Source organism: Thermococcus sp. MAR1 (genome assembly GCF_012027305.1).
Taxonomy (GTDB): Archaea; Methanobacteriota_B; Thermococci; order Thermococcales; family Thermococcaceae; genus Thermococcus.
The window spans coordinates 1,039,564-1,259,134 of sequence record NZ_SNUF01000001.1; the positions used below are offsets into that span (position 1 = coordinate 1,039,564).

Annotated in this window: 239 protein-coding genes, 1 tRNA gene, 1 pseudogene and 1 CRISPR repeat array (1 of these 242 cut by a window edge); of the genes and pseudogenes, 132 read left to right on the forward strand and 109 right to left on the reverse strand. The window is 53.4% G+C overall.

Features of this window, described 5'->3' with window-relative positions:
- Window positions 1-801 carry the 5' portion of an MFS transporter gene (locus E3E25_RS05935; protein ID WP_167892222.1) on the reverse strand. It extends 399 nt beyond the left edge of the window, so 801 of the gene's 1,200 nt are visible here — the first part of the coding sequence; the start codon lies at window positions 799-801; its stop codon lies beyond the left edge, outside the window.
- A gap of 205 nt (window positions 802-1,006) precedes the next feature.
- Here E3E25_RS05935 and E3E25_RS05940 point away from each other — a divergent pair, with 205 nt between their 5' ends.
- A complete protein-coding gene (locus E3E25_RS05940; protein ID WP_167892223.1) occupies window positions 1,007-2,287 on the forward strand; it encodes an MFS transporter in 1,281 nt (426 codons plus the stop codon).
- A 10-nt stretch (window positions 2,288-2,297) separates the two neighbouring features.
- Here E3E25_RS05940 and E3E25_RS05945 read toward each other — a convergent pair whose 3' ends face one another.
- From E3E25_RS05945 to cobB, 6 genes are read right to left on the reverse strand one after another with little or no spacing between them, the layout of a single operon-like run.
- Window positions 2,298-2,759, reverse strand: a complete 462-nt coding sequence (locus tag E3E25_RS05945) for a COG2426 family protein (RefSeq protein ID WP_167892224.1) — start codon at window positions 2,757-2,759, stop codon at window positions 2,298-2,300.
- Window positions 2,756-3,328 carry a phosphatase PAP2 family protein gene (locus tag E3E25_RS05950; RefSeq protein ID WP_167892225.1) on the reverse strand — a complete coding sequence of 191 codons (573 nt, stop codon included), beginning with the start codon at window positions 3,326-3,328 and terminating at the stop codon, window positions 2,756-2,758. The genes E3E25_RS05945 and E3E25_RS05950 overlap by 4 nt, the downstream gene beginning before the upstream one ends.
- Window positions 3,329-3,376: 48 nt before the next feature.
- Entirely contained in the window at window positions 3,377-3,925 is a 549-nt protein-coding gene (locus E3E25_RS05955; RefSeq protein ID WP_167892721.1) for an ASCH domain-containing protein, read from the reverse strand.
- A complete protein-coding gene (locus E3E25_RS05960) occupies window positions 3,915-4,646 on the reverse strand; it encodes a TIGR02253 family HAD-type hydrolase (protein WP_167892226.1) in 732 nt (243 codons plus the stop codon). The genes E3E25_RS05955 and E3E25_RS05960 overlap by 11 nt, the downstream gene beginning before the upstream one ends.
- 35 nt (window positions 4,647-4,681) lie before the next feature.
- Window positions 4,682-5,092 (reverse strand): DUF3783 domain-containing protein, encoded by a 411-nt coding sequence (locus E3E25_RS05965; protein WP_167892722.1) that lies wholly within the window; start codon window positions 5,090-5,092, stop codon window positions 4,682-4,684.
- Window positions 5,092-5,844, reverse strand: a complete 753-nt coding sequence (cobB, locus tag E3E25_RS05970) for an NAD-dependent protein deacetylase (RefSeq protein WP_167892227.1) — start codon at window positions 5,842-5,844, stop codon at window positions 5,092-5,094. The genes E3E25_RS05965 and cobB overlap by 1 nt, the downstream gene beginning before the upstream one ends.
- A 152-nt stretch (window positions 5,845-5,996) precedes the next feature.
- On the opposite strand from cobB, the gene E3E25_RS05975 reads away from it, so the two are divergent.
- From E3E25_RS05975 to E3E25_RS06035, 13 genes are all read left to right on the forward strand, one after another.
- Window positions 5,997-7,193, forward strand: a complete 1,197-nt coding sequence (locus E3E25_RS05975; RefSeq protein WP_167892228.1) for an aromatic amino acid transport family protein — start codon at window positions 5,997-5,999, stop codon at window positions 7,191-7,193.
- 70 nt (window positions 7,194-7,263) lie between these two features.
- Window positions 7,264-8,553: a serine hydroxymethyltransferase gene (gene glyA / locus E3E25_RS05980; RefSeq protein ID WP_167892229.1), complete on the forward strand. Its 1,290-nt coding sequence runs from the start codon at window positions 7,264-7,266 to the stop codon at window positions 8,551-8,553.
- Between the two features lie 341 nt (window positions 8,554-8,894).
- A complete protein-coding gene (locus E3E25_RS05985; protein ID WP_167892230.1) occupies window positions 8,895-9,359 on the forward strand; it encodes an immunoglobulin-like domain-containing protein in 465 nt (154 codons plus the stop codon).
- Between the two features lie 2 nt (window positions 9,360-9,361).
- Window positions 9,362-9,625 carry a hypothetical protein gene (locus E3E25_RS05990; RefSeq protein WP_167892231.1) on the forward strand — a complete coding sequence of 88 codons (264 nt, stop codon included), beginning with the start codon at window positions 9,362-9,364 and terminating at the stop codon, window positions 9,623-9,625.
- Between the two features lie 50 nt (window positions 9,626-9,675).
- A complete protein-coding gene (locus tag E3E25_RS05995) occupies window positions 9,676-10,986 on the forward strand; it encodes an RNA-guided endonuclease TnpB family protein (RefSeq protein ID WP_167892232.1) in 1,311 nt (436 codons plus the stop codon).
- A 50-nt stretch (window positions 10,987-11,036) separates the two neighbouring features.
- The gene (locus tag E3E25_RS06000; protein WP_167892233.1) at window positions 11,037-11,315 is read left to right on the forward strand and encodes an immunoglobulin-like domain-containing protein; all 279 of its coding nucleotides are present in this window, start codon (window positions 11,037-11,039) and stop codon (window positions 11,313-11,315) included.
- A gap of 332 nt (window positions 11,316-11,647) precedes the next feature.
- Complete coding sequence (locus E3E25_RS06005) at window positions 11,648-13,042, forward strand: ATP-binding protein (protein WP_167892234.1); 1,395 nt, start codon at window positions 11,648-11,650, stop codon at window positions 13,040-13,042.
- A 608-nt stretch (window positions 13,043-13,650) separates the two neighbouring features.
- Window positions 13,651-13,983, forward strand: a complete 333-nt coding sequence (locus E3E25_RS06010; RefSeq protein ID WP_088864748.1) for a transcription factor S — start codon at window positions 13,651-13,653, stop codon at window positions 13,981-13,983.
- The gene (locus E3E25_RS06015; protein WP_167892235.1) at window positions 13,980-14,144 is read left to right on the forward strand and encodes a hypothetical protein; all 165 of its coding nucleotides are present in this window, start codon (window positions 13,980-13,982) and stop codon (window positions 14,142-14,144) included. The genes E3E25_RS06010 and E3E25_RS06015 overlap by 4 nt, the downstream gene beginning before the upstream one ends.
- Before the next feature lie 2 nt (window positions 14,145-14,146).
- Window positions 14,147-14,896 (forward strand): DNA polymerase sliding clamp, encoded by a 750-nt coding sequence (locus E3E25_RS06020; protein WP_167892236.1) that lies wholly within the window; start codon window positions 14,147-14,149, stop codon window positions 14,894-14,896.
- Window positions 14,897-14,928: 32 nt separating this feature from the next.
- Window positions 14,929-15,498, forward strand: coding sequence for a hypothetical protein (locus E3E25_RS06025; RefSeq protein WP_167892237.1), 570 nt, complete (start codon window positions 14,929-14,931; stop codon window positions 15,496-15,498).
- Window positions 15,499-15,503: 5 nt separating this feature from the next.
- Window positions 15,504-17,414: a molybdopterin-dependent oxidoreductase gene (locus E3E25_RS06030; protein ID WP_167892723.1), complete on the forward strand. Its 1,911-nt coding sequence runs from the start codon at window positions 15,504-15,506 to the stop codon at window positions 17,412-17,414.
- 222 nt (window positions 17,415-17,636) lie between these two features.
- On the forward strand, window positions 17,637-18,287 hold the full coding sequence (locus tag E3E25_RS06035; RefSeq protein WP_167892238.1) for a peroxiredoxin: 651 nt from the start codon (window positions 17,637-17,639) through the stop codon (window positions 18,285-18,287).
- Window positions 18,288-18,336: 49 nt separating this feature from the next.
- Here E3E25_RS06035 and E3E25_RS11575 read toward each other — a convergent pair.
- The 3 genes and pseudogenes from E3E25_RS11575 to E3E25_RS06050 all read right to left on the reverse strand — a co-directional run.
- Window positions 18,337-18,576 (reverse strand): annotated as a pseudogene (locus E3E25_RS11575) (ABC transporter permease); the annotation flags it as partial.
- A 36-nt stretch (window positions 18,577-18,612) separates the two neighbouring features.
- Window positions 18,613-18,936 (reverse strand): thioredoxin family protein, encoded by a 324-nt coding sequence (locus E3E25_RS06045; RefSeq protein WP_167892239.1) that lies wholly within the window; start codon window positions 18,934-18,936, stop codon window positions 18,613-18,615.
- Window positions 18,937-18,946: 10 nt separating this feature from the next.
- Entirely contained in the window at window positions 18,947-21,346 is a 2,400-nt protein-coding gene (locus E3E25_RS06050; RefSeq protein ID WP_167892240.1) for a heavy metal translocating P-type ATPase, read from the reverse strand.
- Window positions 21,347-21,464: 118 nt separating this feature from the next.
- On the opposite strand from E3E25_RS06050, the gene E3E25_RS06055 reads away from it, so the two are divergent.
- The gene (locus E3E25_RS06055) at window positions 21,465-22,058 is read left to right on the forward strand and encodes a TRASH domain-containing protein (RefSeq protein WP_167892241.1); all 594 of its coding nucleotides are present in this window, start codon (window positions 21,465-21,467) and stop codon (window positions 22,056-22,058) included.
- Between the two features lie 4 nt (window positions 22,059-22,062).
- On the opposite strand, the gene E3E25_RS06060 is transcribed toward E3E25_RS06055, so the two are convergent.
- Complete coding sequence (locus E3E25_RS06060; RefSeq protein ID WP_167892242.1) at window positions 22,063-22,392, reverse strand: hypothetical protein; 330 nt, start codon at window positions 22,390-22,392, stop codon at window positions 22,063-22,065.
- A 146-nt stretch (window positions 22,393-22,538) separates the two neighbouring features.
- Window positions 22,539-22,760: an SHOCT domain-containing protein gene (locus E3E25_RS06065; RefSeq protein WP_240910745.1), complete on the reverse strand. Its 222-nt coding sequence runs from the start codon at window positions 22,758-22,760 to the stop codon at window positions 22,539-22,541.
- Between the two features lie 320 nt (window positions 22,761-23,080).
- Between E3E25_RS06065 and E3E25_RS06070 the strand changes: the two genes are divergently transcribed.
- Window positions 23,081-24,439, forward strand: a complete 1,359-nt coding sequence (locus E3E25_RS06070) for an ATP-binding protein (protein ID WP_167892244.1) — start codon at window positions 23,081-23,083, stop codon at window positions 24,437-24,439.
- A gap of 57 nt (window positions 24,440-24,496) precedes the next feature.
- Here E3E25_RS06070 and E3E25_RS06075 read toward each other — a convergent pair whose 3' ends face one another.
- The 10 genes from E3E25_RS06075 to E3E25_RS06120 all read right to left on the reverse strand — a co-directional run bounded on the left by E3E25_RS06075 (window position 24,497) and on the right by E3E25_RS06120 (window position 34,841).
- Window positions 24,497-26,551: a heavy metal translocating P-type ATPase gene (locus E3E25_RS06075; protein WP_206204610.1), complete on the reverse strand. Its 2,055-nt coding sequence runs from the start codon at window positions 26,549-26,551 to the stop codon at window positions 24,497-24,499.
- 70 nt (window positions 26,552-26,621) lie between these two features.
- Window positions 26,622-27,182 carry a DUF302 domain-containing protein gene (locus E3E25_RS06080; protein ID WP_206204611.1) on the reverse strand — a complete coding sequence of 187 codons (561 nt, stop codon included), beginning with the start codon at window positions 27,180-27,182 and terminating at the stop codon, window positions 26,622-26,624.
- 192 nt (window positions 27,183-27,374) lie between these two features.
- Window positions 27,375-28,037 (reverse strand): hypothetical protein, encoded by a 663-nt coding sequence (locus E3E25_RS06085; protein WP_167892245.1) that lies wholly within the window; start codon window positions 28,035-28,037, stop codon window positions 27,375-27,377.
- Between the two features lie 557 nt (window positions 28,038-28,594).
- Window positions 28,595-29,335 carry a hypothetical protein gene (locus E3E25_RS06090; RefSeq protein ID WP_167892246.1) on the reverse strand — a complete coding sequence of 247 codons (741 nt, stop codon included), beginning with the start codon at window positions 29,333-29,335 and terminating at the stop codon, window positions 28,595-28,597.
- Window positions 29,336-29,532: 197 nt separating this feature from the next.
- A complete protein-coding gene (locus E3E25_RS06095; RefSeq protein ID WP_167892247.1) occupies window positions 29,533-31,608 on the reverse strand; it encodes a heavy metal translocating P-type ATPase in 2,076 nt (691 codons plus the stop codon).
- On the reverse strand, window positions 31,608-31,964 hold the full coding sequence (locus E3E25_RS06100) for a helix-turn-helix transcriptional regulator (protein ID WP_167892248.1): 357 nt from the start codon (window positions 31,962-31,964) through the stop codon (window positions 31,608-31,610). The genes E3E25_RS06095 and E3E25_RS06100 overlap by 1 nt, the downstream gene beginning before the upstream one ends.
- A 74-nt stretch (window positions 31,965-32,038) precedes the next feature.
- The gene (locus E3E25_RS06105; protein WP_167892249.1) at window positions 32,039-33,073 is read right to left on the reverse strand and encodes an SLC13 family permease; all 1,035 of its coding nucleotides are present in this window, start codon (window positions 33,071-33,073) and stop codon (window positions 32,039-32,041) included.
- Between the two features lie 43 nt (window positions 33,074-33,116).
- The gene (locus tag E3E25_RS06110; RefSeq protein WP_167892250.1) at window positions 33,117-33,578 is read right to left on the reverse strand and encodes a hypothetical protein; all 462 of its coding nucleotides are present in this window, start codon (window positions 33,576-33,578) and stop codon (window positions 33,117-33,119) included.
- The gene (locus E3E25_RS06115) at window positions 33,575-34,111 is read right to left on the reverse strand and encodes a DUF998 domain-containing protein (RefSeq protein WP_167892251.1); all 537 of its coding nucleotides are present in this window, start codon (window positions 34,109-34,111) and stop codon (window positions 33,575-33,577) included. Before E3E25_RS06115 ends, E3E25_RS06110 begins: the two co-directional genes overlap by 4 nt.
- A 40-nt stretch (window positions 34,112-34,151) precedes the next feature.
- The gene (locus tag E3E25_RS06120) at window positions 34,152-34,841 is read right to left on the reverse strand and encodes an SDR family oxidoreductase (RefSeq protein WP_167892252.1); all 690 of its coding nucleotides are present in this window, start codon (window positions 34,839-34,841) and stop codon (window positions 34,152-34,154) included.
- Between the two features lie 269 nt (window positions 34,842-35,110).
- On the opposite strand from E3E25_RS06120, the gene E3E25_RS06125 reads away from it, so the two are divergent.
- From E3E25_RS06125 to E3E25_RS06135, 3 genes are read left to right on the forward strand one after another with little or no spacing between them, the layout of a single operon-like run.
- A complete protein-coding gene (locus tag E3E25_RS06125; protein WP_167892253.1) occupies window positions 35,111-36,823 on the forward strand; it encodes a 2-oxoacid:acceptor oxidoreductase subunit alpha in 1,713 nt (570 codons plus the stop codon).
- Window positions 36,820-37,698, forward strand: coding sequence for a thiamine pyrophosphate-dependent enzyme (locus tag E3E25_RS06130; protein WP_167892254.1), 879 nt, complete (start codon window positions 36,820-36,822; stop codon window positions 37,696-37,698). The genes E3E25_RS06125 and E3E25_RS06130 overlap by 4 nt, the downstream gene beginning before the upstream one ends.
- Before the next feature lie 46 nt (window positions 37,699-37,744).
- Entirely contained in the window at window positions 37,745-38,194 is a 450-nt protein-coding gene (locus tag E3E25_RS06135) for a peroxiredoxin (protein WP_167892255.1), read from the forward strand.
- A gap of 48 nt (window positions 38,195-38,242) precedes the next feature.
- Here E3E25_RS06135 and E3E25_RS06140 read toward each other — a convergent pair whose 3' ends face one another.
- Window positions 38,243-38,767, reverse strand: coding sequence for a ferritin (locus E3E25_RS06140; protein WP_167892726.1), 525 nt, complete (start codon window positions 38,765-38,767; stop codon window positions 38,243-38,245).
- A 190-nt stretch (window positions 38,768-38,957) separates the two neighbouring features.
- On the opposite strand from E3E25_RS06140, the gene E3E25_RS06145 reads away from it, so the two are divergent.
- From E3E25_RS06145 to E3E25_RS06195, 11 genes are all read left to right on the forward strand, one after another.
- Window positions 38,958-39,569, forward strand: a complete 612-nt coding sequence (locus E3E25_RS06145) for a hypothetical protein (protein ID WP_167892727.1) — start codon at window positions 38,958-38,960, stop codon at window positions 39,567-39,569.
- Between the two features lie 94 nt (window positions 39,570-39,663).
- Window positions 39,664-40,893 (forward strand): FprA family A-type flavoprotein, encoded by a 1,230-nt coding sequence (locus E3E25_RS06150; protein ID WP_167892728.1) that lies wholly within the window; start codon window positions 39,664-39,666, stop codon window positions 40,891-40,893.
- 64 nt (window positions 40,894-40,957) lie between these two features.
- Entirely contained in the window at window positions 40,958-41,497 is a 540-nt protein-coding gene (locus tag E3E25_RS06155) for a ferritin family protein (protein ID WP_167892256.1), read from the forward strand.
- A 9-nt stretch (window positions 41,498-41,506) separates the two neighbouring features.
- Entirely contained in the window at window positions 41,507-42,592 is a 1,086-nt protein-coding gene (locus E3E25_RS06160; protein WP_167892257.1) for an FAD-dependent oxidoreductase, read from the forward strand.
- 92 nt (window positions 42,593-42,684) lie between these two features.
- Window positions 42,685-43,200 (forward strand): rubrerythrin family protein, encoded by a 516-nt coding sequence (locus E3E25_RS06165; RefSeq protein WP_167892258.1) that lies wholly within the window; start codon window positions 42,685-42,687, stop codon window positions 43,198-43,200.
- A 78-nt stretch (window positions 43,201-43,278) separates the two neighbouring features.
- Entirely contained in the window at window positions 43,279-43,440 is a 162-nt protein-coding gene (rd, locus tag E3E25_RS06170) for a rubredoxin (RefSeq protein ID WP_167892729.1), read from the forward strand.
- Between the two features lie 10 nt (window positions 43,441-43,450).
- Window positions 43,451-43,798 carry a class II SORL domain-containing protein gene (locus E3E25_RS06175; RefSeq protein WP_167892259.1) on the forward strand — a complete coding sequence of 116 codons (348 nt, stop codon included), beginning with the start codon at window positions 43,451-43,453 and terminating at the stop codon, window positions 43,796-43,798.
- Between the two features lie 115 nt (window positions 43,799-43,913).
- Window positions 43,914-44,519: a hypothetical protein gene (locus E3E25_RS06180; protein WP_167892260.1), complete on the forward strand. Its 606-nt coding sequence runs from the start codon at window positions 43,914-43,916 to the stop codon at window positions 44,517-44,519.
- Between the two features lie 33 nt (window positions 44,520-44,552).
- The gene (locus E3E25_RS06185) at window positions 44,553-44,912 is read left to right on the forward strand and encodes an iron-sulfur cluster assembly protein (RefSeq protein ID WP_167892730.1); all 360 of its coding nucleotides are present in this window, start codon (window positions 44,553-44,555) and stop codon (window positions 44,910-44,912) included.
- 3 nt (window positions 44,913-44,915) lie between these two features.
- Window positions 44,916-45,266, forward strand: coding sequence for an iron-sulfur cluster assembly protein (locus E3E25_RS06190; RefSeq protein ID WP_167892261.1), 351 nt, complete (start codon window positions 44,916-44,918; stop codon window positions 45,264-45,266).
- Between the two features lie 3 nt (window positions 45,267-45,269).
- Window positions 45,270-45,794 (forward strand): ferritin family protein, encoded by a 525-nt coding sequence (locus E3E25_RS06195; RefSeq protein ID WP_167892262.1) that lies wholly within the window; start codon window positions 45,270-45,272, stop codon window positions 45,792-45,794.
- Between the two features lie 41 nt (window positions 45,795-45,835).
- On the opposite strand, the gene E3E25_RS06200 is transcribed toward E3E25_RS06195, so the two are convergent.
- The 3 genes from E3E25_RS06200 to dps form a co-directional block, all read right to left on the reverse strand.
- Window positions 45,836-46,285, reverse strand: a complete 450-nt coding sequence (locus E3E25_RS06200) for a ferritin family protein (protein WP_240910789.1) — start codon at window positions 46,283-46,285, stop codon at window positions 45,836-45,838.
- Window positions 46,286-46,405: 120 nt separating this feature from the next.
- On the reverse strand, window positions 46,406-46,708 hold the full coding sequence (locus E3E25_RS06205) for a ferritin family protein (RefSeq protein WP_013466634.1): 303 nt from the start codon (window positions 46,706-46,708) through the stop codon (window positions 46,406-46,408).
- Between the two features lie 42 nt (window positions 46,709-46,750).
- A complete protein-coding gene (gene dps / locus E3E25_RS06210) occupies window positions 46,751-47,302 on the reverse strand; it encodes a DNA protection during starvation protein (protein ID WP_167892732.1) in 552 nt (183 codons plus the stop codon).
- 103 nt (window positions 47,303-47,405) lie between these two features.
- Here dps and E3E25_RS06215 point away from each other — a divergent pair, with 103 nt between their 5' ends.
- Together E3E25_RS06215 and E3E25_RS06220 are read left to right on the forward strand one after the other, a co-directional pair.
- Window positions 47,406-47,783, forward strand: a complete 378-nt coding sequence (locus E3E25_RS06215) for a Fur family transcriptional regulator (protein WP_167892263.1) — start codon at window positions 47,406-47,408, stop codon at window positions 47,781-47,783.
- 120 nt (window positions 47,784-47,903) lie between these two features.
- Complete coding sequence (locus E3E25_RS06220) at window positions 47,904-48,605, forward strand: hypothetical protein (protein WP_167892264.1); 702 nt, start codon at window positions 47,904-47,906, stop codon at window positions 48,603-48,605.
- Here the strand turns inward: E3E25_RS06220 and E3E25_RS06225 are convergent.
- The gene (locus E3E25_RS06225) at window positions 48,586-49,062 is read right to left on the reverse strand and encodes a ferritin family protein (RefSeq protein ID WP_167892265.1); all 477 of its coding nucleotides are present in this window, start codon (window positions 49,060-49,062) and stop codon (window positions 48,586-48,588) included. The genes E3E25_RS06220 and E3E25_RS06225 overlap by 20 nt on opposite strands.
- A 54-nt stretch (window positions 49,063-49,116) precedes the next feature.
- Here E3E25_RS06225 and E3E25_RS06230 point away from each other — a divergent pair, with 54 nt between their 5' ends.
- The 3 genes from E3E25_RS06230 to E3E25_RS06240 all read left to right on the forward strand — a co-directional run bounded on the left by E3E25_RS06230 (window position 49,117) and on the right by E3E25_RS06240 (window position 50,626).
- Window positions 49,117-49,644, forward strand: coding sequence for a GNAT family N-acetyltransferase (locus E3E25_RS06230; RefSeq protein WP_167892266.1), 528 nt, complete (start codon window positions 49,117-49,119; stop codon window positions 49,642-49,644).
- A 63-nt stretch (window positions 49,645-49,707) separates the two neighbouring features.
- A complete protein-coding gene (locus E3E25_RS06235) occupies window positions 49,708-50,277 on the forward strand; it encodes a molybdopterin-dependent oxidoreductase (RefSeq protein ID WP_167892267.1) in 570 nt (189 codons plus the stop codon).
- A gap of 4 nt (window positions 50,278-50,281) precedes the next feature.
- Window positions 50,282-50,626, forward strand: a complete 345-nt coding sequence (locus E3E25_RS06240) for a hypothetical protein (RefSeq protein WP_167892268.1) — start codon at window positions 50,282-50,284, stop codon at window positions 50,624-50,626.
- A gap of 2 nt (window positions 50,627-50,628) precedes the next feature.
- On the opposite strand, the gene E3E25_RS06245 is transcribed toward E3E25_RS06240, so the two are convergent.
- The 7 genes from E3E25_RS06245 to E3E25_RS06275 all read right to left on the reverse strand — a co-directional run bounded on the left by E3E25_RS06245 (window position 50,629) and on the right by E3E25_RS06275 (window position 54,958).
- A complete protein-coding gene (locus tag E3E25_RS06245; protein WP_167892269.1) occupies window positions 50,629-51,336 on the reverse strand; it encodes an ABC transporter ATP-binding protein in 708 nt (235 codons plus the stop codon).
- Window positions 51,333-51,770: a hypothetical protein gene (locus tag E3E25_RS06250; protein WP_167892270.1), complete on the reverse strand. Its 438-nt coding sequence runs from the start codon at window positions 51,768-51,770 to the stop codon at window positions 51,333-51,335. Before E3E25_RS06250 ends, E3E25_RS06245 begins: the two co-directional genes overlap by 4 nt.
- On the reverse strand, window positions 51,767-52,510 hold the full coding sequence (locus tag E3E25_RS06255) for an ABC transporter permease (protein ID WP_167892271.1): 744 nt from the start codon (window positions 52,508-52,510) through the stop codon (window positions 51,767-51,769). Before E3E25_RS06255 ends, E3E25_RS06250 begins: the two co-directional genes overlap by 4 nt.
- Window positions 52,507-53,547 carry a hypothetical protein gene (locus E3E25_RS06260; protein WP_167892272.1) on the reverse strand — a complete coding sequence of 347 codons (1,041 nt, stop codon included), beginning with the start codon at window positions 53,545-53,547 and terminating at the stop codon, window positions 52,507-52,509. Before E3E25_RS06260 ends, E3E25_RS06255 begins: the two co-directional genes overlap by 4 nt.
- Window positions 53,548-53,783: 236 nt before the next feature.
- The gene (locus E3E25_RS06265; protein WP_240910746.1) at window positions 53,784-54,038 is read right to left on the reverse strand and encodes a putative toxin-antitoxin system toxin component, PIN family; all 255 of its coding nucleotides are present in this window, start codon (window positions 54,036-54,038) and stop codon (window positions 53,784-53,786) included.
- Window positions 54,035-54,358: an antitoxin gene (locus tag E3E25_RS06270; protein WP_167892273.1), complete on the reverse strand. Its 324-nt coding sequence runs from the start codon at window positions 54,356-54,358 to the stop codon at window positions 54,035-54,037. Before E3E25_RS06270 ends, E3E25_RS06265 begins: the two co-directional genes overlap by 4 nt.
- Before the next feature lie 75 nt (window positions 54,359-54,433).
- The gene (locus tag E3E25_RS06275; RefSeq protein ID WP_167892274.1) at window positions 54,434-54,958 is read right to left on the reverse strand and encodes a ferritin family protein; all 525 of its coding nucleotides are present in this window, start codon (window positions 54,956-54,958) and stop codon (window positions 54,434-54,436) included.
- A 369-nt stretch (window positions 54,959-55,327) separates the two neighbouring features.
- Between E3E25_RS06275 and E3E25_RS06280 the strand changes: the two genes are divergently transcribed.
- Genes E3E25_RS06280 through E3E25_RS06330 form a run of 11 tightly spaced genes read left to right on the forward strand, consistent with a single transcriptional unit; the run spans window position 55,328 to window position 63,940 of the window.
- Window positions 55,328-56,218, forward strand: a complete 891-nt coding sequence (locus tag E3E25_RS06280; RefSeq protein ID WP_167892275.1) for an ATP phosphoribosyltransferase regulatory subunit — start codon at window positions 55,328-55,330, stop codon at window positions 56,216-56,218.
- 24 nt (window positions 56,219-56,242) lie between these two features.
- On the forward strand, window positions 56,243-56,860 hold the full coding sequence (gene hisG, locus E3E25_RS06285) for an ATP phosphoribosyltransferase (RefSeq protein ID WP_167892733.1): 618 nt from the start codon (window positions 56,243-56,245) through the stop codon (window positions 56,858-56,860).
- Window positions 56,850-57,983 carry a histidinol dehydrogenase gene (gene hisD, locus E3E25_RS06290; RefSeq protein ID WP_167892276.1) on the forward strand — a complete coding sequence of 378 codons (1,134 nt, stop codon included), beginning with the start codon at window positions 56,850-56,852 and terminating at the stop codon, window positions 57,981-57,983. The genes hisG and hisD overlap by 11 nt, the downstream gene beginning before the upstream one ends.
- Window positions 57,980-58,516, forward strand: a complete 537-nt coding sequence (hisB, locus tag E3E25_RS06295; RefSeq protein WP_167892277.1) for an imidazoleglycerol-phosphate dehydratase HisB — start codon at window positions 57,980-57,982, stop codon at window positions 58,514-58,516. Before hisD ends, hisB begins: the two co-directional genes overlap by 4 nt.
- 2 nt (window positions 58,517-58,518) lie before the next feature.
- A complete protein-coding gene (hisH, locus tag E3E25_RS06300; RefSeq protein WP_370456652.1) occupies window positions 58,519-59,106 on the forward strand; it encodes an imidazole glycerol phosphate synthase subunit HisH in 588 nt (195 codons plus the stop codon).
- A gap of 1 nt (window position 59,107) precedes the next feature.
- A complete protein-coding gene (gene hisA, locus E3E25_RS06305) occupies window positions 59,108-59,806 on the forward strand; it encodes a 1-(5-phosphoribosyl)-5-((5-phosphoribosylamino)methylideneamino)imidazole-4-carboxamide isomerase (protein WP_167892279.1) in 699 nt (232 codons plus the stop codon).
- Window positions 59,788-60,546, forward strand: coding sequence for an imidazole glycerol phosphate synthase subunit HisF (gene hisF / locus E3E25_RS06310; protein ID WP_167892280.1), 759 nt, complete (start codon window positions 59,788-59,790; stop codon window positions 60,544-60,546). Before hisA ends, hisF begins: the two co-directional genes overlap by 19 nt.
- Before the next feature lie 9 nt (window positions 60,547-60,555).
- On the forward strand, window positions 60,556-61,185 hold the full coding sequence (hisIE, locus tag E3E25_RS06315) for a bifunctional phosphoribosyl-AMP cyclohydrolase/phosphoribosyl-ATP diphosphatase HisIE (protein ID WP_167892281.1): 630 nt from the start codon (window positions 60,556-60,558) through the stop codon (window positions 61,183-61,185).
- Window positions 61,182-62,201 carry a histidinol-phosphate transaminase gene (gene hisC, locus E3E25_RS06320; protein ID WP_167892282.1) on the forward strand — a complete coding sequence of 340 codons (1,020 nt, stop codon included), beginning with the start codon at window positions 61,182-61,184 and terminating at the stop codon, window positions 62,199-62,201. Before hisIE ends, hisC begins: the two co-directional genes overlap by 4 nt.
- Window positions 62,192-62,923, forward strand: coding sequence for an HAD family hydrolase (locus E3E25_RS06325; protein WP_167892283.1), 732 nt, complete (start codon window positions 62,192-62,194; stop codon window positions 62,921-62,923). The genes hisC and E3E25_RS06325 overlap by 10 nt, the downstream gene beginning before the upstream one ends.
- Before the next feature lie 24 nt (window positions 62,924-62,947).
- Window positions 62,948-63,940, forward strand: a complete 993-nt coding sequence (locus E3E25_RS06330; protein ID WP_167892284.1) for a TIGR01177 family methyltransferase — start codon at window positions 62,948-62,950, stop codon at window positions 63,938-63,940.
- Window positions 63,941-64,308: 368 nt separating this feature from the next.
- On the opposite strand, the gene E3E25_RS06335 is transcribed toward E3E25_RS06330, so the two are convergent.
- Together E3E25_RS06335 and E3E25_RS06340 are read right to left on the reverse strand one after the other, a co-directional pair.
- A complete protein-coding gene (locus tag E3E25_RS06335; protein ID WP_167892285.1) occupies window positions 64,309-64,788 on the reverse strand; it encodes a putative toxin-antitoxin system toxin component, PIN family in 480 nt (159 codons plus the stop codon).
- A gap of 1 nt (window position 64,789) precedes the next feature.
- Window positions 64,790-65,122 carry a hypothetical protein gene (locus tag E3E25_RS06340; RefSeq protein ID WP_167892286.1) on the reverse strand — a complete coding sequence of 111 codons (333 nt, stop codon included), beginning with the start codon at window positions 65,120-65,122 and terminating at the stop codon, window positions 64,790-64,792.
- Between the two features lie 217 nt (window positions 65,123-65,339).
- On the opposite strand from E3E25_RS06340, the gene E3E25_RS06345 reads away from it, so the two are divergent.
- From E3E25_RS06345 to E3E25_RS06395, 11 genes are all read left to right on the forward strand, one after another.
- The gene (locus tag E3E25_RS06345) at window positions 65,340-65,504 is read left to right on the forward strand and encodes a hypothetical protein (RefSeq protein WP_167892287.1); all 165 of its coding nucleotides are present in this window, start codon (window positions 65,340-65,342) and stop codon (window positions 65,502-65,504) included.
- Window positions 65,494-66,675, forward strand: a complete 1,182-nt coding sequence (locus E3E25_RS06350) for an RNA-guided endonuclease TnpB family protein (protein WP_167892288.1) — start codon at window positions 65,494-65,496, stop codon at window positions 66,673-66,675. The genes E3E25_RS06345 and E3E25_RS06350 overlap by 11 nt, the downstream gene beginning before the upstream one ends.
- A 516-nt stretch (window positions 66,676-67,191) precedes the next feature.
- Window positions 67,192-67,902 (forward strand): CRISPR-associated endoribonuclease Cas6, encoded by a 711-nt coding sequence (gene cas6 / locus E3E25_RS06355; RefSeq protein ID WP_167892289.1) that lies wholly within the window; start codon window positions 67,192-67,194, stop codon window positions 67,900-67,902.
- Window positions 67,903-68,028: 126 nt separating this feature from the next.
- Complete coding sequence (locus tag E3E25_RS06360; RefSeq protein ID WP_167892290.1) at window positions 68,029-69,384, forward strand: hypothetical protein; 1,356 nt, start codon at window positions 68,029-68,031, stop codon at window positions 69,382-69,384.
- Complete coding sequence (gene cas7i / locus E3E25_RS06365) at window positions 69,381-70,367, forward strand: type I-B CRISPR-associated protein Cas7/Cst2/DevR (RefSeq protein ID WP_167892291.1); 987 nt, start codon at window positions 69,381-69,383, stop codon at window positions 70,365-70,367. The genes E3E25_RS06360 and cas7i overlap by 4 nt, the downstream gene beginning before the upstream one ends.
- Window positions 70,360-71,088, forward strand: coding sequence for a CRISPR-associated protein Cas5 (gene cas5, locus E3E25_RS06370; protein WP_370456653.1), 729 nt, complete (start codon window positions 70,360-70,362; stop codon window positions 71,086-71,088). Before cas7i ends, cas5 begins: the two co-directional genes overlap by 8 nt.
- A 461-nt stretch (window positions 71,089-71,549) precedes the next feature.
- Window positions 71,550-72,981: direct repeats of the CRISPR family, unit length 29 nt; unit sequence GTTTCCGTAGAACGGTATCGTGTGGAAAG.
- Between the two features lie 34 nt (window positions 72,982-73,015).
- Window positions 73,016-73,969, forward strand: coding sequence for a type I-B CRISPR-associated endonuclease Cas1b (gene cas1b, locus E3E25_RS06375; RefSeq protein ID WP_167892293.1), 954 nt, complete (start codon window positions 73,016-73,018; stop codon window positions 73,967-73,969).
- Window positions 73,969-74,226: a CRISPR-associated endonuclease Cas2 gene (gene cas2 / locus E3E25_RS06380; protein ID WP_167892734.1), complete on the forward strand. Its 258-nt coding sequence runs from the start codon at window positions 73,969-73,971 to the stop codon at window positions 74,224-74,226. Before cas1b ends, cas2 begins: the two co-directional genes overlap by 1 nt.
- On the forward strand, window positions 74,223-74,711 hold the full coding sequence (gene cas4 / locus E3E25_RS06385) for a CRISPR-associated protein Cas4 (protein ID WP_167892294.1): 489 nt from the start codon (window positions 74,223-74,225) through the stop codon (window positions 74,709-74,711). The genes cas2 and cas4 overlap by 4 nt, the downstream gene beginning before the upstream one ends.
- Before the next feature lie 3 nt (window positions 74,712-74,714).
- The gene (gene cas3 / locus E3E25_RS06390; RefSeq protein ID WP_167892295.1) at window positions 74,715-76,814 is read left to right on the forward strand and encodes a CRISPR-associated helicase Cas3'; all 2,100 of its coding nucleotides are present in this window, start codon (window positions 74,715-74,717) and stop codon (window positions 76,812-76,814) included.
- A 141-nt stretch (window positions 76,815-76,955) separates the two neighbouring features.
- Entirely contained in the window at window positions 76,956-78,128 is a 1,173-nt protein-coding gene (locus E3E25_RS06395) for a hypothetical protein (RefSeq protein ID WP_167892296.1), read from the forward strand.
- Here the strand turns inward: E3E25_RS06395 and E3E25_RS06400 are convergent.
- The 4 genes from E3E25_RS06400 to E3E25_RS06415 form a co-directional block, all read right to left on the reverse strand.
- Window positions 78,125-78,763 (reverse strand): alanyl-tRNA editing protein, encoded by a 639-nt coding sequence (locus tag E3E25_RS06400; RefSeq protein ID WP_167892297.1) that lies wholly within the window; start codon window positions 78,761-78,763, stop codon window positions 78,125-78,127. The two genes, E3E25_RS06395 and E3E25_RS06400, sit on opposite strands and share 4 nt — an antisense overlap.
- Window positions 78,764-78,824: 61 nt before the next feature.
- A complete protein-coding gene (locus tag E3E25_RS06405) occupies window positions 78,825-80,294 on the reverse strand; it encodes an exodeoxyribonuclease VII small subunit (protein WP_167892298.1) in 1,470 nt (489 codons plus the stop codon).
- 123 nt (window positions 80,295-80,417) lie between these two features.
- Entirely contained in the window at window positions 80,418-81,704 is a 1,287-nt protein-coding gene (locus E3E25_RS06410) for a dicarboxylate/amino acid:cation symporter (RefSeq protein ID WP_167892299.1), read from the reverse strand.
- Window positions 81,705-81,804: 100 nt separating this feature from the next.
- Window positions 81,805-82,533 carry a biotin--[acetyl-CoA-carboxylase] ligase gene (locus tag E3E25_RS06415; RefSeq protein ID WP_370456654.1) on the reverse strand — a complete coding sequence of 243 codons (729 nt, stop codon included), beginning with the start codon at window positions 82,531-82,533 and terminating at the stop codon, window positions 81,805-81,807.
- An 88-nt stretch (window positions 82,534-82,621) separates the two neighbouring features.
- Between E3E25_RS06415 and fba the strand changes: the two genes are divergently transcribed.
- The 11 genes from fba to E3E25_RS06470 all read left to right on the forward strand — a co-directional run bounded on the left by fba (window position 82,622) and on the right by E3E25_RS06470 (window position 91,648).
- A complete protein-coding gene (gene fba, locus E3E25_RS06420; RefSeq protein WP_167892736.1) occupies window positions 82,622-83,467 on the forward strand; it encodes a class I fructose-bisphosphate aldolase in 846 nt (281 codons plus the stop codon).
- Window positions 83,468-83,538: 71 nt separating this feature from the next.
- Window positions 83,539-85,320 (forward strand): pyruvate/oxaloacetate carboxyltransferase, encoded by a 1,782-nt coding sequence (locus tag E3E25_RS06425; protein ID WP_167892300.1) that lies wholly within the window; start codon window positions 83,539-83,541, stop codon window positions 85,318-85,320.
- A 174-nt stretch (window positions 85,321-85,494) separates the two neighbouring features.
- Window positions 85,495-87,255, forward strand: a complete 1,761-nt coding sequence (locus E3E25_RS06430) for a carbon starvation protein A (protein ID WP_167892301.1) — start codon at window positions 85,495-85,497, stop codon at window positions 87,253-87,255.
- Between the two features lie 36 nt (window positions 87,256-87,291).
- Window positions 87,292-87,582 (forward strand): hypothetical protein, encoded by a 291-nt coding sequence (locus E3E25_RS06435; RefSeq protein ID WP_167892737.1) that lies wholly within the window; start codon window positions 87,292-87,294, stop codon window positions 87,580-87,582.
- Between the two features lie 9 nt (window positions 87,583-87,591).
- Window positions 87,592-88,584: an ArsA family ATPase gene (locus E3E25_RS06440; RefSeq protein ID WP_167892302.1), complete on the forward strand. Its 993-nt coding sequence runs from the start codon at window positions 87,592-87,594 to the stop codon at window positions 88,582-88,584.
- The gene (locus tag E3E25_RS06445) at window positions 88,574-88,861 is read left to right on the forward strand and encodes an iron-sulfur cluster assembly protein (RefSeq protein WP_167892303.1); all 288 of its coding nucleotides are present in this window, start codon (window positions 88,574-88,576) and stop codon (window positions 88,859-88,861) included. Before E3E25_RS06440 ends, E3E25_RS06445 begins: the two co-directional genes overlap by 11 nt.
- 1 nt (window position 88,862) lies before the next feature.
- Entirely contained in the window at window positions 88,863-89,516 is a 654-nt protein-coding gene (locus E3E25_RS06450; protein ID WP_167892304.1) for a hypothetical protein, read from the forward strand.
- 49 nt (window positions 89,517-89,565) lie between these two features.
- The gene (locus E3E25_RS06455; RefSeq protein WP_370456655.1) at window positions 89,566-89,850 is read left to right on the forward strand and encodes an AbrB/MazE/SpoVT family DNA-binding domain-containing protein; all 285 of its coding nucleotides are present in this window, start codon (window positions 89,566-89,568) and stop codon (window positions 89,848-89,850) included.
- Window positions 89,847-90,251 carry a type II toxin-antitoxin system VapC family toxin gene (locus tag E3E25_RS06460; protein ID WP_167892305.1) on the forward strand — a complete coding sequence of 135 codons (405 nt, stop codon included), beginning with the start codon at window positions 89,847-89,849 and terminating at the stop codon, window positions 90,249-90,251. The genes E3E25_RS06455 and E3E25_RS06460 overlap by 4 nt, the downstream gene beginning before the upstream one ends.
- Before the next feature lies 1 nt (window position 90,252).
- Entirely contained in the window at window positions 90,253-91,077 is an 825-nt protein-coding gene (locus E3E25_RS06465; RefSeq protein ID WP_167892306.1) for an alpha/beta hydrolase, read from the forward strand.
- Window positions 91,064-91,648 carry a hypothetical protein gene (locus E3E25_RS06470; RefSeq protein WP_167892307.1) on the forward strand — a complete coding sequence of 195 codons (585 nt, stop codon included), beginning with the start codon at window positions 91,064-91,066 and terminating at the stop codon, window positions 91,646-91,648. The genes E3E25_RS06465 and E3E25_RS06470 overlap by 14 nt, the downstream gene beginning before the upstream one ends.
- Window positions 91,649-91,982: 334 nt before the next feature.
- On the opposite strand, the gene E3E25_RS06475 is transcribed toward E3E25_RS06470, so the two are convergent.
- The gene (locus tag E3E25_RS06475) at window positions 91,983-93,002 is read right to left on the reverse strand and encodes an adenylosuccinate synthetase (RefSeq protein WP_167892308.1); all 1,020 of its coding nucleotides are present in this window, start codon (window positions 93,000-93,002) and stop codon (window positions 91,983-91,985) included.
- Between the two features lie 132 nt (window positions 93,003-93,134).
- Here E3E25_RS06475 and E3E25_RS06480 point away from each other — a divergent pair, with 132 nt between their 5' ends.
- A complete protein-coding gene (locus E3E25_RS06480; protein ID WP_167892309.1) occupies window positions 93,135-94,067 on the forward strand; it encodes an SDR family oxidoreductase in 933 nt (310 codons plus the stop codon).
- On the opposite strand, the gene E3E25_RS06485 is transcribed toward E3E25_RS06480, so the two are convergent.
- Window positions 94,042-95,688: a DUF2341 domain-containing protein gene (locus tag E3E25_RS06485; RefSeq protein WP_167892310.1), complete on the reverse strand. Its 1,647-nt coding sequence runs from the start codon at window positions 95,686-95,688 to the stop codon at window positions 94,042-94,044. The genes E3E25_RS06480 and E3E25_RS06485 overlap by 26 nt on opposite strands.
- A 77-nt stretch (window positions 95,689-95,765) precedes the next feature.
- Entirely contained in the window at window positions 95,766-96,206 is a 441-nt protein-coding gene (pfdA, locus tag E3E25_RS06490) for a prefoldin subunit alpha (protein ID WP_167892311.1), read from the reverse strand.
- Between the two features lie 101 nt (window positions 96,207-96,307).
- Between pfdA and E3E25_RS06495 the strand changes: the two genes are divergently transcribed.
- On the forward strand, window positions 96,308-97,147 hold the full coding sequence (locus E3E25_RS06495; protein WP_167892312.1) for a hypothetical protein: 840 nt from the start codon (window positions 96,308-96,310) through the stop codon (window positions 97,145-97,147).
- Here E3E25_RS06495 and E3E25_RS06500 read toward each other — a convergent pair whose 3' ends face one another.
- Both E3E25_RS06500 and E3E25_RS06505 read right to left on the reverse strand, forming a co-directional pair.
- Window positions 97,148-98,035 carry a P-loop NTPase gene (locus E3E25_RS06500; RefSeq protein WP_167892313.1) on the reverse strand — a complete coding sequence of 296 codons (888 nt, stop codon included), beginning with the start codon at window positions 98,033-98,035 and terminating at the stop codon, window positions 97,148-97,150.
- A complete protein-coding gene (locus tag E3E25_RS06505; protein ID WP_167892314.1) occupies window positions 98,035-98,904 on the reverse strand; it encodes a P-loop NTPase in 870 nt (289 codons plus the stop codon). Before E3E25_RS06505 ends, E3E25_RS06500 begins: the two co-directional genes overlap by 1 nt.
- Window positions 98,905-98,977: 73 nt before the next feature.
- Here E3E25_RS06505 and E3E25_RS06510 point away from each other — a divergent pair, with 73 nt between their 5' ends.
- The 7 genes from E3E25_RS06510 to E3E25_RS06540 all read left to right on the forward strand — a co-directional run bounded on the left by E3E25_RS06510 (window position 98,978) and on the right by E3E25_RS06540 (window position 103,521).
- Window positions 98,978-99,385, forward strand: a complete 408-nt coding sequence (locus E3E25_RS06510; protein WP_167892739.1) for a NifB/NifX family molybdenum-iron cluster-binding protein — start codon at window positions 98,978-98,980, stop codon at window positions 99,383-99,385.
- 3 nt (window positions 99,386-99,388) lie between these two features.
- Window positions 99,389-99,820, forward strand: a complete 432-nt coding sequence (locus tag E3E25_RS06515) for an isoprenylcysteine carboxylmethyltransferase family protein (protein ID WP_167892315.1) — start codon at window positions 99,389-99,391, stop codon at window positions 99,818-99,820.
- Window positions 99,768-100,085, forward strand: coding sequence for a DUF2250 domain-containing protein (locus tag E3E25_RS11580; RefSeq protein WP_240910748.1), 318 nt, complete (start codon window positions 99,768-99,770; stop codon window positions 100,083-100,085). Before E3E25_RS06515 ends, E3E25_RS11580 begins: the two co-directional genes overlap by 53 nt.
- 543 nt (window positions 100,086-100,628) lie before the next feature.
- A complete protein-coding gene (locus tag E3E25_RS06525) occupies window positions 100,629-100,841 on the forward strand; it encodes a ferrous iron transport protein A (RefSeq protein ID WP_167892316.1) in 213 nt (70 codons plus the stop codon).
- The gene (locus E3E25_RS06530) at window positions 100,842-101,066 is read left to right on the forward strand and encodes a FeoA family protein (protein WP_167892317.1); all 225 of its coding nucleotides are present in this window, start codon (window positions 100,842-100,844) and stop codon (window positions 101,064-101,066) included.
- Window positions 101,066-103,084 carry a ferrous iron transport protein B gene (gene feoB / locus E3E25_RS06535; protein ID WP_167892318.1) on the forward strand — a complete coding sequence of 673 codons (2,019 nt, stop codon included), beginning with the start codon at window positions 101,066-101,068 and terminating at the stop codon, window positions 103,082-103,084. Before E3E25_RS06530 ends, feoB begins: the two co-directional genes overlap by 1 nt.
- The gene (locus E3E25_RS06540) at window positions 103,081-103,521 is read left to right on the forward strand and encodes a hypothetical protein (RefSeq protein WP_167892319.1); all 441 of its coding nucleotides are present in this window, start codon (window positions 103,081-103,083) and stop codon (window positions 103,519-103,521) included. Before feoB ends, E3E25_RS06540 begins: the two co-directional genes overlap by 4 nt.
- Window positions 103,522-103,579: 58 nt before the next feature.
- On the opposite strand, the gene E3E25_RS06545 is transcribed toward E3E25_RS06540, so the two are convergent.
- From E3E25_RS06545 to modA, 7 genes are all read right to left on the reverse strand, one after another.
- Window positions 103,580-104,242 (reverse strand): MBL fold metallo-hydrolase, encoded by a 663-nt coding sequence (locus E3E25_RS06545; RefSeq protein WP_167892740.1) that lies wholly within the window; start codon window positions 104,240-104,242, stop codon window positions 103,580-103,582.
- Between the two features lie 62 nt (window positions 104,243-104,304).
- A complete protein-coding gene (locus E3E25_RS06550) occupies window positions 104,305-104,889 on the reverse strand; it encodes a regulator of amino acid metabolism, contains ACT domain protein (RefSeq protein WP_167892320.1) in 585 nt (194 codons plus the stop codon).
- Window positions 104,886-105,581 carry a hypothetical protein gene (locus tag E3E25_RS06555; RefSeq protein WP_167892321.1) on the reverse strand — a complete coding sequence of 232 codons (696 nt, stop codon included), beginning with the start codon at window positions 105,579-105,581 and terminating at the stop codon, window positions 104,886-104,888. The genes E3E25_RS06550 and E3E25_RS06555 overlap by 4 nt, the downstream gene beginning before the upstream one ends.
- A gap of 9 nt (window positions 105,582-105,590) precedes the next feature.
- The gene (locus E3E25_RS06560; RefSeq protein WP_167892322.1) at window positions 105,591-106,349 is read right to left on the reverse strand and encodes an ATPase domain-containing protein; all 759 of its coding nucleotides are present in this window, start codon (window positions 106,347-106,349) and stop codon (window positions 105,591-105,593) included.
- Window positions 106,350-106,511: 162 nt separating this feature from the next.
- Window positions 106,512-107,570, reverse strand: coding sequence for an ATP-binding cassette domain-containing protein (locus E3E25_RS06565; protein WP_240910749.1), 1,059 nt, complete (start codon window positions 107,568-107,570; stop codon window positions 106,512-106,514).
- Window positions 107,545-108,342, reverse strand: coding sequence for an ABC transporter permease (locus tag E3E25_RS06570; protein ID WP_167892323.1), 798 nt, complete (start codon window positions 108,340-108,342; stop codon window positions 107,545-107,547). Before E3E25_RS06570 ends, E3E25_RS06565 begins: the two co-directional genes overlap by 26 nt.
- Window positions 108,330-109,142 carry a molybdate ABC transporter substrate-binding protein gene (gene modA / locus E3E25_RS06575; RefSeq protein ID WP_167892324.1) on the reverse strand — a complete coding sequence of 271 codons (813 nt, stop codon included), beginning with the start codon at window positions 109,140-109,142 and terminating at the stop codon, window positions 108,330-108,332. Before modA ends, E3E25_RS06570 begins: the two co-directional genes overlap by 13 nt.
- A gap of 179 nt (window positions 109,143-109,321) precedes the next feature.
- Here modA and tsaA point away from each other — a divergent pair, with 179 nt between their 5' ends.
- From tsaA to E3E25_RS06610, 7 genes are all read left to right on the forward strand, one after another.
- A complete protein-coding gene (gene tsaA, locus E3E25_RS06580) occupies window positions 109,322-109,801 on the forward strand; it encodes a tRNA (N6-threonylcarbamoyladenosine(37)-N6)-methyltransferase TrmO (RefSeq protein ID WP_167892742.1) in 480 nt (159 codons plus the stop codon).
- A 98-nt stretch (window positions 109,802-109,899) separates the two neighbouring features.
- Window positions 109,900-110,346: a CGGC domain-containing protein gene (locus E3E25_RS06585; protein ID WP_167892325.1), complete on the forward strand. Its 447-nt coding sequence runs from the start codon at window positions 109,900-109,902 to the stop codon at window positions 110,344-110,346.
- A 174-nt stretch (window positions 110,347-110,520) separates the two neighbouring features.
- Window positions 110,521-111,117, forward strand: coding sequence for a NifB/NifX family molybdenum-iron cluster-binding protein (locus tag E3E25_RS06590; RefSeq protein WP_167892326.1), 597 nt, complete (start codon window positions 110,521-110,523; stop codon window positions 111,115-111,117).
- 56 nt (window positions 111,118-111,173) lie between these two features.
- Complete coding sequence (locus E3E25_RS06595; protein ID WP_167892327.1) at window positions 111,174-111,389, forward strand: hypothetical protein; 216 nt, start codon at window positions 111,174-111,176, stop codon at window positions 111,387-111,389.
- 55 nt (window positions 111,390-111,444) lie between these two features.
- The gene (locus E3E25_RS06600) at window positions 111,445-111,903 is read left to right on the forward strand and encodes a NifB/NifX family molybdenum-iron cluster-binding protein (protein ID WP_167892328.1); all 459 of its coding nucleotides are present in this window, start codon (window positions 111,445-111,447) and stop codon (window positions 111,901-111,903) included.
- Window positions 111,904-112,027: 124 nt separating this feature from the next.
- Window positions 112,028-112,609, forward strand: a complete 582-nt coding sequence (locus E3E25_RS06605; protein WP_167892329.1) for a DUF998 domain-containing protein — start codon at window positions 112,028-112,030, stop codon at window positions 112,607-112,609.
- An 18-nt stretch (window positions 112,610-112,627) separates the two neighbouring features.
- A complete protein-coding gene (locus E3E25_RS06610; RefSeq protein WP_167892330.1) occupies window positions 112,628-113,419 on the forward strand; it encodes an SDR family oxidoreductase in 792 nt (263 codons plus the stop codon).
- Window positions 113,420-113,793: 374 nt separating this feature from the next.
- Here the strand turns inward: E3E25_RS06610 and E3E25_RS06615 are convergent, their stop codons facing one another.
- Window positions 113,794-114,213 carry a PPC domain-containing DNA-binding protein gene (locus E3E25_RS06615; protein ID WP_167892331.1) on the reverse strand — a complete coding sequence of 140 codons (420 nt, stop codon included), beginning with the start codon at window positions 114,211-114,213 and terminating at the stop codon, window positions 113,794-113,796.
- Window positions 114,214-114,269: 56 nt separating this feature from the next.
- Between E3E25_RS06615 and E3E25_RS06620 the strand changes: the two genes are divergently transcribed.
- Window positions 114,270-114,842 carry a hypothetical protein gene (locus E3E25_RS06620; RefSeq protein ID WP_167892332.1) on the forward strand — a complete coding sequence of 191 codons (573 nt, stop codon included), beginning with the start codon at window positions 114,270-114,272 and terminating at the stop codon, window positions 114,840-114,842.
- Here E3E25_RS06620 and E3E25_RS06625 read toward each other — a convergent pair.
- Together E3E25_RS06625 and E3E25_RS06630 are read right to left on the reverse strand one after the other, a co-directional pair.
- Complete coding sequence (locus E3E25_RS06625) at window positions 114,839-115,270, reverse strand: chromate resistance protein ChrB domain-containing protein (protein WP_167892333.1); 432 nt, start codon at window positions 115,268-115,270, stop codon at window positions 114,839-114,841. The two genes, E3E25_RS06620 and E3E25_RS06625, sit on opposite strands and share 4 nt — an antisense overlap.
- Before the next feature lie 78 nt (window positions 115,271-115,348).
- Entirely contained in the window at window positions 115,349-115,807 is a 459-nt protein-coding gene (locus E3E25_RS06630; RefSeq protein WP_167892743.1) for a 6-carboxytetrahydropterin synthase, read from the reverse strand.
- 93 nt (window positions 115,808-115,900) lie between these two features.
- Between E3E25_RS06630 and E3E25_RS06635 the strand changes: the two genes are divergently transcribed.
- Window positions 115,901-116,257: a DUF134 domain-containing protein gene (locus E3E25_RS06635; protein WP_167892334.1), complete on the forward strand. Its 357-nt coding sequence runs from the start codon at window positions 115,901-115,903 to the stop codon at window positions 116,255-116,257.
- Window positions 116,258-117,673: 1,416 nt separating this feature from the next.
- On the opposite strand, the gene purB is transcribed toward E3E25_RS06635, so the two are convergent.
- A complete protein-coding gene (gene purB, locus E3E25_RS06640; protein WP_167892335.1) occupies window positions 117,674-119,029 on the reverse strand; it encodes an adenylosuccinate lyase in 1,356 nt (451 codons plus the stop codon).
- Between the two features lie 192 nt (window positions 119,030-119,221).
- Here purB and albA point away from each other — a divergent pair, with 192 nt between their 5' ends.
- The 3 genes from albA to E3E25_RS06655 all read left to right on the forward strand — a co-directional run bounded on the left by albA (window position 119,222) and on the right by E3E25_RS06655 (window position 120,848).
- The gene (gene albA / locus E3E25_RS06645) at window positions 119,222-119,497 is read left to right on the forward strand and encodes a DNA-binding protein Alba (RefSeq protein WP_012571890.1); all 276 of its coding nucleotides are present in this window, start codon (window positions 119,222-119,224) and stop codon (window positions 119,495-119,497) included.
- A 111-nt stretch (window positions 119,498-119,608) separates the two neighbouring features.
- Window positions 119,609-120,265: a transcriptional regulator gene (locus tag E3E25_RS06650; RefSeq protein ID WP_167892336.1), complete on the forward strand. Its 657-nt coding sequence runs from the start codon at window positions 119,609-119,611 to the stop codon at window positions 120,263-120,265.
- A gap of 49 nt (window positions 120,266-120,314) precedes the next feature.
- Window positions 120,315-120,848 carry a cyclic nucleotide-binding/CBS domain-containing protein gene (locus tag E3E25_RS06655; protein WP_167892337.1) on the forward strand — a complete coding sequence of 178 codons (534 nt, stop codon included), beginning with the start codon at window positions 120,315-120,317 and terminating at the stop codon, window positions 120,846-120,848.
- Here the strand turns inward: E3E25_RS06655 and E3E25_RS06660 are convergent.
- Window positions 120,838-121,380 (reverse strand): NTPase, encoded by a 543-nt coding sequence (locus E3E25_RS06660; protein ID WP_167892744.1) that lies wholly within the window; start codon window positions 121,378-121,380, stop codon window positions 120,838-120,840. The genes E3E25_RS06655 and E3E25_RS06660 overlap by 11 nt on opposite strands.
- Before the next feature lie 55 nt (window positions 121,381-121,435).
- On the opposite strand from E3E25_RS06660, the gene mtnA reads away from it, so the two are divergent.
- The gene (gene mtnA / locus E3E25_RS06665) at window positions 121,436-122,509 is read left to right on the forward strand and encodes an S-methyl-5-thioribose-1-phosphate isomerase (RefSeq protein WP_167892745.1); all 1,074 of its coding nucleotides are present in this window, start codon (window positions 121,436-121,438) and stop codon (window positions 122,507-122,509) included.
- Here the strand turns inward: mtnA and E3E25_RS06670 are convergent.
- Genes E3E25_RS06670 through E3E25_RS06680 form a run of 3 tightly spaced genes read right to left on the reverse strand, consistent with a single transcriptional unit; the run spans window position 122,493 to window position 123,377 of the window.
- Complete coding sequence (locus E3E25_RS06670; protein ID WP_167892338.1) at window positions 122,493-122,909, reverse strand: type II toxin-antitoxin system VapC family toxin; 417 nt, start codon at window positions 122,907-122,909, stop codon at window positions 122,493-122,495. The genes mtnA and E3E25_RS06670 overlap by 17 nt on opposite strands.
- On the reverse strand, window positions 122,900-123,064 hold the full coding sequence (locus E3E25_RS06675) for a hypothetical protein (RefSeq protein WP_167892339.1): 165 nt from the start codon (window positions 123,062-123,064) through the stop codon (window positions 122,900-122,902). The genes E3E25_RS06670 and E3E25_RS06675 overlap by 10 nt, the downstream gene beginning before the upstream one ends.
- A 25-nt stretch (window positions 123,065-123,089) precedes the next feature.
- On the reverse strand, window positions 123,090-123,377 hold the full coding sequence (locus E3E25_RS06680) for a hypothetical protein (RefSeq protein WP_167892340.1): 288 nt from the start codon (window positions 123,375-123,377) through the stop codon (window positions 123,090-123,092).
- A 116-nt stretch (window positions 123,378-123,493) separates the two neighbouring features.
- Here E3E25_RS06680 and E3E25_RS06685 point away from each other — a divergent pair, with 116 nt between their 5' ends.
- Entirely contained in the window at window positions 123,494-124,630 is a 1,137-nt protein-coding gene (locus E3E25_RS06685; RefSeq protein WP_167892746.1) for an iron-containing alcohol dehydrogenase, read from the forward strand.
- A gap of 18 nt (window positions 124,631-124,648) precedes the next feature.
- Here E3E25_RS06685 and E3E25_RS06690 read toward each other — a convergent pair whose 3' ends face one another.
- The 3 genes from E3E25_RS06690 to E3E25_RS06700 all read right to left on the reverse strand — a co-directional run bounded on the left by E3E25_RS06690 (window position 124,649) and on the right by E3E25_RS06700 (window position 127,234).
- Window positions 124,649-126,139 (reverse strand): MFS transporter, encoded by a 1,491-nt coding sequence (locus tag E3E25_RS06690; protein WP_167892747.1) that lies wholly within the window; start codon window positions 126,137-126,139, stop codon window positions 124,649-124,651.
- Window positions 126,140-126,479: 340 nt separating this feature from the next.
- Window positions 126,480-126,977: a putative toxin-antitoxin system toxin component, PIN family gene (locus tag E3E25_RS06695; protein ID WP_167892341.1), complete on the reverse strand. Its 498-nt coding sequence runs from the start codon at window positions 126,975-126,977 to the stop codon at window positions 126,480-126,482.
- Entirely contained in the window at window positions 126,932-127,234 is a 303-nt protein-coding gene (locus E3E25_RS06700; protein ID WP_167892342.1) for a hypothetical protein, read from the reverse strand. The genes E3E25_RS06695 and E3E25_RS06700 overlap by 46 nt, the downstream gene beginning before the upstream one ends.
- A gap of 216 nt (window positions 127,235-127,450) precedes the next feature.
- Between E3E25_RS06700 and E3E25_RS06705 the strand changes: the two genes are divergently transcribed.
- The gene (locus E3E25_RS06705) at window positions 127,451-130,219 is read left to right on the forward strand and encodes a DEAD/DEAH box helicase (RefSeq protein WP_167892343.1); all 2,769 of its coding nucleotides are present in this window, start codon (window positions 127,451-127,453) and stop codon (window positions 130,217-130,219) included.
- 66 nt (window positions 130,220-130,285) lie between these two features.
- Here E3E25_RS06705 and E3E25_RS06710 read toward each other — a convergent pair whose 3' ends face one another.
- Window positions 130,286-131,341 carry a M20/M25/M40 family metallo-hydrolase gene (locus E3E25_RS06710; RefSeq protein WP_167892344.1) on the reverse strand — a complete coding sequence of 352 codons (1,056 nt, stop codon included), beginning with the start codon at window positions 131,339-131,341 and terminating at the stop codon, window positions 130,286-130,288.
- A 117-nt stretch (window positions 131,342-131,458) separates the two neighbouring features.
- On the opposite strand from E3E25_RS06710, the gene E3E25_RS06715 reads away from it, so the two are divergent.
- The 7 genes from E3E25_RS06715 to E3E25_RS06745 all read left to right on the forward strand — a co-directional run bounded on the left by E3E25_RS06715 (window position 131,459) and on the right by E3E25_RS06745 (window position 142,548).
- Window positions 131,459-133,069: a cysteine protease gene (locus E3E25_RS06715; RefSeq protein ID WP_167892345.1), complete on the forward strand. Its 1,611-nt coding sequence runs from the start codon at window positions 131,459-131,461 to the stop codon at window positions 133,067-133,069.
- On the forward strand, window positions 133,069-133,686 hold the full coding sequence (locus E3E25_RS06720; RefSeq protein WP_240910750.1) for a hypothetical protein: 618 nt from the start codon (window positions 133,069-133,071) through the stop codon (window positions 133,684-133,686). Before E3E25_RS06715 ends, E3E25_RS06720 begins: the two co-directional genes overlap by 1 nt.
- Window positions 133,687-133,688: 2 nt before the next feature.
- Entirely contained in the window at window positions 133,689-133,841 is a 153-nt protein-coding gene (locus E3E25_RS06725; protein ID WP_162840162.1) for a hypothetical protein, read from the forward strand.
- A 51-nt stretch (window positions 133,842-133,892) separates the two neighbouring features.
- Complete coding sequence (locus E3E25_RS06730) at window positions 133,893-139,067, forward strand: NosD domain-containing protein (RefSeq protein WP_167892346.1); 5,175 nt, start codon at window positions 133,893-133,895, stop codon at window positions 139,065-139,067.
- 113 nt (window positions 139,068-139,180) lie between these two features.
- A complete protein-coding gene (locus E3E25_RS06735) occupies window positions 139,181-141,463 on the forward strand; it encodes a tetratricopeptide repeat protein (protein ID WP_370456656.1) in 2,283 nt (760 codons plus the stop codon).
- Between the two features lie 123 nt (window positions 141,464-141,586).
- Window positions 141,587-142,303, forward strand: a complete 717-nt coding sequence (locus E3E25_RS06740; protein ID WP_167892347.1) for an MBL fold metallo-hydrolase — start codon at window positions 141,587-141,589, stop codon at window positions 142,301-142,303.
- Entirely contained in the window at window positions 142,303-142,548 is a 246-nt protein-coding gene (locus E3E25_RS06745) for a DUF504 domain-containing protein (RefSeq protein WP_167892348.1), read from the forward strand. Before E3E25_RS06740 ends, E3E25_RS06745 begins: the two co-directional genes overlap by 1 nt.
- Here the strand turns inward: E3E25_RS06745 and E3E25_RS06750 are convergent, their stop codons facing one another.
- Window positions 142,549-143,523, reverse strand: coding sequence for a DUF835 domain-containing protein (locus E3E25_RS06750; protein WP_167892349.1), 975 nt, complete (start codon window positions 143,521-143,523; stop codon window positions 142,549-142,551).
- 73 nt (window positions 143,524-143,596) lie between these two features.
- On the opposite strand from E3E25_RS06750, the gene E3E25_RS06755 reads away from it, so the two are divergent.
- Complete coding sequence (locus E3E25_RS06755; protein WP_167892350.1) at window positions 143,597-144,355, forward strand: YchF/TatD family DNA exonuclease; 759 nt, start codon at window positions 143,597-143,599, stop codon at window positions 144,353-144,355.
- 11 nt (window positions 144,356-144,366) lie between these two features.
- Complete coding sequence (locus E3E25_RS06760; protein WP_167892351.1) at window positions 144,367-144,666, forward strand: DUF3216 domain-containing protein; 300 nt, start codon at window positions 144,367-144,369, stop codon at window positions 144,664-144,666.
- Window positions 144,667-144,668: 2 nt separating this feature from the next.
- Here the strand turns inward: E3E25_RS06760 and dapA are convergent, their stop codons facing one another.
- Window positions 144,669-145,550: a 4-hydroxy-tetrahydrodipicolinate synthase gene (gene dapA / locus E3E25_RS06765; protein ID WP_240910751.1), complete on the reverse strand. Its 882-nt coding sequence runs from the start codon at window positions 145,548-145,550 to the stop codon at window positions 144,669-144,671.
- 302 nt (window positions 145,551-145,852) lie between these two features.
- On the opposite strand from dapA, the gene E3E25_RS06770 reads away from it, so the two are divergent.
- A complete protein-coding gene (locus tag E3E25_RS06770) occupies window positions 145,853-146,680 on the forward strand; it encodes a hypothetical protein (RefSeq protein ID WP_167892352.1) in 828 nt (275 codons plus the stop codon).
- Between the two features lie 15 nt (window positions 146,681-146,695).
- Here E3E25_RS06770 and E3E25_RS06775 read toward each other — a convergent pair whose 3' ends face one another.
- A complete protein-coding gene (locus tag E3E25_RS06775; protein WP_167892353.1) occupies window positions 146,696-148,228 on the reverse strand; it encodes a dihydropteroate synthase-like protein in 1,533 nt (510 codons plus the stop codon).
- Window positions 148,229-148,288: 60 nt separating this feature from the next.
- Between E3E25_RS06775 and E3E25_RS06780 the strand changes: the two genes are divergently transcribed.
- From E3E25_RS06780 to E3E25_RS06790, 3 genes are all read left to right on the forward strand, one after another.
- Entirely contained in the window at window positions 148,289-149,011 is a 723-nt protein-coding gene (locus E3E25_RS06780) for a DUF72 domain-containing protein (protein WP_167892751.1), read from the forward strand.
- 195 nt (window positions 149,012-149,206) lie between these two features.
- Entirely contained in the window at window positions 149,207-149,434 is a 228-nt protein-coding gene (locus E3E25_RS06785; RefSeq protein WP_167892752.1) for a hypothetical protein, read from the forward strand.
- Window positions 149,421-149,831 carry a type II toxin-antitoxin system VapC family toxin gene (locus E3E25_RS06790; RefSeq protein ID WP_167892354.1) on the forward strand — a complete coding sequence of 137 codons (411 nt, stop codon included), beginning with the start codon at window positions 149,421-149,423 and terminating at the stop codon, window positions 149,829-149,831. Before E3E25_RS06785 ends, E3E25_RS06790 begins: the two co-directional genes overlap by 14 nt.
- Here the strand turns inward: E3E25_RS06790 and gyaR are convergent.
- Both gyaR and E3E25_RS06800 read right to left on the reverse strand, forming a co-directional pair.
- Window positions 149,828-150,835: a glyoxylate reductase gene (gyaR, locus tag E3E25_RS06795; protein ID WP_167892355.1), complete on the reverse strand. Its 1,008-nt coding sequence runs from the start codon at window positions 150,833-150,835 to the stop codon at window positions 149,828-149,830. The two genes, E3E25_RS06790 and gyaR, sit on opposite strands and share 4 nt — an antisense overlap.
- 49 nt (window positions 150,836-150,884) lie before the next feature.
- Entirely contained in the window at window positions 150,885-152,192 is a 1,308-nt protein-coding gene (locus tag E3E25_RS06800; RefSeq protein ID WP_167892356.1) for an RNA-guided endonuclease TnpB family protein, read from the reverse strand.
- A gap of 149 nt (window positions 152,193-152,341) precedes the next feature.
- Between E3E25_RS06800 and rlmD the strand changes: the two genes are divergently transcribed.
- Both rlmD and E3E25_RS06810 read left to right on the forward strand, forming a co-directional pair.
- Window positions 152,342-153,607 (forward strand): 23S rRNA (uracil(1939)-C(5))-methyltransferase RlmD, encoded by a 1,266-nt coding sequence (rlmD, locus tag E3E25_RS06805; RefSeq protein WP_167892357.1) that lies wholly within the window; start codon window positions 152,342-152,344, stop codon window positions 153,605-153,607.
- Between the two features lie 59 nt (window positions 153,608-153,666).
- Window positions 153,667-155,076 (forward strand): ATP-binding protein, encoded by a 1,410-nt coding sequence (locus E3E25_RS06810; protein ID WP_167892358.1) that lies wholly within the window; start codon window positions 153,667-153,669, stop codon window positions 155,074-155,076.
- 14 nt (window positions 155,077-155,090) lie between these two features.
- On the opposite strand, the gene infB is transcribed toward E3E25_RS06810, so the two are convergent.
- Entirely contained in the window at window positions 155,091-158,516 is a 3,426-nt protein-coding gene (gene infB, locus E3E25_RS06815; protein WP_167892359.1) for an intein-containing translation initiation factor aIF-2, read from the reverse strand.
- Window positions 158,517-158,604: 88 nt separating this feature from the next.
- Here infB and E3E25_RS06820 point away from each other — a divergent pair, with 88 nt between their 5' ends.
- Entirely contained in the window at window positions 158,605-159,576 is a 972-nt protein-coding gene (locus E3E25_RS06820) for a hypothetical protein (protein ID WP_167892360.1), read from the forward strand.
- Here the strand turns inward: E3E25_RS06820 and ndk are convergent.
- The 4 genes from ndk to rpl7ae form a co-directional block, all read right to left on the reverse strand.
- Window positions 159,573-160,097: a nucleoside-diphosphate kinase gene (ndk, locus tag E3E25_RS06825; RefSeq protein WP_167892753.1), complete on the reverse strand. Its 525-nt coding sequence runs from the start codon at window positions 160,095-160,097 to the stop codon at window positions 159,573-159,575. The genes E3E25_RS06820 and ndk overlap by 4 nt on opposite strands.
- Before the next feature lie 101 nt (window positions 160,098-160,198).
- Window positions 160,199-160,405: a 50S ribosomal protein L24e gene (locus tag E3E25_RS06830; protein ID WP_088866012.1), complete on the reverse strand. Its 207-nt coding sequence runs from the start codon at window positions 160,403-160,405 to the stop codon at window positions 160,199-160,201.
- A gap of 5 nt (window positions 160,406-160,410) precedes the next feature.
- Window positions 160,411-160,623, reverse strand: a complete 213-nt coding sequence (locus E3E25_RS06835) for a 30S ribosomal protein S28e (protein WP_088180639.1) — start codon at window positions 160,621-160,623, stop codon at window positions 160,411-160,413.
- A gap of 79 nt (window positions 160,624-160,702) precedes the next feature.
- Window positions 160,703-161,074 (reverse strand): 50S ribosomal protein L7Ae, encoded by a 372-nt coding sequence (gene rpl7ae, locus E3E25_RS06840; RefSeq protein WP_167892361.1) that lies wholly within the window; start codon window positions 161,072-161,074, stop codon window positions 160,703-160,705.
- 114 nt (window positions 161,075-161,188) lie between these two features.
- Between rpl7ae and E3E25_RS06845 the strand changes: the two genes are divergently transcribed.
- Window positions 161,189-161,386 carry a hypothetical protein gene (locus E3E25_RS06845; RefSeq protein ID WP_206204617.1) on the forward strand — a complete coding sequence of 66 codons (198 nt, stop codon included), beginning with the start codon at window positions 161,189-161,191 and terminating at the stop codon, window positions 161,384-161,386.
- The gene (locus E3E25_RS06850) at window positions 161,383-161,853 is read left to right on the forward strand and encodes a PIN domain-containing protein (RefSeq protein ID WP_167892362.1); all 471 of its coding nucleotides are present in this window, start codon (window positions 161,383-161,385) and stop codon (window positions 161,851-161,853) included. Before E3E25_RS06845 ends, E3E25_RS06850 begins: the two co-directional genes overlap by 4 nt.
- A 76-nt stretch (window positions 161,854-161,929) precedes the next feature.
- On the opposite strand, the gene E3E25_RS06855 is transcribed toward E3E25_RS06850, so the two are convergent.
- The 3 genes from E3E25_RS06855 to E3E25_RS06865 form a co-directional block, all read right to left on the reverse strand.
- Window positions 161,930-162,544 carry an HVO_0476 family zinc finger protein gene (locus E3E25_RS06855; RefSeq protein WP_167892755.1) on the reverse strand — a complete coding sequence of 205 codons (615 nt, stop codon included), beginning with the start codon at window positions 162,542-162,544 and terminating at the stop codon, window positions 161,930-161,932.
- A 139-nt stretch (window positions 162,545-162,683) separates the two neighbouring features.
- A complete protein-coding gene (locus tag E3E25_RS06860; RefSeq protein ID WP_370456657.1) occupies window positions 162,684-163,544 on the reverse strand; it encodes a helix-turn-helix transcriptional regulator in 861 nt (286 codons plus the stop codon).
- A gap of 41 nt (window positions 163,545-163,585) precedes the next feature.
- Window positions 163,586-165,475 carry a phosphoadenosine phosphosulfate reductase family protein gene (locus tag E3E25_RS06865; protein ID WP_167892364.1) on the reverse strand — a complete coding sequence of 630 codons (1,890 nt, stop codon included), beginning with the start codon at window positions 165,473-165,475 and terminating at the stop codon, window positions 163,586-163,588.
- Window positions 165,476-165,776: 301 nt separating this feature from the next.
- Here E3E25_RS06865 and E3E25_RS06870 point away from each other — a divergent pair, with 301 nt between their 5' ends.
- Window positions 165,777-166,745, forward strand: a complete 969-nt coding sequence (locus tag E3E25_RS06870; RefSeq protein WP_167892756.1) for an SPFH domain-containing protein — start codon at window positions 165,777-165,779, stop codon at window positions 166,743-166,745.
- A gap of 18 nt (window positions 166,746-166,763) precedes the next feature.
- Window positions 166,764-167,183 carry an NfeD family protein gene (locus E3E25_RS06875; RefSeq protein WP_167892757.1) on the forward strand — a complete coding sequence of 140 codons (420 nt, stop codon included), beginning with the start codon at window positions 166,764-166,766 and terminating at the stop codon, window positions 167,181-167,183.
- Here the strand turns inward: E3E25_RS06875 and E3E25_RS06880 are convergent.
- From E3E25_RS06880 to E3E25_RS06940, 13 genes are all read right to left on the reverse strand, one after another.
- A complete protein-coding gene (locus E3E25_RS06880) occupies window positions 167,170-168,426 on the reverse strand; it encodes an amidohydrolase family protein (protein ID WP_167892365.1) in 1,257 nt (418 codons plus the stop codon). The genes E3E25_RS06875 and E3E25_RS06880 overlap by 14 nt on opposite strands.
- Window positions 168,427-168,472: 46 nt before the next feature.
- On the reverse strand, window positions 168,473-170,419 hold the full coding sequence (locus E3E25_RS06885; protein ID WP_167892366.1) for a hypothetical protein: 1,947 nt from the start codon (window positions 170,417-170,419) through the stop codon (window positions 168,473-168,475).
- Window positions 170,416-172,134, reverse strand: coding sequence for an archaellar assembly protein FlaJ (gene flaJ, locus E3E25_RS06890; protein WP_167892367.1), 1,719 nt, complete (start codon window positions 172,132-172,134; stop codon window positions 170,416-170,418). Before flaJ ends, E3E25_RS06885 begins: the two co-directional genes overlap by 4 nt.
- A gap of 9 nt (window positions 172,135-172,143) precedes the next feature.
- Complete coding sequence (locus E3E25_RS06895) at window positions 172,144-173,772, reverse strand: type II/IV secretion system ATPase subunit (protein ID WP_167892368.1); 1,629 nt, start codon at window positions 173,770-173,772, stop codon at window positions 172,144-172,146.
- Between the two features lies 1 nt (window position 173,773).
- Window positions 173,774-174,469, reverse strand: a complete 696-nt coding sequence (locus E3E25_RS06900; protein ID WP_167892758.1) for an ATPase domain-containing protein — start codon at window positions 174,467-174,469, stop codon at window positions 173,774-173,776.
- A gap of 5 nt (window positions 174,470-174,474) precedes the next feature.
- Window positions 174,475-174,921: a flagellar protein G gene (locus E3E25_RS06905; RefSeq protein WP_167892369.1), complete on the reverse strand. Its 447-nt coding sequence runs from the start codon at window positions 174,919-174,921 to the stop codon at window positions 174,475-174,477.
- Between the two features lie 2 nt (window positions 174,922-174,923).
- Window positions 174,924-175,433, reverse strand: coding sequence for a hypothetical protein (locus E3E25_RS06910; protein ID WP_167892370.1), 510 nt, complete (start codon window positions 175,431-175,433; stop codon window positions 174,924-174,926).
- 9 nt (window positions 175,434-175,442) lie between these two features.
- Entirely contained in the window at window positions 175,443-176,345 is a 903-nt protein-coding gene (locus E3E25_RS06915; protein ID WP_167892371.1) for a FlaD/FlaE family flagellar protein, read from the reverse strand.
- Complete coding sequence (locus tag E3E25_RS06920) at window positions 176,342-176,851, reverse strand: flagella accessory protein C (RefSeq protein WP_167892372.1); 510 nt, start codon at window positions 176,849-176,851, stop codon at window positions 176,342-176,344. The genes E3E25_RS06915 and E3E25_RS06920 overlap by 4 nt, the downstream gene beginning before the upstream one ends.
- A 53-nt stretch (window positions 176,852-176,904) precedes the next feature.
- Window positions 176,905-177,591, reverse strand: coding sequence for a flagellin (locus tag E3E25_RS06925; RefSeq protein WP_167892373.1), 687 nt, complete (start codon window positions 177,589-177,591; stop codon window positions 176,905-176,907).
- 10 nt (window positions 177,592-177,601) lie between these two features.
- Window positions 177,602-178,237 carry a flagellin gene (locus E3E25_RS06930; RefSeq protein ID WP_167892374.1) on the reverse strand — a complete coding sequence of 212 codons (636 nt, stop codon included), beginning with the start codon at window positions 178,235-178,237 and terminating at the stop codon, window positions 177,602-177,604.
- Between the two features lie 183 nt (window positions 178,238-178,420).
- Window positions 178,421-179,383, reverse strand: coding sequence for a class I SAM-dependent methyltransferase (locus E3E25_RS06935; protein ID WP_167892375.1), 963 nt, complete (start codon window positions 179,381-179,383; stop codon window positions 178,421-178,423).
- A gap of 10 nt (window positions 179,384-179,393) precedes the next feature.
- Window positions 179,394-179,714, reverse strand: a complete 321-nt coding sequence (locus tag E3E25_RS06940) for a helix-turn-helix domain-containing protein (RefSeq protein ID WP_088180656.1) — start codon at window positions 179,712-179,714, stop codon at window positions 179,394-179,396.
- A 456-nt stretch (window positions 179,715-180,170) separates the two neighbouring features.
- Between E3E25_RS06940 and asnS the strand changes: the two genes are divergently transcribed.
- The 3 genes from asnS (at window position 180,171) to E3E25_RS06955 (ending at window position 182,125) form a co-directional block, all read left to right on the forward strand.
- A complete protein-coding gene (gene asnS, locus E3E25_RS06945) occupies window positions 180,171-181,463 on the forward strand; it encodes an asparagine--tRNA ligase (protein WP_167892759.1) in 1,293 nt (430 codons plus the stop codon).
- 127 nt (window positions 181,464-181,590) lie between these two features.
- Window positions 181,591-181,833 (forward strand): hypothetical protein, encoded by a 243-nt coding sequence (locus E3E25_RS06950; protein WP_240910752.1) that lies wholly within the window; start codon window positions 181,591-181,593, stop codon window positions 181,831-181,833.
- Between the two features lie 10 nt (window positions 181,834-181,843).
- Window positions 181,844-182,125 (forward strand): type II toxin-antitoxin system RelE/ParE family toxin, encoded by a 282-nt coding sequence (locus tag E3E25_RS06955; protein ID WP_167892376.1) that lies wholly within the window; start codon window positions 181,844-181,846, stop codon window positions 182,123-182,125.
- Between the two features lie 516 nt (window positions 182,126-182,641).
- Here E3E25_RS06955 and E3E25_RS06960 read toward each other — a convergent pair.
- The 6 genes from E3E25_RS06960 to E3E25_RS06985 all read right to left on the reverse strand — a co-directional run bounded on the left by E3E25_RS06960 (window position 182,642) and on the right by E3E25_RS06985 (window position 188,556).
- A tRNA-Arg gene (locus E3E25_RS06960) sits at window positions 182,642-182,718 on the reverse strand.
- Window positions 182,719-182,779: 61 nt separating this feature from the next.
- Window positions 182,780-183,922, reverse strand: coding sequence for a thiamine ABC transporter substrate-binding protein (locus E3E25_RS06965; RefSeq protein WP_167892377.1), 1,143 nt, complete (start codon window positions 183,920-183,922; stop codon window positions 182,780-182,782).
- Between the two features lie 112 nt (window positions 183,923-184,034).
- Window positions 184,035-184,976, reverse strand: coding sequence for a calcium/sodium antiporter (locus E3E25_RS06970; protein ID WP_167892378.1), 942 nt, complete (start codon window positions 184,974-184,976; stop codon window positions 184,035-184,037).
- A 41-nt stretch (window positions 184,977-185,017) separates the two neighbouring features.
- On the reverse strand, window positions 185,018-185,539 hold the full coding sequence (locus tag E3E25_RS06975) for a TIGR00288 family NYN domain-containing protein (protein ID WP_167892379.1): 522 nt from the start codon (window positions 185,537-185,539) through the stop codon (window positions 185,018-185,020).
- A complete protein-coding gene (locus tag E3E25_RS06980; protein ID WP_167892380.1) occupies window positions 185,536-186,045 on the reverse strand; it encodes a TIGR00288 family NYN domain-containing protein in 510 nt (169 codons plus the stop codon). Before E3E25_RS06980 ends, E3E25_RS06975 begins: the two co-directional genes overlap by 4 nt.
- A 78-nt stretch (window positions 186,046-186,123) precedes the next feature.
- Complete coding sequence (locus E3E25_RS06985) at window positions 186,124-188,556, reverse strand: tRNA(Met) cytidine acetyltransferase TmcA (RefSeq protein WP_167892761.1); 2,433 nt, start codon at window positions 188,554-188,556, stop codon at window positions 186,124-186,126.
- A 352-nt stretch (window positions 188,557-188,908) separates the two neighbouring features.
- On the opposite strand from E3E25_RS06985, the gene E3E25_RS06990 reads away from it, so the two are divergent.
- From E3E25_RS06990 to E3E25_RS07005, 4 genes are all read left to right on the forward strand, one after another.
- Window positions 188,909-189,274 carry a hypothetical protein gene (locus tag E3E25_RS06990; protein ID WP_167892381.1) on the forward strand — a complete coding sequence of 122 codons (366 nt, stop codon included), beginning with the start codon at window positions 188,909-188,911 and terminating at the stop codon, window positions 189,272-189,274.
- Window positions 189,275-189,353: 79 nt separating this feature from the next.
- Window positions 189,354-191,249 (forward strand): S9 family peptidase, encoded by a 1,896-nt coding sequence (locus E3E25_RS06995; RefSeq protein WP_167892762.1) that lies wholly within the window; start codon window positions 189,354-189,356, stop codon window positions 191,247-191,249.
- A gap of 71 nt (window positions 191,250-191,320) precedes the next feature.
- A complete protein-coding gene (locus tag E3E25_RS07000) occupies window positions 191,321-191,593 on the forward strand; it encodes a hypothetical protein (RefSeq protein WP_167892382.1) in 273 nt (90 codons plus the stop codon).
- On the forward strand, window positions 191,560-191,847 hold the full coding sequence (locus tag E3E25_RS07005) for a PIN domain-containing protein (protein WP_167892383.1): 288 nt from the start codon (window positions 191,560-191,562) through the stop codon (window positions 191,845-191,847). Before E3E25_RS07000 ends, E3E25_RS07005 begins: the two co-directional genes overlap by 34 nt.
- A 45-nt stretch (window positions 191,848-191,892) precedes the next feature.
- On the opposite strand, the gene ppcA is transcribed toward E3E25_RS07005, so the two are convergent.
- Window positions 191,893-193,317, reverse strand: a complete 1,425-nt coding sequence (gene ppcA, locus E3E25_RS07010; protein ID WP_167892384.1) for a phosphoenolpyruvate carboxylase — start codon at window positions 193,315-193,317, stop codon at window positions 191,893-191,895.
- Window positions 193,318-193,431: 114 nt separating this feature from the next.
- On the opposite strand from ppcA, the gene E3E25_RS07015 reads away from it, so the two are divergent.
- Together E3E25_RS07015 and E3E25_RS07020 are read left to right on the forward strand one after the other, a co-directional pair.
- Entirely contained in the window at window positions 193,432-194,019 is a 588-nt protein-coding gene (locus tag E3E25_RS07015) for a molybdenum cofactor guanylyltransferase (RefSeq protein ID WP_167892385.1), read from the forward strand.
- Between the two features lie 163 nt (window positions 194,020-194,182).
- On the forward strand, window positions 194,183-195,178 hold the full coding sequence (locus E3E25_RS07020; protein WP_240910753.1) for a pyrolysin: 996 nt from the start codon (window positions 194,183-194,185) through the stop codon (window positions 195,176-195,178).
- Between the two features lie 6 nt (window positions 195,179-195,184).
- Here the strand turns inward: E3E25_RS07020 and E3E25_RS07025 are convergent, their stop codons facing one another.
- Window positions 195,185-195,703: a biotin transporter BioY gene (locus tag E3E25_RS07025; RefSeq protein ID WP_167892387.1), complete on the reverse strand. Its 519-nt coding sequence runs from the start codon at window positions 195,701-195,703 to the stop codon at window positions 195,185-195,187.
- Window positions 195,704-195,750: 47 nt separating this feature from the next.
- On the opposite strand from E3E25_RS07025, the gene E3E25_RS07030 reads away from it, so the two are divergent.
- Together E3E25_RS07030 and E3E25_RS07035 are read left to right on the forward strand one after the other, a co-directional pair.
- Complete coding sequence (locus E3E25_RS07030; RefSeq protein ID WP_167892388.1) at window positions 195,751-196,542, forward strand: energy-coupling factor ABC transporter ATP-binding protein; 792 nt, start codon at window positions 195,751-195,753, stop codon at window positions 196,540-196,542.
- Entirely contained in the window at window positions 196,539-197,300 is a 762-nt protein-coding gene (locus E3E25_RS07035) for an energy-coupling factor transporter transmembrane protein EcfT (RefSeq protein ID WP_167892389.1), read from the forward strand. The genes E3E25_RS07030 and E3E25_RS07035 overlap by 4 nt, the downstream gene beginning before the upstream one ends.
- On the opposite strand, the gene E3E25_RS07040 is transcribed toward E3E25_RS07035, so the two are convergent.
- Together E3E25_RS07040 and E3E25_RS07045 are read right to left on the reverse strand one after the other, a co-directional pair.
- Window positions 197,297-197,932: a hypothetical protein gene (locus tag E3E25_RS07040; protein WP_240910754.1), complete on the reverse strand. Its 636-nt coding sequence runs from the start codon at window positions 197,930-197,932 to the stop codon at window positions 197,297-197,299. The two genes, E3E25_RS07035 and E3E25_RS07040, sit on opposite strands and share 4 nt — an antisense overlap.
- A gap of 52 nt (window positions 197,933-197,984) precedes the next feature.
- A complete protein-coding gene (locus E3E25_RS07045; RefSeq protein ID WP_167892390.1) occupies window positions 197,985-198,371 on the reverse strand; it encodes a hypothetical protein in 387 nt (128 codons plus the stop codon).
- Between the two features lie 102 nt (window positions 198,372-198,473).
- Between E3E25_RS07045 and E3E25_RS07050 the strand changes: the two genes are divergently transcribed.
- On the forward strand, window positions 198,474-199,280 hold the full coding sequence (locus E3E25_RS07050; protein WP_167892391.1) for a DUF63 family protein: 807 nt from the start codon (window positions 198,474-198,476) through the stop codon (window positions 199,278-199,280).
- A gap of 70 nt (window positions 199,281-199,350) precedes the next feature.
- Here the strand turns inward: E3E25_RS07050 and E3E25_RS07055 are convergent, their stop codons facing one another.
- Genes E3E25_RS07055 through E3E25_RS07065 form a run of 3 tightly spaced genes read right to left on the reverse strand, consistent with a single transcriptional unit; the run spans window position 199,351 to window position 203,535 of the window.
- Window positions 199,351-201,882, reverse strand: a complete 2,532-nt coding sequence (locus tag E3E25_RS07055; protein WP_167892392.1) for a DEAD/DEAH box helicase — start codon at window positions 201,880-201,882, stop codon at window positions 199,351-199,353.
- Between the two features lie 21 nt (window positions 201,883-201,903).
- Window positions 201,904-202,377 (reverse strand): Lrp/AsnC family transcriptional regulator, encoded by a 474-nt coding sequence (locus E3E25_RS07060; RefSeq protein ID WP_167892393.1) that lies wholly within the window; start codon window positions 202,375-202,377, stop codon window positions 201,904-201,906.
- A 30-nt stretch (window positions 202,378-202,407) separates the two neighbouring features.
- Window positions 202,408-203,535, reverse strand: a complete 1,128-nt coding sequence (locus E3E25_RS07065) for a tyrosine--tRNA ligase (protein WP_167892394.1) — start codon at window positions 203,533-203,535, stop codon at window positions 202,408-202,410.
- 122 nt (window positions 203,536-203,657) lie between these two features.
- On the opposite strand from E3E25_RS07065, the gene E3E25_RS07070 reads away from it, so the two are divergent.
- From E3E25_RS07070 to E3E25_RS07100, 7 genes are all read left to right on the forward strand, one after another.
- The gene (locus tag E3E25_RS07070; protein WP_167892395.1) at window positions 203,658-204,704 is read left to right on the forward strand and encodes a DUF4350 domain-containing protein; all 1,047 of its coding nucleotides are present in this window, start codon (window positions 203,658-203,660) and stop codon (window positions 204,702-204,704) included.
- 92 nt (window positions 204,705-204,796) lie between these two features.
- Window positions 204,797-206,236, forward strand: coding sequence for an ABC transporter substrate-binding protein (locus E3E25_RS07075; RefSeq protein ID WP_167892396.1), 1,440 nt, complete (start codon window positions 204,797-204,799; stop codon window positions 206,234-206,236).
- A 146-nt stretch (window positions 206,237-206,382) separates the two neighbouring features.
- Complete coding sequence (locus E3E25_RS07080; RefSeq protein ID WP_167892397.1) at window positions 206,383-208,224, forward strand: iron ABC transporter permease; 1,842 nt, start codon at window positions 206,383-206,385, stop codon at window positions 208,222-208,224.
- A 10-nt stretch (window positions 208,225-208,234) separates the two neighbouring features.
- Window positions 208,235-209,299, forward strand: a complete 1,065-nt coding sequence (locus E3E25_RS07085; RefSeq protein WP_167892398.1) for an ABC transporter ATP-binding protein — start codon at window positions 208,235-208,237, stop codon at window positions 209,297-209,299.
- A 32-nt stretch (window positions 209,300-209,331) separates the two neighbouring features.
- The gene (locus E3E25_RS07090) at window positions 209,332-209,931 is read left to right on the forward strand and encodes a DUF447 domain-containing protein (RefSeq protein ID WP_167892399.1); all 600 of its coding nucleotides are present in this window, start codon (window positions 209,332-209,334) and stop codon (window positions 209,929-209,931) included.
- Between the two features lie 64 nt (window positions 209,932-209,995).
- Window positions 209,996-211,978, forward strand: coding sequence for a metallophosphoesterase (locus tag E3E25_RS07095; RefSeq protein WP_167892400.1), 1,983 nt, complete (start codon window positions 209,996-209,998; stop codon window positions 211,976-211,978).
- A 78-nt stretch (window positions 211,979-212,056) separates the two neighbouring features.
- On the forward strand, window positions 212,057-212,680 hold the full coding sequence (locus E3E25_RS07100) for a hypothetical protein (protein WP_167892401.1): 624 nt from the start codon (window positions 212,057-212,059) through the stop codon (window positions 212,678-212,680).
- On the opposite strand, the gene E3E25_RS07105 is transcribed toward E3E25_RS07100, so the two are convergent.
- Window positions 212,681-214,819 (reverse strand): restriction endonuclease, encoded by a 2,139-nt coding sequence (locus E3E25_RS07105; RefSeq protein WP_206204618.1) that lies wholly within the window; start codon window positions 214,817-214,819, stop codon window positions 212,681-212,683.
- A gap of 146 nt (window positions 214,820-214,965) precedes the next feature.
- Between E3E25_RS07105 and E3E25_RS07110 the strand changes: the two genes are divergently transcribed.
- On the forward strand, window positions 214,966-216,201 hold the full coding sequence (locus E3E25_RS07110) for a phosphoglycerate kinase (protein ID WP_167892402.1): 1,236 nt from the start codon (window positions 214,966-214,968) through the stop codon (window positions 216,199-216,201).
- On the opposite strand, the gene E3E25_RS07115 is transcribed toward E3E25_RS07110, so the two are convergent.
- The 5 genes from E3E25_RS07115 to E3E25_RS07135 all read right to left on the reverse strand — a co-directional run bounded on the left by E3E25_RS07115 (window position 216,179) and on the right by E3E25_RS07135 (window position 219,563).
- A complete protein-coding gene (locus tag E3E25_RS07115; RefSeq protein WP_167892765.1) occupies window positions 216,179-216,700 on the reverse strand; it encodes a hypothetical protein in 522 nt (173 codons plus the stop codon). The genes E3E25_RS07110 and E3E25_RS07115 overlap by 23 nt on opposite strands.
- Window positions 216,701-216,748: 48 nt before the next feature.
- Window positions 216,749-217,291 (reverse strand): hypothetical protein, encoded by a 543-nt coding sequence (locus E3E25_RS07120; RefSeq protein ID WP_167892403.1) that lies wholly within the window; start codon window positions 217,289-217,291, stop codon window positions 216,749-216,751.
- Window positions 217,292-217,365: 74 nt separating this feature from the next.
- Window positions 217,366-218,130 (reverse strand): ABC transporter permease, encoded by a 765-nt coding sequence (locus E3E25_RS07125; protein ID WP_167892404.1) that lies wholly within the window; start codon window positions 218,128-218,130, stop codon window positions 217,366-217,368.
- 4 nt (window positions 218,131-218,134) lie between these two features.
- Window positions 218,135-219,112 carry an ATP-binding cassette domain-containing protein gene (locus E3E25_RS07130; RefSeq protein WP_167892405.1) on the reverse strand — a complete coding sequence of 326 codons (978 nt, stop codon included), beginning with the start codon at window positions 219,110-219,112 and terminating at the stop codon, window positions 218,135-218,137.
- The gene (locus E3E25_RS07135) at window positions 219,099-219,563 is read right to left on the reverse strand and encodes a PadR family transcriptional regulator (RefSeq protein WP_167892766.1); all 465 of its coding nucleotides are present in this window, start codon (window positions 219,561-219,563) and stop codon (window positions 219,099-219,101) included. Before E3E25_RS07135 ends, E3E25_RS07130 begins: the two co-directional genes overlap by 14 nt.
- Window positions 219,564-219,571: the final 8 nt, after the last annotated feature.

Consider the following 219,571-nt stretch of genomic DNA (forward strand, 5'->3'; position numbering starts at 1 on the left):
CCTAATCCCGATGAGCCGTGGAAGGGTCTTAATCAAAACCTCAGCGATGCCGAGCAGTCCGAGGGTGCCCATGAGAGTCGTTCCAAGGCTCCTCGCGAGCATCTCGCCGAGGTAGGGCTCAAAAAACTTGCGGAACTGGTTGATGGACATTGATACGGCAATTGATACGAGAATCAGCGGGAGAAGGTCGTCCCTGAGGAGCTCTCTGGCGGAATGAAGCACGTGGAGATGGTAAGAAATCTCTGGCTTCTTGAACTCGTACTCGGGAATTGAAATGGCCACGAGAAGGGTACCCAGCTCCATGATGAGCGTCAGGAGGAGGGGAAGGGTAAAACCGTAGAGCTGGGCGAGAAATGCCCCAATGGGTATCGAGAAGGCCGACGATACCAGCGTCAGGGTTTTAACGTCCCTCATCACCTCCCGGTATCTGCCTTCCAGGCCAAGATGCTTGAGGTTGTCGAAGAGCCACGCCTGAAGGCTGCCGCTCACAAACGTGGCTCCAAGGGAAGAAACGACGGCATAAGCTATAAGCATGGGGAAGTTCCGGAGAAGGATCAGGACAACCGTCCCGAGGGAGAAGAGCGCCATTCCAATAATCACGCTGGTCTTCCTGCTCATCTTGTCGGCCACCACACCGGTCGGAACCTCGAAGAGGAAGAATCCCAGAGCCGAGACTGCGCTCACGAGGCCGATCTGGCCGTAGGTGATGCCCTTCGAGAGATAGTAGATGACCGTGAGGTTCCCGATGAAACCTGTGTTCATGAGGACGAAGAGGAGCCTGTATTTCCTCAGTAGGTTCATCTCACCACCCGGGATGGAAAGTTGAATCCCCGAAGGATTTAAGGTTTTTGAGTGACGCGGGGGAGAGAATCGGGAGGTTAAGGAACCCAGAGTCACATTACTCCCTTGAAACTTCTTGGAAACTTACCAAACCTGTGTAACAGGACGGAACGACTGAGAAAACGCTTAAAAACTTCTTCATGCAAATGAAACCGGGTGGTGGAAGATGGAGGCCATCGAAAACTCCCGGTTGAATAAGTTCCACTACACGCTTTTAGCTATCCTCGGAACGGTGTGGGCGTTCATAGCAGTGAACACAATCTCGGCAGGATTCGTCATAGCCCTGCTCAAGAACGACCCGGCTTTTCAGGGGAGTCCGGCAAAGCTCGGCTCCCTCGGTTCGGCGGCACTCTTCGGCATGCTCTTTGGGGCGTGGCTCTTCGGCTACCTCGCGGACAGGATTGGAAGGAAGAAGACGCTCACCCTTGCAGTCGCTACCTTCTCCCTTGCCTCGATAGTCAGCTCCTTCGCGGGAAACCTCAACGCCCTTATAGCCCTGCGCTTCATCGTCGGCCTCGGCCTCGGCGGCTCCCTGCCGGTTGCAAGCTCCTACTTCGCCGAGTTCATGCCGAAATCTGTGAGAGGTGCGATGATTTCAGTCCTTGAGAGCTTCTGGGCGATAGGCACGATAATCATAGGTGTAGTTGCGATTCTCGTCAAGGCCGACTGGAGGAGCATACTGCTCTTCGGCGGCGCGATAATACTCATCCTGCCGCTCCTCCTCACGCTCCCGGAGTCGCCCCGCTACCTGCTCATCAGGGGGCGCGTTAAGGAAGCCGAGGATACCATCAGGAAAGCCCTCGGGGTGAGCGTTAAGCTTGAAGCCCCGAAAGGGGAAAGGAAAGCCTCGATCGGCGACCTCTGGAGGCACTATGGTAGAACGACCCTCATGCTCACGATAGCCTGGTTCAGCATAGCCTTCGCCTACTACGGCTTCTTCATATGGCTTCCTAGGTTTCTCTCGGCAACGCTGGGAATCACCGTCTTCAGGAGCTTTCAGTACTTCATAATCACCGCCATAGCCCAGCTGCCGGGCTACTGGAGCGCCGCTTGCCTACTTGAGAAGATTGGGAGGAAGAAGACCCTCTCCTACTATCTTCTGCTCTCGGGAATGGCTGGAGTGGGCTTCTACCTCGCGGCCAGCTCAGGAAACGAAACTGCAATAGTCGCGAGCGCGGTAGCCTTCAGCTTCTTCAACCTCGGTGCCTGGGGGGCGATATACGCCTACACCCCGGAGCTCTACCCAACGGCTGTCAGGGGCACCGGCACCGGCTGGGCGGGAGCGATGGCGAGGATAGGAGGCGGAATAGCGCCGATCCTGGCGGGCAGGATAATGGAGCTGAGCGGGAGCGCTCTGGCGGTGCTCGTGATTGCGGTGGTGGCGATAATCGGTGCGCTGGACGTTCTGGCGCTGGGAGAGGAGACGATGGGGAAGAGCCTTACCTGAGTTTTCCTTTTTATCCAAAAATCCCCAGTGCAGGGAACAGTGTTATCGCCATGCTCAAGAGTCCACCGAGGATTAAAGCAGGAACCGTCTGCCTCTTTTCTATGGCAAGCAGGTAGGCCGCTAAAGCTCCAGTCCATACGCCCGTCCCGGGGAGAGGGATTGCAACAAAAATCGTCAGCCCGATGAAGCCCCACCTCTCGACGTAGGGGTGGGCCTTTTTTCTCACTCTTTCAACGTAGTAGAGGTAGGGGTGGGCCACCTTTCTCAGGAAGGTTCCCTCAAGCCAGAGCATCAGCCTGTCTATGTAGGGGAGCAGAGCTGGCAGGAGAAGCGAGAGGAGCAGAACTCCGAGGAAGGCACTCAGAAGGGTCTCCCAGAGGGGGTAACCCCTCCCAATGCCGTAGACTATCGCGTACCTGCCTTCGAAGGTTGGAACCAGCGAGAGGAGGAACACCTCAAGGAAGCCGTTCATTGGAACTTCCCTCCGAGGAGTGATTTAAGCAGGAGGTAGAGCCAGGGAGCGAAGAGAAGGCTGAAGAGAACATCGCCCAACCAATGGACGTGCAGGAAAAGCCTTGTGAGGGCTATTCCGACTGCATATATCCAGGCGAGCGGGGCGAGCTTCTTCCACCTGTCCGTGGCATAGCTCGCTATTATGGCAGCCCTGAAGGTGTGGCCCGAGGGAAAGGCGTAGGCACCTATCCCCGAACCATAGGGAATAGGCCTCGGTTCGGCGAAGAGGAACTTGAGCGCGCCGACGGCAGCGAGCCCCATGATGGCGGACAGTACGAATGCGAGCGTTTTAGGTGAGACCTTCCCGCTCCTCCAGTCAAAGTAGAAGGAAAGACCGATGACCGGGATCAAAAAGAGGTCGCCGCCAAAGGCCGTCAGGAAGTTCATCAGAGGCGTATCCACGAGGGGAAGCTTCAAATTGACCCATTCGTTTATCCCATGGAGTAAACCGGTAGCCTGGAGAACCAGAACGATTAAAACTCCGGCCGTAAGCGCGGTAAACTTGGTGTCGAACTTAACTCTCTCCATGGCGTTTAAAGAAAGATGGGGCAATAAAAAAGCTTTTCTCTTGAGGGCTCAGATTACCCCCTCCGCGTAGAGCGCATGATATGCCTTGAGCAGCGCCCCCTGGACTTTTTTCGGCCCGAAGGTTCTAACGGCCCTTCCAAGGCCCTCGTTGTATATCCTGCGCAGTATGAAATCAGTTTCGCGGTTGAGGTTGAGTTTTTCCTGATTTTCAAGGTAGAGTCTCGCTATCTCACCCGGCTCGCGGTAGTTCAGGCCCTTGAGCCATTTGAGGGGTATTCCGTCCTCGAAGCGCTTTATAACCTCAAACCCTATCACCGTAACCTCATCATCGCCGTAGAGCTCGCCGTATATCTTGCCCAGCTCACGGAGGAGCTCTTTAACATCGGAGAAGCCGTCGAGCCTTGCATCCTCGTTGGTAAGCTCTCTAACTTTCTTTTTCTCGACGCGGGTTATCCTGACCTTTGCTATGGCGGTATCACTCGGCGTTATCACCAGGTAAATCTCGCTTCCCGGTTTCGCTTTGTAGTCACCGTAGCGTATCGTGGTGACCTTGTCCCCGCGCAGGATTCTCGATTTGTACGAACCATCAATCAGCATGAACTTCCTTATCTGAACGCTCTTCCCTCTCCTCAAGGTTCAGCCCCCTGACTATACCCAGAACGTCCTCAAGCTTCTCCACTGTAAAGTCCGCGTATTCAAGGTATTCCAACTCCCTGTCAGCGTACTTGCCGTATTTGAACCAGGCGGTCTTCATGCCAACCTGCTTGGCACCGTAAATGTCAGAGTACAGCCTGTCGCCCACCATCATGGCTTCGCCGGGTTCAACGCCCATCTTCCTCAGGGCTTTCTGGAATATCTTTCTGTGAGGCTTCTTAACGCCGAGGTAGTCCGAGATGAAAACGCCGTCGAAGTAGTCGTCCATCTCTAGGCGGATTATCTTCTCCCACTGCTTTATCGGGTCGCCATCGGTTATTATGCCAAGCTTATAGCCGGACTTCTTCAGCTCAAGGAGAAGCCGTCTAGCACCGCGGACGCTCTTCAGGTAGGCGAACTTCGTGTTGTGGTACGCTATAACTCCAGCGGCTATCCATTTGGGGTTGTTTGGGAGGTCGAGACGCCTGAGGAGGTAGTCGAAGTGCCTGCCGAAGTTGCTTCCGTACTCGTTTATCAGCTCAAGGAGCTCGTGGTAGGCGGTATCAAAGTCAACGGGGAGACCGTGCCGTATCATGTTCTCTATCGCGTTCTTTCTCGCCATCTCGGCCAGCCTGCTCGTGTCCACGAGCGTGTCGTCCAGGTCAAAGAACACGACCTTTATCATCCCTTCACCCACCGCACTCTACTCGTTCAAGATATTTAACCCTTCCCGATGTCAAGGAAGGGCCCCCTTCTCTTCCCGGCCTCCTCACGGGCCCAGCGCATGGCCCTGAAGTACTCGTCCTCTGCCATCAGCTCGTTGAGCAGATCCTCGAGCTTCCAGGTGAGCGAGGTTTCCGTCGTGGTCGCAAATATAACCCTCCCGAGGTTGAGTGATTTAACGGCTCTTATGGTGCCCTTCAGCGTCTCGTTGTCGAGGCCGTGCATTATTACAAACTTTCTGAGGTGCCAGTAGCTTGAGCCGCTCAGATTCTCCGCCTTCTCAACGATTTCACTGACCACCCAGTCCCTGCAGTACTCGGGAACCTCAAAAACCGGAACCGAAAGTGCCCCCCGCAGTCTCTCGACTTCATCGGGCAGGAAACCCACCAGCAGAACCTTTCCACCCATCATATCAGCCCCTTAATCCTTATCATCAGCTTCTCCATGGCCTCCCCTGCGGGACAGCGAAGGAAAACATCAGCAATCGGCGTTATCCCGCTCTCCTCTGGGTTGATTTCGATAACCTTTCCGCCCGTTTCCTTGACTATCTGCGGAACGTACGCGGCAGGGTAAACCACACCGCTCGTCCCTATGACTAGAACGAGGTCGGCCCTCTCCGCGAGCCGGAAGGCCTCGTCGAGGGCTTTTCTTGGCAGGGGTTCGCCGAACCAGACGACATCGGGACGGAGAAGCGAGCCGCATTCCGGGCACTTGGGAAGATCCCTGCCCCCAAGAAATTCCCCAAGTCGGCCACTCTCCTTGAGGTTTTCCCTATAGCCGCAGGAGGTGCACCTAACGCGGAATATGTTGCCGTGGAGCTCGATGAGGTTTTTCGTCCCCGCTTCGCGGTGGAGGTCGTCAACGTTCTGGGTTATAACTGCCTTCAGAATACCCATGCGCTCAAGCTCCGCCAGGGCGTAGTGTGCCCTGTTTGGCTTGGCCTTCCGTATTAGGTCCATCCTCCATCGATAAAACTCCCAGACGAGGTATGGGTCCTTCCGAAAAGCCTCTGGAGTCGCGAGCTCCTCTGGCCTGTGCTTCTTCCACAGCCCGTTGAATCCTCTGAATGTAGGAACACCGCTCTCGGCGCTTATTCCAGCACCGGTGAACGCTATGGCGAACCTCGAACGGGCCAGGAGTTTGGCAGCCTCCTCTATCATAGTCACACATACTCGGCCATCCTTAAAAATCCTGCCCGAGGTTGAGAGGTCCCGGGCTTCCCACCGAAGAATCTTTGAAATGAACTTCATATTTCCGTGGGAGGGTTTAAATTGTATCCATGAACACATCTGAGGAAACAGGGGGTGGGAAAATGCCAGTGACCGATGGAATACCTAGAAGAAAGGTCACCACTTCGCACGGGCGTTATTACGCCGAGAGAATGGCACTCGCGAGGAGAAAGAAGCTCAGAAGAAAGGTCGCACTGATACAGCTCATGAGGAAGAGGAAGGGGGTCGCGGCGATAAGGACGAGCACCATAAGGGTGGAGAAGACCCACATCTCGAAGAACGAGGCGCTGGCAATACTGGTTGGAACCCAGATAGGGGCGGGTGTTCTCGGCCTGCCCTACGCGGCGAGCAAGGTCGGCCTCATCCCCGCACTGGGGGTTCTCACGGGCGTTATGCTCCTCATGCTCGCGACGGCGTTCATAGTTCTCAAGTTCTCCGCAGAGATGGGCGGGGCACAGATGAGTACCATGGCCAACAGAGTACTCGGAAGGGCCGGCGGGTGGCTGATGTATCTAAGCATATTCATAATGAGCTTTGGGGCGCTCTTGGCGTACATAGCCGGGATGGGGAGCGTTTTCGCTAGTCTCTTCGGGGTCAGCGATACACTGGGAGCAGCGATATTCTGGGTACTGGCTTCCTTCGTCGTCTACCGCGGGCTTGAGGCAAGCGGAAAGACCGAACTGATAATGAGCTACGTCATGCTGGCCCTCTTCATCGGCGTCACCATGATGCTCCTTCCTCACGCAGAACTCAGCAACGGCCTCTACACCAACCTCGGTGGAGTGCTCAGCATAACCGGTGTGGCGATCTTTGCCCTCGGCTGTCACACCATAATCCCCGACGTCTACAAGGGGCTCGGAAGTTACAAGGAGACCAAGAAGATCATCGTGCTCGCTTTCCTCATTCCGACGGCCATCTACGCGGTCTTCATGGCGGCGTTCCTGATAGCCTTTGGAAAGGAGACACCTGAGATAGCCACGCAGGGGCTCGAACTACTCTACGGCCATCCCGGCAGAATCATCGGCAACCTCATCCCTCTCCTTGCGATAACCACGAGCTACATAGGCATCGCGCTTGCACAGCAGAGCAACAGCGAAGAGTTCGTGAGGCTTGGCAGGAAGGCTGCCTGGGCACTCACTGTGGTTCCACCGGCGGTTCTATACTTCGCGGGCGTCAGGAACTTCGCCGATGTGCTGGCCTTCGCAGGCGACACCGGTGATATGCTAGCATTCATAGTGCTCCCAATCCTGATGTGGCTCGCGGCGAAGCTCCGCCGCTAACCCTCCGATTTTCCCCTCCTTCGGTAAGGTTTATATTCCCCGCGTTCAAATCCCCATCGAGGTGTTTCCCATGGCCGATGGATACAGGGATTATCGTGACAGGGTTCTGAATTTTGTTGAGGAGCATGAAAAGTGGAGGAGCCACACCATAAACCTCATCGCAAGTGAGAACATAACTTCCCCAAGTGTCACCCGCGCCGTTGCGAGCGGGTTCATGCATAAGTACGCCGAGGGCTGGCCGAGACAGCGCTACTACCAGGGCTGCAAGTACGTTGATGAGGTTGAGCTCATCGGTGTCGAGCTGTTCACCAAGCTCTTCAGGAGTGATTTTGCCGATCTCAGACCGATTTCCGGAACCAACGCCAACCAGGCCGCTTTCTTTGGACTCACCAATGCCGGAGACAAGGCCATCGTTCTCCACACCAGCCACGGCGGACACATAAGCCACATGCCATTTGGAGCGGCCGGAATGAGGGGCCTTGACGTCCACACCTGGCCCTTCGACAACGAAGCCTTTAACATCGACGTTGACAAGGCCGAAAAGCTCATCCGCGAGCTTGAGCCCAAGATAGTCGTCTTCGGAGGTTCTCTCTTCCCGTTCCCACACCCGGTCAAGGAGCTCGCGCCGGTTGCGAAGGAAGTTGGCGCCTACGTGATGTACGATGCCGCCCACGTCCTCGGTCTCATCGCCGGAAAGCAGTTCCAGGACCCGCTTAGAGAAGGAGCGGACATAATCACCGCTTCGACCCACAAGACCTTCCCTGGACCGCAGGGCGGTGTTATAATCTACAAGCGCTTTGGCGAGACGGAAGAGATAGCGAGGCTTCAGTGGGCCATCTTCCCGGGCGTGCTGAGCAACCACCACCTCCACCACATGGCAGGAAAGGTCGTCACCGCTGCCGAGATGCTTGAGTACGGTGAGAAGTACGCGGCTCAGATCGTCAAGAACGCCAAAGCTTTGGCCGAAGCTATGGCCGAGGAGGGCTTCAAGGTCATCGGAGAGGACAGGGGCTACACCGAGAGCCACCAGGTCATCGTCGATGTCTCGGATCTCCACCCAGCTGCAGGTGGTTGGGCTGCGCCGCTCCTCGAGGAGGCCGGCATAATCCTCAACAAGAACCTCCTACCATGGGACCCGCTTGAGAAGGTCAATGAGCCAAGCGGTCTCAGAATAGGCGTCCAGGAGATGACCCGCGTCGGCATGCTTGAGGACGACATGAAGGAGATAGCGAGGTTCATCAGGCGCGTCCTCATCGACAAGGAGGACCCGAAGAAGGTCGAGCGCGACGTCTTCTACTTCAGGCAGAACTTCCAGAAGGTTTACTACTCCTTCGACTACGGACTTCCAATGAAGCAGTAATCTCCGTCCTTTTTTCAATTTTGGCACGTAGTAATTGCGATTTTTCCAGCGTTTATTGGGAATATCTCCGCAAACTGAGCCCCAATTCAAGATATTTCCACATTTTGAGACTGTATCTCGGATTTTATTTTAAAAAGTTATAAAATGGCCCATCCATGCCCCTAGATGGTGTTTGGCCACCCCAGTTATGCATCATTGTGCTCTCCACGGCCGGACACCGCCGCGAAGACATCCCCTAAAATAAGGGAGGATTAAATAAGGGGCTAAAATCACTCCAACTCCTTTTGAAGCTTTGACAACCGTTAAAAGCTCCTCCGCGTACCTTTTCTAGGTGATGCCGTGTGAGGAAGGTTCTCCCGGTCCTGCTGATATTCCTTCTGATTTCGGTTGGATACCACCTTGCCTCATCGGGAAACGGGACCTCGGATCTTTCCCCAAAGGACGAACCTGCAGTTACAACGCTCCCTGAAAACCCCATGAAGCTCGACAAAACCGTCTACTCCCCCAACGACACGATGGTCATGACGATAACCAACAACGGAAACGCCAACTTCACGACGGGCTACGCCTTCAAGCTCTATAAACTGGAGAACGGAACGTGGAAGGAGGTTCCGGTGAACCTAATGTTCATAGAGATTGCTATCATAATAGAACCCGGGAAGAGCTGGGAGCAGAGGGTGAAGCTCTCCAGCCTGAACCTCAAGCCGGGCCATTACAAGATAGAGAAAACCGTAGTGGTTACCGAGCCGGTGAACAAGATGAGCATGGGGATTAAAGCGTGGGCTGAGTTCGACGTGAGGGGCTGATGATGAAGTCTGTGAATCGGACCCTGGTCGTTTTCGCCGTCTTCATTCTCCTTCTTGGAATCCTCTATGCCGGAACACGTGAGAGGGGCAAAAATACACCCCCCAACGCCGGAACCGCCCTCATAAGGCTCGATAAAGGCGTATATCGCGTAGGTGAGGAGCTCAGTCTCACGATAATCAACACCGGGAGCGAGACCTTACATTTTTCTTTTGAAAATCCTTGCCCTTCAGGGTGGGGATGCAGGGTTTTTAAAACCGACCTTTGAGCGAGAAAGCAACACTTTTTTAAATCCTAAAAATCATACCATACTTTAAGATGAAGCGTTCAGTAACGGTTAAACTCCAGCCGAGCAAGGAGCAAGCAAAAATCCTTTCCGAATTAGCCGACTTAGGAGCCAAAGTCTGGAACAGGGTAAATTATTTGAGAAGACAACAATTCTTCGAGGACAAAATCGTGGACTTCAATTCAACCGAGAAAACCGCTTATGAAGAATTCAAGCGAGAAATTGGTTCTGCCACAGTTCAACAGATCTGTCGGAAGAACGCTGAAGCCTGGCGTTCATTCTTCTCCCTCCTTCAGAAGAAACGGAACGGAGAACTTCCCTCATGGCTAAAACCAAAACCACCCAACTACCTCAAGGAAGAGGGGAAGAGAAAACCCTTAATCGTTTTGAGAAACGACCAGTACAGGATTGAGGGAAACAGGTTAATCCTCAAAGGCCTCGGCAAGTTCAAAAAACTCGAAATTCAATTCAAGGGAAGAATACACTTGAATGGCAAGCAAGGGCGCTTAGAAATCACTTACGACCCAGTTAAGAGGAAGTGGTACGCGCACATTAGCCTTACCGTTGATGAAAAATTTGAGGGCGGTGAATGGGTTAAGCTTCCAAAAACTCCAAAAGGAAACCTTTCAGCTGGAATTGACCTTGGAGTGAACAACTTAATGGCTGTCTATGTTGAAAATGGTGAAAGCTTCCTCGTGAATGGCAGGCCGTTGAAGAGTATCGATTTCTACTGGCGGAGGAGAATAGCGGAATACCAGTCCAAACTCAACAAGAGTGGGGCGAAAACGAGCAGGAAGCTCAAGAGAATGCACGAGAAGGCCAAACTTCGGGCAAAACACTACATCAACACTGCTGTGAAGCAAACGGTTAAAAAACTTTATGAACTCGGCGTTTCGAGGATTGTTGTCGGCTATCCTAAAGGCATAGCGAGGAACTCTGATAAGGATAAAAAGCAGAATTTCCTCCTCTCTTGCGTGTGGCGGTTCAATACGGTTATCAAACGTTTAAGAGAGGTTGCTGAAGAGTATGGTATTAGCGTTATGGTTGTCAATGAGGCGTTCACTTCGAAAACTTGTCCCGTTTGCGGGAAGCCTCACGAGGGGGCTCGTTTTGTTCGTGGTTTGTTTAAGTGTCCCGCAACGGGGCTTGTGTTTAACGCGGACTTGGTTGGAGCGTTTAACATTTTGGGGAAAGTAGTGAAAACGATAACCCCGAGCCTTGAAGGTTTGAAAGCCTTCAAGGTGAGGGGTAACTGGCCTAAGACCAGGCCAGAGGGGTTCGAAGAACCCGCTCTAAAGGGTTCTCTGATGAGAACCCCTCAAACCTCCTTGCCCTTGAGTTAGGGGGTTCCTCGTTGGAACCCTCGCCCTTCAGGGCAGGGAGGAGGTCAGTCGTGGGTGCCTCGTACAGGCTCTACCGCCTGGAAAACGGGAGATGGGAAGAACTCAACCTCGGGTTCTCGTTCACTGGTATAGGCTACACGATACCTCCCGGCAGTAACTGGAGCCAAACCGTGCCCCTCGTTACACACGTTTCTGACGGTGCCGGGAAGCTTGAGCCGTTGCCGCCCGGTAGGTACAGGATTACAAAGACCGTCATCATCGACAGGGGACGCTGCGGGAGGGGGAGCAGTGAGATAACCCTCTCCGCTGAGTTCGAGGTGGTCGGATGAGGTGGAAGACCGGCGCCGGAATCGTCGTCCTGATGCTCCTCCTCTGGGAACTCACGGTTCCACTTCATGATGAGCCTCGATAAGTCCAGGTATTCAGCCGGGGAAGAGCCGGAACTGAGGGTAAGGAACGTCGGTCTGACGCCCGTCAGTCCCGGGGATACAGGCTCGTGAAGGAAATCTGCGGTGGCCCCTGGGATGCAGAAACGCGAGCGTGGAGTTTGAGGTTAGGGGTTGAGGAAAACACAGGGACTACACTAGTTGCTGACACAAATTTTCCCGCAAACGCAACTTTTAAATAATTTACTCACAAGTAATTTACTGGTGGGTAGATTATGTTCATCAACAGAAAGACAGAGCTTTCCATGCTCAGGGAAAGGCTCGGAAGAGGAAAGGCCGAGTTCATCGTTGTTTACGGCAGAAGGAGAGTTGGAAAAACGGCACTGCTTCTCGAATTCCTCAGACAAAACGGCGGGGTTTACCTCCTCGCAAGGGAGACAAGCGAGGCAGAAAACCTTAGGAGGTTCTCTCAGAGGATAGCCGAACACTTCAACGACGGTTTTCTCGCCAAAAACCCCTTTCAGAGCTGGGACGCCTTTTTTGAGTACCTCTCTCAAAAAAGCAAAGAAAGGCTGATAGTCATCATAGATGAATTTCCCTACCTTGTGAAGGCAAATCCTGCCCTACCCTCCATCATTCAGGAGTACTGGGACTTAAAGCTGAGCAAAAGCCTGATTTATCTCATCATCTGTGGCTCAAGTGTCTCGATGATGGAGAGGCTCCTCGGATACAAGAGCCCCCTCTATGGAAGGAGGACAGCACAGCTGAAGGTGAATCCGCTGGGCTTCTTCGAGGCGAGGGCTTTTCTGCCAGGGTACCCGATTGAGGACTTTGTAAGAGCTTATGGAATCCTCGGGGGAACACCGGCCTACCTGCTTGAGTTCGACGACTCAAAAAGCATCGAGGAGAATCTGAAAAGCTACTTCCGTCCAGACTCGTTCCTCTACGGCGACGCTCGCTTCGTCCTGATGGAGGAGCTCGACGAGCCAAGGAACTACTTTGCTATAATGGAATCTCTCGCGAGGGGAAAAACAACACTCGGCGAGATTATGAATGGGACTGGACTAGAGAGAGGAACCGTTGGAAAATACCTCAGTGTTCTGATGGACCTCGGCTTTGTGAGAAGGGAGGTTCCCGTCACAGCGAGTAGAAAGAGCAGGAAGGGGCGCTATTACATAGCCGATCCCTACTTCGCCTTCTGGTTCCGCTACGTTCATACCAACGAAGATTTGGTGGAAACGGGGCAGGGGGACCTTCTCGCTGAGCTTGTGATGGATGACCTGAACGAATACCTAGGATGGGTTTTTGAGGAGGTTGCGAGGCAGTTTTTAATCGAGCTGAACAAAACCGGAAAGCTTCCCTTTCGCTTCACGAAAATCGGACGATGGTGGAGGAAAGGGGAGGAGATTGATTTGGTGGCGCTGAATGAAAGGGAAAAACAGGCTCTCTTCGTAGAGACCAAATGGAAAGATTTGAGCAAGCGGGAGGCGATGGGAGTTTTGAAGGATTTGAAGAGGAAGGCCGGGCTCGTTGAGCTGGAAGGATGGGAGCACTATTATGGTCTCGTTGCCAGGGGCGTTGAGGGTAAGGAGGGGCTGAGAGAAGATGGCTTTGTAATCTGGGATCTGAAGGATTTTGAAAGGTTTGTCCCCTCTAAAGGCGAATTTTGAAGGGTTGTGGGAAAGCTGCGGGAGAGGACTACCACCAGAGTGCACCAGGAGGCTGTGAAGCGACTGATAAGCCTCGCGCTTGAAGACCCATCGGGAAAGAATGGGTGGGCCTGACCTCCTCCCCGCCGTGAAGGGGCGGTTCGGTTTGCGGGCCCATCACCTACTCCCCTCGCGAGTTTCGGCTCAGCCCGCAGGCCCGGTCTCGGGCTCGTTACCCCTACCGGCAAAGCCGGCTCGGGGTTATTGCTCAAAGGCCACCCTTCAGAGTTTTTGACTGCCCAACGAGCAGTCATTGAAAGGACGCTTAACAACGTCAACCCTCCAATGCTGGAAGGTAACGGGAAACCCCTTCTAGTGGGGTTGTTTTACGACGACCTCTTCGAGGCCTTATTACGCTGGTAAGACTTAAAAAGGTTTCGGGTGTTTAATTGCCCGTTGGGCTGATCATTGCATCCCCGCCGTGAACGGCAAGGCTTTCAAAAGAAAAATGTAATCCCCATGCACGAGGCACTCCGGATAAAACTGAAAGGCCTCTTCTGAATCAACCCCTGGCAAAACTTTTTATTCTCCTCCCACATACCGAACCCTCGGCTAAAGGGGGGAGAAAGATGAAGTTCTGTCCAAAGTGCGGTAACCTCATGCTTCCAGACAGGAAACGGAAGGTTTGGGTCTGCCGCTCATGTGGCTATGAGGAGCCCTTTGACGAGCAGAAGGACAGGGAGAAGACCGTCATAAAGCAGAAGGTCGAACACAAGCCGGACGAGGGGATCATCGTCGTTGAGCAGGATTTAAAAACGCTACCGACCACTAAGGTCACCTGCCCGAAGTGCGGCAACGATACAGCTTACTGGTGGGAGCTCCAGACGAGGGCCGGCGACGAGCCGAGCACGATATTCTACAAGTGCACCAAGTGCGGCCATGTCTGGAGGTCTTACGAGTGAACGAGCTGGAACGCGAAACCCTCAGAAAGCTCGCGGAGAAGGCTCTGAAGGAGCTTGAAGAAGCCTACAGGAGGATACCCGACACCGACAACGGAAAAGCTTATTTATTCCGCGGCAAAGAAAGGGTTAGGCTGATGCTCGATATATTAAAGGAGGGGTAAAGATGCCGTTCGAGATAGTTTTTGATGGTGCCAAGGATTTCGCCGATCTTATAGCCACCGCAAGCAACCTCATCGACGAGGCCGCCTTCAAGATAACCGAGGAAGGGATATCGATGAGGGCCATGGACCCGAGCAGGGTCGTTCTCATCGACCTCAACCTGCCCGAGAGCATCTTCTCCAAGTACGAGGTGGAGGAAGAAGAAACGATAGGAATCAACATGGACCACTTCAAGAAGATACTCAAGCGCGGCAAGAACAAGGACACGCTCATTCTCAGGAAGGGCGACGAGAACTTCCTCGAGGTCACCTTTGAAGGCACCGCCAAGAGAACCTTCAAGCTCCCGCTCATCGAGGTTGAGGAGCTCGAACTTGACCTTCCGGAGCTTCCGTTCACGGCCAAGGTCGTCATCCTCGGCGAGGTCCTCAAGGAGGCAGTTAAAGATGCTTCCCTCGTCAGCGACGCCATGAAGTTCATGGCAACGGAAAACGAGTTTATAATGCGCGCCGAGGGCGAAACGAACGAGGTCGAGATAAAGCTCACCCTTGAGGATGAAGGCCTGCTTGACCTTGAGGTCGAGGAAGAAACGAAGAGTGCCTACGGAATCAGCTACCTCGCGGACATGATAAAGGGCATCGGCAAGGCCGACGAAGTTATAATCCGCTTCGGCAACGAGATGCCCCTCCAGATGGAGTACCCGATAAGGGACGAGGGCAAGCTGATATTCCTCCTCGCTCCTCGCGTCGAGGACTGATTTTTCTTTTCATTTCCTAGGCTGGTGGGAGCGTGGACATCGTTAAGCTCAGGGAACTGCTTGAGGCGGAGCTTTCCTCCCAGGAACTGACGGAACTAGATGAAGAATTCTACGAGGAGTTCGACAGCCTCATCAAGGCCCTAAAACTCAGTGCAGAGAGCTCCCGTGAGAGGGGTGAGGACGTTGAGGAGCGCCTTTACCTCGCCCAGCTGGGCATAGCAGAGAAGCTCATGCGCGAGATAATCAAAATCAGGCTTCATAAAATCGTTGACCTCGCCGTCGAGGGCGTCCCCTACGGTCTGACTTCGGAGGAAAGGCGAATTTTCACGATGCTCAGGGCGTTCATAGAACGCGAGGAGATTCCGGTCGAGATTCCCGAGGAGACCGTTGAGGTGAGTGGGGAGGTTCCAGAGAGGGAGGCCTCAAAAAAGAGGGTTCCAAGGGAAGCCTACATAATCAAGGTTGACCTGCCGAAGATACTCGACCCTGAGCTGAGGGAATACGGGCCGTTCAGGGCGGGCGACCTCGTTGTCATCCCCCGGGGCCTCGGGAAGGTTCTCGTCGAGAGGGACGCGGCCGAGAGAATAAAGATTACCCCGTGATGCCCATGCCTTTCTCAGTCTGCACCCGCGACTGCTACGACACATGCTCGATGGTGGCCGAAGTCAAAAACGGAAGGCTCACGGTTAGGGGAAACCCCAAACACCCAATAACAGCAGGCTTTCTCTGCCCGAAGGGCGCGCTCCTCCCAAAATGGTTCCACGCTGAGGACAGGCTCAAAGCTCCGCTCATTCGAACCGGCGAACGCGGAAGCGGTGAGTTCAGGGAAGCCACCTGGAACGAGGCAGTAAATCTTGTGGCCGGGAGGTTGAGGGAGACGATTGAAGAGCACGGAAGCGAGAGCGTTTTAGTTTACCAGTACGCCGGGGATAGGGGAGTTGTGAACTACGCCTTCCCGCTGAGGCTCTTCCACTACCTGAACACATCGATGCTCGACTACGGAATCTGCGACAGGGCAGGTCAGGAGGCTTTGAGAGACGTCTACGGGACGGCAGTTGGAATGGATCCGGAGGAGCTCAAAAACCAGCGGTTGATAGTTTACTGGGGTGTTAATGCGTTCTGGACGAACCTGCACGGGTTCATGCTGGCAAGGAGATGCGGTCTCGAAATCTGGACGGTCGATGTCGTCAGAACCGAAACCGCCAAGCGCTCCGAGGGGTTCTTCCAGATAAAGCCGGACACTGACGTTCTCTTTGCCCTTGGAGTTGCAAAGGTTATAATCGAAGAAGGACTCCATGATAAAGCCTTCGTCCGCGAGAACGTTTACGGCTTCGAAGAATTCAAGAATTATGTAAAAACATTATCGCTTGATTATGTAAGCATGGAGACCGGGATAAAGGTTGGTGAAATAGAGACCTTCGCGAGGGAGTTCGCCGAGAAGAGGGGAGTAATCCACATAGGCTACGGCTTTCAGCGCTCCTTAGCTGGAGGAGAGGCCGTAAGGGCAATAGCTATCCTTCCAGCCTTAATAGGCCATTCCTTCGGCTTCATCTATGACATGAAGACCATAGACAAAAGCTACGCCGAGGGAGCCTTCCTGCGAACTAGGCCGGCCAGGAGAATTCCCCAGATGAAGCTTGCTGAGTACATAGAACGGGGCAAGATAAAGTTCCTCTACGTCTACAACTCCAATCCCCTCGCGAGCCTGCCAAACCAGAACCGGCTGAGGAAAGCGCTGGTGGAAAACGACGTTTTCGTGGTCACACACGATATCTTTCTCACAGATACCGCCCTCTACTCCGACGTCGTCCTTCCGGCAAACACTTTTTTCGAGAGGCTTGACATCCTCGATTCCTACTACCACCGCTACGTGGCTTTAAACGAGCCGGTAGCGAAACTCTACGGGAAGAGCAACAGCGAGGTGACGAGGCTTCTGGCGAAGGCGCTGGGCATTAAAAATCGCCACCTCTACGAGAGCGACGAGGAGGTCATAAAGAAGGTCATTGAGATGAACGGTTTAAACTGGGAAGAGCTGAGAAGTAAGGGTTTCGTTAAGGTTCAGGAAAAGCAGAGAACGTGGGGAACGCCGAGCGGGAAGATAGAGTTTTTCTCTCAGAGGGCTGTAAAGAGGGGCCTAAGTCCATTTCCCAAGTACAGAAGCTTCAAAGGTAAATACCCGCTTCGGCTGCTCACTCCGACCCACAGAATGACGATAACGAGCCAGTACCATAACACACACGGAATGATCGACCCGAACCTTTACGTCAATCCCTCTGATGCCAAAGAGAGGGGCCTTGAAGACAGAGATACCGTGGAGGTCTTCAACGACAACGGGAGCATCAGGACTGAGGTCAGGCTTACGGAGGACGTTCCGCCTGGAGTGGTTCTGCTTTACAAGGCTTTCTGGGCTAAACTTCTCGGCTGGAACGCGAACTTTCTGACAGAGGATAAAACCGTCGAAAAGTACGGGAACGGCTCTGCATACCATTCAACATGGGTCGATGTCAGGAAGGTTTGAGACAAAAAGGGACTTTTTCTTCAAGCTTTTTGACAATGCCTTTCCATTCAATCTTCCACTATGACAATCAATCGTGGACATTCTTTGCACGGTTATCCTCAGATCCCTAAAAATTCTTGGATATTCGACAAAGTTAATACTGTTAGACGAACCGAAAGGTTTATATATCCGAACCAGTGAGGTTTATAGTGAAGAAAACATAGAAAAATGAGGTGATGGAAGATGGTAGTGATAGGAGAAAAGTTCCCTGAGGTTGAGGTCAACACCACCCACGGCAGGATAAAGCTGCCCGACTACTTCGCCGAGAAGGGCAAGTGGTTCGTTCTCTTCAGCCACCCCGCTGACTTCACCCCGGTCTGTACGACCGAGTTCTACGCGATGCAGAAGCGCGCCGAGGAGTTCAGGAAGCTTGGCGTCGAGCCGATCGGACTGAGCGTTGATCAGGTCTTCAGCCACCTTAAGTGGATGGAGTGGATCAAGGAGAACCTCGGAGAGGAGATAACCTTCCCGGTCATAGCCGACGACAGGGGCGACCTTGCAGAGGCCCTCGGCATGATCCCGAGTGGTGCAACGATAACCGCCAGGGCCGTTTTCATCGTCGATGACAAGGGCATCATTCGCGCGATAGTTTACTACCCGGCCGAAGTCGGCAGGGACTGGGACGAGATACTCCGCCTTGTCAAGGCTCTTAAGATAAGCACCGAGAAGGGCGTTGCCCTGCCGCACAAGTGGCCCAACAACGAGCTCATCGGCGATAGGGCAATAGTTCCGCCGGCAGGAACAGTCGACGCCATCAAGGAGCGCGAAGAGGCCAAGGCCAAGGGCGAGATCGAGTGCTACGACTGGTGGTTCTGCCACAAGAAGCTTGAGTGAGCTTCTTCCCTTTCTTAGCTATTCTTTTCTGTTCTCAAAAGTAAAAGGGCTAAACCACCCTTCTCCTGAAGAGCACCACCAGCGGGACGAGCCAGGCTAAGTGAACAACCACCGCCACCGGAAAGTCTCCGCAATTGTTTAAAGCTATGCCCTCGAAGACCCGGTACGTCCAGTACGTCGGCAGGAAGGCTGTAAGCTTGCTCCAGTCCGTTGAGAGGCCCCTCCAGAGGACAACGAGCTTTATCGCAACCGGGAGGACTAACAGCCAGCCGATGACCTTGGAGACCGTCTTAAAGCAATTATAGTTAGCCCCTCACATGTGCGGTTATTTGAAGGTCTCATCAAGGAGTTTCTTCAGACCTTCAAACCTTATTAGAACCTCCTCCTTCCTCCGTATCAGGTTCTGCCTGGCCACCTCTTCCCCGTCCTTAAGGTAAATCAGTGTCGGAACGTTGAGGATGTCAAAGTGGCTCGCGAGGTCGTTCCATTTCTCGGCGTTGATATGAACAACCTTTATCTCGGGAAACTCCCCGCTCAGCTCTTCCATGAAGCTTTCGACTATCCTGCACGGCGGACAGCCCGGAATGGAAAACCACAGCACAACTCTGCCAGAGTTCAGCTCGGTGTTTCCATTGTATTCGACTATCATCTCGGCCACCTCACACCTTAGCCCTCTTCAGCAGGAGCGAGTTTGTGACGACGCTGACGCTGCTTATGCTCATCGCTCCCGCCGCCCACTCAGGCTGGAACTCCACGCCGAAGAGGACGAATGCCAGACCAGCCGCGAAGGGAATCAGCATCGTGTTGTAGAACATCGCCCAGAAGATGTTCTGCTTTATCTTCGCCAGCGTCTTCTGGCTCAGCTTTATTGCCCTCACCACGTCCATTGGGTCGTTCTTTATGAGAACCATGTCCCCGCTCTCCATGGCTATGTCCGTCGCGTTGCCGACGGCTATGCCTATATCCGCCCGGGCCAGGGCAGGGGCGTCGTTTATGCCGTCGCCGACGAAGATAACTGTCTCGCCTCTCTCCTGGAGCTTTTTGACCTCCACCGCCTTGTCTCCGGGCAGAACCTCTGCGAGGACGTAGTCCACCCCAAGGGCTCTCCCTATCGCCTCGGCCGTTCTCCTGTTATCGCCGGTTATCATGCCGACCTTCTTGCCCATCCTGTGGAGCTCCTCAATGGCCTCCTTTGCCCCGTCCTTTATTGTGTCCGCTATGCCGATTACGCCCGCAACGTTACCGTCCACAGCGACCACTATAGCAGTTTTTGCTTCGTTTTCAAGTCTAGTGAGGAAGTCCTCCATTCCGGTGATATCGATGCCGTTCTCAGCCATGAGCTTCCTGTTGCCTGCCAGTACCTCCTTCCCACCAACAACCGCCCTAACGCCCTTGCCGGTTATGGCCTCGAACTCCTCCGGTTCTTCAAGCTCAAGGCCGAGTTCCTGGGCCTTCCTCACGATGGCCTCTCCAAGCGGGTGTTCAGAGCGCTTCTCCGCCGAGGCAACGAGCCTTATGAGATCCTTCTCGTCCATGCCAAAGGTTATTACGTCGGTCACTTCAGGCTTGCCCTTCGTGAGCGTTCCGGTCTTGTCGAAGAGCACGACGGTGGCTTTCCTCGCTATCTCAAGCACTTCCCCGTTCTTGATGAGTATTCCTATCTCGGCCCCTTTGCCCATTCCAACCGTCAAAGCGGTCGGCGTTGCAAGGCCGAAGGCGCAGGGGCAGGCTATTACCAGAACGCTGAGAAGGGTCGTAAAGGCGAAGAGCACGGGCTCACCGGCCACGAAGTACCAGTAGGCGAAGGAGAGTAGCGCGATTGTGAGGACGGCGGGTATGAAGTAGGCAACTATCGCGTCGGCGAGCTTCTGTATCGGCGGCTTCGTGTTCTGGGCCTCCTCAACGAGCCTTATAATCTGTGCCAGAACGGTATCTCTGCCGACGCGCTTTGCCTCTACCCTGAGCACGGAGTTCCTGTTTACCGTCCCTCCTATAACCTCGTCCCCGGCCTTTTTGAGATTCGGAACCGGCTCTCCGGTTATCATGGACTCGTCCACGTAGCCTTCACCATCGAGCACGATACCATCAACGGGAACCCTCTCACCGGGCTTCACTATCACGACGTCCCCAACTTTGACGTCACTTATCGGAACCTCAATCTCCTCGCCGTTCCTTATCACTGTGGCCTTCTTCGCCTGAAGCCCCATGAGCTTCTTAATGGCCTCGCTCGTTCTCCCCTTGGCCCTCGTTTCGAGGTACCTGCCGAGGAGCAGGAAAGCCATGAGCAGGACGCTGGCCTCGTAGAAGTTGAAGTCCTTCGGAATGACACCAACCGTGGCCAGAACGCTCGCCAGGTAGGCCGAACCTATGCCCAGGGAGTACATGACCTCCATGCTGAGGGCTTTATGCTTGAGCGAGCCCCAGGCTTTGCCAAATATCTCCCTGCCGGCGTAGGCTATCGCAACGGTGGACAGGATGAACTGGATGGGCATGAGGTACGGGATTTCAAAGCCGAAGCGCCCAGCCTGCATGGAGGCGAAGAGGACTATCCCTATTCCCCACGCGACGCCGAGCTTCTTCTTCATGTTGCGGAGATGCCTCTCCCGCAGCTCCCTCTCAAGGTCGTGGGTTTCCTCGCCCTCAACGCCGATGAACTGGTAGCCAACTTCTTCAATGGCTTTTTTTATGTCGTCAGTAGTTACGAGGCCAGGGTCGTAGCTCACCCTGGCACTTTCGGTTCCCAGGTTGACGCTCACGTCCAGAATGCCGGGCACTTCCCCGAGCGCGGCCTCTATGGTCCTGGCACACATCGCGCACGTCATTCCACCTATCTTAATCACCGCTTCCCTCCGCTCTCTAACTACTTCATAGCCCAGCTCCTCGATGGTGGCTATAATTCTGTTCAACCCAACCCTGGATTCATCGAATTCAACGTGGACGTTCTCTGAGTTCAAATTAGCCCTGGCTTCCTTCACTCCAGGAAGTTCTTTCAGGGCCCTCTCTATGGTTTTAACACACATGGCACAGGTCATGCCGTTAACCTTCAACGTAAGCTCCATTTCCTCCACCGTTACTTACTATGCTTGAGGACTTATGGGGATTATTTTTTACAATCTGAAAAGCTCAACCAGAGAATTTTTATAGTTTGAACGAGATACCTCAGCTCGGTGAAGTTGAATGAAGATAGACGACCTGGACTTGAAGCTCATCTATCTGCTGATGGACGACTCCCGGCTGAGCATCTCAGAACTTGCGGAAAGGCTCGGTGTCAGCAGGCCGACCGTCAAGTCCCGGCTTGAAAAGCTTGAAAGGGAAGGGATAATCAAGAAGTACACCGTAAAGCTCAATCCGCAGCTTCTCAGGGCGCACAACGTCGTTGCGCTGATAGTAAAGACGGACGAGCCAGATAAGATGAAGGAGTTCGAGGAGATCATCGAAATAAACCGCTTCACGAGCAGGAAGTACCTCATAAAAATAGCCGTTGAGAACATGGAGGAGCTGAGAAAGGTCATAGAGGGTGCAGGGTTCGAGGTTATCGAGATAATGCCCATTCTCGAAAGTATAGAGCGTCCCAGTCCCCCAAGGGTCAAGGTTCCCTTCAAGTGCGACTACTGCGGCAAGGAGATCGTCGGGGAGCCCATCGTGTATAAGTACCACAACAGGGTTTACTTCTTCTGTTGCCCGACCTGCCTGAGGGAGTTCAAGAAAACGAGGGAGAACATAGAAAAATTCAAGCTAAAAGAGGAGGTAAAAGGAAAAGCGGGAAGCTGAGGACTCACTCGTCCTCCTCGATTCCCATGGCTTCCTCACAGGCTTCGTGCCTCTCCTTCCAGCCGTCGCCCATGTACTTGGCCATGTAGTCTTCCATGGCAGACTCCATCTCATCGTGCATCTCAATGAGGTTGCCATCTCCCATGTGCTCCTCCATTTCCGCGTACATCTCATCATCCATCATGCCGTGCATGCCGTAGCCGCCCATGGGGCCAAAGCCCCAGCGCGTGCCGGTTCTCTCGGTTGTCTCGAATCCCCCCGTGTGGGCCATTCCAAGCGGAAGGGCTATGAGCGCTCCGATGAGGAGCCCGATAAACAGGGACTTCCACTCCATTTTGCATCACCTCAAATTTTGTTTTCCATATACGCCTTCGCCCGGTGGGATATAGGGCTTATTGCTCACATTCTGGAAATTCAAACCCCGAAAATTTTCGGAAAGGAAACCATAATTATCAAGAAAGCTGAAAAAATGAAAGGTACTCATCCCTCAAGGAGCTTTCTCCGTCGCTTCTCGTATTCCTCATCGTCTATTTCGCCCCGTGCGTACTTCTCATCGAGTATCCCCAGGGCGCTCTTCTTGTTTCCCCCAGAGCCCTGCTCAACCAGCCATTTAATGAACCAGACTATTCCAACGATTATCATCACCCAGAACAGGAGCATGAATATCGCCCCAAAGATTCCAAAGTAGCCGAATCCCATCATCTCATGCCACCCCCATTCTCCTTCTCCAACATGGGCCAAGAACTGGCCCCCTAAACTTTCGAACATCATTTTGATCTCCTCAAACACTACTCAATGGTAAAGGCTATAGGGCTTATTGTTGGCAAAAGAGAAAGAAATACGGGAAGATTATCGCAAAAGATAAAGCAAAGAGGCCATCAAACCTTCAAGAACTTCGCGCCGATATAATCATCCAACCTCCGTCAACCAATTTTAATCGCCGGATTATTCCATGGTAGAAGACAAAGTCGGCAACGCCTTCTGCCGAAAGGCTTAAATTTAATAACGTGATATTTAATATCATGATACTAAAATTTATCGACCGTGAGTTCGAGCTGAATGCCCTCGAAGAACTATACGCCCAGGACAGGGCACACCTCGTTCTCATCTACGGGAGAAGAAGGATTGGAAAGACCGAGCTTGTAAAGCAGTTCATAAAAAACAAACCCAGCTTCTACTTCCTGGCAAGAAAAGAACCGATGGAGCTTGAGATTGAGAGATTGGTCACGGGCTTCAACAGGAAGTTCAACGTTTTTATCGAGGCCAGGAATCTGGAAGAGTTCTTCGAGGAAGTTAGAAACTTTGGAAGGCTCGTCTTTGTAATCGACGAGTTCCCCTACTGGGTGGAGGAAGACAAATCCATTCTCTCGCTCTTCCAGTACATCTGGGACGAGATTCTCAGGGACTCCAGGATAATGCTTATTCTCCTCGGCTCGTCGATATCCACCATGGAGAGCCTCATGAGCTACAAAAACCCGCTCTACGGGAGGAGGACGGCCCAGATAAAGCTGTCAAGCCTCGGCTTTTTCCACCTTGGAGAGGCGTTTCCCCGCTACTCATGGGAGGAGCTTGTGAAGGTGTACGGCACCATAGACGGCATCCCCGCTTACCTCCGGTACTTCGACGACTCGCTGAGCGTCGAGGAGAACATCCAGCGGAATTTTTACAGCAAGGTGAGTGTACTCTACGAAGACGCCGAGAGGCTCCTGAAGGATGAGCTGAGGGAACCCGTGACCTATCTGAACATCCTGAGGGCGATAAACGAGGGGAAAACGAAGCTCACTGAGATCGCCAACGAGACGAAGGTGGCCGTGACGAACCTTCCGAAGTACCTGAAGACGCTCGAAACCCTTGATCTGGTTTACAGGGAGTTCCCCGTGACGGTGAGGGAGAGAAAGCGCTTTGGAATCTACCGCGTGAAGGATTTTTACTACCGCTTCTGGCTCCGCTTCGTTTACCCTTACAGGGATGACATTGAAATTGGGGCCATAGGCTTCGATGACCTCAGAAAAGACTTCAATGTATACCTCGGCGAGGTCTTTGAGGAAATAGCGAAGCAGTTCCTGATAAGGCTGAACGCAAAGGGTAATCTTCCCTTCAGGTTCACGAAGATAGGCCGGTGGTGGGACAAGAAGGAGGAGATAGACCTCGTCGCTATCAACAGTCTAACTGATGAGGTTGCGTTTTTTGAGGTCAAGTGGAAGAACATCTCCTACCGTGACGCCCTAAGGGTCCTAAAGAAACTTGAGGAGAAGAGCGAGAAAGTGGGCATCGATGGAAAGGGAAAACGCTACGGGCTGGTTGCAAAGCACCTTGATGAAAAAGAGGAGCTGAGGGGAGAGGGTTACCTGGCCTTTGATATGGGGGACTTTCCGAGATAACGGATAAGTTGTCAAGGAAACAAGAAAAAGAATATAAAAAGGGCAAGATATTCGCCGTCAGACCTTCAAAAACCTCGCGTTGATGGCCACTATCACCGTGCTCATGCTCATCAGCAGGGCGCCAAGGGCAGGGCTGAGGAGGATTCCGTAGCTGTACATCACTCCCGCCGCCAAAGGAATGGCGAAGGTGTTGTATCCTGTTGCCCACGCCAAGTTCTGCACCATCTTCCTGTAGGTCGCCTTGGCAAGGTGTATCCCCGTTATGACGTCCCTCGGGTCGTTCTTGACGAGGATTATGTCGGCGCTCTCTATAGCCACGTCGGTTCCTGCTCCAATGGCTATGCCCACATCGGCCTGGATCAAAGCAGGGGCGTCGTTTATACCGTCACCCACCATCGCTACGGTGTAACCCTGCTCCTGGAGCTCCTTGACCTTCTCAGACTTCTGATGCGGCAGAACCTCGGCGAAGAAGCCATCCAGCCTGAGTTCCTCAGCAACCCACTTCGCAACCTTGGCGTTGTCGCCGGTGAGCATGTAGGCCTTTATGCCCATCTCGTGGAGCTTTTCAACGGCCTCCCTCGATTCGGGTCTTATCTTATCGGCTAGAGCTATAGCACCCACGAGCTTTCCATCAAGAACCAGGAAGACAACAGTCTTACCCTGCTCCAAGACTTTGTTGACGCGCTCGTCTTCTCCCCACAGACCTTTTTCCTTCAAGAAGCCGGGGCTCACAACGAGGACCTCCTTTCCGTTGATGACGCCCTGGACACCTTTGCCCGGAAGAACCTTCGATTCGCTGACCTCGTAGGTCCCAAGGCCGAGTTCTTCAGCTTTTTCGACTATTCCCTGGGCTATCGGGTGACTTGACTGGGACTCAAGTGCCGCCGCATACTTCAGGATCTCCTCCTCGCCGAGCTCGTCCAGCGCTATTATGTCGGTTACTTCGAACTTGCCTTCGGTCAGCGTCCCGGTCTTGTCAAAAACGACCACCTGAACGTCTTTCGCTCTTTCAAATGCCTCCCTGTTCCTTATGAGGATTCCCTTCTTGGCCGAGATTGACGTTGACACCGAAACGACCAGCGGGACGGCTAAGCCAAGCGCGTGCGGGCACGTTATGACCATCACGGTAACCATTCTCTCCAGGGCGAAGACGAAGGGTTTACCGAGGTAGAGCCATGTACCCAGGGTTATCGTTCCTGCCGTTATGGCTATCACTGTAAGGTAGAACGCCGCCCTGTTGGCCAGATCCTGAGTTTTTGACCTCGTTTCCTGCGCCTGCCTGACGAGTTCAACGACCTGCATCAGGTAGGTGTCCTTTCCTGTCTTTTCTATCCTGACCTTTATGGCCCCTTCGAGATTTATGGAACCGCCGATGACCCCATCGCCGGGCTTCTTATAGACCGGTTTCGACTCACCCGTTAGCATGGCCTCGTTTACACTCGTTTCACCCTCGACTATGGTGCCGTCGGAGGGTATCTTCTCGCCGGGTTTGACGAGGACTATATCGCCCTTCTTCAGCTCGCTGACCGGAACGTCCTTTATTCCCTCGGGCGTTACGAGGTGAGCCTCCGTTGGCATGAGCTTTATGAGCTCCTCCAGGGCCCTTGAAGCCCCAAGGACTGAGCGCATCTCGATGTAGTGGCCGATGAGCATGATGTCAATAAGCGTCGCAAGCTCCCAGTAGAAAGTCTTCCCAGGAACGCCAAAGGTCACCGCCGCACTGTAGAAGAAGGCAACCGTGATCGCTAATGCTATTAAGGTCATCATGCCCGGCAGCTTTTTCTTCAGCTCGTCCACCATGCCCTTAAGGAAGGGCCAGCCACCGTAGAAGTAGACCACAGCGGAGAGGCCAAAGAGAACGTAGTGATCGCCTGGAAAAGTCAGCTCAAAGCCCAGAAACCTCTGTATCAGCGGCGACAGGATCAGGATTGGGACCGTCAGTATCACGGAGACTATAAAGCGCTTTTTGAAGTCCTCCATCATCATCCTGTGGTGCTCGGCGTGGGAGTGCTTGTGACCCTCGTGGCCCGTATCTTCAGCTTCATGGTCTCCCCCTTTCTCCATCTTCATCTCACCGTGCCCCTCTATGGGAGGGGCCTCCTTATCCACCATATAAATCACCATTAAGTTTTCGTTTCGAACCCCTATAACCTTATCCTTTAAAGTTTCGAAAAACCGGGGCTCAGATTCTTTTCACAATGTCGCCCAAAATCTCCTCGACCTTCGCCGCGACCTCAAGCAACTCGTCGTTCCCGGTTATGCTCATGGCCTTCGTCGGGAGCAGCAGGCTCACGTAGGTCTTTCCGTCCTTCACGTACACCACCAGGTTGCAGGGCAGGAAGGTACCGCTGTTGATGTCTATGCCTATGAGCTCGCTTGAGAACTTCGGGTTGCAGGCGCCGAGGATGACGTATGGCTCCATGTCAAGGTTGAGCTTCTCCTTGAAAAGCTGGTCAACCCTGACCTCACTGAGGACACCGAAGCCCTCCTTCTTAAGCTCCTCCTTGACCCTCGCCACGGTCTCATCGAAACCTGTTTCAACCTCTCTGACATAGGCGTACTCCTTCTTGGGTTCCTCCATTCCGTGCATTCCGTGGTGGCCCTTTCCCATACCTTCCATTCCCTTGCCGTGGCCCTTACAGCCACCCTTCATCTTTCCCTTACCTTTCATTCTCTTCATGCCACCCATTTTCCCGTGGCCCTTCATTCCGCCGTTTTCCATTTCATTCATTTCGCCTTTCATTTTGGATCACCTTTTTCTTCCCCAACGTCTTTTTAATTTGAAGCGTTAATAGGGTTACTACGAACAAAATGATAATTGGCCATTCCAAAAATTTCCAATATTGCAGGGGTTCATTTCAATGCCTTATAAATGGCCTTCAAAAACAGGGCAATGCCGAGCCCCGAGGTGACCAGCGCCGTCGGAACGTTGACCTCAAACCATACTTCCCTTGTGAGGGCATACACCAAGAGGGCAGAGGCGGGCATCAGGAGGAGCATGGGGTATCTGCTTATCTCCACACCCCCCATAGTCGGAGAAAAAGCTCTTCCGCTTGAGCCTCCGCAGGGCATAGAGGGTAATACCTATGAGGGGCGGAAGGAGGAGAGCCGAGAACGAAACGGTCAGGAACGTAAAGAATGCAAAAAACAGCAGGACGGCCGTGAAGACACCGATTTCAGCCCTCGTAGGTTTAAATTCCTCCGAAGCCAGTTTGTGAAGGACGGCATAAGAGGGCAAAAGGGGAATGGTTGAGAAGAGCGCGTAGAGGGCGAAGTCTCCAAGGCCTACCGCATAGCCGTCCTCAAGCTTCCAGTAGGAGGCCCAGAAACCCCAGAAAGCCCCCAAAAGGACAAAGAAGAGAAGGGAGTTTCTGATCTTCCACTCGCTCAAAGCCTTTCCGGCCAGATATATACCGATAAGAACCGAGATGAGGGCATGCCAGGCCAGCGGCGTCCAGACTATGCCGAAGGGAAAATCCGTGTAAACGGTCTGGACAACGACACCCTCAACGAGCCAGCCAAATACCGCACCAACGAGGAAGACGGAGTAAATATCTCCAGCTTTGAAGCGACTCGCCAGAACGGTGATGTTCTTCAATATGCACGGCTCTTTCAGGTCTACGGCCCTCCCATCGCTCAGATACCATAGGTCTTCGTGGAAAGTATAAAAAGCTCCTCCGCCCCGGTGGTGTTCCCGAGGTAGTAGATCCTTCCGTCTTTGAAGTAGAAGTAGTACTATGTGCAGTGAGGGCAAGAACTGGATTGGGGCTGCAGAGGGATCTGGTGGCCGAGACGAAGTATAGGAACGAAAGCAACAATAGAAAAAGAACAAGCCCTACCTCCCACATGCATTTACACATATGGAACCCTCCCTTTTCAATTCTGCTTAAATTGATCTAGACATGCCTCCTAATCCCCCAGTAAACTAGTATAAACATTAGGATGGCCCCAGTAAGAATAATCAAGGGCTTAGGGAGGGTTAATCTTCGGGAAAAATTACTCCTATCCCAACATCCTGGAGGCTCCTGTACACTACCCATATGCATTTTTAGGTGAATTAGCTTTTTCCCGTCATAAAAGAACAGAAGCGGTAACTCTGAAGCGGAGCCCCCCTCATTAACTTTAACATCTCCTGGGTAATAGATGAGAATTCCCTTACCGACAGGTAGTGCATGAAGGGTTGATTTTGTTCCTAAAGAAGCCTGATACATACCAGTCAAATTCAGTCACTGGAATCCCATAAGTTAAATTTGCAAGTTTAAAGACTATGAAACCGTTCTCAATGACTCCCTTGACACCTGATGGACTTTTCTGTGGGGTGTTGGCGAAGTAGCTCAGAATCTCGGTTCTATTACATTTTGTGCGCTCTGTCCCGTTCTGAAATTCAAGTCTTGTGCAGTTCCATATGAGAGATGCACAACCATCGAAGCGATAAACTCTCATTTCGGTTTTTTTGGCGGTGAGTGTAAAGTTCTTTGCCTCCCCGTTGATCGTCATGGTGACGTTTTTGTAGGGAACTACCCTCTGCTCGCGCTGGAGAATGTAAAAGGTTCCGTTAATCTCGACCACTACTGATGGTTCGCCGAGTAGAGGATTACTTCTTCCTAAAAACAGCAAGTCGCTTCCATTGAAAAGATAGTAAAGGTTGTACTCTCCATCGGGCATGTTACGCCTAAGTGTTCTTTCCCCCGCAATCACCTCACATACCCACTCAGAATGGTGCACGATAATAAATGCATACCCATTGCTGGGTAGGATTGAGGTTATTGAATAGGTTTCATGGGGCTCACAAGTCTCACCGGAAACTAACGGAAGAATAAGCAGCAAAACTAAAAACGAGATTTTAAAGGAGTTATACATACTCATCCCCCAGTCTTCCAGTATTGTCCCTTCCATTTATCATCCTCGATTCATAACCCGAGCCGTTCCATCTAACCCACCATAGTCCAAAGTTCGCCATTAGGATTACCATTATACAATACTTTTAACGGCATAAAAACATTTTTATACAAAAACGCGACAAAAATTTAAATGAAGCTAGTTAGAACATGCGAGTAAAAACAGCTTACTCTGGTTTAAATGGAAAAAGAGACTCACCTCAGAATCCTCATGGCGTTGAAGACCGCTATGAGGGCAACGCCGACGTCCGCAAAGACCGCCTCCCACATGGTAGCTTCTCCAAGGATTCCAAGGCCTATGAAGGACAGTTTGACCGCTAAGGCAAAGATTATGTTCTGCCATACTATCCTCCGCGTTTTCCTCGCTATCCTAATACCCTTTGCCAGCTTGGACGGCTTGTCGTCCATTATGACGACGTCGGCAGTCTCTATGGCCGCGTCACTACCCAAAGCACCCATTGCGACACCAACGTCCGCCCTGGCCAGGACGGGAGCATCGTTTATGCCGTCGCCCACGAAGACGACCTTTCCCTCTGCCTCTTTCTCAAGCTCCTCTATGACCCTCACCTTGTCCTCCGGCAACAGCTCCGCGTAGAAGCCGTCTAAGTTGAGATGCCTCGCTATCTCCCCAGCAACGTCTTTGTTGTCTCCCGTGACCATGACGACCTTCTTGATCCCGAGGTGCTTCAGCTCCTTCACAGCGAGCGGGGCGTCATCCTTTATCTCGTCTGAGATTATTATGTAGCCGGCGTACTTTCCGTTGATGACGACGTGGGCCACCGTCCCCTTAACCCTGCACGTGTCGTGCTCGACCTTGAACCTGTGGAGAAGCCTGTCGTTTCCGACAAGGACCTCCGTCCCGTCAATCCTCGCCCTGACGCCGTGTCCGGCTATCTCCTCGTACTCGACTATCTCCGCCTCGTTGATCTCCTCACCGTAAGCTTCACGTATCGCCTTGGCAATCGGGTGGTTTGAGTGGGCCTCAGCCAAGGCCGCGAACCTTATTATCTCCTCCTCGCTGAAGCCGTTCCTCGTCTCCACTCGGGTAACCTTGAAGACTCCCTTGGTGAGCGTTCCAGTCTTGTCAAAGGCCACTATGCTCGCTTCCTTGAGTGCATCGAGGTAGTTGGAGCCCTTGACGAGGATTCCCTCCCTCGCTGCCCTACCTATGCCGCCGAAGTAGCCGAGCGGAATCGACAGGACAAGCGCACACGGGCACGAGATGACGAGTATCACCAGGGCTCTGTATATCCAGGGAGTGAAGGGGTCTCCCGTGAGGAGCGGGGGGACTATGGCTATAAGTGCAGCTATGCCGACGACGGCTGGGGTGTAGTAGTGGGCGAAGCGCGTTATGAACTTCTCGGTTTTAGCCTTCCTCGCGCTGGCGTTCTCGACGAGCTCAAGGATGCGGGAAATGGTTGATTCCTTCAGCCCCTTGGTCACCTGCACTTTGAGGACGCCCGATAGGTTGACCATGCCGGATAGGATTTCCTCCCCTTCCTTCACCGTCCTGGGAACGCTTTCCCCGGTTAAAGCGGAGGTGTCAACGGTCGACTCACCCTCGATGATAACTCCATCAACGGGAACCCTCTCACCGGGCTTGATGATGATAACGTCCCCAACCTTCAGCTCCTCGGGCTTTACCCGGACTACGTCCCCGTCTCTAAGCAGGTTCGCATACTCTGCCTTGAGCGCGAGCAGTGCCTTTATGGAGCGCCTTGACCTGTCCACTGCCAGGTCCTGGAAGAACTCTCCCACGACGTAGAAGAGCATTACCGCCACTCCTTCCGGATACTCCCTGATGAGGAAAGCTCCTATAGTGGCTATCGCGATAAGGAAGTTTTCGTCAAAGACGTTGCCGTGGATGGAGTTGACGACTGCACTCCTAAGAACCCTCCAGCCGGAGATGAGGTAGCTGGCGAGGAAGATGCCGAAGACAAAAGCGTCGTCTATGCCGTAGTAGTAGCGCATTACTATGCCTATTGCAAACAGGGCCAGAGAAACTCCGATCTGGTACACCGTTTTTCTGAAGTCCCCTCCTCCGTGTTCATGGCCGTGTCCATGGCCGTGCTCGTCAGATTCCATGACCTCAACGTCCGGCTCGACCTTCTTGATGATCTCTTTGGCCTTCTCAACGTCACCCTCTATGATGGCCTCCTTGGTGGTGAAGTTGACCAGCGCAAACTCAAAGCCCTCCTTCTTGAGGGCCTCCTCTATCTCGTATGCACAGCTAGCGCAGTCGAGCCCCTCAAGGACGAGCTTCTGCGGCATCACTTCACCTCCGAGAGGTGCTCAAGCGCGGTTCTCAGTATATCCCTGATGTGCTCGTCGTCGAGACGGTAGAACACGTTCTTGCCGTCCTTGCGGTAAGTTACTATCTTTCTGTCCTTGAGGATGCGGAGCTGGTGAGAAATCGCCGAAACTGAAAGTTTCGTTATCGCAGAGAGGTCGCAGGTGCAGAGCTCTCCCGCTTCCATCAGCGCGAGCAGGATTTTGAGCCTCGTGGGGTTCCCGAGGGCGTCGAAAAAGTCCGCCGCTTCCAATACAGCCTCCTCCTCTGGAATTTTTGCCTGGGCTTCCAAGATTTTATCCAGGTGTTCCTCATACACCTTACACACTTCCGTCATCATAAATCACCTCTACATTTGAGCAATTGTGCAAATGTTTTATAAACTTTGTCATTCCGAAACCCGTCGAAAAATCAGAGCAGAAGTATCAAAATCGAAATCCCCAATGCGATCAGAAAATACGGAATCGAATACCTGTGGAAGTCCCTCATGCCAATCCCTGAGATACGGAGGGCTATGAGGTTTGCGAGGGAACCAATTATCATCCCGGTGCCGCCTAGGTTCACACCGAGTGCAAGGGGAAGCCACTCCGGTTTTGAGCCGAGGAAGAGGACCGTCGCCGGAACGTTGCTGATTAACTGGCTCAGACCGGCCGAGGCGAGAAGAAGCTTAAAACCTTCCCCCGGAAACATCCTCGCCGATCCCGAAATCAGGTGGGATACCTCGTTGAAGTCCGCAAATATGAGGGCGAAGGTCAGAACCAGCGCCCAGTCGAAACTCCAGAGGATCCTCCTGTCAACTATAAGAAAGATCATCAGTGTAATCACCAAAGAAGTTATGTCCCTCCCGGTTTCACCGAGGTAGATGTTCATGCCGAGTACGAGGGTGGAAGCTATGAGGAGATCCCATCTGGTAGAAATTGGGGGGAGGGGTTTTGGGGAGATGTTCTCATCCGGGAGGAATATGACCAACACGAAGAGGATTCCCATCCAAAGAAGCACAAAAGGCAGCATATGAATGATAAAAGTGACAAATCCAATGCCATATTCTCTCCATATTATAACGTTCTGAGGGTTTCCTACCGGGGTTAGCGAGGAGCCGACGTTTGCGGCTATCGCCGACAGTGCAACCGCCCTTCCCCCATCAAGTTCCGAGAACTCGGATACTGCAACGACGAGGGGGATGAAAACGAGCATTGCCGTGTCATTCATTATGACAGCCGAGGAAAAGGCTATCGAGGGCAGTAGAAAAAAGAACAGCCTCCTTCCCGAACCGCCTGATATTCTGACCAGGACGGGTGCGAGCCTGCTGAAAATCCCGGAAATCTCAAGGCCCTTTGAAGTTATAATCAGTGCAGTTATTAGGCTCAGACTCCCCCAATCAATCAGTACGGGAGTTCTCCCCGGGAGCGAACGGTCGATTAGGGCCAGCACTAAGTATAATGCCATCAATATACTAAGGAACCATTCGTGCTTGATGAAGTCGGTGGCCCTACAGCCCGTGTCTCCTCACCTCTTCCGTCAGGTGATAATCCGGAATCAACTCGTTCCCATCTGCAGAGACGCGGACGTGGAGGACTATAAAGCTTTTCCATGCAACCGGGACAACCCAGCAGTTCTCAGGTTCTCTGAACTCCGCAGCCCCAAGAACGCGGAGCTCTTTGAGGACATTCTCTATTCCCTCATTGATGTTGCCTGCCAAATCTTCGCACCGTATTGGGGCCCCTTTCGGAGAGGGATTGCCCGTCCGCGTGGTGTAGTGCATCACGTCTATCACGAAGTCGAGGTACATTACCGGGACATCCACGTGATCCCGGTGCTTTATAGGCTCTCCGGCCCTGAGAAACGGCAAGACCTGCTCGACAAGTTTCACCGCGTTCTCGGCATCTTCTACTCTCAAAACCCGATTTTCCCGGACAGGGGGTTGTCTAACGGGTGGGAATGGTGCGTTCATTCCCCATCACCTCCCCAAAGGGCAACGGCAAGAGTGAAAAGCGTGAGTAAGAGTATCTCGTAGGTCTCAAGGAGGGCCGTGGACGGCCATCTTATAAACGCCCCCACAACTGCGAGGGAAAAGAGAATAACAGCAATGCTTTTGAGGGACTTTTTTGAACCGAGGCCATAGAAAAGGGCGCCAACAAAGAACTGGATGAAGAAGTAGGTTGAAACAAAAACATGGGGGCTCGTTCCCTCATGAAAAACCCCGATGAGCGCGAGGAATATTGCCGAGATACTGATGTAGGAACTCCCAACTGTCTGGAGCTTGTTCACTGCAGATAGGATTAGGTAAACCGAGAAGGCCAGGATTAAGGCGGCAGTCACTACGAGTCCGCAGTTATATATCCAGGGCGAGTTTGCCTCAGGTCCACCGAGGTCGCTGAGGGCGTTTTTCCAGAAAGAAAACCATGGGTTCCTGCTTATGCTCCACGCGACGAAGAGCCAGTACACCAGTCCACCAATTGGACCACTTATAATAAGCCTCCTCATGCTCCCACCAAGTGAAAATAGGGGAAGGGGCGTAAAAACCTTAGTAAACCGGGTCCTGGTATATGGAACGGAGTAGAACCTCTTCGACCCTGACGTGGTGGGGGAGATTCAAGAGCGACACCAGGGCCTCCGCAACGTCTTCTGGCTTCATGAAGCCCTCTTCCCGGCTCCTTCCTGGTTTCCCGTAGAAATGAGTATCCACAGCCCCGGGCCTCAACTCAAGGAATTTAACCGTCGGGTTCTCCAGTTGAAATGTCTTAACGAGGGCCCTTGCACCCCATTTGCTAACCACGTAAGCCCCGCTCCCGGGGAGGAGTCTTGTGGACAGGTCGGAGGTAACAACCACAACCGTTCCTTTTGTCTCTTTGAGGGTCGGTAGGAATGCCTTTATTGTTCTCCAAACGCCGAGAAGGTTCACCTGTAGGCTGTGCATGAACGCTTCCTCGGTTATCTCGTCGAGCCTTCCGGGGACCCCGACTCCAGCGTTCGCCACAAGAATTTCAACGCTCCTGAACCGTTCAAGGGTCTTTTCAGCGAACTTCTCCACGCTGGCCTCACTTGAGACGTCGAGGTACGACCAGAGGACCTCTGTTTTCAGTTCATCCGCGAGGTTTTTCAGTAGGTCCACGCTTCTCGCACCGAGGGAGAGCGAGTAGCCCTCACGGGCCAGGGCCTTTGCTATGGCACGGCCTATGCCCTTGGAGGCACCAGTGACAACGGCAACGCTCATGTGACCACCACGGGTGATACCTCGTTATCCTTAAAGAGGTTTTGGGAACCAGGCTTCATACCACTCACGCCCCCTGGTCAGTTTTATTTTCAAACTCCCCGGGTACGGAAACCTTTATATATCATTACACATTACTACATCATGGTGAGTACAAATGGACATGTTTGTTCCAAAATTTATCCTGCGTGGTTTTCGTATCGTTCGGGATATTACCTGGAGGGGAGACCAAAATCAAACCTCCAAAAAAGCTGCCCCCGGAGTGGTGCCCCATGTCCGAGTTCAGGAATGATGTTTCCATAGTTCTTGGCGGTGCCGCCGGGCAGGGAATTCAGACCGTCGAGGGAATCCTAACCTACGCCCTTAAGAAGTCAGGTTACCACATCTATGCAAACAAGGAGTACATGTCCCGCGTGAGGGGCGGGATAAACACCACCGAGATACGCGTTTCTTCCAGACGCGTTAGAGCTTTCGTGAGGAGAATAGACATCCCCGTCCCCTTCAAGCAGGGCGTCCTGAGCTGGGTCGAGGACAGGCTATCAGATACTACCGTGGTCCTCGGAGAGAGGGAGAACGTCGAGGAGAGCTTTCTCGGAAAGGTGAACCTCGTGGAAGTGCCCCTCACGAAGCTCGCCCTCGAAACGGGAAGCCAGCTCTACATCAACACGACCGCTGCAGGCCTGATAGTCGGCCTCTTCCACGGCGACTTTGGGGCGGTCGAGGAATACATAAGGAAGCGCTTCGGGAGCAAGGGGGAGAACGTTGTCGGGAAAAACATCGAGGCCGCTAAAAAAGGCTACGAGCTGGGCGTTAAGCTCTGCGAGCAAGGGACGATAAAGGTGGAAGTCGGGAGAGACGAGAAGGTCAGGGAAGAAATCCTTCTCAGTGGGACCGAAGCTGTAGGGATAGGTGCCCTCGCCGGAGGCATGAACTTCCTGAGCTTCTACCCTATGAGCCCCTCAACGGGCGTCTCGACCTTCGCTGCACAGAAGGCGGAAGAGTTCGGGATAATAGTCGAGCAGGTCGAGGACGAGATTTCGGCGATAAACATGGCCCTCGGAGCGTGGTTCGCGGGAGCGAGGGCGATGGTGAGCACTTCCGGAGGGGGCTTCGCCCTGATGAGCGAGGCGTTGAGCTTGGCAGGAATGGCGGAGAACCCGATAGTCATACACCTCGCCCAGAGGCCCGGCCCTGCAACGGGCCTGCCGACGAGGACAATGCAGGGTGATTTAAACCTCGTCCTCTACGCAGGCCACGGCGACTTTCCGAGGATAATCCTCGCACCTGGAAGCATGGAGGAGGCGTTCTACCTAACTGCTGAGGCCTTCAATTTAGCTGACAAATACCAGGTTCCCGTAATAATTCTCACCGACCAGTACTTTGTCGATACTTACTACAACCTGCCCAGGCCGGACTTGGACAAGGTAAAGTTTGAGAGGTACATCGTTGAGGCGAAGCCCGGTTATCGGAGGTACGAGCTCACCGAGGACGGAATCTCGCCGAGAGCTGTGCCTGGTTACGGGGAGGAAGTGGTCATAGCCAACGGCAACGAGCACGACGAGTGGGGCGACATAACCGAGGATGCCGAGCTTACAAGGAAAATGCAGGAGAAGAGGGCAGTTAAAAAGCTCGAAACGATAAGGAAGAACGCACCCCTGCCAAAGCTGGTTGGGGAGGAAAACGCTGACTATCTAGTGGTTTCCTGGGGCTCAACGCTCCACGCGGTTGAGGAGGCCCTTGAGGAGCTCGGGAGGGACGACGTTGCTTTGCTCCACTTCAGCTGGGTTTATCCACTCAACCCCGAGACAAAGCGGTTCTTTAATGACAAGACGGTAATCGTTGTAGAAAACAACGTTACAGGACAGTTCGCGGACCTTCTGAAAAAAGAACTCGGCGTCGAAATCCATCACCGCGTTCTGAAGTACGACGGGAGGCCGTTCTCGGTGGAAGAGGTTTTTGATGCCCTGAAGGGGGTGGTAGAATGAACCTTCCAACCGGCAGGGAGGCCTTTGAGCCCAGGAGGCCGGGGAGCAAGGATATAGCCTGGTGTCCCGGCTGTGGAAACTTCGGGATAAGGAACATCCTCATATCCGCTTTAGCTGAACTCGGCCTGAAGCCGAGCGAAGTGGCGATAATCAGCGGAATAGGACAGGCGGCCAAGATGCCCCACTACATCAACGCCAACGGCTACCACACGCTCCACGGCAGGGCGATACCGATAGCGACCGGTGTCAAGGCTTCTAATCCAGAGCTGACGGTCATAGCAGAGGGCGGGGACGGCGACATGTATGCAGAGGGAGGCAACCATCTGCTCCACGCGATAAGGAGGAACCCGGACATAACCGTCCTAATCCATGACAACCAGGTTTATGGCCTTACAAAGGGACAGGCGTCGCCGACGACGATGGTCGGAATGAAGACACCTACCCAGCCCTGGGGAGTCTTTGAGGAGCCTTTCAACCCAATCGCGTTGGCCATAGCCATGAACGCCTCCTTTGTCGCCAGAACCTTCATGGGCTACTTCAGGGAGAGCGTGGAGATAATCAAGAAGGCAATCCAGCATAAGGGTTTGGCCATAGTTGACATCCTCCACCCGTGCGTCAGCTTCAACAAGGTGAACACCTACGCCTGGTACAGGGAGCACACCTACTGGATGGACGATCACGACCCGCACGACAGGGAGGCGGCATTCAAGAGGGCCCTGGAGGAGGATCCGCTCCCCCTGGGAATCTTTTACGTCAACGAGAAGCCGACCTTTGAGGAGAGCGTTCCGGCTTACAGGGTGGACAAGAGACCCCTCTGGAAGCGCGAGCCGAGACTCGACCTCGTTGGGAAGTTCTTCGAGGGCAAGAGGGCCTGAGGAATCTTTCATTTTTCTAATTTGAGAGCACTGGAGGTGCACCATCATGAAGATTGGAGAACATGCCCCGGATTTCGTTCTGAAAGACCAAGACGGTGAGGAATTCAGGCTGGGCGATTTCAGGGGAAAGAAGGTTCTGCTGTCCTTCCACCCGCTGGCGTGGACTGGGATATGTGAGAAGCAGATGAAGGCCCTGGAGGAGAACTACGAACGCTTTGAGAGTCTGAACGTTGTCCCCGTCGGGATAAGCGTTGATCCAGTGCCGAGCAAGAAGGCCTGGGCCGAACACATCGGTCTTAAAAAGCTCAGGATTCTGAGCGACTTCTGGCCACACGGTGAAGTGGCGAAGCTCTACGGCCTGTTCCGCGAAAAGGAGGGCTTCTCAGAGAGGGCAAACGTCCTCATAGACGAAGAAGGAAAGGTTGCGTTCTTCAAGGTCTACCCGATAAGGGAAGTGCCAGACTTAGGGGAGATCCTTGGACTTCTGAAGGCGTGAATTCCCTTATTTATATTTCTACCGCTGAAACAAATGGAAGAAAAGAAATCACTGCCCCGACTGGACTAACAGGCTCCTGAGCCTCGCCTGCCTCTGGCCAAGCTCCCTGTCGAGCATGAAAAGGCCCTGAGGGTTGTCGCCGATAATCTTCAGCTTGTCCACTATCGCCTTGGCCGTTGCCTCTTCCTCTACCTGCTCCTCGATGAACCACTGAAGGAACTGGTAGGTGGCACGGTCCTTTTCCTCCTCTGCTATCTCCACGAGCTTGTATATCGACTCGGTAACGCCGACCTCATGGAGGTAAACCGCTTCGAAGGCCTTCAGCGGGCTGGTGAAGTCCCCCTTGGGCTTTTCTATTCTCTCAAGCTCGACCTTTCCGCCGCGGTCGAAGATGTAGTCGTATATCCTCAGCGCGTGGCCGAGTTCCTCCTCGGCCTGAGCCTCCATCCAGTTCGCAAAGCCATCGAAGCCCTTGTCCTTGAAGTAGGCCGCTATGGCGAGGTAGAAGTAAGCGGAGAAGATTTCCTTCGTCACCTGCTCGTTGAGGGCCTTGAGCATTCTTTCGCTCAGCATCTTCATCACCGATTTTATTTGGAAGCCAAACCTCTTAAGTTTATCCTTTAAACTTCAGCTTATCGCTGGGGTTTTAAGTTTGAATTTTTAGGGACACAAAAGTAAATTAGGGAAACCGAAAGAATTATATTTCCGAACGTTCCTACTCAAAACCGAGAACAAACCCACAGAATTGGGTATGGAGGTGGTGATGGCAAAGACGACCTTCGAGGAGGAAATCTATCTTAGAGCCCTGACCGGGAGGCTGGTCGGAAAGGCTTTAGCAGATCTCGGCCTCAACAAGGTGGCTGTGGTTGCCAGCAAGAACATCATCTGCTCCAGCATTGCAACGGCCACCGAGGCGACCTTCATAACCCTCAGCGGGGGCGTTACCTACCACTTCTTAGCCGAGAAGGGCAAGGAGGCTGATATAGCGGAGCGCGTTAAAGCCTTTGCACCGCAGGTTACGGTTCTCCAGTTCGGCGGTGAGACCCCAATAGAGGAGACCAAGGAGATATTCGTCGAAACTCTGAGGCAGTTCGCCGAGAAGGACGTTCCTGGAGCGTTCGTCGTCCACGTCAGGATTTTCGCAGCTGGAGGCCTCGCCAAAGCTTTAGAGGACGAGAAGATAAAGGAGTACCTGAGCAAGAAGGACCTCTTCGTCTATACAGTGGGCTTCAACGAGGGCAAGGTCTACGTCAACAGGATACTCCTCGACGGAAGCGACATCAAGCTCGAGAAGATAGCCGAGTACCAGGTTACTCTAGAGCACGCCGACCTGCTCAACCGCTCGCTGAAGGACAGGAGCATTACCTTCGCCTGACCCCTTTAAATTTAATCCTACCCAATTCTGTCCTTAACTTTTTGGTCAAGAAAGACTTTTTATGTCCCCGCACCAAATAGGTTCGGTGATAGAAATGCCCGATGTGAAAGTTGAGAGGATTCTTGACGATCCGGAGCTCTACATAATCCGGGTCGATGACGACAGGATAAGGTACTTCGAGGCCACCTGGGACATTCCCGAGGGCATAACCTACAACGCTTACCTGATGAAGCTTGAGGGTGCGACGATTCTCTTCGACCTTAGCAAGGCCGAATACACCGACCTCTTCATGAAGGCCCTCAGAAAGCTGGTCGATCCAAAGGAGATAACCCACGTGGTTGTTCACCACACTGAACCCGACCATACCGGGGCCCTGCCTGCTTTCCTTGAAGCCAACGGCTATAAAGCCAAGCTCATAGGCACGAGCTTTGCAAAGCGCTTCTTAGAAGGCTTCTACGGCGAGAAAGTCGTTGAGAACTTCCACACAATCAAGGACGGGGAGGAGATGGAGATAGGTGGCAGGACGTTCCGCTTCATAACCGTCCCCTGGCTCCACTGGCCGGACACGATGATAACATACGCCGTTGAGGACAGGCTCATATTCAGCTGCGACGCCGGCGGCGGCTATGGAATACCGAACGCCATAGACGACAGCGACGAAAAGGTTGTGGAGGAATACCTGCCCCACGTGACGAAATACATAGTGACCGTCATAGGCCACTACCACAAGTACATCGTCCAGAACATCAAGAAGCTCAAGGGGCTCGGGATAGTAGAGGAGGCGAGAATGATACTCCCCGGCCACGGGCTCATCTGGCGGAAGAACCCTGCCAGGATATTCGAGCACTACGAGGCCGTCGGAGCGGGGAAGGTCACGAAGGGCAAGGTTCTGGTGCTCTACGACTCCATGTACGGCTTTGTGGAGCGGAGGATGGAGATAGTCCTCGACGAGCTGAGGAAGCACGGGCTGAAGCCCGTCGTCTACCGGTTCACGGACAAGGAAGCCCCCGCGGTAAGCGACATTCTCGGCGAAGTCCCCGACAGTGAGGCGATAATCATCGGTGCCTCGACCTATGAGGCAGAGATACACCCACGCATACGCTATGCCCTCTACGAGATAGTGGACAAGGCCAACTACGAGAAGCCCGTGCTCATCGTCGGGGCCTTCGGCTGGGCCGGCGTTGCGGGTAAGAAGATAGAGACCCTGATAACCCGCAGCAAGTTCGACCACGTTGACACCGTCGAGAGCAGGGGGATGCCCAGGCCTGAGGACGAGGAGCGGCTCAGAGAGGGTGTCAGGAAGCTCGTGGCGTGGATCTCATGAGGGTTTTTCTTTTTCCCACACAAGTTTAAATACTTCAATGTGAAACATGGAGATGGTGATGTAGATGGAGGATGTTCTTGATAAACTTGCCCAGCTCTCCCCCAAGGAGATACTGGGCTACGCCATTGCCTCGGAGGAGGATGCAAAACGGTTCTACGAAACTCTTGCATCAACAAGCGGGGCCCTTCTGGGAGACTTCTTCAGGGAGCTGGCCAAGGCCGAAGAGGGCCATAGAGCAATATTGATCAAACTCCACGAGACTCTGTTTGGGGACACTAGCTATGTTGTTCCGGAGGGAATACCCTTTGCCGAGACGTCAGTGAAAGTGGACACCGTTGCAAACCTCATCGAAGCGATGAGGGTGGCGCTCGTGAATGAAAAAACCGCCGAGAGGATATACCGCCACCTGGGTGAGGTACTACCCGAACACAGGGGCATATTCGGCTTCCTGGCCGCGCAGGAGCGGGCGCACTACGCATCTATAAGGAGCCACGTTGAGTACCTGGAAGATCTCACACAGGGACAGCCGGAATACGTGAACGCGCCGGTGGAGTTCTTCGGCGCCCAGCTGGAGCTATACCTCGGCCCACGCACCAGACGGTGAGGTGAGGGTGTGAGACTCGTCATAGTTGGAAACGGACCCGGGGGCGTTGAGCTGGCCAAGAGCCTAGCGGGCGAATTCGATGTAACAGTGGTGGAAAAGGAAAACCTCCCACACTACTCCAAGCCCATGCTGAGCCACTACATAGCGGGCTTTATTCCCGAGGAGAGGCTCTTTCCATATTCTCTTGACTGGTACGGAGGGAAGGGCATAAACCTGCTCCTTGGGACGGAGGCGAAGCTTATCGACAGGTTCCGCAAGGTCCTCGTGACCGATAACGGCGAGGTACCCTACGACGTCCTCGTCATGGCAACCGGAGCGAGGGCCAGGGAACCGGCGATTCCGGGCAGAGAGCATATTTTAACGCTCAGAACCCTCAGAGATGCAAAGCTCATGAGGGAACGCCTCAGGGAGGAGGGCGAGGTGACGATCCTCGGCGGGGGATTCATAGCGCTCGAACTGGCCGGAAACCTCTCCAAAGCAGGCTACACTGTTCGGCTCGTTCACAGGAGAAAGGGCCTCCTCGGCCTCGACGAAGAACTGAGCGGGATCATAAAAGAAAAACTTGAAGCCGTTGGGGTCGAGTTCCACCTTGAAGCGAGGGCCTTAGGGGCGGACGAAGATGGCCTGAAAACGGATAGGGGCTACATCAAAGGCAGACTGAAGGTCTGCGCCTTTGGGATAGTGCCTAACAAAGAGCTGGCCCTGAGGAGCGGTATCCACACCGGAAGGGGAATACTGGTGGACGACCACTTTAGGACCTCGGCCAGGAACGTTTACGCTATAGGGGACTGCGCGGAACTGGGAGGAGTCATTGGAGGAACCGCCAAAGCAGCTGTGGAGCAGGCGAAGGTTCTCGCCAACCTTCTAAGGGGAGTCGAGGATCGCTACGACTTCTCATTCCGCTCGGCATTCTTCAAGTTCGCCGACTTCAGCGTGGCCCTCATCGGACGGACGAAGGGAAAAGGCGAATGGCTCGATGAGAGTGCCAAGGTCTTCCGCGAGGGGGATAAAACCGTCGGTGCAGTTGTCATAGGTAACATAAAGAAAGCGTTCCGGCTCGAAAAGGCCATTAAAGAGGGACTGCCTATTGACTGAAGTGCGAGCTTCCCAAAACCTTTGGTTTGGAAAATCGTTATATACTCTGAATCCGAAGATGTTAGTGCAGCACCGTTTGTTGGTGGTCCCGTATGGTAGTGAAGAGAAAGATGACCCGAAAGTTTCTGGAGGATGCCTTCGCCGGCGAAAGCATGGCCCACATGAAGTACTTGATTTTCGCCGAGCAGGCTGAGAGGGAAGGATACCCGAATATAGCCAAGCTCTTCAGGGCAATAGCCCACGCTGAGTTTGTCCATGCCAAGAACCACTTCATAGCTCTCGGACACCTCGGCAAGACGCCGGAAAACCTTCAGACAGGTATAGACGGCGAGACCTACGAGGTCGAGGAGATGTATCCCGTCTTCAAAAACACCGCGGAATTCCAGGGTGAGAAAGACGCGGTGAGGACGACCCACTACGCCCTGGAAGCCGAGAAGATACACGCGGAGCTTTACGCCAAGGCTAAGGAGCTCGCCGAGAGCGGGAAGGACATTGAAATAAAGAAGGTCTACATCTGCCCTGTCTGCGGCTATACTGCCGTCGATGAGGCTCCCGAGTACTGCCCGGTGTGTGGAGCCCCCAGGGAGAAGTTCGTGGTCTTTGAATGAGTTTTCGTTTTTCCATTTCCCAGGTTTGAACCACAAACCTTATAAGGACGGACTAATAACATTAGGGTGGTGAAAGAAATGGCCAAATGGAAGTGTATAGTATGCGGCTACATCTACGATGAGGACGAGGGCGACCCGGACAGCGGGGTTGAGCCGGGAACCAAGTTTGAGGACCTTCCGGAGGACTGGGTCTGCCCGCTCTGCGGCGCTCCAAAAGACATGTTTGAAAAGATAGAGTGAGGTGGTCGAGATGCTTAGCGGAACCATAAAGAGTGGAGACTGGAAGGGGGAGAAGCACGTCCCCGTTATAGAGTACGAGAAGGACGGCGACCTCGTGAAGGTCGAGGTCAGCGTCGGCAAGGAGATACCTCACCCGAACACCCCGGAGCACCACATAGCCTGGATCGAGCTCTACTTCCACCCAGAGGAAGAGAACTTCCCGATTCTCGTCGGCAGGGTTGCATTCACCAACCACAGTGATCCGCTCACCGAGCCGAGGGCAGTGTTCTTCTTTAAGACTCAGAAGAAAGGCAAGCTCTACGCCCTGAGCTACTGCAACATCCACGGCCTCTGGGAGAACGAGGTCACGCTCGAGTGAACCTTTCCCTTTTTTGCCCCAACCCCCTCTCTTTGGTACCCGAGCAACGTCCGGAAGGTTTATCTACACTGCCGTAGAGGTATTCTAAGACGTATCGCGTGCGAGATGATAGAAGATGCATCCATATCATGCCATCATGGGCACAGGAGGGATCCTGGTCCTCACCGGGATTTTTCTGACGTGGAACCTTTCAAGGAACATAGAAAAGTTCCGGCTTGGGACGGGCAGCATCTCAAAGTTTATGTTTCTCGGGGGCATCTTAACGGCCCTCGGATTCATAGAACTTATAGTGGGAATGGGAACGGAGGTCATGGCACTCCCTGCAATTCTTGGTCCGGCGCTGATAGTTTACGCCCTCTCAGAGAGCGGTCTCGTGAGGGCAAAGCCCGAGATGCTCCTTCAGGTGGCGGTGATAGTGGGATCGCTGGTTCTCAGCGGGGACAGGGTTCTCTACATAATCGAATCGTTCTCGGCGATAGCAGTTGTAATCCTCATGGACGCGGCAGCCTTTTACGTCCATACCCCCCTCCAGTACGGCAGGCTCGCAAGGCTTTCAGCGTGGATGTTCACCCTCTTTGTGCCGTTGAACGCCGCCAACCCAGGGAGCCCAGTTGCCGTGGGCCTGTACCTCCTGTCAACCGCACTCTGGGTCGCAGTACTCCTCGCACTTCACGGTGTTCTCAGGGCGCGCTTCCCCAGAACTGCCCAGGAAGGCTTATAACCGGACACTCCCAACACCCAGTAGGTGAGAAAAATGAAGGTTTACATGCCTGGTAGGGACTGGCCGGAACACTACAGGGCGGTGCTTGAGGAGCTGGCGAACATAACCGACCCGGTCACAGGAGGGGACATCCTGGACTCCGGTGTCGTGGCCGGTCTTGAGGTTAGCGAGGATACCCTCAAAGTCTGGCTCAACTTTGAGAGCCACGCCGAGTACAACATAACCGGCGCGAGTGCGATAGCATACTCAAAGATAATCGGGGACATAATTGAGCGCTTTGCCCTGGTAAGGTTCCAGAACGTCTACGTCTACGACCTTAAGAACAACCCCGTGGGAGTTTTTGAGAACAGGAAGGGCTACACCATTGAGGACATCAGCACTGAGAGGGTCTGAGATTTGAGCCTCTTTAACTTTCTCAAACCTCGAAAAACACCAAAAAGACGCCCCCGGGAGGACCTCCCCCCAGAAGTCTTCGAGGTCGTCAGAATCCTGGAAAGGGTAAAAGACCCCGAGACCGAGTTGAACATCGTGGAGGAAGGCCTTCTCTACGGCCTGACTGTAAAGGAAGGGAACGTTGAGGTCTTTCTCCTGATGGCCAGATCAACGCCGGAGTGCCACGCGTGTCAGATGCTAGCCGTGAACGTCCAAGGCAAGATTTTAAACGATATAGTTTCCGTTCTGAAGCAGGAAGGATTTAATAAGATAAAGGTTTACAATGAAATTGGACTGTTGCTAGCGGAGGGATGAGTTATGGTTCCACCAGAGTTGGACGAGGGGCTTCCCCTCGAAAGGATTAAGGACTTCTCCCTTGAGGAACTCCTTGGGATGGCCATAAAGGCCGAGATTGGGGCGAGGAAATTCTACCAGAGCCTCGCAGAGAGGATAGAGATAGAAACCCTGAAAGAGAAAATAGAGTGGCTCGCAGGAGAAGAGGGCAAGCACGAGGCCCTGCTCAGGAAGATGTACGGGGCAATGTTCCCCGGGAAGGAGGTCGTGTTCCCCAAGGAGCACATAGGCCCAGAACTGAAACCCGTTGCCAGGGAACTCCACGGCGCCCAAGATATAATAGACCTCATCAGATGGGCTATGCGAGCGGAGGAGATAGCGGCTCACTTCTACGAGGAGGTCGAGAAGATAGTCGAGACCGAAGACAGAAAAAGGCTCATGCGCTACCTCAGCGACATGGAGAAGGGTCACTATTACACCCTACGCGCCGAATACGAGCTCCTCCTCGACTGGGAGATGTACAGCCAGATGATGCACGTTGGCCCGTGATTTCATGCACTCTTTAAAATTTTTAAAGAAAAGGCAGGGCTTCACTCCTTGTATTTCGCTATGAGCTCTGCAAGGAGCCTGTGGTGCTCCTTCTCGTTTTCAATAAGTGCCTCGGCGAGACCTTTAAACAGGGGGTGGGTCATCTTCTCGGCCATCCTCTGGTAGGTCTCTATCATGTCCTTTTCAATCTCCAGATGCATCTCGGCAAAGCGCTTGACCAGGGCCTTCTGCTCCGGTACAAGTTCGACCTCCTTGACCTCCTCTATGGGCCCTTCTCCCGCGAGCTTCTCCAGCTCCTTCTGGGCCTCCAGAATGGCCTTCATCAGGTGCTTGTGTATTATCGTGTCTATGGCTATCCTGCCGACGACTTCCTCAACCTTGGTGTACTTCAGACCCTGCCCCCTTATGAGGCCGAGACCGTCCGTGTAGCTCGCGGCGGCCTTCTTTTCGGTCTCGTAGGCCCTCTTAACGAGTGGTTCAACCATGCACATCACCAGAACTATATGAACGTCGAACCTTAATAACGTTTTTCATTGAGCAAAAGGGTGCATCAACCCACTGCTTAGTGCACGAGAATCGAAAGGAAGCGAGGGAAAAGAGGAATGAAGAGGTCACAGTTCGACCTTTATGCCGGTCTCTTCCTCAACTTCCTCGAAGCCTTCCTTCATGTACTTTACGAGCTCCTCATCAACTTCAAGGAGCGCCGCTAGGAACTCCCCAACGTGCTCCTTCTCCTCGTTGGCGACGTCGTAGAAGATGTGCTTTATCCTCTCGTCCTCTATGAGCTCCGCCAGCTGTTCGTAGAAGCTTATAGCGTCGAGCTCGGCCTCGATGGCCCAGCGTAAGGCCTGGGCTATTTCCCTCTTTGAGAGGGGCTTCTCCCTCCCCAGGAGGTAGGGCTTTTCAGCGAGCATGGTATCACCACCACACAATACATTCGGACGTTAATAACCCTTTCACCTCAGGAACTTCGAGACGAAGGGGCTCTCCCCGGGTTTTGTTCTCCTGAAGTGGCCGCTCGGCTTGCCGGTGAGGAGCTCCTCAAACCATGCCTCGTGCTCGATCTCCTCATGGAGTATGGCTAAAGCTAAGTCATACGTCCTCGGGTCTTTCCCAAAGGTGTACTTGCATATCTCGGTATAAACGCCGACTGCACAGCGCTCTGCCTCAAGGAGGACCTTAAGGATGTTCTCAACGGTCGGCTCCTCTGGGAGGTAAGCGTCGCGGCACCAGGCCATCTTGGAGAAGTCAACGATGTCCCTCGGGAGCTCACCGCCAAGCTCGTAAATCCTTGGGACTAAGGCCTCGAAGTGGTTTCTATCTTCAAGGCGTGCATCTTCGATTATCTCCTTTATCGTCTCGCCCTCCATGCCTGCCGCATGGTTTCTCAGAATCGTGTAGTAGTAATAGGTCGTAAACTCCGCGGCTGCGGCCCTTAGCAGCATATCCAGAAGTTTTTCCACGTCTATTCCGGCCTTCTCAACAAGTCTTCGGTTGTGTTCAGACATAGGTTTCACCAGAAACCCTAGGTATTTCTTGTTAATAAACCTTTCTATTTAGAAGTTAGTTTTGATTAGAAAGGCTTATAAGTCAGCTTACAAAGGCTGAACTATGTGGAGAGAAAAGGCCCTACAAAGACTCAGGGAGAGCGGTTACAAACTCACGCCCCAGCGCCTCAAGCTTATCGAAGTCCTTGAGGAGCTTGGGCCGTCCCACCCTTCCCTGACTGAAGTGCTGGCTGAAATAAGGGAGGATTTTCCAACGATGAGCTTTTCGACGCTTTACTCCAACCTGATAACGTTAAAGGAGCTCAAACTCGTGGAACTCTTCTCATTAGATGGGGAGACGAGGGTTGAGCTTAACACCGAACCCCATATAAACCTGATAAGCGGGGGCAAAGTCATTGACCTCAACGACCACGAGATAATTGAAAGGATAAGGGAGAAAACGGGCAGAAGGGTCAAGCTCGTCAATGTTTGGGTGGAATGAAGTGCAAATACAGAAGGGCCGCGTATTAATTCTCTTTTTTCGTCTGGAAGCGTGGAAACAATTCTATGGCAAAGTCTTTTATAGTACATCTTCTCTAAACACTACAAAGGACGTGATATTATGAAAGTTTTAGTTCTCTCTACCTTGCACCAGTTCCACGGCCACGTGGATTACTACACATACGAGCACCTTTCAAACATAATCGAGGCATTTTCACCGGACATCCTCGCCGTTGAGCTGAGGCCTTCAGACGTTGATGGCAGGGTGCCACAGACAATAAAGCAGGAGTACCAGAAAAGCGTTTATCCCCTGATTGATAAACTGAAGTGCGAGGTTATCCCCCTCGAACCGCCCGAGCCGAAGTATTCCGAACTCATAGGGATGGCAAAGAGATCAATGAAGAACCTGAAGGAGAGCAATCCCCAAGCACTGGAACACTTTAAACTCTACGTGGAAGCTCTATACGGCGTGCTTTTCAACTGGTGGGGTTCGGTTCTCGATGTCAACTCTCACGAGACGGACAGGCATTTCGAAATCAAAAGGAACTACCAGAATTCGCTGTTCGGCAAAGATGAGAAAGCGGCATGGGAAAAGTGGAATGGATATTTTTTGGAACAGATCCTCAAGGCAAATGAGGGGAAGACGGACGGTAAGATGCTGGTCCTGGTTGGAGTGGAGCATTCGTACTGGCTGCGCAGGGAGCTCCGTAAAAGGCACGACGTCCAGCTACTGGAAGCCCCTGAAGTTTTGCCAGATATCATTGGAGTCCGAGGTTCACGCCCCGGCAGTGGAGAGCAGGAATTCAGTCCACCTCAAGGCTGAAGTCCTGGTAGTCCATCCAGATGCCGGTCTTCATGACCGAATCGTACTGGGCTTTCAGGAGTTCGTAGTGGGCCTTCTCAACCTTTGCCAGTTCCTCAAAGATTCTCCTCACCGCTTCGTGCTCCGCCTCTCTCGCGGCTTTCTCGTAGAATTCCCAGGTCAGCTTTTCCTGCTCCATACCGATTTTCACGGCATCAACTTCACTGTCAATGTTTTCGGCCTTAACGAGAAGCTTCTCAAGGAGTTCCTCGTTTATTGCCGGCAACTGACACTTCTCCACCACACTTTCAAGGAACTTCTCCTCGAAGACCTCCCAGTGTTCGGCCTCTTCCCCCGCTAAAAACAGGAACATTTTCTTTGCCTTCTCATCCTTGGTTTTCTTTGCCAGGTTTAGATAGAACTTTAGCTCAGCTTTCTCAACTTCAAGGGCTAAGGCCAGCGCTTCAAGCTCGTTCATGCTATCACCAAAACGTTTTAGGTCTCGGACCCTAATAACCTTTGGTGGACAGTTATGAGGATTGAGAGGGTGGATGAGCCGCTTAGCCTTAAGGACGAACTGGTTCGCTTCGTCTTCAGGGTCTATCAGGGGACCGGCGGGGCTTACCCTGCCCTGGAGTGGGTGGAGGACAAGCCATCAACGGACGACTTCGAGGGATTCAGAGAAGTTTACGAACCGTTCCTTGAGTTTAGGCTTAGAGATGAGCTCGACGAGCTCTACGTTCTAAGGGATGACGAAGGAAAAATCGCCGGAACGGTTGCCCTCGTCTACAACCTCGAAGGCAAGGACGTCTGGTGGGTGCCGGACGAAATCAAAGACGAGAGGACGGGGCTCGTCGAGTTCTTCATGGTCGATCCGGCGTACAAGGGCAGGGGATACGGCTCCCGGCTGCTGGAATTTGCCATCCAGCGCCTCAGGGAGCTTGGAAAGGTTCCCTACGTGATAACCTTCCCGGAGCTTGAGGCTTATTCATATTATATAAGAAAGGGCTTCACCAAGGTGATGGATTACAAAGAATTTGTCGTGCTGAAAAAAGAATGAGTGGGCAGGTCTGTCCAGGAATCCTTTTATATGTCCAAAAGAAAACCCTCATAGTGAAGCTTTATGAGAAAAGAAATCTTTGGGTTTCTGGTTCTTCTCCTCCTGATTGCTGGCACGTACTTGCTGGCCAAGGGAGAAGAAAAGCAGGGGAGTGATTATATTCCCAGTACAGCCGGCGTCATCCAGGTCACGGGGCTCGTTGAAAGGCCCTACAACATCACCTACGACGAGCTCTCAAAGCTCCCCTCAAAGGAGGTGGAGGCGGCGCTCTACTGCGTCGGCGAACCGGGAAAAGTCAGGAAAAACGGGACGTGGAAGGGCGTTCCACTAAAGACAGTCCTTGAGCTGGCAAAGCCCACAGGCGGGACATACAAGGTGGCCCTCTACGCCAGCGACGGTTTTACGACGGACTTCTACCTTGATACAGTGATGAGGGACGAGGACATCATCATAGCCTACGAACTCAACGGCGAGTTGATAACCCCGAGAATAGTCGCTCCGGGCAGGTGGGGCTACAAGTGGATAAAGTACCTCACGAAAATCGAGCTCGTAAGCTACGACTTCAAGGGCACGTGGGAGAGCGCCGGCTATCCGGACGACGCTTATATCACGGATCAATCCCCCGGCGGGTGAGGACATGAAGGCAAAAACGGCCATAGCGATTGTAGAGTGGACCTCTCTGCCCCTGCTCCTCTTTGCTGGGCTGCTCGTCATAAGCGGCTACGGGCTGACGAGTGAAGCTGCCAGAAACGCTTCGCTGGGGCTTTTGACCTTCTCCCGCTCCCAGGCGATTCACCTCAGCCGGCTGGTTAAGCTGGGCTTCGTTTCTCTCCTGCTCCTCCACACCTACGCGGGAACGGAGGTACTGGCAAAGAAGATGGAAAAGAACAACCGGAAGCTCGCGGCGCTTATGGAGTACTCCGTACTTGCGTTTCTAATCTACGTGGGCTGGATAGCGGTGAACGGGGAGTTCGGGGGATAACCTCAGCCGGGGTTGCCGTTCTTAATCTCCGACGGTCGGAACATTCCGGCTACGTCATCGGCTATATCCCTGAACTCTCCCTTAAGATAGACCTTTCCACCGCTGATGACCACCCCGTAGTCGGCCAGCCCCTCAAAGGGCTCCCATATGTGGCTTATGAGGACGAAGCTCCTGCCCTTCCCCTTCCATTTGCCTATGACCCGCACGATTTCGGCGACGCTCTCGAAGTCCACGTTGGCCAGGGGCTCGTCGAGGAATATCACGTCGGGTTCTCCCACAAAGGCCTGGGCAAGGCTCAGCCTCTTCAGCATTCCCGAGGAGTAGCCCTCTATGCGCCTGTCGAGGGCGTCTTCGATGCCGAAGAATCGGGCGGCCTTTTCCACATCGCTCCTATCTGCCCCTCGTGCCCTGGCTATGAACTCCAGCCACTCCCCTCCGGTAGTCAGCTTTGGAAACCTCCCTGGGTCGAAGGCCACCCCGATGCCCTTCCTCACATCCGGGTGTTTCCAGGGGTTCTTTCCGAGGAGCTTCACGGTTCCCTTGGTGGGCTTGTAGAGGCCCAGTGCGACCTTCATGAAGGTGCTCTTTCCACCACCATTGGGCCCGAGGATCAGCGTCAGGCCCTCGGGTATATCGACGGTGACTCCCTGCAGGGCTTTTATCGGCCCAAAGTGCTTGTGAAGATCCCTTGCCTCGATTACCGCGCTCATCTCCTTCCACCTCCAAGCAGGGTAAGCGCTAAAAGCCCCCCGAATAAAGCCGAAGCCCACAGGTGTGCCGACTTCTGCTTCCCCGGAAAGCCCACGTCAATCGGGGTTATCGTTATCGTGATGCCCCGGCTGGAGTTCCCGCTGAAGTCGTAGAAGCCCGGGTGGGGAAAGACCAGCGCGAAGGCCCCGTTGCCCGCCACTTCTCCGGTGAATATCGTCTCCCCCGTCTGAAGGTCCTTCACCTTGAACTCCCCGGTTCCAACGGCGTAGAGCTTCACCGACGCCATTGATGATATGTAGACGGCGGTCGCTTCCCTCCCGGACACGAAGACCGTTTTGTAGTGGACATCGCTCGGTTTGAGGTTCGACTGAAGGACCAGGCTCACCAGCGAGACGAGCATCAGGGTGAGGAGGAGAGCCTTGAAGAGCCTCATCTCACGTCCCTCCAGTTGCCGACAAGTATGTAAAGGACAAGGAACGCCAGCGCCGGGAGGAGGGTCATCTTCACGAAGGCCCACGAGAACACCGGGTCAGACCACGCTGAAATCGTCGCGGATTTGTAGTCTATCAGGACATTCCTCCACGGCACCGGCCCGTACCAGTTCGTCCCCAGAAACTCCGGAAGGTAGAGCGCTATGAATCCACCGAAGATGGAGACGTAGGTGTTCGGTGATGCTATCGCTATCAGGGCCGCGACCGAGGTCATGAAAAGCAGGACGGAGAGGTAGAAGAACGCCATCTGGGCCACGTGGACTTTCAGAGCGCTGAGCACGGCATCGGGGGTTGCCGAGAAGTGCAGGGCAAAGACAAGGAGGTAAACCGCAAAGATGAAGATGAAGAGCACGAGAAAAGCCGCCAGGAACTTGGCGAGGAGGATTCTAACCCTCGAAACTGGGAGGGAATACACCGAGAGGGCAACCCCCTCGTCCCTTTCGAGCCTCACCGCCAGGGTTATTATGAAGGGCACGAGTATAGCCAGGAGCAGGTAAACGTCGCCGGTGAAGGCCGTTCGGAAGACCAAACCAAGTATACCCACCCCGTGAGGCCCGCCATGGGAACTGGCGCTCCAGGTCAGGTAGTACCTCTTCATCACGGTTCCAACGAGAACAGCCCCGACCGAGACCAGGGCCAGAGTTAAGGGGGAGCGGAGCTCCCAGCGGAGGACTTCCTTCACCGCCTCCACCTCCAGAGGACGAGCACGCCAAGAACGATAGCTATACCAACGACGGCTACGATGGCGGTTCTGGATGGCCCCTCGTCGGGGAGCTCTGCTGGCTTAGTGAAGTCTATGTTGGTCTCGGCCAGGACGAGGCCGAAGGGCGGCATCTTGTTGCTCTCCTTGATCTCCTCCTCGTGCTCCCTCGCTAACTCAGTGTCCTGGATCATAGCCTCACTTATTCCAAGAACTTTCCACAGGGGACTGAACGGGGTGAAGAAAGCTATTGCCAGACCACTTGAGCCGTCGTAGAGGAGGACGCATTTTCCAAAGCCACTCTCTCCCTTCATCATGTTCGTGTGGGCCATGTAAACTGGAGCGTTGAACTCGCCGTAGTATGTCAAAGCAGTCGAGTTTATCATCTTGACGTTCTCAACCTTTAGCCCCGGCAGTATCTCAAGTCCCGTTATGTTGGCAGGGTTTTCGGCCCAGAGGAAGTTCTTTCCCACAGGACTCCCGTTGACGTAGATATCGCCCGTCTTCAGATCGAGCTCAAAAGCATTTCCCCATGAGGGAGTCTCGGGTATAAGGGATTCGTTAAAGAGATGACCAACCCCTTCCTCAATTGTCAGTCCTATTCTCCCACTGACCCCCACCTCGGAATAGCTGTTTTCGCAGATGGTCACGTTCCTTAACTGACTGCTAATTTTCAGACATTCTCCACCAGTGAAGTTGTACTTCTCCTGATACCTTCGGAGTATCTCCCTTGCCGTTTCCTCATCCAGGGTTTTCTGAACACTTTTCGTGCAGTTAAAACCTCGGAGAAGAACGGACATTTGGACTCGATCCCCAGTAACTTTAAGGACGCGCCACGTAAGTTCAATCCCCTGACAAGCATATGTGATATATCCATCAGAAGTATTGGTCTCGATAGTAAGCATCTGACCCCTGGAAATGTATTTCGCATAAATCCCTTCCTTGAACCAGTAGGGCGTTGCCGAGACGAGCGGTACCATCAAGACGAGGACTATTACCAACACTGCCAGACGCCTCATAGAATCGCCCCCTCGGACGCGAGAAGGGTCCAATCGGATTCTATTCCCCATCGCCCCCCCAAACAGGGTTTTGCACTCAATGTTACATCTTAATCGTTTATTAGCCTTTCGGTGTTAAGAAGTTTTAACAAGACAACTCAAGCAATTATAAAGACAAAACTCATCATGCAAATCAAGCTGAACACTGAAAAAAGTAAGTCCCAGCCAGAGTTCATCAGCATTCGGCCTTGAGAACCTCATGATAGAACTCGATCGGCTTGAGTATCCTGACGACGTGGGTTCCAAGGCTTAGAGTTTTGTTGTCGCCCCCTCAACTCCAAGAGGTCCTTGTCCCACGTTAGGATGTATTCAGCCTTCGCTTTATAGGCTATACCCAGCCATTTATTATCGTCCGGATTTCTGGAGAAGTTAAACGTTTCAAAAGAGGGAATCACAACCGAGCCCTTCAGGTATCTCGCTAGGACGACGTTGGTGTCCATAACGACCCTCATTCCCCAGCACCTGTGAGCCTCCGAAATTCCCCTTCAACCTCTTTCAAAACCTTCTCCACTTCCGGCCATTCGTCATCGAATTCTCCCTTGGCCAGCCTCCTCCGAGCTTCTTCCACTTCGGCTTTAATATCATCTCGTGTGAGCCCTCTGGCCACTTCTCTGGCTTCTTCCAACATTATCTGGCCAAGAGTTACTGTAACAGCAAATTTAATAAAATCGGAGCGGCTCCTGAACTCTTTTTTCATTACCAGCTCGTCTATTTTCTTGACCACATATCCCGGGAGTCTCACGGAAATCGGGTATTCCACCCTCTCCGCCATTCACACCACCAATACAAATTCACTACAATAGTATTTAAAACTGATGGATGCCCCCAAGAAAAATGTAGGGGGCAATCAGAAGTTGAAGTTTATGTCCTTCATCAGCTGGTCGTAGAACTCCTCCTTGTATATGTCCGGGTAGCGCGTTATGTAGTCGTACTGCTTGCGGAGGATGTTGTAGTGGTTCCTCTCCATGTCGGCGAGCATCTCAAGCATTAGCTTCGTCTTCTCTGTGGCGGCGTAGCCGGCGAGCTCTTTATAAAGCTTCTCGCTGACGAGCTCGGCCTGCATGGCTATCTCGTAGACCTCATCGATGTTAACGTCAGGCTTCTTGATCGCCTCGGCCATCTTCTCGGCTATGACCCGGAACTCCGCCATGACGTCGATGTTTATCTTCTTCGGCTCGGTCCTCTCCCCCTCAAACTTCTCGGCCATCTTTTCTATTATCTCGCGGTGCTTATCTTCTTCCTTGGCTAAGAAGAGCAACTCATCCCTTATGATGTCGCTCTTGGTCAGGGAGGCGAGTTTTTCATAGGCCTCCTTGGCCCTTATCTCGGAGTTTATGGCAATCTCAAAAACTTCCTTGTCCGTTATCTCCATCGAAAATCACCTCAGCATAGATTGGTGAAGGAGGATATTAACGTTATGGCGCAAATCTGGTTATCATTTCGTCGGGTGTGATGAGAGAAGTCGACACAGTTTTGACTAAATGCCCATAAAAGGTATTTTTTCTGACGTTTAAACAGTAGAACTCCGAATAAGATTATAAACCTCCAAAGGCAGGTTGGCATGTTGGTGGAGGTGTCAAACATGAGAGAATCTGAGAGAGCTGACCCCAAATACACCCTTGAGAACCAGATAATAGTCCCTTCTTCCGTAAGATACTGCCATCATTGACTCTTCTGGAACACCGTTAGACCCGGACAGTTGCACTGTTAATCTCGTGGATAAAGCCCAGGAGGGGTTAGTGTGAGAAAGGGCCTGCTCTTTGAATCCGGGAGACTATCAGAGGTTGGAAAATATCTGAGGAGAACCTTCGAGCTTTGGGGTTATCGGGAGATCTTCCTTCCCGCAATCGAGGAGTACAGTAAGAATCTGAGAAAGGGAACTAAGTTCGCCTACAACAACGGGTTCTACGTTATAAAACCCGACATAACGTCGCAGATACTGGAGAACATCAAGGAGCCGCCGGAAAGGCTTAAACTCTACTACATCAGCGAGGTTCTCGACGGTGGTGTAAGGGGGCAGTGGCAGGCGGGGGTGGAGTACATAGGCGGAGACGTCACGAAAATGGCCGCCGAGGTGCTCCTCACGGTCATAACCGCCCTCGAAGCGGTGGGGATAGAGGAGTTCTACATAGACATCGGGAGCCTGAAGGTCTGGGAGGAAGCCACTGAGGAAATAGCAGAGTTCAGGGGAGAAGTCTACAGGGCACTCGTGAGGAGGAACTTCGAGATAATAGAGCGTCTCCCGATAAGTGGGGAGAAAAAGGAGGAGCTGTGGAGGCTTTTCAACTTCTGGGGAAAGGAGAGCGGTTATCAGAAGCTTGACAGAATAGTCGAGGCTGTCAACGACGAGAGGCTGTTCATAGACTTTGGCACCGTCAGGCCACTCCCATACTACCGCGACATACTCTTCGAGATTTATTCACCCGAGCTTGGAAAGCCCCTCGGGGGTGGAGGGGAGTACACCTTCAAAGGAAGGCCCGCCTTCGGCTTTGCCTTTGACATGGGAGCACTCTCGAAGCTCTTCAGAAAGAAAGGAGACCGGAACAGGAAGAGGCTGAGCGGAGAGCCCAGGGAAGTCTTCACCGAGGCCAAAAGGCTTGTGAGGATGGGCATTCCGGTGGAGGTGGAGTGAATGAAGCGTTCCAACGGCTCTCCAATAAGGTTCGTCCTCCCCAAGGGCAGGCTCCTCCAGGGTTCGCTGGAAGTCCTGAGGAGAGCAGGAATCGAGCTGAGAGCCCCCGCGGAGAGGAGGCTCATTGAGAGGGTTGGCAGCTACGAGGTTCTCCTTGCGAGGGCATTCGACGTTCCGGTTTACGTTGAGTACGGAATCGATGTTGGCATATCCGGGAGCGATGTCGTGGAGGAGCGCGGGAGCGACGTCCTAATACCCCTCGAACTTCCCTTCGGGAAGTGCAGGCTCAGCATAGCCATGCCGGCTGATAAGGCCGTGGAACCAGAGGAGATGGACGGGTATCGGATAGCCACCAAGTATCCGAGGATAACGAGGCGCTTCTTCGAGGGACTCGACGTCGAGGTGGAAATCCTGAAGCTCCACGGGAGCATCGAGCTGGCGCCGAAGATAGGGATAGCCGACGCGATAGTGGACATCGTCGAGACCGGGAGCACGCTCCGCGCCAACGGCCTCGTCGAGGTGGAAAAGGTAATGGACGTCTCAGCTCTGCTCCTCGTGAATAGAATAGCCCAGAAGACCAAGTTTGAGGAGATAAACGAGCTCGTCTTTGCGGTAAAGGAGGTGATTAGGAATGGATTTTGAGCTTGAGAGCTACGTCGCCGGAATATTGAGGGATATACGCGAGCGTGGCATCGAAGCCGTGAGGGAGTACTCCAAGAAGTTCGACAACTACGATGGTCCCTTCCGCGTAACCGAAGAAGAGTTCAGGGAGGCAGTGGAGAGTATACCTGAGAGAGACAGAGAGACAATCCTCCGCACAGTTGAACGCCTGTGGGAGTACCACGAGAGACAAAAGCCGAAAGAGGAACTTTTCGTTAAAAACGGCTCTCTCTACGGCCTCATCTACCGCCCGATAAGGAGGATAGGAATCTACGTTCCCGGCGGAAAGCCCCTGCCGTCAACCCTCATGATGGTTGCAGTTCCGGCAAAGATAGCGGGGGTGAAGGAGATAGCCGTAACAATCCCGCCGAAGAACGGCAAAATCAACCCCTACGTGCTCTACGTCGCCAAACTGCTCGGCATAGACGAAGTCTACAAGCTGGGCGGTGTTCAGGCCATAGGGGCGATGGCCTACGGGGTCGGCATGAAGAAGGTGGACAAGATATTCGGTCCGGGGAATAAGTTCGTGAACGAGGCCAAGAGGCAGGTCTTCGGTGTCGTCGGCATAGACAGCCTGGCCGGGCCCTCGGAGATAGCGGTGATAGCGGACGAAACCGCTGAGAGGGAGTACGTCCTGGCGGACCTCCTCAGCCAGCTTGAGCACGGGAAGGACAGCAGGGCGTGGCTTCTCACCACTTCAGGAGAGCTGGCCGAATACTGCTCGCGCGAGGGAATAGAGGTCATACTCTGCGAGAGCCTTGAGGAGTGCGCCGAGAAGGCCAACGAGATAGCGCCCGAGCACCTTGAGATAATAACCGCTCGACCTATGGAGCTCGTTGACCTCATCGAGAACGCCGGGGCGATTTACCTCGGCAGCTATACCCCCGTTCCGGCCGCCGACTACTTCCTCGGCGTCAACCACGTCCTCCCGACGGGAGGAGCGGCGAAGTTCAGCGGTGTGCTGACGGTCAGGGACTTCCTCAAGCCGATAAGCCTGGCCCAGGTGAGCAGGGAGGAGTTCCTTTCGGAGAGGGAGCTCGGACTGAGGCTGGCAGAGATAGAGGGGATGGCCTTCCACAGGAGGAGCATGGAGGTGCGGAAATGAACAGGAAGACGGGGGAAACCGACGTGACGGTGGAGCTCGACGTGGCGGGGGAGATAAGGACGGGCGATGGAGTCCTCGACCACCTCCTCACCGCCCTCTTTTTCTACATGGGGCGGGAGGCGAAGGTCACCGCGAGCTACGACCTCAGGCACCACCTGTGGGAGGACGTAGGGATAACACTCGGGGAGGAGCTCCGCTCCAAGCTCCCGGAGAGGTTCGCCCGCTTCGGGAACGCGGTGATGCCCATGGACGACGCTTTACTCCTCGTCGCGGTGGACATATCGGGAAGGCCATACGTGAGCGCTGAACTGGACTTTAAGGAGAGGGAGGAGGGTTTTGAGGCCTCCCTCGTCAGGGAGTTCCTCTGGGGGCTGGCCCGCTCGCTGAGGGCAACGATCCACGTGAAAACGCTGAACGGGGTCAATGCGCACCACGTTATCGAGGCGGCATTTAAAGGCCTCGGCCTGGCCCTCGGGAAGGCAACTCAGGAGAGCGGAAAGCTGGAGAGCACGAAGGGCCTGCTGGAGGTGTGAGGGTGATAGCGATAGTTGATCTGGGGATAGGCAACCTCGCCAACGTGAGAAAAGCCCTGGGAGGAGTCATTACAGATGACCCCTACGAGATTGAAAAAGCTGACAAGCTCGTCCTCCCCGGCGTCGGCAACTTCGGGGCGGTGATGGAGAGGCTCGAATCGCTGAGAGGGGTCATACTCGACGCAATAAACGATGGAAAACCCTTCCTCGGGATATGCCTCGGCCTCCAGCTCCTCTTCGAGGGGAGCGAGGAGAGCCCCGGAAAGTCCGGCCTCGGGGTTTTCAGGGGAGAGGTGGTCAGGTTTCAGGGAGTCAGAACCCCACACATCGGCTGGAACCAGCTGTGGAAGAGGAAGGACTGCCCGCTCTTCGAGGGGATTAGAGATGGAGCGTACTTCTACTTCGTCCACTCCTACTACGCGGTTCCTGGAGAGGACATCGTTGCGGGCGTTACCGACTATGAGTCGAAGGGAAAAAAGGTGGTCTTCACCTCCGCCGTCTGCAGGGGGGACGTCTACGCCGTCCAGTTCCACCCGGAGAAGAGCGGGAGGAACGGTTTGAGGGTCATGAGGAACTTCAGGGGGCTTTAAGATGGAGGTTTATCCTGCCATAGACCTCATGAACGGAAAGGCCGTGAGGCTCTACAGGGGGAGAAGAGAGGACGTTAAAGTCTACGGCGAGCCGCTGGAGATAGCGGAGCGCTTCGCCGAGCTGGTGGACAAAGTCCACATCGTTGACCTCGACGGTGCATTCGAGGGCTTTCCGAGGAACCTCGATGTGGTCGGGAGAATAATCGAGGAGACAGGTCTCAGAGTCCAGCTCGGAGGCGGTTTAAGGAGCTACGAGGCCATAGAGAGAGCCTACGAAATCGGCGTCGAGAACGTGATAATCGGCACTAAGGCGTTTGACCTTGGGTTCCTTGAGAGGGTGACTGACGACTTTGACGGGATAACGGTGAGCCTCGACTCGAAGGGCGGAAGGGTTGCGGTGAAGGGCTGGCTTGAGAGCGGTATGCCGGTTGAGAGGGCCTACAAAGCCCTGAGGGACTACGTGAACAGGTTCGTTTACACCTCGGTCGAGAGAGACGGGACGCTGACAGGGATAGAGAAAATCGAGAGGTTCTGGGAAAGCGAGGAGTTCATCTACGCCGGGGGAGTTTCGAGCATCGAAGACCTGGGGAGGCTTGCCGAAACGGGCTTCTCCGGGGCCATAGTTGGGAAGGCGCTGTACGAAGGCCTTGTTACCCTTGAAGAGCTTCTGGAGGTGGCGGGATGCTCGCCAAAAGGGTAATCGCGGCGCTGGACATAAAGGCCGGCCGGGTCGTCAAGGGGATAAAGTTTCAGAACATACGTGACGCCGGCGACCCCGTCGAGCTGGCGAAGCGCTACGAGGAAGAGGGGATAGATGAGATAGTCTTCCTCGACATCACCGCCTCCTACGAGAAGAGGGGAATCCTTCTCGACCTCGTGGAGAGAATCGCGGGGGAAATATACGTCCCCTTCACGGTGGGAGGGGGCATAAGGACGGTTGAAGAGGCGAGGGAGATAATCAAGCGCGGCGCCGACAAGGTCTTCATAAACACTTCAGCTGTTGAGAGGCCGGAACTGGTGAGGGAGATAGCGGAGATAGTCGGCAGTGCAAACCTCGTGGTGGCGATAGACGCCAAGTGGAACGGCTCCTTCCGGGAGGTCTACACCCACGGCGGAAGGAAAGCTAGGGGGATTGACGCGGTCGAGTGGGCGAGAAAGGTGGAGGAACTTGGCGCCGGCGAGATACTGCTCACGAGCATGGACACCGACGGGACGAAGGAGGGGTTTGACATATCCCTGACAAAGGCCGTTGCAGAGGCGGTAGATATTCCCGTCATAGCCTCTGGGGGGGCTGGAAAGCCCGAACACTTCTACGAGGCCTTCAAAGCCGGAGCCGAGGCGGCACTGGCGGCGTCAATCTTCCACTATGGGGAATATACCGTCGGAGAGCTGAAGGAGTATCTGGCCGGGAGGGGGATTCCGGTCAGACTCGACTACTGAGGTGGTAGAATGAACGTGGGGGAACTCATCGAGAAGGTCAACTGGGAGGAGAACGGCGGGGTTGTTCCGGTCGTCGTTCAGGATACTAAGGGCGAGGTGCTGACGCTCGCCTACATGGACAGGGAAGCACTGAGGAGGACTCTCCAGACCGGCTACGCCCACTACTACTCCCGCTCCCAGAAAAGGGTCAGGATGAAGGGCGAGGTGAGCGGGAACCTTCAGCGCGTTAGGGAGATAAAGGTTGACTGCGACGACGATGCACTCCTCCTAATCGTCGAGCAGAAAGGAGCTGCCTGCCACACGGGGAACTACTCCTGCTTTTACAGGAAGCTCGGCGAGCCGGAGAGGGTTCTTCCGGTGGACTACTCGCTGACCATCCTGCGGGAGCTTGAGGAGCTTATACGGAAAAGGAAAGAAGAGCCCGTGGAAGGCTCCTACACCTCAAGGCTGTTCCGTGAAGGTAGGGAGAGGATATACAAGAAGTTCGGAGAAGAAGCGGTCGAGGTTCTCGTTGCAGAGACGCGGGAAGGCCTGATATACGAAACCGCCGACATGCTCTACCACCTGCTCGTCCTTCTCGCCTACAACGACGTTTCCCTCGGCGAGGTGATGGCCGAGCTGAGGAGGCGGCGGGGATGAGGATCCGGGAACTCGTTAGGTCGTTCGAGCCGTACCGCGTTGTGGAAGAAGACTACCCGATAAGGCTCGATAAGAACGAGAGCCCCTACGATTTACCCGGCTGGGTGAAGGAGGAGATATTCGAGGAGCTGAGGGAGCTTTCCTTCAACCGCTACCCTCACATAACCTCGATGCCGGCCAGGGAGGCCGTAGCCAGCTTCTACGGCCTGTCTCCGGAGAACGTCGCCGTCGGGAACGGCGGTGACGAGCTGATAGGCTACCTCGTCCGGCTCTTCGAGGGGGACTACGTAGTCACGACGCCGCCGACCTTCGGCATGTATTCGTTCTACGCGAAGCTGAACGGGGTTCCCCTCATTGAGGTGCCCCTGAGGGAGGACTTCACGATAGACGGCGACGCCATAGCGGAAAAGGCAGGGAACGCGAGGGTAGTCTTCATAGCCTCCCCCAACAACCCGACTGGAAACCTCCAGCCGGAGGAGGAAATAGTCAGGGTTCTCGACACTGGGAAACCTGTTGTCCTCGACGAGGCCTACGCTGAATTCGCAGGAAAGAGCCTCTGGAGGCTCATCGAGGAGTACCCGAACCTCATAGTCCTGAGGACTTTCTCCAAGGCCTTCAGCCTGGCCGGGGTCAGGGCGGGCTACCTCCTTGCGAATGAGGAAGTTGTCGATGCCCTCTACCGGGTGAAGTCACCGTTCAGCGTTGGAGTCATGACAACGGCGGCCGTGAAGATTGTGCTCAGGCACTACGACCTCGTGGAGAGGCGAGTGGCGAAGATAATTGAGGAAAGGGAAAGGATAAGAAAGAGCTTCCGGGAGTTCACCTATCCCAGCGACGCGAACTTCCTCCTGATGAGGCTGGACGCCTACGAGTTCCTTCTGGGGAAGGGCATAGTCGTGAGAAAGCTATCGGGAAGGCTCGCCGGCCACATACGGGTCACCGTCGGGAGAAAGTGGGAGAACAGGGAGCTGATAGAGGCCCTCAGAGAATTCTTGGAGGTAAATGCATGTGGGTAGTGTTCGACGTTGACGGAGTGCTCATAGACGTGAGCGAGAGCTACGATTTGGCAGTTAAGCTCACGATCGAGTACTTCCTCAGGCTCTTTGGAATCGAGAGGGAGATAAAGTCCGAGTGGGTCAGGGAGCTGAGGAGAAAGGGTTCCTTTGGCGATGATTTCAAAGTCAGCGAGGCGCTGATACTCTTTGCCCTCTCCGGAAGGGCAGGGGAGCTCGTTGATGAATTCCCGGAGGGTGGAACCATAGAGTGGGTTCGCGAGAAGTTCGGCTTTCAGGTCTTCGGCGGGAGTATCGAGAGGGTCTTCAACACGTTCTACCTGGGGATGGAGTACCCGGAGAGGCTCTTTGACTTCCCGGGACTGTGGAGAAAAGAGCGTCCCATCGTCAGGAAGGAACTCCTGGAGAGGGCCTCCGAGCGCTTCAAGCTGGGGGTGGTCACCGGGAGGAGCTCCCTTGAGATGGAGCTGGCGGAGAAGATAATCGGGTTCAGGTTCGAAAACGCCGTTACGAGGGAGGTCTATCTCAAACCAGACCCCAGGGCACTGTGGGAGCTAGTGAGGGGCGAGCCAGGGGTCTACATAGGCGACACGACAAACGACGGGCTCTTCGTGGAGAACTACCGGAGGAGGTACGGGAGAAAGTTCGACTTCGTCATGGTGGGGCGGGACGTGGGGGACGTCAACGAGTTCCTGACGGAACTGCTGACCGAGGAACAAACTTAAAAACCTCCCCGAAAAGCTCCAACCATGCTCTACGTTGAGATACTCGGAAACCTGCCCGAGATGGCGAGGGACGAGGTAAAGGCCATGCTCGAACTGGCCGGAGGAGAGATAGCAGGCCAGGACTACCTTTTCCTCAAGGTGAATGCCGACGAGCGGGTCTTTCCGTTCCTTGATCGCCTTGGCCTGACCCACGAGTACGGCGAGCTTATTATTGAAGCCGAATCGGTGGAGGAGCTCTTAGAGAAGGCGAAAGAAGTCGAGTGGCCGATTGAAGGAGCATTCAAGGTTGACACAGAGACCATGGCCAACTGCAGGCACAACGTCCTTGACCTCCCAAGGAAGCTCGGCGCGGTTATACACGCCCAGGGCTTCCGCGTGAACCTCTCAAGGCCGGACACTCTGGTCAGGGTCTACTGCGGCGAGAGACTCTACGCCGGGATACAGCTTAGGTTCTTCGACCCCAAGGACTTCGAGGGCAGAAAGGCCCACCACAGGCCGTTTTTCAGGCCGATTTCCCTCCACCCGAGGGTTTCAAGGGCTCTTGTGAACCTGACCGGGGCAAGGAAAGAACTCCTCGACCCCATGATGGGCGCCGGTGGCATTCTGATTGAGGCAGGCCTTCTCGGACTGAAGGTTTACGGGGTGGACATAAGGCCGGAGATGGTCGAAGGCGCCGAAATGAACCTCAGACACTACGGAATAAAGAACTACGAGCTGAAGCTCGGCGACGCAACTAAGCTGGAGGAGCTGTTTGATAAAAAGTTCGAGGCCGTAGCCACAGACCCGCCCTACGGGACCTCGGCGACCCTCGCTGGAAGAAAAAGGGAGGAGCTGTACAGGAAGGTATTGGAGAGCATTTACGGGGTTCTTGAACCCGGTGGAAGGCTGGCGATAGCCTTTCCGGCGAGCTTTGACGGGAAAAAGGAGGCTGAAAAGGTCGGCTTCAAACTGGTCGGGAGATACTACCAGAGGGTTCACAAGAGCCTGGAGAGGTACTTCTACGTGTTTGAGAAGTGAGAGTCGGAATGTCCCAGAGTAGCACCACAGAGAAATACTGAAGATTCCAGGACCTTAAATTCTGCAAACGGGCTTGGTCTACCCGGAATCCACGATTACATTGATTTCCATACCCTATATGCAATTTGCTGTCCCGTTTCCGTAGAACGTAGTCATGTGGAAAGTGGATTAGGGTAGCGCTCCCGCATCGCGGACATTTAACTTGTTTCCGTAGGACGTAGTCGTGTGGAAAGAAGCCATAGCGGCTTGGAACCTGTGAGAGCCGTGAAAGTCGGCGGGACTCAAGGCAGGGGCACTGATGATTTCAGACAATACTGACCTTCCCTCTGCCCTTAAAGGAGTCTTGAAAAAGTCATGAAAGCCAAGCGTCATCTCAAAACTTCTCTCACGAATTCCCCGGCCCCCAAAATTTTGACATTTCTACCGTCAAAACGATAAGTTTTAGTTGTTTCATCACGCATTTGGAGGATGTGTTTCGTGTTTTCCGAGATAATGTAGTCCACCTTCTTGGCATAAGCAACGTCGAAGAACTTGGCGTCGTTTGGGTCTTTCAGTTTCTTAATGAAATCAATGTCGTGAGAGAGCTTTTTCCGTGGACGGACCGTGATACTGTTCTTGAGAACTATCGTCAGAATTCGCAACGCACGTCTCGTGAGTCCAGTTTCAAGCCCAATTCCCAGAACCTGGGTCTGCATCTCCTCGATAATCTCATTCGAGACGAAGTTTACAATTTCTCCCTCCTGCAACGCCTTTATGATTTTCCATGCAGGAGACTTGGAAAGGTCCTTGGACTTCAGTGCGCTTATGAGGACTGAAGTATCCAGAACAACCTTAATCCTCTGTGCCATGCTAAACGACCCCAAGTTCCCTTAGCTTCACTTCTATCCGCTTGAACTTCTTAAAGCTCCTCCTACCCATCTCTAAAAGCTCCTCAATGGGACGGTCTATCCCACTCTGTTCTGCCTCCAGTTCCCTCTCCCACTCCTTGAGTTCCTCATCAGTGGCAGTCTCTGCAAGCCTTTCAACCTCGTCAATGAGCTGTCTCATCTCAAAAAACCACACTACATCCTCTGGCTTCTCGTGAATCTTTTTAGCAAGCTGGACAATCCACGCACTAATAGAACGCCTGGCCTTCTCATCGGTTTTCAGCATCATCTCAATGGCTCTCACATCAGACGCCATACCACTCCCCATTTCTGAATTTTACGGCGGATTATAAAACCCTAACGCAATCCAGACTGAGACCTCCAGCGGCAGTTAGCCGCTGGGAAACCCAACCACCTCGTCCACAGTCGGGGTGGGGCTGTTTCATAAATGGTAATAATCGTAACTCTTGTTGGTTTTTGTTAGCACAAGGTTTAAATACTCCAACTTAGTATTCCTTTGATGGTGGTTAGTAATGCCTAAGGCGACTTTCGTCATCAGTAAGGAAACCCTCGAAGAGTTCAAAAAACTCGCTAAAAAACGTTATGGAGACAAGAGGGGAGTCCTAAGCGTTGCAATCGAAGAAGCAATCAAGGATTGGATTAAGAAAACAAAAAAGGAGCTGGAAAATGCCGAGTGAAACAATCAAACTAACTGCAAAATTCAAGCTCAAAACAATTCCAGATGGATTAGATAAGCTTTTCTCCACTTACCGAGGAATCGTGAACTTTCTGATTACTTACGCCTTCGAGAACAACGTTACCAGCTTTTACCGGCTGAAGAAGGAGACTTACAAAGGCTTACGCAAGGAGTATCCAGAACTCCCGAGTCATTACCTTTACACGGCCTGCCAGATGGCGACGGCAATATTCAAGGGTTACAGGAAGAGGAAGCGGAAGGGAAAAGCTAAGGGGAAGCCAGTATTCAAAAAAGAAGTCATAATGCTCGACGACCACTTGTTCAAACTTGACTCGGAGAATAAAACCATAAAACTCTCCACTCCGAACGGGAGAATTTCCTTAGAGTTTTGTCCTGCAAAGTATCACGAGAAGTTCAAGGACTGGAAGGTCGGTCAAGCCTGGCTCGTTAGAACGCCTAAGGGTGTTTTCGTGAATGTAGTCTTCTCTAAGGAGGTTAAGGTTAGAGAACCTTCAGCCTTTGTTGGCGTGGACTTGAACGAGAATAACGTAACCCTCTCCCTCCCAAACGGTGAATTCGTTCAAATCATTACTCATGAAAGGGAAATTAGGACGGGCTACTATGTGAAGAGGCGGAGAATTCAAAGAAAGTTGAGAACCGGCAGGAAAAGGAAAGAGCTTCTTGAAAAATACGGGGAGAGAGAAAGGAACAGGCTTAACGACTTGTATCACAAGTTAGCGAATAAAATCGTTAAGCTGGCGGAGAAGTATGGTGGTATTGCTCTGGAAGACTTGACGGAAATCAGGGACTCAATTAAATATTCCGCCGAGATGAATGGGAGACTTCACAGGTGGAGTTTTCGCAAACTTCAATCAATCATTGAATACAAGGCTAAACTAAGGGGAGTTAGGGTTGTTTTCGTGAATCCGGCTCATACTTCTTCCCTGTGCCCGGTATGTGGGGGGAAATTAAGCCCGAATGGACACAGGATTTTGAAGTGTTTAAACTGTAGGTTTGAGGCCGACCGTGATGTTGTTGGGAGTTGGAATATCCGTTTAAGAGCCCTGAGGATGTGGGGAGTCCCCGTTCCCCCCGAAGGCCAGCCGATGAAGATGGGAGGCTGGAAGGTCAGCCGTAACGACGTTTACGGACTTTACACAAGTTACGGCTGACCAGAACGGTATTAGTCAATCTTCCAGGAGCCGGAACAGAACGGACGGCGGTTTGGATCGTTCCAGTTCCCGGAAGCTTAATGAAGAACGTCTCCTTGGGCCAGGAGACCCGAAATTTGTGCGGAAATTTGATCACAAAATACTCTTATGGACCAGCATGAAATATTGACGCTGATGCTTCGATGTTATTTAAGGTGTTATGCAGTATCTCAACGAAACTCCAAACTTACGGACGAATTTCGGGACGAATTTCGGGATCGGTACCGACTTTTGTGACATTATCCTCCGAAAACTTTCACCTGCTGGAAATCGAATTGAATCAAATGCTTTCAGGAAGTGGAAATAAGCTAAGCCTTCACGGGTGATTTTAACGGAGAAAAGTTTCCATTGTCCGAAAGCTAATGGTCACGTGATATAACCCCAAGTGGCTTTTGTCCCATCAGCATGCGGGGAGTAGCAACATTTATTAAGGAAGAATGCATACTATGTTAAGCAGTATTTACAATGGTGCCCATTATGAGGCTAAAACTGTCGTTCGAGGTTAACGAAGGTACGTTTGAGAGGCCCAACAAGCACTCGGTGCAGGGCTTCATATACAACATGCTGAAAGGTACTGAATACGGTGCCAAACACGACCAGCCACGCTTCAAGTTCTTCACGTTCTCCGACTTCTTCAGGGAAAACAGCCACTGGACGTTTTTTATAGCCTCCCCCGATCCGGGGTTCATAAAGACGCTGTATTCAGGGATCAGGGGCAGGGAGACGGTTTACATCGGCAGGCACGAGCTCCGTGTGGCCGAGTTGAAAAAGTTCAAGCTTCCGCTCAGAAGGGCCTTCCAGACCGGTTCCCCCGTGGTTCTCTACAAAAACGCCGAGTCCAACGAGTACTTTAAACTGCATCAGCACCGCGACCTGAGGTTCTTCCTCCAGAGGCTTAAAGAGAACGCCGAGAGGAAGTACGAGGCCTTCTACGGCGAACCCTTTGAGCTCGATGGACCAATTTTCGACAGGCTGATACCGAAGCTCAGGAGCAACGGCAAGCTCGACGTTTACGTCAAGGTCGTCAAGAACGGGGTTCCTTTCCCTGTAATCGGCTCCAACTGGGAGCTCCTTGAGAGGGAGCACATAGCACCGCACGAGAGGCGTTTCTACCGCTTCATAATGGACGCTGGTCTGGGTGAAAAGAACAGCCTTGGCTTTGGGTTTATCAACCCGCTCAGGAGGTGATTCCTTGGATCTGTCTCAACTCGTCGCCCTCGGGGGTTTAATCCACGACATTGGAAAGCCGGTCCAGGTTGATGGAGCCCTAGTGGATTATCGAGAAGATAACGGCAAGGAGCCTGGGTGGTTGAGGTGCTCGACGCGTACCTGAGAAACGGCGAACTGTTCCTGGAAGAGACCGGAATTGACAGGATAACCGAGGAAACCATAACGGAAAACTACCTCCTGCCCCTCCGGGAAATGGTCGCGAACCTCGTTCCAGTCGGGTCGGAGAGCGACGCCATAGCCGTCCTCCGCGCCTTCGGGTTCAGCCTCCCAAAGAGCGACAGCAAGGTGAAAATCCTTGAGAGCCTAACCGGAACCAAGGCGTCCAAGGGGACCTGCTCCATCTGCGGGGAAGAGACCAGGGTCGTCAGGAACAAATCCTACATCTTTCCCTTCGAGCGAAAGATTGACTCGGTTGTGAACGACAACAACCGGCTCCACTTCTGCGTGGAGCACGCCTTCAAGCTCTACTCGGCAATGGCCAATCTGTACACAGTGCCGATACGAAGGCTCTCCAATGGGGAAGTGCTCACCCTGAGGTTCTTCTTTGACTCAACCCACGACAACCTCGCTGACATGAACACCCTCTTCAGACACGGGTTCTGGAGCGAGAGGATTGAGGTGGAGCGGGAGGAGAACAAAAGGGTCAGGTACTCCCTCCGCGTCAGGCTTGAGATGAGCAAGTACCACCCGAGCGAGGCGTTCTTCGCGATCATCCACAGCTTCGTGAAGTACCTGAAGAACGCTGACCTTCTGGCCGATGCTGAGAACCTTTCGGAAAGTGTTGACGTTCATCTCATATACGGGGCAGGACAGTTCTACGACCACCGCCTGATCCAAGGTTCAACGTTCGAGAGGCTCCTGCGCTTCATAGACAAACTCCAGAACACCGGAAAGGAGATGAACTGGGGGCAGAGACACCTATCAAGCGCAGACTCGGCGGTGATAACGTTCTACGAGTCACTCGAAATTCCAAGGGGAAAGAAGGACAGGTCAAAGAACTTCCTGGAGAGGGAGCGGTTCTTTGGAAAACTGCTGTCCGGCAGTTTCGATTTCGTGCTCCTCAACGGCATCTTTATGGAGCGGCTCAAGCACAAACTGCCGCTTCCGCCCTATTACTACACCTGGGCACGTTCCTACCTTGAGATTTTTGGGGGTGATAAATTGGATCTGAAGGCCTTTGAAAGGATAAACGGCCTTGGCTACTCCCTGGGGAGGGCCATGAAGGGAACCAACCTTGAGCGGTACCAGTGGGAGCTATTCCGCGCAAGGGGCTTTGAGGAGTTCCTGAACAAGCTGGTCGAGCTTCAGGCAAAGCTTGAGCTGAGCCTCGATCTGAGGCCGGTTTACGAGAACGAAAGGGCGTGGAAGGTCGTGAAGGCCGTTCTCCTGAACGGCATGCTGAACGCTCTCCACGGAAAAGAGAAGGAGGTATCGGAATGAAGGCCATAGAAGTCGTTACCCTCACCAAGGTTGAGGGTGCAAACCTGAACTCGAACGGAACTGAAGGAGTTATAGCCGTCCTCAAAAAGGTACGCGACCCTGTTGATGGGAGGGAATACGTTCGTGTCTCCGGCCAGAGCGTCAAGTACCATCTGAGGCAGCTCCTGAAGGAACTCGGCTGGGAGCTCAGCCCGGTCGTTCCTAAGCCCGGGGAGAAGAGCAAGGAGGTCATAGTGTCGGCCGGCGAGCCACACAAATACATAGACGATGACCTCTTCGGCTACATGCTGGCGGGCAAAACAGTCGGGGGTGTCAAAGACCCCAAAAGAACCGCAGTTGTGAGAACCAACGGCATGATATCCCTTTTCCCCTACATGGAGGACAGGGACTTTGGAGTTCGCTATGACCCGAGCGGGGACAACCACAACATCTACGAGACGGAGATAACGACAAACGTCATGCGCGGCAACTTCTTCATCGAGCTGGACAGGCTGGGTGCCTTCAAGGAGGGCCTCGAGGTCCCCAAGCTTGAAGGCCTTGAGGTCGTAAAGGAAAAAGATGCTACGGGAAGGGAAGTTACATTCTACGTCCTGCCAAAGGAGGAGCGCGAGAAGAGGCTGAGGGCAATCCTTGAGGCCATAATGAACTACCACGGCGGTGCAAAGCTCAGCAACTTCTTCACCAAGACCTACCCAGAGGTCATGGTCGTGGCTCTGCTGAAGAGGAAGGTTCCCGTTATAGGGGACGCCCTCGCAGTGAAGCCCGGCTACGTTGACGGAAAACTCGTCCTCGACGTTGATAGGCTGAAAGAGACCGTCGAGACCTTTGAGGACAACATCGGGAGACTCTACATCGGCATCTTCGAGAGTCGCTTTGCCAACGTTGATGAGCTGAAGAAGGCCTTTGAAGGAAAGGATAACGTCGAAATCATGAGTATGAGGGAGCTGAGGAAGAGGATAGACAAACTTGAACTCGGTGAGTGAGTTGCTGGGCCTCGTCCTTGAGGTTAAGCCCCTGCAGGCCCATTTCAGGATACCATACAACTCCCTCCTCCTCGACAGCTACCCCTTTCCGCCGAGGACGACCGCGATAGGGCTAATCGCCGGAGCTATGGGCCTGCCGGAGAGCGGTTACAGGGAACTCCTGGGGAAGCTGAGGTACGGGGTGATAATAGAGGACCCCGGAGCAAGGGTTGAGGAGACTGCGGCGATCAGAAAGCTCACACATATCCAGAGGAAGGACTACGATAAAAACAGAGGAGAGTGGCCAATATACCCAATAAAAAAGATTCTGTTCCACGGGCCGCACTACAGGCTCTTCTTCGCCGGGGACGAAAGGACAATAGAACGGGCATACGAGGCACTCCTTGATCCGGTCTTTACACCATACCTTGGGGACAGTGAAAGTTTGATGTACCCTGCAAAGAGAGAATACGCCAGGATCGTTAGTGTCGAGGCTGGGAAAGAGACAACGCTGAGGAGCCTGATCCCTGCAAAGGAATGGGGCAGGGGTGGGAGGTTCCTCGTGATGAGGCGAAACAACCTGACGCCGAGGGAGTACAGGATGCCGGTCGGGTTCACCTACCAGAGAACGAGCAGAAGGGCGGTTTACAAGAGGATCATAGCATTCGCCGGTGGCTTCGTGGAGATGGCAAATGAGATAGACGTGCTACTCTTCGATGGGGAACCGGTTTTTGTGTTTTGATTTTTTCTTTCTCGTTTCTGTCTCTCCACTTTTAGGAATTCGAGCAGGTATAACTTTTCTTTTCCCCGAGTTTCTATTCTGCGGCGCATTCTCTCCCGGTTTACCTATTCAATGGTAATTTTCCGTCAAATGTGTTCATTTGACAAATAAGGGCTGTGAGGAGGTGCCGAGGTGGAAAACGAAATAAGGGACATGATAGAATGGTCGAGGGACATTCACAGTAGTTCGCCATTGATTTTAGGTTATTTTATCGAGCCGCTGGTAAAAAGCCAGGTTTCGAACCCCTAGATTTTTCCGGGAAGTGAAACCCTGTAATTTTGAAGCAATTGAGGTCTAACAGATTCTTTTTAGAGAATGGGTTGGTGTTTTAACAGGACTGCATTGATACAGATTCCCTGGAAAAGACTTAAATACCAGTTTTGACAGTACAGTAATTGCAAAAAGAAGGAAAAATTAGCAGGGTTTCCGTAGAACGGTATCGTGTGGAAAGACACGGTATGCGTCGTATCGTCAGGCAGGTTGAGCACGTTGTTTCCGTAGAACGGTATCGTGTGGAAAGGTAAAAAGCATAGAAAACACAGGGTATGAAACATTGGTTTCCGTAGAACGGTATCGTGTGGAAAGTACTTCGCTATCTCCTTGCTAACGTCCCAGCGAACCTTAGTTTCCGTAGAACGGTATCGTGTGGAAAGAGCACCTCCGCAATCGCCGCCGCGAGCTCCTTCATCGTGTTTCCGTAGAACGGTATCGTGTGGAAAGAACTTCGCGTCTTCCCCTGTTATCTCCGCTACGTAGGTTTCCGTAGAACGGTATCGTGTGGAAAGAAGTAACCGGAAGTGGTTCAGTTAGGTCAACGCATTTAGGTTTCCGTAGAACGGTATCGTGTGGAAAGTTTTTTCTAAGCATTCTCACCGTTCCATTCACAAAAGTTTCCGTAGAACGGTATCGTGTGGAAAGGAAGAAACCGCCGCCGCTATCGGTATCCTTGGTAATGCAGGTTTCCGTAGAACGGTATCGTGTGGAAAGAGGAATTTTTGAAATCAAATGATAAGGTGGTATACTATGTTTCCGTAGAACGGTATCGTGTGGAAAGAGAGGGACGGGACGGTTCAGGGGTTCACAGATGATGTGTTTCCGTAGAACGGTATCGTGTGGAAAGATCAGCTCCTGAGCATTCATCACCTCAAGGTTCTCCGTTTCCGTAGAACGGTATCGTGTGGAAAGCCAAATTCACTATCGATGTCGTCAGTAGAAATATATCTGTTTCCGTAGAACGGTATCGTGTGGAAAGTGGTGGGGTAGTTTCAAATCAGTAAACCGCTCCGGTTTCCGTAGAACGGTATCGTGTGGAAAGTCGGTTAGTTCTATGGCCTCCGCATGTTCATAGTCTTGTTTCCGTAGAACGGTATCGTGTGGAAAGTACCGCCGATGACTTGTTAAGCCCGACAGGAAAGAAGCTGTTTCCGTAGAACGGTATCGTGTGGAAAGGGGGTTGGGTATCGGGAAAGGCCAAGGTATTGACCAAGGGTTTCCGTAGAACGGTATCGTGTGGAAAGTGGAACGAGGCAAGGTGTGGCGGAGTGCTCGGAGTGCAGTTTCCGTAGAACGGTATCGTGTGGAAAGACAGCAATTGGGCGGACGTAGTAAATTCGTCAGAAGATGTTTCCGTAGAACGGTATCGTGTGGAAAGTTGTTATCTCCCGGTCAGGAGACATGTCACCTATTATTGCGTTTCCGTAGAACGGTATCGTGTGGAAAGAACTTCGACGGCAAAGTTCCGACGGCTCCGCCCAGCTCGTTTCCGTAGAACGGTATCGTGTGGAAAGGGATACTACTGTAAAGCATAAACTGGACATTGATATAAGTTTCCGTAGAACGGTATCGTGTCTCAAATAAGTGGTAAAGCAACACTCAGGGAGGTTTTCCCTTGAAGAAGCCCTATTACATCACCCAGATGGGGATCCTTGAGAGGAGGGGTAACACGCTGTTCTTCGAGAACGAGAACCTGAAGAGGGCCATACCAATCAACTCCACCAGCGAAATCCACTGCTTCAAGCCGGTGACGCTGACAAGCGGGGCCATAAAAATACTCTCAGAAAAGAACGTCCCGGTTCATTTCTACAACAAGCATAGCTACTACCGCGGCTCCTATATGCCTGTAGAAGGGCAGGTGAGTGGAACGGTGGTAATAAAGCAGGCCGAGCACTACCTCGACCCGGAGAAGAGGTTATATGTGGCGAAACAGTTCGTGGAAGGAATAAAGGCCTCGATGGTTGCCCTCCTCAAGGCCCACAAGGCTAACTACAAGGTGATTTCAGAGGTTGAGATTGAAGGCAATAGTCCGGCCGAGCTGATGGGCCTTGAAAGCCAGCTCTGGAAGGAGTTCTATGGGCTATTTGCTTCCCTGCTCAGGCACTTTGAATTCAATGAGCGGAACAGGAATCCGCCCCGGGACGAGGTGAACGCGCTCATAAGTCTTGGAAACTCAGTCCTCTACACCGTCGCCCTCTCGGAAATCCGGAAGACCTATCTTCACCCGGCTATAAGCTTCCTTCACGAGCCACTCGAGAGGCGCTACTCCCTGTCCCTTGACTTGGCCGATATCTTCAAGCCAGTAACCGTCTTCCGCGTAATTCTCCGCCTGGTGAACAGGAGGCAAATTAGAGAGGAGCACTTCAGAAAGGAAATTGGAGTGATGCTCAACGATGATGGCCTGAGGCTGTTTCTGTCCGAGCTTAACTCCGAGTTTTCCCGGAAGGTTCTCCACCCGAGGTTCAGAAGGAACGTCTCAATTCGCTATCTAATCCGGCTGGAGGGCTACTCCCTCGTCAAGCACTTTCTCGGTGACTTCACTTACAGGTCCCTGCGGGTGTGGTGGTGATGTACGTGATAGTTGTTTACGATGTGGACGTAAAGCGAGTCACGAAAGTTCACCGCTTCCTCAGGACTCACCTCCACTGGAGGCAGAACAGCGTTTTTGAGGGAGAAGTTAGCAGGGCCCAGCTCTACGAGATAAAGCGGACGCTGGAGGGACTAATTGACGGCGACGATTCGGTCCTGATCTACGAGCTTCCGCGGGGGAACTTCAACCTCCACATCATCGGGACCGACAAGAACCCGGCGGGGGAGATAATTTGAGGATAACCGGCGTAATGGTGCAGTACTACTTTGCCTGCCCGAGGGAACTGTGGTTCTTTTCCAGGGGTCTTCAGTTCGACTTTGAAAACGAAGACATACTAATCGGTCGGCTCATTCACAGGGAGAGCTTTGAGCGCGGCTGGAAGGAAGTTCTGCTGGAGGGCGCAAAGCTCGACGTTGTTTTCCTCGATGACGGGGTCAGGGTGGTAGAGATTAAAAAGAGCTCCAAGCTTGAGGAACCGGCGAAATGGCAGCTGAAGTACTATCTCTACCTCCTCCGGAAGGCCGGCGTCGAGGCCGAAGGAATCATCTCCTATCCAAGGGAAGGGACGCGGGAGGAGGTCAAACTTACGGAGGAGGACATGGAAACACTTGAGAACGTCCTGAAGGAGATAGAAAGGGTTATATCCCTTGAAAACCCACCTCCAGCTGAGAAAAAGCCCTACTGCCGGCGCTGTGCCTACAGGGACTTTTGCTGGGTGTGAGGTATGGAACCGGGCGAAATTGAAAGGCTGATAAAGGAGAGAAAGGCCAAGCCCGATAAGAGCATCTACGAGCATTCCCTTGGTGCCATGAACATAGCAAGGAAACTGCTCAAAAGAATCCCCCACGATGCGGAGCTAGACGAATGCCTGCTCAGACACGTTTTCCTCCACGACATAGGCAAGCTCGATGACCGGTTCCAGGAAAGGCTCAAGGGCAATAGAAAGAAGGCCCCCCCACACGCCTACCTCGGCCTTGAACTCGCTTCGCGCCTCCTCGACTGCCCGGAGCCTTACAGAACGCTGGCCCTGGCTTCAATACTCACCCACCACTCCGACCTCCACCCCACGCTGTACAGCGAGGAAATAAACAGGGGGGAGAGCCTTATAATCAACGGCATCGCGGTGTCCAATCCAGCCGAGACGGCTAAACACGTCCGTAACCGACTGGCCACAGGCAGGCTCGCGAGGGAACACGGCTTCACAGGGCCGGAAGGAAAGGTAAGGTTCAGAGCGCTCTACACACTCTTCAACGGCCTCCTCAGGGTTTCTGACTGGCTTGAGAGCGCCGGGTTGGGAGCCGACTTTTACCATCTCAACAGTGGGGCTGTGGTCAGGGGGGCGGTTCTCAACTACCTGTCCTCAAAGGGCTTTTCCCCCAGGGACTACCAGCTCGCGGTCACTGGAAAGGGGGGCGGCTACTTCCGCCTTCCAACCGGAGACGGGAAGACGGAGACAAGCCTGCTCGTTACCTCGGATGACGCCTCCAAGGTAATTTACTCCCTCCCAACGATAACCACCACCGAGGCCATGAGGAAGCGCTTCGAATCGATTTTCGGCCCGGACAGGGTCTCCTTCTCCCATGGGATGCTCTTCCTGAGTTTATACCTTAGCGGGAAGCTCGATGAAAAGTTAATCCACAGATACGCGATGAAGCCCATCTTTGTATCAACCGTGGACCAGGTTCTTCTCGCCTTTTTGGGCTATCCTCGCTTTCCGGTTAGGGAGTTTGCGTTGAGAGGGGCGCACTGGATAATAGACGAGATTCACGCCTACACCCCCTTTACGCTCTCCTTAATCCTCGATGGGATTGAGTACGCCCTGAAGTACCTCGGCACTAAGGTTACCGTCATGTCTGCCACACTCCCGGCACCTCTGGCCGAAGAACTTGGAAGGCGCGGTTTGAAGGAACTTCTTCCGGACAAGGGAGTGGCCTCCAGGTACCATTCGCGGAGGAGAGTTAAGATTAGGATTGGGAACGGGAACCTTTTCGATGCCGTTGATGAAATCGCCCGACAGAGGGGAAAGGTTCTGGTAGTTGCCAACACCGTCGGCAGGGCGAGGAGAGTTTACGAGGAGATAAAAGCTAAGAGGGACGATGTTTACCTCTTCCACTCCCGCTTCATAAACAGGGATAAGAGAGAAAAGATGGAACTCGTCGAGAAAATCAAGAGCGGAATCCTCGTGGCGACGCAGGTGGTGGAGGTTTCCCTCGACATAGACTACGACGTCATGTACACAGAGGTTGCACCGGTAGATGCATTGATCCAGCGCTTTGGCAGGGTGAACAGGAGGGGAAAGAAAAGGGGAATTGCCTACATCTTCGAGCCAGAGGGGAACAAAAAACACCTTCCCTACGACAGGGACGCCTTCGAAGAGACCCTTAATCTTCTGGGAGAGCTTGAAGGAGTGGAAAACGAGCTTGAGCTTTTAAGGCTGAACGACCGCTTTTACACCGCAATCTGGAATAAGTACGAGAGGGAGCTGAAGAAGGGGTTCCTCTGGAAGAGCAGGGACGGGCTGGGCAGGATAACGAAGTGGTCCAGGGGCGAGAAACTGCTCTCAACGAGGGACACCTTCATGAGCCTTCCCGCTGTCCCAAGGCCCTTCCTCGAAAAGGCCATAGACTACGCGAGCAGGTGGGAGGAGAGGAGCCATGAGAAGAGGCTCGATGCGACGGTCTACGTTATCGAGCACACCGTCAACGTTCCAATATGGACGCTGAAGGAGAACCTCCACGACAACGATGACCTCAGGGAGCACTTCGGAGTCTTTGGAGTTGAGCTTGAGTACAGTAGGGAAACTGGATTAACAGAAGAACTTTGACGCGCGTACTTCCGGAAAACCTGCTTCTCCGCCTTCTGCGGGACGACTGCGGGAGCGGGGAGTGTTTGCTATGGTGTCCGGAGTTTGGGCAACTGGTTACTAACGCGAAAAGTTTTTATCTGGAACTCTATAGATGTAACCATGAGAGCGGCTGTCCCAATCCTGATAATCCTTCTCCTTCTTCCAGCCGTCTCGGCGTGGAACACCACGATAAAAGTTCATGAGAGATCATATTACCTCATAAACGACCTCAACATCAACGTTAGCTCTCCATGCCAGCAGTGGATTTTTCTAACACTCATTGGGCCGGAGGAGAGCAGAACTGCCTCATTCCTCACAGGTGGGAAAGAGGAAATCTCCCTGGAGAACCTGTCGCCCGAGATACTCGTGCTCGGATGGAAGAACGTCACCGTGATCGTCGAGGCGCGCTGTCCCCTCAACGTCTCAATCCAGCCGATTTACTACCCCGACGTCTGCGGTGAGGAGTACTACCTCCCCAGCTGGAGATACAGGATAGTGAGAATGCCCCTTAAGTGGGAAGGGATCGCCTACGAAATCCAAAGTCCTCTAGAGATCGAGGCCATCTATTTTGGCTCTAACAGGGTGTACGTCAACGGGACTGAGGTTACCGAACTCCCTCTGAGGGCGATTATGACAACAGAGAATGGAAGTATGGCAGTTGAACCGCTCCCCCTCTACGGTGGCCTCTGGTGGTACCCTCTGGCCGGGCTTCTCACGACAAGAAACCTTACAGTAAAGCTCGAGGGAGAGGCGGCAGAATACATCGATGAGGTTTACGCGCTCGCCATCCTCCCCCAGAAGGACATTCCGAGTATACCCAGCTACGGAGAGGGCTACCACCCACCGAGTTGCGGGCCAGTGAGCTACCTGAGGATGAACGGAGAGGCACTCTGGGAAGGCGAGAACTTCACGCTCCTCGAGTACAAGACCGACGAAGGAAAGGAAGGAAAGATCTACGTCAAGGATGGATTCGTTTGCACCAATGTGAACGGCGGAGAGGCCTGCAGCGGGCCGCTGATACCCGGGCCGTCACATTTTGAAGTTATATTCTCGGGGGGCACGTTGTACGTGACACAGTGGGACAAGAACCTTTTAACCCTCGAGCTTGGCGCGAAAGGGTTACATCCCAAACTCTTCCTGGGACTCCCAAGCGAAAAACTCTACGGGATGGAAATCTACGCCCGAGAACCCGTCCCATGGAAAGAAGAGAATAAACCTCCCGGCCTCCTTATAGGGGTTCTCATAATTATCGGCGGGATTGCTGCGATTGTAAAGATGTTAGAGAGGCGCTAATCCTCAAGCCAAATCTCCAGCCTCTGCTTTCCCCTTCCGAGGCTGGAGCGCTTGAACTTCTTCAGGTGGCCTATCTCCTTTATGTCCCTCACGTGCGTCCCGCCGCAGGGAATTATTTCAAAGTCCCTTATCCGGGTGTAGCGCGTTTCGCCTTCCCACCATATCCTCATCTCGCCGCCCTCATCGACGAGCCGGTTGAAGGTCTCGATTATCTCGTTTTTCCACTTATTCACGTTCTCCGGATAGAGTATGTCGTATCTGCCCTTCTCGACGCTCATTCCACTGCCGTAGAGCTCCCACTCACCGGGCAGGACCTCGTTCAGCACGTGCTCAAGCAGGTGCATCGCGCTGTGGATCCTCATGAGCCTGTAGCGGTAGTCCCAGTCGAGCTTGAGCTCGACCTCCTGGCCAAGATTGAACTTCTCGGGTTCAGCCACCACGTGCCAGACGTTTTCGCCATCTTTGTGAACGTCGAGAACTTCAACGCCGTTTATCGTTCCCCTGTCGTGGGGCTGGCCGCCGCCGGTCGGGTAGAATATAGTCTGGTCGAGGAGAAGGGCGTTGTCCCTGACCTCCAAAACCTTTGCCTTTGCCTCCTTCAGGTAGGCATCTTCGTAGTAGAGCTTGCGAGTCACCGTTACCACCTCAGAAGTGTTGGAGATAGGCATTTAAATGAATATCGAAAAAAGGAAAGGCTCAGCGCCTCTTCCAGAAGAACACTGCCAGGCCTACAAGGATGACCGCGGCCGCAACAGCGGCCATACGCTGGGTTTCGGTCGGGCCTCCTTTCGTCCCGCCAGGAATCGTGTACCTTATCGTCGCCGTGGTGTAGTTGGAGAGCATCTTGGTGACGTCTTCGGCCGGGGCACCGTAGCGGAGGAAAACGTGGGAGGTTATCTTCAGGCTGTTTCCTTCCCGCAGCACGGTCATAGTGAACCTGTTGCCGTTGAGGTTCTCGCTTATGTTGTCCGGCACCTCAAGGAACTTCCCTCCATCTGGGAGGTTTATCGTGAGGTATAGTGTATGATTGACCCCGTACTCAAGCCTGTCCGTGAGCCCGTTTGCCAGCCCGAGCGTTGGATCAAACTGGTAAACGTACGAGCCATTCTCAAACGTTGTGAAGTTCCTAAGCAGGTATTCGGCGTCTATCACCAAAGGCGCACCTGTCTCGTTGAGCCCGAGTATCTTGACCCTGCCATCGTCAACGATGGCACCTCTATAACCGAGCGCTATCGAGTACGTTCTCAGTATATACTCAGTAACGTTCTCAACGCCGTAGGAGATTATCTCGGCCTTCCTGGCCTCGACCTCGGACTTGGGTTCGATATACTCGTCCCTCATATGAAGCCTGACGCTACCGTTGTTGTATACGTCCAGCGTGACATACTCGTTCATGACACTGCTCTGGTAGTGTTCCTCACCCTTGTATGGCGCCTTGTAGCGAATGTAATAGTCCTTGTAACTTCCGAAAAGCGCGTTGTATCCATCGGGGGGTAAGAAGGGCTCAAGATAGATGTACGACTTCACCACCACGGTGTTCCCCTCAGCCTTTGAAGTTACAAAGAACTTGCTCGCGTTGTATTGCTGGGCGAAGGCCTTCGGGTACTCTATGAGCGTTGCGTTCTCGGGGAGCTTTATGATGAAGGTGTTGTTTATGTCAACGGCAAAGGGAAGCCCCGTGTCGGGGACGTTTATCGTCGCGTAGCCCCTGGTCGGGTCAAGGTGAACCTCCCAGTAGTCACCGTAGGAGTAGTACTTTGAGAAGTTCATGGCTATTGCGTTGAAAACTATGGTTATGTTGTTGCCCTCCTCGATGCCATAAGATTTTATGCTCTCGTTGGCAAGGCTCATTCCAGACTGGGTGAGGCTCTGAACGTATCTCTGCAGCTGCTCCTCCTCAAACTTCGCTATGGCCTCTTCAATAGTCATGTTGCCGTTCTGGGTCTCATTCAGGATCTCTTCTATCTGCTTCTGTATTTCCTCTTTCGGCCCAAGCCAGACGGTCTTCATTGTTATGTTTGCGTCCCCATTGGGCAGAATGACTATTGTAAAAACGAAGTCCTGCTTGTACGTCTTCGGTTGAAAATCCTCCGCAAGCCCGAGATTTGGGCCAATGAGAGGTGTCAGTAGAATCGCGGCGAAAAGCACCGCAAGCAATCTCTTCATTACACACTACCTCCATTCCATCTGTACTGGTAACTAGCGCCGCACCGGAGTATTTAACTTTATCTCAAAAGTAGGGAAAGAAAAAGCTGGCAAAAGGCAAGAAAGAACAGAAAGGATGAAAGATCACTGCTCCCACTTGGAAAAGTCTATCTCCCCCTCCGTCTTGGCCACTATGGTCGTTCCCGCAAGGTCGCCGGTGACGTTGACCATCGTCCTGCCCATGTCGAGGATGGCATCAATGCCCAGTATCATAGCATAGGCCAAAGCAACGGGACTTCCAGCGGTCAGGTCGAGACCGACGCTCTGGAGGACCATGGCGAGCATTATCGCTCCGGCTCCCGGAACACCGGCGGTTCCAACAGAGGCCAGAACGGCTGTTAGAACGACGATGAGCTGCTGGCTCGGTGTGAGCGGATGCCCGATGGCGTTGGCAACGAAGAGAACCGTGACACCCTGGTAAAGTGCGGTTCCATCCATATTTATCGTGGCACCCAGGGGGAGGGTGAAGGAGAATATTCCCCTGTCGATGCCCATTTCCTCCTCGGCAACGCTCATCGTAACGGGCAGGGTTCCGCTGGAGCTCCTTGTTACGAAGGCGGTAAGCATCGCATCCTTGGCCTTCTTAATGAACTTGATTGGATCGATGCCAAAGATTTTGAGCAGGACGAAGTAGACCAAAAGTATCTGTACTGCAAGGCCGAGGTAGACCGCAACCACGACCTTGGCCAGCGGTCCAACGACCTTAACCCCCTGGGAGGCCATGACGTAGGCTATGAGGGCAAAGACACCTATGGGAGCGTACTGCATAACGCCCGCGACTATTATGTACATTGCCTCGGCAAGGCCATCAAAGGCCCTGAGGAGCGTTGTTCCCGCGTTCCTGAGCCTCTCGTCATCCTTGTTTATCAGATAAGTCAGCGCTATGCCCAGTATTATTGCAAAGAATATCACGGGTAGCACTTCACCGTTGGAGAGGGACGCGAATGGGTTCGTGGGTACTATGTTCAGGAGGGTCTTCACAAGGGAAGGCGGCGTCGTCTCTATGGCCTTTCCCTCACCGGTTCCAAGGCTTATACCCGTTCCGACCCTGAAGAGGTTGCCCATCAGCAGGCCGAAGAACACGGCAAAGGCCGATGTGAGGAGGTAGTAGACCACTATCTTCACACCGACCCTTCCTAGCCTTGCTGGACTTATACTGGCGGCACCGACGACGAGCGATGCGAGGATTATTGGCATCACTAACATCTTCAACAGGCGAACAAAGAGGTCACCAAACGGCTTGATGTATGTCTTGACGAAGTCTGCATAGCCAAAGTAGCCCATAATCAAACCAAAAACTGCACCGAGGATTAATCCCCACAGTATCTTCCACAGAACCGGATAGTTCAGGTACTTTCTCAGGAGCCCCATCCGGAGCACCTCCCTCTGTGTTTGAATGACGGCGATATTAGGCTACTGGCTGTAACTATATTAATCTTCCGGGCAAATATATGTCAAAACGTCAGAAAAATCAGGGGATTCTTAACGAAACATCCCCGTATAAAATTCTCCTTAACTGTCCGTCAATGTCGAGTAAAAGCGACCCATCATCTAAAACGTCCACTACACGTCCTATAAGAACATTATCATCCTCAACGACCCTGACGATTCTCCCGAGTATGAACGTTCTCTCACGAACCTTGGCCATCATAACATCGGGGCGCCCCTTGAAAATCCGGTACCATGCGTTTAGATGGAACAGTAGTCTTTCAAGAACCTTCCCCAAGGGCAGGGGAGCTCCAATCAGTTCTATCATAGAAATCGCATCCCTCTGAAGCTCGGGGGGGATGGGATTGTTAACGTTTAGGCCGATTCCCAGGATGGCATATTCCCCCGCCTTCCCCTCCGTCAGAATGCCGGCTATTTTCTTGCCCGCAACCCAGACGTCGTTCGGCCATTTTATTCCGGCGGAGATTCCAAAATCCGCGAGGGTGTCTGAAACGGCTAAAGCTCCAACGAAGACGAGCCTCGGATCAACACGGGGAGGCTTGAGAATGACGCTCATCCAGATGCCTCCCTCCGGGGAAGCCCATGAGCGCCCTCTTCTGCCCTTTCCTGCAGTCTGCCTTTTCGCGATGACGACCGTGCCCTCTGGAACCTCCAGGGCTATTCCCTTCGCGTACTCGTTCGTGGAATCCGTCTCATCAAGGTTGACGACCCGGATACCTATCACGGTTTCCCCGTTCATCCATTGAGCCACCACCAAAGATTCGACCTCAGGCTTAAACAACTTTCCATCAAGGAAAACCTTAAATCCTCCAAATCATATATCACTCCCGGTGATTAGTATGGATGCATATCAGAACGTTGGCATTAAGAGGCGTCTCGGAAGGTTTTTCCGAAGGGATGGGAGGGCACTCATCTTCGCCATGGACCACGGCTTCGAGCACGGGCCGACAGACTTCGAGGAGCACTGGGAGCACGTTAACCCAAGGGTAATCATAAGGAAAGTTATGAGGGCTGGAATTGACGGCGTTATGATGCTCCCCGGTCTCGCGAGAATAGCCGGGAACGACGTGAAACCCGACAGAGGTTTGATGATAAAGCTCACCAGTAAGACGAACCTCCGCCCGAAGGACGACCAGCTCCTCCAGAGCCAGCTGGCTTTCGTTGAAGACGCGATAAAGCTCGGTGCAGACGCCATAGCGGCGACCGTTTACTGGGGCTCCCCCCAAGAGGATGTCATGATGCGCCAGTTCGCCGAGATAGCGAGCTACGCCCACGACCTCGGCTTCCCCGTTGTTCAGTTCGCTTATCCGCGCGGACCGTACATAAACGAGAAGTACGGCAGGAAAGAGGACTACCGCGTCGTCATGTACGGCGCCAGGGCTGCAGTCGAGAGCGGCGCTGACATGATAAAGACCTACTGGACAGGCTCGCGGGAGACCTTCGCCAAGGTGGTCGATGCCGCCGCCGGCGTTCCGGTTCTCCTGAGCGGCGGGGCGAAGGCCGAAAACCCCCTTGACTTCCTGAAGGTGGTCTACGACGTCGTTGAAGCCGGCGGAGCGGGGGCCGTCGTTGGGAGGAACATCTTCCAGCGCGAGAACCCAGAACCTTTAATAAAGGCCCTCATTAGGGTCATACACCGTAACGAGGAGCCTGAAGAAGCAGCAAAGGCAGAGGGGCTCATCTGATCCTTCTTGCTTCCCTATTTTGTCCAGCAACCTAAATATATCTCCTTCTCCAAATCCCCACGGGTGAGAGAATGGGGAAGGTCGAAATAATAGATACCACCTTTAGAGACGCTCACCAGTCCCTCATAGCCACCAGGCTTACGACCGAAGACATGCTCGCGGTAGCGGAGAAGATGGATAGAATAGGCTTCTACTCCATGGAGGTCTGGGGAGGGGCCACCTTTGACGTCTGCATACGCTATCTTCGCGAGGATCCGTGGGAGAGGCTGAGGCTCCTCAGAGAGCACATCAGAAAAACCAAGCTCCAGATGCTCCTCCGCGGGCAGAACGTCGTCGGCTACAGGCACTACCCCGACGACGTGGTTGAAAAGTTCGTCGAGCTCGCCCACAGAAACGGGATAGACATCTTCAGAATATTCGATGCCCTAAACGACGTCAGGAACATGGAGGTAGCGATAAGGAAGGCGAAGGAAGTTGGAGCCGAGGTTCAGGGTGCGATAGCCTACACGACGGGCAAAGTGTTCACGCTCGAGTACTACATGAAAAAGGTCGAAGAACTCCTGGCGCTCGATGTCGATGTAATAACCATTAAGGACATGGCGGCCCTCCTAACACCCTGGAAGGCCTATGAGCTGGTGAGTGAGATAAAGGAACGCTACGGCGTTCCCGTAAACGTTCACACCCACTCCACTACGGGAATGGCGGTCGCAACGTACATCAAGGCCGTTGAAGCTGGAGCCGACTACATAGACACTGCCATAAGCCCGCTCGCCTTCGGAACCGCCCAGCCGGGCATACAGACCATCTGGCACGCCCTGCCCGAGGCCGTCGGGAGCCACCTCGACAGGGAGCTCATCCACGAGGTCTCACGCTACCTTAAGCAACTTCTCGATGAGAAGTACTCGGGAATGCTGCACAAGGAGGCCCTCATGGTGAACCCATACGTTCTGAAGTACCAGGTTCCGGGGGGAATGTACTCCAACCTCATCTCCCAGCTGAAGGAGATGAAAGCTTTAGATCGACTACAGGAGGTTCTGGAGGAGATTCCTCGCGTCAGGGAAGACCTCGGATGGCCGCCGCTGGTGACGCCGACCAGCCAGATAGTCGGAACGCAGGCGGTTCTCAACATCCTCTTTGGGAGGTACGAGAGGATAACGGAAGAGGTCAAGAACTACATCAGGGGGCTCTACGGAAGGCCGCCGGGGGAGATAAACCCCGAGTTGCGGGCAAAGGTTCTGGGGGAGGAGGAACCCATAACCGTAAGGCCAGGAGAGCTGCTCGAACCCGCGCTGGAGAAATGCAGGAAGGAGCTTGAGGAACTCGGCTACCTGGAGAGGGAGGAGGACGTCCTGACCTACTGCCTCTTCCCGCAGGTGGCGCTTGAGTTCTTCAGGGCGAGGAAGGAAGGCAGGATGAAGCCAGAGGTACCCCCGGCGGTTCAGAGGTTCAAGATTTACGTGGACGGGGTCGAGTTCGAGGTAGGAGTTGAGGGCGTTGACCTGAGCGCGCTCAGGTACCTGCCCCATGTGGCCGGAGTTTCGACTCCACCCAGCGCTCCAAAAACATCACCTGTGCCTGCGCCCGTTGCCGCCTCCGCTCCCGCTCCGGTTACTCCAGCAGCAACGCCCGCACCAGCCAGCGAGGGTGCCGTAACGGCCCCAATGCCCGGCAAGATTTTGAGAATCCTTGTCAAGGAGGAGGATGAAGTCAAAACCGGCCAGGGATTACTCGTCTTGGAAGCAATGAAAATGGAGAACGAGATTCCAGCACCAAAAGACGGAGTGGTTAAAAAAATCCTCGTCAAAGAAGGCGACACCGTGGACACCGGACAGGCACTCATAGAGCTCGAATAAAGCCCGCTCTCAGCCCCTTTCCTTTCCATTGCTTTCTTAAAATACTTCCACCTGGAATCCGGGCACGGTTTCCAACGGTAGGTTCAAAAACGAAACATCTTCAGTTTTTTGCCGAAAAGCATTTATATCCAAAAAGTGTACATCACAGCGCAGAATATACATGGAGGTGCAACCATGAACTCTGCTGTAATAGTTCTTCTGGCCGGTGTTATATACCTGGCCATGTACTTCAGCTATGGCAAAAGCCTTCAGAGCAAGGTCGTCAAGGCCGACCCCAACCGGCCAACTCCAGCCCACAAACTCTACGACGGGGTTGACTACGTTCCGGCCCACCCGCTTGTCCTCTATGGCCACCACTTTGCGTCGATAGCGGGAGCAGGACCTATAGTGGGTCCAGCCCTGGCAATGGCATGGGGATGGCTTCCGGGACTCATATGGGTCTGGTTCGGAAACGTCTTCATCGGTGCGGTGCACGACTATCTGGCACTGATGTCATCGGTTCGCTACGATGGCAAGTCCGTCCAGTGGATCGCAGGGAAGCTCATGAGCAGGAAGACCGGCATATCCTTCGAGGTGTACATATGGTTCGCCCTGCTGCTCGTCGTCGCGGCCTTCGTTGCCGTCACCGCCAAGCTGCTCACAGTAACGCCCCAGGCAGCAACGGCGACGCTCCTATTCCTGCTCGTCGCGGTGATACTGGGATACCTTATGTACAAGGTCAAGATGGAGTTCAAGATGGCAACGATAATCGGCATCATCCTGCTCATCATAGCAGTGTGGATCGGCCTCAAGTACCCACTGATCTTCGTGGACGGCCAGACCGACCCGACCTCGGCCGCCTACACAACCGCATACCACTACTGGAACATAATCCTCATGGTTTACATCATAATTGCGGCCTCGCTTCCGGTGTGGATACTCCTCCAGCCCAGGGACTACCTCAACGCCTACATCCTGTGGTTCGGACTGCTCTTCGGCGGCATAGCCCTAATATTCCTGGCCAAGGACTTCGCTGCCCCGGCGTACACCATGTGGAGCGCCAACGTCATCAAGGGAATCACCGCCGACGGCTCCGTTCCGGTGGCGTCGCCCTTCTGGCCCACGATACCGCTCGTTATAGCATGCGGCTCTTTAAGCGGATTCCACTCGCTCGTGGGTTCAGGAACCACGTCAAAACAGCTCGACAATGAAATCCACGGCCTGATGGTGGGTTACGGTGGAATGTTCACAGAGGGATTCCTCTCCACCATAGTTATAACCTCCATAGCCGTCTACGGAGTCCAGCTTACCGGCCTCAGCGGCGATCCTACCGAGTGGGGACTCAACTACATCAACGTCGGTGGTCTCGGCACCTTCCTCGGAGGCTACGCCAAGGCAGTCAGCGAGTTCTACGGCGTCAGCGAGACCTTTGGAAAAACCTTCGCGACCCTCTGGGTCTCAGCATTCACCCTCACATCGCTCGATACTGCTACGAGGCTCGGCCGCTTCGCCTGGCAGGAACTCTTTGGAATGATCTCCGACACCAGCAAGGGCACCATGAAGCTCGTTACCAACAAGTGGGTCGCGTCGATAATCATCGCCGGCCTTGGAACGTACCTCGCCTGGGGAGCCGGCTACAAGGTCATCTGGCCGGCGTTCAGTGCGATGAACCAGATGCTCGCCAGTATCGCTATGATGACCGCTGCACTTTGGGTCGCAAAGGTCCAGAGGGCTGGAAACTGGAGCTGGGCGGTTCTAATACCTGCCCTCTTCCTCTGGATTACGGTGACGGCGGCGATAATCTGGTACCTCATCTACGTGCCGATGGTCGGCCAGTACCTCATAGCCGTCAAGGGTGCGCTCGTGGTCAGCCTGCTCCTCAACCTGCTCCTCGCCTGGGACTTCTGGGTCGCCTGGAAGAGACCGAGCGAGGAGTACGCCGCGAGCGCGGCCTGAATTTTTTCTTTATTTTTCGATTCTCAGGTGATGGAAATGAAGGACAGAGAAAAAGACCCTCTGAAGAACGTTAGGGCCTTCTTAAAGGGCTTTTTCGGAGCATTCAAACAGAACTCAACCGAGTACATTGAATTCGAGCTGAGGGAGCTTGAGAACGTCTTCGCGCTCACACTCATGGGGGCTTTCGTTGGAATCCCCAGCCCGCCTACGACGCTCGTGATAAGAATACTGCCACACATGACGCGCGAGCTGTACGTGATGCAGCGCAGGGCGGTGGATATGGACGACGTGCTCGGCGAGCTGGCGGGGATGTTTGAAATCACGTGAGGTGGTCCCATGAGGGAGTTCTTCCTGCCCAAAAAGGGCTACCGCGTCGTCTTTTTCATAGGCAAAGGCGGAGTTGGAAAAACGACGGGTTCGGCGGCGGCCGCTGCGGCGCTCGCGGAAAGGGGCTACCGGACGCTGATAGTGTCGCTCGACCCTGCACACAACCTCGGTGACGTGCTGATGGTGAAGCTGAAAGACAAACCGAAGAAGATAGCCGAGAACCTTTACGCCAGTGAGCTCGACATGGAGAAGCTGATAAAGACATACCTCAAGCACCTGGAGGAGAGCATGAAGCACACCTACCGCTATCTCACGGTCATAAACCTGGAGAAGTACTTCGAGGTCCTGAGCTACTCCCCGGGAATCGAGGAGTACGCCACGCTTGAAGCAATAAGGGAAATACTGGTGAAGGGCAATGAGTGGGACGTAATAATCTTCGATACCCCTCCGACCGGATTAACCCTCCGCGTTCTCGCGCTCCCCAGGATCTCCCTAATCTGGACGGATAAACTCATCGAGATAAGGAAGGCCATCCTTGACAGGCGCGCCGCGATAGCCAACATACACGGGGAGCAGGAGTTCACAGTTGAGGGTGAGAAGATAAAGCTACCCACGAGGGAGCAGGACGACGCCGTGATGAAGGAGCTTAAGTCCTACCGCGAGGAGGTGGCCTTCGTTGAGGGAGTTATAACCGACCCCAAGAAAACGAGCGTCGTGGCGGTGATGAACCCGGAGATGCTGCCCCTTTATGAAACCGAAAGGGCCAGGGAGAGCCTTAGGAAGTTCCGCGTGCCCTTCAACATGATCGTCATGAACAAGGTTCTGGAGCTGAAGACAGAGGTTCCGGAGCTGAAGGCCAAGCTGGAGGCCCAGGAGCGGGTTCTCGGAGAGGTGGGAAGGAAGTTCAAGGGAATTGATGTTGTGAGGATACCGGTCTTCGCGGAGGAACCCCGCGGGCTGGAGCGTCTCAGAACCCTCGGGGGAAAGATAGTTGGAGAGTGAAGAAATCTACGAGAGGCTTAAAAGGGTGAAGGAACCCATAACCGGGGCGGATATAGTGAGCCTCGGGCTCGTCGAGGCCGTCACCGTCGATGAAGATGGTGTAAGGGTATACCTCCGGCTCTCCGAAGGTCTTCACCACCCGTTTCAGAACGCCCTCAGCTGGCCCGTTCGCTGGCGGATCGTAAGGGACATCGTCGCTGCCCTCGATGATGTCGCTGGTCTTGAGATACTCGACGCACGAACCCTCGAAAGATACTATCCGCTGGAGGAGGATTGAGATGGACAATCAGGTACTGTTTGCTGCGATATTCCTTATTGCCGGCATTTCCGCCCTTCAGTTCTACAGGGGGCGGAAGCTGAACCTCATGCTGATGGAGCACTACATACAGGCCGTCAAAGAGGTGATCAAACCCGAGGATGAGCTTTACACCTGGCTCGGCGGCTACATCGGCTTTCGCGCCGAGTACAAGGTCCACAGGGACAACCTCAGAAAGTTCGAGTACACCCTGACACTCCTTCCGAGGCACAGCCTTCTCTACTTCCCGATAGCGTTGATAACGAGCCGGCACGACAAGCTGTACCTCGTCATCAAGCCGTTCTCGGATATACGAAGGGAGGCCCACCTGATACAGAAAGGCTACTACCGGATGAGGCCCGGAATAGATAACGAGGAGCTGCTCAGGAAGGAAGTCATCGAGATAGCCGGGAAGCAGTACGAGGCCCTCTACGAGAAGAGGAGGGACGTGGAGAACCTGAAGGCCCTAATCGAGAGCCTGTCAAGGCCAGCCAACATCAAGCACGTCTCGCTAACACCGAAGACCAACGTATTCTACGTCCAGATGAAGCCCGAACCCGAAACGATAGGGGAGGACATCAAGAGAATCGTCCGGTTCGCAAACGAGAGGCTAAAGGAGAGTCCCTTCTCTTCCTAAATTTCTGCCCTCGCAACCTTTTTATCGGTTGAACCCATAGTTATACTTGGTGATACCATTGGTTAGTATCCGTCTGAAGGTCGGCCCAAAAGGACAGATAGTCATTCCAAAGGTCTTCAGAGAAGCTTACGGGATAAATGAAGGTGGAGAAGTCATAGTCGAGCCTACCGATAAGGGACTGATAATTATGCCCAAGAAAAGCAAAGAAGAACTGATTAAAGAGCTCCTCGAATGGAAGCACAAGAAAGCCAGGGGAAAGCCCGCCAAACTCGGAGAGCTCAGGGGGACAAGCCTTGAAGACGAGTTCGACGAGGTCTGGGGGATTGACGAATGAAGCTCTTTATAGATACAAACCTCTTCGTTTACCTCCTAACCAAGACGCCCGAAGACGAGAGAAAGATAATTGAGTTCTACGCCGAACTGATTGAAAATCATGACCTTTACACAAGTCCGCTGGTTCTTGACGAGACCATCCACGTTGCAAAAAAGAAATACGGCGTCCCTTACGAGCTTTCGATTGAGTTCATAGACGAAAAGGTTCTCCCTTACGTTGAAGTTCTCCCCCTGACCGTCTTTGATTACCTGACAGCCAGGGGGATAATCCTCAAGTACAACCTCCGCCCCTCCGATGCCCTTCACATTGCGGTTATAGAGAACAATGGCCTTCAGGCGGTAGTGAGTGAAGATGAAGACTTTGACGTTCTCCCACTAAAAAGGCTCTGGTTGGGTGATTGAGATGGATGTTTACAGGGCCAAATTCGGTGAACCAAAGCTCGGCTGGGTCGTTCTTGTCCACGGCTTAGGGGAACACAGCGGAAGGTATGGAAGGCTCATTTCGATGCTCACAGATGCCGGCTTCGCCGTCTATGCCTTCGACTGGCCGGGGCATGGTAAGAGTCCCGGCAAGAGGGGACACACGAGCATCGAGGAGGCGATGGAGATAATCGACGGAGTTATAGATGAAATCGGGGAGAAGCCCTTCCTCTTCGGCCACAGCCTCGGCGGTTTGACCGTCATCAGATACGCCGAGACGCGGCCAGATAAAATACGGGGCGTAGTCGCTTCCTCGCCGGCCCTTGCCAAAAGTCCGGAAACCCCGGGCTTCATGGTGGCATTGGCTAAGTTCCTTGGAAAAATCGCACCGGGAGTTGTCCTCTCCAACGGACTGAAGCCGGAGCTACTCTCCCGGAATCCAGAGGCCGTGAAGCGCTACGTAGAAGACCCGCTCGTTCACGACAGGATTTCGGCCAAGCTGGGGAGGAGCATTTTCGTGAACATGGAGCTTGCCCACAGGGACGCAGGGAAAATAAAGGTTCCCGTGCTGCTAATCGTCGGCACGAGAGACGTGATAACACCGCCCGAGGGCTCAAGGAAACTCCTAGAGGAGCTTGAAGTTGAGGACAAGACGCTAAAGGAGTTCGAGGGGGCCTACCACGAGATATTCGAGGACCCGGAATGGGCAGATGAACTCCATCAAGTTATAGTGAGATGGTTTGTAGAACACTCCACCAAAGCGAATGAAGATGGTGCCAATGAAGATTATGGTGATGGAGGCATATGAGACCAGATTCCTCACTCGGCTAATCACGGCCTTTCTGATTCTCTTTGTTTCAGTCATCATCCTCATTCTCCTGGCCCTTGTAGGCGGTGGTGCCTCTCAAGAGGCATTCATGGGAATCTCCCTGTACCTAATCTTTGCCCTAATCGTAATGGGTCTCACGCTCTTCTGTCTGAAAAAGATGGGGGAGGGGCCTAGGAAGGTCGCCTCATTTGCAAGGAACTGCACTCCAAAAGGAAATCGCTTAACGTTCCCCACAGAGCTTGAGTTCGAGTACGGGAGGATAACCCTCCTCAGCCATCCAGAAAAAAGGCGCCCAGCGAGGAATTTCCAGGTTCTGAAAAGAGAGAAGTCATCCTCTATAGAATTCCTCCCAGAGGAATTCAAGCTCTCGGCCATCGTTGGCAGGGGATTCGCCAGCTTTCCCGCGGTAAGAGTGCTCGGTGAATCTTACGGAGGAACGGTGATACTCTTCATGACCAGCAGAGGGCGGGTCAGCGGTAAAAAGCTCCTCACGACCGCACTCGCGGACGGTCATATTGATGTGGAGATCGAAGGGGTGGAAGAAAGCTGATTGGCAGGTTTTACATGCCACCCTGGAGACGGGGTAGATTTGAAGTGGTTCTGAGTGCCCCCGAAAGCCCCGAAGTCAACATCAGGATAGCCGATTCTTCGATGCAGGGGTTTGAATACTCCCTGCTTCCAGAGGAGAACACCGTCATATTCTGTCCCTACGGTAACCTCACCATAGACAACTTACTCAGAACCCTCGGTCGCACAGGTGTCGTCATGGGGCACGGGCAGTTTCTGGTAAGGCTACGGTCCCTGAAACCTCGGGCGAGGGAAATACTTGAGTACCCTATCAGAGTCAAGCTGGGGAAGAAGAAAACTGGGAATTCTGAAAACTCTCATATCACATCTCTTCTGTCAATTATGTGCTCCAGCTCCGGCCCCGTCTTGATAAGACCAACGGGGACGCCGACGCGCTCCTCAATTTCTTCAACGAACTCCCTGGCCTTCTTCGGCAGTTCCTCGTAGTCGGTAACTCCGAAGGCATCCTTATCGTACTTGTCGAGCATCGTAAGAGCTATCATCGTCGCGCCGTTGAGCCTCGCTGAGTAGCGGGCAAACTCAAAGTCGAACCAGCCCACGCGGCGCCTCCTACCTGTGACGGTTCCGTACTCAACAAGGCCCAGCTTCTCAGCCTCATCCTGGTCCATCTCAGTCGGGAACGGTCCAGCTCCAACCCTCGTTGGGAAGCTCTTGAAGACGACTATGACGTCGTCAACCCTCGTCGGACCTATCCCGACGTCGCTCGCTATGGCCGAGGCGGTAGTGTCCTTCGAGGTCACGTAGGGATAGGTTCCATAGTAGAGGCTCAGCCCAAAGCCCTGCGTCCCCTCGACGAGTACGAGCTTCCCTTCGTCCAGAGCATCGTTAATTTCCTGAGCCACATCCGTTAGGTATGGCTCAAGCTCTGGGACTTCCTTTGCAAGCCTCGCCCGCCTCATGACCCTGTCAGCATTAGCTGGTCCGCAACCGCTCCCGGTGGTTCCTATCTTGTCGTGGAGGTGGCTGTTGCTTCTGTCGAGCTTCTTGTGCTCCTCCTCGATTATGGAACAGCGGTAGTCTATGCCGACCCTCCCGGCGACGTTGAAGTCCCTGAGGTGCTGGAGCTCGTGGGAGAAAACCTCCGGGTCCACCAGAACGCCCGCTCCGACGAGAAGCCTGGCCCTCGTCTGCATGAAACCCGTCGGAAGCTGTCTAACCGCGTACTTCTTACCATTGATAAAAACGCTGTGGCCAGCGTTCGTCCCAACGCCGCCGCGCGCTATGACCTCAGGCTCGTCTTTCAGGGCAAGGTACGCTATGATGGAACCCTTGCCCTCGTCCCCCCATTGACCGCCAACAACGATGTAGCTCGGCATGGCTCCTTACCCAGGTTTAAGTCAATAGGGGGCTTATAACGGTTTCGAATTAGGCATAAACTTGTTAAACAATGCCAGGACGGCCCGGCAAAAGGTTAAAACCCATGGCAAACACTATCCCTGGGGGTAGCGATGAGAAACAAGCTGATAGTCGTTACGGGTGGGGCTGGCTTCATAGGCTCCCACATCGCATGGGAGCTCAGCAAGGACAACGAAGTCATAGTCATCGACAACCTCTACACCGGGAAGGAGGAGAACGTCCCCCCTGGGGCGAAGTTAGTTCAGGCTGACATAAGGGACTACGAATCAATAGCCGAGCTGATAAGTCACGCAGATTATGTTTTCCACGAGGCGGCCCAGGTGAGCGTCGTTGAGAGCGTCAGAGACCCGATTTTCACCGAGGAAGTCAACGTCATCGGCACGCTCAACATTCTGAAAGCCCTTCTGGAAGGTCACGGGAAGCTGGTCTTTGCCTCCTCCGCGGCTGTCTACGGGGACAATCCAAACCTGCCCCTGAAGGAATCCGAGAGACCAAAACCGCTTTCACCGTATGGAGTGACTAAGGCAGCAGCTGAAGAGTACCTGCGGGTCTTCAACGAGCTCTACGGAGTTCCAACCGTTGCACTGCGCTACTTCAACGTCTTCGGGCCAAGACAGAGCGCCAACCAGTACGCGGGCGTTATAAGCATCTTCATCAACCGCGCCCTGAAGAACGAGCCGCTCGTCATCTTCGGAGACGGCAAACAGACGAGGGACTTTATCTATGTGAAGGACGTCGTTAGGGCAAACATACTCGCCGCCGAGAGCCGTAGGAGCAACGGAAAGGTTTTCAACGTCGCAACCGGAAGGCAGACGACAATCCTAGAGCTGGCGATGAAGATAATCGAGATAACCGGCGCTAACAGTTCAGTACTCTTCGACAAGCCCAGACCCGGAGACATAAGGCACAGCCTCGCGGATATAAGCGAGATCAAGGGGCTCGGCTTTGAACCGAAGTTCTCGCTAGAGGAAGGATTGAAAAAGACGGTGGAGTGGTACGCTATGGCCCATCGGATGGGAGGGTGAGGTTGGAGGCCAGTTCTTTTATTCTTTCTTCTGTGCTGTTGTTCACCTGAATTGGCAGGGTGTCATTCAAGGGCGCTCCTGGAGAAATCGGTAGTCTTGATGAAGCGCTTTTATCCACCAGCAGGGCATTGTTTAAGTCAAAGATTGATAAAGATGCTATTGTCCCGGCAGGTGAAGTGACCACCAAAGAGGAGGCGGTTACAGTGGCAGGAGGCTGCGGGTAAAAGACGAGCTTGTAGTACCAGAGTCCAACCGAAACGGAGGGCTCAGGGTTTACATGCCTGCGGACAATTATCCAGTCGTAAGTGGATGTTCTGCTTCTAGGTCTACCCAGCCAATTATAATAATACCACTGACCGATACCAATCGGCTCATCGGGTTCTTTTGGAACGATATAAGTGGAAAGTTGTGTGGAATCCTCGTAAACTAAAACGGAGACGTGGGTGGAATTGTATGGCCGGACGGTTATGTTTATAAGGTTATCCGAGCCAAGTACAGGAACGTTACTCATCTGATACTTCCTAAGCCATTCCCCAGAGCTAACGTTGAAGACTCCCAATTCTTCCTGCGGGTACAACAAATAACTGCCGTTGAAAACCTCAGCCCATGCAAGGGACCTGCTGTCCACGTACCACATAAAGAACGGTGAAGGCCTTAATCTCACCGCCTGAATTAGAATCTGAAATGAATCTCCCGGTACCGTTTTTTTGCTCCATATCCACTCCCCACTGCTTAGACTTACCACGCTGTTTGACACTACTGGGTCGCCGTGGACATTCCATCTATTCGTATCAAGTGACGAACCATCAAAATCATCAAAAAGCAGGAAAACTTTGCCCGGGTCGTTATAACTGAGGTATGGATTGGGCCACACACCATAGTTGAGACACAGGGTACTGGAGGAGCCCGCGGCGAGCTCTGGGAGCTTGACCCACAGGTAGGCTATCCTGTTCGTGGTGTCCAGGCGCTGGATCCAGAAATACAGGGGATTACCAGCGTCATCGGTGAAGTAAAGGTTGGTTGTGTTGATAATGTTCCAATCAACGCTCCATGCCTCGTTGTTGTTATTGTCACTGTCGTCCAAGACGACCAGAACGCTGTAGTTGTAGAGGGTTTGCCCGCTGTTTTCCTTAACGGTTATCGGGGTACAAAAGACTGTGGTATTGGCCATACCAACTCCCAGTTCCCTGCTCGTGACTAGTATATCGCCCGATGTGAAAGTGGTCTGGTAGTCGGGAGTCATAACGGTAACAATGGCCTTCACAACATCCACCCTGCTAGCTCCGCTTGGATTGACGAGAGAATACTGCAAAATAGTTCCAGCGGCCAAATCCGACGTGAGGGCAATGGAGTAATTGTAGGCAATGGTGTTGTTGCTGGCATCCCGCAGAGAGACGTAAATTCGCGTCCCCTCCGGAAGGTCTTCCGAGAAAACGAGCTCACCGGAAGTTAATTCCGTGTTAAACCATATGGATCCCTGGAGAACGGGGGAAACAAGCCTCTGAGAACCAGCCCCAATGCCCTGAACATTCACGTTAATACTGGGCACAGCTAACCCAAAGCTCCCCACGAGCAGGATTAGAACAAGCACGATTGAAGTGACTCTAACCCGACTTTTCATACCAAATCCTGTTGGAGTAAAAGTTTAAAACGTTATCTCCAAAATTTTGAGGAATTCCCAATAAAATTTGAGGACTCTCATTTCTTCACACTGAAGCCCATCGCCTGCCTCTGCTGAAGCTCCTGGGCCTTTTGGGCGAGCTCTCCTAACTGTCCTTCAAGCTTTCTGAGAGCCTCCTGGGTCTTGGCTATTGCTTCATCGTATTCCTTTATGCGAGCGTCTAAGTAAGTTATTGCATCATCGAGGCTCTTCTCAACGGCGTAGCCGGCGCCAACGCTGACTATCGCGTTTTCCTTGTCTTCTATCCTCGCCTTAAGGAACGAACCCGCGCCAACCGGCACCAGAATCTCAGGCTTCTCCCCCTCGACTTTCTTGAGTTCCTCCAGCGTCTCCTTGACCGCCTGGAACTCGTTCCTCCCCAGGGTGAGCAGTTCGAGGTTCTGGGCCAGGAGCTGCGCCTGGGCCTGAAGGAGCTGGTACTCGTAAGCGAGCTTCTCCATCTCGTTCATCTCGGCCATTTCACACCACCGGGAAGACTACGCGGGGAGGCTTTTAAGGTTTGGGTCGGGAATTACTATTAAAACAAAAACTTTATTTACAGCATATAGGATGAAATTACGTGATCATCATGAACTTCGGGAAGCTGCTGATTGTTGGAATGATTCTCGTTATTGCAGCCGGGCTCATCGTATCCCTCTCAGACTCCCGAAATCCCAGTGAAAACGTCCAACTACCGAATCATATCTCGTACACGATATGCCCCTTCGTGAATCCAGCATACGTTGAAGAGTGGGCCAAGGAAGTGGACGATCCTGAAAACCTCGCGACTGTTCTGATGAAGTCATTCAATGCCTCGCTTGACCCCAACTACCCGCTCGCCGTGCTACACAAACTGGCCGAGGATGGAAAGGTAAGAAGGGTCTATCAGAGGTACGCCTACTCCTTTGCCAACTGCTCTAAGATCGTTAGCAGCTCTTCTGGGTGGCATGTGGAAAAATTCTACCTCTCCGTTCCCCCAATCAGAGAAGTTGCCACAGACTCCAAGGACTTCGACGTCCTCTACGGCATGATTTACATGGAGATGGACGGAAAAGCGGTCGTGTTCCTGTACTATCTGTCAAACCCCGCAGCGGTGGAGAAGGTTGAGGGCATCTCACTCTTCTATCCAGAGAACCTTGACATCATCAACACTACCGGAGAGATAGCTTGGAGGTGCTGGCACCGCACAGAAAACGGAGAAGAGATAGGCTCCTGCGAGGGAGATGGGAAGGGAGAATTTGCCCCCTTAGTAGTGGACACTGCAAACTCCGTGGGAATTGAAACTGACGGCTCTTACGGATATTTCGTGGTTTTTTTCAACGGTACTGTAAACGAGCAAGAGGGTCTTCCAATCTCCACAAAAATCGCAGTGGTGACAAATGGGAAAGAGGTGGGGCTTCCCCTGGGGAGAGTCCCCTGATCACTTAAGTATCTCTTCCCTGACCCTCTCCGCTATCTCCCTCATCGCTTCGGCAGCCTTCGAGTCCGGAAAGGCCTCGACGAAGGGCTTAAGCATGCTCATGCTCCTCGGAATGGCCCTGTCGTAGGGTATCTCGCCGAGTATCGGGATTCCCTCAGCTTCGGCCCACCCCCTTAGGGCAGTAAAGCCGGGGTTGAAGTCGGCCTTGTTGATGATGAGGTAAGCCGGTTGCCTGAAGTGCTGGACGACCTTGTAGGCCCTCTGGACATCGCTGAGGGAAGCTGGTGTTGGCTCAGCCACGAGTATCGTCAAATCCGCCCCGCCTATGCTCGCTATGACCTGGCAACCTATGCCAGCTGCACTGTCCACTATCATGTGCTCAAGACCGAGCTCGCCCATGAGCTTCTTCGCCCACTCCTTCTCCTCTGTGACGAGTTTTCCGCTGTTAGGCCTTCCAACGTCGAGCTGGGCAGAGATAAGAGGAAAGCCGTAGCGCGTCATTGTTTTCCTCACCACGCCGGAGCGGACTTCCTCCAGCGTTATCGTCCCCGGAACGGGGCATACCAAGCCGCAGACGTTGCAGCCCTCACAGGTCAGCTCGCTGACAACGTAGTCCCCGTCAATAACCTTGATGCAGTCGTAGGGGCAGCGCTCCTGGCAGATACCGCACCTTATGCAGCTCTCCACATTTATCCTTGCCACCTTTGCACCTATCAGCTCCCTCTCCTCCTCCCAGCGCTCCACGCCGAGGAGCAGGTCGAGGTTCGGCGCGTCTGCATCGGCATCAACGGCAACGAAACGGTACTCGTCCTTTAGCAGATAGAGAAGCGAAGCGGTGATGGTGCTCTTCCCAACGCCGCCCTTGCCGCTCGCTATCGCTATCTGCATCACTCACCACCTCCGAGGAACTCAACGACCCTGGAAGCAATCTCCCTGAAGAGCCCCGCTTCGGGATAATCCGTCAGGACTATTGGCTTCCCCTCAACGTAGCTCCTTATGATGTTCTCGCTGTACGGAATCTCCGCGATTACCTCTGCATCGTACTTCTCGGCAATCTCGCGCACCTTGCCCACGTCACCGAGGTCCGAGCGGTTCACAACGACCATCGCGGGAACATTCATCAGCTTCGCGAGTTTCAGAATCAGCTCGCCGTCGTGAATGCCTAGGGGTGTCGGCTCGGTGACGGCTATGATGAGCCTCGAATCCTCAAGGGCCTTCGATACCGTGTTGCTCGTCCCCGCGGCGGTATCGACCATCAGAAGTTCCTTACCAAGCCCCTGAGCGCGCTTCTTGGCCCTCGAAACTATCGGCATCGCTCGTTCCTCACCCTCAAGGAGCCTTCCCGTGACGAGTGGGAAGCCGTAGGGAGTCTCTGTAAGATAAGTGTGCCCCATCAGCTTCTTGCCCGGCAGAATCGCCCCTGGAACCGGACAGACTATCTCACAGGCGGCGCAGCCGGAGCAGAGGTTCGGCATCAGGAAGGGCGTCCCGTCGCGCATGGTTATTATCGCGTGCTCCTCGCAGACCTCGGCGCACTTCCTGCACCGGGTGCACTTCCCATAGTCGAAGCGCGGCATGAACAGTTCAACCGGCTCCTCGCTGGCCAGCTCCACGCCTAGGAGAAGGTGGTCGTTGGGAGCTTCAACATCAAGGTCCGCCAGGACAAGGTCGTAGTGCTCTTTAAGCGCTATCGCCAGGTTAATCGCGACCGTTGACTTTCCGGTGCCACCTTTTCCACCACTCACAGCTATCTGCAAGCTCTCACCTCCAGGAATTAGGCTAACCTAAAAGCTTTTAAGCTTTGTGCATACGCTCAAAACGGTGATGCTCATGAGGTGCCTGAAGGTCGCGTTTGGAATGGAAAACGATGAGACGCTCATAGATGCCCACTACGGGGACTCGGAGTTCTTCGCGATATACGAGGTCTGCGAAGATGGTAGCGTTAAGCTGCTCGAAAAGAGGCACAATAAAGCTAAGGACTTCGAGGAGCATGATGAAGGCCATGGCGACCCCAGGAAGTTCAAGGCGGTTGTTAGTCAGCTCCTCGACGTTGACGTTTTAGCGGCCTTCAGAATGGGGCCGAACTTTTTGAGAATACGGGACAAGACCAACAAGGTGGCCTTCTTCACGAGGACGAGGGATTTGAAGGTGGCTCTCCAGCGCGTTTCTGAGAACTTCGACGACCTCTATACCCAAGTTCAGGCCAAAAAGGCCGAAAAGCCGCCGATAGAGGAGTGAGCGATGAGGTTCCTTGGGATAGTTCCCAAGGTTTCCCTTTTCGCGGTTCCCTACGCGCTCCTCGCATTTTACCTGAACTCGAAGCTCTCCAGACCATTTATCAGGTTTTCCAGTATGGGAATTGCCCTTCTCACAGTTGGCATAGCACTCTGGCTCCTCTGCTATTTCCAAGTTTCAATGGCCTATCAGAAAGGCGAGCTGCTCACAACGGGGTGCTACTCCAGGATCAGACATCCTATCTATTCAATCTGGGGCTTTCTTATCCTTCCCGGCTTCTCGCTCGCCATCGGAGGCTTTATGCTGGGCCTACCACTCGTCTACTGGCTCGCGGTGGTGAGGTTTATAGGGGAGGAGGAAAGAGCCTTAGCGGAGAGGTTCGGCGATGGGTGGAAAAGCTACGCGAGAAAAACGCCCAGGTTCATACCGAGGATTTGAGCTTCTCCCCGTTCACCTCTACATCCTGATCCATCTAAAGAGGGCGGGCGTTGATTACGCCAAGATGATGGCCAAGATAAGCGGCCTTCCGGTTGAACTCATAACAGATGCAATCGGCGACCTCCTTGAAATCGGCCTGATAGAACGCGACCCGGGGAGCGCGGTAAAGCGGAGCAAAGCGCGCTTTAAGAAGGCCTTCGAGGTCCACAAGCACCACACCTACTACCATCTCTCGCGAGGGAGAACTCTTCGTCCGCTCGATTGATGAGAAGTGGCTTAGGGCTTACTTCAACGGTCTTTTTCCAGAGGGCTGGAAGGTCGTTAGAGCACTCGCCCAGAGCAGAGACGTAAAGGAAGCAGGGAAAAAGGTGAGCATTGACGGTGAGGCCCTCGAAGAGCTGAGAATTCTCCGCTTCGTAACTGAGAAAGGAAGAAAAACGGAGTTCTTTAAGAGGCTGTGGGAATTCCTTGGAATCCGAGAATAACTAAAAACCATCACCCAAAAGTTTTTAAATTTTAATCCGTGCATATGAACGAAAACTGAGAAAGGAACAGATCTGTGGCTTTGTTTCCCCTTCGGAACTATTATGGGACCTTATTCGAACCAATTCTCTCTGTTTTCAGCCATGAAAAAATGAACATTTCAAGGCATTTTAGTTAGGTTAGCCTAACCCAATTCTTGGGTTTCAAACTTCCAAGGTTAATTTTACAAATAGAAAGCTATTTAAGGGATTGTTCGGTTAGCCTACTCGGATATTATTAGGAAAACCTAAGTGGAATACACATGAATGTACATGGAGGTGGGAGTATGAAGCTGAGCGAAGTTGAGCCTGGGAGAACCGTCAAAGTCAAAGAAATAACCGGCGGACCAAAGGCCCGCTTTATGGCAATGGGGATTAGCAGGGGGACGAAGATCAAGGTTCTGAAGAGGGCCCCACTCGGGGACCCCATAGCGGTTGAGGTTCGCGGCTACAAGCTGTCGTTGAGGAAAGACGAAGCAAGGTTCATCGAGGTGGAGTGAATGGCACCCCTTAGCTTTCTCAACGAGGGTGCAAAGGCAAGGATCGTCCAGATAGTGGGGGGCAAGGGCGTCTTCGCGAGGCTCACGGCACTCGGCCTCGTCCCGGGGAGGGAAGTTAGGGTCGTTAGAAACCAGATGGCCGGCCCGCTGATAGTGGCCGTTGACGACACCCAAATCGCCCTCGGTAGGGGGCTCGCGATGAAAATCCTCGTGGAGGTGGAATGATGGGTGAAACCGTAATAGCTTTAATTGGAAACCCCAACGTCGGTAAAACGACGATTTTCAACGCTCTAACCGGTTTGAAGCAGCACGTTGGCAACTGGCCAGGCGTCACCGTCGAGAAGAAGGAGGGCGAATTAGAGTACAGGGGCAGGAAATTCCACGTGGTTGACCTGCCGGGCGTCTACGCGCTGACGGCTTATTCCATAGACGAGAAGATAGCGAGGGACTTCATAGTCCGCGAAAAACCCGACCTCGTTGTGGACATCGTTGACGCGTCCAACCTTCAGCGCAACCTCTACCTAACCCTGCAACTCCTCGAAATAGGGGCCAATGTAGTAGTGGCCCTGAACAAGGTTGATCTGGCCGAGGAGAAGGGCATCAAGATAGACCCTAAGAGACTTGAGGAGGCCTTGGGTGTTCCCGTTGTCCCGATGGTCGCCTCCAAGGGGGAGGGGATAGAGGAGATCAAGAAGGCCATCGCCGAGAACCTCGGAAGGAAGCCAAAAACGCTGAGGTATCCGAACTTCGAGCCTTACATAGAACGCCTCGTAAAGGTAATAGAACTCGACGGGAAGCTCGCGGGGGACTACAACCCGCGGTGGCTCGCCATAAAGCTCCTCGAAGGGGATGAGGGCATCAGGGGCATCATCGAGGGCAGCGAGAAAAGGGACGAGGTAATGAAGGAGCTGATAAACGTAAAGAAGGAACTTGAGAGAAAGTACGAGGACCTTGAGCTGGCCTTCGCCGACGGGAGGTATGGGCTAATCGATCAGATCACCAAGAGGGCGATAGTGGCGCGCGAGGAGAGGATGACCTTCTCTGAGATGCTCGACGAGGTCTTCACCCACAAGTACCTCGGCATACCCATATTCATAGGCATCATGTGGGCAACCTTCAAGTTCACCTTTGACGTATCCGCTCCGTTCAGCGACATCATAGACTGGTTCTTTGGCTGGCTCGGCGATGCCGTTGGCTCCCACATAGCCAACGATGCCCTGGCTTCCCTCCTGAGGGACGGAATCATAGCGGGCCTCGGAAGCGTCCTTGTGTTCCTGCCGCCGATAGCCTTCCTGTTCCTGGCCTTCTCGTGGCTTGAGGACAGCGGGTACATGGCGAGGGCGGCCTTCGTTATGGACAGGGTCATGCACCGCTTCGGCCTCCACGGAAAGTCCGTGATACCGATGATAATGGGCTTTGGATGCAACGTTCCGGCTATAATGGCCACAAGAACGCTCGAAGACGAAAAGGACAGAATTCTAACGATACTCGTGAACCCTCTGATGTCCTGCCCGGCGAGGCTCCCCATTTACGCCGTCTTCGCAGGGGCCTTCTTTGCAGGGAAGGAGGGAACGGTGATAACGAGCATGTACCTCCTCGGGATAGGCCTCGCGCTGGTGATAGCGTGGCTCTTCAGGAAGTTGATCTTCAAGGGCGAGCCGTCCTACTTCATAATGGAGCTTCCCCCGTACAACAGGCCAAACTGGAGGGGAATCCTTGGCGCTACGTGGGCGAGAACTGAGAAGTTCCTGAAGAAGGCTGGAACTGTGATCTTCGGGGGAGTAGTGGTCGTCTGGCTGCTCTCGGTTACCGGGCCAAGTGGCTACCTCGGCTCGGAGGCACTTGAAAACGGCGAGCTGTTGGTCAAATCGTGGGTAGCAGTGCTCGGCCATGCCCTTCAGCCGCTCTTCAGCCCGATGGGCTGGGACTGGAAGGCAGCGGTAGCGCTGTTCTTCGGCTTCATAGCAAAGGAGATAGTCGTTGGAACACTCGGTGTGCTTTACGGCGTTGGTGGGGAAGAAACAGCAGTATCGCATGCGATAGCGGCGAGTGGAACCTTTACCCCCGTTACAGCCTACGCCTTCATGGCGTTCTCGCTGATATACGTGCCCTGTGTGGCAACAATCGCCGTCATAAAGGGTGAAGCGGGCTGGAAGTGGGCCCTGTTCGCAGTGGCGTACGAGATAATCTTGGCCTATCTCGTGGCCCTCGCGATAGTTGGAATAGGGGGTGTACTGGCATGAAGGGCAAAGTGGATCTCAAAACCATAGAGATCATCGGAGCCATCTTTGGCCTCCTCTACCTGATCTACGGTGTCATCGAAAGTCTGAGCTGGCTGGGGTGGAAAATAAAGCTTGGAGTATCTCCAACGGGCGACCTCTTCGCGGGCCTTGCACTCATTACGATAAGCGCGGTCTATTTAGTGGGCCTCAAGAGGGCCCTCGAAAACGACGGAAGGGCTGTGGCTTACATCTACGTGGGGGCACTGCTTGGGATGGCGCTGGGTGGCCTTGCGTTGCTCACCATGGGGGCCGATGCGATCGAGACCTACATCATTCACAGCGAGGACTTCGCGGGCTGGGACCCACTGGATGACGTGACTTCATACCTCATCCTTGGGGTGCTTTCGATTTTTTCATACCTCCCGGTTAAAGACGTCCCGAGGGTATCTCGAGAGTGAAACAACTTTCCACGCCATGGGACATCACCTCTTTCTTTAAATTTTTGTTAAGGGGTGCTTAGATTTCCAGAACACTCCCCGTTCTCACTCCAATGAACTTTTCAGGATATTTCCTCCGCACGTACGCCTTCGCATCCTCCCCAGAACAGTGGGCAGGAGCTATGAACTCAGTCAACTCCGACAACCTATCGAGAGTCCTGGCCGAGGGGTAATGAAAACCACCAATTACGAGGTGGGCTTTCCCATAGCCAGAAACCTCAAGGACCGCCTTGGTGAGCCCATCAACGCCCGGATGGGAACAGCCAACGATGACAACGAGGCCTGAAGGAGTTTCAACCCCGATAGCTTGCTCAAAACCGTTTAAGGGCCCCGAAGTCCAAACCCCGGCCTCAAGGTCACCGGCCTTTGCCACCTCCCTAACCCGGAGCCCCCATTGTCTCACCATCGTCCCGTTTCCCGGCGGGGCGTAGAGAGGAATTCCCGGATTCAGCTCCCCTACTATGGGGAAACCGCCGTAGTGGTCGTAGTGCCAGTGGCTTAGCACAGCGAAATCAAGGTTTTGAAGAGAGAGACCCAGTACCTTGGAATTATGGAGGAGAATCTCCCTTTTAGTGTCCGCATCAAATATGAAGCGGCTTTTTCCCTCAGCCAGAACGCTCCAGCCCCAGTCGTTGAGGAAGCCCTTTCCTGGGGTATTGTCGTTGAGGACGAGGATCCGCATAACATCACACCCAAATATCAGCTCCATTTTGAAGGCTTCCATCCCGGAGCCCCTCAAAGCCCCTAATCCGCAATTTCCACGCCCCCAGAGAGCCTCCTCGGACAGTACTTGACCTCACAGAAGGTACACACCAGCTTCGTCTTGACTTTTTCCGGGGTTTTTATGAGCATCCTCTCGATTCCGCCTATCCCCTCGATCTTGGAAATCGCCTCCCCGCTTATCGGCCTCTCCACGACGATGGAGAAGTACGGCGCTTCCCCCGGAAGGTTCCCGAACCTGACCGATATCGGCCTGTTCCCGTCCCTCAAAAGGACGTCCAGCACGGCGGGCAATGCCCTTCCATCATCATCCGCCAGTTTGAGCTCCAGCACCTCCCAGTTCATGGCGGGGGCGAGATCCTCGATTCTCAGCTCCGGGCGGAGCCTCTCAAAGAGAAGCCGGAGGGCGTTAGTGTTCTCTATAGTCTCAACCGTGAGGTACACGACCTTTCTCGTCACCCCCGTCGCCCTCGCAACCTCGGTTATGGGGAGCTCGACCCCGTCAAGGAGCATCGAACCGTTGCGGATTTCGATACCGTGCCTGAGCAGGAACTCGGCGACCTTTTTCCGGGCGGGGTAATGCCTGAAGTATTCGTCTATGAGGATCATCTTCCCACCTTCTTTTCACGGATTATCCTCGCCGTTCTTTCGGCGACCTCCTTCTTGGTCCCCTCGAACATTTCGCGCGGGAACTCGAAGGGAATATCCTCCCGAGGCGCGCTTCCGCGGAACTTCAACGGCCTGATGTAAACTTCATCCCTCCTCTTAAGGAACTCAAGGACGTTATCCGCGTTCTCGGCGAGTTTCCTGTTGTGGTCCCCAAACATCGCAGAGTTGACGGCCACGAAGGATACAACCCTCTCCCTTCCAAGCCAATCCAGGAGAACATCCACCAGCCGCTCTTTTTCCCCGCTTCCGATCAGGAGGAGAGTAAACGACGGAATAACGACTATGCTTTTTTGATCAGCCATGTCGAGGGCGCGCTTCAGCTGCTCCGGCTCCGAGAAGTTGCCGATGTAGTAGCCGGCGTCCGCCCTTTCGACTTGGGCGCACGAGGGCTGGTAGTCGAGAAAGGTTATCCCGCGGATTCCCTCGTCGTCCATGCCAAAAATTCGCAGGTTCCTGAGAACGCCGCAGACCGGTGAACTGGTCGCAAAGTAGAGGACGTCATACTCCGGGTGCACATTCAGGAACTCGACGATGAATCTCTGGGCGAAGAGGGGCTTCGCCGCGGCCATCGGGCCGGAAAGAAGGGTAAAGGCGGGAAGCTCGAACTCAAACCCCCAAAAGCCGAACCTCATGCTCCCACCTCACAGCCTCTTTATCGCGGGAATGAGGTTCTTCTTACCCCTCTCCGCCTCTTCCCTGATTTCATCAAGGATTTCACGAGAAAGGGGAACTTCGACCTCCTTCCGCTCAAAGGGCGCCCACTTCACCCGCTCGACTCTCAAGAAGAGCCTCATGGGCTTCTCCATCCTGCTGAACATAAGGTTGTCCGCGGCCCCCTCAAGCTCCTCCACCATATCCCTGAAAACGTCGGTGTTGACCGTGAAGAAGTACGTTTTTGTTTTGTTCGACGCTAGTGTATCCATTATCTTCCTGTGAATGGCCCTTCCGTAGGTCGGGGAGAAGAACAGCAGGTTGAGGGCGGCGCCGACGACCATCGTTCCGAGGGGGGCTATCGTTTTCGGTACGTTGCTGAGGTAAACGCTCGCCAGCGCAAGCGCCTCGTCCCATATCTCAGGCTTTACAAAGTTCGCCCTGATGTGCTCGTCCGAGACGATCTCAATGCCCTCTATGCCTGGATCGAGCTCCACGAAGAAGACCCTGCTCCCGTAGTCGTCCAGGTCGGCGCCGAGGAGACCCATAGTGTTTCTCAGGTACTCAAGCGTCGTACTCGTCAGCAGGAAAACCACGTTCCCGCCGTTCTTAAGCCAGCCGGAAGCGAAGATATATCCGATGAGGGGCTTTCCAGAGCCGCCGGGACCGCTCACAAGCGTCGAAGTGTTGGAAGGAAACCCCCTGGGGATTATCCCTCCGATCCAGGGAATCCCGAGTTTCACGAGCACCGAAACCACCTCCGAGTTAGATTAGCCTAACCTAATTCCACTTTTGATGTGAATTATACACACTTTAAACATTACGGTTCAAAAATGGATAATCAGTTAACGTTCTGACCAGGGTTCGTCCGAACTTTGGAGGAAGGAAAAAAGCACGGGAGGATCACGGATTCACCCAATCACCCTCAGCACACTCGCCTTGAAGAGGGCGTAGAACTTTTCTCCAGGCCTTATTTTGAGGAGCTCCACGGCGTTCGGCGTCACCACCGCGCGGAGCGAAAGGCCGTCCGAGACCAGAGAGAGCCAGACGAGCTGACCCCGTCTTTCCATGGACTCAATCATTACGGGAACCACGTTCTGGGCGGAGCACTCGCCGGGCTCCCTCGCGAGTATTATCTCCTCCGGCCGTAGGGAGAGGATAACCTCCCCCTCCGCTTCGTCCGAGGTGTAGAGGATTACGTCGCCGACTCTAACCGCGGTAAGACCATCGCGTTTCCTCCCGGCGGTTCCGCGGAGCAGGTTCGTCCCGACGAAATCGGCTATGAACTCATCTCCGGGCCTTGAAAAGACTTCCTCAGGTGTTCCGAACTGGACGATTCTGCCGTCCCTCATCACGGCGACGTGCTTTGCCAGGGCGAAGACGTCCTCGAAGTCGTGGGTGACGTGGATCACCGTCGTGCCGTACTCCGCTATGACCCCCTTCACCAGCGAGCGGAGTCTCTCCCTCGTCTTCGAATCCAGGGCGGAAAAGGGCTCGTCCATGAGGAGAACCTTAGGCCTGACGACGAGGGCCCTCGCGAGGGCAACGCGTTGCTGCTCTCCGCCGCTCAGCGTTCCGGGCTTCCGGTGGAGAATATGCTCGATGTGGAGCTCGCGAGCGATGTGACTCACTTCCCTCTCGATTTCCCCCGTGGGGAGCCTCTTTCTAAGGCCGAAGGCGATGTTGTCGAAGACAGTCATGTGGGGGAAGAGCATGTAGTCCTGATAGACTATGCTTATTCCTCTCCGCTCCGGCGGTTCTTTCGTCACGTCCCGGCCGTCGAGGAGTACCCTGCCGGAAAGGAGGGGGTAAAAGCCCGCTATAGCCTCAAGGAGGACTGACTTTCCCGCTCCCGTTGGCCCGATGACTGTCAGGTAATCCCCCTCCTCAACCGAGAGCGAAACGTCCCTGAGGTGGAAGTCCCCGAGGTCTATGCCCAGGTTTTCAACCTCTAACAGGGCCATGCTCATCACCCTCCAGCCTCTCGAAGATGAGTATCGCGAGGAATGAGACCACGACGAGGACGATTCCGCTTGTTATTGCCATGCCGATGTTGCCGTAGGAGATATTGAGGTAGAGCGTCACCGGCAGTATCTCGGTGTTCATGTAGCTCCCGCCGGCGAGTATCAGGACGGCACCGAAGGCGCCCATTGAACGCGCGAACGAGATTATCGTCGAGGCGAAAAGGCCATCCTTGGCCATAGGCAGGGTCACCTTCCTGAAGGTCTCGAACTCGGAGTAGCCGAGGCTCCTCGCGACAAGCTCGTAGCGCGGACTTATCCCCTCAAAGGTCGTGTAGATCACCCTGACGGCATAGGGCAGAGCAGTGAAGAACTGGGCCACAACTATGCCGAGTTTCGTGAAGACCACATTTATCCCAAGGGCGCTCAGGGCATCCCCAAGGGCAGTCCTGCCGAAGAGGAGGAGCAGAGCGAGACCGAGGACAAGCTCTGGAAAGGCCATCGGCAGGTCGAGGATTGACTTGACCGCACTCTTCCCGGGGAAGTCGAAGCGAGAGAGGGCGTAGCCTATGGGGATCCCGATGAGGATGACGAGAAGGGTTGAGATTGATGCCGTTATGAGCGAGAGTTTGAGGGAGCAAACCATCTCCTCCGATTTCAGTGCCTCAAGGATTTCCGCCGGCCTGGGCACGAAGAAGAGCGTCGCTATCGCCACGAAGAGGAAAAACGTGAAAAGAAAGGCCACGAAAATCGTCAAAGCTCTGAAGCTCAGCCTTTCCATGGCCTGAACCCCCACTTCTTCCAGATTTCTGCGTGGTTCGCTACGAACTCGTTGAAGGTCTTCGCGACCTCAATGTGGCCGTCCTTCTCCGCACAGGTCGTTACCGCGGTTGGAATCGTCTTAATCGAGTTCTGCTCCCGTGGTATCTGGACAACCTCAATTTTGCCCCTGGACTGCGCCCACGTAACCATATCCTCCCAGATTATCGCAGCATCGGCCTGTCCGGTGGATATATAGATGAGAAGCTGATTGACGGTCGGCGTGAAAACCACGACGTTGGGCTTCACTTCATCCCAGAGACCGTTCTTTTCGAGGATTTTCTTTGAGACCTTGCCGATTGCAGCAGCCTTCGGGTCGCCGAGGACGACTCTAACGTCCGGCTTCGCGAGGTCTTCGAGAGAATGAATCCCCTTCGGGTTGCCCTGCGGAACCACTATAACCGGGATGTGCTCCGTGATGTCTCTGACGGTACCGTTGAGGATGTAGCCCTTCTTCATCGCCCCCTCCGTGTAGTACCAGGCCCCGGGGATGAAAACGTCGCAGCCGCAGGTCGTCTGCAGGACGCCGAAGATTTCACTGCTCCCGCCGTAGTGCACCTCAACCTTCGCGCCAGTCTCGTTCTCGAAGAGGCTTATCAGCTCGTTCATCGGCTTCATTAGACCCGCTCCGGAGCAGACGGTGAGGGTTTGACCCTCAAAGGACTTCCTATCTTCCGAGGCGTTTGTAGAGCCCATACAGCCTGCCGCAAGAACCGCCCCGACGAGTACCAGGATGAGGAACAGCGCCTTGACACCCCTCATTAGACCACCCGAAAAGAAGTTTGAAGTTCGAATTTAAACGTTTACGTAAACAAAAGAGCTTAAAGTAAAACAAGATAGCTTAACCAACGCCGCGTACTTCCGGGGAGAGAGTGGCTGATCAATAGTGCAAAAGGATTTAAGGTCGCATTCAAATGGGAACTGGGGGATAGAATTGAGAGATCTCATACAGACCCATTGGAGTCATCCACAGCCCGTTCAATGAGCCAAAGGGCGTTCCAATACAGCCCTCGGCGGCGAAAGGGGTCAGAGGAACCGTTGAGGTCTTCCCGGAGTACGCATCCGGACTGAAGGACATCGAGGGGTTCTCGCACATCATATTAATCTACCACTTCCACCTTGTGGAGCCAGGAAAGCTCCTCGTTAGGCCCTACATGGACGACGAGGAACACGGGGTTTTCGCCACCCGTGCCCCCAGCAGACCGAACCCGATAGGCATCTCGATAGTGAGACTCACCGGCGTCGAGGGGAACATGCTCCAGGTTGAAGATATCGACATAGTTGACGGAACGCCCCTGCTCGACATAAAGCCATACGTTCCGGAGTTCGACATAAGGGACGTTGAGAGAAAGGGCTGGCTGGAGCGAAACGTTCACAAGCTTCCAGAGGCCAAGGATGACGGCAGGTTCGTGAAGGGGTAGTCGATTTTATCCCCTGAGTCACGGATGAGCAAACGGCATCCATACAAAAACTTTAAGCCAACTTTTTTGTTAAGATGTATGTCTAAACATTTAGGGAGATGCCGAAAATGGTAAAGATTGGAATTATAATTTGCGACCGCTACCGCACTTGCGCGGGCGGCAAGTGTTTTAGGGCGCTGAGGGAACGCGAAGGAGCCTTCAGCATATACAAGGACCAGGAGGTCGAGGTTGTCGGATACACCACCTGCGGGGGTTGCCCCGGAGGGAACATTGAATACGCCCCAGCGGAAATGAAAAAGAACGGTGCCGAGGTGATCCACCTCGCAACGGGCTTTCTGGTTGGTTATCCCCCTTGTCCCTGGATAGACTACTTCAAGCGGTTCATCGAGGAGAAATACGGCCTCAAGGTCGTCCTTGGAACCCATCCCATTCCGCAGAAATACTACATGACCCACAAAGCTTTGGGCACGTGGGACTCGCCAGACTGGGAGGAAAAACTGAAGTACGTTATCTGCGATGAGGCCACCAGAAGGAAATACGATTAAAGAGCAGCGTGAGGCAGCCCCCACGCACTGCCCCGGCATCATGACTTTTCTTATGGCCACCACAGCATCATGCTCAATGGGGAAGATCGCTGGGGCCCGCGGGATTAGGGCAACCGAAAACTTTAAATGCTGTGCATATGCACAAAATAATAGAACGAAAGTGAGGTGGTTGAGATGAGAATCGCGATACCCACCAATGGAGGGGGACTTGAAGATACCGTCGCCCCTGTTTTTGCCAGGGCACCGGCTTTCCTCATAGCGGATGTTGACGAAAACGGCAACGTCACCAACAGCAAGGTCATCCAGAACGGTGCCGCCATGGCAGGAGGTGGAGCCGGGCCAATGGCCGTCCAGACCTTAATCAACGAGGGCGTCGAAGCGGTGATAGCACCGCAGGTCGGCCCCAACGCCCTCGGAGCCATACAGGCAGCTGGGATAAGGCTCTACCAGGTCGCCCCGGGGACACCCGTTGAAGAAGCAATAAAAGCAGTCGTGAGTGGAAGCGTTGGGCAGTTCACAGCTCCAGTAGCACCGGCTCCGGCAACCCCAACGGTACCAGCTCCGGCCTACGGCCCGTATCCTGCCTACCCGGCCTACCCCGCTTACGGCTACGGCTTTGGCTGGGGCCGCGGTGGCGGCTGGGGAAGAGGCAGAGGCTTTGGAAGGGGATGGGGCAGAGGAGGCAGAGGCTGGGGAGCGAGGCTCGGCTACTGCCCATGGACCGGCCAGCCCAGCAGGAGAACCCTCCGCTGGCTCTACGGCTGGTGGTGAGCCCTTTATTTTTACCTTATGGACATGAGCTTTGAGAACGTATCGGAGGAAGGAGAATGCCAAGAGGAATGGGAAGAGGATACGGCAGGCCGGGGTACGGATTTTACCCGTTCGGGAGCACTTATGGTCTAATCGACCTGCTCTTCCTCATCGGAATCCTGTGCTTCCTGTTCAAGTTGTTCGTCGTGGCGTTTCCATACGCTCTGGGTCTGATAGTACTCTTAGCCCTCAGGTCATTCCTGAGGCCCAGGCCCTGGGGGAGGCCATTTTGAGCGTATGCAAACTTTTTTAAGTTCGGTTTTCCTAATTCTCCAGGAGGTGATGTGAATGAGGATCATAGTCTCAACCGTAAACGGAGGACTCGATGACAGGGTGAACCCGGCATTCGGGAGGACACCAACCTTCACGATAGTTGACGTCGAAAACGGAGAAATAACCGGCGCCCAGGTCGTTCAGAACCCGGGCTACAGCCAACCAAGGGGAGCAGGAGTTACCGCGGCGCAGTTCGTCATAGACAATGGTGCCGATGTGGTTATAGCGGGTCAGTTTGGGCCCAACTCATCGGGAGTACTTCAAGCTGCTGGCATAAGGATGGTCTCGGCCCCGGCCACGATGACCGTCAGAGAAGCCGTCGAAGCCTTCCTGAGGGGTGAGCTCACCGGGGCCGTTTTTGGTCCTGAAGGTGGAGCCGGCGGAGGAATGGGAAGAGGTATGGGACGAGGAATGGGCCGTGGCATAGGAAGGGGCAGAGGCATGGGCAGGGGAACAGGAAGAGTGTACCGGTAAATCTTTTCTTCATGTTTGCTCCTTGTCTCTTCTCCTTTCAACGCATGGAAAGCCATTATAGTGCCTTTTCGGGAATGAGTAACTTCTTATACCTAGAACACGAAGATGCTTGAGGTGGCCGGGAATGAAAAAGGGCCAGCTGTGGGCTGGCATTCTTTCTCCCCCAATAGCCCTTGGCGGGATAGGCGTTGCAATCATGATAAACCGCCCCTGGTGGAGGCTCACGGACAACGCGATAAGCGACCTGGGAAAGGTCGGCCTCCCGTACAGCTGGGTGATGAACGTTCCGTTATTCATCTCCGCGATCCTTGCCATTTATTACGCGGTAGGCCTGTTTGATGAAGTTAAAAACACGGTTTTCAGGCTTGGAATTGCCCTCTTCATTATCGGACTGGCCTTCTTGGCCGGGGTGGCGCTCTTCCCGGAGGGGACTGAGCCTCACTACCACGTCAGCTGGGGTTTCTTTCTGGCCGGAAGCGTCGGGTATCTGATAACAGGAGCCGGCCTATGGCTCGAAGGCATGCGGAAGTTTGGAGCCTTCACGGTTTTGCTTTTCACCGCCGAGGTTCTCCTCGCGAGATGGGCGTTTAATACCTTCAGCGGCGTTGCTATCGCCGAGTTCATTGGAATTTTCGCTATGGTAATCTGGCACTACTCCCTGATGGGAACACTCCTAAAAGCAGGGTTTTTAGGGACTAGGGATTAACAAATAGCGGTGATCGGTATGCTCAGGATAGACCTTTCCGGTAGGTTAGCCTTTACAACGGCCTCAAGCAAAGGCATCGGCTTCGGCGTCGCGAGGGTTCTGGCAAGAGCTGGAGCGGACGTGATACTACTATCGAGAAGCGAGGAAAACCTGAAGAAAGCTATGGAGAAAATTAAAGCCGAGAGCGACGTTGAAGTCCACTACATAGTTGCCGACCTAACCAAGCGGGAAGACCTTGAGAGAACCGTTAAAGAGATTGTGGACATCGGAGAGCCTGATGTATTCTTCTTCTCAACCGGTGGCCCAAAGCCGGGCTACTTCATGGAGATGAATATGGAGGACTGGGAGAAGGCCGTTGAGCTGCTCCTCTATCCAGCGGTTTATCTCACCAGAGCCCTCGTCCCCGCGATGGAGAGAACGGGCTTTGGAAGAATAATCTACTCGACCAGCGTCGCCATAAGGGAGCCGATACCGAACATAGCTCTCAGCAACGTTGTGAGGATTTCAATGGCCGGCTTAGTGAGAACACTCGCGAAGGAGCTCGGGCCGAAGGGCATAACCGTCAACGGCATAATGCCCGGAATAATAAGAACCGACAGGATGATACAGCTTGCAAAGGACAGGGCGGAGAGAGAAGGAAAGACCGTCGAGGAAGCCCTATCCGACTACGCGAAGCCGATACCCCTCGGCAGGCTCGGCGAGCCGGAAGAGATAGGCTACCTCGTCGCCTTCCTTGCAAGCGAGCTTGGAAGTTACATAAACGGCGCCATGATTCCGGTCGATGGGGGAAGACTTAACTCAGTCTTCTGAGGTGGCGTCTCTTTTTTATACTACCCACCGGTCCGGTTCAAAGTGCAGGTGGCGGAGAACAGTCCAAGAAATACTTTTCCCGTGAAGCTCCACGCACCTTCTACTACCTGGCAAGATTCCCTGGAAAATTTTTGCCTTCACGGGAATTTTTGTAGCATTCACTGCATACCTGTTGCCCAAATCGGTGCCTCTGGTGGTAATGGCCTGGATACCCTGAGTGGGATTTGGGATTGTGGTTTTTTGCTCCGCAGTGCTCAGGATAATCAAAAATAAACGTCAGGGGCATAAGCCCTCTTCTCCATAAGTTACTGATGTGTCCCGGCAGGCGTTTACTTTTTTCTCTTGAAAGTCTCACCCTTTAGGGCGGGAGGAGGTCAGACTTCCACGTCCCACAGCGCCAGCCCGTTCTCCTGCGGTTTTCTCTCAAGGAGTTCTCCAAGGAGCTCCTGTATAAAGACCTCAGCCACAAAGACCTCCCCTTCAACGAGATGGCCTCCGTAGAGCATGCCGTCGGAGTCTCCTAAAGCAACGTGAATGTGAGCAAAGGGTTCCCCATCTTTGAGGCTTATGTTTCCCGTCAGGGAGACCAGCTCATAGGTACCCGTCAGCTCGATGACCTTGTATTCCCCGGCTTCCTCATCGAAGTAACCTATTTTCGGGTTTTTCAGACTCCCAATGGCGCTGACGGTTCCAATCAAGACGTTGTTTTTCTTTGCAAACTCGTTTATGAACTTCAGGAGCTCCTCCCCCTCCGGAACCCTGAACAGGAAGTTCCTCCCCCTCGAGAACCTCACGGTACTCACCTCAAAGCTAATAAGCGCACCTCGATTTAACCGTTTGGGTGAAAAGAATGAACATCAAAGGGGCGATAATGAGGGTCTTTCCAGAGATTCCGGAATTCGACGAGGTTGACTTCTCCCAGTACTCAACACCCTACGCGGCGGTGCTAATGGCCTTCTTCGAGAGCGGGAAAAGCGGCTTAAGGGAATTCGAGGAGTTCGTTGAGAGAAACGGCGGAACGAAGGCCGACGTTGGAAGGTTTCTCATCTCAATCTTCCAGTACCTTCTCATCCGGTACCGCCGCTACGGGGATGAAAAGGTCGAAGTGCCGGCGTTTAAGGTCTTTCTGACCCTCAAAGGCTGGCTCAGCGAAAACGGCTTCGAGAACGATTACAGGCGGCTCCTACATTCATTTGTCGGCTACCTCGTGGATATCGCGGAGAAAATTGCGGAAAGGTTCGACTGCGAGCTGGGTTTGGCATACATGAAAACCGCCTACCTGCTAACGATCGAAGCAGAGGAAACCTTCGAGGATGAGTATTTCAGCGAGCTCAAAAAGAAGGCTAGAGAAATGCTTGCAAATGTCTACAAGGCCTGTGGAACCGAGGAGGCACTCCCCGAAAAAAGGGAGAAGGGCTGTTAAGCCTTTTCTTCCTCAATTTGCTTCTTAAAGTAGGCGTACATGGCGTCGTAGAGGTAAAACTCCTTCTCAAGGGTTTCATAGTCATCCTTGCATATCATCCTGTATCCTCTCGCGAGTATATCGAGGGCAACCGCCAGGGGCCAGGGATTCTCAACGTGAGTGTCGGCCTCCCGAACTATCTCGGCAATCTTCAAAACGGCGGGGTCTGTTATGTTGTACTTCTCAACGAAGGCATCGAAGGAGCATTTTCCATCGTGATGACCGAGCTCAACCCCCTTAAAATCAAAGGGTATTCCCTCGGTGATTGTTGCGGGGTCTGTATCGCGGGGCACGAAGATAAACTCCGCCTCGGGGTCAATAAAACGCTTTATAAGCCAGGGACACGCCACGCGGTCAACGTGGACGTGTTCACGGGTCACCCACTTCATAAGATCGCCTCGAAGAAGAGTCGACGTCTTTCTATTTACGGGTTGCGAAAATAGAGAAGACAAAGAACAGCCCAACAGTCACTTCTCAAGGGTTACCTCGGCGTAGCTCCGCGGGTCTTCCCAGATTTTTACACGGATTTTCTCTACGTTATCTCCCGCCTTCTCCGCTATTCTCTCCGCGAACCACTCCGCTATGAACTCTGCCGTAACGTTGGGCTTATCCAGAATAACTGCCTCATCGGCGGGCAGTTCTATATGTTTCCCATTCTTTTCTATGACAATAATGTCCTCTTTCCTCTCCACCACCCAGCTCTCGCTCACGATGATCCTGTGGTCGAGGAGCTTGATAAGCCTGCTGAGGTGGTTGAAGTCAAATATCATGCCGTTCTCATTGAGGTCACCCCATATCTCGACGTCCACGTTGTAAGTGTGCCCGTGTATCCGGAGGCACTTGCTCTCGTAGGGCAGGGCAAGGAAATGCGAGCTGTCAAAGTCCTTGTGCCATCCTATCTTCCTCTCGGTCACGTGAAACCCCATAGCTCTCACCACCGAGGGTTTGATGGAGAGAGTTATAACCCTTACTGGAGGGGAAAGCCTATAAACCCCAGAGCTCAAAGGTCATTGATAGCCATGCCGATGGGAATGGGACCCGGCTGGGGCCGTGGAAGGGGAAGGAGAAGGAAGCTGAGGATGATAGGATTCGTCCCGGAGGTTAGACATTTCTATCCCGCGTTGCCCCCGATGGGCCAGCCCAAGCCACCGATTTTCATGACTTACGAGGAATTCGAAGCCCTTAGGCTGGTGGATCACGAAGGGCTGACACAGGAAGAAGCTGGAAAGAGAATGGGAGTTTCCCGCGGCACCGTGTGGAGGGCGCTGAGCTCCGCAAGGAAAAAAGTGGCCCAGATGCTGGTTGAGGGAAGGGAACTTATAATTTTACCCCAGGGAAACGAGGTCCCAAAAACTCTTGGCGAGGAAGAGTTATAGTTGGTTATTCCCTTAAAAGCAGTTCTTATTGCCGAATATTTGCCAATTCGCCTGTTCTTCTGCCGATTTATAGATTTAGGTTAACCTAATTCACAACTTCCTTTATCTATCAAAGTTTCTAGTGAATTTTTATTATAATAAAAAGTTAATACAAAAATATTAAATATCCTATTAAAATCACTAAGATAAAAAATTATAAAAATCCAATAGTAGATATAAATATAATGAATGTTAAATAAAAGTTTTAAAAACAAATTTATCATGGTAAAAAATCCCAAAAATTTACGATAGTTATTCGGAAAGAGTAGCAAAGTGAACAGCTCTGATGTGACAAGTGCAGTGAACCAGTAAAAAAGAAAAAGAAGGGGGAGTCTATAATAACCATAATGATGAGAAAGTTCCGCTGTAGCTAGTACGAACACCTGCGGGAGTGTTGTTTCTCGCCAGCTTCGAGCGTTATTGCTGTTATTGGACAAGCTTGGAGAGACGTCCGAGAGAGGCCAGCGTTCTCCACTAGACTCCCCCCAGACGTCCCTTGCTGCTACGTCATTACAACTGGATTTTCTATCGGCTGTCCATTCGTTTAAGGCAATTGCTCACTTCATCAGGGGATACACCGGTTTAAGACCTTCAACACCTGCAACGAATTACATAACGGATCTTTTGTTTGAGCGGGCACAGAAATGAGAGATTGGAGCAAACGCGGCGCTATATCTAAGCTCATACTCGCTTGATAATGTATCTTAATGTACGTCGGTTTTGGATATAATGTGCCTTATATCCAAAACTAAGGTACAACAATGTTCATAGAAAGGGCAAAGGATGCGCACGTTTCGCCAGCTCCCAGCGCTTGAATTCTATCCCTCCCACATTCCTAAATCTGCACTGACCAGCGGGTAAGGGTCTCCATCGTGGTAGGGATAACTAAAGACTTAAAACCATAAGGTTCCGCCGTTATTGGGCCCCTACTGTTTTATGAGGGGTCTCGACGAAACCGGGAGTCATGATGCCGGGACTTCGGCGCCACATGTATACCACCTTTAATTGTAATCCCGTTTTGTCCAATAAAAGCCCGATCTTAGAATAAACTTTTGGCACTCTGAGAAGCTCAGTTGATAATGCTCCCCTAGCGCCATCCCACCAGCATGAACACTCCTGCACATCCGTTCCCATTTATATTATGACAAGTGGTCAAAAATCATTAAAATTTAATTTTTTAAATTGTAATTTTTAACTAATATTTAACAATAATAAAAAACAAACATTTAAAATATTAAAAATAAACCTATAAAAACAAGAAATAATTATAATTAAGCTAATAAGTAAAAATTTAGTAAAAAATCTGAGAGTCATTTGATATCACCAGGCCCAGAATCCGAAAAAGAGCATTGTGGCGTTAAATCAAATAAAAAGGGATTAAAGCCCTTCTTTTCGTTCTTTCTCCTCTATATGGGCAATTACGTCATCGACTATCCGCGGTGCCATGCCTATGTAGTTCTCCGGCTTCAGGCTCTCAAAGTCGTCCTCACTGAGGAACTTTCTGACCTCTTTATTCTCCTTCGCGATCTCCATGAGGTCCCTCTTCTCGTAGAACGCCTTCATCGCCAGTTGCCTGACGAGCTCGTGCGCCTCCTGTCTTCCCATCCCCTTCTCCGTCAGCTTCAGCATCAGCGGTTCTGCCATGATGAGGTTGTGAGTCATGTAGAGGTTCCTCTTAATGTTTTCCGGGAAGAACTCCAGGCCTGAGAGGACCTTCTTCATGCTCTTGAGCATCTCGTCAAGCAGGACAAAGCTCTCAGGGAGGATGACCCTTTCAACGGAGGAATTTGTGAGATCCCTCTCGTGCCATAGGGGGTTGTTGAGCAGTGCAGGAATGACGTTGGAGTAGAGAACCCTGGCGAGGCCGCTTACCTTCTCGCTCCGTATGGGGTTCCTCTTGTGGGGCATTGTTGAAGAGCCCACCTGCCTCTTCCCAAAGGGCTCGCTGATTTCAAGTATCTCTGTCCTCTGAAGGTTCCTTATCTCCAGGGCAATTTTGTCAAGAGTCGAGGCGATGAGCGCCAAAACCATCATGAGCTCCGCATAGACGTCGCGCTGGATTATCTGGTTGCTTACCCTGGCAGGTTTTAAGCCGAGGTCTTCCATGACGAGGCGCTGTATCTCAAGCCCCTTACTCCCAAAGCTCGCCATAGTGCCGACGGCGCCGCTCATCTGGCCAACTAAGACTCTTTCCTTCAGCTCCTCTATTCTGTCCAAGTGCCTCTGTATCTCATCCAGCCATATCGCGAACTTCATGCCGTACGTAGTAGGAACAGCATGTTGCCCATGGGTTCTTCCTATGCAGACGGTGTACTTGTGCTCCCCGGCGAGGTTCTTGAGGATTGAGCGGAGCTCTTTAAGATCCTTCTCGATTATCGCAATAGATTCCTTGATGAGAAGAGCGTTGGCGGTGTCTATTATGTCATTGGAGGTGGCGCCGAGGTGGACGTATTTGCCGTGCTCGCCGCAGACCTCGCTAAGGGCCTTGACGACGGCCATTATGTCGTGGTGTATCTCGGCCTCAATCTCCTTGACGCGCTCAAGCTTGACCCAATTTGTGTTCGCCCTCTCGCTTATGACCCGGGCACTTTCTTCGGGGATGTTGCCCACCTTCGCATGGGCCCTCGCCAAAGCGGCCTCAACGTCGAGAAGTTTTTGGAGTTTATTCTCCTCATCCCAGATGCGTCTCATTTCCTCGCTCCCGTAGCGGTAGTCAATCGGATGAACGGCCATATTATCACCAGATCTATGGCAATTTTTAGGCCTTAAAACCTTTCGCTTAACATGAATTTGCAGGAGTGTGGATGAACATTCGATTAATCCATTAAAGCCACAGGATTGTCCAATAAAGCTGGGAAAATACCGAAAAGTATTTAACCGAAACACCACGATAGGCTAACGACAAAATTTCCGGAGGTGCCAGAAATGGCTGAGGAGCACGTCGTCTACATCGGAAAGAAGCCGGTTATGAACTACGTCCTCGCCGTGATAACCCAGTTCAACGAGGGCGCTAAGGAGGTCAGCGTCAAGGCTCGCGGTAGGGCCATCAGCAGGGCCGTTGACGTCGCTGAGATCGTCAGGAACAGGTTCCTCCCAGAAGTCAGGGTCAAGGAGATCAAGATCGGCACCGAGGAGCTCCCGACTGCCGATGGCAGGACCGCAAACACCTCGACCATCGAGATCATCCTTGAGAAGCCGTGAATTTAAGCTTCCTTTCCTTTTACTCTCACGTCTTTCTGTTGACTTCAAGCGAGCTTGAAGCTGTGAAAAGCTTTAATACGTCCGTGCCCTATTCTCCCCAGGTGGCGCCGCTTGGACTATGAGACAATAGACATCCACGATGAGAAGGCAAAGGAGCTTGCTCAGATTCTGATGAACGAAAAAGCGATAGCCATCCTTCATCTCGTGGAAGATCGGGCGCTCTCGATAAGTGAGATATCGCGCGAACTTGACCTTCCAATTTCCACCGTCTCGTATCACATAGACAAGATGCTTAAGGTTGGACTCATCGAGGTGGCCGGGAAAAAGTACGGGAAGAGACTCCAAGAGGTTAAGCTCTACCGAGCCTCCAATAGACCCATTCTCCTCGTCCCAAGGAAGAGCGTAGCCAAGGTTAAGAAGAAGGCCGTTCTTGGCTTTGAGAGGCTTCATGTCATCAGCCTCGGCATAGCCGGGTTGATATCCGCGGGTGTGTACGCAGTATCGCGCAACCTACTGACTCCGATGAACGGTTCAGGATCGAAGATTGCCTACGAAGCCAATAACCTCACCATTATGTCAACGCCAGAAAAGGCTCTGGTACCCATGGCAACTAACACCAGTACCGGGGCGGTGCTTCAGACAACAACATCCATAACCCCAGTTTCTCCTCATGCCCCTGGAAGTTCGAGCCTTCCAGTAATTCTTGCCGTTGCGGCGTTCATCTTAACGTTTCTCCTTGCCTCACACTTCCTGAGGCGCCGTCTTTGAAGAAAGCTTTTTAAGTTTCTCTCCTAACCCCCGTTGGCGAGGTGATAAAATGGCACCTAGGATAGCCGTGGGACAAGTGGTTAAGAGGAAGGCAGTCATCGTCAAGCCGGACGACACCGTCCACAGAGTCGCCAGAATCCTCTCAAAGAACAAGGTAGGGAGTGCCGTTGTGGTTAAGGGCGACGAGATCGTTGGAATAATAACCGACCGCGACATACTCGACAAGGTCGTCGCAAAGGGACGCGATCCGAAGACCGTCAAGGTCGAGGAGGTCATGACCAAGAAGCCAATAACAATCGAGGACGACTACGAGGTTCAGGACGCGATTGACAAGATGATGGACAAGGGCATCAGGAGGCTTCTCGTTACTAGACTGGGAAGGCCGATAGGCTTCGTCACCGCGGCAGACCTTCTAGCTGCGCTCAACACTTACTCCAGCGGAGCCGAGGAGGAGACCAGCGAGGAGACCGAGGTCTACGGCATCTGCGAGCTCTGCGGCCAATATGGCCCGCTCTACAAGGTCTACATCGAGGGCGGCGAGAAGTGGATATGCGAGAGCTGCAAGGACAGCCTCAATCTCTGACTCCCTTCAGTTCTTTCATAACTTCGTCCATTACCTCAGCGAAGACTCTGTTTCTGTTCTCGACGCTCAGCGTGTAGAGCTTTCCAAGGGGGCGGAACTTGTCGGCCATCTTCCTGTGGACAACTGCCAGAAGGGGCTTTTCTGACTTCAGAACTTCCCCCACAACGCGGATGAACTCGTCGCTCTTGTACTCCATCGGGCCGATTTCGTCTATGACAATCAGGTCAGCCTCAACAAGGGCGCGTTTTATCGCCGAAACACCGACGCGGTTTATCTCATCGACGTGAACGACGTACTTCCCGAATGGGACTCCTGGGAGGTGCGAGGTTCCCCTAACGCTGGCCAGGGTTCCCTCCTCTCCGGTGTCGAGGGCAGTGATCTTAAATCCCACGCGCCTTCCTCCCCTCCGCACTTCTCTCGTGATCATCCCGCCGACGAGATAGCCCCAGCGATCGACTTCTTTAGCAACCCGCTCCACGAGCGTTGTCTTCCCGACTCCCGCCGGACCGGTCACGAATATCCTCAGCGTCATTTCAACCACCGAAGGAGATTTAAGTTCCTCCCTTAAACCCTTTGGGGTGATGACTGTGGAGATAAGGTATAGACCTGAGGGACTCACGAGGCTTCCGAGGAGCGTGAGGTATGAGAAGGGAAAGGTTATCATGATCGACCAGACCCTTTTGCCGGGAGAGTTCAAGACGATAGAGCTGGCGACCGTTGACCAAGTCGCGGAAGCGATAGTCACGATGAAGGTCCGCGGTGCCCCGGCGATAGGGGCTTCCGCCGCCTTTGGTTTAGCTCTCTACGCGGACACGACGAAGGCCAAAACCAAGGACGAGTTCATGGACGGATTTTACTCGGCCTACGACAGGCTCAAGAACACGAGGCCGACGGCTGTAAACCTCTTCTGGGCCCTCAACAGGATAAAGAAGCTCGTGGAGGAAAACCTTGAGAGCCCGCTCGACGAGATTAAGAGGCTCATCGTCACGGAGGCGCAGAAGATAGCGGACGAAGACGTTGAGGCCAACCTCAGAATGGGGCACTACGGAGCCGAAGCCCTGCCTGAGGGGAACGTTCTCACCCACTGCAACGCGGGAAGCTTGGCAACCGTCCAGCTCGGAACCGTTGGAGCTGTCCTCAGGGTCATGCACAGGGACGGAAACCTGAAGCTCCTCTGGGTGGACGAGACGAGGCCCGTCCTCCAGGGCGCGAGGCTTTCCGCGTGGGAGTACCACTACGACGGCATTCCGCTAAAGCTGATAACCGACAACATGGCCGGCTTTGTGATGCAGCAGGGGAAGGTTGACGCGATAATAGTTGGCGCTGACAGGATAGTGGCCAACGGGGACTTCGCCAACAAGATTGGCACCTACACTTTGGCAGTTTTGGCGAAGGAGCACGGGATACCGTTCTTCACGGTCGCGCCGCTGTCAACGATTGACATGAGCCTCAAGAGCGGAAAGGAGATACCCATAGAGGAGAGAAAGCCCGAGGAAGTCCTCACCTGCGGTGGCTGTAAGATTGCCCCCGATGTGGACGTCTACAACCCGGCCTTCGACGTCACGCCCCACAAGTATCTCACCGGAATAATCACGGATCAGGGCGTCGTTTATCCACCATTCGAGAGGAATTTGAAGAGGCTGTTCAAGGAAGAACCGTGAAACCTTCCTTTTCCGCGGCGGTTTTCAATTTTTCATCGAATGTAACGAAAACCGAGGCCTCATCTTTAATCCTTAGAGCAGATGCAAGTTGCAGGGAATCCAGGGTTTTAAGTCCATGTTTAAGAACAAGGGAGGTCGCAAGGCTTATGGTCTCGCTTGAGATTGTAACGACCACATAGTTTTCAAGATCAGAATAAAACCTTTCAAGAACCCAATCAAGCTTGCGTTTTGTGAGTTCCCCACTAAGAAATCGCCTGTTTAGTGCCGACGTCATCTCAAGTATGGCCAGCTCAGAAATAGCCACGACATAAGTTTCCATGAGCTCGTTAACGATAGAACTTCCGCGTTCGATATGGTAACGTTTCACAAGCGCGCTGGTATCAAAAAACGCTACCTCCACTCCTCATCCCTCTCTCTGAGAATCTCACCGCTAAGTTCGCCCTTGACGGATTTCAAAATCTCCCTAACTTCATCGATTGAAGGAGCTTTTTTCAAGAACCTTTTCAGGTGGGGGTAGGTTATCATGAGCTGAACGCGCCTCGCTGAGAGGGGCATGGCATCACCGATTAAAGTTTAGCCATCAACCAATAAAATGTTTTCCCCAGAGCATCCCTCTAAGCTGTTCCAAGGGAGACCTCTTTTCCTCAACGACCTCCTCAACAAAAACGCCCTTTATCTCCCCGATTTCTTCCTCTATGGCCGGCAGGAGGAGGCCGAGAAGCTCAAGGGGTTCCAGACAGGAGCAGCCCGTAGAGTATTCAAAGGGCTTGCCTAAGAGTTCGACCCTAAGGGAGATGCCATCTCCGGTCTTTAGAATCTCAAAGGGCGCGGTAACCTTCTCGCCGATAATCTTGCCCCTCACAAGCATCGAATATAAGCTAAAACGGCAAAAATTAAAGAATTTCCTTACCGAAAGGTTTCAAACCTCAGGTTTTCTCCGAGAACGTTAAAAGCCTCCGCGCACAATCTTCACCGGTGATGCCAATGTTCTGGCTGAAAACGAGACTCATCGAGGGTGAGGGCTCCCTTGAAACGCTGAAGATGGAAGCAAGGGGGCACGAGCGCGTTCTTATCCTAGCTTCCCGTTCGATGAAGAGGCACGGCTTCCTGAGCGAGGCCGAGGACTACGTGAAAGAGTCCGGAGCGGAGGTCTTCTCGATAGCCGGCCTTCCGGCGGAGCCAAGCGTCGAGGTCATAGAGGAGTTTCTGCCGAAGGTGAGGGAGTTCGGACCAGACCTTCTGGTTGCCCTCGGTGGAGGAAGCGTCATCGACACGACGAAAGCCCTTAAGGTCTTCTACGATGCCCCCGAGCTGAACTTCGAGGAGATAGCCTTCATAGACAGGTTTTCGAAGCCGAAGCCGGTCCCCAGGCTGAGGACTAGGCTGATAGCGATACCCTCAACGAGCGGAGCCGGAAGCGAGGTTTCCGGGGCGAGTGTGCTGAAAAAAGGCGGCGTCAAATACAACATAGTCACCCCCGAGATAGCACCCGACGTTGCCATACTCGATCCCCGCCTGCCAAGAACGATGCCCCCTGAAATCGCGAGGAATTCCGGCCTTGACGTCCTCGTCCACGGGATAGAGGCCTACACGACGAAAGTTGCCAACCCCTTCAGCGACGCCATGGCGATCAAGGCGATAAAGACCGTCTATCGGTGGCTTCCTCTCTCGGTCAAAGGCGACGAGGAGGCAAGGGCAAGAGTTCACTACGCGGCAACTATGGCAGGCATTGCTTTCCTCAACGCGCGCCTTGGCCTATGCCACGCGATGAGCCACAAGGCAGCGTGGATTGGCCCTCATGGACTCCTCAACGCGATATTCCTTCCCTACGTGATGGAGTTCAACGCAGAGATAAGCGACTACGCGAGGAAACGCTACGCGGAGATAGCGAGGGAGCTTGGCTTCCAGAATGCCAAAGACCTCATTGAAGTGGTTAAAGAACTCAACGAGATGCTCGGCGTTCCAAAGCTGGGCGAGCTGGTTGATGAGGAGACCTTCGCCGAGAGGGTCGAGGAGATGGCAGAAAAAGCCTACCGCGACGGGCTTATAGCTTTCAACCCTGTTGAGCCGAAGCCGGAAGAGATAAGGGAGCTGTACCTTAGGGCATACCGGGGAGAATAAAAGGGACAAAAAAAGAAATCAGCTAACCTTTATTTCCCTCTCCCCTTCATTTTCGACCTCATGTATCTTTCCGCCCTTCATAACCTCCACGATGGCAAGGCTCAGCAGAGCGAGGAAGAGGTAGACGAGGGCTGAAGTCCCGAAGAGCACCTCGTAGGCCTTGGTCGTTGGCACCTTTATCTGCACCCAGCTCGGAGCACCCGGCGGGTGGAAGAGGATGTAGTAGGTGCTCATTATCGTGCCCGCTATTGCAGGGCCCCAGGTGGAGCCGAAGTTCCTGAAGAGGCTGTTCGCTCCCGTCGCTATTCCCATGACCCTCGGCGGGACACTGAAGACGAGCACGTTTATGAGCGAGATGTTCATCAGCGTTATTCCCGCGCCAACGTAGGTTATCAGACCAACGAAGGCCCAGAGGTGGTTCGGCGGAAGGTTCGGGGCGTACTTCGCGAGTATCCCAAGTCCGGAACTTGCTATCAATGCGCCGGTTATGGCGAGGGGTTTTGCCCCAACTCTCGGCATTATCCTGCCGGCGAGGGGAGCTATGATGAGCATGACGCCGGCCATAGGGGTCATGAGCATGCCGCTTTCGAGTATGGTCTTGCCGAAGCCGTACGGCGGCTTCATCTGGAAGATGTAGGTGTTGGCCTGGCTCATCATGGAAATGCCGAAGGCCGCGAACATTATGCCGAGGTTCACTATGGCCGGGTTTCTGGAGGATATTATGTCGAGCGGTATCAGCGGGTTGTCTGCTCTCCTCTCCCAGAGGAGGAGCAGAAAGGCACCGACTAGCGAGACCGCAAAAAGGAGGAGCGTTTCCTCCGCCTTCCAGCCGACGGTAGGTGCCCTCGTCACGGCAACCAGAGCCGGCACGACGGCCCAAATCAGGAAGAGAACGCCGGGCCAGTCGATCTTCCCTGGATTCACGTAACGGCTCTCACGGAGGATTTTCCAGGCGAGGATGAACATCAAAACCGCAAAAGGCGCCGCCGAGTGGTACGTCCAGCGCCATCCCCAGTTCTGGGTAACGTAGGCACCCAAAGGAAGCGCAATAACCATACCCACTGCAAACATGGCGCTTATCATTCCCTGAACCTGGGGCACCATCTCCGGGGGGAACTCCTCACGGACGAGGGAAAAGGCGAGGGGAAATATTGCCATGCCGAAGCCCTGTATCGCCCTCGTGAAGAGGAGCCACTGGAAGCTCGGTGCAAAGCCGTTGAGGATAACGCCGAGCGTGTAAAATCCCAAAGCAACCAAGAACATCTTCTTTTTGCCGTACATATCGCCGAGCTTTCCAAATAAAGCCACGCTCACCGTTCCGACGAGGAGGTAGATTGTGAGAATCCAGCTGACGTCGTTGGGGTTTATGGCAAACTCCCTCTGGATGGTGGGCAGCGCTGGGGTGAGCATCGCCTCGGTGTACATGACGAGGAGCGGGAGGATAACAACGACGAGCATCGCCTTTTTTGCATAGCTCAGGTCGTAGGTTTCGCCCTTTCTCTCAACCATCACTTTCCATCACCGATGTATCGGACGATATATCGCTTATAAAGTTAGCGGTAGGGAGTATAAACTCTTGGGACAAACCAGAAGATGGGTGGATGCATGTCTGAGTAATATCAGGAGGTTGGCCGGAATCCTCGGCAGGGAGAGAGCGAGAGAGGTGGGAGAGTACTTGAAGAAACTCAACGAGAGGTTTTAGGCCATTAATGAACGCTTTGGAGATGCTCTTGTGCTCGTGCTCACCTCAATCGGGACATTCTCCCGAAGGCCTCGTCCTTTAGGGCAGGGGTGGGTGGATATTGGATAATATTGGAACGAAGAGTTAGGGATTTTGGCGCTTTAGGTTTTATTCTTTATTGTGCATCATTAGGAACTCTTTGGGAGTGAGGATGTAGAATTCGTGGCCGTCCAACTTGAATTTTTTGTTCTTGTTCCTAATTTTCAGCAGGTGTTTTCGATCATATGTTATCAGGAACTCAGCCTTTGAGTTGTAGACCACGTCGAGGAATGGAACGTCCCTCGGATCATAAACCGTCTCAAGGAGGGCCTTTGAGTTTTTAAAAGATCTTTTTATGGCTACTCTTGTGGACATTGCCAGAACGGCGTCGATTCTTATCCGTGAGATTGCAGGCGGAATTCGCTTGGCAACTTTTGGATACGCTGTTACCCTGTAGTACTCGCTTTTAGTTGAACCTGAATAGTAGTGCCGGACTTTTCCCTCTGCAAGAAGTCTTACCACGTCGAAAGCATGGCCTTTCGGAGAAAGGAGTGCAGCTATTAGAACTGAAGTGTCAATGACTATTCGAGGCCGAGTTCCTTCAGCTTTTTCTCTATTCTCTGCCATTTCCTTATCTCCTCCCTGGCCTCGTAGTAAAGCCTGACTGCGTCCTCTTCATTCATTGCAGGTTCCTCATTACTCCACTCCTCAATGATTTTTTTGGCCTTTTCCTTCGTCACTTTTGTTCGGGTCTTTTTGAGCTTCTCAAGGTTGGCCTTCCACTCGTAATACTCAAGGAGCTCCTTTGGGGAGACCCCAACGGCCTTGGCAACTTCCTCTATAAGGAGCCTTACACCCTCTGAATTCCTCACGCTGACGGCCATTCATCACACCTTGAAGAAGTTGAAGAAAAGGAATGTTATTAACTTTTCTTCAGCGGTACATTATCATCGGCTCAATGTGGTACACACTACCCACCAATGCTTTGCTCACATTTTGAGTTTTTCGGTTCCCGGAAAACACAATCAACGAAATGAAAACTCGACTTAACATTTTGGGGACACAGTAAAGTTCAAGAGGTGAAGATTCTTCCTTAAACCATGCACCCCCTCCTCAGGAAGGCCATCAGGGAACGCTTCGGGAAGCTCAACCGTCTCCAGCAGGATGCATTCAGGGAGATTAGCTCCGGGAAGAGCGTTCTGATCATAGCCCCAACCGGTTCGGGAAAGACAGAAGCGGCTGTTCTGCCCGTCTTCAATGAAATCCTTGAAGAGGGGCTTAAACCAATCTCGGCACTCTACATAGCACCGCTCAAGGCCCTTAACAGGGATTTGCTTGAGAGACTTCAATGGTGGGGGAAGAGGCTCGGGATAAGCGTCGAGGTGAGGCACGGCGACACCTCGGCCTACAGGAAGGCGAAGCAGGTGAAGAACCCTCCTCAAATGCTTATAATTACCCCTGAAACGCTGGGCGTGATTCTGACGGTTAAGTCGCTCAGGAAACATCTTGAGAACGTCAAGTTCGTGATTGTTGACGAGATAGCCGAACTCGTGGACAACAAACGCGGTGCCCAGCTCCTCCTCGGCCTTGAGCGGTTGGCCGAGATAGCGGACTTCAGGAGGATAGGCATGACGGCAACGGTAGGCAACGAGGAGGAGGTGAGGGAGTGGCTGAAAGCTGATACTATAGTGAAGCCGAGCTGGAGGAAGAACTACCGCTTCCGCGTGCTCTATCCATCTCCTACTAAAGATGACATGAAACTCGCCCGGGAGCTGAGCCTCTCTCCGGAGATAGCGGCGCGTTTGAGGCTCCTCTGGGAGATAGTTGAGGAGCACGGAAGGGCGCTCATATTCACCAACACGCGCCAGTTCGCGGAGATTCTGGCGCACCGCCTCAAGGCCTGGGGAAAACCGGTTGAAGTCCACCACGGCTCGCTTTCGAGGGAAGCCAGAATTAAGGCGGAGAAAGCTTTGAAAGAGGGCAGAATCAAAGCCTTAATCTGCACGTCCTCGATGGAGCTTGGCATAGACATAGGTGACGTGGACGTCGTGATCCAGTACATGAGCCCCCGCCAGGTGAACAGGCTCGTCCAGCGCGTCGGTCGGGCCAAGCACCGCATAGGTGAGGTCAGCGAGGGCTACATCATAACCTCCAACGTCGAGGACTACATCCAGAGCCTCGTCATAGCGAAGCACGCCCTCGAAGGCCGCTTTGAGGCGGTCGAGCCGATGGGCGGCCTTGATGTTCTGGCCCACTTCATCGTCGGCCTGCTCATTGAGTACAAGAAACTCCCGCGCGAGAGGCCCTACGAGATAGCGAGGCGGGCCTACGTTTACAGGGATTTGAGCTGGAGCGATTACCTCGACGTTCTCCGCGTTTTGGAGGATGCCCGGCTGATAGGCTACGACGAGGAGAAAAACCTTCTCTACCTGAGGAGGGGGGCCTTCCAGTACTACTACGAGAACCTCTCGACGATACCGGACGAGGTCTCGTGGAGGGTCTTCGATGCTGGAAGCGGGCACGTCATAGGTCGCTTAGACGAGAGCTTTATCATGGATCTGGAGGAGGGCATGGACTTCGTGATGTCCGGCAAAAGCTGGATAGTGCTCAAAATAGACGACGAGGCAAGGCTTTTGAAGGTTCGCGAGAGCAAGAGCCTGGAGAGCGCGATACCGAGCTGGGAGGGCGAGATGATCCCCGTTCCCTTCAGCGTTGCCCTCGATGTCGGCCGGCTGAAGAGGAAGCTGGCTTTCGACTTCGAGAAGGGGCTCAAGCTTCTGGAGGGGGTCGAGTTCAGCGAGGTGGAGCTGAGGAGGGCCTTTGGGGAAATCAGGGACGAGCCATTCTCAACCGACCGCGACATCGTCGTCGAGAGCACGCCGAAAGCCTTAATCATCCACGCCGATTTCGGGAACAGGGCCAACGAGGCTCTGGGGAGATTAGTTCACTCGCTCCTGATTCTGCGCTACGGCAGGGTCTTTTCGGTCCGCTCGCAGGGCCACGCGATAGTCTTCAAGACCCCGTTCCAGCTGAACCCCGAGGAGGTGAAGGGCTACCTCTACCGGGAGCCCGAAACTCTGGAGTTCATAGTTTCCCGCGCGCTGAGGGACTCGCACGCATATCGCTGGAGAATGCTGAACGTGGCGAAGCGCTTTGGCGCCCTTAGAAGGGACGCGAAGATAAGGAGAATCGAGAGGCTCTTCGAGGGGACGGTTATTGAGCGAGAAACCCTCAACGAGCTTTACCACGACAAGGTGGACGTGAGGAAGGGGAAGCTGGTCCTTGAGATGCTCAAGAGAGGTTCGCTCAGGGTGAAGACCGAGCTTAGGAGGGAGCCTTCGACTCTGGCTAAGCTCAACATGACCGTCGGCGGCGAGTTCCTGCTCTCCGGCGTCCTGGAGAGGGACGAGATACTTGAACTGTTCAGGGAGAGATTGCTCGACCACGAGGTCATTTTAGTTTGCACCAACTGCGGCTGGCACGCGAAGACGAGGGCGATTAGACTGCAGAACGTGGACCTGAGGCAGTGCCCTCGCTGCGGCTCAAAGATGCTCGCCGTTGCCCACCCTATCGACGCGGAAGAGTTTCTTCCCGTTCTGGAGAAAGTTCGCCACGGGAGGCCGCTGGAGCGGAAAGAGGAGAGAACCTACAGGAAGCTGTTGAAAGCCGCTGATCTGGTGGATTCCTATGGCTTTGAGGCTGTTTTAGCGTTAGCCAGCTACGGGACGGGGCCAGACACCGCCGCCAGAATTCTTGCACAGTACAAGGGAGATGCCTTAATCGTAGCCCTCATGGAGCGGGAGAGGCAGTTCATAAGGACGAGGCGCTTCTGGGTGGACAAGAAGGAGGAAAAGGAGAGCGAGGAATAACCCCCACCAGTAACTGGCGGAGGGTCTTGCTTAAAAAACCTTGGCTCAAAAAGGGAAAAGTAAAGCTCACTCGCCCTTCCCGTAAATCTCGTTCAGCGCCTTCAGAAACTCGCTGGCAGTAACGACGTCCCTCACGTCGATGTGCTCGTTCTTCGTGTGCGATATGTCGAGGTTGCCCGGCCCGAAGACTATGGTTCTGGTTCCGTTGTACATGAAGTTTATGGCATCGGTCCAGCTCCTCATTCCGCCGAACTCGTCTATGTCGGTAACTTCCATCGCCTTTTTGGCGAGCTGAACTATCTCTTCGTCCGGCTCAAGCTCGTAGCCGTCCCATATTTCGGTGTACTCGTATTTGAGAGTATACTCGTCGAATATCGGGTCGAGCAGGTCGAGTATGTCCTCGACTTCCTGGTCGGGCAAAAGCCTCGCCTCAAGCCGGCCCTTGCAGAGAGCGGGGATTAGATAAACCGGGTTCTCGCAGATTAGTTCCTGTATGCCTATGTGGGGGTCGAAGTATTTCCCCTTGGCCTTAAACGGCTCAAGTTTTTTCATCTCCTCCAGCATCTTGTAGGTCTCCTCTATAGCATTAAGGCCGCTCTCCGGACAGGCGCCATGAGCTTCTTTGCCGTCCACCTCAAAGTAGGCCTCGATGTTGCCGGCGTGGGCGATGTGCACCTCCAAATCCGTGGGCTCAAGGACAACGGCCATCTTCGGCTTGTACCGCTCCATGAAGAGCGCAGAACCCCTGCCGCCGTGCTCCTCGTCGCTGACGAAGACTATGCCGACGTTGAGCTCCTTCCCTTCTCTGCGGAGGTTCTCAAGCATGAGGAGTATAGCAGCGGCGCCGCCTTTGATGTCGCTCGCACCGGTTCCGTAGACTATGTTGCCCCTCACGAAGGGCTGGGCTCTAATCGGTATGGTATCAACGTGAACCTCGTAGAAGAGCTCGGCATCTGGATTAACCACTAGGTCTATTATCTGCCCGTCGCTCTCGATGTGAACGTCGTAGTCGAGTTTATGCAAAAACTCCATGATGTGGAGCATGATTCTGTCTTCCTGGCCAGACGGAGACGGTATCTTCAAAAGTTGAAGGAGTATCTCCTTGGCTCTCTCGGTCTTCATTTGGGTCACCTAACAATTGGTTTTCCCGATTCCTTATAAACCCGCCCCCGGGTTTGAAGGCTTTTCTCAAACCCAGGGGCTAAGTATTTCGAGGCCTATTCTTAAACGGGTGGTTCCATGAATCCGCGAGTTGCAGGTTCGGTTATACTCGCCCTCCTGCTCGTGGTTTCCATGGTCGGCTATACCGGAGCCTTCGGGAAGGGGGGAGAGGGAAAGCTGGAGTACAAGGTCTACTCGAAGGAGCAGGTAATGTCTGCAGTCTACAAGGCATACGGTAACCCGGAGCTCGGCTTCTGGGTGGCAAAGGTGGTAATAAGGAACACGGGCGACGGAGCGCTGAAAAACATAAAGATCAGGTACTCCATAGACAACTACGCCCCCGAAACTGCGAGAAGCTATCCCGTTCTCGTTCCCGGCGGGACGATAGTTGACCTCTACTACCCCATTCTATCAAGCGAGGTGACCAAGCTCACGATGCCAACGCCTTCAAACCTCAGGATAACCGTAGAGTACGAGGCGAACGGCGAAAGAAAAACCGAGGAGATAACCAGGCCGATTCAGATACTCGGAATCCACGACTTCGTGTTCTCTTCTCTTCCTCCAGAGGAGAGCACGGGCAGTTTCTACGACACCTTCAGCAACGCCCCGCTCATAGCGGCGTGGGTAACTACCACAGACCCCGTTGTGAGGGAATTTGCCGATATGGGAAACAGGCTGGCCGGGGGTGCGGGGGCAAGCTTGAGCGACGATGAGGCGATAAAAAGCCTCAGCGGAATATGGGCTTTGGCCCTTATGAACGGCTTTTCCTACAAAACGGAGCCGAACTCCTACTGGACTGCCAAAGCGGCCCAGCACGTTATGTATCCGAGGGACGTCATAAGGGACAAGAGCGGAACCTGTCTCGACCTGGCGATATGGTTCGCAACGCTTGCGACAACCCAGGGGCTGAAGAGCTACGTCGTCTTCATACCAGGGCATGCGTTTCCCCTCATCGAACTGCCGAGCGGAGCTTTGATTCCTGTTGAGGCCACGGTAATAAACGAGGGAGTTTCCTTCCAGGAGGCAATTCAAGCTGGAATCCAAACCTGGCAGGAAGCTATGCAGGGGCCGTACATCATAGTGGACGTGGCTGAGATGCAATCCAATGGAATAGTCCCGCCCGAGCTCCCGGAGCTTCCAGCGGACGTTCTTACCAGGTGGGGAATAAGCCTACAGACCGGCGGTACCGGTGGTGGAGTCGGAGGAACTAGCGGTGGAAATGAAGGCAACGGTGGAGGGGCTGGAGAAACGGGCGGAGGAACAGGGAACACGGGAGAGTGGAACACTTACCATGGGAACTACTTCTCCTTTGATTACCCGGCCAGCTGGGACGCTCCTGAAGACTATGGGGGCTACGTCTATCTGCTCAGCCCCGACACAGAATTCGAGTTCATCGTTCTATATTCGCAGGGGGCAAGCGTTGAGGACATGGTCAGGGCATTCGAGGACAGCGTGGCAGATGCCGAGATGACCATCAAGGAGAGACAGGAAACGCAGGCAAGCATAGCCGGGATAACAGCGTATACCGTCCTCTACACGATTGACACTGGCTACGGAGATTACTCGGCGGTTGCGAGGTACTTTACAGCGGGTGGAGTCGGCTTCGCCGTCGTTTACGACTTCCCAGCCGGCAAAAACGAGTACAACCAGCTGGGAGAATACATGGTAAGCACCTTTAAGCTGGGGTGATGGGGATGAGGAAGTTGATAGTCTTTTTCCTCCTGATACTGTTGCCGTTAACGGTCGCCCAGGAGATAAAGATAGTGGAGTACAAGATAGACGGTACTATGAGGGTTAGCGTTGACGAAAGCGGGAACGCCAAGGTCGAGGAAACCTGGAAGTTCACCCCAAACCTCTACCTTCAGATGAAGCAGGCCTACCCGACAACGTACATGCTCAAGAGGGAGTTCGAGAACAAGAGGAGCGACGTGGAGTATGAGGACATGAAGATTGAGTGGGACGACACGAACAACCAGATAAGGGCAACGTACACGCTCCTCGGCTTTGCAGTCAACAAAGGTTCTTACTGGGAGGTAAAAATGGGGAACGACCTCACCCTTTCAACGCAGACTGGAAATACCCTTGTTCTAACAGCCGTTCAGCCACTCTTCAACGGCCAGGGGAGGCTGATAGAGACGATAACGGTAACTTTACCCAGAGATGCAAAGAACGTCCGCTTCGAAAACGGCGCCATAAAGTACGAGCTTCCCTACAAAGAAAGCGGCAAAAATCCAATCTTCCTCGGGCTTGCGGGGATAGCTTTGGTGGGACTCGTGCTCCTCAACGTCCCCCTGAAGAGGGGTTGAAAATGCTCAGGGAGATCAAGAAGGAGCTCGTGGAGTACATAAGCAGAAACACGGGTATCGATAAGGAAACGGTAGTTAGAGTCCTCCGCGCGGAGGAGGCTTTCTTTGTTCTCCAGCTTGAGAAGGCCCTTGGAGAGAACGGGAGGAATGAGTAATGTTCCCTTTCGTTATTTCAATCCATTCCCGCTCCTAAAGGGGGGAGGGGTATGAGAAGGTTGGAGGCTTTTGTCATTGGAATGCTCCTTGTATTTAGCATTATGGGAACGTTTTACCCTGTGAAGGGAGAGCAACAGTGCACGCCCGATAACCCGTGCTACATAACCCAGTGCACCATGATAACCCAGAGTGGCTACTACAAACTCGCAAACGACATAGTCGTGAACGATGTCAGCCAGCTTATACCAGTCAACTTTGACAACGAGGGAAACAACGCGGGTTTATCCTGCATAGCCATCTACTCAGAAGGCGTAATAATAGACGGGAACGGGAGGGCGGTAACTCTAAAAATCCCCATGGAAGAAAGACCTCCCCTGGCCCTCTCGGCGGTCTATGTTGAAGGCTTCGAGACCTTCGCAATGGAAGAGGAGATAAGAAACCTCGTGATAGACGGCTGGGACGTAGGGGTGGACACGGGGGTAAGTGGACTCCGCTATACCGTTGAGGACATAATGAACCCAAGCCTGGAGGTGGTCTACTCCAACCACTACGTTACGTTCGGTATACTCCCCGGGAAGAAGACGAACTTCCTCCTGTACAACAACACCATAAGAAACACGATAGTTGGCATCGCAATAGCCGGGCCGGTTGTATCGGACCCAGGGATAGTGGAAGGGGACTTCTTCGGGTATTTAAGGGATGCCCTGCCAACCTTCTCAGGTCTCGTGGAGAACACCTTCGAGGACAACGTTATAAGTGTACATATCTATGGTGTAACAGCGGGAGGCAATGTTACGGTCCCGTTTCTCATAGCCAATAACACTGTGAGAAGGTCATACCTGGGCATCTATATATTAACTTCCGTTCCGGCAGTTAGGGAAGTGGGTTATTTCGATAAGCTCCCAATGGCAGTAGGACCAACGCTCGTAAACAACGAAATAGTGAACAACACGCAGGGAGTGACTATAGTAGCATCAAAGAGGGTCGGGTTCATAAACAACTCGGTGAGGAACAACAGGTTTGGAGTAGTTGTCCTCGGAGAGATGAACATATCTAGGATTATCCTCGAAGCCAGGGAACATGAGGGGATACTCGGGTGTGATATGGACTGTCTCTCTGACTACTGGATCGGCATTACCTCAAACGTAACAATTTCAGGAAACGAGATAACCAACAACACGTGGGGAATAGCAATATCAACGGCGGAGAACCTGACCATCTCGGGCAACTTAATAGCTGACAACAGGGATACCTATGAGGAAGTGCCCTACACCCTGCCAAACGGAAAGGAAGTAGAAGCCTATGCAATTCCCAGCTTCCCCCTCCACGGCATAGGGCTTTACCTCCACAACGTCTCCAACTCATTGATAGAGAACAACGAGCTCTTCGGGAACGGTATCGGACCACTCACTCTGGAGTATTTCCCCTTCTGCGAGTCCTGCGAGTATATAGCTGACATGGCCAGAAACCACGCCCCCCTCGGCTATATCGGGGCTTTAATAGACATCGAAGGTGAGAACAACACGATCAGGGAAAACTACATCCACGATAACGCTGGAATTGGTATCTACCTCCGCTCCAGGGATGAGCTAGAGAAAAACGTTCTCGTTAACGATTACATCTCCACGATTGGCACTGACGGCTACTTTACGGATTTTGAGGTAAAGGAAACGACCGTGAACGGAAGGCCTGTGCTGATGGTGAAGAATGCGAAAGACGTCCTCATAAACAATGCAGGCCAGGTGTTTGTGGTTAACTCAAGCAACGTTAGGATTGAGGGGCTGGAGTTTCAGAATTCCAGGGCAACGCCTGTTATTGTGTCAGGTTCCTCGGACGTTGAGATAATGGGAATAAATGCTAAAGAGCTTGAGAGCATCGCCGGAATCTACGTCCAGGATTCAAGTGGAGTCAGAATAACGGAGAGCAGCTTTAACGGGAACTATTACGCCTCTATTGGGGTTAAGGGTTCGAAGGATGTCCTAATTGAGGGCAACAGGTTCTCGGAGAACTTTGGGATTCCGGTGCTTGCCAGTGGGGTTGAGGGACTTGATATTAGTAACAACGAAATGTCCTCTTCAGGTGGAGGAATTGTTGCTCTCAACATCGAAAACGGCAGAATAACTAAGAACGAGATAAGCGATGCGGTAATGAGAAAAAGGCTCCTCGGATGGAGCGGCGAATACTATTACGACCCGGTCTTCGGTTACTACTTCTATGCAGTGCCAGTCTTTGAGCGTCCTTACCCCTGGCTCCCCGGGATAAACGTAGGATACTCGCCGATTGCTACGATAGCGGTCAACGGTACCGGGATGGAGATAACGAGCAACGAGATTCTCGAAAACGAGCTTGCAGGAATACACGTCTGGAACGGTAAAAATGTAAAAATTACCAGCAACAGGGTTGAAAACAACTCCCGTGGGGGAGTTATCCTTGGACTCCCCGTCAGGACGGGAAAGAACATCAGGGTTGAGAAGGTTATAGTCAGGGGGAACACCTTCGTCAACAACGGTCTCTCCATCACTGGGGATTACGGCTCAACCTTCATCGACAGACTTCTCATACCAGAGGTGCCGCTGGTGAGGAACATAAGGGTCGAGGACAACACCGTTAACGGCAGGCCTTTGGTTTACCTCGAAAACGAAGAGGGAGTGGAGATAAGCAACGCGGGTCAGGTAATAGCCGTTAACAGCACGTTCACCGTTAAAGGCCTTGACGTTGCCTTCACAGACCTGCCACTTTTGGCCATAGATTCAAGGGTCACCATCGAGGACTCAAGCTTTCAAGGACGCTGGGGAGTGGCAATCCTGAGGTCGAACGCATCAATCAAAAACACCCGCGTGGAGCACGGCGCGGAGTGGGTGTATTATTCCTACCAGGATCCCGTCTCAGAAAAAATCGTCAACGAGAGCACACCGCTATTGTCGTTTGGCTTCCATCTGGTGTACTCGAACGCGACTTTACTCGACGTCGATGTTGTCTCAAAGGTGGAGAGCAACTCCTCCATGACGGGTATAGACGTCTACGCAGAACCCACAAGGCTCTATTCGCCCGTCTCGGTGAAGATTTCGGGGGCAAAGGTGGAGAACGAGCTCACGGGAATTGACGTAACTGCTCAGGACGTTGAAGTTCTTTACTCAGAGGTCAAAAACTCTAACACCGCCATAAACGTCAAAGCCTACGGTAAAGCCACAATAAAGGGCAACTGGATAAGCAATGCCACCTGGGGACTGTGCATCTCGCCGAGCAAACACGAGAAGGTCATCATAGCGGAGAACATTATCCACAACGTTGAAGAGGCAGGGATAAACATTGGGGGCAAAGATGACCTCAGCAGCTTCAATGTAACGGGCAACGAGGTTAGAAATTCGAAGTACGGCCTCTTAGTGACGGTTCCCTACCAGGGCATGGGGGACGGGGTTATCTCGAACAACCTCTTTGCGGAGAACTACTACGGGCTGACTCTGGGAGCAAGGAGCATAGAGAATGTCGAACTTCACACCAACTGGCTGGTTAACAACACATACGGCCTGACGATAAACGCTGAGAAATCTGAAGAAGTGACGGTTTATAACAACTACTTTGACAACTACCGGGACGTTTACATGTCCCACACTCTGGGTGGCGTTTCCTTCAATACAACGGTAAGGCCGGGAAGAAACATCGTCGGGGGACCTTTAATAGGGGGCAACTACTGGGAGAGATACCACGGAACCGATGAGAACTTCGACGGAATAGGGGACGAGCCGTACCAAATAGCCTATGGCACCTACGACTATCTGCCCCTGATAAAGTTCAAACCAGAGCCTATAGGTGGAGAGTTCCCGATAATCATTAACGAGCCCGGCTATTACAGGCTTGAAACCGACGGGGAGAACCTCTCGATGGAATACGCGGTACTCATAAACGCGAGCAACGTCCTCCTCGATGGAGGAAACCACACGCTGAGCGGGAAAGAATTGGCGCTCTACGGGGTGAAGGTGGAGAGCGTAGAAAACGTCACGGTGGTGAACCTCAACCTGAAGGGCTGGCTTTTGGCGGGAATTTACGCGGAAAACACAGCCAAGATCAGGATTTCCGGAAACACCGTAACCGGGAACACCGCTGAGGGGGTAGACGTCAGAAACTCACGGGGAGCTGAAGTTTCATACAACACCATTAAAGACCTCACCGGGGACGGCGTTTACCTGAAGGACACCGTAAACTCCTCAATTTCGCACAACACCCTGGAGAACGCCAAGGGCTCAGGGGTGGAGCTCGACACTGGCTCGGCTGGAAACCTCGTGTGGGGGAACTCGATAAGTTCCAGCGGTGTTGGTATCTACCTGAGACCTGGAAGCAGAAGCAATGTAATCTTTTCAAACTTGGTTATCAACAACAGCCTTGGAGTCTACGTTAGCAACTCCAAGTTCAACTTGATCTACAACAACTACTTCGACAACGCAAGGAACGTTAAGGTTCTTGGCAACGTTACCAACCACTGGAACGTCACGAAAAGGGAAGGCAAGAACATCCTCGGTGGCAATTTACTCGGCGGAAACTACTGGAGCGAGCTTAAGGACTGCGAGGACAAGAACTTAGACGGCTTCTGCGACGTTCCCTACGTCATAGATGACAACAACGTTGACTATCTGCCCCTAACGGTGTCGTCTGATACGAAGCCGCCGGAAGTTGAGATAATCTCTCCGGAGAACACGACCTACTACCAGAACGTCACAGAAATCAAAGTTAGGGCAAGTGACGATCACGTGGTTGAAAAGGTCATGGCATTGGTTGACGGCTCAACGTGGATCACCCTAGAATTCGATGGCGAGTACTACACGGCAAAAATAACCCTGGGAGAGGGACATCACGCCATAGAAGTTTATGCGTATGATGCCGCTGGAAACGTCAACTCAACTGGGGTTGAGTTCACCGTGGTGGTCAAAACCGCCAGCAGTTGGCAGGGAACGGCTCAGGTGTCGTTCGTAGCTCTGACCTACATATACTACCAGTGGTACCACAGGACGCTTGAGGAATTCAACGTCCTGTACAACAGCTCTGCCCAGAACCTCGACAACGAGACCCTCGCAAGGATAAAAGACCTCCTTGTCCTCGCGAAGAAAGAGTACCTCTGGGTTGAAGAGCACTGTCCAAATCTAACTGCAGCGGACGTTAGGGCCTTCATACACATGCGAAAGGCGTATATATACATCAAAAAAGCCCTTGAGCTCCTTGGGGCTCCATAAAACCCTGTTTTTTTATTTTGTCTCATTGGCACAGTTTGTCTGGCACTGCTTGGTTATTTGCCAAGGTAGAATACGATGAATATAAAAATGTGCTGTGCTTAACTTGGAGTCAGGTGTTGCTCGTGAACGCCTCCAGTCTAATTAAGTTACTGTCCAACGAGACCAACCTTGAGATACTCTCCGTCCTCAGATCCGGCTCATTTAATCCGCGAGAGCTTGCCCGAATACTGGGAAGGGATGAAACAGACGTCTCAAGGCGTTTAAGGGCGATGGAGAGAGCTGGTCTCGTCGAGGGCAGGTGGGTCCGGATTAGGGGGAAAAACGTCAAGGTATATTCCCTCAAGGTTGATGGAATTGAGATAAGGTTTGAGCCGGGGGAGGTACTCATCAGCACTTCAAAGGGAGACCGATACGAGGTTCCCCTATTGGAGAGCAGGCATCCCCTTGTTGATATATTCGTTGGGCGGGAAAAAGAAATTGACCTAATCACCTCCTCCGAGAAGAGCGTTATAGTAATCTACGGAATAGCTGGGATTGGAAAAACAGCCCTGGCGGCGAAGCTTTTTAGTGATGCATTCTGGTACCAGATGAGTGAAGGAGATAGTCTTGACTACTTTGCCTGGCAGGTTGGGCTGTTCCTTAACTCTCTCGGCTATGATGCCCTTCTCGAGTATTTAAGAGCCGGAGGGAGGGAAGAGAGGGACATCTTTGAGCTGCTCCTTGATGGGGTTGAGAAAAGCTCGGCAAAGATCGTTATTGATGACCTCCACAAATGCAGGGATGAGAGGATACTCCACCTGCTTGCATTCCTCTCCGAGAAGCTCGATAAGGGGAAGCTGGTGGTGACCTCAAGGGAGAAACCAAACCTTGGTTTGAATGCCCTCTACATACGTCTATCCGGCCTAAGCCTGAAGGAGGCGTATTCACTGATAAAAGCCAAAGGCATCAACGTAAGCTCTGAGGAGTTTGCTGAGATATACCAGGTAACGTTTGGTCACCCCCTCGCCCTGACTCTTTTTTCTGAAGCCTACGATGTGGGAAAGGAGTTCAAACGAGAGAGCTTCTTTGATTTTATCCTGAGCGAGGTTTATGAAAAGCTAAGGGAAAACGAGAGACTCTTGCTTCAGATCATGTCTCTTTTTGATGAACCCCTTGAATACGACGAAATAAGGGCACTCTACGATAAAAGAAACGTTTTTTCTGTCCTGCATTCCCTCCTGAACAAGGGGCTCATCGAGAGAAGGGGGAACCTTTATTTCGTCCACGACCTCATCAGGGGCTTTTTGAGTGAAGTTAGGGAGGTTGATGAGGCTAAACTTTACTCAAAGTACATAGGGTTTCTCCTGGAGAAGAACAACGCCAGGGACTTTTTGAAGGCCTTCAAGTACGCGGTAAAGCTCAAGGATGATGAGATCATCAAAAGGCTCGTTGAGCTGAGGTTGAGAAAATTCAAGCGGATCATCCAGGATTTCCCCGATGCCTATCTGAACGTCCTATCCACCATAAAAGACAACCCCTACGTTAAGGAGGAGCTCGCCAACATTTACTTCCAAAAGGGCTTCTTCGAGAAGGCCCTCAGACTGTGGCTTGAAATCAAGGACGAACTGGAAGGGATTCACAAAGCCGATGTGCTGAGCTCTTTGGTGGATGTTTACACAGAGCTCAACAAGCTTGATGAAAGCAAAAAATATCTCAAAGAGCTTGAAAAGATGAAAGAGAGCATGAACGACGCGGAGGTTGACTTCTGGTACTTTGTGGAGCTCACCAAGCTGAACTTCTACCTTGGAAAGCCTGAAGAGGCCCTCAAAAGTGCCTTCAATGAGCTGAAGGTCGTTAGAAAACTCGGAGCTTTTCCCGAGTTTGAAAGCCTCGTTCTCCTCCACATGGGGGACATACACGTTGAGCTGGAACGGTACAGGGAGAGCCTGAAGTACTACTCTCAAGCTTTAGAGCTCGCAAGGGCGTACAGCCTGTCCTTCATGGAGCATCTCACGCTCTTCGAGCTCTCCAAGGCATATTACCTCCTTGGGGACTATAAGAAGGCTGTTGAGCATGCCGCGGGGGCAGGAGACTATTTCTTAAGGGTTAGGAACTATCGGAGGGCCGTTGATGCTCTCGCTTACAGGTGTTTCTCATATATTGCCCTTGGAGAGCTCGAAAGGGCCCAAAACGATGCGAGGGAAATGATAAGAATCGCCCAGAGCACCGGCTATCCACTTGGGTGGGCAGGGTACATAGCTTTAGCTGCAGTTGAAAACCTCAGAGGTGGAAACTTCAAAGAATATCTCAACATCGGAAGGGAAAAACTAAAGGAATACCCAAGACTCTATGGGGCGGTTCTTAAAGAGCTCGAAAGGGTTTTTGAAGTCTCAAAGATACTTCCGCAGGAGGGTTAGTCTTTTTAATATGGAACTTTGAGGATATACACCAGGGGCGATGAAGAGTTTAACCCCTCCCGATGGGGTTTGTTCCCCGTATGAGGAAGCGGTCCCCCCTCGAGCCCCTTTGGAGGTGAAAGTGTGAGGATAAGCTCCATTGAGGAGTTTCCGCGGGAGCTGGTTCCGGTTGAGATTCCGCCACACACGGTCATGCTCCGGGGCATAGGCTGGGACTCCAACGTTTACCTCGTTAAGGACGGTAGCGAAGCGCTCATAGTCGATACAGGCACCGGCGTTAACTGGCACGTTTACACTGAAATCTGGGAGAGGGAAGGTTACCTCAACGGCGTTGAGAAGGTCACGATATTCAACACCCACGAACACTTCGACCACGTTGGTGGAAACTCCGTCCTGAAGGACTGGCTGGAGGGGAAGGGGATAAAAGTTCTCTTCGCGGCTCACGAGGTCACGGCAAAAACTCTGGAGAAGGGAGACGACTACGTGATTCTGGCCTATTCCTACGGGAGGAAGTTCGAGCCTGGAAAGGTTGATATCCATCTAAAAGATGGGGAGATCCTCAGGATAGGCTCACTGGGGCTGGAGCTGATCCACACGCCCGGCCACACCGCGGGAAGCTCGTGCCTTTACCTTAATGACGAGGTTAAGCTCATGTTCACAGGGGATACGGTATTCAAGGGGACCGTTGGCAGGACGGATTTGCCAACCGGAAACGGCTGGAAGCTCCAGGAGAGCCTCGAGAGGCTCAGGGATTACGATGTTGACTTCGGCCTTCCGGGGCACGGTTGGGTCATAAAGGACTGGAGAAAGAACATCGACGAAATCCTGGGGTGGCTCTAATGCGGAAGGGCTCTGTGAAGGAGGTTCTGGCAAAGATAAAGTATGACCCGCGGGAGAATGAGAGCGACTACTACATAGTCATCGAGCACCGCGGAGCTTATGGCGATGTCAAGAAAATCCCCGTCGAAATGATAGAGCTCGGGCACGGCTATTTCTTTGTCGGGGAGGCTCAGATACCGTACCATCGGATTTTGAAGGTCGTTAGAAAGGATGGGAAGGTAATATGGGAGACAAGAAAGCTCTAATCAGGAAACCTGCCTGAGCTCCGAGGTTAGGAGCGCCCACTCGCGAGGACTGAACGCGTCCTTAACTGCCGTGGCCAGGATGTAGCCGTCGTAGAGGAGGGCACAGTCCTTCAGGTAAAGCACTACATCCATCATGCTCCTGAAACCAAGTTCAAGTGCAAAGTAGCCGAGATTCTGAAGGAAAACAGCGGCCCTCTCATCCCGCTCGGAGGTTTCTCTCAGAAACCTGCAGAATTTTTTCTTGAGAATTGGAATCTCATCCGGCCGGATGGAACCATCGACCTCGGTCTTGGTCACCCAGATTACTTTGATATCAGAGCCATCAAATACCTCAAGGAACTTCTCTGGCTTTTCTCTAATCGCGGCTGAAAGACGAACACCGCTATGGATTAGGTCTATGAGGAAGTACTTGGCCTTCAGCTCATCGGTGAAGAGGTATCCACCAGGCTCAAGCTTTTCAGGGATTATCTCTTTCTCCTCAAGGGAGAGTATAAGCTCGTACATTTTTCTAATTGCTGTGTAGTGCTCCTCCTCCATTGCGGCCAGGTTGAGCGCGAATGCCCTTGTGTCTTCGTCCCTGGCGACCTTGGCCAGAAGTTCGTAGGTTTTCTTGGCGAACAACTCGCTTTCCATGCAGTACTTGAGGGCCGATATGTAGTCCTCGACGCTCTCGAACTCCGGATAGAACGGAGCCACCTCCACGGGGGGAGCCTCAACCTTCACCGGCTCCTCGTTGGGGTACATCTTCTTGAAGAGACCGTACAGCCAGTCATGATGGCCCTTGCTGTCCTCGCTCATTTTGATGAACAGCGCCTTAACGCTGGCTCTCTTGGCCTTTTCGGCGAGTTTGGCATAGTACTTCGCCTCTTCTTCCTCGTTGAAGATGGCGTAGCTTAAAAGCTCCTTCGGAGACTTATTCCTAAGCGCCTCCACTATCTCGTGCATACTGATCGTTGGGATATTTTCGTTTTCCATGATATTTTGACCTCCGTTGAATAATCACCCAAACAACGGAAAAGCTTTTCTATCCAGCCATGAAGCGAGAAACATGCTTGATGCCCATGCACATTTCGAGTTTTACAAAAAGGACGCACCGCGTATGATAGAGGAGTGCAGAGAAAAGCTGACTGCCGTTGTGGACTCCATAACCGAGTACCGCAAAGCCCACGTCTGGAAGAGCTGGGAAATGTTGAAACCATACTTCGGATTCATCTTCCCTACCCTTGGCTATCATCCGAACGAGGCTCGGCGCGGCAACTGGGAGAAGGTGAAGAAGGTTGAGGAATTCATCCTGGCCCGCAGGGACGAGATAGTGGCAATAGGCGAGATAGGGCTGGACTACCACTACGCGGAAAACGAAACTCAGAGGGAGAACCAGAGGAAAATTTTCCTGCATTTCCTGGGGCTCGCCGCTGAACTCAACCTCCCCGTGGTGATACACGCCAGAGAGGCCGAAAGGGAGGCCTTCGAACTCGTCCAGAGAGTTGGAGTTGAGGCTTACTTCCACTCCTTCGCGGGGAGCGTCGAGCTGGCCAGGGAGATAGCAGAAAACGGGCACCCCATCGGGATAAACACCGGAATAGTCTTCATTCCCGAAGTAAGGGCGGTTGCAGAGGCCCTGGAAATCGAAAACATGCTGGTGGAAACTGACGCGCCCTACATGAGCCCGGTAAAGGGGCGGAGGAACACTCCATGCAACGTCCAAGTTGCCATTGAGGAGGTGGCAAAGCTTAAAGGAATCGACTTCGAGGAAGTCGAGAGTATAACCGAAAGGAACGCCGTGAGCTTCTTCGGTTTGAAGCTCTAGGAGGTGTTGAGATGGACGTTCCTGAGATTGGAGAACTGAGGGAGCTGTGCGAGAAACTCGGAGAAACGAGCCTTGTCGGGAGGATAGACTCATTCGTGGCACTCAACGAGGGACTTGAGAGCAAGAAGGGGAAGGAGTTCATAGAGGTCTCCCTTCTCGGCTTCGCGGAGGGCATCCTCGTGAGCCTGATGAGAAAGTATCCGGAGAACAAAAAGGTGAGCGAGCTCTTGGAAAGGGTCAGCGAAAGGAGGGCCGAGCTCGACGCCAAATTCAGGAAGCCAAAGCCGCCGATCTTTGAAAACATGGAGTAAAATTAGAGCGCTCCTACTTCCGTGAGGGTTTTCCTTATCTCTTCGACGGCATCTTTTTCTAGGGGTAGCGACGGGAGCCTTGGCTTTCCTGCGTTCCAGCCCCTAAGCTCCATGGCTGCCTTTATGGCACTAATCTGGCTGTATCTCTTCACGACGACCTCGTTGACGAGATTTATCTTGAGCTGGAGCTCCCTCGCCTTCCGGTGGTCTTTCTCTTTAAATGCCCTGTAGAGTTCGGCGCAGAACTCTGGAACGACGTTGGCGACGGCCACGACGGCGCCGTGCGCCCCAATGACCCACGAGGGATACATAACGTCGGCAGTTCCCGCGAGGACAGTAAATTTATCCCCCATGCGTCTCAGGAGCTCTGCTATTCTTCCCATGTTCGCGCTCGAATCCTTTATGCCGATTACGTTTGAATGCTCTTCGGCAAGCCTTTCGATAACGTCCAGCGGGATGTTGATTCCAGTGAATTTTGGGACGTTGTAGAGGAGTATCTCGCCGTCGAGCTTGTCGGCAAGCAGTGAATAGTGCGCATAAAGCTCCTCTGGAGAAGGCTTGAAGTAGTAGGGAGGGCCAATGAGAAGGGCATTTGCACCGAGGTCAAGGAGGGCCTTTCCAAGGCGCAGTGTTTCTCGAGTTGAATTTTCAGTTGCACCCCCTATCACGGGAAGGGAGGCCTCATCCAGGACAACCTCAACAAGCCAAAGCTTCTCCTCGAAGCTCAGGTACGGAAACTCACCGTTGCTCCCCAGCGTCACGAGGCCGCTGAGGCCGGCATCCTCGAAGCGGTGAACCAGCTCCCTCAGGGCTTCTTCGTTTATGTTCCCATCTTCACCGAAGGGGGTGACGTGCGGAACGAAGAGTCCCCTCAGCATAGGCATCGTAGGGTTTGGGGCCCCACTGGAATTAAAGGTTGTGGTATCGAACCCACGTTTCCTGATATGGGCACTTGAATACATTTTTAGGTGCACCATTGGGCAATTTATTGCCCAAAAATGGATAAAACAGGTCTAATTGGAACATCTCTAAGAACTTGGATAACACCCAAAGATTATTATACGATGAACGCGTTACTTATGGCAATAATATCGTAACTGGTGAGAGGAGACGACCGTTTGAAGTTTGTATGGGGGATTTAAATCCGTTGTAGGCCCCCGGTTGGTGTCTCTTCTTGCCGGGGGTGATGAGAATGAGGAAGTCGGTCATATTTCTGGTTTATCTCCTTTTAAGTTCCTACCTAAACGTGGGGTTCGTGGGCTTCTCGAAGGTAAGCGCCCAGGGAAACCTGGTCTTTTACGATGACTTCAACGACAACAGCCTTGATACAGCTAAATGGACGGAGGACATGGCCGGAAGTGGGAACACGTACTCAGAAGAAAACGGCGAAGCACATTTCACGACCTACGGCCATAGGACCGGGAGTTACACAACCGAGCACGCGTTCTTGAGAAGTGAGATAATACAGATCAATGGCTGGGATTCTGTGACGTTCTCGGGAAGATGGAAGTTCACTGATCCCGGAACGGCGGAGATGTGGTTCAGGGTGTACGACTCCGATACAGGAAATTACATAGGAGTCCGCTACATTTCTTGGACATCAACGATAGCCTACGACAGGCCTGAGGGGACGGTAACCGAATCAAGAAATGCACCGAAGGAGTACACCCCCTTTAAGCTCGTCCTCAAGAGGGACGGTTTTGAGTTCTGGGAGGGGGGAGAGCTCGTCAAGAACTTTTCGACAGTCGGGATGAAGAACGCAAGCCACTTCAGAATAGTCATAGGTGGCTGGGATGACAGTCCAAAGAAGTCCCACATCTACTTCGACAGAATGGAGGTTTCCTACGAGCCTAATGTTCTACCAACGACTGTTTCCCCATCCGGGACTACGAGTGAAACACACACTAAAACAAGCCCGGAAGCGAGGGAATCGACATCAGACTCCACGGGTAAAACCTGTGGGCCTGGCGTCGTGGCCCTTCTGGCAGCCCTCATCGCAGCAAAGAGGCGTTGAGGACTTTTCGTTCTTTTAATAGAAGCCAGGGAAGAGCTCAACCTCCTGGACGTAGCTCCTCCTAAGCTTTAGGGCTGTGTAAGCCCTCTCAAGCTCCCGGCCAAGGTAGAAGGCGTGCCTCGGGGAAACAGGGAAATGCTCAAGAACCGTGTCGATTATCGCGTTCGGCTCCTCGCCGACTATCGTGAGGATTAGCTCGGTTCCGCGGTGGGCGTTCACCCACAGCTTCCCTTCCTCGACCCATATCCTGAAGTAGACGGGCTCAAGTTTAACCGGTTTTTCCTTGGCCTCGATAACCTCACCATCTGGTTTAAACCTCCAATCGGTTCTTCTCTTCTCCTTGAGGATGAGAAGGTCAAAGCCCAGATCCTTGGGCATCTCGAAGAGGTTCATGTCTACAGCTCTCCTCAGCTCCCTGACCGAGCCTCTCGCTTTGGCACTGACCTCGGTGGTCAGAAGGAGGTTTATCGAGAGCTCCTTTGCAATTCCAGCTAAAAGGGCGTTCATGCCCACGCTGTCGGCGTCGTAGAGCTCGACCACGTTTCCAACCCCGGCCAAAAGGATATCCTCGGGATTCCTCTCGCGGTAGAGCTGGAAGGCAGTTACCGAGCGCGCCAGATGGGGAACGTGTTCAAGGATTAAATCCGGGATTACTGTATTATAACCCAAATCAAGGGCTTTCTCCTTCAGTCCTTCAAGAAACTCGACCCTCTCGGCCGGTTTAACCGGGAAGAATCCCCCTTCCTGATTGGTCGGGATCAAAACGACCGGCTTTTGAGTTACGAGCCTCTCAAGGTTGCCCTCGTCAACGCTGAGGAATAGGTCTGCGTAGCTTAAGGCTTTCTCGATTTCAGCGGTGTTGAGGGAGTCAAAGCTTATCGGCACTTCAAAGCCTCCCTCCTTAATCCGCTCGCGGATTTCAGGGAGGGCCTCAATGAAATCGAGGTTGGTCTCTCCAGCCACCATGCCGATGTCGATGATATCTGCCCCCTCCCGGAGGTAGTATATGGCCTTCTCGACGGTCTTTTCAGTCCCCAGCTTTGGAGCATCCACCACTTCCCCCAAAATCCTCGCCGGAAAGTCCCTTCCCGCTGGAAGGTTGCCAATCATGATGTTCCAGGGCTTTTTGAGGGCCTTCTCTATGTAGCGCCTGTTTTTGGTTTTATTTCTGATGTCCTCGACGCGCTTTAGGGCATCGAAGGAGAAGAGCTCATCTGCAGGGAGTTCTTTGCTGAGCTTGAAGCCCTCGCTTAGGGCCTTAAGCGTCTGGGGCAAATCCATTGCATTCCTTGGGCCCTTGAATGCAGGGATTCCGAGTTCGTCCTCGATAAGCTCTGCAGAACCTCGAACGAGGCCTGGGATGAGGATAAGGTCGTAGTCCTCGCTCCTTATGCCGGCTTTTTTCAGGTAGCGTACTATAAGCTCAGGGGTGAGGAAAGCAGCGACACTCACGGGCGTAACGAATACGTCGCAGCCTTTCCCGTACTTTCTAACGAGCGGCTCGGCGAGTTTTCCAGTGACGAGGAGGATTTTTCCGGGTGGCTTCATGGGTAGGAATTGTTACCGAAAGTATTTAGGCTTTTGGAGGGAATATGTATGGGTGAGAGGATGATTCACATCGGAACCTGCGGCTTCTGCGAGAGCCACTCCCGTTATTACCGCGACTTCGACGCGATAGAGGTGCAGCAAACCTTTTACCGAGTAGTCCAAGAGAAGACGCTCGAACGCTGGAGGAAGGAGGCTCCGGAAGGTTTTACCTTTGCCATCAAGGCCTTTCAAGGAGTTACCCACCCACCGAACAGCCCAACGTGGCGCAGGAGCAACGTGAAGCCGAGCAAAGGGGTGGGTCTTCTCAGGCCAACGAGCGAGGTGCTCCACTTCTGGCGTTTGACGCTGAGAGAGGCTGAGATTTTAGGGGCGCGCTTTATTCTGATTCAGCTCCCGAGGAGCTTCAGGGAGAGCGAGGAGAGCTTCGCTAACGCTGAGCGCTTCTTCGAGCTGATGGATAGGGAAGACTTCGAGATAGCGGTGGAGCTTCGCGGCTGGAGCGAAAAAAGCGTCAAGCGCTTCGTGAGGGAATTTGAGGTTATAGACGTAACCGACCCGCTCGTGCGGATTCCACTCCACAAAGGAGAGACAAACTATTACAGGCTTCACGGGCGCTACGAGAACGGGAAGATAATCTATCGGCACTCCTACAGTGACGGGGAGCTGCAGAAGACAAGGGAGCGTGTCCTCGGCTGGAATAAAGGAGAGAGCTTCGTCTTCTTCAACAACTCGGACATGTGCAGGGACGCGAAGAGGTTCAGGGCGATGATGAACGAGACGTAGGACTTCGATAAAGCTTTACCAAATTCCTCGGATTCTTATTTTGGTGGAAGCAGAAGGATAAGGGCCCCGGCGGAAATTTACACTAAACGAATGAGAAAAATCCCTGGGGCTGACACAGAGTAGTTTAAACTCCAAATCCAATGGAATACGAAAAGTTTAAGATTTGTAATACCCAAGTCAGATATAGTGAAATACATGAACTCGGCAGTTGTAAGCATAAGGATTCCGCCCGAGCTCAAGCGTGAGATGAAGAAGTACAACATCAACTGGAGCAGAGAGATAAGGGAATTCATACAGAAGAGGATTGAAGAGGAGGAGAAAAAACGGGTCCTTCAGGAGGTTATAGAGCTCGTTGAGTCTCTCCCCGGAGTTCCAAAGGGAACCGCGAAAAAGCTCGTGAGGGAGGACCGTGATAGTCATTGACACATCGGCCCTCTGCAAGTTCCTCCTGAAGGAAGAGGGATGGAGGGAAGTGATCCCCTATCTCCAGCCGGAAAGCAACGCCCACGCGGTCGAGATGCTCCTCACCGAGACCACCAACGTAATCTGGAAGAACGCGAGCAATGGAAACCTCAGCAGGGAGGAGGGGGAGAAGCTCCTCTCGGCTCTGGAACTCCTCGTTGATAAGGGCATAATAACGATCGAGGAGAACCGGGAATACCTTAGACGGGCCTTTGAGCTGAGCGTTGAACATAATATCGCAATCTACGATGCCCTCTTCATAACTCAGGCCCAAAAGCTTAACGCCACTCTCCTCACCTGCGACGAAAAACAGGGAAAAGTGGCGGAGAAACTGGGCATAAGCGTCGTTCTCCTCTAATCAAACCCCGGCTTCCTGACCTTCACAACTTCTTTATTGACCAGCGTCGGCGGAACCTCCCCATTCTTGAAGGCTATCAAATTCCTCGCCACGAGCTCGGCCATGCCCTCCCTTGCTCCGAAGGTTGCACTGCCTATGTGCGGTGCCAAAACAACGTTCTTGAGCTTGAACAGCTCTTCGTTGTAGTAGGGCTCCTCCTCGTAGACGTCTAAGCCAGCGCCGGCAATCCAGCCCTCCTTGAGTGCCTTTACGAGTGCCTCCGTATCGACGACCTTTCCCCTGGCTATGTTCACCAATATCGCCGTTTTCTTCATGAGCTTAAGCTCTCGTTCGCCTATCATGTGGTAAGTTTCTTTCGTCAGCGGAACTGCTAAGACCACGAAATCGCTCTCCCTGAGAAGCTCGTCGAGGGGCCTGAACTCGGCGCCGAGCTCCTTTTCAACTTCTGGCTTCCTCGTGCGCGAGTTGTAGAGTATCCTCATCCCGAAGCCTCTGGCTCTTTTCGCCACCGCCTGGCCGATTCTGCCGAAGCCGACTATTCCTATGGTCTTGCCATAGACGTCGTACCCCAGAAACATGAGCGGGTGCCAGGCTATTCCTTTCCTCTTCCACTCGCCGGAGCGTGTGAACCTGTCCGCCTCGATGAGCCTTCTTGCGGTGGCAAGCAGAAGGGTCCAAGCGAAGTCCGCTGTTGCATCGGTGAGGACGTCGGGGGTGTTCGTGACGTAGATTCCCCTCCTTGTTGCCTCTTCGACGTCTATGTTGTCGTAACCAACGGCATAGTTGGCCACAATCCTGAGCTTTGGAGCGGCATCGAAGATTTCCGCGTCAATCCGCTCACTGAGCATAGAAACCAGAGCGTCCACCTCTCGAACCTTCTCAAGTAGGATCTCCCTCGGAATCTCGTGTTCACTATCCCAGACCTCGACCTGGAAGTGCTCCCTCAGGAGTTTGATGCCGTTTTCGGGAATGGCACGGGTTATGAAGACCTTCGGCATGAGCATCACCGAGAAAAGCTGACCTCCTCCCCGCCCTGAAGGGCGAGGGTTCTGCTTAACCCCTCGCTAGCGGGGAGGTTTGAGGGGTCTCATTTAAACCCAAAATAAAGCGGGTCTTCGACCCCTCGGGGAGGGCCTTCCCCCCATTACCCCTCCCTTGGGCAAACAAACCGCCCAAGTTCGGGGTTATGGTTCTCACAACCTTCTTCAAAATGTTGAAGGCACCAACTAAATCCGCGTTAAAGACAAGCCCCGTCCCGGGACACGAATAAAGACCACGAACAAACCTTGCCCCCTCGTGGGGCTTCCCGCAAACGGGACAAGTCTTAGAAGTGAAAGCCTCATTAACAACCAAAACCCGAATACCATACTCCTCGGCAACTTCTTTGAGCCTTTGAATCACAGTATTAAACCGCCAGACGTGGGAAAGGATAAAATTCTGCCTTTTACCATTATCAGAGTTCCTGGCGATACCCTTGGGATAACCGACGACAATCCTCGAAACACCCAAATCATAAAGCCTTCTGACGGTCTGTCTAACTGCCGTGTTAATGTAGTGCTTTGCCTGAAGTTTCGCCTTTTCGTGCATTCTCTTGAGCTTCCTACTCGTCTTTGCTCCCGACTTGTTGAGTTTTGACCGGTAATCGGCAATCTTCCTCCGCCAGTAAAAATCAATGCTCTTCAATGGCCTCCCGTTCACGAGGAAGCTTTCACCATTTTCAACGTAAACGGCCATTAAGTTGTTCACTCCAAGGTCAATCCCCGCGGAAAGGCTTCCCAGAGGCTGTTTTGGAACTTTAACCCATTCCTCACCTTCAAGTTTTTTCTCAACGGTAATGCTGATGTGGGCATACCACTTCCGCTTTGCCTTGTCATAAGTGATTTCTAAGCGTCCTTGCTTGCCCTTCAAGTGTATCTTTCCCTTGAACTGGACTTCAAGTTTTTTGAACTTGCCAAGGCCTTTAAGGATTAACATGTTCCCTTCAATCCTGTATTGGTCGTTTCTGAGGACGATTAAGGGTTTTCTCTTCCCGTCTTCCTTCAAGTAGTTTGGTGGTTTGGGCTTAAGCCAGTCGGGGAGTTCATCATTCCGCTTCTTCCGAAGGAGTGAGAAAAAGCTTCTCCAAGCTTCGGCGTTTTTCCTCGCTATTTGCTGGACTGTGGCTGAGCCGATTTCCCGTTTAAACTCCTCATAAACGGTTTTCTCTGTTGAATTGAAGTCTACGATTTGCTCTTGGAAGTATTGCCGTCGTCTGAGAAAGTTTACTCTGTTCCAGACTTTTGCTCCAATGTCGGCTAACCGATGGAGAATCTTCTCTTGTTCCCTTGAGGGCTGGAGTTTTACTGTTACTGAACGCTTCATTTCGAAGTAAGGTTTGGTTTTTGGGCTTTAAAAAAGATTGCTTTCCTGCTTAATGGCCGTTGGGTTGTTTACTGCATCCCCGCCGTGAACGGCGAGGCTTTCAGAAGAAAAAAAGTAACTTTCTTAAGTGCCCGCTCCAAGCGGGAGACATGGAGCTGACGGGAAGGATAGAAAGAATCAGCGCCGATGGCCTTGGTGTGCTGGAGAGGAGTAATAGGACCGTTTACGTGCCCTTTGCATATCCTGGCGACGTGGTGAGTGTGAAGAAAACCCGGAGGCGCTTTGGCAGGATTATTGGGAGGGATTTTGAGCTTCTGGAACCTTCACCGCTCAGGCAAGGGGCCAGATGTCAGCACTTTGGAACCTGCGGCGGCTGTCTCTGGCAGGGATTAAAATACAAGGAGCAGCTCCGCCTGAAGGCGGGGCTCTTCGAGAGGATAACGGGGATAGAGGCAGAGATCAAAGGTTCGCCCAAAATCTGGGGGTTTAGAAACGTCAGCAACTTCATCGTTACCACTGAAGGGATAGGACTCAAGGAGTATGGAAGCCCATCGAAGGTTGTAAACCTTTCGGAATGTCCCCTCTTCTCAAGGAGAACGCCTGAATATCTCCGCGCTCTGAAGGATTTCCTCTCAGAGACTGGTTTAAGGCCCTGGAATCTAAAGGGAAAAGCCGGCGACGTCCACTACCTTCAGGTCAGGGAGGGCAAGTTCACTGGCGAGGTCATGGTGAACCTCATAGCCCATACGAAGCCATCGGAAGAAGTTGCTGGGGCATTCAGGGACTATTTCTCCTTTGCTGATTCCCTTTACTGGAGCGTTAAAACTGATGAAAGGGACGATCCGAGGGGAGAGCCGGAGCTTCTAGACGGTGAACCTTTCATACGCGAGAGGATTGGAGACGTTACATACCTCATCCACCCCAACAGCTTCTTTCAGACCAACAGCTACGCCCTGGAACTACTCCTCAGGGCGGTTGAGGACTCCACCGATGGCGAGAAAGTCCTCGATCTCTACTCTGGAGTCGGAACCTTCGGCGTCTGGCTGGCTAAGAGGGGCTTCAACGTCGAGGGGATTGAGATAAATCCCTTCGCGGTGGAGATGGCAAGGAAAAACGCCGAGCTGAATGGTGTTGATGCCGTCTTTAAAGTTGGCCAGGCCGAGGAAACGTCGATCGGCGATTACGACACGGTGGTAGTTGATCCGCCGAGGAGGGGGCTGAAGGAAGCCGGAGAGCTGCTCGTCAGGAACGGAGTTGAGAGGCTCCTTTACGTCTCCTGCAATCCTAAGGCGTTTAACCTCGACTACGAGAACCACCTGAGGAAGGCCTACAGAGTTGAGGGCACTATTCTAATCGACATGTTCCCCCACACGCCGCACGTTGAGGCCGTTGTGGAGCTCGTGAGGAAAGGTTAACTACCCAGCGGACATTGCTCCCGCAACTTTTAAATAGTTGAAACGCGAGTATTATACTCATGAGTAGACAGAAGTTCATAGACAGGAAACGCGAACTGGAGTTCCTTGAGAGGGCATACTCCAGCAATAGAGCCGAGTTCCTCGTAATCTATGGCAGGAGGAGAATCGGCAAGACCGAATTGCTGCTGCACTTCGTCAGGGATAAGCCACACGTCTACTTTCTGGCAACGGAGAGGCCTTACCGTGACAACCTGAGGGAGCTCCAGAGACTCCTATCGGAATTTCTCGGGGACAGGCTCTTCGGGAAGGTGGCCTTTGAGGACATAGACGAGCTCCTCATGGCGTTCGCTGAAAGAATTGGGGACGAGAGGGCAATCTTGATAATCGACGAGTTTCCCTTGTTAATTGAGCACCACCACCCGGTTCTCTCGCCCCTCCAGAAGGCGTGGGATTTGAAGCTGTCCGAGACAAGGATAATGCTCATCCTCTGCGGTTCAAGCGTTTCGGCGATGGAAAGCGAGGTTTTGGCCTACAAAAGCCCCCTTTACGGAAGGAGAACTGGACAATGGCGTTTAACCGAGATTCCGTTCTTCCACATCGGGGAATTTCTGCCCGGCTACACAGTTGAGAACCTTGTGAAAGTGTACGGCATCACTGGAGGAATTCCGGCGTATCTGCTTCAGTTCAGCCCGGAGAAAAGCTTCGACGAGAACGTGGTTGAGAAGGTTCTCTCCAAGGGAGCGTTTCTCTACGAAGAGGCGGAGTTTCTCCTTAGGGAAGAGCTCCGCGAACCGGCTAACTACTTCGCGATACTCCAGGCCATAGCGAGCGGAAGGAGCAGGTTCGGGGAGATAGTGAACTCCACCGGACTCGACAAGAGCCTCGTATCGAAGTACCTAGCCGTTCTCCAGAGACTCGGAATAGTGGAGAGGGAAGTTCCCGTTACCGCAACGCTTAAAGAAGCAAGCAAGAGAGGGCTGTACTCGATAACCGACAACTACTTCGCCTTCTGGTTCCGATACGTGCTGCCAAACAAGGGCTATCTTGAGGCAGGACTGGCGGAGGAAGTCTGGGAGCGCTCGAAGAGCGACTTTAACGCCTACATGGGTTTCATCTTCGAGAAACTCATCAGGAATCCGGAAGTTTTCTTAAGGCTCACAAGCTTCCGCTTCACGAAACTCGGCCGCTGGTGGAGAAAAGGCGAGGAGATTGATATCGTCTCTCTGAACGAGATGGAGAAGAGGGCTTTGCTCATTGAAGTCAAGTGGAAGGAGCTGAGCGAGAGAGAAGCAAGGGGGATTTTGAAGGATTTGGAGAGAAAGGCAGGACTTGTTGGCTTGGAGGGCTGGGAGAAGAGCTATGGACTGGTGGCTAAGAGTTTAGAAGGAAAAGAAGAGTTAAGAGCTGAAGGCTGGCTCCTCTGGGACTTGGAGGACTTTGACGGGCTGAGATTCAAAGGGAAAGGATAGAGAAATCCGAGAACTCAAACCGCCTTCCAGAACGGGTCCTGCTGGGCCTTCACCTTCGCAGTCATCTTAAGTGCCCTTATGTCGGTCTCGTCCAGCTCGTTCTTGAGCTGCTTGGCGAGGATTATGACGTCGTTCTTGCTCAGGTCAACGTAGAGCGTCTCTCCCGGGTGGATGTGCCTGCCGACGATGGCCCCTTCGATGGCTATCGCCACAGCGTCACCTTTCTTTGCCTCCTGGACGAAGTCGTTCTTGTTCTTGATGGACTTGATGACGCCGACCTTCTGACCGTTCTGCTTGATTAGCGTTACTCCGGGCCTTATGCGGCCCTCCACGACCTCTATGCCAACTATGGCCGGATGACTGCGCCTGAATACGTAGCGCTCGTCCGGATAGAGCCTTATGACGCCCGGGAAGGTGACCTTGCTGAGGAGTTCACGCTTCTTCTTCTCCTCCTCGGCCTTTATCCAGGCCTCATAGTCCTCGATGAGCTTGTAGATGATGTTGCCGGTGAATATCGGCACACCCCTGGCTTTGGCGACCTCCTCCGCGTCCTCGTTCACCCTAACGTTGAAGCCAAGGACAACGCCGTACTTCTCTTCCTCCTCGCGGACGCTCAAAGCCTCCATGACATCGGTCTTGCTGATGTTCCCGACGTCAGCCTTCCTTATGGGGATGTTTTTCTCGCCGAGCTCCTTGCTGAGGGCTTCGAGCGAGCCAAGGGTATCTGCTTTGACTATGACACCGACTTTGCCGGTGCTTATGACGACGCTCTGTATCTGGCTCAGAATCTCCTGCCTGGCCTTCTCGACTTCTTCCTCCGAGCGGGCCGCTATAACCGGCGAGCCGGCTAGGGCTTCCTCAAGTCCCGGGGCGGCTATCTTTATACCCGCGGCAGCTGCCACCTCGTCAACCTGGTCGAAGCGGAATCTTGGATCGCGTATCTCATCGAGGGGCTTCGGCTTGAGGAGCGCGCGGATTTTCGTCACTATCGCCTTGTCCTTGCCACCAACCACTATCGTGTCGTCCTTGTGGAGCGTTCCGTCGTAGATTATGACATCTATCGTTGTTCCGAGGCCGAGCTCCTCCCTAACCTCAAGGATTGTGCCGCGCGCCGGCCCTTCAACTTCAATCTTGAGCTTCTCCTCAAGGTACTTCTGACTCAGGCCGGCTATGAGGACGAGCAGCTCGGGAACACCTATGCCGTACTTGGCGGAGATTGGAACTATCGCAAGCTCTCTCGTAAAGTTCTGCACCCTGTCAAAGCGGTTTGCCTGGAAGCCCATCTCGTAGAACTTGCCTATCAGCTCCCAGAGCTTGGTTTCAAGCTCTTGCTGGGCCCTCTGATCCTGCTTCTTGATGTTGACGAGGAACGGCTCGTCCTCTTCGACCTTCCAGCCCTTAATCCTGTCTATCTTGTTGGCGGCAACTATGAACGGCGTTCTGTTCCTCCTGAGTATCTCGATGCTCTCTATGGTCTGAGGCTGGAAGCCCTCGTTGATGTCCACGATGAGGACGGCCAGGTCGGCAAGGCTACCACCCCTCGCGCGCAGGCTCGTGAAGGCCTCGTGACCGGGAGTGTCGATGAAGAGCAGCCCGGGAAGCTTTATCTCGCCCTTCCAGAGCTTGATAAGCGGGCCGGCGAGACCCTTAACGGTCTCGATCGGAACCTCCGTCGCGCCTATGTGCTGGGTTATTCCACCGGCCTCCTTGCCGGCGACGTTCGTACGCCTGATGCGGTCAAGGAGCGTGGTATTGTGCACCAGTATACCGTTGGCTACAAAACTGTGGGTTTCAGTGGTGAGGTCATACACGTAGCCGTCGTAGTCGAACTCCTCTATCTCCTCAACGGGAACGAAAACGAAGTTCTCGACTATGTTGCGGACGTATTCTACGTCCCTTGAGTCGAACTCCCTGTTGCGCCAGACCTCAAGGAGTTCCCTCCCGAGTTCGGTCAGTCTTCCATCCTTTATGAGGCCGTCCTTTTCAAGGGCAATCAGGTAGTTACGGTCTCTGCTTTTGCCCTCAAGGACGGCAAGTTTCCTGGAGAGGCTTGGGGAGCCCTTTTCTATGGCGTCGAGAATCTTCATTAGGGTCTCGTAGCTCGGAGCCTCAATTGATTCATACTTTGAGTAGAACGGAACGAACGAGTTCAGCTCCGTCCTCGTGAAACCAAAGAGAAGTCTCAACCTTTTGAGTTCCTCAAATATGGGGTAAGTTTCGCTCTTCTTGCTCTTTTCGATGGCTCCCTCCAAGTCTTTCGCCTTCTTTTCCACGGTGAATCCTATGAAATGCCTGAAGGCCTTGAGGTTTCTTCTTCCCGAGATTACGAGGGTAGTGTACTTCGAGCGGTAGAGCTTTGAAACTATCCCGAACCTCAACAGAACAAGTGAAAGGTCCTCAAGGAACTCCTGCGAGGCGCTGGTTATCTCTATTCTGGCATCCTTCAGGTTAACGTAGCCGTCGGTGTCAAAGTACCCCCTCAGGAACTCGGCGACGTATTCCCTCGGTGCAATGAACAGCACTTTGGGAACCTTGATGCTCCGCGCTTTCTGTTTCTCGGGATAGTCAAATAGAACCCTAATGAGTCGTATCAACGCGTTCTTGCCCTTTCTAATCTCGATCTCCCACGAGGTTTTTCTCTTGGTCCTTACGAGTTCCACTCCAAGGGATTCTATCCCCTTGAGCCTCTCAAAGACTTCGACGTCATTGTTGGCTATCTTGTCCTGGCTCCCATCGCCAAACATGACACCGGCGAAGTAGAAGAGCGACTTCCACTCTTCATTGCCCCTTGGAAGTTTGATGTAGTGAAGTGGCTTTCCTGAGCGGTGGATCCTTGGGGTGAAAGCTACCCTCTCGACTTCATCCCAGAGGCGGAGTTTTTCAATGTCCTCTACTCTGAAGACGTTCTTTTTAACCTTGTAGTCCCTCTCGCCCCTGAAGTACTTTCCGAGCTCCTCAAGGGCTTCTTCCTTCAACCTTACTATGAGTTCTTCAACTGAAAGCTTTCTCCTCACGAAGCCCTCAAAATCCCCATCAGTATCAGGGATTTTCCTCGGAACTGCAACATAATCTCCAGGGCGTAGCTCTTCAGCCCGGATCCAGCCCCTGGTGGTTAAGAACGGGTGTTCCGGTGTCACGGAAACGCTGTGCCAGTTCCTGAGCTTTACTCTGAGCATCTTGCCCCTGTGCCTGAGACGCCATACGTGTGTTCCTTCCACAAGTCCTATTCTACCGCTGGAAACCGCTCCCGGGACGAACAGTTCCAGTTTTCTGATCTCCTTTTCAGAATCTCTGTAAGCAACCTCCTCCGAGTATGTAAAGAGTCTTTCAAGCTCAACTGGCCCGAGTCCAGGTAAAATAACCTTCTCTTCTGGCAGGAGGCACTTGCCGTGATCAACATGTCCGAGAACCGCGATAATTGGCTGCCTAATCTTCTTCATATCCCTCACCCCTGAGCTTAACTCTGGCGTGGCCTTTTAAAGGTTCGCCGGCGGAAGGATTAAAAGTTTCAGTGGTAATCCTGGGAGGGTGGATGAAATGCTGGCCGGGTTTGCAGTCACGCTGATTTCAGCGGTCATTGGATTTGGGGCGTCCCTGCTGATCTGGAAGAGAGACAGATACAGAGCCTCGGTTTACGGCATGTTCCTATCCCTTACGCTGACTGTTGTCTGGATGTTCTACTTCGCGACCCTCAATCCCCTCCGCGGGGAGAGGGTGGCAGGAGAGACCGCCCCTGGAAAAGAAATCGGTCTGGCCCTGATGCTTGCCGTCTACCTCAATTACTTCATCGCCTACCTGCTCGTTAGGAAGGCCGGTTTAACCTTGCACAGGGTTGCCTCATGGGAAAACAATGTGAGAAAGGTTCTTCTCTTCGTTTCGCTGGTTTCTGTGGGTCTGTATCCAAGGCTCCTTAGTGTCTATGCCATTCTTTATCTGATAATGGGTGTCTGGGTGCTCAAAAACCGCGAGGGGCATATAAAGAACATGACAAACGCCGAAAAGCTTGACTTCGGCTGGATGAGGGGCTTCTTGAAGAAGTATGATGTTGACGTGGATGGGGTATACGGAATAAAGGACTGCTTCACGACTCTGCTGGCTGGAAGACGGCTCTTCATCGGCAAGAAGCTCCTTGAGTTTGAACCCGATGAGATAAAGGTGATGGTGCTTGAGGCGGCCTATGTCGAGAGCAGGGGAATTGCAGTTAGGCAAATGATCCTCGGCCTCCTCGTGTTCCTCGTATCCGGGATGATAGTCGCGGGCATCGATGATTGGAACCTCAAGCTGGCTAGTGCGGCATTCCTGACGCTTCTCTCATGGGGCATTGATTTAGCGTACATAATTCAGGTACGAATGGCTACGGACAAGTTCGTGGCCAAGGAGCTCGGCAAGGAGACGCTGCAGAGAACTCTGAGGAAGGTCACAGACCTCGCGAAGAGACGTAAAGGGAAGGATGAGTTTACAATGCTAGCAAATGTGGAAAAGAGGATGGAGAAGATCTAGCGCTCAAGGCAGTCCGTGCTGTCAAGGTACTCCTTCTTTTCCTTTGCATGGGTGTGGTAGAACCAGTCCGCTGCTTTACAGTACTCAAATATCTCCTCGGGCTTAAAGTAGAGGTTTATCTCCCTCTCCGCACTCTCAGGGCTGTCGGAGGCGTGGATTATGTTGTATATCGAGTCGCCGATGTCGAGGCCGTAGTCGCCCCTTATACTTCCGGGCTCGGCGTCCTTCGGGTCGGTGGCGCCGGCCATCTTCCTGACGACGCTTATGGCGTACCTGCCCTCGACAACCATGACGACGCTCGGGGCCTTGGTGATGTAGTCGATGAGAGGCTCGAAGAAGGGCTTTCCCCTGTGCTCCTCGTAGTGCTTCTCCGCCAGCTCACGGGTGATCCATATCATCTTCATCCCGACGATTTTAAGTCCGCGCTTCTCGAAGCGGCTTATGATTTCGCCCATCAGCCCGCGAACAACGGCATCGGGCTTTAGTATGACGAGTGTTCTTTCTATCTTTCTCTCGGCCATTGGCAACACCGAAGTTAGTTGGCCGGGTGGTTAATAGGTTTTTTGGAGGTACTTGAGGCGTAAGAAACGCCAAGGCAGAAACGGGAAGAGAAAGAAAGAAATCACTTCCTCCTCTTGGCCCTCTGAAGCCTTGCCTCCTGGAAGGCCTTGGTCCACTTGAGCTTTCTTGGATTGCGCCCCATGAAGTAGTACTTCTCGCACTTGTTGGAGCAGAAGAACAGGACTCTGCCGTCGTTCCTGACGTACATCTTGCCCGTTCCCGGCTCGAACTCCTTTCCACAGTAGGAGCAGACGTTCCACCTGGCCATCGCGATTACCTCCTGGTCCTGATTTCCCTGGCTTCACGCTCGGTCTCCCTGAGGATGACTATGTCGCCGACGCGAACCGGCCCCTTGATGTTCCTTCTGATGACGCGGCCCTTGTCGCGTCCTTCCAAAACCCTAACCTTGACCTGAGTAACGCCACCGGTGACGCCGGTTCTGGCAACGATCTCAATAACCTCAGCCGGGTATCCTTCGTCGCTCATTTCTCACACCCCTTAACCTAAAAATCCCTCGCACGGATGAACTTAAACCTTTCCTTGTGGTGAAGGAAGGAAAAGGAGCTCACTTCATGAGCTCCCTGACCTTCATAGCGATGTCTTCAACGAGCTCGCGGCCCTTACCGGGCTCGACGATGGCGACGCTGGCAGAGGGAACCTCAATACCAGCGGCAGCACCGAGCTCCTTCTTGCTCGGAACGTAGATGTACGGTATCTCCTTCTCCTCGCACAGCGGCGGGAGGTGGGCAACTATCTCCTCCGGGTCAACATCCTCAGCGATGATAACGAGCTTGGCCTGACCCCTCTCAACGGCCTTGGTCGTCTCGTTGGTACCCTTCCTTATCCTTCCGGTGTCGCGAGCGAGCTCAACAGCCTCAAGGGCCTTCTCAGCAAGCTCTGCCGGAACCTCAAACTTGACGTAGCTTGGCTTCGCCATCTTTCATCCCTCCGAAACCTCATCGTTCATCGAGTTTTGCGTGCTGAGTTCCGGGGGAGGCTTTAAAAGGATTTCGATAGAAAAGGATTTTAAGAATAAGGGAGAGTAACTATCATGTCGGAGGTTATAAAGGAGCACGGATTCCTAAGAGCCCTTCCTCCAGAGCTCAGGGAGGCCTTCGAGCTTGAGGTTCTAAGAACGGAACTTGAAAAGGAGATAGATGAACTGGCGAAAAATCTAAAACCCGGATTCGGAGGAAGGGCTTCTTTCGAAGAACTCGAAAGATACTCCAATGAGGTGTACGAGTCGTGATATACCTCGATACCAACATAATTTTTAACTACATCTTTCAGACTGAACTGACATCCTACTCCGTTGAAGTTCTCTCCCTGCCAGACCCCAAGGTCACGTCCGACACAGTGATAAACGAAGCTATTTTTGTCACTTTAAGAAAACTGGCAAAGGACAAGGCGGGAATATCCTCAACACTTGCCCTGAAGAAGTCCCTGAAATCCGGCAAGCTTCCTCCTGTGGTCCTCACGAAGGCTTACAGCTACGTGAAAGCTACTTTAAAGGCCTATGATGTAATCACAATACCTGAAAACGTGGACTGGGAAACTGTAATAATACTGGCACAGAAGTACTCACTGCTCCCAAGCGATGCCAGGATTCTCGCCACTGTTCTAAAGAGTGGAATAAGCAAACTGGCGACGTTAGACATGGACTTTTCGTCCGTCTCCGACGTCGTTGAGCTTTGGCCAAAGAGTTTTTGGGGATGATTCTCAGTAGCGGCCAAGCTCTTCATTCCCCGAAGGGGTCAGAAAAGGAAAGAAAGCCTCATCATCTCCAGTGTTCTCACCGAGATTCCCTGCCGTAGCCCCTGTATATCTCCAGGCTCCTCCTTGCGCGGGCGCGGGGAATGCTGTGACCCATGAGGGCGACTATCTTATCGGCCTTCGCCTTTCCGTGGTGGAGCATCTTGGTTTCTGTCTTTATCTTCTCGACCCTGAAGGTGTAGCCACCCACTTCAAGAACCTCACCGACGACGAACTCCTCGTTCCTCGGCACCTTCACCTTGAAGGCCTGGGTTACACCCTTCGGCAGGTATATTGACACCTTGATGACCTTTGGATAGGTTAAGCTTTCGCCCCAGAGGGTCTTAATCTCACCTATCATGCCCTTGTTGACCCTTTTCTCCCCTTCGAGCTCTATTCCGGTTATCCTGACCTCATCTTCCTCGGTCTCAACTATGTCGCCGATCTTTATCTCCTCGCCCTCAGGCAGTTCAACAAAGGTTCTGAAGCTCCTCTCGTGCTTGCTGACTATCAGCGGGACCTTAATGAGCTTTGGAAGGGTTATAATCCACACGTTGCCGCACTCGTTGCAGCGGAGGGTGAGCTCCCTTCCCCTCTCCCGGATGACCTCAACGTCATCGCTACCGCATTCCGGACAGATGAAATACTCCTCCATGTCTCTCACCAGAGGGAGAATGGGAGGGCAGTTTATAAAGGTGCTCTTTTGAGGCAAGTCCGTTGGAGCATCGGAAATTGGCTAGCTAAACTTTATCACATCTAAGGATTTTGGCAAAGTGGACTTTCCCGCTTTTGCCTCACTCCTTCAGAAAAACCCGGTAGGTTCTCCCTTCCTTCACGCGGGTTATCAGCCCCTTCTCCTCCATCTCGCGGAGGATTATGCTGACCTTCGCCTTTGAAACACCGAGCTTATCGGTGAGTTCGCTCTGAAGAACCGGGCCCTCCCTCAGCAGGGCGAGTATCTTCTCCTCGTCGCTCCGCAGGTGCACCTTTTCCTCCTCGCGCTTCCTCTCACGGTAGAGGACGTAGCCGTAAACGCTCCCCCCTCCAATGAGGAGACCGATAATGAAAACACCGACGTAGAGCCACGGCGAGGGCGGCCTTGGAACGGTTATCTCCCCTGAAAAGCCGACTATGAAGTAGAACTCATCTCCTGACCGGACGTTGCTGCGCTTCCATTCGAGAAGGAGCCTGTCTGTTGAGCTCTCAACCCTATCCGGTGACGGGATTATCGGCGAGAGTATGGCGTAGCCCTTCGGGACGAGCAGCTGCATGTGAAAGACCCCGACCGGCTGGCTGAACCTTATGTAGTATGTGAACTGTTCCCTGCCATTGCTCTCGCTCACCATGCCCCTCGTGATGAGGCTCAGGCTTATCCTCGCGCTCTGACCCGGTTTAAGCGTTGGGAATGACATGTAAATCGCGTTCGTCCCGCCGAGGACCTCCCGAACGGTGACGTTAATCCTCTCCACGGCGCTTCCGAGGTCGAGAACTGCACTCGCGTTCTCCACGGGGTAGTCCGTGTAGATAACGTACTGGGTAAGGTTGGTGTACGATGTTAAGTCTATCTCGATAGTCTCCTTGACATCGTCCGGGCTAACCACCTCAAAATACACCGCGTAGGCGTTTATCTCGTAGTCGTACTCCCCCGCACCCACAGTTGGAAGAAAAAGGAGGGACAGAATCAGGAATAACCCGATTAGAGCTGACTTCCTTCCTCGGGGTTTTTGATTTTTAACAGCGGGCATACGTCCATACACTCCCTGCAGTGGGTGCAGAGCTCACCGTTCACAACGATTTTCCTGCTCTTCGGGTCGATGCTGAGGGCATTCTCGGGACACTTGCCAACGCAGACGCCGCAGCCGACACACTCGTAGGCCCTCTTGACGAGGTAATACGCTTGCACTCCCTCGTTGAAGTCGCTTGTGTAGGCGCCATCTGGTCTAAATGTAACTTTCCCCGCCCTTATGTAGTTTTCGCCTTCCTCGACCTCTCCCAGGATTGGAGCGACCTCTCCGATTCTTTTCAGGTTCACGATGGTGTTGAAGCGAACAGCAAAGCCGTCCTCGTTCTTCACAATCGAATACTTCACCGGCTCCCAGGAACGCTCCTCAGGAACTTCAATGCCTAACTCCCTCGCTATCGCCTTCTCGCCCCTGCTAAGCTTCTTCCACCGCCAGAAGCCGTAGGTTATCCACTCGTCGGGCATTCCAAAGCGCTTCCCCCAGACCTTGAGCTCGTTCTCCCACCTGGCCCACAGCTCAGGCTTCTCTTCTTTGAGGGTGTAGATTTCGGCAAGCGAAGCGCTCGGACAGAGGAAGCAGCCTATTCTGTCAAGCCTGTCCGCGTAGAGCGGGTTGTACTTAAGGTTCCTGCTGAAGATGTAGAGCCAGACCTCCAGCGCGCGCCAGTGGAATATCGGCGATGCCCCCCTCTCGTTCGGCACCCAGGGGTTCTTCCAAACGCGGGGTTGCTTAAACCTCTTTATGCTCTCGTACTTCCTCTGGCCGACGAACATGAGAACGCCTTTCGGGTAGTTCTCCTTTATCGCCATCGTTATGGGGCCAAGCTTCGTCACCTTACAGCACCAGCGGTAGTCTCTACCAGGTGGGGAAAAGACGTGAAGGGCGCGCCAGAACGCATCGCCGGCATCGGCAACTATGAACTTTATGCCCTTCGGCTCAAGCTCTCTCCTCAGCTCCTTGACATATTCGAGAGTTTCCGGGAACTCTATGCCGGTGTTGTTGAAGAAGACTGTGAAGTTTTCCCCAAACTCCTCAAGAGCGAGACCAAGGACGGCCAAGCTGTCCTTCCCGCCGGAGAAGGCCACCGCAACCGGAAGGTCGGAGTAGCGGGTGGCAACTTTCCTCATGAAGCGCCTCGCTTCCATCACCTTCTTCTCAAGCTCGATGGAGTTGGCCCTCAGCACATCTTCCATCGTGGCCTTCCTTCCCTCGCGGTAGTTTACGCTCTTCTGCCGCCTCACCTTGACACCGGTTCCGCGCTCCTTGCTGGCCAAGGCTTCGTAGTCCTTCTTCGCTATGCCGGTAGCGATAACCTCACCGCTCTCGGAGACGAGGATTACATCGTCGTTTCTCCTTATGCTTTGCTCGGCCTCGATTATACCAACCGGCAGGAGGTTGGAGCCGCTCAGAATCGGGTCTATGGCCCCTTCATCGACGATTATCCACTTCCTCATGGACTTTCCGAAGCGCTTCCAGAGGGCAATGGCACCCTCGACCTTTAAGCCGGGCTTCCAGCGAAGCTCCAGCGGGTCGAAGCGCACCCAGCCGAAGACGTAGCCGTCGAGGATTATCTCGTAGGAGTCGTCCTCTCCGGGCGTCTTGTTGAGGAGGACGATTTTTCCCTCGAAGAGTTCACCGAGGTCGACGCCGTAGTGCTCCCTGAAGACCGAGCGTATGAACTCGATGTCCTTCTCAAAGGCGAATCTCAAATCGCCGGGAGGCGTGATGTTGAGCTTAAACACGCTCTCCTCCCCGTGAACGGCACAGCTATCACCGATGAGCGGGACGTTGCACTTCTCGCACCAGTTTATGTAAGCCTTACCGAGGAAGACCGGCCTTCCCATTTTCTCTCACCGCGCTTAGAAGGGAGCGGGGGTTTATAAAGGCGATTGGTCGGTCTTGCGGAACGCCGTTCGGCAAGGGTTTATAAAGTCTTGCCGAATACGACTCTTCTTTTGAAAGCCTTGCCGTTCACGGCAGGGGGAGGTTGGACTAGACATCATCGCTCGATTGTACGATCCGAGAGCTTTCTTACCCTGCCGGGTGAACCTGTCACAGATTATCTCTTTGTCCCGTTGACATAATAGAAACCCTTATAAGAACTTCAATCCACTTAAGTTTGAAAAATCACTGGAGGCGATGGTAATGACAGCCTTTGCCGGTGCCGCATTGATAATACTGGGTGTTTTTCTTTTGATAATGCTCCTGCTGAGCGTAAAGGTTATCCGCCCGTACCAGAAAGGACTCGTTGAAAGGCTCGGAAAGTTCAACAGGATTTTAGAGCCGGGGATACACTTCATAATCCCCTTCATGGAGCGCGTCAAGGTCGTGGACATGCGCGAGCACGTCGTCGATGTTCCGCCGCAGGAGGTCATCTGTAAGGACAACGTCGTCGTCACCGTCGATGCCGTCGTTTACTACCAGATCCTCGACCCCGTAAAGGTCATCTACAACGTCAGCAACTTCCTGATGGCCATAATCAAGCTCGCGCAAACTAATTTGCGTGCCATCATAGGTGAGATGGAGCTCGACGAGACGCTGAGCGGGAGAGACATAATCAACGCCAAGCTGAGGGAAGAGCTCGACAAGATAACCGACCGCTGGGGCGTCAAGATTACGCGCGTCGAGATACAGCGCATAGACCCGCCCAAGGACATTCAGGACGCGATGGCCAAGCAGATGACGGCTGAAAGGGAAAAGAGGGCGATGATACTCCTGGCTGAGGGTAAGAAGGAGGCGGCCATTAAGGAGGCAGAGGGCCAGAAGCAAGCCGCCATACTCAAGGCAGAGGGTGAGAAGCAGAGGCAGATACTCGTGGCAGAGGGTCAGGCGGAGGCGATAAGGAAGGTCCTTGAGGCGCTCAAGCTCGCCGACGAGAAGTACCTCACGCTCCAGTACATCGAGAAGATGCCCGAGCTTGCCAAGTACGGCAACCTCATCGTCCCCTACGACACCGAGGCCCTGATAGGCCTGCTGAGGATACTCCAGAAGGTGAAGGACGTTCCGATACCAGAGCCCCCGAAGCCCCCGAAGGGAGACAACCCGGAGAATGAGGGCGTATCGACCAATCCCTCCGAAGACGAGCTGAAAAAGCTTAAGAACCTAATGGAGTGATTTAGACCGGTGGTGGAGATGGATCCACTCCCCATTTCCCTTTTGATTCTTGGACTGCTCGTAATAGTCCTCGACATGATGGTATCCGCGTTCATAACCCCAATCGGAGTGGCAATGGTGGTCCTCGGTCTCCTGCTGGGCTTTGGCGTGAACTTCACCGAGAGCTTTGTCCTGGCCCTCGTAGCTGCAGTTGTGGCTTACATCCTCGTTGGCAGGTACATAAAGAGGGACGTCCGGGATGCCGGAAAGGGTAAGTACACCTTCGACCTGAAGGGCAAGCGCGGAAGGATCGTCGAGATAGGCAGGGAGCACTACATAGTCGAGCTTGAGGGGGACAGGTGGATAGCCCTGGCCGATGGGGATGAGAAGCTGAAAATAGGCGAGACCGTCGAGGTCGCTGACGTTGACGGCGTCAAGCTCATAGTCAGGAAAGCCTGAGCTCTTCCCACAGTTCCTCCAGCGTTTTTCCCAGCCTCAGCAGTATCCCGTTTTTATAGAGGATCTCTCCGTTCACCATCACCAGCTCGACGTCACTGCCCCTCGTCGAATAGACGATGTGGGAATACAGGTTCTCACCCGGCAGGAACTGGGGCTTTCTTGCGTTTATTACCACGAGGTCGGCCAGATAGCCGGGCTTTATGAGACCCGCCTTCAGCTTCAAAGCTCTGGCACCGCCGAGGGTCGCCCAGCGGAAAACATCCTTAGCACTAGCAACGTCCGTTCTTCTCCTCCAGACCTTGTTGAGAACCGCCGCAAAGCGCATCTCCTCAAATGGATCCATGAGTCCAACAGGGTTCGGGGAGTCGTTGCCGAGGGCTATGTTGGCACCCCTTTCAGCCAGCTCGATTATCGGTGCTATCCTCGCCTCAAGCTTCGCCATGCTCAGAGAGCAATGGACGAGCGTTGCACCGCTTTTCGCGTAGAGGGAAACCTCGGAATCGCTCAGGTAGATGCCGTGGACGCCGACAAGGTCGTCCCCAAGCACGCCGGCCCTTTCGAGGTATTCAACGGGAGAGAGACCGTAGCGCCGCTTGACCTCCAGCACTTCGCCCCCGCTCTGGGAGATGTGGACGTGGATGAGCGCATTTCTTTCCCTGGCGAATTCGCCGATTTCCTCCATCAGCTCAAGGGAAACGGTGTTGGTTGCATGTGGAGCAAGGACAGGAGTTACGAGCTCATCCTTTCCTGCCCATTCCTTGAAGAACCTGAAGCCCTCCTCCGGCTCGGCTATAGGGAAGTCAATCGTGTCCATAACGGTCTGGCCGATAAAGGCCCTGATTCCAAGCTCCTTAGCCACCTCCGCTATCTCGCCGGCGAAGAAGTAGTGGTCGTTTATCGCCGTCGACCCATTTGCCAGGGCCTCGGCCATTCCGAGGAGTGCCCAGCGGCGTATCTCTTCCCTCGTCCACTCCAGCTCCGCGGGCCAGATAGCATCGTTAAGCCACCGCTCGATAGGCACGTCCTCGCCGAGTCCCCTAAAGCGGGCCATTGCCACGTGGGTGTGGGCATTGACCAGTCCCGGGAGAATCAGGTATCCCTTACCACCGTAGACCTCATCGACCTCGTACTGGCGAAGACCATCGGCGGGAACGACGTCTCTAATCACGGTTCCTTCAATTATGATGGCGGCATCGGATCTAACTCCGCTCCAATCAATGACGGTTCCGACCAGAGCCTTCATTGACTCACCGGTTGGAGTTAGTTGGGCTTTCAGTTAAACCTTTGGGTCACCTCTCCTCCATTCTGGCGGCTATCCACGCGAGGAGCAGGATGAAAACGATGCCGCCCACGAAGGAGCCTCCTATGTAGATGAGCTTCTCCTTCAGCGACACGCCCCCCTCCAATGTCGTCGCCGTCACGTTGCTTTCGTTGCACGGAACTGGCACCTTGATGACCTCCGTCACTACCTTCGGCTCGCAAGTGGAGTTGGTACCCCCGTTGGAAATTTCGATTGACGAGTTTTCGAGGACGTTGTTGGTCTCACCTGAAACTTTGATCGTCGTGGAGTTGTAGAATACCTTGCCGTGGCTTTCAACACCCACGCTTATCTCGTATTCCCCGGCGGCCAGAGGTATAATTGTGAGAGAATAAGTCCTGCTCCTGTTTGGGGCGAGCGTATCAGTCCTCATCAGCCATTTCCCGTAGGCGGTGAAGTTCTCGGCTATGGAAGCGAAACCCTTCGGAAGGGCAACTGTGAGTGTGAAGGGAAGCGCCGCGTTCCCCGTGTTCACCACGGTCACGTTGAGGGGTATCTCCCTTCCAACGCTGCCGTTCGGGGCCGAGACCTCAACGTGGTAGCCAATCTCCGCTGGGGCAACGTTGATGGCCCTGTTCTCCGAGCTGAAGCTCACCTCCTCAATGCCATAGCAGGAGAGGGCGTAGGGTGCGTGACCAGTGACGACAGCGTTTCCTAGTGATAGATTACCTGCCTTCTCCGGGAGAACCCTCAGCGGAATCTCTACGCTCTTACCCCTTGGAATCTCCTCAAAATAGCCCGTATAGTCACCGAGAACCTCAAACCCATCGGAGAGGTTGATGTTCACCTCCACGTACTTGAGGTCGCTCGGTCCCTCGTTCTTTATGAGCACCCTCGCCTCAAAGGGAACAAACTGGGTGGCGTTTCCGGGAGCAAGGAAGGAGACGTTAAGGAGTGCAACATCACTCACCTTGGGAACCTTCTCCTCGTCTATGAACGCCACCATGTGAACCTCCATGGTCCCGTCGCGCTTCCTAGAGGCCGTCGCTCCAAGAAGAAGGCCGCCGTAGTAGATTCCAGAGGAGAAGTTGCCGATAGTTATGAACCCCGACCTGATGACCCTGCCACAGGGATTCATTATGGATACGTAGGCGCTGTCGTTGAAGATTTTGTCCACCCTGACCAGGTACGGACCGAGCTTCTCGGTCTTGCCCTCACGGAGCCATCCATCAAAGGAAGGATGAACCCTAACGCGGAGGTAGGCACCCTTAAGCCGAATGGTAGCCCTCAGGTAATCCGAGCCCACCAGCTCGCCGACGGAAATTAGCAGACCCCCTGCATCTATCGTCTCGTCGGGTTCCGCCAGATACTGCTTGCCGCTTACGCGAATGTCTACTATCTCAGTCAGCGCTCCGTTCTCCGAGGAGACAGTGTAATTGTAGAACACGATGCTCCACTCTCCCACCGACACGTTTTTGTCCCTCTTCAGATATCCGTCGAAGAGAACAGGCATCGGCGTCAGGGATATCCCCAGGTTTTCGTAGGAAACTTCCTTACCTGCCGCACAGTAGATTTCCTTCGAGGTGTTCCCTCTGGACACAACCAATGTTCCGCCCTTCTCGTCCACAGACTTCAGCAGAACCTCGTAATCCCCAACGAAGAGCTTCTCACCCTCTAAGATGTAGGGGAAGGTGTACGATAGGTTCAGATACGACATCTCTGGGGAGTACAGTGCGGTGTGGATGGAGAACGAATAGCCGTCCCAAAGGACACTCCCCCCAACCGAAACCACCCTCATGCCCACGCCGTTGGGATAAACGAGAACCGAGCCATCGCCAAGGGAGATGTCCTTGATGAGAACCTCGCTTCCCTCAATCCCAACCCTGGTCGGGAACGGGAGCCAGCCGGTTATCGATGAACTGGCCGCTACACCGGGCAGCAGCATGAACGCCAGCACCAAAACGAGTAACCTCTTCACGGTATCACCCCCGAGGAGCCTATAACTATCCCCGTCAGCGAGGAGAACGTCATCATCTTGCCCATCACAACCGTTCCCAGGTACTGACCGAGCGCCGCCAGCCATACGAGAACCACGAAGTAGTAGACCGTGATCCCGATGTGGCCCCCGTCTGCAAACTTTATCGAAAGGGCGGAAAGGAGGCAGTGGATGATCAGAATAACCATGAGGATGTAGTCAGTCATCTCTAGGCCACTCTTCGACGGAACGAAGATTATGTTCTGGAGGAAGTCCCCTTGGATGGTCAGGTTTGAGAAGAGCTTGTTCATGTAAACCGAAACCTGAAACGCGGCCGCAACGGAGAAGGCGAAGGCCCCGGTTATGCCGTAGATAACACCCCTAAAGCTCGCAACGGTCTGGGCGCGCTTCCTCCTGAGCCTCACCAGGCGCTCGAAGTTCCTCGATATGACCATTCCAACGTAGTCCGGCTCCGCACCGAGGTTTATGCTCTTGTTGAATATCTCGGAGAAGATACCTATGAGCCAGCTTCCGGTGTCTATCGTGAAGTAGCGCCAGGATTTGCTGTTGTCTATCCTCATGGAGACCCTGCGGTAGAGGTTCTTTATGTCCTGAGTGAGGACCCCAAAGTCGTGGGCGCTGAGATACTTGAGCACGAGGGGGAGGGCAGCACCGCTGGCCGCCAGCGATGAACTAAGGCTCCTCATGAAGGCAGGAAAGTTCTCGTCCTTGACAAGGATGGCCTTCTCCTCCTTCTCGAGCACCTTGCCCAGGTACATGAGCGGAGTGAGGACTATCGCGACCTGCACGAGGAGCGGAAGGTCGAACCTCGGCCTCACCACGAGAGCCACCAGAACAGCCGCCACGACGATGCCGGCGATTGATATGAGCGCGGCCTTGATGAACCTGGCCTTCCTCTCGGAGGTCATGGCATAGTCTGCCCATATCTTGTCCTCCGGCATCCTGTACTTTATGACGAGCATTATTCCAATCTCGGTGGCGAGTACAAGCACGAACATAAAGGCGCTCAGGCTGACGATGTCCTGGCCGGTCAGTATCGGGCCGATGATTATGAAAGTCACCATGAAGACGACGGAGATTATCAGGGAGGAATACACCTCCTTAAAGACGTCCAGATCGTAGAGAGTTCCCTCGTAGAAGGTCTCGTAGTCGTCCATAACGGTCTTCTGCTCCTGGAGGAGGTAGTCCCTTAATTCAACACCGCTGTCGAGGGAATAGGCAAGCCTGTCAAGAAAGTCCACGAAGACCTTGCTGGGCGTTCTCCTCGCCAGGAACCTCAGGGCCTCGGGCATTCCCCTGTGAAGCTTGGCTATTAGGTAGTAAACCTTCTTCATGTCGCTCGCTATCGGCTCCAGAATCTTCTCGGTGGCCAGGTTCCAGATGAGCTCACTCCTGCTCACGTCGCTCGTCGAGAGGACCGCGAAGTACGTGGCAAAGAATGGAATTTTGGAGTTTATCTGAACCCTCTTGCTGCTTATTCTGGCGTAGGGATAACCGACGGCGTAGATGAGAGGAAGAATCGGGATCGCATAGAGGGCGAAGGTTATCACGCTGGAGAGTGCAACGAACCTCTTGAGAACCGAGATCGCGGCGAAGAGCGCCATGGCACCCAGTAGGCTGGGCAAAAGAACCTTTCTGAAGTACTCGTGCATGGTAATGCCCGACTGTGCCAGCACTCCCGCCTTCTCCCCTGCCATACTACCACCTCACAGCCTGAAGCTCAGTCCCTCGATTCCCCTCTCGTAGAACGCCTTGATCTCACGGTGAACGGCGTAGTAGTCGGTTATGCCGAGCTCTGCCATCCTCTTGATTATCCTCGCCCTAAGGAAGAGCTCATTGTAGATTTCCTTGGGGTCTTCGTATCCAGCGACTTCCGCTATCTTCCTTTCAAGGATGTACGAGTTGTTCATTCCACGGAAGATGTGTCTGTCAGTCACAGAGTCCCACTCGAAGACGTTCCTCGTCGCGACGCCACCGAGCTCCTCGTAGTAGCCCTCAATCTCAACGACGCTCAGAACTCTCCTCAGGAACCTGCCGCGGACGTAAACCGCCTGCTGGAAGAGGGCTATGTTCAGGTTGTCTATGAAAGTGACCGGGATGTTTATTGGGGAACCTGTGAAACGCTGTATCATCTTCCTAACGTCGCCCGCGTGGAACGTCGCCATGACCGGGTGGCCGGTCTGCATGGCCTGGAAGGCTATGGCGCCCTCGGCTCCACGGATCTCACCGACTATAATGTAGTTCGGTCTCGAACGCAGCGCCGCTTTCAGGAGGTCGAAGAGCGTAACCCTGCTCTCCTCCGGGCCGCGCTCCCTTGTGGTGAGCCTCTGCCAGTTCTTGTGCGGAACAACGACCTCTGGGGTATCCTCAGCAGTGTAGATTTTAGCGTCTGGTTTGATGAACGGGATTATCGAGTTGAGCGTTGTGGTCTTTCCGCTCGCAGTCTCACCGCAGACGAAGATGCTCATGCCGTACTCAAGGGCCAGCCAGAGGTAGGCAGCCACCTCCGCCGAGAATGTGTTCCACTTGACGAGCTGGACGACGCTCAGCGGAGTCGCCGAGAACTTACGGATGGTGGCACTCGGACCCTGGATGCTGACGTCGGGGGAGTAGATGATGTTGATACGGGAGCCATCGGGAAGAGTTCCGTCAACTATGGGGTTCTTGTCGCTGACCGGCCTTCCCATCCTCTCGCTGAGGTTCTTAAAGTAGTCCGCCAGGCGGAGGTTGTCGCCGAAGGTTATGTTGGTCTCCATCGCGTCGAATATCTTGTGGATAAGGGAGACGTAGTTGGCGCCGATGATGTGGATATCCTCGATGTAGGGGTCACGCATGAGGGGCTCCAGAGGACCGATGCCAACGATGTCCCTCTTGAGGAGATAGCGAAATTTTGCCACCTCCTCGGCCGTGAACGAGACCCGTTTGCGGTTGAACAGCCCCCCTCCAATCTTGCTTAGCGCCTCATCCATCAAATCGTCCAAAAAGCGCTCGAACTCCTCGCTGTCCTCGGGGATTTTCTTCTCCGGTGCTAGCTCAAGTATCTTGTCCTTCAGGAGTTCGTACTTCTGCTCCTCCTCGGGCCGGGTTATTCTCGGTTCGATGACTATGTACCTCTTCTCCGTGTTCAAGTCGCCGTAGATGTGAATGAATATAGGATCGCCGACGGGGTAGAGTATGTTCGGGTACTTGATGTCCTTCATATCCCTGCTGAGCTGGGCGTAGAACTCCGGAAACTTGCCGGTCTTCTTGACGAACTCTTCAACGTACCTTCTGAGGTGGGGATTGCGAGCCATTGCAACCTCGATGTTGTCGCTGACGTCCCTCCTGACCGGCATATCACACCACCGCGGCTATCTCGACTATGAATCCAACCCTCGGCTCTACCCTGAACGGGATTATCTTCTGAAAGATGCCCATCGCGTTGTTGTACTTGACTATGGTGGCCGAGTTCTTCAGATCACCGCCGAACGCCTTCACGCTCAGCCGTATGAGCAGGCTGGATGCCTCCTCCAGTATCTTGAGGAACTCTGGGTCTATGTCGGATGGGTTAACCGTCATTATCGTGACCTTCCCAAGGGAACTCAGCCTCTTAAGGTGCAGTGAGAATGCCCTGATTTCCTCCCTGTCAAGTTCAGAGGGAAGAAGTGCTGAGAGTGAGTCAATTATCATAACATCGCTCTTCCACAGCCTCGGCTCACCAACAAACCTCGATAGGAACTTCCTCCTGTCGGAGACCCCGACGAGCAGGGGATAGAGCGAGACGAACATGAGACGCCTCTTTATCAGGTCCTGGATTATGCTGTACCCCAGCGAGTCCATTTGATTTATGAACTCAGGGGTGGTGTACTGGCTGGAAACGTAGGTGGCGGTGTAACCGTTCCTCAGAAGTCCGTAAAGGAGCCGCTGAGAAAATATGGACTTTCCAGTACCCCTGTCCCCCTCTATCAGGGCGATACTTCCGGCCGGGATGCCCCCGCCAAGGCGCCGGTGGAGCTCGTCGTTGGGTATCTGGATCTTAAGGAGGCTCCCCATGGTCATCACCCCACCTCAAACACGAGCGATTTTCTCTTCCCTGTCTCAATAACAACGGTGATCTTGTGATAACCCGATGATATGAAGGCTGTGGGAACGTAGATTTTACCAACCTCGTACGGGACGAGCACGCCCGAAGGGTCGAAGGTAAGGTTCGCAGGGGGTATCATCGAGCCGTCGATCATAACTACGACGGAGTTGGGGTCGAAGGTGAAGGAGTCTTTACCGATGTTGCGGATGTAGAAGACGTACGAGGAACCAGAAACGGGAATGTTCTCGGGATCGTTAATTATCTCAAAATTAGTACGCAGACTCTCGGCCACGTCTTGGCCTTTCGTGAGGATGCCTCCTGAAATATCCTGAGTAACCACGTACAGACCTCCGGCTACCATACCCGCTACCAGCAGTGACACGATGAACAGTACAAGCTCTGACACCACTGAACTCGCCATTATTACCCCTCCACAGGGCAGTACCAGGCACTGCTAATCACCTGCGGGGATCCGTTGGTCACGTTACCGACCCACTTCCATTTTATCTTCAGCCCACAGCCAACCTCGGTGCTTATCACGAGGGAGTTAACCACGGTTTGGTCCTTCTGGAGGTTTTGGACCGTTATGGTCGTCCACTCCCCAGGGAGTAGGTATTCCCTGCTGGAGGCCAGGACCTTCGATGCCACCAGGTCTCCGTTGTATATGTACGTCCACCTAGCAGGCGAGAGGGTGCTTCCCTCGTTTGTTATGTTGAAGGTGATATCGTAGACCGTGACGTTCGGCTGGGTTGAGTAGTTGTACCCCACGAGCTCAAGCTCCGATGTCTTTGTCCTGAGCACCATCTGGTTGTAGTCCTCGGTCGCCTCATGAACCATCGAGTATGCGTTCTCACTGGAGACATAGAGCATCCCGAAGGAAACCAGCGTTGCTATCAGTAGCACAGCGAAGGCCGCTGGTACACTGACCCCCATGTGAATCCCCTAAACGCCGTACACGTCTTCCAGCACCCTACCGATCACCCGCATTTCCCTCTCTATGGCGTCCAGCAGTTCCCTGGTTATCCTGACTCCCCTAAGGCGCTCTATGAAGAGCAACGAAACGAGGTGATCCTGTATCGTGAGCTTTTCGTCCGGCCTCCAGTCTGGCTCCCTGTGATGGGGCCTTATGCCCTCGGCGTACCTGAGCAGGGTATTCAGCACGTCCTCCGAAATCCAGCCGATCTGGTAGTAGAACTCAAGCACATCCTCGAGGTTCTGCATGCCGACTCTGTCTATCAGGAAGCCGAGCCATTTCAGTGCCATCATGGTCGAGACCATGTCGTTTGGTATGTGCTCGAGCCTTGCCTTGGTGCGTGGAGGACTGATCAGGACGTCCCTAATTTCAGAGGGGATTTCAAACCCCTTGGAAAGCTCAAACTCCTTCTCCATAGGCGCTACCTCCGTCGGGTTTTGGGCGGGAGGCTCCGGAGCCGGTGCTTCTTCCACCGGGGTTTCACTGGCGAGGGACCCCTCACCGAAGCCGCCGCTATTTCCGGCACCCATGAGTTCACCGTACTCCACGACCTGGGTCCCTCCCATTGGTTGATTCTGTGCCTCGCCCCACAGTGACTGATTAGCCTGAGCCACCTGCGAGAGGTTCATGAGGTGATTCCGTATCTCCTCCAGGTACCTGCCAATCTCATCCACACGACTGTCAAGCCGAGAGAGCTTCTCGATCTGACCGGCATAGGTGCGGAGCACCTTGTCAACTATTCTGTCAACCTGCTCCGGAGTCAGTATGTCGCGCTTCTTCATCAGGCGGTCTTTAAGGTCGTCGATAAGGAAGTTCGGAACCTTTCCCCTAAGGCGCTTGAGCCTCTCCTCAATCTCGGTTTCGGTAATCATACCCCTCCCTCCGACATGGCTTCGTATATCAGGTCATCGAGGTCCATACCGTCGATCACAAGGAGCCTCAGGTCGGACTTTATTTGAGCAATCTCAGCCTTCAACTTCTCAATCTCCTCACTCAGCTCCTGAATCTCGCTCAGCAATGGATTAGCGGAATCAACATCCTTAAACGGGTTTATCTGCTGCGAGACTATCTCGTAGAGGACCATAACGTCCTTTATCACCTTATCAAGGCGGTCTATCTCCTCGCGGAGCTCGTTTATCTGGGTCTTGAGGGTGTCTATACTCACCTTTATCCTCGGGATGTCGTTCTCAATCTCGTTTATCCTCGTCATGACCTGGGTTATGAGCTCCTCTTCCTCCTTTTTCTTCTGTGAGGTCTCTTCTACGGCTTCCTGTTCCAGCTCATCGAGCTTGATGATCTCCCTGTTGTCCTCTGCCCCCTCATCTCCCCCCTTTTCCTTCTTTTTCTTGAACTTGTTCTTGAGGTACGAAAACGACATTTTGATCACCCGCGAGGAGAGTGATGGAAAAAGGGAAAATTTTGGAAGGTACCTCACTTGAGTTCTATGATGGTATCAGTTCCGTAGCTTGGTGGAGTAATGACCTTAGCGTAGCCAGGAGCACCAAACTCTGGCCTGACCTCGATGGTAATCTCTGTTCTGGTGCCAATCCCCTTTCCTCCTCCGTTGGCACTGTTGCCAAATACTGCATCTGCCTTAACGGCAAGTATTACTATGTCGCCGGCGTTGAGAGTCGGAGAGCTTCCTGAGAGGGAGCCATCCTCATCCTGAACTACTATGATCCCAAAGTTACTGGCACCAATAGTACTCCATGGATCTTGTGTAGAGTCAAAGATTTTTCCATTTAGACCAGTGGTATCATCAATACTAACCAGAGTTCCACCATACTTCAGTACAGCCAGTTTGGTTCCGTTGTTTATAATGAGCTTGGCTTGGCTGAGGTCTATGGGTTCGCTGCCGGCATTCGGCGAGACCTGAATTGCAATCATGCTGATGTTTTTGGTAGTACCATCAACGTATCCTATTACTGAGTCGATTTTCAGTCCGCTGGCGACTTCTTTGGTGGTCTGCCTGCCCGTGGCCTCAGCCCTCTGCTGGAGGTAGCCGCTGGTGTTGATGAGCACTGCAGCAGCCACTGCAGCCACTAGCACCATGGCTATGAACACAATCAGGGTGCCAATACCAACAGCACCCCTCTTTTTGCCGAAGAGTGGCTTCATGTCAACCACCTCACTTGAGTTCTATGATCTTGTCGCTTCCGTAGCTTGGTGGAGTAATGACCTTAGCGTAGCCAGGAGCCCCGAACTCAGGCTTGAGCTCAATGGTAATTGTTTTCCTGTTCCCAATCTCGGCACCGAAGACTGCGTTTGCGCTAAGAGTGATAATAACTATATCGCCGGCATTGAGAGTTGGATTACTCTGGGTGAGAGAACCATCCGCATCTTGAAGCACTATGATCCCGAAGCTCTTGCCACTAGGAAATGTAGCTCCAAAAACATCTCCTGTAAAGGTATCCTTGCTAACAAAACTGTTGCTGTCATACTCCAGGATGTATGAACTGCTCCCATCGCTTACGTAGAGCTTGGCTTGGCTGAGATCTATGGGTTCGCTTCCAGCGTTGGGTGAGACATAAATTGCCATCTTGTCAATGCCACTGGTGCCAACCTCCCCTATTACTGAGTCGATTTTCAGTCCGCTGGCGACTTCTTTGGTGGTCTGCCTGCCCGTGGCCTCAGCCCTCTGCTGGAGGTAGCCGCTGGTGTTGATGAGCACTGCAGCAGCCACTGCAGCCACTAGCACCATGGCTATGAACACAATCAGGGTGCCAATACCAACAGCACCCCTCTTCTTCTTCAGCAACCTCATCTCCTGGCACCTCCCTTGGGGGTTTTGCAATATATGTTAAGGATCTTTGGATATAAATCGATTTTTTATTGGTAATTATGTAGAAACTGGTGTACCTACATATGTAGGTTGATACTACTTTAAAAGATAAATTCGAATTGGTAGAATCCACAACATACTAACGGGAAAGGTGAGAACGGGAAGTTACATTAAGCGGGTGACAAGCAGAACAGATTTTCCGATGGGTTCAACCGTTACATCGTAGGGACTTTCCTCAACGGCTGCAACTATCTCTTCTGAACTCGGGAAGCGGGTAAACTCCTTGGTCAGGCTTTCAAAGAATTCCAGCGCGGCGATCCTGGGGTAGTTGTCTCTGAATAGTTCAATTATAACGAGTTTTCCCTCGGGTTCAACGGCTTCGAGTGCCTTCCGCACAGCAGCCCCCGGGTTCTCCAAGTACTCCAGAACAAAACTCATCACCACGGCGTCGTAGGTGTTTCTGACAACGAATTTTCTTATATCCATCTCCCTCAAGACCACCCAGTCCATACGGGCGTTTCTAATCCGGGCCTTGGCTATGCTCAACAGGCCGGGGGAAAAGTCAATGCCCACGTATTTTCCGTTGGGGCCGACGGCTTCCCCGAGTTCCACGGGGGAAACGGAACCGCAGCCAAGGTCAAGAACCCTTGTTCCATCCCCAAGGCCCAAAAGATCGACGGCAAGTTGCCGGTAAGTCCTGTTGAGTTCCATAAGAAGGCGCATGTCCCAGAAATCAGCACCCTTATCAAAGTCCATTAGTATCTTCGGATGCTCCGCGGAGATGAATGCGTAATCGGCCATCTTGTAAAGCTCCTCGACTATTTGAACCCAGTCTGATTGGAGCTTTCCAGCGTCCTCGGAGCTCAGATTAAACTCATAGGAAAATCCTGGAGTGGTTAGTATACCGTTGGAGTCTTCAATGAATCCGAGGTGGAGGTAGGTCTCAAGAAGCCTCTCCAGATAAGCCTTGTTAGACACCGGGATCATGGTCAGCAGCTCTCCGCGGCGAACCCCACCGGCGAGCCTGCGGAAAATACCATACTTCAGCCCGAGCCTTAGAAGATGTCCAAGGGATAAGTCGACAATCGCCTCAAGGTTCCTGTCGATTATCTCCGCCAGTGGGTTCATGGTAGTCACCTCATGTATACCTCGAATAGTATGAGTGATAGGACTTCAGGAGCTTGACGACCTGCTTTCCGTACTCGGTGAGCCGGTAGTATTTGAAACCCTTCTCCGTGACGACCTCAACGAGACCGAGGCTCACGAGGGAGCTGTGGCCGTTGTACCTGTTTCCAAGCCCTATAAGAGCGCCCTTCACATTTGAGGGGTCTGATTTGACCACCCTTGCGATTTCAGAGAGGTAGGTGGGGGTGGGATATATTTCATCGAGGTAAAAGAGTATCCTCTTCCTTAACTCGCTGCGATTAATGGAGCGGATTACAAAGGGATCAATGAACATTTGAACATCCCCCCACCACTACCCCGCAATAATTAGAGACTCTCCAATTCTCACCAAAAATACGTTGGGCACAATACTATATAAGTGTTACTATTTGTGAAATAACATGCCCTTTCAACTTATCAAAATGTAATTATTATCCCAGTAGATATTCCATTGTTGAAGGTTTATCCAGTTTGGATAAAAATTAACCAACGATTGAATTACCCACAACTCCTTCGAGAGTGCCCAACACTGAGTATCGTCATATTTTGGTGGAGTTCCCGCACTCCATGATAAAATGACAATCAAGGAGACAAAGAATTTAAATTATGGTTTTCAAACCTACACCCATGCCGTTGATGATAGTTATCGAACAGGGAATCGGGGCCTTCCCCCTTTGGATAAATTGATGCTTTTCTTAGTCCAATCGCTACCGTTATAAAGTCCCCCTCAAAGCCTCTGGAGGTGGTAATGATGATTGATAAGGTTTATTGCGCCGACGTTCGGCCCGATATGGAAGGCAAGCGTGTTAAACTCGCCGGATGGGTTTACAGGAAGAGAGAAGTTGGAAAGAAGGTGTTCATAGTCCTCCGTGACTCAAGCGGAATCGTTCAGACGATATTCAAAAAGGAGCTGAGCGAAGAAGCCTACGCCGAAGCGAAAAAGGTCGGAATAGAGTCCAGCATCATCGTGGAGGGCACCGTTAAGGCCGACCCCCGCGCTCCCACCGGTGTCGAGATTCAGGCCGATAAGATAGAGGTCGTCCAGAACGTTGACTTCTTCCCGATAACGAAGGACGCGAGCGACGAGTTCCTGCTGGATGTGAGGCACCTTCACCTGCACTCTCCGAAGGTCGCCAGCGTAATGAAAGTCAAGGCGACGATGATGCAAGCAGCTAGAGAGTGGCTCCTCCAGGACGGCTGGTACGAAGTCTTTCCCCCGATACTCGTCACCGGTGCCGTCGAGGGCGGAGCGACGCTCTTCAAGCTCAAGTACTTCGACAGGACGGCCTACCTGAGCCAGTCGGCACAGCTTTATCTTGAGGCGGCTATTTTTGGTCTCGAAAAGGTCTGGTCGCTCACGCCGAGCTTTAGGGCGGAGAAGAGCAGGACGAGGAGACACCTCACCGAGTTCTGGCACCTTGAGCTTGAGGCGGCCTGGATGGACCTCTGGGACATCATGAAGGTAGAGGAGGAACTGGTGAGCTACATGGTGCAGAGGACGCTGGAGCTCAGGAAGAGCGACATCGAGACATTCAGGAAGGACTTCACCACCCTTAAGAACACGGTTCCACCCTTCCCGAGGATAAGCTACGACGAGGCTATAGACATCCTCCAGGGCAAGGGCGTGAACATAGAATGGGGCGAGGACATGGGGGCCGACGAGGAGCGCATTCTGACCCAGGAGTTCGAGAGTCCTTTCTTCGTCTACGGCTATCCGAAGCACATCAAGGCCTTTTACATGAAGGAGGATCCAGACGACCCGAGAAAGGTTCTCGCGGCGGACATGCTCGCGCCGGAGGGATACGGCGAGGTCATCGGTGGTTCACAGCGTGAGGACGACTACGACAAGCTCGTGCAGAGGATTCTCGACGAGGGCATGGACCCCAAGGACTACGAGTGGTACCTCGACCTCAGGAAGTACGGTTCAGTTCCACACAGTGGTTTTGGCCTCGGCTTGGAAAGGCTCGTCGCCTGGGTGCTGAAGCTCGACCATGTCCGCTGGGCCACCCTCTTCCCGAGGACGCCGAGCAGATTGTATCCATGAAGGTTTCCCCTCTCAACTTTTATTACTACACGGCTCGCATTTTGAGCTTGTTCACTTAAGAAAACAAGATTCAATTCAGCCGGTTAATGTTGTCGTAGTTTCTCAAACCTTTTAAGCACTTAATCGCATGGAAAATAGGGGTGAAGTTATGAGTGAGAGCGTCCAAGTCATCATTCACCGCATTGAAAAAATCGAGAAAGAACTCGAAGAGCTCAAGCTAGAGCTCCTGAAACTCCAGGTCGAGAAAGAAGAAGCCGAAATAATCCCCGAGGAGGAATACCAGGAGCTCATGAAAAAGGCCGAGCACCTAAAGAACAACCCCTCGGAAGGACTGAGCGCAGACGAGGCGATCCAAGAACTCTTGAGTTAAGGTGGGGGAAGTGTACAGAGTCATCGTGGACAAAAACATCGTCAAAAAAGCCAAAAAACACCTCAAGCCAGCCCAACGCAAGAAACTGGCCGAATTCATTGATACTCTCAAAACAAACCCCTACCCAAAGCCCCCCTACGACCTGAAACCCGTCAAAGGCGAGAAAACAGAGAAAACCAACACCTACCGTTTTAGAATTGGAGATTACAGAGTATTCTACACTGTTTATTGGGACGAGAAAGTTATCGTCGTAACGGACCTAAAGCCGAGAGAAACCGCATACAAGAGGTGAGTTAATGGGCGAAGCATCACAAAATTACATTGACTTTGCCCTTGCAAGGCTTGACCAAAAGTTTGTGATTGCTATTTGAATTAGCCGTTTAAACGGTGCACGTTCAAATTGGGAACTCAAAGAGTGATTTTACTTGGATTTATCACTAGGATTTGAGTCCGTTTTCTTTTTGACGCCGCGAGCTTTGATAGAACTTTGCGAAGGCAAAGTTTTCCGGGGGTGTGGGGGCGTTAGCCCTCCAGCAAGCTTTGCTTGTGCAAAGCTTGACCAAAAGATTCTCTTCCCCCAAAATGGACAGGAACCAGAGCGTGAGCTCTGAAATTCGGCAGTGAATGGAGGGATTGGTGTAAAACAGGTCTGTTGAACTAGTTTCACTTGTATTCTGGCGTCCTCCGGACGCCTTGTGAGGAGTGAAACCTGAAAGTTTTGGGAGTAAAGAATAATCCCCTTGAAAAACAAGCATGTCAAAATTGCACTCCATCTTTCCGCCAGCGCTTTGCGAAGCAAAGGGCTGAATGGCGGGCCCGGCGGGATTCGAACCCGCGACCTCCGGCTTAGAAGGCCGGCGCCCTATCCTGCTAGGCTACGGGCCCTCGCTCCTATCCTTTTGGAGCGCTCTTATAAAAGTTGCGGTGGAGAGAAAAGGGAGAAATCTCACCGCCTCCTCCTGAGAAAGAGCGGAAGGACGGCAAGGCCAACTATGAGTGCTGGCCCACAGATGCTTGAGTTGCTGGACTCTCCACCGGTTTCAGTGGTCGTCTTTCCGGTTATCTCCTCTGGGCTCTTGCCCTCCACCATTAGCTGGGTCCACTGCTTGAGCCAGAGGTCGTAGTTATTCTCGATCTCCTTGGGATCAACGGTAACGGGCTTGTCAACCTTTACCGCATATTTGAAGACCTCGGGGATCTGGACGTTCTTGTTAACCGGGTACATCCACTGGTTGAGCGGGAGCTTCTCCTGTGCCTCCTCGCTGATGAGAAACTCGATGAACTTCTTGGCCAGCTCAGGGTGCTTGGCGCCCTTTACTATTCCGGCCCCCTCTATCTGAAGGTAGTTGCCCTCCTTAAAGGCAACTGCACCGACGTTGGTGTTGTTGTCGTAGTAAACGGTCGCCGCCGGGGAAGTGGCGTAGCTGAGGACGAGCGGATATTCACCCTTGGTGAAGGCGTTCCAGGCCGCGCTCCAGCCCTCGACTATCTGGACGTCGTTCTCCTTCAGCCTCTCCCAGTAGTTCAGCCAGTCGTCGCCGTAGACCGCTATCGTCCAGAGGAGGAAGGCCATTCCCGGCGAACTGGTGCGCGGGTCTTCGATTATCAGCTTGCCCTTCCACTCGGGCTTGGTGAGGTCTTCTAGACTTGCCGGTGGGTTCTGGACCATGTCCCTGCGGTAGTTGATGGCTATGTAGCCGTAGTCGTAGGGGGTGAGGTGGAACGTCGGGTCAAAGCTGTCGATTATCCACTGGGGGATTACATCGGCGTTGGCCGGTTTGTACGGCTCCAGTATTCCGGCATCGATGGCCTTGGCCAGGTAGCTGTTGTCTATGCCGACCACAACGTCCGCCTGCGGGTTGTCCTTCTCAAGGATGAGCCTGTTGAGGACCTCCCCTGCGTCGCCGATGAGGACGAGGTTGACCTTGACGTCGTACTTCTCCTCAAAAATCGGGATTATCTCCTTCATCCACCACTCTATGCTGTCGTATGAGTAAACCGTTAGCTCCTCCTGGGCCTTAACGGGCTTTGAAGCCCCGATGGCACCGAGGAGCAGGAGGGTGAGCAGCAACGTGGCGAGCTTCCTCATTCTTTCACCTCCATGAACCGGTTTTGGGTTTTCATAAGGGGGTAATATACGGGATTAAAAAGCTTTGCGCCCCAGAATTGTGGACCGAAAATGGTGTAAAAAAAGAAAGTAGTCAGCCCTGCGGCAGGTGAACGCCGCCGGTGAGGTATACGTAGATAAAGTACGAATAGATCGCCAGCAGTATTCCGCCGGTGAGTCTGTCTATCCTGCCTGTGAAGCGAAGGACTGCCGTCAGTATGGCCATGACCAGAAGGGTCAGAGGCAGTGTGAAGGTGTAGATCGTCGCATCCACCTTTATTGGGTTTATGAGGGCCGCTATGCCGATGACCATGAGGATGTCGAGGATGTTTGCACCTATTATGTTACCGACGCTTATGTTCGGGAGCCGTTTGAGGGTCGCCATGAGGGAGTTCGTGAACTCCGGCAGGGACGTTCCAATGGAGACCATCGTAAGCCCTATGACGACCTCGGGGACTCCAAAGGCCCTGGCCATCGTGACGGCGCTGTCCACAACGAGCTTTGCACCGATCACGACGAGAATACCGCTCCCGAACATTATGAGGGCATCCCTCTTCGGGTTTCCGCGCCCGCCCTCAGGGAGCTCCTCAATGGTCATGTGCTTCCTGTAGAGGTAGTAGAGGAAGCCGAAGTAGATGAGTATCAGGCTCGCGCCGTCGAGGCGGCTTATAGTGCCGTCGTACATGAGCAGACCGGCGTAGGCAGTAACGCCTATCATGAAGAGGGCGTTCTTCCAGGCGGTTTTTTCAACTTTCAGCGGACGGAACAGGGCGGAAACGCCGAGAATTAGGGCAATGTTCGCGAGGGCACTTCCTATCGCGTTTCCCAGCGCAATATCTGGCTTTCCCTGGTAGGACGAGATGGCCGAGACCGTAACTTCCGGTAGGGTGGTGGCTATGCTCGCCAGGACGAGCGCTATGATGAACTCGCTGACGCCAAAGCCCTTTGCAACGCGCGATGCGGCTTCGACAAAGTAGTCGCTGCCCTTGATGAGCAGGATGAGACCAAATGCGAAGAGTATGATTTCAACTATCACTTTCTCCCACCAGAATAGGGGCTGGAAAGAAAGCTTAAAAGCTATTTGGCTTCATGAACGTCGATGCCTTTGCCCTCCATCTTGATGACATAGTCGGCCGCATTCTGGAGCGCCACAGAGAAGCCCGGCTCAACTCCTATGACTATCGTCTCCTTTCCCCTGCGCTTCGCCTCGTTGACTATCGGGAGAAAATCAGCATCTCTCGTTGCCAGGGCTATGACCTCGACGTCTGAGTTGTAGATGAGCTCCATGGCCTCTATGGCTATCCTCACGTCGGTGTCGCCGGCGACTATGATAGGCTCCAGCCCCTGGTTGACGACGGCCTCTATGAGCCCCTGGGGAGCGTACTGGTTAAGGACTACCTTGGCGACGCGGAGCTTTCCAATCCTCTCAAGGGCGTCTATTATGTCCTCCAGCTTTATCCCGAACTCCTTTCGGAGAATGTTTGGGCCGTCGATGATGAGGCCTATGCTCCTCTTCTTCTTCGGCTTGGGAGCCTCCTCGCGGACCTCCCTGACCTCCTTCTCCCCCCGCCTGAGAACCCTGAAGAAGCGCTCCTTCATTTCTCCTCACCGCCCTCGAGGATTATGGTGTAGTCGGCAGCATGCTTTAGTGCCGCCGAGAAGCCTGGCTCTATTCCAATGACGATGGTTTCCTTTCCGCGCTCCTTGGCCTTAAGGATCACCGGCAGGAACTCCGCGTTTCTAGTGGCGAGGGCTATCACGTCGATGTTGGGGTTGTATATCTCCCTCATCGCCTCGACGGCGAGCTTGACACCCGTCTCCCCCGAGACAACGATTGCCTCAAAGCCTTGGTTCGACACGGCCTCTATGAGTCCCTGGGGTGCGTACTGGTTCAGTATCACCTTGGATACCCTGAGGTCGCCCAGTCCCTCCAGGGCCTCGACTATGTCCTCCAGCTTGACGCCAAATTCCTTCCTGAGGATGTTGGGGCCGTCGATGAGAAGTGCTATCCTCTTACCCCTGCTTATCTTTCGTCTCATCGTTCCTATGCTGCGCATTCCATCCTTCGTCATCGAGATTATCTTCTCCCAGTTGCCGCCCGGCATAGGAGTCACCGTTGGAATGGGTACACCAATGACATACCGAAGGAACTACGCGCCAATCCTTAAAAAGTTAGTTTAAGGTCAGGAAATGACCCGCTTGTAGTAGTACCAGAGCCCCCTTACGATGTCCCTGACTTCAATCATGGTAAATGTTTCGGTTCTGTCTATGAGCTTCGCGGTCTCCTCCCAGCTGTGGGCCTGCAAAACACGGTAGATAAGCAACTTTATCTGCCTCTCGTCGAGGTATGGCTTCATCCAGCCGTCGAGAAAGTAGAGCTTGACTATTGGCTTCACCGCGTCAACCACGGTGTCGTATGTGAGAACTTTGCCCGTGAAGGCATCGAGGCGCTTTCTCTGAACCTCCGTGAGGTGAATCGGATAATCCACAGCTTCGCCGAAGGGTGTCTCAAAGAGCCACCTGACTATCTCGGGCTCGATCTCGCGGTGGGTATCGCCCAGCCACTCAGTCAGCCTTATGCGGAACTCGTCGTTGGCCTTCTTGATGATCTTCTTCGCCCTCTCGCTTATAGGCTTGAGGACTATGGCGGTAAACTCACCGCTTACAGGATTCCTGGCTGGACTGAGGTGGACGACCGCAAAGCCGTTCCGGACCCAGAAGCGGACGAGCTCTTCACTCGCTCCGAAGCCAGAGCCGATCCAGTCGAGGCCTTTCTCACGGGCTTCCTTCTCGAGGAGCTCCAGCGCCTTGCTTCCAAGTCCCATGTCCATCGCGTCTGGGTGGGTGGCAATTCTAACTATCCTGTACCCCCTCAGCTTCGCGAACTCCTTCGCCATGTGGTGCTTGACCATCATGTCCGGGATTATGTTGCCGCGCGGCTTGTAGCCCTTCGCCATCTTCTCGATGACCTTCTTGGGTATGTTGCCCTCCTCGGCTATCTGAATCGCCGTAACTATCTTGCCGTTCTTGAGGCGGAGAACCCTCGCCCTGTGGTGCGGCGCATCGGCGAGCAGGGCAACGTCGCTGGGCCTGTTGCGGTAGTGAGCTAAAATGTAGATGCCGACGAAGTTTCTGAGGTCTTCCCTGTCGTTCTCGAACCAGTCGTCGAGGTCAGGCTCCTCGAAGTAGACCTCCTTGTTCTTTATGAGCTCGTAGTCCTCATTGGTAAGCTCAACTGGCTCAGCATCGAGGAGCAAAACGTCAAAGAGCCACTTCTCTATGGGATCGCCCTCGGCATAGCGTATCGACTCCTCCATGTGGAGCTCCCTAAACTGCCTCCTCTCCCTGGCCCTCTTCAAGAACTTGACCGAGAAGCCCCTTCCGGCGCCCTCGTAGCCGTGTATGGTGGAGGAGTAAACCACGCGGGGCTTGTTGAGGTACTTGTGGAGTATCGGCACGTGGATTCCAGCTGCCTCGTCGAGGATGTACAGGTCGGCCGTCTTCTTGTAGCCTTCGGCAGGTGGATAATATCTAAGACCGATCTTCCTCGCGTAGAGCTCCTTTATGAGGCCCTTCTCCTCTACGACGTGCGGTTTGAACCCGAGCCTCTCTAAGGCCCTCTTGGCGAAGCGGAAGAGGGCCTGGACGTTCTCCGGTTCAGGGGCGGTAACAACTACCCGTGTGCGCTTCCCGAGTGCTAGGGCAAGGCCTACCGCGGCTATTCCAACGGAAACGCTCTTGCCCCTTCCCCTGTCGGCGGTAAGGACGACCATTCCCTCGTTTTCAACCAGCTCTTCGAAGGCCCTGAGGACCTCAACCTGCCCCTCCGTTAGGGCCATCTCGTAGAGCTCGCGCGGGAAAAGGGTATATTCTGGAATCTCAACGCCCTTCCTCGCTCTGATCTTTGCCTGGGTTTTGTTCCTCTTCGGTTTCTTCCTGAGCTTTCCGTTCTCGGTGATGATGTAGATGCCCTCATGCTCGGTGAACTTCCTAATGAGGCGCCTGTTGAAGCGCTTCTTGACGTCGTCTATCGTGTAGGGCGGCGTGACGAGGCTCTTGTGGAAGCCCGTCCACATGTTCTTCCACTTCTCGAATGGGTGGGCGAGTATGAAGATGAGCCCGCCGCCGCGGACGGTCTCTATAATCCTCCCGAGGTCGTTGGGGGAATAGTCGTAGCTCATGTCCAGGACGAGCAAGTCATAGGTTCTGCCAAGAATGTCGCGGGTGTGCTTGAAGGTAACCGCCTTTACCTCGGCACCCCCTGCCAAAAGGTCGAAATGCTTCCTGAAAGCCTCGTAGCGCTTCCTTCCAAAGGTATCCTCGCCGAGCGCGTCCGTCGCGTAGAGGACCTCAATTTTATCCTCGCTCTCGTCGCGGAGGCGCTTTTCCTTGAGCTCATCGAGGACATCCCCGAGAACCCGGGCCGATGCGCCGGCCAGGATTCCCGCTAATTCCGCCTTCCTCAGTGTGTCCCCCTCTATGATTATCATTCTCCTGTGGAACTTCTCAAGCGCCTGGGCTAAAGCCGTCTCGGTGAGCCTGAGAACCTGATCCTTAACCTTCTCGCCTTTGGCGTAGTCTCTCACTTCCTTGTCAAAGCGGACCTTGACGGTCACGGCCGCCACCTCCCGGATAAAAGGGAGAAGGGGGATTTAAAAAGGTAGCTCATAGTCTTTTAAACTAATTACCATAAAACCAAATAAATTACAGACAATCTATATAAAACCGTTTTCTTTTGAGCGAAAGTGTTATATATAATAAGCGAAAATATTCTAATGCAAGAACCCGTTGGGGGGTCGATGCGGAGGCGTGCACTGCTGGCTTCCGTGCCTTGAGGAATAATGGGGAATCCCGTCCTCACTGTAGCATGCATCACGTGTTTATCAACCGCATGCCCACTATGGTGTATTGACCAAAATTCTGAATATGGAAGCAGATGCGTTCCTTTCCATAGATGAGGTGATTGAAATGGCCAAAAGGAGGAGGTTTCTGTATTCAATGTTTTTTTCGTTTTTCTTTTTAAGTGGGGCCATCTTAGACATCCGAGAAACAAATCCTCAAAACTGGGTTACAGATAGCCTGATTCTTGTGATGATCACAATAGCAGTCATACTTGAATACTGGTATTTGAGTGGCCTCATCTCAAAAAACAAAAATAAGAGCTATGGAGTCACCATTATAGTAACTGCAACTACAGCCTTATTATTGATCAAAATACTCCTCGGCGAATATTCTCAACTAGTTCGTTATATAACCTTTGGGGCCATTATTACAATCTTTTATGGGCTCTCCTCCCTGGTTATCTTTAAACACGAAAATGCATCAAAACACTGATACCCTCCTTTTCCATTTAAACTTCAATCGAAACGCTAAGCTTTTATACGAAAAGGCCGATGTTAGTTCGGTGGTTTCTATGGATAAGGGATTGGACATTAAAGACCTCGGAAAGTTCAAGCTCGTGGGAAACATCGACGCCTTCGGAAGAAGGCTCGTCTTTCAGGTCACGGAGATAAATCTCCAAGAAAACGACTACTTCTCAAGGCTCTACATCTACGACGGCAGGAAGGTTAGGCCATTCACCTCAGGAAAAAAGGACGGAAACCCGCGCTTCTCACCGGACGGGAAGCTCATAGCATTCACATCAAAGCGAGATAAGGAGAGCAAGGAGGCCGAGCTGTACGTAATCCCGACCGACGGCGGCGAGGCGAGGCTTTTAGCGAAGTTCAAGTACGGGATTAAGAACCTCCGCTTCACCGAGGACGGGAAGGGCATAGCGGTCGTCACGCCGATAGACGTTGAGAAGAAGCCGAAGGACGACGTCCACGTCATCAAGGAGATTCCCTTCTGGTTCAACGGCGTCGGCTGGGTCTACGGAAAGAGGAGCGTCGTCTATCTGGTGGACATCGAGACGGGCAGAAAAAGGCGTTTAACTCCCAAAAACCTCGACGTCTCGCAGGTTCGCTTCCACAAGGGCAGGCTCTACTTCATTGCCCAGGAAGACCGCGAGAGGAAGCCCATGGTGAGCGACCTCTACGCCCTTGAGGGCAGGAAGGCGAAAAGGCTCACTCCCGGAGAGTGGAGCGTTCAGGACTTCATTCCCCTCGACGACGGCACGTTCATCCTCAAGGCAAACACGAGGGAGCGCGGTATCCCCACAAACACCCACATCTACCACTACAACCCGGAGACGGCTCAGCTGAGGAAGCTCACCTCGGAACTCGACCGCTCGGCCTACAACTCCCTCAACTGCGACGTCAGGGGGAGCCAGAGGGCGGAGCTGGTTTTCAGGGACGGCTGGGTTTATTACGTGGCAACGGATGGCCCGAGGGCGAACCTCTTCTGCGTGAACCTCGAAGGGAAGATAGAGCGCGTCATCTCAGGGGACAGAAGCGTCGAGAGCTTTGCCATCGGCGACTACATAGCCTTCACCGCCCAGGACGCGGTCACTCCAACGGAGCTCTACGTTCTCCGTGACGGGAAGGAAAAGAAGGTCACGGACTTCAACGGCTGGATTAAAGACTACTCCCTCTCAAAGCCGGAGCACTTCAGGGTCAAAGCGAGCGACGGTGCTGAGATAGACGCGTGGATTATGAAGCCCGTTGACTTTGAGCCGGGCAAAAAGTATCCGGCCGTTCTGGAGATTCACGGCGGACCGAAGACGGCCTACGGCTACTCCTTCATGCACGAGTTCCACGTTTTAACAGCAAAAGGCTTCGTTGTAATCTTCTCCAACCCGCGCGGGAGCGACGGCTACGGCGAGGATTTCGCGGACATAAGGGAGCACTACGGGGAGAGGGATTATCAGGATCTTATGGAGGTCGTTGATGAGGCCCTTAAACGCTTCGACTTCATCGATGAGGAAAGGCTCGGCGTCACCGGCGGCTCCTACGGCGGCTTCATGACCAACTGGATAGTCGGGCACACAAAGCGCTTCAAAGCGGCCGTTACGCAGCGCTCAATCTCCAACTGGGTGAGCTTCTTCGGAACGACGGACATCGGCTACTTCTTCGCGCCCGATCAGATAGGCGGCGACCCGTGGAGTGGCGATGCTTACTGGGAGAAGAGCCCGCTGAAGTACGCGCCGAACGTTGAAACTCCCCTCCTCATAATCCACTCGATGGAGGACTACCGTTGCTGGCTTCCCGAGGCTCTGCAGTTCTACACGGCTCTCAAATACCTCGGCAAGACCGTTGAGCTTGCCATCTTCCCGGGCGAGAACCACGACCTCAGCAGGGGTGGAAAGCCGAAGCACAGGGTTAAGCGCTTGGAGCTGATAGCGGAATGGATGGAGAGGTGGCTGAAGGGATAATTTTTTCTCTCTTTTCCTTAGTGGAGTAACCCTTAAATACGTGAATCCACATATTTCTGTGTGGTGATAACATGCCAAACATAACCCTCTCCGTCCCGCCAGACCTCTACAGGAGAATGAAGAGGCACCCGGAAATAAAGTGGAGTGAGGTGGCGAGAAAGGCCATAGCAGAGTACCTCGCGAAAATCGAGGCAGAAGAGCTGGGTTCAGATGAGATACTGTCCCTTCTCGGCGAGGACTTCAGGAGAGAGCTTGAGAGCACTCCTCTCGAGAAATACGAGAAAGCACTCAAAGAGACGAGGGATGCCGAATGGAAAAGGCTCTCTACGACACCAACGTCCTGATTGAGGCCGTTAAATCGCGGAAGAATCTCAACGGTTACACCACAATTCTAAACATCGTGGAGTTTCCGAGAGCACTTGAGCTCGGCCTGACTGTGATAACGCCGAGCCTCGAAGACTATTTGCTGGCTATCAAGATATCGCAGGCAATGGTCAGAAACGGAACGCCAGTTCCAGCAGTTGATGCCATCGTTGCCGCCGTTGCAATGAACAGGGAGCTGACGCTCGTCACGAAGGAGGGCACCTCGAATGGATAAAATAAGAGTTCGGGGAGCTGAAGCTCCAGAGCATATAGCGCGGCCCTATCCCAAAAACCCCCTTATCCCCGCCGCCTCTACGATAAGGGACTCCTCAACCTCTCCTTGAAGAATTCTCGTTGTTATCTCCCCGTGCCTTTCGTCTCTCTCGTATTCCCTGGCCATCCTCACTAAAGGCTTCAGGAACTTAAACTTCTCCGCCGCCCCCGGGTTGAAATAGCGGAAGGCGAACTCGATGTCCCGGTAAAGGCCAAGGTAGTACTCGCTCAGGAATTCAAGCTCCTTTTCGCTCAATGCGCTCAGGCCGAGGAGCTCGGGCGGGACTCCAAGGGAGTAAAGCGAAGCAGTGAACTTTATTGCCCTTGGAAGCGCCGAACCGTTCACCTCGCGGGAGTAGCCGAAGAGACCGATGTGGAGCTTCCTCCTTCTCCGCGATGGGACGAACTTCGCTACCTCCCGGATGAGGGGAGCAAGAGCCCTGAGTTCCTTCGAATATCGGGCCTCGTACTTCCTGAGGATTTCAAACGCCTCTCTCGGAACGGGCTGGGCTTCCCCCCTTTTCGATTCCCCGATCCACTCAATGGCCCTTATGACGTCCTTCGGCGTTCTATCATATTTGAACGAGCTCTGAATCGTGAAGGTCTGGACGCTCGGGTATTCTGCCAGAACCCCATCGACGTTCTCCGGTGTAAAGTGCCCCCTGAAGGGCGCACCGCCAACGCCGATTATCGGGTAGATTGAGATGCCCGTTTCCTCCTCAAGCTCCTGAAGTTCAAAGAGCGCCAGCTTGTCATAGAGCACCGCGCTTATGAGGCCGTAGTTCATGGCTGGATCGCTCCTCGCGAGGAAAACGCGCTGATATTCGACCTCCTTCCCGTGGAGGTACTCCCTCACGATGTCCGCCGCACCCAGTATCGCCTCCCTGCTCTCGAAGAGCGGGATGACGGCTATCTCTGAGGGATAAAACTCACCTATCCACTCGTAGAGCTTGATGTCGTGGACTCGCTTGTACTGTTTTCCGGCTATGTAGTGTCGGTATAGCTCGTAGACCCTGTTCAGTTCCTGAGAGGAGGTTGTCATCGGAAGGATGACCTCGAATATCGGCGGAAGCTCTTCCCCGTAGAACAGCCTCGCGTAGTCCGCCGACCGGGGTATGGCCTCTAAAGTCTCGAGGAGGAGCTTTGCCTCCGCCTTCTCGACACTGGGGTTGGGGACGCGCGGCGTCAGTCTGAGTTCTTTTCCGAGCTTTTTACGCTTGAAGAAATAGCCGTAGCGCTCGAATAGCTTCTTGACGACGAACTCGTCAACCTCCTTACCCTCGAAGTCCCACATCTGCTCGTCTATCCCCAGGACGCTGAAGGCGTAGAAAGCTTCTATGACCTCGTCCTCACCGCCCATAGTCGGACTGCCCGCGAAAAAGGGAATGAATACGTTGTCAGGGTGCTGAGTACTCATCGTTCTTGGCATCATTTATTCCACCAAAATGGCAAAGAACTGGCATAATTTAAGATTTTCGGGAAAAAATTTGTATAAATGACAGGAAGTTGGAAAAAGGTTTTTAAACGACGCGCCCTAGTTCCGCCCATGAGGGCGTACATCTTGGCGTTTCCGGAGAAGCGGTGGGAGAACTACACGGTCCCCGTTGCGGGAGAGCCGGTTGTTACGCTCACCGAGAGAAGGCTTCTAATGAGCAAGAGGATAGAAGAGGTCATCACGGTAGTCAGAAAGGACAGGCTCAGGACTTATTCCCTCCATGTCTCAAATCCCCTTCCCGTTGTCGCGAGGAACAAGATGGAGGCCCTTCTGAAAGTCCTCCCCGGGGAGCCGTTCTTTCTGGCCGAGGGCAACACGCCCCTGATAATGCCCTTCCTCGTGAACTACATGACCGGGCTCTTCTACGAAAACGAGCCCGAGGCTTTGATACCTGTCTGGAGGGACGGAACGGCAGAGACCACGCATGCAGTTTACGAACCCAACGCCCTGGAAGACGCGATAAACGCGGCCCTGGCCGAGGGCTACCGGGGTCTGAGCAGGATAACGGAGTTCATTGAATACGAACCGCTGTCCATTGAAGAGCTGGCGAAGAGAAACCCAAAGGTGACGCTGAGCTTCTTCAGGGTAAGGAACTCCTTCGACGTTAGATTTGCGGCCGAGACCCTCAGAAAGCTGTAGGATAAATTTGATTGGAAATTCTTCAAATTTGTGCAAGAAGACTTAAATAGTGTAAAGGCTACAATAGATTAAGGGTAGGAGTCCTAAAAGTTCTTCTGCTCGGTTCGGACCAAAAGGAGAGATTTGTATGAAAAAGGTTTTAAGCGCAGCATTATCGCTGCTCATGCTGTTCAGTTTGGTGGCGGTGTTAGGGTCGCCGTCGGTTTCCGCAAAGCCCCTAACGAATTACAATGTGCTGATTCTAAAGAACTCTAATGCCTGGAGCTCGCCCAGCGTCGAAAACATACTCACAGACATGAGTATACCCTACGATGTCATGACGAGCACTGAGCTTCAGAACAAAACGGCCCAGGAGCTCATAGGCACCTACGACATGATTATCATCGTCAGCGACCAGGGACAGCAGTTTTACAACGAGATAGGGCCCCAGATGGGCAAGCTGGGGGAGTACGTGAAGGCGGGGAATGTTCTTGAGATTCACGCCGCCAACTGGGGATGGAACGGCGGATTGTGGACCACACCCCTCCCGGGAAACGTCACGATAACCCAGAGCTATTCACCCTACGATTATGTGATAGCCAACAACACCACACTAATAAGCAACTACGCCAGCCACGGCTATCTCATTGGCCTCCCGGCGAACGCCGAGATAATCACCGTCCAGGCTCCAGGGGGAAGCCCGGACTACGGAAAGCCAAGCACCGCGGTATATGCCTTTGGAAACGGTAAGGTCTTTGTTACAGGACTGACCATTGAGTACAGCGTCGCAAGAAAGGGGCCCGAATGGAAAGCCTTCTACAAGGAAGTCATCATAAACAACCTCGGCTACTCATCGATGGCACCCACCCCCGAGGTGTCGGGTCAAAAGGGAATAAACGTGATGCTATTCAACTTCTACTACTACATCCAGTACCACAGGAACCTCGATAAATACAACACACTCTACGGAGAGGCCGTCGACGGTGGAATGGACAACGAAACCCTCAGGCTGGCGACCGTACAGAACGACACCGCGGCTGAATACTACGCCAACGCGAGCCAGTACGGGCCGGTTGTTGCTAACTTCCCGAGGATATACATCTTCATAGACCTGAGGAAAGCAGCCCTTCACCAGAAGCAGGCAGTGGGAATACTCGAAGAGGGAATGGCCGACTGGTGAGGGCCATCATCTCCAATCTATTGCTTTTTTCACTCTGGCGGCTATCAAAACCGCCAGGACAGCCTTTGCTACGTCAATGGGAACAAAGGGTAACACCCCGAGGAGAAAAGCCCTGTGAAAGTCTCCTCCGAGGAAGAAAGCGAGCCGCAACCAGCCAAGGAGATATATTACCGAAACTCCCAGGAAAGAACCTATGACCATTCCCTTTCTTCCCTCGAAGTTTTCAGCCAGATAGCCCGCGAAGAACGCTGCAAGTGGAAAAGCGAGCAGATAACCACCGGTCGGACCGTAGAGGTAAGAGAACCCGCCGGAAAAACCCGCAAAGACAGGTAACCCGACCGCACCCGCAAGGACATAGATTATCTGGCTCAGGAAACCAACTCTGGGGCCAAGGACGAGGCCACTGAGGAGCACCATCAACACTTGAAGAGTTACTGGAACTGGCCCTAGGGGAATACTTATCTGGGCTCCCACCGCAGTTAGGGCTGTAAAGAGACCCGTAAAGGCCACCTCCCTAGGGTTCATTCAGCACACCCCTCAGATTTTTAAACTCATAACTTGAAAACTCCACGATGATCCAGGTTAAAAATCTTTGGCACGTCTACGGGAACGGGAAGGAAGCACTGAAGGGCGTGGACTTTGAAATGGGCGAGGGGATAGTGGCTCTCGTGGGACAGAACGGAAGTGGAAAAACAACCCTCGCGAAGCACCTCAATGGTCTCCTGAAGCCCACCAGGGGTAGGGTAATCGTCGATGGTATGGACACTATGGAGCACACCGTCGCCGAACTGAGCAAAGTAGTTGGTTATGTATTCCAGAACCCCGAGCACATGTTCTTCGAGGAGAACGTTTTTCGTGAGGTGGCCTTTGGACCAAGGAACCTCGGACTGAGCGAGGAGGAGATTGAGGAGCGTGTCCAATGGGCACTGAATGCGGTCCACCTCACGGGGTATGAGGAGAGAACCCCTTACTCACTGAGTGGCGGGGAAAAGCAGAGATTAGCTATAGCCTGTGTTCTGGCGATGAAACCGAAGTACCTAATTCTCGACGAACCTACGACCGGACTGGACGCCAGGAGCGCCATGGGAGTCGTCGAGACGATACGTGAGCTCAGGAAGGACGGTCACGGGATACTGCTCATAACCCACGACATGGAGCTGGTTTTAGAGCTCGCTGAGAGGGTCGTACTCCTCCACGGTGGAAGGAAAGTCTTTGACGGTTCCGTGAAGGAGTTCTTCTCGCTCGAACTCCATAGCTATGGACTTGAAAAGCCTGAGCTCCTCAGAATAAGCGAGAGGCTCGGAATAGGGTTTGTGAGGAGTGTTTCAGAGGTCATAAATGCTCTGGCGGGTGGTTTGCAATGATATACCCGTTCTACTTCGAGAAGGACTCCATACTCCACCGCCTCGACCCGAGGGTCAAGATAATCGGAACTATAACCGGAATAGCGGCGATAATGCTCTACAACGACCCGGTGTTCCTGATTCCGTTGTTCTTTATGACACTCATCGCCATGAGGGTACTCGGAAAGATTGAAATCCGGGAAGGGCTCCGCCTCCTGAAGCCCCTAGTTCCAATAGTTGTTATAACTCTCATAATATGGCCCCTGATATACAAGCCGAGGCTTCAGGGACTTCTCTTTGGTGTCTCCTTCTCAATGCGCCTGCTGACCTTTGCCCTGCTGACGTTCATGCTGCTGATGACGACACCCCAGCGCGACCTCATCCTCGGCTTCGTTAGGCTCGGCATGCCATACGAGTTCGGCCTGACGATCTCCATAGCGCTCCGCTACATCCCAACGCTCTACATACTCACGAGCAATATTATGGACGCCCAGAAGAGCCGCGGCTGGGAAGTCGAGAAGGGGAATTTCCTTCTCAGGATGAAAAGGATGAGTGCAGTCCTAATTCCCCTACTCGTTGCCTCCCTAAAGACCGCCCACGAGCTGAGCATAGCACTTGAGAGCCGCGCTCTCGGCGCCACCAAGAAGAGGACGTTTCTCTACGATATCGAGATGAAGGGCAGGGATTACGCGGCCACTGTGGTCATTCTGATTCTCTTCGGAGTGGCGCTCTACGTTCGCTACGGCCTGGGGCTCGGGCACGTTAGTATATACGGCTAGAGGAGTGGTTTTATCAGGGAGTCTATGGGTATCGAGTGGTCTCCAACAGCTGAAACGTAGTCTGGCGGTGCCTTGAGAACGGTCATGTTGAGCCTGTAGTGACCGCGGTAGGAGCTGGTTCTCAGAACTGCTAAAGCCTCGAATATCTCCGGCAGGTCGTAGAGACGCCTAAATTCTCCCGGAAGATCGAGTTCGTTGAGCTCTATGGTGGTGTGACCCAGAACCAGGATGAGGCCCTTTCTGTCAACCAGCTTCCGAACCTCGACTACCCCCTCGGCGGAGCGGTTGAGAAGCGCCGGGAAGAGCGAGACCACCACGAGGGAGCCATCCTCAACGACGTTAAGTGCTTGTAGGAGTTCCTCAACGGAGTAGACGTTGCCGGCGTACAGGTTGGAAACGTCCTCAGCGAGGCGCTTCAGAACCTTGACTGAAAACGATGCTCCAGGACCTATATGGTAGACGGGGCCCTCCTCAAGGGCGTTTGCAACTAGGTGATACAGAAAAGCCGTCTCGGCCAGCTCGTCGGTTGAGATTACCCCCGCTAGGCTCCCCTCGCTGAGACCGAAGGGGAACCCCTCGAAGGGCTTCACCTCCCTGGATTGGAGCTCGGCCGGTTTGAAGAACATAGGCATCACATAGCTTAGTGCGCTGGGGATATTTATACCTTACTCCAAAAAGAGAAACTCAGAGCGCTGCGAGTGCGCCGATTGTGAAGAGCCCCAGGAGCGCAAGGATTCCCATTACGATGCCGGCTATCACGGCCGAGAGTACCCATACGAGGAATGCCCTGAGCCAGTCGGTGTCAAAAACTGCCTTGATGACCCACAGGTTAGTGAGGAACGCTGCTATGGGGCCAAGGGGTCCCAGAACCGCCCCGACCAGAGAGCCAACGATGGCGGCCAGTATTCCTCCACCAAGTATCGCGACCATCGCCTTTCCCAAGGAAGCATTTTTAATTCCTATTAGCTTCGCGGCCATCCACAGGAACAGGGCCGCTATGAAGAGCGCCAGCAGGAAGCCCAGTATAGCTACGGCGCCCATACCAAAGATTATCCCGGGTCCGTGTGCCATCCTCCCACCTCCAACCATCATTTGGGCACGATTTATTAAAGTTCCCGTTTTAGCTCCAAAAGACCTTTAAACCAGGAGGGCGACTCAGGCAGGGGGAAAGAAATGCTGGAATCACTGTGGAGCGAGGCCTGGGGTTTCATCTACAAGTACTTCTGGGAGCCGATGTTCACGAGGAGCGGCTACAACCCGATTAACACGCTCGTTTATGCACTCATGCTTGGGTTTGGAGCCATATATACATATAGGTATATACTGAAACCCCTCAAGATTAAAATCGACGGGACGCTCTTCATCGCGGTCACCCTGATGGTAGTCTTCGGCTCCACAGTGAGGGCCCTCGTCGATGGGGGAATCCTTCCCCAGAACCCTCTCATACTGACACCTGGAATATTCTTTACGACGTTCTTCATAATGCTCCCCGCAATAGTTTTGGACGCGAAGCTGAAGACTTATCCAAAGCTGACCTTTGGATGGGGAGCCGTGCTCGCCCTCTGGGCCAACTACCTTCTGGTAACCAACGCTAAGAGCTGGGAACCCTACGGGCTGACGCTTCTTCACACATTTATCTCCTGGATACCCGCACTGCTGATATACAGGTACAGGCCCTTTGACAGACTATACCTCTACGCGGTTTTGGCCCATCTCTACGACATGGGCTCAACTGTCGTTGCCATACACTTCTACGGCTACCGCGAGGTTCACTGGCTGGAGAACATTCTAGTTCAGCACTTCGGGGCATACTTCTACTACCCGTGGATAGCGTTCATCCTCGTAATCGTTTACTATGCAATTCAAAAGCTTGTCCCGGACGAAGAAGAGAGACAACTGTGGTATCTCATGGTCTACGTCCTTGGCCTGGGCCCGGCAATAAGGGATCCTGCCCAACTGGTGCTTCAGATAGGAGGGTGAGCCTTCAGCCACTCCTTCTTTCTCTTCTATCCCGTCCTTTTTGGGTCTGGTTCCGCCTCCTCGGTTTTCCTTAGTCTCTCCGGTCTCTCTTGTCCCCATAGTCCCGGCGTATCATCCTGCCCTCTTCAATCTCCCGCCTCAGAACCTTTGCCTCCTCTTCGGCACTCCTTACGCGGAAGACCCTCGCGATTCTCTCTATCGCCTCAAGCTTTCTCACTATTCCGTCGAGCCACGTGAAGACATCTCCGGGATAGACTATCAGCCCATAGACCTTCCTGAAGTGCTCCGCTATCTGCGTCGGGTGTTTGCCGTTCCTCCTCAGCTCGATTATCATATCGCTCACGCGCTCCATCGCGTGCTCGGTGCAGTCCTCCTCGGGGCACATGAAGAACTCCTGGTAGAGCGTGAAGAGCCTCTCGGCGGCGTTGGGGCTCAGCTCGGGAATCACTTTATCCAGTTCATCGAGTATTGAGGCAAAGCTCGGCGAGAAGACGTTTGCACTCAGCCTTCCCCTAACTGCGCCCTCAAGCTCCCTCTGGAGCGTCCCGCTCAGGTAGAGGTTCTCGAAGGGCAGGAGCTTGACTGCTATCCAGCGAGCCGGCTTCTTTCCGAGGTTGTCCCTTATGAAGGAAGCCTCCTTGGGCAGGAGGAAGCTCATGCTCACAGCTCGCCCGTAGGGCGTGACCTCCACAGACGGCCCTTTAAGCCGGACGAAGCCGAACTCCCCAAGCTTTTCGAGAACCTTTTCCGCACTCTGGCTGGCGCCGAGGCATCTGGACTGGACATCCTCGATGACGTCGAGGCGGTTGAAGACGCAGGAGTGGGCCAGAACGTTGTCCTGCTCGAACTCGTCGCTCCACTCCACCATCACGGGTTCAATTGGAGCGGTCAAAAGCCTGAAGGCAACCTCGTCCTCAGAGCTTTCCATCTGGGCAGAATACTTCCTCCCTGGCTCGACTATGAGATAGACCTTTCCCTTTTCGTGGTATAGGGGCCTTCCCGCTCTTCCGAGCATCTGGTGGAACTCCCTGACGGTGAGCCACTTGTTGCCCATCGCGAGGCTCTCGAAGATTACCTGGGAGGCTGGGAAATCAACGCCAGCTCCCAAAGCCGCTGTGGTAACGACAACGTCCAACCTCTGCGCTAAGAACTCCATCTCGGTGAGCTTCCTCTGCTTGTAGGGCAGGCCGGAGTGGTAGGGCTTGGCTTTAAGGCCTTTGCTCGTGAGGTAAGCCGCTAATTCGTGCGTCCTCTTGCGCGAGAAGGTGAAGACTATCGTCTGCCCCCGGTAGCCCTGCGGGGATTTCCTCATCGCCTCGGCCCGGCAGAGGTTGGCTATGTGCCTCCACTTTTCCGATTCGTTCCGCGCTATAATTATGTGCCTCTCTAAATCAACCGGTCTCTCGTCGTACAGGACAAGCTTCAACCCGAGTTCCCTGGCCAGCTCGTCAGGGTTTCCAACGGTCGCAGAGAGGCCTATGAACTGGGCATTTGGGTAGAGCCTCCTTAAGCGAGCTATTAAACCGTCCAGCCTCGGCCCGCGCTCTTCGTCGTCAAGGGTGTGTATCTCGTCTATCACGATTGTTCCAACGTTACCGATTTTTCTTCCTGCCCTCAACAGGTAGTCTATTCCCTCGTAGGTTCCGACGATTATGTCCGCGTCTATCCCAGTATCAACCACAACCAGCTCGTCCCGGGTCTTTATGCGGCTCATGCCAACCCTTATCGCCACGCGGAGGCCGAGCTTGGAATAGCGCCGCTTGAAGTCCTCGTACTTCTGGTTGGCCAGAGCGACCAGCGGGACGAGGAAGAGGAGCTTTTTGCCTTTCATGGCCTTGGGGACACCTGCCAGCTCGCCGATGAGGGTTTTACCGCTCGCGGTGGCGGAAACCACGAGTAAGCTTTCGCCCTCAAGGAGGCCGTTCTTTACAGCCAAACTCTGGACCGGGAGAAGTTCGTTAACGCCTTCAGCTTTGAGAACGGATTTAAACTTCTCGGGAAGCGGGAGCTCGTCAACCTTTACCTTCTCCACCCTGAGATGCTTGGCCTTCAGCTCGTCCCACTTTGTTACCTCCGGGTGCCTCGTCGGGTCGAAGCGCGGGTCAAAGGCGTAGAGAACCTTATCGAGGTCCCTGAACCTGTCAAGGAGCTTCTTCGCCTGGTCGAACATGGCAACGCTCTTGAACCTGAAGCGGAGCTCTCTCTTCAGTTCGTCCTCGGCACAGCGCTCGCAGATGTACTCGTTGTGGTATTTTATCCTGTTCCCCTCGGTGAGGACGGTTATCCTGCCATCGAGGAGGCAGAGGCGGCATAGCTCGGCTTTTTCAACCCTCTTGTTTTGAAGCCTCCGCTTGAAGTAGTCCTCCCACTCGCCCGCATTAACGAGGACGATTCTTGCTTGACGAAGAAGCTTCTCAATCTCCTTGGGATTGCGATACTGACTCCCCTCAAGAACTTTGAAGAGCCTCCCCTCGCGCATTATGAAGCGGTATATAGCATCTGCCTTGAGGTTTCTCATCTGTGAGAGCTTTTCGGGCTCGTTCTCGATGAAAAATGCCTCAAGCTCGTTCTTCTTCCTCCCTGGTCTCACGACGAAGAGCATTCCCACCGCCTCGCCAAGCGATCAGCGCCTCTTGCCCTCACTGGACACCCAGTTCTCCTTGAAGGTGTCTATTATGAGCGTAACCTCCACCCGCTCAAGGTTTTTGCCAAAGAACCGTTTGAGCCTTCCGGCGAAGGCCTTGACTTCATCTGTATCGTGGAAGCTCGCCCTCACGAGTATCTGCCTCTCGCCGCTGCGCCGGTAGAGGCTCTGAACTTCCTCCAGCCGAGCAATCCGCCTCAGAATTGGGTCAACGGTGTGGTCGTCTATGGCAAGCTTCAGCTCAAAGAACGCCTGAACGTATTCGTCGAGGAAAGCAGGGTCAACGATGGCTGAGTAGCCCCTAATTGCCCCGAGCTTCTCCAGCTTTTCTACCCTGTTCTTCACGCTCGCTGGGGATAGGCCAACCCTCTTCCCGAGCTCTGTGAGGGTTATCCTGCCCTCCTTCCGGAGGATTCTGAGTATCTCCCTGTCCTTCTCGTCTATTCCCGGCATCGGCTCCACCAGCTAAAAGGGAAGGAAAAATCAGCGGGTAATCTTTATCTCCCGCATCAGCTCAAGGGGCTCCGGGTTCCTCTCGAAGTAGTCCCTGACCGGCTTGAGGAGCTCGATGAGGTACTCAGCGACCGCGTTCTTCAAATCGAGCGGGTGGAGCTTGCCCTCGGCGAAGTCCCTCTTGAGCTCCTCAATGGTCGTGTAGGTGACGTCGCCGCCGAACTTGGCCGGTCTGTGGATTGTGAACTCGACTGGTTCTTCACGGAAGATTATGTACTCGGCCCAATCTAAAACCGGGTTGTACTTGACCTCCTTAGCGGGGCAGAAGGCCTTCCTGAGTTTTTGCTTTATCTCCTCCGGCGTGTCGTGGATAAATACAGCGGAGTAGGGCTTGCTCTTGCTCATCTTCATCTGGGTCTTCAGCTCTTTGAACTGCTCCTCGCTCTCTATCGGCCAGACCGGCGGTTCCTGAAGGCCGAGCAGGAGGTGGTGGTGCAGAGCGACCGGCTTAAGCTTCTCCCCCTTCCACTCAAGGGGATGATATTTCAGCTTTTGAGCGACTTCAATCGCTATAACGTGGGCCTTCCTCTGGTCCATTCCGGCGTGGGCTATCGTAACTCCCTGGTAGAAAATGTCAGCCACCTGCATCGCCGGGTAAATCAGCTTGGCGAAGTCTATGGCCTCACCCATCTGCCTGCCCATTATCGTTATGGAGCGCATCATTCTCGCGAGGGTAACGTTCTTGGAGATGTCTATGACGGTCTGCCAGTAGTCACCTTTCTCCAGTATCTCGCTGGCCAGAACGAACTCGACCTTTTCCGGGTCGCCGCCCATTACCTTAATGCTCTGCTTCATGCCCTCCTTGAAGTAGCTCAGCGCGACCTTCTGGATGACCTCAAGGTCTCCACCGAGCTTGTCGTTTATCCAGCTGTGCCAGTCAGCTAAGAAAATTCTCGTCTTGATTCCAGCCTTCTGAAGGTCGGCTATCTTCGCCCCGGCCATCAAACCGGTTCCCAGATGAATGTAACCGCTTATCTCAAATCCGATGTAGTGCTGCATCGGAACGCCGACTTCGAGCAGGTGCCTGAGGTTTTCCTCGGTCAGGAGCTCCTCCGTGGGCTTTCTCTTGATAAGCTCTATCCTTCTCTCAATGTCCATACTCACCACCAAGCCCAGAACGGTATAAGCCTTTAAGGACTTTACGGAACTTTTTCGAGACTGTTAAAGTTCAGATTCATAAGATTTATAACTCCCTGAGCCTTAAATACCCCGGTGATACCATGAGGAAGGCTGCAATAATACTTGCGGTGTTTGTTTTCTTTGGAGTGTTTGGATTTGCCATGGCCAGTGCCACCACCATCGGTGTTGACCTCTCCCATGGTGAAAGCGACAAGGGCCTGGCAGTGCTGACGGACAAGAACGGCAACGTCCTCGCCGAGGGAATGATCAAGACCATAACGGATGTCAACTGGGTTTACATCGGTGACCCCGCTCTCGCGGACCAGCTTGGAATACAGAGCGTCGGCGAGAAGATAACAGCCGATGCCCTCAAGGACGTTGACTTCCTTATCATAGGCCAGCCCAGCCAGCCCTTCAGCAACGACGAGATAAAGGCCCTGGAAGACTGGTGGAACCAGGGCGGAAAGATCCTTTGGGTTGCGGCTGACAGCGACTACGGCGACGGTAAGGACAGGATTGACTACGCCGACTCAATTCTCGACGCCCTTGGAGTTCACCTGAGGGTTGATCAGGCTTCAGTTGAAGACGCCACCAGCAACGCTGGCGCTGGCTACCGTGTCGTCGGTCTCGTTAATCCCGAAGCCAACACCCCGAACAAAGATATGCTCACCAAGGACCTCAAGAACGGTGGAAAGGTTCTCTTCCACGGCCCGGGTGTCGTCGCTTACGTTGACGACGACGGCAACTGGAAACCGATACCGGGTGGAGGAGGCATCGAGAACGTCTACGTCATCGTCACCAGCAGCGGTGATGGACAGATAGTTGAGAACACCGACCCAGCGGCCCAGGCCTACACCGCCGGTTCAACCGGCCAGTTCCCGCTCATGGCGGTTGAGGTTTTCCCAGACAAGAAGAACGTCCTCATCGTCAGCGGTGAGACCCCCTACGGCGGCTACGAGCCCATGTGGAGCCCGACCTACCACGGCGTTGACCTCGACGGCCCGCAGTTCGTCACCAACTTCATCCACTGGGCCATCAACCTCCAGCAGAGCCTTGGCAAGGAGGAGGGTGGCGGAAGCACCTGCGGTCCGGCCGCTCTCGTCGGACTCGCCCTCATACCAATCGCCCTCTACAGGAGGAAGAGGTGAATCTTTCCTCTTTTTCTTTAGCCCCTTGAACCATTAATTTTTTATTGAGTTTGAGGAACTTCCACTGATTAAACATAACTGGGTGATAAACCATGAAGAAATGGGCCTCATTCGGTCTTATCCTGCTTCTTGCCCTCAGTGTTGTAGCCAGCGGCTGCATCAGTGGCGGCGGTGGCGAAAGCAGCGGCATAACCCTCGTTATCGTCACCAGACACGACGCCACCATACAGTACATGGCCAAGCAGGCCTTCCTTCAGAGCGACATAGCCAAACAGTACAACATCAAGGACCTCAAGTTCATCAAAGTTCCCAAGAGCCTCTGGCCGAGCTATATCGAGAAAGGAGCTGACGTTGGGTGGGGCGGAGGTCCGACCCTATTCGACGACCTCTACAAGGCCGGCTATCTCGCGCCGATAACGGACGAGAAGGTTCTCGGCCTCGTAGGCAACCAGATTCCGACCCAGCTCGCTGGAATGCCGATGATTAGAAAGGAAGGCGATAAGGTTTACTGGATAGCCGCAGCGCTTTCATCGTTCGGATTCACAGTCAACAAGGCCCAGCTCAAGAAATGGAACCTTCCGGTTCCGGAGAAGTGGGAGGATGTGGCCAGCGAGCAGTGGGCCCTCAATCCACCCCAGTACGGCATAGCCGACCCAACTAGGAGCACGTCCAACACGAGGATTTACCAGATCATAGTCCAGGCATTCGGCTGGGACCAGGGCTGGCGCATAATGACCCTCATAGCGGCCAACTCTAAGATATACATGCAGAGTGACGCCGTCAGGGATGCTGTTATAAACGGCGAGATAGCGGCTGGAAACACCATTGACTTCTACGGCTACACCGCCATGCAGCAGAACCCTGACTGCCAGTACATAGTCCCGAAGGGAGAGAGCATCATCAACGGCGACCCGATAGCTCTCCTCAAGAACGCCCAGCACCCGGAGGCGGCGCAGGCCTTCATTTACTGGGTTCTCACCGAGGGTCAGGCGGTCTGGATGAGCCCCGACGTCAACAGACTCCCGATCAACCCGAACATCTTCGACATGAAGATAACCAAGACCTACGCTGACGTCATATTCAAGGGCCAGCACGAGGGACAGACCTACGGTCAGGTCAGGCCAGCCCTCAAGAAGGCGTACCAGGACGCCATAAACGCCCAGGGAATACCCTTCGACGACAAGCGTGCCCTTGAGACCGTCAGCGCACTTCAGTACTACTTCAAGGCCACCCTCGTTGATCCGAACCAGAAGCTCCACGATGCCTGGGTTGCCATAGTGCAGGCATACAAGGACGGCAAGATAACCAAGGAGCAGTTCGAGCAACTCAAGGACGAGCTCACTGCCCCGATACAGTTTAAGGACCCCGAGACCGGCCAGATGGTCACCTTCACCGAGGAGTACGCCAAGAAGATAAACGACAAGATAACCAAAGATAGGAACTTCCAGGACCAGCTCGTCCAGGAGTGGCGCCAGGCTGCCGGCAACAAGTATGACAAGGTCCTTCAGAACCTTCAGAGCATGACCGGTTAAATTTGATATCTCCCTGAATATTCCTTCCCCTTTTTTCCTCCGTTTAGATACCGGCGAATCAACAAATTTTTGGAAATATTTAAATAGAGTCCACCTCGACCCAATCAGAGTGACCGGGAGTTCAAAACAACGGAGGTTGATGCTCGATGAAGGTTAGCAAATGGAGCGAGAATCTCTTTGGAACGCCCATCTTTGACCCTGTCGTGACGACATCGTTCCTGTTCCCCCTCCTGTACCTAGTGGCTTTCCTCATAATACCCGTGCTCACTATGCTGGCCATCGCCTTCGAGTACAACGGACACCTCTCATTCCACTGGTTCACCAGCATCCTGACGTCGGACTATTACATCAGTTTCAGACCGACGGGCGAATTCTACAGACTTATCACGATGCCCAACGGGGAGCAGATATACTACGTTCAGGGCGTTGACTTTGGAGTTATCTTAAACTCCCTGCTTGTCTCGATAAGTGTCATGATACTGACGACGATTCTCGGAACGATATTCGCCTTCGTCATGGCCCGTTACGATTTTCCGGGCAAAAACATCGTTAGGATTCTCCTCTTCGTGCCCCTCCTTGTCACGCCGTTCGTCAACGTCTTCATCGTCAAGAAGATGTTCCTCCCCAACGGCCTCATTAACTGGCTGTTCTACGACATGCTTCACCTGTTTCCACACAGGATCGTCATCGATGGCCTAGTCGGCGTCATAGTGGCCCAGACCATGACCTACTACCCGATAGTCTACCTCAACGCCTACGCGAGCTTCATAAACATCGACCCCACCCTCGAGGAGCAGGCGGAGAACCTCGGAAGCAGCAGCTTCCACCTCTTCAGAACGGTCACCTTCCCGCTCGCCCTTCCGGGAATCGCGGCCGGTGCAACCCTCGTCGGCATATTCAGCCTTGAGGATCTCGCTGCACCCATAGTCTTCCAGGGCAACGCCCTAGCGAGAAAGCTCATGTCCTTCCAGATCTACAGCGCGTTCACCAGCGGTTTCAACGTTGGCAGCCCTCAGCTTGCAGCACTCGCCCTGATAATGCTCACTATAGCCATCCTGATGTTCCTCGGCATCAGGAAGTACGTTAGCCTGCGCCAGTACGCGATGCTCAGCAAGGGCGGAAGGTGGAAGCCGCGCGTGGCCAAGCCAAAGGGCTGGCAGGCCGCTTTGATTTACCTCGTCGTCCTCCCGATGCTCCTCATTTCGATATTCCCCCAGGTGGGTGTGGTTCTCCTCGCCTTCAGCGAGAGCTGGTCCGGAACCTGGCCCCAGGGCTTCACCACCTCCCATATCCAGAGCATCATCACGCAGCCCGACATCGAGAGGGTTATAATGAACAGCGTGATGTATTCCACAGCGGCCATAATCGTCATCCTCCTGCTCTCGCTCACTGCATCCTACGCGTCCAGCAGGTTCAAGAAGAGCAAACTCGGCCCGGTTCTCGACAGCCTCTCGACCATCCCGATAGCGGTTCCGGGTATCGTCATAGCTATGAGCTATTTCTTCTTCTTCGCCAAGGTGTTCCCGAACACGCCGCTTGACCCCACCAACCTGCTCGGCTTCAACCCGGCAATGGTCCTAGTGCTGGCGTACTCCATAAGGCGTCTGCCCTTCGCAGCGCGCTCCATATCGGCGGGAATCCAGCAGGTGCACGTGTCCCTAGAGGAGGCGGCACTCAACCTTGGCGCCGGAAGGTGGAAGGCACTCACGGGAATCCTCATGCCGCTGATACTCCTGAACCTTCTCGGTGGTGCAATGCTGAGCTTCGTCTACTGTATGAGCGAGACCAGCGTTGGAATAACGCTCGGTTCAATAAACCCCGAGTACTACCCGATAACCGCCAGAATGGTCGAGCTCATGACGAGCGCCGTTGGAAGCGCAAACCTCGCGGCCGCGCTCGGTGTCTTCCTCATGACCGTGCAAATCATAGCCATTGTCTTGGCGAACGTGATAACCAAGCAGAGGTACTCATTCATAGGTCTCACATGAGGTGGTTGGGATGGTTGACGTCAAGCTTGAAAACATCGTTAAAACTTTCGGAGAAACCGTTGCCCTTAAGGGGATAGACCTTCACATAAAAGCCGGCGAGCTCTTCACACTGCTCGGACCGAGCGGCTGTGGAAAGTCAACAACGCTGAGAATAATAGCCGGCCTAGACTTCCCGGACAGCGGAACAATATACTTCGGAGACGAAGAGGTCACCTATCTCCCCTCCAGCAAGCGTGGAGCGGTGCTCGTCTTCCAGAACTACGCCCTCTGGCCGCACATGACCGTATTCGACAACGTTGCCTACGGCCTAAAGCTCAAGAAGCTCTCCAAGGAGGAGATACGGAAGAAGGTGGAGTGGGCGCTTGAGCTGGTCAAGCTCAAAGGCTTCGAGGACCGCTATCCTACACAGCTTTCCGGTGGTCAGCAGCAGCGTGTTGCCATTGCCAGGGCCCTTGTGGTGGAGCCGAAGGTTCTCCTCCTGGACGAGCCGCTGAGCAACCTCGACGCGAAGCTACGCCTTGAGATGCGTTCGGAGATAAGGAGAATCCAGCGCGAGCTCGGAATTACAGTTATCTACGTCACCCACGACCAGGAAGAGGCCATGGCCATAAGCGACAGGATTGCCGTCATGAACGTCGGAACTGTCGAGCAGGTCGGAACGCCGAAGGAGATATACGAGAGCCCCAGGACCGAGTTCGTGGCAAGTTTCATGGGCAAGACCAACGTTATCCCGGCCAAGGTCGTGGAGAGGGAAGGCGACAAAGTCACTGTTGAATTCGAGGGTATAAGGCTCGACGGCCTTCACTACACAGACAAGAGCGACGACGTTGTCATAGTCATCAGGCCCGAGAGGATACAGCTCAAACCGACTGAGAATGCAGTTTCCTTCACGGGAACCGTCGACCTCATCGAGTACTACGGCTTCTTCACCGAGGTCGTTGGCCTCTTCGGGGACACCAGGATAATTGCCAGGACGATAAGCGACAGGGAAGTCGCCAATCTGAGACCAACTCAGCCAGTGACCTTCTACGTCGAGAGGGATGACATAATCGTCCTTCCAAAGCAGCAGCTTTAAATCCCCCTTTTCTATTCCCCTTTGGTGGTCGGATGCTGGAGCTGTTTAAAGAGGGGCAGGTTTACGAGGTTCTTCTGGTCACCAAGTCAAACGTCACCCCAGTAGGAGTTGTGAGGAGAGGAAACAGACTGTTCTTCAGGCTCTTCGGCGGAAAGAGCGCAGAGGAGCTTAAGGAGTGCCCCTACGCATCGATACAGATAACCAACGACGCCGAACTCTTGGTGAAGTTAGGACTGAACTTTCCGGTGAACCTTGAGTTTGAGGGAATCGAAAATTTCAGGTGGATAAAAGGACTACCCGGGTTCTACGGAAGGGTTGATGCCCACGAAGAGCCATACGAGGACGAGCTTGGAGAGACTATGATTCTTGTGTGCTCCATGACCCCCGAGGGGGAGATAAGCGGAAATCTCCCGAGCAGGCCCCTCAGCAGGGCGGACTGCATGCTGATAGAGATGGCCGTTGATCTGACGCGACTCATCGTTGCCGTCGGTTCTGGAAAGAGAGAGCTATCGCTGAAGCTGGCTGAGAAAATAGATGAAAACTACGGCCTCTATCTTCGTTTCGGCGGAGGTTCAGAGACTGCGGAGAGAATCGTGGCATGGAAAAGGGAACTGCTGAGGGAAGTCCAGTAAAGACCTTCCAGATATGGGAAGGAAAGCTTATAATTGAGTTGTGCCACCTCTTCTTGGTGATACCATGAACGTTAAGAGGGCCCTTGCAATAATAGTTGCCCTTCTCGCCCTCGCGGCGGTTTTATCGGCTCCAGTTAGGGCAGAGACCTCAGTGATACCGGGAGAGATAATACTGAGACCCCTCCCGGGTGTTCCGGCAATAGGTCTCCCCGGGGACACAATAGAGGTGCAGCCGGCAGAAGGAGTCACAATCCAGGAGTTGCAGATAGTATCGATACTCCACGGCCCGTACGACCTTAAGATACTGGGAACCGAAGATGGTGTCGTCAAGGCAAAGATACCCGAGGAGGTGGCTCCAGACGTTTATTTCCTAATCGTGAAGAGCGACAAAGGAGAAGTGACAATTCCAAACGGCGTCTGGGTCATGAAAGAAGCACCAAAGGTTCTCAAGATCGCCCAGGGAAGCGATTTCCACGTGACGAGCGGCTCGAAGATGGGCTTCGTCTGTGGGGAGTACTTCCAGAAGAGCATCCCCGAGATACTCAAGTACTGCGACGACCCGATACCCATGCACAGCTACACCGCCACCGACAGCTTCATGACGTACTACGCGATGGTCGACAGCGGTGAGGTAAACCTGATGGTAAGCACCGGCGACGACGTTGACACCAACGGTGACAAGAGGGGTTACCAGCTCTTCGATCTGGCAATCCTCCATGGAACCGCCGCTGGAATGCCCTTCATAGGTATCAAGGGCAACCACGACCACCCGCCGACCTACTACTCGAAGTACGTTGGCCCCAGGTACTTCTACGAGGTCATCGGGAACTTCCTCATCATCGGTCTTGACAGTCGTGGCGAGGAGAGGCATCCCGAGATGGAGCAGCTCCATTGGATGGAGGATGTCCTTAAATCTCACCCGAACAAGACGGTCATAGTCCTGGTCCACCACCCCTTCTGGTACAAAACCGACGAGGGGAAGTACGGCACCATAAAGGGCTACACTGCCTTTGACGACAACGACTGGAGCGCCCTCATGAAGTATGTAAGCTGGGACTGGGCCGGCAGAGATGGCCAGTACCAGGACATAGCCAGGTACTTCCTCCAGCTCGTCGAGAAGTACAACGTCAGGCTCATCCTGGCGGGCCACATACACCACGACAAGCCGATACTGTACATCGACAAGGACGGGAACGAGCACTGGTTCTACACTCTAACCACCACGGGAGCGCCGGACAAGACCAGCAACCCTCCGAGTAAGGCGGATATCCAAAAGGGCTACAAGACCCCAAGCTGGTACGGTTCCCAAGTCATATACGTCTACCCAAACGGGACCGTAAGCTTCCCTGAGATGGACGATGTCCTCCACCCGGGAATAAGCTCCCTGCCGGTTCCACAGAAGTTCGTCGTCCTCAGGCAGAACGGTGAGGATGGAACCGCCGTTCACTTCTTCAACAACCTCGGCAAGGCCGTCAGCGGCCCTCTCGTGGTTCGGATACCCGAAGGCGCCAAGGTTGACCCCGACGCGACCACCATAACCTACAAGGTCATCGCGGAAAGAGAGATAGGCGGCAATTACTACATGCTACTGAACGTCACTGTGCCCGAAGGTGAGAGTCAGTTGGCGGTTGTCAAGGAGAAGGACACCCAGAAGCCGACCGTCGAGTTCGGCTACATCTCGCCAAGGAAGCCGAAGCCGGGAACGCTTATCAAGGTCTTCTTTGACGCCAACGACAACGTCGGAATAAAGAGCGCCAAGATTGAGGTCATCGAGGACGGAAAGGTCGTGGCAACGTACCCGGCGTTCTCGACCGATCCATGGGACGTCAAGGGCAACTACTTCAGCCAGTTCACAGTGAACTCCTCGAAATTCACCCTGAAGGTAATCGTGGAGGACTTCTACGGCAACACCGCCGAGACCACGTACGAGCACACTGCCACGACAACGACAACAACAAGCACCCCGTCTGAGGGTAAAGGTGTCTGTGGACCGGCCGCCCTGGTAGCGATAGCCATTCTTCCGCTTTTCTTCCGGAAAAAGAAGTGAGGGCTTTCCCCTTTTATTTTTGTACCTTCATACATCGCCCGGAGGGAAGAGTTTTTAAACCGTCCCCACAAGCCCACCATGGTGATGAAGGTGAAGTTCAAGGGCAAGGCCTTCGGTAACATCGTGAGGATGGAGTTCGACATCCTCACACTAAGCGAGCTTAAAATAGACGACCTGCGAGACTTTGATATAGACTCAATCAAAGTAGAACTCAAACCAACCTCATCGGGTATCAAGGTCATCGGCATCTGGGAAGGCACTACAGAAGATGCCGGGGAGGGCATAAAGAAGGCCCTCCAAGAGAGCTACAAACTCCGCGAGAGGATTCTGAACAGGATAAAGAGCAAGACCGAGGCCATAAGGAGCACCATGCACCAGCTCGGCTTCAAAGAGGAGGTCGAGGGCTACGGGAGCGTTCTCCGCTTCACCAAAAAGGTCGGTGCGTACGAGATAATAGTCATAGCCTCGACGACGGAGGACGTTGTGCGCGTCGAGGTCTACGGAAACGACAAGAAGATAATCAGCCCGGAGATAGAGAGCATCTTCGAGGACGTTGAGGTCGAGGAGCTTGAGGTCTATGACTTCGACGAGGGCAAGGAGGAGAGGCTCGTCATAAACCTGGAGATACCCAAGAACGAAGAGAAACCAGAGCGAAAGATAGTGGAAGCCATAAAAATGATAGAGAACATGCTGATGGCTTAGTCACTTGTATTTGCTCTCCAGCTGAATCTGCTTCAGTTTTGCCGTTATTCCCTTCATGGGCACCATGTCCTCGCTTATTATTTTCCCCGTCCTGGTGTCTATCCGTGCGTAGTAGAACCTCTCAGTGCCGGAGACCTTGATGGTTATGTACCCCTTGTCCTTGTAGTGGGTCAGCCTCTCTGTCTTGACCTCCCTCTCTCCAAAGGCCATCCTCAGGTGCTCGTGGTACATGGCCTCTATCGCCATCTCCGTGAAGCGCACGTTCTCCTTGAGAACTTCCCCTGTGGCTCTGTGGAGAACCAGGGTCCCAATCTTCGTCTTGCCGGTGAACTCAACCTCCCAGTTGTCGTTCAGGGATATTGAGGCTATACCCGCCTCTTCGTCGATCTCCCTCGCGCGCTCCAGGGCCATCTTCTCTGCCAGCTTCTTCCTCAGGACCCGGTCAACCTCCTCGACGAGCTTGCCGTCCTTGCTGAGCCGTATTGTCACCACGTGTTTTTCGTTCTCGGCCTTGAGTACGTACTCCGCCTCCTTCTCTTCAAGGGAGGTCATTTCAAAGTCGGGATACTTCCCGGCTACCAGCTCCTTGGCGCGTTCGGGGCTTATCTCGACGAGGTAGTCCAGAACGTCGCCCGTGGCGCCGTCCACCTTAACCACAGCCCTACCATCTGGACTCTCAAGGGTCAGTTCTAGGTACTTGTGCTCCAGAACGCGGTACGATTTCATCTCAAGGTCCCTGAGAGGGAAGTTGCCCTCTATGACCTCCTTGGCGTTTCTGAAGGCCTCCTGGGGTGACGGAAGCTTCCTAACCTCTGAGTGCTTCCCAGTGGTCAGGTCAACCTCGAGGACAGCTATGCCGTCGTCGAGGAGAATGTCAGTAACGGCAACCTTCTTGCCCTTCTCAAGGTTCATAACCTTCCCGCTCGGGTAGGCTTTCCGCAGAAGTTCATCCAGCGCCTCGTCGCTCAGCAGGGCCTCGAGGCTGAGGAGCTTTCCGGTGTACTCGTTAAAGGTCATCTCGAAGAAGAAGCTCTTGGTCCTGCCGGATATCTTCACCTTGCCCTTGTCCCTCTTCAGCTCCCTTTCGAGCACTTCCTCCCCGGTCTGTTTGAGGACTATCTCCTCGGTCTTTCCGACGAAGTACTCGTCCGGGAGGGGGCTTATCTCGAACTCGACCTTGCCATTCTCCAGGTTGACTGTGGCCTTTGCGGTGTTCTCACCAACCCTGAGGTCGAGCTTGGCGAGCTTCGGAACGTAGACCTTCTTCCGCTCGTGAATTGAGACCTTTCCCTCGGCGACGCTCAGTTCCCTGGCGGCCCGTTCCTTGAGTATCAGAACCGCCTCGCTTGGGCTTATCGGAACCTCTATGTACCTCTCGGTCGCCTGAATGGAGGAGAAATCGTTGAGGAGGGCCTTGGTCACCGGGACGCTGAGCCTCTTGTCCTCGGTTGCGCGCAGGACTATGTCCTCCCCCGAGAACACCACTGCCTTGTCCTTCTCCTCCCCTCCTTCAACGGACCAAGAGAATATGTAGGCGCTTGAGAGCGTCACGGAGAGGGTCTGGAGGCTCATCTCGGAGGGCTTGATCGGGTACTTGGATGAAGCAAAGGAGGCGGCCTTCTTAAATACATCCTGGGCGGAGAACTCGTAGAGGAGGGGGGCATCGAGCTCGAACTCGTTTAGGGGGCTCTTTTTCTCGGATTTCTTCTTGACGCTCTCGGCCATCTTGAGGAGCTCCTCCGGTGGCTCAAGCGAATAGTTGTGGAAGAGCGAAATGAGCTTCTCACCATCCCATGGGATTATCCTTCCCCGGTATTCGCGAGAGATGAGAACCTTGGCATCCTTGGTGAAGCCAGCGGTCGAGATGAGTATCCCCTTGTCCGCCTTGTACTTGTCCACGAGTCCAGCGAAGACGTTGACGTCGCGAGACGAAGCGAGCCCCTTACGGTGAACGGCTATGACGAGCTTCTCCATGCCTGCTATTGGATCGTCCCTTATGGCCACGATGTCTATTCCCCAGTCCTTCTTGCTGGAGACCTTTTCGTACTCCCTGAAACCCATTCTCTTGAGCAGTTCGATTACGTTTTCAATGAGAACGTCCTCGGGTGCCAGCATTATTATATCCTGAGTCCACGGCATCATTCTCACCTATGAAAGTGAAATCGAACACTGGAATATTTTTGAACCTCATTTTATAAATCTCTTTCCCCCGAAAATTCATTATCACCAGAAGTGTTCAAAATAAGTTTTTAACGGTAGGAATTTAACACCGGTGTGGTGATGGAATGTTCAGGCTCACGGACTTCAGCTATCACAACCGGACAGTGTTTCTGAGGGCCGATCTCAACTCCCCCGTCAAGGACGGAAGGATAATCAGCGACGCCAGGTTTAGAGCGGTTCTTCCGACGATAATATATCTCCTCGAGCACGGGGCCAAACTAGTCATAGGGACGCACCAGAGCAAGCCCTACAAGGGCGACTACATAACCACGGAGCAGCACGCCGAGATACTGAGCGGGCTTCTGGGCCAAGAGGTCGAGTACGTTGAGGACATCTTCGGAAAATACGCCCGCGAGAAGATAAAAGCCCTAGAGCCCGGCGAGGCCGTCATGTTAGAGAACCTCCGCTTTGCCGCGGAGGAGGTTAAATACAAGCCGATTGAAGATTGCGAGAAGACGTTTTTTGTGAGAAAACTCGCGCCCCTGGTAGATTACGTCGTGAACGATGCCTTCGCGGCTTCGCATAGGAGTCAGCCCTCCCTGGTAGGATTCGCAAGACTGAAGCCCATGATTATGGGCTTCCTCATGGAAAGGGAGATTAATGCCCTTACCCGAGCATACAATACCGGAGAGAGGCCGAGGGTCTACGTGCTCGGCGGTGCAAAGGTTGACGACTCGCTCCGCGTTGCCGAGAACGTTCTAAGGAACGGCAGGGCCGAGGTCATACTCACCGGCGGGCTGGTAGGTCACGTGTTCACCCTCGCCAAGGGCTTCCACCTCGGCGATGCCAACCTGGAGTTTATGGAGAAAAAGGGCCTTCTCGAACTGGTGGACTGGGCAGAGGAGATACTCAACGAGTTCTACCCCTACGTGAGAACCCCCGTTGATTTCGCCGTTGATTACAGGGGGGAGCGCGTCGAGGTTGACCTGCTGAGCGAGGAGAAATGGCTGTTCGACGAGTATCCCATACTCGACATAGGTTCAAGGACCGTTGAGAAGTACCGAGAGGTGCTCATGGGGGCAAAGATAATAGTCGCCAACGGGCCTATGGGGGTCTTCGAGCGCGAGGAGTTCGCGGTAGGAACCGTCGGCGTCTTCAGGGCGATAGGGGAGAGCCCGGCCTTCAGCATAGTGGGGGGAGGCCACTCGATAGCGAGCATATACCAGCACAACATAACGGGCATAAGCCACGTCTCCACCGGCGGCGGCGCGATGCTCAGCTTCTTCGCCGGTGAAAAGCTCCCCGTCCTGGAGGCGTTCAAGATCAGCTACGAACGCTTCAAGGACCTGCTTGAAGGGTGAACAGCCAGACGAGGAGCACGGCGATTAAAACTCCGCCGAGGAGCAGCATCAGGAGCCACTCGACCCGCTCCATTAGTTTTCTGTTAGAGTAGAGAACGTGCCCTACGATTCCAAGGGCGAGGGATGAGACTATGAGCACCCTTTCCTCCGCCGATTCGACCCTGCTGAGAACCGCCTCAACACCCCAGAGAGCCAGGAACAGCAAAACGGCTCCGGTGACTGCGTAGCCGTGCCTCATCGTTCTCGCGTTGGTTATGTAGAAGGTCGCGGCGAAGGCAATAAGGAAGATCACCATTGCCTGTATCTCGAGGGGAATCGGAACCGCCTTCGAATGCACCGTCCTCTCATAAATCCATATGACTCCGGTGAGTATGGTGGAAACTATCAGCGCCATCACGAAGACCTTATGTACGTGGTCGGCTATGCCAAGGGCCTCTTCAAGCTCCTCCAGTTCCTCCCGTCTGGAGACTTCTCCCTCCACTTTGGCCCCTTCCACCATCGAACTCACTGCCCTTCCTACGCGCTTCGAGATTTAAGGGTATCGCGTTCAGTCAATTCCCGTTTTCTCGTAGAGCCTCCTGTACACACTCCTGAACTGAAAAACCATTATAACTGCGTAGACTACCACGAAGGATTTCAGGGAGAAGTGGCCGCCGAGAAAGTGATTCAGCAGGGCTATGGTACCTAGAACGGTTAGATAGGTTGTGATGACGTTGATAGCTGCCGCCAACGTTGCCCCGCGGCGGTACGCGAGCCACACCCAGAACGACGAGTTGAGCGCTACCAGCCAGCGGAGCCTGAGGGGTTCGTCCGGGGAGACCTCCACCGAGTAGGCGTCCCTCAGCATCTCCTTTCGGAACGCAATCGCGAGGCCGGCGGTGAGCAGCATTAATGCAAAGGAGCCGATTACAAGGGAGCCGCTGTCGAGGATTGCCCCAAAGGCCAGCATGACGACCCATGCTGTGAAGGCCAGGTAGACCATCAGGGATTTCGGTGAGAGCCGTCCCTTCCTGAAGAGGTAGGTGGGATATATCCCGAAGAAAGGGACGCCGACCATCAGAAGGATCGCGGCGAGGACTTCACTACCCATTTCGCATCGAGGTTTTTAGAACCTGGAAAATTAAAAGGATTTCGATTGAAAAGAGGAATAAAGGGGCGTGCCTCTCAGTCTATCGTCGCCTTCCTGAAGCCGAGAGCGGCAACTCCAGCGAACAGCGCCGCCAGACCAATGAGCACGACCCAGTCCGTTGCGATTCCAAAGGCCGGCTCAACCCCGGCTAGATAATAGCGCGAGCCGTCCACGGCGTAGGTCAGCGGGTTCACCTTGGCCAACCACTGCATCCACTCGGGCATCGTCTTTATCGGATAGAAGGCTCCGCTGAGGAAGGTCATGGGGAGCATTATCATCATGACGATCATCTGGAAGCCTTCCATGCTGCTCATCTTGAGGGCTATTGCAACCCCCATTCCGGCTATGGCGAGGCCCACCAGGAAGCTAAGGCCGAGAGCAGGGAGGATTCCGCTCACTTTGAGGTCGGCAAGGGCGAAGCTGAGGACCAGGATTATGACGCCCTGTATCATGGCCATGAGCGCTCCCCCGGTGATCCTGCCGAGTATCGCCTCGGTCCTGCTCGCGGGAGCTACCAAAATCTCCTTCAGGAAGCCGAACTGCTTGTCCCAGATGAGCGTTATGCCCTGCATGAAGCTCATGTTGAAGACCGTCATCGCTATTATTCCCGGCACAAGGTAAGTCATGTAGTCAACGCCGCCGAATATCTGAGACGCAAACGGGTTGTCGAAGACACCGCTCCAGCCCTTTCCGAAGAATATGAGCCAGATGAGAGGATTGATTATGCTCCCAATGACCCTCGCCCGTGAGCGGGAAAAGCGCTTCAGCTCGCGGTATATCATGGTGAAAAAGACCTGCATGCCATCACCTCCTCATACGGGCTTTCATTATCATCCTTGCCACGTTCTGCTCCCCGCCTTCGTCCCTGATCTCTCTGCCCGTCAGATGCAGGAAGACGTCGTTGAGCGTCGGCCGGTGATAGGTGACCTCAAGGATTTTGACACCCGATTCCTTTGCCAGCTCGAAGAGCCTGGGAAGGGCTTCAGCGGCGTTGTCCACGTCAAGGCGAACCCTCCCGTCGGGTAAAAGCCTGCAGCCCTTGATGAAATCCGCTTTGAGGCACTTGAGGTCCTCCCTTGCCTGGAGCTTCAGGTAGATTATGTCGTTGCCGACAAGTTTCTTCAGCTCTTCAGCCGTTCCTTCGGCGATTATCTTTCCGTGGTCCATTATCGCTATCCTGTCAGCTAACTGCTCCGCCTCGTCCATGTAGTGCGTCGTGAGGAAAATCGTCATGTTGTGCTCTTCCTTCATGGCCCTTATGTAGTCCCAGATGTGGGCCCTGGTCTGCGGGTCGAGGCCTATCGTGGGCTCATCGAGGAACAGTATTTCGGGCTCGTGAAGGAGGGAGCGCGCTATCTCAAGCCTTCTCTGCATTCCGCCGGAGAACGTCTTGACAGGTCTGTCTCGGAACTCCCACAGCTCGACGAACTTGAGGAGGCGCTCTATCTTCTCCCTCAGCTCCTTGACCCCGTATATCCTGCCGTGGATAAGCATGTTCTCATAGGCGGTAAGCTCTCTATCAACGCTCGGGTCCTGGAAGACTATGCCTATCTTCTTCCTAACCGCTATCGGCTCCTTAAGGACGTCGTGGCCGGCAACTATGGCCTTTCCGGAGGTCGGCTTGAGCAGGGTCGTGAGGACGTGGACGGTTGTGGTCTTCCCGGCCCCGTTGGGACCCAGAAAGGCAAATATCTCGCCCCGTCTCACGTTGAAGGATATTCCCTTAACGGCCTCAAAATCCCCGTACTTCTTCACCAGGTTCTCAACCTCAATCGCGTTCATACCGTCCACCTCCAAGTAGAATCAGCCTGAGTTTCTTCGCGCAACCGGTGAACAGCTCCTTGATCTCCTCCCTCTGCTCGTCCGTCAGGTCATCCATCGACTCAAAGAGCTCCCTGAACGCCATCCTCAGCTCGTCGCCCCCCAGCTCAAGGAACGCCTTGTAGGCGCTCATTCTTCGTTTTGCCTCAATTAGCTCTTCCGCGTGCTCCGAGAGGTACTCCAGTCCCTTCTCTGTGATCACGTAGGTTTTTTTCTCCCTCTCCCCCCTGCCGGCCACCTCAATGAGCCCACTCTTCTTCAGGGACGCGAGGATTGGATAGACCGTGCCAGCGCTGAGCTTCATACCGTACCTTTCTTCCAGCTCCGCCATTATGCCGTAGCCGTGCATCGGCTCCCGGAGGAGGTCGAGGATAAGTACCTTCATATGACCGCGAAAACTTGGGCGCTCCATTTTCTCCA

Excerpts from the sequence above, each read along its gene's own strand:
- E3E25_RS05940 (WP_167892223.1), top strand. The coding sequence starts at position 1,007 with ATGGAGGCCATCGAAAACTCCCGGTTGAATAAGTTCCACTACACGCTT.
- E3E25_RS05945 (WP_167892224.1), bottom strand. The coding sequence starts at position 2,759 with ATGAACGGCTTCCTTGAGGTGTTCCTCCTCTCGCTGGTTCCAACCTTC.
- E3E25_RS05950 (WP_167892225.1), bottom strand. The coding sequence starts at position 3,328 with ATGGAGAGAGTTAAGTTCGACACCAAGTTTACCGCGCTTACGGCCGGA.
- E3E25_RS05955 (WP_167892721.1), bottom strand. The coding sequence starts at position 3,925 with ATGCTGATTGATGGTTCGTACAAATCGAGAATCCTGCGCGGGGACAAG.
- E3E25_RS05960 (WP_167892226.1), bottom strand. The coding sequence starts at position 4,646 with ATGATAAAGGTCGTGTTCTTTGACCTGGACGACACGCTCGTGGACACG.
- E3E25_RS05965 (WP_167892722.1), bottom strand. The coding sequence starts at position 5,092 with ATGGGTGGAAAGGTTCTGCTGGTGGGTTTCCTGCCCGATGAAGTCGAG.
- cobB (WP_167892227.1), bottom strand. The coding sequence starts at position 5,844 with ATGATAGAGGAGGCTGCCAAACTCCTGGCCCGTTCGAGGTTCGCCATA.
- E3E25_RS05975 (WP_167892228.1), top strand. The coding sequence starts at position 5,997 with ATGCCAGTGACCGATGGAATACCTAGAAGAAAGGTCACCACTTCGCAC.
- glyA (WP_167892229.1), top strand. The coding sequence starts at position 7,264 with ATGGCCGATGGATACAGGGATTATCGTGACAGGGTTCTGAATTTTGTT.
- E3E25_RS05990 (WP_167892231.1), top strand. The coding sequence starts at position 9,362 with ATGAAGTCTGTGAATCGGACCCTGGTCGTTTTCGCCGTCTTCATTCTC.
- E3E25_RS05995 (WP_167892232.1), top strand. The coding sequence starts at position 9,676 with ATGAAGCGTTCAGTAACGGTTAAACTCCAGCCGAGCAAGGAGCAAGCA.
- E3E25_RS06005 (WP_167892234.1), top strand. The coding sequence starts at position 11,648 with ATGTTCATCAACAGAAAGACAGAGCTTTCCATGCTCAGGGAAAGGCTC.
- E3E25_RS06010 (WP_088864748.1), top strand. The coding sequence starts at position 13,651 with ATGAAGTTCTGTCCAAAGTGCGGTAACCTCATGCTTCCAGACAGGAAA.
- E3E25_RS06020 (WP_167892236.1), top strand. The coding sequence starts at position 14,147 with ATGCCGTTCGAGATAGTTTTTGATGGTGCCAAGGATTTCGCCGATCTT.
- E3E25_RS06030 (WP_167892723.1), top strand. The coding sequence starts at position 15,504 with ATGCCTTTCTCAGTCTGCACCCGCGACTGCTACGACACATGCTCGATG.
- E3E25_RS06035 (WP_167892238.1), top strand. The coding sequence starts at position 17,637 with ATGGTAGTGATAGGAGAAAAGTTCCCTGAGGTTGAGGTCAACACCACC.
- E3E25_RS06045 (WP_167892239.1), bottom strand. The coding sequence starts at position 18,936 with ATGATAGTCGAATACAATGGAAACACCGAGCTGAACTCTGGCAGAGTT.
- E3E25_RS06050 (WP_167892240.1), bottom strand. The coding sequence starts at position 21,346 with ATGGAGCTTACGTTGAAGGTTAACGGCATGACCTGTGCCATGTGTGTT.
- E3E25_RS06055 (WP_167892241.1), top strand. The coding sequence starts at position 21,465 with ATGAAGATAGACGACCTGGACTTGAAGCTCATCTATCTGCTGATGGAC.
- E3E25_RS06060 (WP_167892242.1), bottom strand. The coding sequence starts at position 22,392 with ATGGAGTGGAAGTCCCTGTTTATCGGGCTCCTCATCGGAGCGCTCATA.
- E3E25_RS06065 (WP_240910745.1), bottom strand. The coding sequence starts at position 22,760 with ATGATGGGATTCGGCTACTTTGGAATCTTTGGGGCGATATTCATGCTC.
- E3E25_RS06070 (WP_167892244.1), top strand. The coding sequence starts at position 23,081 with ATGATACTAAAATTTATCGACCGTGAGTTCGAGCTGAATGCCCTCGAA.
- E3E25_RS06075 (WP_206204610.1), bottom strand. The coding sequence starts at position 26,551 with ATGGTGGATAAGGAGGCCCCTCCCATAGAGGGGCACGGTGAGATGAAG.
- E3E25_RS06080 (WP_206204611.1), bottom strand. The coding sequence starts at position 27,182 with ATGAAAGGCGAAATGAATGAAATGGAAAACGGCGGAATGAAGGGCCAC.
- E3E25_RS06090 (WP_167892246.1), bottom strand. The coding sequence starts at position 29,335 with ATGGAAGGGACAATACTGGAAGACTGGGGGATGAGTATGTATAACTCC.
- E3E25_RS06095 (WP_167892247.1), bottom strand. The coding sequence starts at position 31,608 with ATGCCGCAGAAGCTCGTCCTTGAGGGGCTCGACTGCGCTAGCTGTGCA.
- E3E25_RS06100 (WP_167892248.1), bottom strand. The coding sequence starts at position 31,964 with ATGACGGAAGTGTGTAAGGTGTATGAGGAACACCTGGATAAAATCTTG.
- E3E25_RS06105 (WP_167892249.1), bottom strand. The coding sequence starts at position 33,073 with ATGGCATTATACTTAGTGCTGGCCCTAATCGACCGTTCGCTCCCGGGG.
- E3E25_RS06110 (WP_167892250.1), bottom strand. The coding sequence starts at position 33,578 with ATGAACGCACCATTCCCACCCGTTAGACAACCCCCTGTCCGGGAAAAT.
- E3E25_RS06115 (WP_167892251.1), bottom strand. The coding sequence starts at position 34,111 with ATGAGGAGGCTTATTATAAGTGGTCCAATTGGTGGACTGGTGTACTGG.
- E3E25_RS06120 (WP_167892252.1), bottom strand. The coding sequence starts at position 34,841 with ATGAGCGTTGCCGTTGTCACTGGTGCCTCCAAGGGCATAGGCCGTGCC.
- E3E25_RS06125 (WP_167892253.1), top strand. The coding sequence starts at position 35,111 with ATGTCCGAGTTCAGGAATGATGTTTCCATAGTTCTTGGCGGTGCCGCC.
- E3E25_RS06130 (WP_167892254.1), top strand. The coding sequence starts at position 36,820 with ATGAACCTTCCAACCGGCAGGGAGGCCTTTGAGCCCAGGAGGCCGGGG.
- E3E25_RS06135 (WP_167892255.1), top strand. The coding sequence starts at position 37,745 with ATGAAGATTGGAGAACATGCCCCGGATTTCGTTCTGAAAGACCAAGAC.
- E3E25_RS06140 (WP_167892726.1), bottom strand. The coding sequence starts at position 38,767 with ATGCTGAGCGAAAGAATGCTCAAGGCCCTCAACGAGCAGGTGACGAAG.
- E3E25_RS06145 (WP_167892727.1), top strand. The coding sequence starts at position 38,958 with ATGGCAAAGACGACCTTCGAGGAGGAAATCTATCTTAGAGCCCTGACC.
- E3E25_RS06150 (WP_167892728.1), top strand. The coding sequence starts at position 39,664 with ATGCCCGATGTGAAAGTTGAGAGGATTCTTGACGATCCGGAGCTCTAC.
- E3E25_RS06155 (WP_167892256.1), top strand. The coding sequence starts at position 40,958 with ATGGAGGATGTTCTTGATAAACTTGCCCAGCTCTCCCCCAAGGAGATA.
- E3E25_RS06165 (WP_167892258.1), top strand. The coding sequence starts at position 42,685 with ATGGTAGTGAAGAGAAAGATGACCCGAAAGTTTCTGGAGGATGCCTTC.
- rd (WP_167892729.1), top strand. The coding sequence starts at position 43,279 with ATGGCCAAATGGAAGTGTATAGTATGCGGCTACATCTACGATGAGGAC.
- E3E25_RS06175 (WP_167892259.1), top strand. The coding sequence starts at position 43,451 with ATGCTTAGCGGAACCATAAAGAGTGGAGACTGGAAGGGGGAGAAGCAC.
- E3E25_RS06180 (WP_167892260.1), top strand. The coding sequence starts at position 43,914 with ATGCATCCATATCATGCCATCATGGGCACAGGAGGGATCCTGGTCCTC.
- E3E25_RS06185 (WP_167892730.1), top strand. The coding sequence starts at position 44,553 with ATGAAGGTTTACATGCCTGGTAGGGACTGGCCGGAACACTACAGGGCG.
- E3E25_RS06195 (WP_167892262.1), top strand. The coding sequence starts at position 45,270 with ATGGTTCCACCAGAGTTGGACGAGGGGCTTCCCCTCGAAAGGATTAAG.
- E3E25_RS06200 (WP_240910789.1), bottom strand. The coding sequence starts at position 46,285 with ATGTGCATGGTTGAACCACTCGTTAAGAGGGCCTACGAGACCGAAAAG.
- E3E25_RS06205 (WP_013466634.1), bottom strand. The coding sequence starts at position 46,708 with ATGCTCGCTGAAAAGCCCTACCTCCTGGGGAGGGAGAAGCCCCTCTCA.
- dps (WP_167892732.1), bottom strand. The coding sequence starts at position 47,302 with ATGTCTGAACACAACCGAAGACTTGTTGAGAAGGCCGGAATAGACGTG.
- E3E25_RS06215 (WP_167892263.1), top strand. The coding sequence starts at position 47,406 with ATGTGGAGAGAAAAGGCCCTACAAAGACTCAGGGAGAGCGGTTACAAA.
- E3E25_RS06220 (WP_167892264.1), top strand. The coding sequence starts at position 47,904 with ATGAAAGTTTTAGTTCTCTCTACCTTGCACCAGTTCCACGGCCACGTG.
- E3E25_RS06225 (WP_167892265.1), bottom strand. The coding sequence starts at position 49,062 with ATGAACGAGCTTGAAGCGCTGGCCTTAGCCCTTGAAGTTGAGAAAGCT.
- E3E25_RS06230 (WP_167892266.1), top strand. The coding sequence starts at position 49,117 with ATGAGGATTGAGAGGGTGGATGAGCCGCTTAGCCTTAAGGACGAACTG.
- E3E25_RS06235 (WP_167892267.1), top strand. The coding sequence starts at position 49,708 with ATGAGAAAAGAAATCTTTGGGTTTCTGGTTCTTCTCCTCCTGATTGCT.
- E3E25_RS06240 (WP_167892268.1), top strand. The coding sequence starts at position 50,282 with ATGAAGGCAAAAACGGCCATAGCGATTGTAGAGTGGACCTCTCTGCCC.
- E3E25_RS06245 (WP_167892269.1), bottom strand. The coding sequence starts at position 51,336 with ATGAGCGCGGTAATCGAGGCAAGGGATCTTCACAAGCACTTTGGGCCG.
- E3E25_RS06250 (WP_167892270.1), bottom strand. The coding sequence starts at position 51,770 with ATGAGGCTCTTCAAGGCTCTCCTCCTCACCCTGATGCTCGTCTCGCTG.
- E3E25_RS06260 (WP_167892272.1), bottom strand. The coding sequence starts at position 53,547 with ATGAGGCGTCTGGCAGTGTTGGTAATAGTCCTCGTCTTGATGGTACCG.
- E3E25_RS06265 (WP_240910746.1), bottom strand. The coding sequence starts at position 54,038 with ATGAGGGTCGTTATGGACACCAACGTCGTCCTAGCGAGATACCTGAAG.
- E3E25_RS06270 (WP_167892273.1), bottom strand. The coding sequence starts at position 54,358 with ATGGCGGAGAGGGTGGAATACCCGATTTCCGTGAGACTCCCGGGATAT.
- E3E25_RS06275 (WP_167892274.1), bottom strand. The coding sequence starts at position 54,958 with ATGGAGATAACGGACAAGGAAGTTTTTGAGATTGCCATAAACTCCGAG.
- hisD (WP_167892276.1), top strand. The coding sequence starts at position 56,850 with ATGGATTTTGAGCTTGAGAGCTACGTCGCCGGAATATTGAGGGATATA.
- hisB (WP_167892277.1), top strand. The coding sequence starts at position 57,980 with ATGAACAGGAAGACGGGGGAAACCGACGTGACGGTGGAGCTCGACGTG.
- hisA (WP_167892279.1), top strand. The coding sequence starts at position 59,108 with ATGGAGGTTTATCCTGCCATAGACCTCATGAACGGAAAGGCCGTGAGG.
- hisF (WP_167892280.1), top strand. The coding sequence starts at position 59,788 with ATGCTCGCCAAAAGGGTAATCGCGGCGCTGGACATAAAGGCCGGCCGG.
- hisIE (WP_167892281.1), top strand. The coding sequence starts at position 60,556 with ATGAACGTGGGGGAACTCATCGAGAAGGTCAACTGGGAGGAGAACGGC.
- hisC (WP_167892282.1), top strand. The coding sequence starts at position 61,182 with ATGAGGATCCGGGAACTCGTTAGGTCGTTCGAGCCGTACCGCGTTGTG.
- E3E25_RS06325 (WP_167892283.1), top strand. The coding sequence starts at position 62,192 with ATGTGGGTAGTGTTCGACGTTGACGGAGTGCTCATAGACGTGAGCGAG.
- E3E25_RS06330 (WP_167892284.1), top strand. The coding sequence starts at position 62,948 with ATGCTCTACGTTGAGATACTCGGAAACCTGCCCGAGATGGCGAGGGAC.
- E3E25_RS06335 (WP_167892285.1), bottom strand. The coding sequence starts at position 64,788 with ATGGCACAGAGGATTAAGGTTGTTCTGGATACTTCAGTCCTCATAAGC.
- E3E25_RS06340 (WP_167892286.1), bottom strand. The coding sequence starts at position 65,122 with ATGGCGTCTGATGTGAGAGCCATTGAGATGATGCTGAAAACCGATGAG.
- E3E25_RS06345 (WP_167892287.1), top strand. The coding sequence starts at position 65,340 with ATGCCTAAGGCGACTTTCGTCATCAGTAAGGAAACCCTCGAAGAGTTC.
- E3E25_RS06350 (WP_167892288.1), top strand. The coding sequence starts at position 65,494 with ATGCCGAGTGAAACAATCAAACTAACTGCAAAATTCAAGCTCAAAACA.
- cas6 (WP_167892289.1), top strand. The coding sequence starts at position 67,192 with ATGAGGCTAAAACTGTCGTTCGAGGTTAACGAAGGTACGTTTGAGAGG.
- cas7i (WP_167892291.1), top strand. The coding sequence starts at position 69,381 with ATGAAGGCCATAGAAGTCGTTACCCTCACCAAGGTTGAGGGTGCAAAC.
- cas2 (WP_167892734.1), top strand. The coding sequence starts at position 73,969 with ATGTACGTGATAGTTGTTTACGATGTGGACGTAAAGCGAGTCACGAAA.
- cas3 (WP_167892295.1), top strand. The coding sequence starts at position 74,715 with ATGGAACCGGGCGAAATTGAAAGGCTGATAAAGGAGAGAAAGGCCAAG.
- E3E25_RS06395 (WP_167892296.1), top strand. The coding sequence starts at position 76,956 with ATGAGAGCGGCTGTCCCAATCCTGATAATCCTTCTCCTTCTTCCAGCC.
- E3E25_RS06405 (WP_167892298.1), bottom strand. The coding sequence starts at position 80,294 with ATGAAGAGATTGCTTGCGGTGCTTTTCGCCGCGATTCTACTGACACCT.
- E3E25_RS06410 (WP_167892299.1), bottom strand. The coding sequence starts at position 81,704 with ATGGGGCTCCTGAGAAAGTACCTGAACTATCCGGTTCTGTGGAAGATA.
- fba (WP_167892736.1), top strand. The coding sequence starts at position 82,622 with ATGGATGCATATCAGAACGTTGGCATTAAGAGGCGTCTCGGAAGGTTT.
- E3E25_RS06425 (WP_167892300.1), top strand. The coding sequence starts at position 83,539 with ATGGGGAAGGTCGAAATAATAGATACCACCTTTAGAGACGCTCACCAG.
- E3E25_RS06430 (WP_167892301.1), top strand. The coding sequence starts at position 85,495 with ATGAACTCTGCTGTAATAGTTCTTCTGGCCGGTGTTATATACCTGGCC.
- E3E25_RS06435 (WP_167892737.1), top strand. The coding sequence starts at position 87,292 with ATGAAGGACAGAGAAAAAGACCCTCTGAAGAACGTTAGGGCCTTCTTA.
- E3E25_RS06440 (WP_167892302.1), top strand. The coding sequence starts at position 87,592 with ATGAGGGAGTTCTTCCTGCCCAAAAAGGGCTACCGCGTCGTCTTTTTC.
- E3E25_RS06450 (WP_167892304.1), top strand. The coding sequence starts at position 88,863 with ATGGACAATCAGGTACTGTTTGCTGCGATATTCCTTATTGCCGGCATT.
- E3E25_RS06460 (WP_167892305.1), top strand. The coding sequence starts at position 89,847 with ATGAAGCTCTTTATAGATACAAACCTCTTCGTTTACCTCCTAACCAAG.
- E3E25_RS06465 (WP_167892306.1), top strand. The coding sequence starts at position 90,253 with ATGGATGTTTACAGGGCCAAATTCGGTGAACCAAAGCTCGGCTGGGTC.
- E3E25_RS06470 (WP_167892307.1), top strand. The coding sequence starts at position 91,064 with ATGGAGGCATATGAGACCAGATTCCTCACTCGGCTAATCACGGCCTTT.
- E3E25_RS06475 (WP_167892308.1), bottom strand. The coding sequence starts at position 93,002 with ATGCCGAGCTACATCGTTGTTGGCGGTCAATGGGGGGACGAGGGCAAG.
- E3E25_RS06480 (WP_167892309.1), top strand. The coding sequence starts at position 93,135 with ATGAGAAACAAGCTGATAGTCGTTACGGGTGGGGCTGGCTTCATAGGC.
- E3E25_RS06485 (WP_167892310.1), bottom strand. The coding sequence starts at position 95,688 with ATGAAAAGTCGGGTTAGAGTCACTTCAATCGTGCTTGTTCTAATCCTG.
- pfdA (WP_167892311.1), bottom strand. The coding sequence starts at position 96,206 with ATGGCCGAGATGAACGAGATGGAGAAGCTCGCTTACGAGTACCAGCTC.
- E3E25_RS06500 (WP_167892313.1), bottom strand. The coding sequence starts at position 98,035 with ATGCAGATAGCGATAGCGAGCGGCAAGGGCGGCGTTGGGAAGAGCACC.
- E3E25_RS06510 (WP_167892739.1), top strand. The coding sequence starts at position 98,978 with ATGAGGTGCCTGAAGGTCGCGTTTGGAATGGAAAACGATGAGACGCTC.
- E3E25_RS06515 (WP_167892315.1), top strand. The coding sequence starts at position 99,389 with ATGAGGTTCCTTGGGATAGTTCCCAAGGTTTCCCTTTTCGCGGTTCCC.
- E3E25_RS11580 (WP_240910748.1), top strand. The coding sequence starts at position 99,768 with ATGGGTGGAAAAGCTACGCGAGAAAAACGCCCAGGTTCATACCGAGGA.
- E3E25_RS06525 (WP_167892316.1), top strand. The coding sequence starts at position 100,629 with ATGAAGCTGAGCGAAGTTGAGCCTGGGAGAACCGTCAAAGTCAAAGAA.
- E3E25_RS06530 (WP_167892317.1), top strand. The coding sequence starts at position 100,842 with ATGGCACCCCTTAGCTTTCTCAACGAGGGTGCAAAGGCAAGGATCGTC.
- feoB (WP_167892318.1), top strand. The coding sequence starts at position 101,066 with ATGGGTGAAACCGTAATAGCTTTAATTGGAAACCCCAACGTCGGTAAA.
- E3E25_RS06540 (WP_167892319.1), top strand. The coding sequence starts at position 103,081 with ATGAAGGGCAAAGTGGATCTCAAAACCATAGAGATCATCGGAGCCATC.
- E3E25_RS06545 (WP_167892740.1), bottom strand. The coding sequence starts at position 104,242 with ATGCGGATCCTCGTCCTCAACGACAATACCCCAGGAAAGGGCTTCCTC.
- E3E25_RS06550 (WP_167892320.1), bottom strand. The coding sequence starts at position 104,889 with ATGATCCTCATAGACGAATACTTCAGGCATTACCCCGCCCGGAAAAAG.
- E3E25_RS06555 (WP_167892321.1), bottom strand. The coding sequence starts at position 105,581 with ATGAGGTTCGGCTTTTGGGGGTTTGAGTTCGAGCTTCCCGCCTTTACC.
- E3E25_RS06565 (WP_240910749.1), bottom strand. The coding sequence starts at position 107,570 with ATGAGCATGGCCCTGTTAGAGGTTGAAAACCTGGGCATAGACCTCGGG.
- E3E25_RS06570 (WP_167892323.1), bottom strand. The coding sequence starts at position 108,342 with ATGGAAAGGCTGAGCTTCAGAGCTTTGACGATTTTCGTGGCCTTTCTT.
- modA (WP_167892324.1), bottom strand. The coding sequence starts at position 109,142 with ATGAGGGGTGTCAAGGCGCTGTTCCTCATCCTGGTACTCGTCGGGGCG.
- E3E25_RS06585 (WP_167892325.1), top strand. The coding sequence starts at position 109,900 with ATGCCGAAAATGGTAAAGATTGGAATTATAATTTGCGACCGCTACCGC.
- E3E25_RS06590 (WP_167892326.1), top strand. The coding sequence starts at position 110,521 with ATGAGAATCGCGATACCCACCAATGGAGGGGGACTTGAAGATACCGTC.
- E3E25_RS06595 (WP_167892327.1), top strand. The coding sequence starts at position 111,174 with ATGCCAAGAGGAATGGGAAGAGGATACGGCAGGCCGGGGTACGGATTT.
- E3E25_RS06600 (WP_167892328.1), top strand. The coding sequence starts at position 111,445 with ATGAGGATCATAGTCTCAACCGTAAACGGAGGACTCGATGACAGGGTG.
- E3E25_RS06605 (WP_167892329.1), top strand. The coding sequence starts at position 112,028 with ATGAAAAAGGGCCAGCTGTGGGCTGGCATTCTTTCTCCCCCAATAGCC.
- E3E25_RS06610 (WP_167892330.1), top strand. The coding sequence starts at position 112,628 with ATGCTCAGGATAGACCTTTCCGGTAGGTTAGCCTTTACAACGGCCTCA.
- E3E25_RS06620 (WP_167892332.1), top strand. The coding sequence starts at position 114,270 with ATGAACATCAAAGGGGCGATAATGAGGGTCTTTCCAGAGATTCCGGAA.
- E3E25_RS06625 (WP_167892333.1), bottom strand. The coding sequence starts at position 115,270 with ATGAAGTGGGTGACCCGTGAACACGTCCACGTTGACCGCGTGGCGTGT.
- E3E25_RS06630 (WP_167892743.1), bottom strand. The coding sequence starts at position 115,807 with ATGGGGTTTCACGTGACCGAGAGGAAGATAGGATGGCACAAGGACTTT.
- E3E25_RS06635 (WP_167892334.1), top strand. The coding sequence starts at position 115,901 with ATGCCGATGGGAATGGGACCCGGCTGGGGCCGTGGAAGGGGAAGGAGA.
- purB (WP_167892335.1), bottom strand. The coding sequence starts at position 119,029 with ATGGCCGTTCATCCGATTGACTACCGCTACGGGAGCGAGGAAATGAGA.
- albA (WP_012571890.1), top strand. The coding sequence starts at position 119,222 with ATGGCTGAGGAGCACGTCGTCTACATCGGAAAGAAGCCGGTTATGAAC.
- E3E25_RS06655 (WP_167892337.1), top strand. The coding sequence starts at position 120,315 with ATGGCACCTAGGATAGCCGTGGGACAAGTGGTTAAGAGGAAGGCAGTC.
- E3E25_RS06660 (WP_167892744.1), bottom strand. The coding sequence starts at position 121,380 with ATGACGCTGAGGATATTCGTGACCGGTCCGGCGGGAGTCGGGAAGACA.
- E3E25_RS06675 (WP_167892339.1), bottom strand. The coding sequence starts at position 123,064 with ATGCCCCTCTCAGCGAGGCGCGTTCAGCTCATGATAACCTACCCCCAC.
- E3E25_RS06680 (WP_167892340.1), bottom strand. The coding sequence starts at position 123,377 with ATGCTTGTGAGGGGCAAGATTATCGGCGAGAAGGTTACCGCGCCCTTT.
- E3E25_RS06685 (WP_167892746.1), top strand. The coding sequence starts at position 123,494 with ATGTTCTGGCTGAAAACGAGACTCATCGAGGGTGAGGGCTCCCTTGAA.
- E3E25_RS06690 (WP_167892747.1), bottom strand. The coding sequence starts at position 126,139 with ATGGTTGAGAGAAAGGGCGAAACCTACGACCTGAGCTATGCAAAAAAG.
- E3E25_RS06695 (WP_167892341.1), bottom strand. The coding sequence starts at position 126,977 with ATGGCAGAGAATAGAGAAAAAGCTGAAGGAACTCGGCCTCGAATAGTC.
- E3E25_RS06700 (WP_167892342.1), bottom strand. The coding sequence starts at position 127,234 with ATGGCCGTCAGCGTGAGGAATTCAGAGGGTGTAAGGCTCCTTATAGAG.
- E3E25_RS06705 (WP_167892343.1), top strand. The coding sequence starts at position 127,451 with ATGCACCCCCTCCTCAGGAAGGCCATCAGGGAACGCTTCGGGAAGCTC.
- E3E25_RS06710 (WP_167892344.1), bottom strand. The coding sequence starts at position 131,341 with ATGAAGACCGAGAGAGCCAAGGAGATACTCCTTCAACTTTTGAAGATA.
- E3E25_RS06715 (WP_167892345.1), top strand. The coding sequence starts at position 131,459 with ATGAATCCGCGAGTTGCAGGTTCGGTTATACTCGCCCTCCTGCTCGTG.
- E3E25_RS06720 (WP_240910750.1), top strand. The coding sequence starts at position 133,069 with ATGGGGATGAGGAAGTTGATAGTCTTTTTCCTCCTGATACTGTTGCCG.
- E3E25_RS06725 (WP_162840162.1), top strand. The coding sequence starts at position 133,689 with ATGCTCAGGGAGATCAAGAAGGAGCTCGTGGAGTACATAAGCAGAAAC.
- E3E25_RS06730 (WP_167892346.1), top strand. The coding sequence starts at position 133,893 with ATGAGAAGGTTGGAGGCTTTTGTCATTGGAATGCTCCTTGTATTTAGC.
- E3E25_RS06745 (WP_167892348.1), top strand. The coding sequence starts at position 142,303 with ATGCGGAAGGGCTCTGTGAAGGAGGTTCTGGCAAAGATAAAGTATGAC.
- E3E25_RS06750 (WP_167892349.1), bottom strand. The coding sequence starts at position 143,523 with ATGGAAAACGAAAATATCCCAACGATCAGTATGCACGAGATAGTGGAG.
- E3E25_RS06755 (WP_167892350.1), top strand. The coding sequence starts at position 143,597 with ATGCTTGATGCCCATGCACATTTCGAGTTTTACAAAAAGGACGCACCG.
- E3E25_RS06760 (WP_167892351.1), top strand. The coding sequence starts at position 144,367 with ATGGACGTTCCTGAGATTGGAGAACTGAGGGAGCTGTGCGAGAAACTC.
- dapA (WP_240910751.1), bottom strand. The coding sequence starts at position 145,550 with ATGCCTATGCTGAGGGGACTCTTCGTTCCGCACGTCACCCCCTTCGGT.
- E3E25_RS06770 (WP_167892352.1), top strand. The coding sequence starts at position 145,853 with ATGAGAATGAGGAAGTCGGTCATATTTCTGGTTTATCTCCTTTTAAGT.
- E3E25_RS06775 (WP_167892353.1), bottom strand. The coding sequence starts at position 148,228 with ATGAAGCCACCCGGAAAAATCCTCCTCGTCACTGGAAAACTCGCCGAG.
- E3E25_RS06780 (WP_167892751.1), top strand. The coding sequence starts at position 148,289 with ATGATTCACATCGGAACCTGCGGCTTCTGCGAGAGCCACTCCCGTTAT.
- E3E25_RS06785 (WP_167892752.1), top strand. The coding sequence starts at position 149,207 with ATGAACTCGGCAGTTGTAAGCATAAGGATTCCGCCCGAGCTCAAGCGT.
- gyaR (WP_167892355.1), bottom strand. The coding sequence starts at position 150,835 with ATGCTCATGCCGAAGGTCTTCATAACCCGTGCCATTCCCGAAAACGGC.
- E3E25_RS06800 (WP_167892356.1), bottom strand. The coding sequence starts at position 152,192 with ATGAAGCGTTCAGTAACAGTAAAACTCCAGCCCTCAAGGGAACAAGAG.
- rlmD (WP_167892357.1), top strand. The coding sequence starts at position 152,342 with ATGGAGCTGACGGGAAGGATAGAAAGAATCAGCGCCGATGGCCTTGGT.
- E3E25_RS06810 (WP_167892358.1), top strand. The coding sequence starts at position 153,667 with ATGAGTAGACAGAAGTTCATAGACAGGAAACGCGAACTGGAGTTCCTT.
- infB (WP_167892359.1), bottom strand. The coding sequence starts at position 158,516 with ATGAAGAAGATTAGGCAGCCAATTATCGCGGTTCTCGGACATGTTGAT.
- ndk (WP_167892753.1), bottom strand. The coding sequence starts at position 160,097 with ATGGCCGAGAGAAAGATAGAAAGAACACTCGTCATACTAAAGCCCGAT.
- E3E25_RS06830 (WP_088866012.1), bottom strand. The coding sequence starts at position 160,405 with ATGGCCAGGTGGAACGTCTGCTCCTACTGTGGAAAGGAGTTCGAGCCG.
- E3E25_RS06835 (WP_088180639.1), bottom strand. The coding sequence starts at position 160,623 with ATGAGCGACGAAGGATACCCGGCTGAGGTTATTGAGATCGTTGCCAGA.
- rpl7ae (WP_167892361.1), bottom strand. The coding sequence starts at position 161,074 with ATGGCGAAGCCAAGCTACGTCAAGTTTGAGGTTCCGGCAGAGCTTGCT.
- E3E25_RS06845 (WP_206204617.1), top strand. The coding sequence starts at position 161,189 with ATGTCGGAGGTTATAAAGGAGCACGGATTCCTAAGAGCCCTTCCTCCA.
- E3E25_RS06855 (WP_167892755.1), bottom strand. The coding sequence starts at position 162,544 with ATGGAGGAGTATTTCATCTGTCCGGAATGCGGTAGCGATGACGTTGAG.
- E3E25_RS06865 (WP_167892364.1), bottom strand. The coding sequence starts at position 165,475 with ATGGGAAGGCCGGTCTTCCTCGGTAAGGCTTACATAAACTGGTGCGAG.
- E3E25_RS06870 (WP_167892756.1), top strand. The coding sequence starts at position 165,777 with ATGACAGCCTTTGCCGGTGCCGCATTGATAATACTGGGTGTTTTTCTT.
- E3E25_RS06875 (WP_167892757.1), top strand. The coding sequence starts at position 166,764 with ATGGATCCACTCCCCATTTCCCTTTTGATTCTTGGACTGCTCGTAATA.
- E3E25_RS06880 (WP_167892365.1), bottom strand. The coding sequence starts at position 168,426 with ATGAAGGCTCTGGTCGGAACCGTCATTGATTGGAGCGGAGTTAGATCC.
- flaJ (WP_167892367.1), bottom strand. The coding sequence starts at position 172,134 with ATGGCAGGGGAGAAGGCGGGAGTGCTGGCACAGTCGGGCATTACCATG.
- E3E25_RS06895 (WP_167892368.1), bottom strand. The coding sequence starts at position 173,772 with ATGCCGGTCAGGAGGGACGTCAGCGACAACATCGAGGTTGCAATGGCT.
- E3E25_RS06900 (WP_167892758.1), bottom strand. The coding sequence starts at position 174,469 with ATGGGGAGCCTCCTTAAGATCCAGATACCCAACGACGAGCTCCACCGG.
- E3E25_RS06905 (WP_167892369.1), bottom strand. The coding sequence starts at position 174,921 with ATGGCGAGTTCAGTGGTGTCAGAGCTTGTACTGTTCATCGTGTCACTG.
- E3E25_RS06910 (WP_167892370.1), bottom strand. The coding sequence starts at position 175,433 with ATGGGGGTCAGTGTACCAGCGGCCTTCGCTGTGCTACTGATAGCAACG.
- E3E25_RS06915 (WP_167892371.1), bottom strand. The coding sequence starts at position 176,345 with ATGATTACCGAAACCGAGATTGAGGAGAGGCTCAAGCGCCTTAGGGGA.
- E3E25_RS06920 (WP_167892372.1), bottom strand. The coding sequence starts at position 176,851 with ATGTCGTTTTCGTACCTCAAGAACAAGTTCAAGAAAAAGAAGGAAAAG.
- E3E25_RS06925 (WP_167892373.1), bottom strand. The coding sequence starts at position 177,591 with ATGAAGCCACTCTTCGGCAAAAAGAGGGGTGCTGTTGGTATTGGCACC.
- E3E25_RS06930 (WP_167892374.1), bottom strand. The coding sequence starts at position 178,237 with ATGAGGTTGCTGAAGAAGAAGAGGGGTGCTGTTGGTATTGGCACCCTG.
- E3E25_RS06935 (WP_167892375.1), bottom strand. The coding sequence starts at position 179,383 with ATGAACCCACTGGCGGAGATAATCGACAGGAACCTTGAGGCGATTGTC.
- E3E25_RS06940 (WP_088180656.1), bottom strand. The coding sequence starts at position 179,714 with ATGTTCATTGATCCCTTTGTAATCCGCTCCATTAATCGCAGCGAGTTA.
- asnS (WP_167892759.1), top strand. The coding sequence starts at position 180,171 with ATGATTGATAAGGTTTATTGCGCCGACGTTCGGCCCGATATGGAAGGC.
- E3E25_RS06950 (WP_240910752.1), top strand. The coding sequence starts at position 181,591 with ATGGAAAATAGGGGTGAAGTTATGAGTGAGAGCGTCCAAGTCATCATT.
- E3E25_RS06965 (WP_167892377.1), bottom strand. The coding sequence starts at position 183,922 with ATGAGGAAGCTCGCCACGTTGCTGCTCACCCTCCTGCTCCTCGGTGCC.
- E3E25_RS06975 (WP_167892379.1), bottom strand. The coding sequence starts at position 185,539 with ATGAAGGAGCGCTTCTTCAGGGTTCTCAGGCGGGGGGAGAAGGAGGTC.
- E3E25_RS06980 (WP_167892380.1), bottom strand. The coding sequence starts at position 186,045 with ATGCCGGGCGGCAACTGGGAGAAGATAATCTCGATGACGAAGGATGGA.
- E3E25_RS06990 (WP_167892381.1), top strand. The coding sequence starts at position 188,909 with ATGGCCAAAAGGAGGAGGTTTCTGTATTCAATGTTTTTTTCGTTTTTC.
- E3E25_RS06995 (WP_167892762.1), top strand. The coding sequence starts at position 189,354 with ATGGATAAGGGATTGGACATTAAAGACCTCGGAAAGTTCAAGCTCGTG.
- E3E25_RS07000 (WP_167892382.1), top strand. The coding sequence starts at position 191,321 with ATGCCAAACATAACCCTCTCCGTCCCGCCAGACCTCTACAGGAGAATG.
- E3E25_RS07005 (WP_167892383.1), top strand. The coding sequence starts at position 191,560 with ATGGAAAAGGCTCTCTACGACACCAACGTCCTGATTGAGGCCGTTAAA.
- ppcA (WP_167892384.1), bottom strand. The coding sequence starts at position 193,317 with ATGATGCCAAGAACGATGAGTACTCAGCACCCTGACAACGTATTCATT.
- E3E25_RS07015 (WP_167892385.1), top strand. The coding sequence starts at position 193,432 with ATGAGGGCGTACATCTTGGCGTTTCCGGAGAAGCGGTGGGAGAACTAC.
- E3E25_RS07020 (WP_240910753.1), top strand. The coding sequence starts at position 194,183 with ATGCTGTTCAGTTTGGTGGCGGTGTTAGGGTCGCCGTCGGTTTCCGCA.
- E3E25_RS07025 (WP_167892387.1), bottom strand. The coding sequence starts at position 195,703 with ATGAACCCTAGGGAGGTGGCCTTTACGGGTCTCTTTACAGCCCTAACT.
- E3E25_RS07030 (WP_167892388.1), top strand. The coding sequence starts at position 195,751 with ATGATCCAGGTTAAAAATCTTTGGCACGTCTACGGGAACGGGAAGGAA.
- E3E25_RS07035 (WP_167892389.1), top strand. The coding sequence starts at position 196,539 with ATGATATACCCGTTCTACTTCGAGAAGGACTCCATACTCCACCGCCTC.
- E3E25_RS07040 (WP_240910754.1), bottom strand. The coding sequence starts at position 197,932 with ATGCCTATGTTCTTCAAACCGGCCGAGCTCCAATCCAGGGAGGTGAAG.
- E3E25_RS07045 (WP_167892390.1), bottom strand. The coding sequence starts at position 198,371 with ATGGCACACGGACCCGGGATAATCTTTGGTATGGGCGCCGTAGCTATA.
- E3E25_RS07050 (WP_167892391.1), top strand. The coding sequence starts at position 198,474 with ATGCTGGAATCACTGTGGAGCGAGGCCTGGGGTTTCATCTACAAGTAC.
- E3E25_RS07055 (WP_167892392.1), bottom strand. The coding sequence starts at position 201,882 with ATGCTCTTCGTCGTGAGACCAGGGAGGAAGAAGAACGAGCTTGAGGCA.
- E3E25_RS07060 (WP_167892393.1), bottom strand. The coding sequence starts at position 202,377 with ATGCCGGGAATAGACGAGAAGGACAGGGAGATACTCAGAATCCTCCGG.
- E3E25_RS07065 (WP_167892394.1), bottom strand. The coding sequence starts at position 203,535 with ATGGACATTGAGAGAAGGATAGAGCTTATCAAGAGAAAGCCCACGGAG.
- E3E25_RS07070 (WP_167892395.1), top strand. The coding sequence starts at position 203,658 with ATGAGGAAGGCTGCAATAATACTTGCGGTGTTTGTTTTCTTTGGAGTG.
- E3E25_RS07075 (WP_167892396.1), top strand. The coding sequence starts at position 204,797 with ATGAAGAAATGGGCCTCATTCGGTCTTATCCTGCTTCTTGCCCTCAGT.
- E3E25_RS07080 (WP_167892397.1), top strand. The coding sequence starts at position 206,383 with ATGAAGGTTAGCAAATGGAGCGAGAATCTCTTTGGAACGCCCATCTTT.
- E3E25_RS07085 (WP_167892398.1), top strand. The coding sequence starts at position 208,235 with ATGGTTGACGTCAAGCTTGAAAACATCGTTAAAACTTTCGGAGAAACC.
- E3E25_RS07090 (WP_167892399.1), top strand. The coding sequence starts at position 209,332 with ATGCTGGAGCTGTTTAAAGAGGGGCAGGTTTACGAGGTTCTTCTGGTC.
- E3E25_RS07095 (WP_167892400.1), top strand. The coding sequence starts at position 209,996 with ATGAACGTTAAGAGGGCCCTTGCAATAATAGTTGCCCTTCTCGCCCTC.
- E3E25_RS07100 (WP_167892401.1), top strand. The coding sequence starts at position 212,057 with ATGGTGATGAAGGTGAAGTTCAAGGGCAAGGCCTTCGGTAACATCGTG.
- E3E25_RS07105 (WP_206204618.1), bottom strand. The coding sequence starts at position 214,819 with ATGCCGTGGACTCAGGATATAATAATGCTGGCACCCGAGGACGTTCTC.
- E3E25_RS07110 (WP_167892402.1), top strand. The coding sequence starts at position 214,966 with ATGTTCAGGCTCACGGACTTCAGCTATCACAACCGGACAGTGTTTCTG.
- E3E25_RS07115 (WP_167892765.1), bottom strand. The coding sequence starts at position 216,700 with ATGGTGGAAGGGGCCAAAGTGGAGGGAGAAGTCTCCAGACGGGAGGAA.
- E3E25_RS07120 (WP_167892403.1), bottom strand. The coding sequence starts at position 217,291 with ATGGGTAGTGAAGTCCTCGCCGCGATCCTTCTGATGGTCGGCGTCCCT.
- E3E25_RS07125 (WP_167892404.1), bottom strand. The coding sequence starts at position 218,130 with ATGCAGGTCTTTTTCACCATGATATACCGCGAGCTGAAGCGCTTTTCC.
- E3E25_RS07130 (WP_167892405.1), bottom strand. The coding sequence starts at position 219,112 with ATGAACGCGATTGAGGTTGAGAACCTGGTGAAGAAGTACGGGGATTTT.
- E3E25_RS07135 (WP_167892766.1), bottom strand. The coding sequence starts at position 219,563 with ATGGAGCGCCCAAGTTTTCGCGGTCATATGAAGGTACTTATCCTCGAC.